Below are 174,502 nucleotides of genomic sequence, written 5' to 3' on the forward strand. Positions count from 1 at the left end.
AGCCCGCGCGCAGACTGCGTAGGTTCAAATCCTGCCCCCGCAACCAACTTTAAAAAAGCTCGCCCTCGTGGCGGGCTTTTTTAATGTTTGTTTGCCGGGGGCTTATGGATTGGAACCCGCAACAGGCCAAGCCTGTTGCCAGGTTCTTTGCGGAGCCCATAAGGCCGGAGCTGAGCGAACAAAGTGAGCGCTAATCCTGCCCACGTAACCACTTCTGCTATAAATGCCGGCGCTGTTTATCTTGATGGCACAATAGATTGGGCCGCTTCAACAACAAGCGGGGCAATTTCCGCTTCTGCGCGTTCGATGGTCCAGCGGATCGATGGCAGGGAACAGTGGATGGCGCCAACCGGTATTCCGTCAATGCTGCAGATCGGGGCGGCAACGTTGACTTCATCGGGTAAAACCTGCCCCTGTGTGGTGCAATATCCCTTTTCGCGTGCCATCAGGATATTGTCGAGTATGGCACCACGATCCATCGTTGTTCGCTGGGTGTATTGCCGGGTTGGCCAATTGCTTACCGCGTCACGGATGGCTTGATCGGACTGGCGGCTCAGGATGACGCGCCCGGAAGATGCGACAAGTGCAGGCACCCGTCTGCCGATCGCCGAAGCCCCGAAATTGGTGCGATGGTTGGGCATGCGCACGACATAAATAATGTCGGTTCCGATTGGCTCGGCCATGTTGATGGTTTGGGATGTCTGGCGGCTCAGGTCGATCAGGCGCGGCATTGCCAACTGTGCCAGATAATCGGCCCACAAATAACTGTATGCCATTTCCAGATATTTGACGGCTGGCCGAAACCGGCGGGTTTCCGGATTTTTTTCCAGATAGCCAAGCTCGTATAGTGTGTTGGCATATCGTTGTGCCGCACTCTTTTCAAGACCGGTAACCTTTACAAGGTCGGCCAGGCCAAGTTCCGTTTTATCTTCGGAAAAAGCTTCAAGTATCCGCATGCCCTTTTCAAGGGATGTGACAAAAAGGGTGTCCTGCTGCCGGGCTTTGGCATCCGTCATGGTCGCATTTCCTCGTTTTTTTTAATGGCAAATGTGCTGGTTGACATGCTGCTTCCAGTTGCCTTATCGTAGTTATATACAGTACGCTGTATTACAATATAATACAAGGTGTTTTAAATACATCTAATGTGTCTTGCCGCAAATATTGCGAAGCAGGGCATTCATATCAGGAGGCTATAATGAAACAGATCCTTAAGGGGGCTGGAATCTTTGCCCTCGCCATGGCCGCTGCTGGAACAGCCGCTGCCAACAAAGCTGACGATACCCTCAATGTCGCGTTCTCCAAAGAACTTGAAAATGTCGACAGTTATTTCAACTCGGCGCGTGAAGGCGTCATCCTGCAACGCTCGATCTGGGACGGGCTGGTTTATCGCGATCCTTATACGGGCGAGTATCAGGGCAATCTGGCGACGGACTGGAAATGGGTTGATGACAAAACCCTTGAATTCAATCTTCGTCAGGGCGTTACCTTCCACAACGGCGAGCCTTTTGATGCTGACGATGTGGTCGCGACCGTGAACTGGGTTGCGGACGAAAAGAACGGGGTTAAAACCCAGCGCAACGTCAACTGGATGGAAAGTGCCGAGAAGATTGACCAGTTCAAGGTCCGCATTCATCTGAAAGCGCCATTCCCGGCGGCGATTGAATATCTTGCCGGACCGGTGTCGATTTACCCCAACGAATATTATGCCGAAGCCGGTCCGACCGGCATGGGGCTTAATCCGGTAGGGACCGGTCCTTACAAGGTTGTTTCGGTTGAGCCGGGCAAGCATTTCGTGCTGGAGAAGTACGAAAATTATCACAAGGACAGCCCGAAGGGGCAGGCCAATATCGGTCGTCTTGATATCCGCACCATTCCCGATTTCAACACCCAGGCGGCCGAACTGTTCAGTGGCGGTCTGGACTGGATCTGGCAGGTGCCGCCAGATCAGGCCGAAAGCCTTGGCGCGATGGGTGAATTTACCGTCGCCAACGAAAGCACCATGCGCATCGGTTATCTGCAATTTGATGCCGCGGGACGCAGTGGTGAAGATAATCCGTTCACCAACAAGCTTATCCGTCAGGCAATTTCGCATGCGATTGACCGCGATGCCATCGTTGCATCAATGCTCAAGGGAAAATCACGCGTCGTCAATTCGGCGTGCTTCCCGTCGCAGTTTGGTTGTGCACAGGATGTCGCTGTTTATGACTATGACCCTGAAAAAGCCAAACAGCTTCTTGCCGAAGCCGGTTATCCGGACGGACTTGAAATTGACTTCTATGCCTATCGTGATCGCGAATATGCCGAAGCCATGCTGGGCTATCTCGAAGCGGTCGGCATCAAAAGCAATTTCAAGCTTCTGCAATACTCCGCCCTGCGTGAACTGAGCATGAAGGGCGAGGTGCCGATGTCGTTCCAGACATGGGGATCCTATTCGATCAATGATGCGTCGGCGATCGTCAGCCAGTATTTCAAGCTTGGCAGTCTTGATAGCGCGCAAGACGAGCAGGTCAAGGAATGGCTGGATGTTGCCGACAGTTCCGTCGATCCCGACGAGCGCAAGGAATACTACGCCAAAGCCCTGAAGCGTATTGCCGAGGAAGCCTATTGGTTGCCGTTGTTCTCCTATAACTCGAACTACGTGTTCACCAAGGATCTGGAATATGCACCGACCACGGATGCTATTCCGCGCTTCTTCCAGATGAGCTGGAAATAATCCTCCGGATCAGGGGTTCAGAACGGTGTTGGTATATACGTTAAAAAGGCTTGGCCTGGCCTTGCTGGTGACGCTTGCCGTCTCCATGCTTAGCTTCGCGCTTCTCTATCTTTCGGGGGATCCCGCGGCGGCTATTGCGGGTGAAACGGCAAATGCCGAGGATATCGAAGCTGTAAGAATATATTACGGCTTTGATCGACCATGGGTCGTTCAGTATGGCGAATGGATGTTCAATGCGATCAGGGGGGATTTCGGCACAAGCTATTACTTCAAGCTGCCGGTATCACAATTGGTTGCCGAACGCCTGTCCGTCACGATGTTGCTTGGCGTCTGCGGAATCTCCTTTGCGCTTCTGACGGCTGTGCCTTTGGGTGTTGCCGCCGCCGTTCGCCCCAACAGCATTATTGACCGGATTGCTCTGTTCCTTTCGGTCATGGGGCAGGCCATGCCCAGTTTCTGGTTTGGCCTGGTCCTGATTGTTCTTTTCAGTATCAAGCTTCGCCTTCTGCCGCCTTCCGGCTCGGATAGCTGGCAGAATTTTGTGATGCCGACCATTGTTCTGGGCTATTACGCGATGCCCGCCATCATGCGCCTGACCCGGGCCGGGATGCTTGACGTGCTGGGGGCGGATTATGTCCGCACCGCACGCGCCAAGGGGGCGGGTGAATTCCGGGTCATGTTCAAGCATGCCCTTCGCAATGCCATCATCCCGGTTGTCAGTCTGGCCGCCGTGCAGATGGGCTTCATGCTGGGCGGATCGATTGTCGTTGAATCGATCTTTGCCCTGCATGGCGCGGGCTATCTGGCATGGGAATCCATTGGTCGTAACGATCTGCCAACCGTGCAGGCCCTGATTCTAGTGTTTTCGATGTTCTATATCGTCTTCACCTTCCTGTCGGATTTGTTGAATGCGTGGCTTGATCCGCGCATGAGGGTGGGCTGACATGACCAACACGACCGAAACCATCAACACAGTGGCGCCAAAGGTTGAAGCTGAAGTCCTGAGCGGGCCGACACCACGCCAGATTTTGCTGACCAAAATCCTTGGTCACAAGGGGCTGATGTTTGGGGCCATCGTGCTTCTGACCATTTTCCTGATGGCGCTTTTTGCACCACTTCTGGCGCCTTATGATCCGTATCAGCAGGATTTGATGCATCGGATGATCCCGCCCGTCTGGGATGCCAAGGGCAGTTGGGAAAACATTCTTGGCACCGATCATCTGGGGCGGGATTATCTTTCACGGTTGCTTTATGGCGCACGCATTTCATTGGCCATCGGGGCGATTGCGGCCCTGATTTCCGGCATCATCGGCACCAGCATGGGGGTTGCAGCCGGTTATTTCGGTGGCCGTGTCGATGCCTGTGTCACCTTTCTGATCAATGTGCGTCTTGCGATGCCCGTGGTTCTGGTGGCGCTGGCGGTGGTGGCGCTGTTTGGCGGATCACTTCAGGTGGTGATCACGGTTCTTGGCCTTTTGCTTTGGGATCGGTTCGCGGTTGTGATGCGATCTGCCACGCTGCAATTGCGATCGATGGAATATGTTACGGCAGCCAAGGCCATCGGCTGTTCGACCAAGCGCATCCTGTTTAGCGAAATCATGCCCAATATCGCCAACAGCCTGATCGTGATTGTGACGCTTGAAATGGCGCATGCCATCCTGCTTGAAGCGGCCCTGTCGTTCCTCGGCCTCGGGGTACAGCCGCCAACACCGTCCTGGGGGTTAATGGTGTCGGAAGGCAAGCAGATGCTTCTGTTCCAGCCATGGATGATTGCCATCCCGGGTGTCGCGCTGTTCATCCTTGTTCTGGCGATCAATTTGCTGGGTGACGGTCTTCGTGACGTTTCCGCACCTGAAAACCGCAACTAGAGGCCATCAGCATGGAAAACATTCTTTCTGTTCGCGGCCTGACGGTCGATATCCCGCTGGCGGCCGGAACGCTGCATGCCGTGCGCGGCATTGATTTCGATGTGAAGCGGGGGGAAACCCTGTGTGTGGTGGGCGAGTCCGGTAGCGGCAAATCCCTGACATCGCTTGCGATCATGGGGCTTCTGCCCAAGCAGGCGCAACGTTCGGCGCGGGTTCTGGATTTTGAAGGTGTCGATCTGCAAACCGCGTCCAATCGGGATATGCGCAAACTGCGCGGCAACCGGATTTCGATGATCTTTCAGGAGCCGATGACTTCGCTTAATCCGGCATACACGATTGGCGATCAACTGACGGAAGCCCTTTTGCTTCATCGCAAGGTCCCCAAGCCGGTCGCACGTGATCGTGCCATCGAACTTCTGGAAAAGGTCGGAATCACGGCGGCGGCAAACCGCATGAAACAATATCCCCATCAGCTTTCCGGTGGTTTGCGCCAACGCGTGATGATTGCCATGGCCCTGATGGGCGAACCTGATCTGATCATTGCGGATGAACCGACAACCGCCCTTGATGTCACCATTCAGGCCCAGATATTGCGCCTGCTGAAGGATCTTCAGCGTGAATTGAACATGGCGATGATCCTGATTACCCACGATCTGGGCGTGGTGGCCCGCGTCGCGGACAAGGTTGCCATCATGTATGCCGGTGAAATGGTCGAAGCCGGGAGTGCCGCCGAAGTCTTTACCGCGCCAAAGCACCCCTATACCCGCGGGTTGCTTAATTGCATTCCGGTGCCGGGCAAAACCGCGGTTGGTGAACATCTGGGCTCGATCCCCGGTATTGTACCGTCTCTTATCGGTGATGTGGCCGGCTGTGCTTTCCGAAGCCGCTGTGACGAGGCAACCGCGCAATGTGCGTCCGATATACCGGCCCGGATTTCACCCGCCGGGCATCTTTATCGCTGTGTTCACGATTATGACGGGCCTTCATCCCTGTCGATGAACCAGCCGAAATCGGGGGAAGCATAATGTCCGTTCCGGTTCTTGAACTTGAAAATGTTTCCAAGATTTTTTCGATCAAGCAGGGCATCTTTGGCAAACGCAAGGATCTTCGTGCGGTTGATGAATTGACGCTGAAACTGCAAAAGGGCGAGGTCCTTGGCCTTGTCGGGGAATCCGGCTGTGGCAAAAGTACCCTTGCGCGTATTTTGCTGGGACTGGAAACGCCAACACAGGGCCGGGTTCTGGTCGATGGCGAAGATATCACCACCCATGACAGATCCTATCTGGCGCGCCGTATCCAGCCGATTTTCCAAGACCCTTATTCATCACTGAACCCGCGCAAGACGATTGGCGATATCATTTCGCTGCCGCTACGGGTGCACAAGGTCGGCGATCCGCGTGACTGGGACAAACAGACCGCCGATATTCTTGATGTAGTCGGTTTGCCCAAACGGGTTTTGCGCAGTTATCCAAGCCAGCTTTCAGGCGGCCAACGTCAACGTGTGGCGATTGCGCGCGCCCTGATCATGCGACCGGAAATCGTGATCTGCGATGAACCGACTTCGGCCCTTGATGTGTCGGTACAGTCGCAAATCCTTAATCTGCTGTCGGATTTGCGCAATGAATTCGGGCTGACCTATCTGTTCATCAGCCATAACCTTGCGGTGGTCGAACATCTTGCAACAAGGGTGGCGGTCATGTATCTAGGGCGCATTGTCGAAGAAGCAGATGCATCTTCGCTGTTTGCCGGTCCGGATCATCCTTATACCAATGCGTTGCTGGAATCCGTTCTGACACCGGACCCGTCCCTTGGGGTTCCCGATACGCAATTGGGGGCTGTATTCCCCAATCCGATCAACCCGCCCAGTGGATGTCATTTCCATCCGCGCTGCCCGCGGGCGATTGATATCTGTTCGACCAAGGCGCCGGTCGCGACCCTGCATCAGGGCAAGCGGGTTGAATGTCATCTGGTCGAAGGGGCGGTTCAATGATCCGCGACAATTTTTCCAACATGCAGTCGGTCCGTAAAAACGTCGTCACTGTCGAAAATGGTGGAGTGGTCGCAGCCCAGCATAAGCTAGGCGCCCAGGTCGGAGCGGACATCCTTGCCGCTGGTGGCGATGCCATTGATGCCGCGATTGCCACATCCTTTGCCATGGGGGTTGTCGAACCCTGGATGAGTGGCCCGGCCGGTGGCGGTGCCATGATGATCTATCGCGCCGATGAAGACCGGACCTATTGCATTACCTTCGGGATGCGTTCACCCGCCGGGCTTGATGTTGCGGATTATCCGTTATCGGGCGAAGGCGTTGCAGGTGACCTGTTCCCGTGGGCACGTGTTGTCGGGGATCGTAACCAGATTGGCGCAACCGCGATTGCGGTACCCGGGACCGTTGCCGGTATGGGGTTTGCCTTTGACCGGTTTGGCACGATGCCGTGGCGTGATATTGTGTCGCCTGCGGCAAAGCTTGCGTCGGATGGGTTATCCGTTGACTGGTATGCTGCCCTTATCATTGCGTCTAGTACCCGCGAACTTGCCAAAAACCCGACCGCGGCGGAGACGTTTCTCGAAGACGGGCAGTGGCCGACTATTGCCGGATGGACGGCACTTTCGGACAAGCGGATCAATCTTGACCGGATGTCGGCCACGCTGCAACGCATCGCCGATAAAGGTGCGCGTGAATTTTACGAAGGTGATCTTGCGGCGGAAATCGTTGCCGATGTCAGGGCTGCCGGGGGATGTTTGGCGCTTGATGACATGAAATCCTATCAGGCTATTTTGTCTGATCCGCTGGCGACATCCTATCGCGGGGGGACGGTCTACACGCCGCCTGCGATGACGGCGGGTGAAAACCTTGCGGAATGTCTGGAAATCCTGTCGCATCAGGATTTTGAGGGGACGTCACCGAGGGCGGATGCCTATGGGGCGTATGTCGATGCGCTTAAGACGACCTATAAACGCCGGTTGCGCGATATGGGGGACGTTGATGACAGTCGCGCCCCCGCCTGCACCACGCATTTCAGTGTGACGGATCGACATGGCAACATGGTGGCTGTGACCCAGACATTGCTGTCCATTTTCGGATCCAAGGTCGTGCTGCCTGGAAGCGGGCTTTTGATGAATAACGGGATCCTGTGGTTCGACCCCGAACCGGGACGGCCAAACTCGTTAGCGCCCGACAAACGATGCCTGATGAATGTCTGCCCGGCAATCGGTCAGCAAAAGGACCGGCGTTTTGCCATCGGAGCATCCGGCGGGCGAAAGATTTTGCCAGCCATCCTGCAACTGACATCCTGCCTGATGGATTTCGATATGACCCTCGAAGACGCCTTTCATCAGGCGCGGGTCGATTTTAGCGGCGGCGATACGGTGATCATCGATCAAAGCCTTTCGCCCGATATCGTTGCGGCCCTTGGGGAACGCCATCGTTGCGTGACCACGCGCCGGACCGCTTTCCCCTATGCCTTTGCCTGCCCGGCGGGGGTTCTTCGTCAGGGGAACATCAATCAGGGTATGACCGAAATCATGTCGCCCTGGGGCGATGCGGTGGCGGAACACCGGGATGGTTCGTGAAACACAAAATGTTCTGTCGTTCCTTTGGGAATTTGATGGCTTATCGGAAAAAACAAGGATCAATCAATGTCAACGCGTGCTGATGCTATCGAAAATGTAACCCGGTATTTTGAAGATGGGCAGTTTATCGAAGAACTGCGTCGAATGGTCGAACAGAAAACCGAAAGCCAGAAGCCCGATAATCTCGAGGCGCTTTATGGCTATCTTACCGATGTGATTGTTCCGATGGTGCGCGATATGGGGTTTGAAACCCGCATCATTGATAATCCCAAACCCGGTTTCGGACCGTTCCTGTTTGCCGAACGCCGCGAAGGCGACGATTTGCCGACCGTCCTGACATACGGGCATGGCGATGTGATCCTCGCACAGGAAGGTGAATGGCGCGAGGGCCTTGAACCTTTCAAGCTGGTGATCGAAGGTGATCGGGTTTACGGGCGCGGTACGGCGGATAACAAAGTGCAGCATTGCATTAATCTGGCGGCCCTGCGGTCGGTCATTCAGACACGTGGCGCCTTGGGTTTTAACTGCAAGGTCATCATTGAGATGGGCGAAGAGGCGGGGTCGCCCGGCCTTGCCGAACTGTTTACCAATTATCGCGATCTTTTTGCCGCCGATGTCCTGATTGCATCGGATGGCCCGCGCCTGAGTGCAGAACGCCCGACCATGTTCATGGGGTCACGCGGGGCGATTAATTTTGCGCTGTCGCTTAAATATCGCGAAGGCGGGCATCATTCCGGGAACTGGGGCGGTTTGCTGAAAGACCCGATGATTGTTCTTTCGCATGCGATTGCATCCATCGTTGATCGTCGCGGGCAAATACAGGTGCCGGAATGGCGGCCCGATAGCCTGAATGAAGAAGTCCGTGAGGCCCTCAAGGATTGTGCAATCACCCAACCTGAAACCGGGCCTGCGATCAACCCTGACTGGGGCGAGGAAAGCCTGTCACTGGCGGAAAAGGTTTATGGCTGGAACAGCTTTGCTGTACTTGCGGCAAAGGCCGGTAACCCGGAAAAACCGGTCAATGCGATCGCGCCTGAAGCCATTGCGCATTGCCAGTTGCGTTATGTGGTCGGAACGGATGCGGATGGCATTCTGCCGGCTTTGCGCCGACACCTTGATAAACATGGCTTTACGGATGTTGAAATCATTCCCTCGGCAAAGGGGTTCTTCCGGGCAACCCGGCTTGACCCATCCCATCCGTGGGTCACGCGTGTACGCGATTCAATCATCAAGACCACCGGAACCAAACCGGCAATCCTGCCCAATCTTGGCGGGTCGCTGCCTAATGATACATTTGCCTATATCCTTGATTTACCGACCGTCTGGGTGCCGCACTCCTATGCGTCATGCTCTCAGCATGCGCCCAACGAACACATCCTGCAAAGCCTCAGCCGACAGGCCCTGCAAATGATGGCCGGTGTGTTCTGGGATATCGGCGATACGGCTTGAACCCGATCATGACGGGTGTAAAAGAAACATCCAGCGCAAGCCGTGAGCTTGATCCGCTGGAATGGACGCTTAAGGGCGACCGGGCGGAATTGCAGATTAGTCAGTGAGAGAGCCGAGACCTCCCGTCGGCTCCTGAATGATGAAAGCCGGAATAGCAGAAATGCTGTTCCGGCTTTCTTATGCCGGTGTGATTTTGGTATGTTTTTTGAACTAACGGAAAGAGTGAAATGGTTATCAACCCAATGGTTGGGGGTGGCTATCTTCCCGGATATATCAAAGCTGTGCACGATATATTTATTGTGATGAAGGGAATGAGGTTTTGCGTGAAATGGATAATTTGATCGCAGATTAAAATACTCCCATGGTCCTTGGGGGAGGGGGAGTTAACTGCATGCCCCGCAGAGGGCTTTTTAATGTTTGCTTGTTGGGACTGGTGTTAAGCCTGTGCCCATGAAAGGGATGGCTGCGACCATCGTGAGCCGCTCATGCCCCAAGGCTGAGGCTGTAAATAAATCGCTCCAGTGGAACTATTTTAGGCTGAAGGTCTAGCACTGGGGATAGCCCCGTTGGCGCGGTTTACCCATTCCTCTCAGCAGCCCGCCCGCCACCAAAAGATAGTTTTACTTATTAGGAGCATCAGGCTGAAAATGACAAGCAGATAAAGTATCCTAAAACCATTTTATCTTTATTATGTTATGAATAAAATTTAAGTTATGCTGCTTCTGAATAGGTTTTTCTCCTTTTTCTGGTGCCCTGTCGCCAGTTCCTTATTCGTACATAAATATATCATTTTAGAATCTTTAGCTGTTAGATTCGAGCTAATCAATTGGCGGGTGACATGCTAATCGTTTAATTTATGATGAGAGTATATGAAGGTGAGAAAAGTTGATTTTCATTTTTCTTAGGTTTTCCAGTAAATATTTTCGTTATGTAAAGGTCGAGTGTGGGAATGCGGAGTGGGGATAAATATTATGGCCATATATATGGGCGAAAAAGACTTATTGTAAGGGATTTAATATTTGTAAGCGATGCAATAGTTCTTCTAGTTTCTCCTTTTTTTGCTTCTTTGTTTAGATTTGATGCATTTTACGTTCCTGAAAGTCTTTATCTTCCTTCTGTTATCGTTTCTGCTGTATATTTCGCGTTTATGATTTTGATGCGATCTTATACGAGGATAGATTTAAGTTTTCTTCGGGTTGGTGTTGTTCGGTTAACAATGTCTCTTGTATCTGCGTACGCATTGTTTTTTTCTTTGTCTTATTTTATGAAGTCGTCAGGTGATATTTCTCGATTATGGATGGGTTATAACTTTATTACTTCTATTTTATTACTTGCGTCTTGCAGGTTGGTGTTCGGGTATGTCCTGCATAAGACGGGGGTTGCAATGAGGCTTCGCCCGGCATTTTCTATTATTTATAGCGGCTCTCATCGAAACGTGATGAATGCGATCGTTACTGCGAAAGATACCTATCGCATCAATGTTGATAAATGCATTGAGTTGCCCAGTTTGGATGACTTCAAGGATAATGGAAAAAAAGTCGAAGCAGAGCTGGCTTTACTTAGAAGGTCTGTGCCGGATGTGTTGATTCTCGCACTTTCTGATGATGATCGTCGAAGATTTTCGACGTTTTTGCCAGCGATTTCTGCAATACCTTCGGAAATTCTCGAATTTTCGTTTTTGACGGCAGATGTCTTGCTGCCTGAACGTGAAAAAATAAACATGAATTCAGGTCAGCCTAGGGAGTGGGTCGTCGTTGCGGGGCTGCCGTTTATTCGAAGTGCGGAGCAGCCTCTTTCGGGGAGAGGATGGTGGATTAAACGTCTTGAAGATATAATTCTGGGGATCTTTTTGATGATTCTGTTTTCACCTGTGATGATCTTTGCCGCAATAGGAGTCAAGCTAACAACCCCGGGGCCTGTCCTTTATCGTCAATTGCGCCATGGATTTAACGGTCAAGAGATCAAAATTTTCAAGTTTCGTTCGATGTACGCTGAGTGCTGTGATCCGGAGGCTGTGGGTGAGTTATCCCAGGTAAGGAAGGGGGACCCCCGAGTAACGCGATTTGGATTGTTCCTTCGGCGTACAAGTCTGGATGAGTTGCCGCAACTGTTTAATGTCTTGAGAGGCGAGATGTCTCTTGTTGGCCCGCGTCCCCATGCAACAAATCAGTATGCGCATTACCAGGGAAAGGTTAACACTTATTTTTCTCGGCACCGTGTGCGTCCGGGGATTACAGGTTGGGCGCAAATCAACGGTTGGCGTGGCGAGACTGACACCGACGAAAAAATTCAGCAACGTATCGCCTGTGATCTGTACTATATCAGCCATTGGTCGATCTGGTTTGATATTCGCATCCTGTTTTTGACGCTTTTCTTAGGATTTGCGAACAAAAATGCTTTTTAAAGCGTGTCCAGTCTATAAACCATTATTCTTAAAAGTGCGGTTCTCTGTGCAAGAACGGATTGAGATGCAATATTGTTTGAAAAGTTCAATGCAGCGTGGCGAAGGATTTTTCTCAAACCGATCGCTGAACGCTGCAAGGCTTTTCTAATCAACGCAAATTACGAGAATTGCGTGATGGTCTTGTGCAATATCTCAGCTTGTTGCTCGGCTTCATCCCAATTCCAGTAATTCGTTTTAAACTGGAATATTTTCGGTTGCACCAATTCCGCGTTCGGACACAAGCCGCGGGCAAAGTTCTGATAGATTCCGGTGTAGGCTGGATGTGTAATCGGACATCCGTTGGCAAACATTGGTTCGAGATAGCTGAGTTTCCATGCTGCGTACACGCCATCGCCGCCATTGGCCAAAAACGCATCGCGAAACTGGTGCCAAGTTAAATCAGAATTTTCCAATTTAGCGACAAAAGTCCAATAACTGTTTGTGCAGTTCGAAGGCGTTTTTTGTGGCACAAACCATTCGCATCCTGCTACTGCTTCGTTAAATAGGTGTCCGACATCAATGCGGCGCTGGACCAGCTCATCCACCCGTTCTAATTGCGCCAATGCCACTGCTGCGCACAATTCTGGCATCCTGTAATTGAAGCCGGTAGACACGTGACGGGAATAATTGGGGTCTTGAATATCGTTCTTGGTAATCTTTCCTTTGCGTGACCCTACGCCAGCGTAACCCAAGCTGTTAAAGCGTCTGATATTGTTGGCGAGCGTTTCATCGTTCGTGACGATCATCCCGCCTTCTCCGGATGTCAGGTGTTTGGAGCTTTGGAAGCTGAAGCTCGATATGTGACCAATAGTGCCTATTTTTTTTCCTTTGTAAGTGTTGGTAATGGCTTCGGCATCGTCTTCTATCACCACCAGATTGTGTTCTTTGGCTATCTGCATGATGGCGTCCATATCCGGCGACAACCCATAAAGTGCGACGGGGATAATTGCTTTGGTTCGGGAGGTGACACGTTCACGTATACTGGCAGGGTCGATTTGGAAGGTGTCTGGATCGACGTCAGCAAAGACCGGCACTGCATGAGCCTGCAAAACCACAAAGGTGGTAGACGACATCGTAAGGGGAGGTACGATTACTTCGTCACCAGGCCCAACACCCGCTGCTTCCAATGCTGCATGCATCGTGCAGGTGCCGTTCATAAACGAAATGGCAAATTCCATTCCCATATACTCGGCAAAGGCTTTTTCCAGGCGGGTACAGAACTCCGACCCCTTCGATGTTTCAAATCCAAAGTCTAGGCATTGCTGCAAGTAGCGACGCTCTAAGTCAGAGACGCGCTCAATGATACGCTTTTCAGGCGCGGGATAAGAAAACATCAGTTATTACCTATTTCTGTTCGATAAAGTGCGGAACGGCCAACCTGCGAGTTCAAAGCAGAGATCTCAGGCTTGCGCTTTAGCAGGTCCAGAACTTGTTCCATGCTGGGCATCGGCTCATTGGGAAAATGAGCAAAGACCGCTTTAAAGAATGCCATATCCATGTTTGTATCCAGCGTCCAGCGATATGCAGAAAGATTCAAGGTTCCCTGCAGGCTGTGGCATCTAAATTGCTCTGGGTTGTTGTATATGTAGGGCGTTACATGTTCGCGCTCATAGCTGCTGGCGGAGACTTCATTTGCGGCAAGTAGCGCCTTGATAGCCACAACTTCGGTGTCTTGACCTTCTGGCAGCCAGGGTGGTTGATTATTGCATACGTAATCCCATTGACCACTGTCAGCCAAGAAAGTGTCAATCGCAGCATCCATTATCGCCGGATCTTTGAGTGGGTCATCCGCAGTCAGGCGGACGACTGCGCCAGCCTCTCTCTCCTCCTCTGGAATTAAGGTGAGGATCGTCTCTGCGTAGCGGCTCAATACATCTTCCTCTGAGCCTCGAAAGACTGCGACATCCCTTTCCTTTAATATACCTTCCAAAATATCATCTTCAATTGATGTCGATGTGGCAACAATGACTTTGTCAATCAATCGCGCAGCTTTTGCGCGGTCCACCAAGTGCATTACAACAGGTTTGCCAGCAAGATCCATCAAGCTTTTACCGGGCAGACGCGTTGAATTCATGCGTGCCTGAATAATTGCGGTAACTGTCACAGTAAATTTTGCCTTTCTCAAGCACGTTTAACCTAGATTCCGCTAGTTATCCCCCCGCACACGCCATTTTGGTTTCAATTAGAACTGATATGCGGGATGGGAGACGGTGAAGATACGAGATAGAATTTACTTATTCGCTTTGCCGCCGGAAAAGGCCTGCAAGTATGGTTCTGTCAGACGCCTGCAGGCCTCCGACAAGCAGGAACACGGCAAAATAGCCAACAATAGCTCCTGCAATCGTCGCCGTCAGGGGAATGATGTTGGTCGTTTCCACGCTACCTGGAAGATAGTTACACCAGACCAAGCCAACGGTCATCATCAGCGTTGCAAACAGAGAGCGAAGCAAGCTGGGCCAATGAAAGGAAACCTTAAAGCTTGGACTTACTTTAAGCAGGGCATAAACAGCAGCACTGGCATAGGCTGCAATCGAAACCGCTGCTGGTATGGTAACTGTGGGGAAAGAGGAAAGCAGTGCCAAGTTGAGACCAACGTTCAAGATGATCGCAATGAGGTTTGCTGCAAATATTACTGATGTTTGACGCGTTACGAAGGTTACGCTCGAAAGTATAATAACAATTCCATAGAACAACATTGCTAGCGCAATTAATGCCAAAGCCCACCTTCCGGAATACGCAATTTCCGGTGTCGTCAGTGTCGCAAGTAGAGTAGGGCCAACAATCAGGGCGCCGACGCAGAACGGAATAGCAAGAATTAGAAACAGACGCAGGGCGTGTGAGACGAGCAGCTCGGCTTGTTGGATTTTATTTTCGTCCCACAGGCGACATAACGTAGGGGGAAGTATTGTTCCAAGAAGTTTTGGGAAAAAAATGAGTAGTCCTGCGAGAGCATATGAAGCTTGGTACTGTCCAACGGCCGCCGCAGAGAGAAGCAAGCCAATCAGATATCGGTCTCCAAAGGCAACCAGAAAATCAATAATGAATTCGCCTGTTAGGGGAAGGCCAAGAGATGTATCTCTCCAAAACTTGGGCCAATGATACAATGGCCTGCTTAAGCCAGTCTCTCTGAGTATTCCCAATATAAGTGTTGGGAAGGCCAAGACTAACAATGAGCTGCCGTGAAGAAGCAGAAGCATATTAAGGCTAAGTTCATGCCCCCACAGCACAACACCAATAGTTGCACCAATATGGATATAAATTTGCCCAATTGTGAGGAGGTTGAACGTGCCAAATCGCGACGTGTAACGGTAGTAGTCTGTGGCCGTTTCCTGCACAGTTAATCCCAGAAGCCACAAAACCAAATATCCTGGAGAGAAAGGCATTTTCTCTCCTGTCATAGCAAGCAGGGATTGGCTGCCAAAATATAGTAGAGCCGCAAATATCGCGGTAGAAGCAATCCGAAAGGTGAGAGAAGGCATTAGTAATGCACGACGTTGATCGCTGGTATCCGCTGCTGGCAGTTCGCGACGAAATGTATAGTTGGTACCAAAAGATGAGATTCCGGCAAGAAACACAACGATCGATGACAGAAGGACATAAGTGCCAAAAATAGAATCCCCTGCCGTTTTAATAATAATGGGCATGATGATCAGCCCCCGGAAGCTGACAAGGAACTGTGTAAGGCCTCCCAGCAAAATTTGCTTTGCTATGGATTGACCGATCGACATCTCACCTCCTGATATATGCGGTTTGACACGAATGCTTTAAGGAAACCGAGAATGAAAGCACCCCATATCATGATAGGTGTTTGTTGGGAAATAGAGCTTCTACCGATTATGACGCGTAATAACCTAAATTATCCGCAGAAGAGATGCAGAAAGGGCGTACCGGATTTTGTTTATGGTAATAGCTTAACGGCTGTGGAAAATTTTTTAGCATTTCCTGTGGCCGAATCAGGAAAACGGGCATAAGTTCACGAGATTCTGATGTTCTAGTTCCCTTTATTATTCAAATCGAGATTAAGAAGAATAATTATTGGTATTTGGGGCGAGAAAAATGAAGTGTGGAAAGATGTCTCGTCAATATGGAGTATCTGTCAATTTAATAATGGCGAGCGTAACCGAGGATTCTTGCAGTAGAAGCTTCCAGAAGGATATATTACGTTTATTGAATTTATACGGTTAATTGATGTGATTATTTGGTGAGGCTGAGTTGCATATTAATCAATTGAGGATTTTAAAGTGATATAATGATTTTTTACTATTTTCTCCTGCGTTCACAGAGATTTTTTTTATTTCGCAAGCAATAAAAATCGAGTCTGCCTCGATGCAGAGGGTTTGATGGTTCTGTTACCTTCTGCTGCTTTTATTCTATGAAGACGGTTAAAATGGTAAAATCAAATAGCGTTGAAACAGCCGGCCCAATTCTTGTTACAGGGGCTGGAGGTACTCTAGGCTATTATTTTTGTTCTGCGTGGGGAAATGGTAGAGCCACCGGTAGGAGAGTTGTTCCTGTTATTCGAGACAGGACAGCGTGGGTGAATCCGCTTGGGCAAGGAAGTAACCTCGCGCCAGTAGAAGTGCTTGATCTTTCTGACGGAGCGCTAACAAATCGCATGATTGCTCGTTTGAAGCCAAGTGTCGTTATACATTGTGCGGCCTTGGCTGATGTCGATCAATGCGAGGAAGACCGTGATATTGCTTTTCGCGACAATGTTGAAGCTACCCGATCAATTGTTTCTGCTTTGCGGCGTCACGTTCCTGACTGCCATTTGGTTCATATTTCTACCGATCAAGTCTATTGTGATGGCGGAGGATATCGTGGCGATCTTGGTCCGGTTAATATTTACGGTTGGACCAAGCTATGGAGTGAAGACATAGCTCGTCAACATAAGGTTACGACAGTTTTTCGGTTAAATTATGTTGGTCGTGGCGTTCGGGGCCGTTCGGGACTGATCAATTGGCTTGTTGAAAGTCTTAGTGCCGAGAAGCCGGTTACATTATTTCAGGATGTGCTTTTTAATCCTTGTCATGGTGCGCTTGTACCGCAAGTTGCTGGGCAAATGATCTCAACGCGAACTTTGGGAACCTTTAATCTCGGTGCGCACGGTGGTGGACTGTCTAAGGCCGATTTTTTGTTGGCGGTAGCGAGGGAGTTCTGTTTGCCGATTCAAACTGTTCAATTTGGCCGTTTGAGTGATTTATCTCTTAAAGCTCCACGAGCGCTAGATATACGGATGGATGTTTCCGCAACGGAAACGGCATTGGGGGAGAAGCTGCCATGTCTTTCAAAAACCCTTGAGGCCTTGGTCGATGAATGGCAACAAAAGGGAAAGCATGATGCTTGGTGAAGAGCGGGTTTTGGTAATTGCCGCCCACCCAGACGATGAAGTGCTTGGCTGTGGAGGAACGATGGCACGATACCGTGCCTTGGGATGTTCGGTCCGAGTGGTTTTTTTGGCCGAAGGAGTGACTGCCCGCTTCTCTCCCGAACAGTTTAGCAGCCCAGAAGTGAGAGAACAGTCTGCGAGGCGGAATGCAAATGCTCTGAGCGCGATGGCGGCTTTGGGGATTGATGCAGATCATGTGTTTTTGTCAGAGCGTCCTTGCTGTCGTTTGGATCAGGTTCCTCTGATTGATTTGACCAAAGAAATAGAATCACACATTCGGGATTTCCTGCCAACCCGCTTATTTACCCATAGTGCCGATGATCCCAACGTTGATCATGGGGTTGCGCATCGTGCCGTTTTACCCGCTGTTCGCCCGCTTGCCGGGCAAAGTTTGCGAGCCGTGTTTGCCTTTGAGGTTTTATCAAGCACCGAGTGGAACCCTTTAAAGCCGTTCGCTCCCACTGTTTTCCATGATATTAGCCTCAACATGGAACAAAAAATTGCTGCAATGGCCGCTTATGAGAGTGAGATGCTTCCGGCGCCACATCCTCGTTCGCCGGAGGTTTTGCGTGCTTTGGCGTGCTACCGGGGAGCGCAGGCTGGGGTATCCTACGCGGAGGGGTTTGCGCTGATCCGTGGTTTGAACTTGTGATGGCTTCGCCACCACTCTTGATCAGGTGTGATGCCGGACAAGACCACGGTCTGGGGCATTTGATGCGCTGCTTGTCTTTGGCGGAATCGTTGCGTTCCATTCAAGGGCCGATCGCTCAGTTTTTGATGCAAGCTCCTGAAGACATTCGGCAAAGGGTTCGTGATGCAGGTTTTTTTGTATCCGAAGCGTCTACATCTGCTGGGGCTGATGATCAAGATTGTTCAGAAATTATTGAATGGTGCCATCAGAACAGTGGATCGAAAGGTCAAAAGCCTTGGGTTGTTATAGATGGAAAATATGCTGACCCCGTTGCTTTAACGCCTTTGGCCGAAACATCCCGGTTGATTTGTTATGATGATTACCCATATCGCGATTTTCCTGCGGCGGTGATTATCAATTCTCAGCCATGGACATCAGAACAGGATTACCCTCGTCGCGCGGAGCGGCGAATACTCGCAGGGGCACGTTACAATGCGCTTGATCCGGGTTATTTTGCTGCTGCGGAAAAAGTAAACCGTCAGGCTGTGCTGATCACTATGGGGGGAGAAGATCCTGCAAATGATACGGCGTGGATTGCTCGCACGCTTCGCGATCAGCTTGCGGCTTATCAAGTCCTAGTGGTGATAGGACCTGCTCATCCTGACCGAGAAGGGGCCTGTGCTGCTATAGCAGAGCATCTTCCTCAGGCTGAAATTATCTATGCTCCTTCATCCTTGGTAGAAATGGCAGAGCGCTCATTTTTGGCTCTTTCTGCTGGAGGGACAAGTTGTTATGAGCTCCAGGCTGCGGGGGTCGCAGTCGCCGCGTTGGCAGTTGAAGAGCACCAGATCCCCTTTATTGAAGCGTTAGAGCAGTGTGGAGGAGTTGTGCCTTTGGCGGGACCTTCACCCATTTCACATTCGCGACCGGCAGAGCCTGCCAGAAGCATACTGAGACGCCTATTATCAGATAGCACATGGCGAAATGAGCGTGTTGCGAAAGGGAAGGAATTATTTCCTGTTCCAGGAGGGCGCTATCTGGCTCAGTCTCTAATGGAAATTCTGCAATAATTTCCTCTGGTTCCGAGTGCTTGGTTTGGGGGCAAAAAGTCGCAAGCCGCTGGTGATGGTGGTTGTTTAATCGTCCGTAAGTTTCGGGAAATATTACTTCGGTTGCGAGTGCCCCATTAAGGCTTTGAAAGCCACGCATCTAACGACGCTCAATTGCCCGAAAATCCTAATACCCTTTTAAATTCGTTTGTATGTTAAATGGCGTAGGAAGTTTCCACACAGAGGTCGTCAGCCATTTGGCTAGGTGATATGTTCCGCCCCTGATTTAACAAACTGTTGGGGTAGGAACTCAATTCCTCTGGTTAAGACACACTAATACGATGGAAAGTTACGGGGGAGTTTGCAATGGCGCAGATGAAAATTGGCACACGTCAGATCGGGGATGAGTATCCCGTTTTTGTAATTGCGGAAGCTGGGGCGAATCATAATGGCGAATTGTCCTTGGCTAAGGAATTGGTCGATGTTGCCAAGGCTTCGGGTGCAGATTGTGTCAAGTTTCAAACTTTCACAGCGGCGGAATTTTGTGCGGATCGGACCAAAACCTTTACCTATTTCAGCCAAGGTAAAGAGGTTGCCGAAAGCGAATATGAAATGTTTCGTCGCTTGGAGTTCAGCCGTGAGGAGTGGGTTGAACTGATGGACTATTGCGACAACCAGGGCATCATGTTTCTTACCACGGTACAAGATCCGGTTAATCTGGAAATGATGCAGGAGTTGGGGCTGTTGGGCATTAAGGTCGGATCGGATGATTTTGACCATTTGCCGAATCTTCGCATCTTTGCTGCGACCGGGTTACCGTTGATTCTCTCCAAAGGCATGGCCGATGCTGATGAGGTCGATAAGGTATTGGGCGAGTTGAAAGAGCGCAGTGAGAATCTTGGTGTTTTACATTGCGTGTCGCTCTATCCGTCTAATCCGGAGCATTTGAACCTAGCACAGATTCCTGTATTGAGGGCACGGCATCCCGATGTGGTTTGGGGGTTTTCTGATCACAGTCGCTCGACTGTGGCTCCTGCTCTTGCTGTCGCGTTAGGTGCCCGGATTATTGAGAAGCACTTCACACTTAGCCATGATTTGGCGGGGCCGGATCATTGGTTTTCGATGGATCCAAAAGAATTGGCTGAAATGGTGGCTCATATCCGCTTTGCTGAAGCTGCTCGGGGTAGTGGTATGATTGTTCCGGATGCGGAAGAAGAAAAAAGCAGGTTGATTATGCGTCGGAGGATTATCGCGCGCCATGATCTTTCGGCTGGCACGATCTTGGACGATAACAGTGTAACATTTAAGCGTGCTGAGGAAGGGGTATATGTTGGTAGCTGGGATGACGTCCGCGGGCGTAGGTTGCGTAAGGCCAAATTAGCGACAGAGGGAATTAGAGACGAAGATTTGGAACCGGAGGATGGTAAATGATTGTTTCTATCCATCAACCCGCATACCTACCTTGGCTAGGATATTTCGAAAAGATCAAGCAATCTGATCTTTTCCTTTACCTTGATACGGTGCAATTCCAAAAAGGCAGCTTTCAGAACCGTAACAAGATTCGTACAAAGGAGGGATGGATTTGGCAAACCGTCCCGGTACAAACAAAAGGTAAACATTTCGAACAGGTTATTGCCGATGTTGCTATTAACAATAAGCTGTCTTGGCAGTCTAAACACTGGTCGGCAATTTCTCAGAATTACAGTAAAGCTCCCTTCTCTGCCGACTGTTTAGCCAAGATTGAGCCATTTTATCACGTGCGCTATGAGCTACTGAGTGACTTGTGTTGGGATATGATGATGATGTTCAATAAGGTTATGAACATCACGATACCCATTCAAAAAACATCAGAGATGTTGCCGGTAGGGGGGAGCAAAAGTGATCTCATTCTGAACCTTTGCCGTTCCGTAAAGGCCGATACGTATCTTTCCGGCTCGCAAGGTCGAGGATATCTTGATGAGGGTTCATTTGCCGAGTCAGGCATATCAATAGTCTACCAGGATTATCAACACCCGACCTACTCGCAGGCTTACCCCGGGTTTGTGCCCAATATGGGGATTATCGATCTCTTGATGAATGAGCCGCAACCAGACGCATTTTTGTGAGGATAGCAAAATGTCTTTTTCTCCTGAGTGGGAGCATCTTTATGCATCAGGGGCCCATCATAGTGTTTGGCCATGGAGCGAACTGATATCGCTGATAATGCGCCATGCTCGCCCCCACCAGAGCGAAGCCCCAGTTCAGGTTTTGGAAATTGGCTGCGGTGTTGGTGCAAACATTCCGTTGGTTCAGTGGTTTGGTGGTGTGTTTCATGGTGTGGATAACAGTGCCTCTGCACTTGCCAGCATTCGCCAGCGTTATGGGGATAAGATAGAGTTAGCCCAAGCTGATTTTTGTGAGGACATTCCCTTTATAGGCCCCTTCGATATTGTCATTGATCGGGGGTCGCTTACTCACAATTTTACTTCCGGTATAGAGCTCAGTTTGGACATGGTCGAAAAACGCTTGGCTCCAGGTGGTGTTTATGTTGGGGTTCACTGGTTTTCGACCGATTGCGATGATTTCAAGCTTGGAGAACCAACAGAAGACCCTCATGTACGAAAAGGTTATAGTCGCGGGGATTTTGCAGGTGTTGGGCAAGTCCATTTTGCGGATCAAGCATGTATGGAGCACCTTTTCTCGAACTTCTCGATCGAGGTTTTGGATCATGTTATCAGTGAAGCCGTTAAACCGGAGCGGCAACGGTTAGGATGGTGGAATATCGTTGCCAAAAAGAAAAACACTTAAAATTTTGATATGAATAGAGTTTTTTAAATCTGAAATAATGTCCATGGGATTGGAAACTGCCTTTATATGGCCATCTGAAACGGTTGCCTCGTGCTTTTTTTTGAGGGCGGGATCTTTCGGGGGGCTCGCTCAGAGTTTCTTTGCTTACTTGGAAAGTTATTGGGGGCAGACTATAAAGAGGTTATAAATATTCTAGTAAAATAATGCCGGGAGCGTTGGGGGTTTTTATATTTGTTTCAGTTTTAGGTGATGAATGAATATTTTTATTTCTCGGAAAGAAATAAAAAGGTTAGTTGATTTATTCTATGTTATTAATCGATCGATATTAATAATATATGTTTTTTTTGTCATTCACCGAGTCCATGCATTCACATTTTACATGGATGCGAGTGATATTTTTTTATATGTTTCATTTGTATTTCTAGCTTCGCAACTGGTTTCAGTGCTTCTCTCGATCATGGCATATTTCTCTGTGCGCGTGATAGAGAAGATCGTAAATCAAATAGACGCATTTTCCATCATATATGACTTTGTTAATCGTGGTGGATATGCCGCGAGTTTGTTTGCATTTATATTTTCCCTTGAGCGACTTTTCATAGAGCAGTCTTGGCTGAACAAGCTTCACGTAACCGAAGTTCAGCGGGCCGTCTTTGAACTTTTCTATGGGGTGTTCATATTTTTTTGGATGGTTTTCGGGCTGTTGCGTGCTCGCACGACTAAAGCTGTAAGGGCCGATGCCTCAAGTGATGGGCTGGACGAAAAGGAAGAGAAAATTGCCCCCAAAATTAATCGCCGGGATCGCCGTCTTTTCATCGCCTCGTCGGCCTCTGCTGTCGCCGCCATTACTGTGGGAACGCGAATAATATCGGGAAATAAGTTCGATTATCCCGTTAATTACTCTCCCGGAAAAGATGTGAATCGCGGAAACGTTCTACTAGTTACATTCGACGCGCTTTCTGCTTCGGATATGTCTCTTTATGGGTATGATCTGAATACGACACCTCATATTGATGCCTTTGCGAAGTCATCTGATGTATACGAACGTTTCTATACGTGTTCCACTTTCACAACTCCTGGTATATCTTCTATCTTAACTGGGAGGTATCCGTCTGCTTCTCGAATCTATCAACTGGGGGGGATGCTGCATGGGCAGGACGTTTACCGTACGCTGCCTGCCCTTTTGAAGGCGGAGGGTTATAATACAGCTGCTATTTGCGGGAACCCATACGCAATGCCTTTGATGGGGTCGACGAAAGGTGCTTTTGATAACCTTTGCGCAGCACCGAGAAAAGGGTGGACGGATATCCCTCCTTCCGAGCTGATCAAGCTCCCTGGCATGACTGATATGATGGATCTGGCAGAGCGCATGACTACGGTTTCGGGGCTTGTTCTGCCTTCATTGCGTCAAAGTATGTCTGCTACCCCGCCAAGAGATACATTCGAGGCTGCAAAGGCGGTCATTTCAAAGATGGAAGGACCCTTCTTTGTCTGGATTCATGTAATGGCTCCACATGGCCCTTATCTTCCATCAGAAGAATTCCGTCACCGTTTTCTGAGAGAAGGGATTCTCGAGACACGGCAAGACATGCTGCATCCACGCATTGTTGACCGGGCAAAAGGCAAATCCCAGATACAAACCGATATCGAGCATTTGCGATTGCGTTATGGTGAATGGATATCGGAGGCAGACTATGCCTTTGGAGAGTTCATGGCGTTTATGGAGAAATCTGGCTTTATGCAGGATACTCTAACCATGGTGTCATCGGATCATGGTGAGTTTTTTTCTCCAAATACGTACGGACATGGTGGGGCTGTTTTTCACGAGTCATTAATTCATGTGCCGATGATCGTGAAAACGCCGGAACAAAAAATTGGACGGCGTATAAATGTTGTTGCTGATCAAACAGCAATAGCGCCCACAATTCTTGATTTCGCGGGGGTCGCGGTGCCTAAGTGGATGTCGGGTTCCTCTCTGGTCAAAGTTGGAGGAGAGGGGGCAAGGCCGGGCAATGGCTTTGCAGTGACCCAATACCTTGAAGAAAACAGCAGCTTCAAGTCAATTGCGACGGGCACAATCGGTGCGGTGACTGACGGGTTCCAATATGTTCGGGAAATTGCGAGTGGCGATGAAAGTCTTTACGTCTTGGGGGATGAGGGGGCGGGGGCTTCTTCTCAGCTCGAGAGAGAACGTCCTGATGTGAAGGCAGACATGAAGCATAAGCTAGAAAGTATTAGAGACGAATTAAGAAACAGATTCCCTGAAGTAATGATTTAAGACGACGGGAATGAGAAAAAATAAAGCGTATTTCAATCTTAACAAGACCGCCTGGGAAAACGTTTCACAGGCAGGCTTGCTGGATGCATATACTTTAATTGTAAGGAAAAAAATTCTCGGGTCTCTGTTTTCATTTTGTGGGAAGCTGCAGTTCAGCGTTTTCGAAGACCGGTTGAGTAGGCTTCAAACCCAACCGCATATAGTGATAACTGGTCATTGGCGGTCCGGTACGACTTACTTGCATACATTGATATGCTGCGATCCGCAATTTACCTTTCCTTCTACAGATAGCTGCATGAATCCTCATGCCTTTATGCTGGGCTCCCGGCATATGAAACGGCGGGAAGTCAAGAGACCGATGGATGATGTTATCGTAACATCGACTTCTCCTCAGGAGGATGAGTTTGCTCTTATGGCATTGGGGGCACGCTCCCCATACGAAGGTTTGATGTTTCCTGAGAGTCTCGAAACGGCTCTTTCTTTAGCAGATATTGAGAATCTTGATGAGCGAGAGCGGAAGACATGGAAAGAAACATTCAGAAATTTTATTAAGGGAGTATCCCTCTTGGGGCAGGGGCGTCCGGTTGTGATTAAGTCACCGACGCATTCTTGTCGGCTCAAGGCCATTTCAGACGTCTTTCCAAATTCAAGGTTCATCTATATGAACAGAAACCCATTGGAGGTTTTTGAATCTACCTTTCGGATGTGGCGATCACTTTTTGATCTTTATTCTCTGGGAAGACCAATCTGTGACAATGCTCTGAGAGAAATTATCCTGCAAAACAGAATTGTTATGGAGAAAAAGTTTGCCGAAGGGGAGGCGCTTTTGCCTGGTCGTATGGTTGCCCATGTCGACTATCAAAGACTTGTCGATGAGCCCTTGCAGGAACTGCGAAGAATATATGTGGAACTGAATATTGATCCCGAATATTTATCGTCAAAGAATATATTATATCAAATTGAAAAAAATAAAAGATACAGAGCACAGGGGAGTTTGCCTCCTGCTGAATGGCAGCGTAGAGTTCTGTCTGCTTGGTCTGATTTCATGTGAAAATATAAGTTCGTTTATGGAAAAAAGTAATGGGCGAGTTTTTGGCGTAATATTTTATTGTTTGTTTTTTCTGTTGTTGGATTTTTTTATGTTTAAAAATATCTTTTTCACGTAATACGTGATGAACTTCCAAGTAAAAATCACTATCCCAATGATGGGGGTTAGTATTTGTAGAAGCGTGCTGCTTGTATTTGGATCAATGTAAGCATGTGCAGGATGCGAAAAAATTAGTAAAAAAGAAGAAATAAGAAGAATATTGAGTAATTCTTTGCTTTTGATCATTTTTTTTGTCTGTTGCTGGTGGCTGTGTGTTGAGGATTTGTGAAGTGGCATCGTGTTAATTTTTTTGATTGAAATTAAATATTTTATAATATTTGGTTGAATTCTGAAATTGTATTGACTTGATTCACGTGTAACCAAATATTTTCATCATTGTTCCAGCGCGCTTGTTTATAAAACTAAGGTCTTCTGGTGAAATCCCTTCTCCGCGAGAAGTCCCCCCCTTTCGAACAAAGGTGAAGTCTTTGGGCAACGTCAAATTTTTCTCCGCGCAGAACGCTTCGTTTTCCTTCATTTTTGAGAATGACGAACTTTCAACGGCCCTATGAATCACTTCGTCTTCTATCGTAAAGCCAAGAAGTGTATAAATATCTCTTAGAATACCAGCGGTATCATTGCAAAGGTCTTCGTATTTGATAACGCAGAATGAAACACTTGGGCGCGTTTGGGTTAGCCAGCTCTGTGCATGATTGACCCATGCTTCAATTCCGTAATGTGGATCGCGGATCATTTCGCTCAAAGTTCCTTGGTACCAACCCAGTTTGCTGGCAAAAACATGGTAAGAGACCATTGCGTCCCGTGGATCGCGAACCAAGTAAATGACTTTTCTGTATAGTGGGTTATGCAGCGCATGGCTTTTAATGAACCGATGGCCTGGAAAAGGAAGTGGTGGTGGGAGATGTCGAGAGGAATGTATATCTGGAACCAAATCACTAATAGCAAAAAAAGTTGGCTGACGGTCGATGCCACTTTTTTGCAGATTGACGGATGCAATCAGAAAACTCAGCCAAGTTATTCCACTTTTCGGAAATTCAACTAAAAAGGTATCGTCCATCTGCGGTTGTGAAGGCATTGTCGATATATAGGCCAGATCCCGTGCGCATGATTGAGAGGCCTTGAAAAATGCGAGAGAACTTTTTTTGATCTTTTGAAACTTGTTTGCCACGAGAAAAAGTCCTTTGTCTAAGAATAGATGCCTAAAGATATAAATTTAGCATCATTATAATATCTGTTGAGCAATAAAAGCCTCAAACGACTTACATGAAATTTGAGGTTAAAAGAAAATTTTCGTTTGTGGTCCGATGTCTCAAGGTAGCGATACCCGACAAGATTTTTTATCCTGAGAAAAGCATACTTTTGAACCTCTCAATTCTGCTACGAACAGCCAGTTTAATCCAAGCGATACTATATGCTAGCCCGGCTTGAAAATTAGATATTTTCAAATTTCGTCGGCGAACTAGCTGAGCTTCACGGAGGGCCAGGGGGCTCTGGCTGGCGCCACCGATGCGAACACGCGCAAGAGGGATCGGTATGAAGGATGCTCTTATATGTGGGCCAGCCCGAAGTAGAAAATCGTAATCTGCTGCGCTGCGCAGGGAGGCATCAAACATGCCAAAACGGTCAAACAGAGTGCGATGGTGTAAAGACCCAGGATGACCAATTGTCATCCGCTGTTGCATCTTTTGCCAATCCCAAGGAGTTGAGACGGTTCTGACAATACGATTGTCCGGCTCATCGATCCAGTGGATTGTGCCGACAATCATGTTGACGTCATCTGACACGCTAGATGCCTCTTTGCAGCAGATATCAAGCGAGTCAGGAAGGTAATAGTCATCAGCCCCAATAAAGGCGATCCATGTGCCTTTGGCGGCCATGATCCCTTTGTTCCATGCATCATAAATGCCGCGATCGGGTTCGCTGATAAGTTTGTGCACGACATCGCACGCATCTTCCACAAGCGCGACTGTATTGTCTTGAGACCCTCCATCTACAATGATCCATTCGATCCCGGTTCGCTCCTGGCTACGCAATGAGCCAATGAGATCGGGCAAATGCTTCTCAGCATTGTATGTCGATGTGATGATGGAAATTAGCGGTGGCGCATTGGTAGTTAACGGGGAGATGCTCATTCGACTGGGACTTTCCAATTACTCAGATCCCAACCTGTGAGTGTTTCAACTTGGGCAACATCGTTGGACAAACGAGATAGAATATAGTGTCGCTCTTCTTGAAGCAGAGTTGCTTTCGCAAGCGACCGGTCCATTAAAGAACGAACTTTTTGGCGAATGGGTCTCGGGACTACGTCACGGCTGATTGCTGCCATCTTTTCAATATGCTGGAAAGCGAATGCTGCTGCACGATTACGAGGGATTCCGGAAACATTAACCTGCCGTTTCGGAACTCCCTGTTGTTGAGCTATATCGGGGGTGACGCCGATAAAATTATATACATCTCGCAGGCTGTCTTGGCGTTTGTTCACATAGTGCTCGTGGCGGAGTACCAAGACGTTTTTGCGGCCGAAAGTGGAGAAATATCGATCTAGCACGGGGGCATAATGACTTTGTCCCAGATACGACCAAAATTCGCCCCACTGCGCTGATTTCCGCTCTGGCTCGAGGGCAATTGCTTTCAAGAAAGATGGTTCTGGCTCACAACCGATCAGTCGGGCATGAAGAAACTGCGAAAAAGCTCGTGCTGCTGGATCGCGAAGCATAATGATAATCTTTATGCTTCCCAGAGTGTTGTATATATGATTCGGAGTTCGAGGGTCGGCGAAGTAAGATGGGCAAATCTCGCCGATTGCTTGGTCGGTTTTGGCGTTCGCAAACAAAGCTTGGTATTTTTGAAGGCTGTCAACGTCCATGGGCGGGGGGGTGCCGGGGCCGTTCCAGGGCAAACCATCGAATGCCAACCGAAAAAAATGGGTTTCTTTGACCTTGGGAAGGAAGATATCAGGATGGACTGCCATATCTTCGTGCAAGGCACTAGTGCCGGTCTTGGGTGCGCCAACGCAAATAAAGTTCGGTAACGAGACCATTATGGACGGCTTTCTTCTTGGGCTTTCCACCGACGCTGCTTCAGGGCATAGGCATCAAAAATGCTTTTGAGTTTCTGAGTTGATTTATCCTCATCCAGCTGCTCTGCCATGGCATGGCCCGCTTTTTTAAGATGCGTTACAATTGAAGGGTCTTGAAGGACGGAGCGCAGGTGCTCTGCCAAGCTTGATGGGTCAGTGAGGTCGCAGTATAGCGCAGCGTCCTGCATCTGGGTGCGGAATGTGGGTTGATCGGCATAAATCACCGGGCAGCCCAACAAGGCCGCTTCGAGGGGCGGTAAGTTGGTAGGGCCAAAATAGCTCGGCATTACCAAAGCCTTGGCACCTGCGTAGAGTGCTGGGATTTCGCCATCATCAACAAATCCCAAGAAAAACACCTGATCTGCGATGCCCAGTCTGTGGGCACAAGACTGTAGATAATTTAGGTTACCTTTGTCGCCGCCACTCAACGCTGCTCCAACCAAGAGGCCATAGCGGGATTTGAGCTCGGCTATGCCTTCAAACAAATAAAGGTGATTTTTGTGAGGCCACATTTGTGCGGGATAAAAGACGTAGTCTTCGGGGAGGCCATATTTCCCACGCACAGTGTGCGGTGTGGAGGTGCCTTGGCCTGCGGCGTACGCCCGAACACCGACGGATGGCAGAAAAGGAATGACATGGATACGGGTACGGTCGACTGAGTACCACAGAGAAATTTTGTCAGCGCCACTTTCAGAGTCCGCAATCACCGCGAAGGCTTTGGGAAGAACTGCTTTTAATATTTGCTCGCGTCGTTCAAACTCCCTGTTGGCAAAAACCTCGGGGAATTCGGGGTGGTCGCGGTGGCATAAGTCCCATACCGTGAAAACATAAGGATGACGGGCTAATCGGATCGGGGTTGTAGAACGGGCATTGAAAAACGCGATGTCTATTTTTAGCTCTGCCAAGCGGAGATCCAGATTTTGTCCCAAGCGCCGAAAGCCCAAACGTCGCAATTGATGCATTGCCTTTTCGCTTTTGGGGGCTAGGCCACTCAGAGTATCGAAAAACCGCGTCCAAGCTCCATCGGCGTAGAAGTGAGCCTCGATACCTTGATCATGAAGACGTTTTAGATTCTCTGCTACAGGGGACATCACAACCACGGTATAGCCTGGCAAGGATTGCAGAGCGTGTATCATGGATAAGGTTTGCTGGAACGCTCCTCCCGACCCGAGGGCGTTTTCGACAAATACAGCAATCCGCATCGGTATCGGATCCTTTTGGTAATAGGCTCAAAACAAAATGCCGCTGTTACAGCGGATAAGCAGATGCGTAAAAAAATGCTTACATGACGCAAAACTCGGCTCGAAAAGTTTTAATCAAGGACCATGTGACGCATTTCTCAAACGGCCATAGCCAGCAAATATGCACCAAGCTCTCCTGCTTGTGGTGACCCTTCGGTCAGCCATTCTCCGTGCTTAATTGTCTTAAAGCCATGAAGACATAATTGTTCTTCAAGAAACGCAGGACTGAAATAGCGCATGTGGTGTTCCTCGTGCCAACGGTGAACTATACCTGTTTTCTTTTCTGTAGCGGTTACGTGGAAGTTGACTCGGACCAAGTTATTTTCGGCTTCGTGCACTGGAATGGTTAACCGATGAACATGCCAGATATCATTTTCTACTTCCCGCTCGCGTCGCGCTACACCGTCGCGATGGATTGCTCCTGCGTACCAGTAATCGAAGAGGAATGGTGCCCCATCGGTTAGATGAGCACGGATTTGGCGCAGCGCCAGCTTAAGGTCCGAGGTTGTGGTCAGGTAGCTAAAGACATGGAAAAGTGCGACCGCTGCGTCAAATGTCCTCGACAAATTGAAACTGCAAACATCACCTTGTATAAACTTGACCGCTGGTGCGGTCGAGAGACCTGCACTCCGTTGGTTGGCCAGAGCGACCATTTTGTCAGAAAGGTCTACCCCCAGGACAGTCAAGCCTTGACTGGCAACAAGATGGGCATGGCGTCCAGTTCCCGATCCGATCTCCAGTAGGCTGGTTAAGGGAGCCTTGTTGACCGTGTTTAATCGATTTAGGACAAAGGTTGCCTCGGCATTGTAGTCCTTGGCGCCATAGAGAAGATCATAAACAGCGACATATTCTCGGGAAAAGTTAGCGCTCACCTGAGCACCTGTTTTAGTACGGCAGCCACGCGAAGCATTTGGACATCGGTGATGCCCAAGCCCGAAGGCAGATAGAACCCCTGTTTGGCGATCCGTTCCGCCACCGGACAGGAAACTCCCCTAAATAGGTTCATTTTTTGGAAAACGGGTTGCAGGTGCATGGGCCAGAAGAAGGGGCGGGTGCCAATTTTATGAGCGGCGAGAGTTGTCATGGCTGCTTTAGCATCCATTTCCAGATTATCGTTTAAAATTATAGAGAATACCCAATAAAGTCCCTCCGCATAGTCCGTTTTCACTAGTGGTAGTTGTACACCGTGCAGGGAAGAAAGAAGTTTGGTATAAGTTGCGCCAATCGCCCGTTTGCGCGCAACCGTTTGATCAAGTTTTTCGACTTGGGCCAATCCCAATGCTGCCTGCATATTGGTCAAACGATAGTTCCAACCCAGTTCGTCATGCACAAAACGCTGGTTTGGGTTGAAGCACAGATTCCGAAGGTTGCGGCAGTTCTGTGCCAGAGCGGGGTCGTTGGTCATCACCATGCCACCTTCGCCGGTTGTGACCAATTTGTTGGGGTAAAAGCTAAAAGTGCTCAAGGTGCCAAAGCTTCCGCAAGGACGGCCCTTATAAGTTTGACCGTGCATTTCCGCGGCGTCTTCTATTATGGCCAGACTATGCTGCTCTGCTAAGGCCAGGATGGGGTCTATGTCTACAGGAAGTCCATAAATGTGTACCACCATAAGCGCTTTGGTGCGCGGCGAAATGGCTGCGGCATAATGGCTGGCAGTACTGTTCAGCGTCATCGGATCGCAATCCACCACCACGGGGGTGGCACCGCTACGTAGAACTGCGGCTACACAGGAAATGATGGTAAAGGACGGCAGGATTACTTCATCTCCTGGGCTTAACCTTAGGGCCGCAACAGCTATTTCAAGAGCTGCAGATCCGTTGGCAACACCTATCCCATAGCGCCGGTTGACCTTTTCTGCCATGGCCGCCTCAAAGCGTTCTACATAAGGGCCTTCGGAAGAAACCCAACCAGAGTCAATGCAGTCAAGTAAATAGGTGCGTTCATTGCCGTCAAACTTGGGGGCGTTTACCGGGATCGGCCCCACTTCTTGGAGGGAGAGGCCGTCTTCAATTTTGGTGGAATAATGTACAGAGGTCATTCTTTTACCTGGTTAGCCGAAATACCGGAAAACCGAATTTTATCCTCATCGCCTGCATAGGGGCCTTGCTTAATCTCAAACATCTCTATTTCCTCTAGGACTTCAAATCCGTGTCCACCTTTGATCAATAAAATAAGATCTCCCGGTTCCAGGGTGCGGCTATAGAGATAAGTCTGATCTCCATCGTAAAAATCGACCCTCATGCGTCCTTTGCGCAGAACCAGGACTTCTTGAGTCAAATGGACTTCACGTGTCACTGGCTTATGAACGTGCGGCTCGATCAGTTTTCCACGTGGATGCTGCATATAGCCGATTTGCTGGGATAGCGAAGTATCCGTAAAAAAGGAAATACCCGGCTTCGCATAGGACGCCCGGACAATCAGAGCCAAGAGCTCACCGCTATGCTCGATATATTCTATCATACGTTCTGCTCTAGCTTTGAATATTCGAGAGGCATCTCTCTCTAGGGGTGAAGTATGTAGCGCTTGCGTGTTTTCGTCCAGATGAGCTTGAATATTGGTGTTTTCTTATGTATTTGGGCTAGGACAAGATGGTATAATTTGGGCAATTCATCGAAAAGCTTCAAACATGTTATGTGATTGATGCACATGAAAAGGAGAGGCTCCTATATACTTCACAAAGCTCGGCGACATGTTTTTCCTGAGTTGGAGGATCCATCCAAAAGCGATGGTATGCATTGGCACCCAATCGTTTTACCATTTCATTGTCTGACAACCGTTCAAGTGTTTCTGTCAGAGATTTTTGGTCCCCTCCGGTAAAAAAGAGACCTGTCTCTTCGTTGGTGACCACGTCTATTGCGGCACAAGTATCAGCCACGATCGCCGGAATACCACGCGCAGCACACTCTAAGACTGCCAAGCCCAAGGTTTCATACCATAGCGAAGGAAGGACCAATGCGCGGGTTTGATCAATCAATGGCATAATTTCGCTGAAGGATAGCCAGCCTGTGAACTTGTGCTCGGGATAATAATCTCGAAGATTTGTGCTTAATTCTCCGTCACCAACGAAAGTTACTTGAACACCAGCGTCACGACCCGCGGATGCCAGAAGATCTGGCCCCTTTTCGGGCGATAGTCGTCCAATATACAAGACACCATTGGCTCGATCCGGTTCGGCTGCAGGCAGTTTTGTGCATTCAATGGGATTGTCTATTCGATGAATGGGGGTTTCTTTCGGTAAGAATGGTTGCAAAATCCTTTGACTAAAGTCGGAAACCGAAATGAAGGCGTCGACAGAAGATGGGAAGTGACCCGGGCCGTGTTGGGTTGCTTGGCGGGCAATGCGCCACATTTTATGAAGCGGATGGCGTGCATCGCAGTTGCAACGCAAGCAAGCAAGGCTTAGTGGTTTGCGATGGCAAGCGAGGTGAGCCTGATAGTCATAAAAGCTGCCATTTGGGCATACAGTAAAGTAATCATGAAGTGTCAAAACCAAGGGGAAATTACCTTGGCGGATTACAGGTATTATGGATGTTGAAAGAACCTTGGACCAACTGTGTAAGTGAACAACAGTTGAGGATGGATCAAGTTGCGATAAAATCTTTCTCAATCTTCGTGCCGCTCCGAGGTTCCATAGCCCGGTCAGAAAAGTTTTGCCTCGGTTCAAGGGATTTGAAATGGATAGCTGATTAAGAGAGATGATCTCGACGCCGCTTGCAGCTAATTCGGGCTCTGCCGGGCAGCTTTCTCCTCCGACGAAGATAACTCGGTATCCTGCCAAACGTAGTCCAATGGCACTCTTTATCGCAACTTTGGCGGCTCCGCCATTATTGTGCAGAGAGTCTGATAGAACGACGATCGTTGAAATCTGCATGTCGAGTGCTTTCCTGCACAACATCTAGGCGAAAATGAACTGGTCTGGTCTTATCATTCAGTCGTTACCATTTTCCAGTCTGGTTTGCAGGTGTTCACCATGTTAAGAGTTGGTGTGACTGAAGCTGGCACTACTTTTATCATTCAGGCAGAATATGGATGAGAGTTTTAGACTGCGAACCAGTTCAAACAGCGGGATTCCAGAGCTTCGCATCGAAGGCGAGGCTTGCTGAGCTGCTTGATGTCGTAATCGTTAATTATAATACTTACGACGATACCTATAAATGTGTCACTCATTTGATTGAGCTGGGTGAAGTAGCCCCGCATAACATTCATGTTGTCGATAATTTTTCCCCGGACGGGTCCGGATTGCGCCTCAAAAATGATTTACCGGCAGAAGTGGATGTTGTTTTGTCACGGGTTAATCAAGGTTTTGGTGCCGGAGTCAATATCGGTGTCCGGAGCGGCTCTGCGCCATTTGTTCTCGTTCTCAATCCGGACTGTCGCCCGGAAACTGCGAATCTCCATCGCCTTCTCGAGCATTTTAACCAGCATGTGGACGTTGGGTTGGTCGGTGGGGAACTGACAAACGTTGACGGTTCCTTGCAATATTCAGCTCGAACGTTTTATTCCGTGCTTGACGTGATCGTGCGTCGAACGCTTCTTAAATGGATTTTTCCATTCAGCCTGCTTAATCGTAGCCATTTACTGATGGATTGTATACGCACTGTTCCATTTGATGTGGATTGGGTGATGGGAACTGGCTTCATTGTTCGTCGCGACCTGTTTGAGCAGGTCGGAGCGATGGATGAAGCTTACTTTCTTTACATGGATGATGTTGATTTGTGTGTTCGGATGCATAAGGCCGGATATCGTGTCCAGATTTTCCCGATGGTAAAGTTCATTCATGATCACAGACGTCAAAGTCGCTGGCGCTGGAAGTGGACGTCCGCACAATCCACGCATTTCTCAAGCATGAAGTTGTTTGCGAAGCGTCATAGTTTGCCTCTTTTTCGGAGGCCAAAAATTCGTCAGTAACTATTGGTCGAGAGAATGGTTTGATTTCTGCGATTCATTTAGGTGAAAAAATTAATGATTGAGAAGATATATCAATTGAACGTTAGCGTATAGGGATTTGGAAAAAGTGTCTTCGGGTCTTGTTTCTAATAAAAAGTGTGTTTTGATAGATACTTTTTCTTTTCATTCATTTTTAAATTCAGGATTCTTCTATTGTTGGTCGCTCGCAGATCAATATGATATTGTTCTCCTCGTCGAGCAAGGCAAGGAGAACTCTGCTGCTTTACAGGTCTTGAAAAATACTGGAAAAATTGTTCGCATCGAGGTGATGCCTGCGTGGAGCCGTCGCTGGGCGCTCTTTCGTTGGTTAGGAGGGACACTTCCACATCTTATCAGTGAGTTGAAGCCTGCCTTGGTTTTGATGAATAGCTGGCATTCTTTTCATCAAAAAATTATCTCTCGTTTTGTTCGAGAAATTTGCCCAGATACTCCCATCGCTATTTGTTCTAGCGTACATATACCAATCACTGATTTCGAAGTTACAGCGCAGCATTTGGTCGGCGCACGTAAATCGGCGTGGCAAAAACGCTGGCCGTGGCTGCCAAGGATATTGAGTGATCTGGCACACGATACATGGGGACGCTGGGTTGGAATCCGTGACTTCAAGCTTCTTCCGTTGCTTTTTGCAGGGAAGGCTATTCAGCAAAGCCATTGCCCATGGCAAGGGAAGCTTTTCCTGAAGGATGAGGGAGAGCTCTATGATGCGGTGCTCTGCTACACGGAAGTTGAACGGACAGGTTACGCGATGGAGATGCTCGAACTGGAAAAAATCCATTTCGTCAGGCATCCGATGAGTGTCGTAGCGACCCAAGCATTGTTCAGTACGGGGCAGAAGGGCGCCAGAATTGCGGTACTCCCTTCAAGCTGTCTAGACTATGACAATGGTGACAGCATTGATCAGCAAATTGATGCGTTAGCAAGCTTGTGGGGGGATGCTTTGGAAATCATCCAGCAGCAAAGTGATTTGCCGGAAATCTGGTGGAAATTACATCCGTCTTTTGTCGATGATCCGGTTATGACGACGGTAACCGAACGGTTGGCAGAACGGTTATCTGGTTTTCAGTCGATGACAGGAAAAATCACCGCTGAGGCAATGATCGTTGAGAGCTCGGTTGTTGTGGGAGATGTATCTTCTGCGCTTCTGTGGGCAATGCGCCTTGGGCAGAGGAGAATCCTGAGTTTGGATATCTTTGATATGCCGATCGGTGACGAGATGTCTCACTATCCTAATATCTTCGTCATTGACGCCTTGGAGAATCTAAAATCTTTGGGACGGGATTTTTATTCTGGTGAGATGAAGGACGACAATCAGAATTCCGGCAATCCAACTGCACTTGAATTTCTTTCATCGCTAAGAAGTTCGTAAAACAAAAAGAAGATCGGCTTGGTTTGGAGTGAAAGATCATAAGCGGTTGGGCCGATTTAGGTGGCCATTGATCATCTGTACTTTATCGCAATCGAAAGAGCAGATGGTTCTTATCAGAAAATATATAAGAGAATAGTCATTAGTTTGGTGGGATATTTCGATATCTGATTCATTCTCGGTCGCTGTCATGTTTGCCGAAGTGTCATTGTATATATATTCATGTGATCAGTTGCGTCACGTTTTCGAGGAGGCGATTTTCACATTATGAGTAAAGTATCCATTGCTTCATCGGCTGTTAGATTGAGGAATGCCGAGCTTATAATGGTTGCGCTGATCCTGGCGGGGAGCGCGTTATCAACCATGGCAGCGTTGCCTGTTTTTCGCTTTGGGGTTTGGCGTGACAGCGAGCCAACTGTAATTGCAGTGTTCGTAACAGGAGCAATGGCGTGGGGGTGGGGCGGCTATTGCTACTATCGCTACAGGGAGGCAAAGGTTCCCTTGACGATTGTCGCATCGTTGCTGTTTGCCCTCTGGTGCTGTTTCACGAGTATGTTCGCACCTTTTCCCATCCTATCCTTTTTGGGGAGCCCGCAACTGGGTGAAGGGCCGATACTGTTTCTTTGTTGGTCGGGATTCATGTTGTTGGTCTGGGCAGTTTGGCAGGAGCGCGGAACAATATGTTTGGCGTTTGCTGCCGGGATTTTCATGGTCTTCTATGCGGCATCCGCGCATCAACTGGATGAGAATTCGGCTTTCCGGCTTTTTGGTTTTAGCGACTATGTCGGTGTGTTTGCTGTTTTGTTGCCCGCCCTCCTTTATTGCATGGCCAGACAGTTCATTTTGCCCCCATATCTTCGCCATGTATTAGTGCTGATCGGCTATGGGGCTTCGGTGTTACTGTCCTTGGCGGCGGGGAACAAGGGGGCTGCGTTGGCTCTTGTGTTTAGTACTGCAATCTGGGCTTTGTGCAGCCTACTGTTTTCCAAAGGCAAAGTGGTTTGGCAGCGTTTGGCAATTTGGGGCGCAATGGTTGCGACTGTCCTCGTGCCTATTTGCATCATGGCTGGTTTATGGGCGTTAGGGCAGAGTGCTGATATTTACCAAGAGGATAGCGAACCCGGCCTTTTTTTTAACCTCTACTCTGTCGTATCCAGGGGCTTGATGTTGAAATTGACCAGTTATGCCTTCGAGGAAGCAGGGATTGGGGCATATCTGGTTGGCAATGGTTTTGGGCATTCGCTTTTTTACGTTCAAAATTATTTACCATTATCTGGTCAAAGTTTTCTCTACCCGCATTGGGATGTGTTCTACCGCGATTTTGTTCATACCCATTCCATCCCCTATGAAACTCTGCTCTCAGGTGGCCTTCTGGCGCTTGTCTTGTACTTTATGGTTTTCTGTCTATGGGTTTATGAGGCCGCGCTTGAGGATCGCCCAATAGTAATTGCAACGGCACTGGGCTACTTGACGGTCACATCAATCTGGTTTGAGTTCGCGTCCCTCATTCCGCTTCTTGCATTGATTATGGGGGGCACCTTGCAGCATAGTGAAGGTCTTGGTGGGTATTCACGGGGATTTGTGTGGTCGCGCGGCCGACTACAAGCTTCTGTGATTATCGGGGGTGTTTTGCTTGTCTGCGCGTGGTGGCTTTACCAACAAAACCGTGGGCTTGATAGATCTTTGTTCATGGAGAGGGCTCTGTCTGCAACTGAGCAAGGTATGCCAAGCGATGGGGTGCGAGGTCACATATCTCTGCAACGAGCTTTGCTGGATGGTTGCTATAAGTTGACTGATCAGAACTCTTTGCAAGACCGTTCTCCGCGCAGCTTCCAATGGTGTGAAAAGTTATTGCAGCACGCATATAATGAAATTGGTGCTCGTCCTACCAGTTCGTTGGTGCTTGCTTATCTTGTTGTTACTGCGAATTTTGTAAATACTTCGATAGAAGCGTTGCCAGCATACGAGGACATTCGGCAGTTATTGATCCGGCGCTGGGGAGATGTTGCATCCCAATTGATTGCTGTGGCTCCGCACCGCATAGATATCCTCATTCCGTATTTTTCATATTTGGCAGACACAAACGTATCAGCTTCTGTCCAGCGGCAGGGCGATCTGATCTTGGATGCGTTTATTCGATATGAACCTGAAAACCCTATTGTTTTGTGGTTCGACGGACAGCGAGATCTGATGGCTCACTCTCCTGAGCAGGTGATTAACGGTTTGAATAAAATGATCTCTGCAATTGAAAGGCACAGTCTGGAGAGATATGTTGCGCTAACTGAAGATATGCTGGCGAAGCTTTATAAAACTCGTGCGGAATTCGAGGCGCGGCGGTAGTGTTTTCCAAAGGACAGTAAAATATTTATTGGCTATATTTCTCTGGATAAAGAAAAAAGAGGAACTTTTAGGATGGTACTCCGCAGCCGATTGATCAATCGGCACGAAGTCCAAGGTTCCAGAGTCCTTTTCGTTTTATCCGCAGGTGATCTTCCCGAATAGTTTGGGGCGCAACTTTCGATCAGAGTGCTTCTGCATCCAAATACTTTCATAACGTGAGCGGGACAGGCGCGCGTTGGAAGTTAATTTCGTTCTTGAAAGGGCTTAAGTGCGGCATTGGTGTGTTGTAAGTGCAACACATGCGAGGATTTATGTCGAAAGATTGGTGGCTTAAGGTGGTGATTGGCCCAGAAATGCGTTTTTCATTTGCGCTGGCTAAGGGACAGTATCATAAGTACAAAATACGTTTCGAGATTTTGGTCAAAGGGGATTATCGTGCTTTCAAAACTAAGCTGTGCCGTTGTGGGGGTTGTTTTTGCCATCGGTGCGTTTAATGCATCTGCAGAGACTTATACTACGGGCGAAAATGCTGCTGGCGCTACGGTTGTTGCGCCAACAATCGGTCGAACAGTTACAGCATCAAACGTTAGTAATATTTCCAACCATCTTGATGCGCTGGTTGGCAATATCGGTGGTAGTTTTGGCGGTGGCGCGATCTCTTCTGGTCTTGATAGCGGTCAGAACAAGCAGGATATTGCTTTGTTCGACAGTAAAAAGCAAAGTGGTCTGGCCGCCGGTGGTGAAGAGCGGACATTTAGTCTTTGGGCAAACGCCAACTACACGTATGTCGATAACGATAAGGCTGGCACACAGTTTGATGGCGATGTGAAAACCATTAACATTGGTGGCGACAAGAAGTTTACTGACAATGTCCTTGTTGGTGTTTCTTTGGGGTATTCAAAAACCGACATTGATACCACTTACAATAGTGGTAAATATGAAGAAGATGCATATACTCTTGCTGGGTATGGGCTTTACAAGTTCAATGAAAATCTGAACTTGTCTGGTATGGTTGGTAATACTTGGTCAAGTATTGATCAGCACCGCCAGAATGGTGCAACGACTTCTGATCCGGATGCTGAAACCCAATTCGCGGCGGCGACGCTGACCGGCTCGAAGAAATACGACAAGCTTGGTTTGTCAGCTCACGTCGGATACATGTGGGCGAACCGCGATACTGATGGTTATACCGAAAGCGATACCAACGTCGTTAATGCAACTTCTGCGAAGACCGATCAGGGGCGTGTCGGTGGTCTTGTCTCCTACGATCTTCAAGCGTCGTCAGCAATGTTCTCCCCGTTCTTTAGCGTAGATTATCTTCATGATTTCTCTGACGAGATCAATGATGACTCCGACGCATTTGATACCGGGCTTGGACTTAAAGTTTCATCTAACGATGGGATGCTGGAAGGCTTCTTCCAAGTTAAAACGCAGCTTGGTCGTGAGGACTATAGTCAGACCAGTGGATCTGCAATGTTGCGCGTCAACTTCTGATCAATCTTTTGACGATCAAGATGCTACAGCGTGATCTTCAGGGGGCCAGGCAAATTTGCCTGGCCCTTTTGTCTTTGTCGTTTTTGTCTGCTTGTCAGAGCTTGATGACGACCGGTGCTTACCTTCATGCGGATGAAATGGCGAAAGTTGCCCGCTGGACCCCGACTTACATTGAGACGCCGCATTTTACTCTCAAGGCTTACCTGGGGCCACAGCGCGGATCTGACAGGCCTATTGTGATATATGTTGAAGGGGATGGCTTCGCTTGGGTCGATAAAAATTGGGTATCACCGGACCCGACACCACGCGATCCATTCATGCTGTCGGTTGCTTTGCAGGACAACTATTACAATGCAGCTTATCTGGCCCGCCCGTGCCAGTACGTTATTAAAGTTGATCGTGGCGCAAATTGCCAGGTCGCTCTTTGGACGGATGCGCGCTTCAATCAGGTCGTAATTGATGATATGAGTGGTGCTATTGATCAGATTCTCTTGCGGACGGGGCACAGCAAAGTTGTCCTTGTTGGCGGGTCTGGCGGCGGAGCTGTTATTATGTTGCTCGCCAGTAAGCGCAATGATATTGCTGCTGTGGTTACTCTTGCCGGTCTGCTTGACCATCGCGCTTGGACAAACTTCCACAAGATATCCCCGCTTGACCAATCTCTGAACCCGGCGGGTTTTTATCCGAAGATTGCCGCCACACCGCAATTGCATTTGCTGGCAGGGGAAGATGATGTCATTCCTGTCGAATTATCCAGACGTGAGTTGTTGCGCCTGCAAGCCTTGTCTCCGCAGACAGTAAGTTCGTATGAAATCACAGGTATCGATCATAGCTGCTGCTGGAGTGGATACTGGACAGCTCACTATCGCGATATCATTGATTCGCTGTTAGAGGCACAGGTTTCTGATGGCAGAATTCGTATTGCGCCCTTCAGAGAAAATCCATAAGCAATTGTTCAATTGAAGTTGCCTGAACTGTTTAATTAGACAACTGTATTTCGATATCTGGAATATATCTTGAAGTGACTGATGTCGGTTGCTGCCGACGGTTGATATGCGCTTGCGCGCTGCTATCTGGTTTGCTGATTAAGAATTGGTGTAATAAAATGATAGATAAATGCTTGCGGGTTTTATTTTTCTTAGAATAGCGCAATTTTCCGGGTTTTGGTTGTAGTTATACAATAGGATTTCGTCGGTGTTTAACGATAATATTAGAAATGATATCGATAATTTTATTGATAAATATTTGCACAATATATATCCACTCCTGAGTGGTTTGGTTCTTTCATCAATTATATTTCTTTGGTCTTTGGAGTTTGGTCCCGACAGATATGATGTTGGATTGAATGTATTTTTAGCTATAATTTCTTTTGTGTTTTACCTTCCTTATATTGTTAATAATTTTTCTTTGTTCCCGTTTGTGGTTTCGATTATTTTTATTTTATATCAAGTGGCGTTTTCTTTGTTAAACGGGTTTGATTTTAGATCGGCGTTGCTGTGTTTCGTTTTTGTATTGTATTTTTATAGTGTATTTTATTCCCTTTTGTTTTGCTTTGGTGATGAGTTCAAAGTTTTAAGAAAACTTATTCTGGTTTTCTTAATTGCACAGATATGCCTGCAAGTTCTGGAAGTGTCTGGTGTTTTCCAGTTATATGAATTTGCTACAGTCAGAATGTATTTATTTGGTAATTTTGGGGCTACTGGCCTTTATGGTGAGGGGTCTCACGTCGCTTTTTCACTGGTTCCGTTGATGTTTATTAAGGATGAGCGGGGGCGGCACCTTAATGCTTCCAGTGTATTGGCTGGGATATCCGTATTATTGGCGATTTCATCAACGGCGATTGTTGGTGTGCTTTTGCTGTTTATCCTGCTGATTTTAAAAATCAATAGCTGGCGGCGGGTTGGTTTGGCTTTTCTGGTGATTTTTGGTTTTCTGATTGTATTGTTTGTTGGCTGGCAGGTCTTTCACTTCCGTCCTTTTGCGGCGCTTGCTGTTCGCATATGGGGAATACTGCAAATAATTAGTGGGGAAATCGACCGGGGGGTTAATTTATCCGCGCTGGTTTATGCCAACGGAATGAACATGGCCTGGGCCGGGGTGAAGGATATACTCGGGTCGGGACTTGGAAATTTCAGTATATATTTCGATCAGTCAATTGGACGGGAAGCAATAGATCAGATTTCACATGGTCCGTTAAATAAAGATGATGGTAGCTGCGTATTATTCAAAATGATTGGAGAGATGGGGATATTGGGATTAATTATCGTTGGGTATTTTATGTTTAAAAATATCGCGATAATTATCAGGCATGGGGATAGTTTTATATCGGTTCTTGCATGTTTTATAATTATGTCTGCTTTGCGTAGCGCTGGATATTTTCACGGACCTTATATTATCTCATTTGCACTGGTTGGTGTATTGTGGGAAATGCGAAGAATGTCCTTGGGAGGCGTTCTGAAAGCAAATTGAATTGAGCAAATACATATATTTTTATCGGCTGCATAATAGGACTTGAAAGAAGCTGCCTGCTGTTGCTGTCTTCGGAAAAGGAATGATGTTTCCAAGCGGCGTCAAAAAGTTCTTGATTTGTTCTTTTGTTTATGGCATAAGATAAAAGTCAACGGGAGAAATGCACCCGGATAAAAACCCGCAAGGCCTTGAGCCTCGCGGGTTTTTGTGTTTTGGGCCGGATGAAAGAGGTGATCAGGATGATGCGGCAAAGAGACGGACATAGACGGGGGTGGGGCGGCGGATGGCGGAGCCGTTACGGCGGCATTATGCTTTAGGGCTAAGAGAACTAACCCGGTCATTTATCATGACGGGAGAGGTGCGTCTTGTTGGAGGGGGAGCATTAAATCTGCCGTGAGCGGCAGCGATGGCAGCAGCGGTCAGCAGTGATCTGTGACCCGTCGATGGTGGGCCAGTGGGGCCGTGCGCCCGAAGTGTGTCCGGGCTTAAGTCGTGGTGGGGAAGTCCGGTTTTGAGTGAAGTAATGGCCATCGATTTTTCAACCTACAGGAGCCAGAACGGCAAGCACGGGCATCGATTGTAATTGTAGCCTTCTCACCTTTTTGCCAGAATGTTGGCTGGCGTAATGCAACCTCTGGGGGTGTGGTGGGGAAGGTAAATGGCTGACGACATCGAAAAGCCCGAGATGCCAAAGGGTGGGGGCAAGAAAGCAAAAGTAGCCAGAGGCGCGTTACAGGCTGTTGGCGGAGCGGTACCCTTGGTTGGTGGGTTGGTGTCGGCGGTAGCTGGTGCATGGTCGGAACATGAGCAAGAGCAGGTAAATCGTTTTTTTGACCATTGGATTAGGATGCTGCATGACGAGTTAAAAGAAAAAGAGGAAACGATTATCGAGATTATGGCTCGGCTTGATATGCAAGACGAAGAGGTGATCAAACGTGTGGAAAGTCCGCAGTATCAATCGCTATTGAAGAAAGCATTCCGAGATTGGTCTGGCGCTGAGAGCAACGATAAAAGGGTTTTCATTCGAAATATTCTGACAAATGCGGCGCAAACTTCCATCTCAAGTGATGATGTAATCAAAATGTATTTGGATTGGTTGGAAAAATACTCGTTGATGCATTTTCAAGTGATTGCAGCGATCTATAATCAGCCTGGTATAACGCGTGGCGGTATGTGGAGAAGTATCGGGAAAGGAGATGTTCGAGAAGACTCTGCGGATGCGGACCTGTTTAAGCTATTAATTCGAGACTTAAGCACGGGCGGTATAATTCGACAGCACCGCGAAACCGACTACTACGGTAATTCTATAGCTAAAAGGTCTCAACGAAGGCCAAAAGGAAGTGGCCCCAAGCCCGCAGTTTCTGCGTTTGATGATGTTGAAGAATATGAGCTTACAGACCTCGGCAAACAGTTTGTTCACTACGCGATGACAGAGCAAACAGTTAAGATTGAATTTGATCAAAGTGACTGACGCCAACTGTGTCGATCTTCGTCGCTGACTTGATGCCTGCCATGTGGTGCTCGGATTAGGGTAAGGGAAATTGATCAAAATCGTCAGTCCGGGCTGCGCCATCACAACCTCCCCCATGCGCAATGGTACTCTCCATTCGTCGTATTCGTTCAGTCCATATCCTCCGGGTTTTGCTAGTCTTCGTGATTGCAATCATAGGATGGTTTTTGTCCTCCGTTTTCCGGGCAGGAGCCTGCTGATTGGAATGGAAGGCCGGGAAGAAATTCCGGCGTCATATAATCGGAGGAGGAAGCAGATGAGCAGCAACAGAGGTGTGGTGTATGTCGGGCCCGGCAAGGTCGAGGTTCGTGACATTGCCGATCCGGTGATGGCATCGCCGAATGGCCGGAAGCTTGACCATGCCGTCATTCTGAAAGTGATTAGCACCAACATTTGCGGATCGGACCAGCATATGGTGCGCGGCCGCACGACCGCGGAGCCGGGGCTGGTTCTGGGGCATGAAATTACCGGCGAGATCATCGAGAAGGGAAGCGACGTCGAGCAGCTTGAAATCGGCGATATCGTATCGGTTCCGTTCAACGTTGCCTGCGGGCGGTGCCGGTGCTGCAAGTCGCAGGATACCGGTGTGTGCCTGACGGTGAACCCGGCGCGAGCCGGGGGTGCCTATGGCTATGTCGATATGGGTGGCTGGATCGGTGGGCAGGCGCGTTATGTCATGGTGCCCTATGCCGATTTCAACCTTTTGAAATTCCCCGACCGTGAACAGGCGATGGATAAAATCCGCGACCTGACGATGCTGTCCGACATTCTGCCGACCGGTTTCCACGGTGCGGTGCAGGCCGGTGTTGGTGTCGGGTCCATCGTGTATGTGGCCGGTGCCGGGCCGGTTGGCATGGCCGCCGCCGCATCGGCGCGTATCCTGGGGGCTGCCGTGGTGATGGTCGGTGATTTCAACAAGGAACGTCTGGCGCATGCATCGAAGATGGGCTTTGAGGCGGTCGATCTGTCGCAAAGTGATCGTCTGGGCGAAATGATTGCCGAGATCACCGGAAGCCCGGAAGTGGACAGCGCCATTGATGCGGTCGGGTTTGAAGCCCGCGGGCATACGGGCGGCGAGCAGCCGGCGATTGTCCTTAACCAGATGATGGAAATCACGCGGGCTGCCGGTTCCATCGGCATTCCGGGGCTTTACGTTACCGAAGATCCCGGTGCGGTCGATGATGCGGCCAAGCAGGGCAGTCTGTCGCTTCGGTTCGGATTGGGCTGGGCCAAGGCGCAGTCGTTCCATACCGGGCAGACGCCGGTGATCAAATATAACCGTCAACTGATGCAGGCGATCCTGCATGACCGCCTGAAGATTGCCGATATCGTCAATGCGCAGGTGATCTCGCTTGATGATGCGGCGAAGGGTTATGAAAGCTTTGATCAGGGGGCGGCCAAGAAATTCGTGCTTGATCCGCACGATGTTCTGGCGAAGGCCAGCTAGTCGCGAGGCTTGGACTAACCTGATTGAAACGAAAAACGGGAGCCAGCGGTGGCTCCCGTTCTTTTTTGTGCGCTTGAGCCGATGATTAGCTGCGCGGTTTGAGGTTTTCCGGGTCATAAAGCGGCTTGTAGCCGATGCCGACGACCTCGACCGGGTAAATCTCGTCAAAATACGACACGGTCAGTTTGCGGCCTTCCTGGCAATAATCCCACGGCAGATAGGCCAAGGCGATGTTTTTGCCGATGCTGGGGCCAAATGCGATGGAGGTCGTGTAGGAGCGACGGCCCAGTTCATCAATCAGGGTTTTGCCGGTGTCCGGGTCCATGACCGGCAGATTGCCGACCGGGTAGCGCGCCACCCCATTGGCATCAATGTTGTCGGTCATGACAAGGGTGCAGAGCATGGCCGGTTGGTGATCGCGTTCGCGATATTCGACATGCTTTGCCTTGCCGCGGAAATCGGCCTCTTTGACTTTTGGCCGGGCAAGGGCGGCTTCGATCAGGTTATATTGCGTATGAAGGTCGGCGTTTTGCAGGCGCAGTGATTTTTCCAGACGGCGCGAGTTGGCATAGGTTTCAACACCAACCGCCATCACGCCGATCCCGCGCAGCGCATCCCAGACGGCAAGACCGTCTTCGTAACGCATATGAAGTTCCCACCCCTGCTCGCCGACATAGGAAATGCGGAATGCGGTGACGGTTTTACCCGCGATGCTGATCTGGCGGATGGCGGCAAACGGGAAGTTTTCGATATCGAGTTCATCGGGCGCTGCGACAACCTTTTTAAGGTTTTCACGCGCGTTCGGGCCCCAGATACCGATGGTGGTGAATTTTTCGGTGACGTCGGTGATGGTGACGTCCCAGCCCTTATCCTGTGCCATGCGGCGCATATAGATCAGGTCACGCGGACCGGCATCCGCGCCATTGACCAGACGGCAGCGATCCGCCATGCGGAAAACGGTGAAGTCGGCACGAACCATGCCCTCGTCATCAAGCATATGGGTATAGATACCCTTGCCGATATTGGCATCCCCACCGACTTTGGCGGCACAGAGCCATTCCATCAATTCGACATGATCCGGGCCTTCGATATCGGTCATGTGGAAGTGCGACAGGTTGATGATGCCGCAATCGTCACTCATGGCGAGCTGTTCGGCGTTGGAAACGCGCCAGAAATGGCGGGTGTCCCATTCGTTTTCACGCACCGGCACCCGGTCGGCGTATTTTTCAAGCAGGTGTTCGTTGGCGGCGTAACCGTGCGCACGTTCCCAGCCGCCCAGTTCCATGAAATAGCCGCCAAGTTCGACTTCGCGTTCATAGAAGGGGGAGCGGCGGATGCCACGGGCTTTTGAAAAAGGCTCGCGCGGGTGAACCGGCGGGTTATAGATCTTTTTCGCGGTTTCCCAGCACCGGTCGTAAATGTATTTCTCGTCGAGCTGGAATTCATTGAAGCGGGAAAAATCAATCGCATGGTGATCAACATGGGTGCGGCCATGGGTCATCCAGTCGGCAATCAGTTTGCCCATGCCGGGCCCGTCCTTGATCCAGATGCCGACCGCATACCAAAGGCCGCGCAGCTTCTGGCTTTCGCCCATCGAAGGCCCGCCATCGGCCGAGGTTTGCAGAAGGCCGTTGAAGGAATGGCTTTCGTTAAAGCCAAGTTCGGTCAGGATCGGGGTCAGTTCCATGGCGCGTTCAAGCGGTTCGATCACGTCTTCGAGTTCAAGATCGCGCTGGGACGGGGACAGGCGTGCCTGATCCTTTTCAAGGATTTCGCGCGGATGGACCAGACGCGGGTTTTCTTCGTAGTAATAGCCCCATTCGATCTGGCCGCCCTCGGTGCTTTTGGGATCGCCGGTATCGCGCATATAGGCGGAATTCCCCTGATCGCGCAGAAGCGGCATGCCGATTTCAACACCGGTGCCGGCAAATTCGTTATACGGCCCGAAGAAGGTCAGCGGGTGGTCAACCGGCATCACCGGCAGGTCTTCGCCGGCCATTTCGGCAATCAGGCGGCCCCAAAGCCCGGCACAGACGACCACATAATCGGCATGGATCGTACCGCGTTCGGTTTTAACCCCCGTGATGCGGCCATTTTCCGTGATCAGTTCAAGGGCGGAGGTGTTGGCAAAGATTTTGAGCTTGTCACTTGCCACACCCTGATCGATCAGCTTTCCGGCGACGGTTTGCGAACGCGGGATGACAAGGCCGGCATCCGGGTCCCACATGGCCCCCTGAATCTGATCTTCTTCAAGAAGGGGGAATTTTTCCTTGGCCTCGGACGCGCTGATGATTTTGACGTTGGTGCCAAACGCCTTGCCGGAATCAACGCGGCGTTTGAGTTCGGCCATGCGGGCATCATCGCCGACGCGCGCAACCTCGATCCCGCCGATGCGCGCGTAATGGCCCATCTTTTCATAGAAATCGATGGAATACATCGTCGTCCAGCAGGACAGCAGATCGTGGCTTGTCGCAAAGCAGAAATCGGACGCATGCGCGGTCGAGCCGATATCGGTTGGGATGCCGGATTTGTCGATGCCGACAATATCGTCCCAGCCATTTTCGATCAGATGGTGCGATACCGATGCACCGACAATACCGCCGACGCCGACGATAACGACTTTTGCCCTGTTCGGAAATGCGGCCATTTCTCTGTTTCCTTCTTATTGCGATGGTTATCATGTGTCGGCGGCGGCGGAATTTTGGCGGTATTACTGGGTGAAGAATTATTGGGTGAAGACTACGGTGCGGTTTTTATTGAGCATCACGCGGCCTTCGAGGTGATATTTGACACCGCGGGCCAGAACGCGGGCTTCGATATCGCGCCCGGTGGCGACGAAATCATCGGCTGACATGGCGTGGCTGACGCGTTCGGTTTCCTGTTCGATGATCGGGCCTTCGTCGAGGTCCGGCGTGACATAGTGCGCGGTCGCCCCGATCAGTTTCACGCCGCGTTCATAGGCCTGATGATAGGGTTTGGCCCCCTTGAAGGACGGCAGGAACGAGTGGTGAATATTGATGATCATGCCATAAAACTGGCTTGAAAGATCGTTGGTCAGGACCTGCATATAACGGGCAAGGACAACCAGTTCGGATTTGGTTTCCTTGATCAGATCGGCAAGTTTGGCTTCCTGTTCGATCTTGTTTTCCTTGTTCACCGGCCAGTAATGGAAGGGAATGCCTTCCTGATCGGCGATTTTGCGCGCATCTTCGTGGTTCGAGACGATGGCCGCGACTTCGGCATCAAGCCAGCCGACCTTGATCTGATAAAGCAGATGCAGCATCGCGTGATCGAACTTGGAGACCATGATGATGATCTTGGGACGGCGGGAGAGATCATCGATCTTGAGCTTCATGTTGAAGCGGTCAACCGCCGGGTTCAGCATCAGTTCGATTTCGGCCTTGCTGACATTTTCCGGTGTGCTGGTGGCGATGCGCAAAAAGAACTGGTTGGTCTGACGGTCCCAGAACTGGTTGGATTCAATGATATTGGCACCGCGCGATGCCAGGGCAGAGGCGACGGTTGCGACAATGCCCGGCTGGTCGTCACAGGCGATACGCAGGGTATAGGAATGTTCGCTCACTGGATGTGCTCCGTTTCAAAGGGATGTGACGTTCGTGTCAGAGCTGACGCTCCAGTTCGGGAAGAATGTCGAACAGATCACCCACAATGCCATAATCCGCGACCTGGAAGATCGGTGCATCTTCGTCGGTATTGATCGCAACGATGATTTTGGAATCCTTCATGCCCGCAAGGTGCTGAATGGCGCCCGAAATGCCACATGCGATGTAAAGATCTGGGGCGACCACCTTGCCGGTCTGGCCGACCTGCAAATCATTCGATGCATAACCGGCATCCACAGCGGCACGGGATGCGCCGATGGCAGCACCGAGTTTGTCGGCAACCGGTGTCATGACTTCCTGGAACCTTTCGGCGGAACCAAGGGCGCGGCCGCCTGATACGATGATTTTCGCGGAACCGAGTTCCGGGCGATCATTTTTCGACAGGATGTTTTCAAGGAAGGTCGAAAGACCGGTTGCGTCCGATCCGGCGTCGAGGGTCTGGATCGGGGCCGGGGCATTATCGCCACTGGCGGCGGCAAAGCTTGTCGTGCGGATCGTGAGGATTTTTGTCGCATCGGTCGTCTGTACGGTTTCAATCGCATTGCCGGCATAGATCGGGCGTTTGAAGGTATCGGGTGATACGACTTCAACCACGTCGGACACCTGCATGACGTCAAGAAGGGCCGCCACGCGGGGCAGCACGTTTTTGCCCGTGGTGGTGGCTGGCGCGAGGATGGTGTCGTAATCGCCTGAAAGGTTGACGATCAGGGCGGCGGTCGGTTCGGCAAGGCGGTTTTCAAGTGCGTCACCTTCGGCAAGCAGAACCTTGCGAATGCCTGAAAGTTTTGCCGCCGCATCGGCCACGGAAGAAGCATTTTTTCCGGCGACCAGAATGTCGATATCGCCACCGATCAGGGATGCGGCGCTGAGTGCCTTGGCGGTCTGATCGGACAGGGATTGATTGTCGTGTTCTGCAAAAAGAAGAATGGCCATTTTTATCTCCGCCCGGTTTAGATGACGCCTGCTTCGGATTTGAGCTTTTCGATCAGATCGGTCACGCCAGCGACCTTGATGCCTGCCTTCCGCCCGGCGGGTTCTTCGACCTTGATCAGGCGCAGACGCGGGGAAACGGTAACGCCGAAATCATCGGGCGTTCTGGTTTCCAGCGGCTTTTTCTTGGCCTTCATGATGTTGGGAAGCGACGCATAGCGCGGTTCGTTCAGGCGAAGATCGGCAGTCACAATGGCGGGCAGGGTGACTTCGATCGCCTGAAGACCACCATCGACTTCGCGGGTGACCTTGGCGGTGGCATCACCGAGGTCAAGTTCGGAGGCAAAGGTTGCCTGCGACCAGCCGAGCAGGGCGGAAAGCATCTGACCGGTCTGATTGGCGTCATCGTCAATCGCCTGTTTGCCAAGGATGACGAGGTTTGGATTTTCGGCCGTGACAACGCCTTTGAGCAGTTTTGCGACAGATAGCGGTTCGATGGGGCCATCGACCGTGATCAGGATGGCGCGGTCAGCCCCCATGGCCAATGCCGTGCGCAGGGTTTCCTGCGCCTGTGCCGGGCCGATGGAAACGGCAACGACTTCGTCGGCCTTGCCGGCTTCTTTCAGGCGCACGGCTTCCTCGACGGCAATTTCGTCGAACGGGTTCATCGACATTTTGACATTGGCAAGATCAACACCAGTGCCGTCTGCCTTGACGCGGATTTTGACGTTGTAATCGACAACCCGCTTTACAGGTACGAGAACCTTCATCTTCGTCCTTCCTGATAAAATCACGGTTTGGGGATTTCATCCTTTCGCCGCAAAAACGCATTATTGGTATTGTTGAAAAATAGCTTGGTGAATTTTTGCGCCGGAAAATAGAATGTTTGCGTCAAAGCGGGATTATCGCTACGACAAAGACAGCAACCTTGTCTGAATCGGAGGGTCTAGGGCCATGTATTCCGGATCTCAGAACGCTAAAGCGGGGCGTCTTGCGAACGTCACTGGTGCGGGCAAATCGGGCCACGAAAAGCCGCGTCTTTCGGTCGGGTTCATTCTGGCGAAGCGGTTTACGCTGTGTGCCTTTGCCAATTTTGTCGATGTGCTGCGGCTGGCGGCGGATGAAGGGGATCGCAGCCGACCGATCCTGTGCAACTGGACGGTTGTTTCCGACACCATGGACCCGGTGCCATCAAGCAGCGGCATTATCGTTCAGCCCAAGGAACGGCTGGGCGACCCAAGGCGGTTCAATTATATCGTCGTGGTCGGCGGGCTTATGGAAGAAACGCCCAATCTGGGATCGGCCTATCACAAGTTTTTGCACGAGGCGGCGGAGGCCGGTATTCCGCTTGTCGGGATATGCACGGGCGCGTTCCTGTTGCACCGGGCGGGGTTGCTTGACGGGTATCGCTGTTGCGTTAGCTGGTTCCATCATTCCGATTTCATCGAACAGTTCGAAGGGCTTGATCCGGTTGCCGATCAGATTTTTGTCGTCGACCGGGATCGGCTGACCTGTTCGGGCGGGGTCAGTTCGGCGCATCTGGCGGCCTATCTGGTGGACAAGCATGTCGGGCGCGCACAGGCCAGCAAAAGCCTGCATATCATGATCATTGATGATGCGTTGCAGGCGGAAAAACCGCAGCCGGGTATTCCGCTTGACCTCAAGACGCAGGACCCGATCGTGCAGCGGGCTTTGCTGATCATGCAGCAGAATATCGATACACCGATTTCGGTGCAGGAAATCGCGCGCCGGATGGGTAACAGCAAGCGACAGATTGAACGCCATTTCAGGCTGTCGCTTGATACATCGCCGCAAGTTGCGTTTCTGAATATCCGGCTTGATATGGCCCATCACCTGATGGAGAAAAGCCAGAAGTCGGTGGCACAGGTGGCGGTGGATTGCGGATTTTGTGATTCTTCGCATCTAAGCCGGATGTTCCGGCGCCGCTATGGCTGCACGCCACAGGAATTGCGTCGCCCGGTATCCGATCAAGTATCTGATGCGGTGTCGGTTCTGGAAGAGGCGTAACTTTCGCCTGCATGTTGAAGTTAACATGAAAACGCCGCCCGGAAGATGATCCCTCCGGGCGGCGTTTTTCAGTGATCAAAGACCGTGATCAGCGCGGTTCGCTGGCAAGTCCGCGCCAGATGGCAACGCACATCACAAGCAGAACAATCGTAAACGGCAATCCTGTTGAAATCACCATCGATTGCAGTGATTTCAGACCGCCCGCCGAGAGCAGCAGGACGATTGCGACCAGACCTTCGAACACGCACCAGAAGACGCGTTGCGGCATCGGGGCATCGACCTTGCCACCGGCTGCAATCGTATCAATGACCAGCGACCCGGAATCCGAGGACGTGACAAAGAAAACAATCACAAGCACGATCCCGATGAAGGACGTGATTGATGCCAGCGGCAGTGCATCAAGCATGGTGAAGAGCTGCACCGGAAGGTCGGCTTCCTGAACGGCGGTATAGCCGTCACGAACGACCTGGCTGATGGCGGAGCCGCCAAAGATCGACATCCACAGGACGCAGACCAGTGACGGGATCAGCAGGACGCTGATGATGAATTCACGCACGGTACGGCCACGGCTGACACGGGCGATGAACATGCCGACAAACGGTGACCAGGAAATCCACCATGCCCAGTAGAACGAGGTCCAGCCCTGCATGAAGTTGACATCGTCACGTCCGACCGGGCTTGAAAGTGCCGGAAGGTATTGAAGATACGCACCCAGGAAGTCAAAGACATCGGTCACCAGAAGCAGGGTCGGCCCCGCGACAAGCACGAACAGGAACAGCAGGAAGGCGATCCCCATATTGATTTCGGACAGCAGCTTCACCCCGGCTTCCAGGCCGCGAACGACCGAGAACAGGGCGATGGAAGTGATGCCGACAATCAGGATCACCTGCCAGGTGGTGTCGATGGGCATTCCGAACAGCTTGTTAAAGCCGGAGTTTGCCTGAACCGCACCAAGACCAAGCGAGGTGGCAAGACCGAAAAGGGTCGCAAAAACAGCAAGAATATCAATGATATGCCCCGGCCATCCCCAGACGCGTTCACCGAAGATCGGATAGAAGGCGGAACGGATGGTCAGCGGCAGACCCTTGTTATAGCTAAACAGGGCAAGGCTGAGTGCCACGATGGCATAAATCGCCCAAGGGTGAAGGGCCCAGTGGAAGATCGAGGCGGCCATACCCAGACGAATGGCTTCTTCCTGCGTGGCCGCCGCACCAAGGGGTGCCCAGTCGGTCCGAATGCCATCGGCCCCCACGGCAGTCCCGCCCAGAGAAGACGAGAAATGGCTTAGCGGTTCCGAGACCCCATAGAACATAAGCCCGATACCCATGCCAGCCGCAAACAGCATGGAGAACCAGCTTAGATAGCTGAAATCAGGTGTTGCGTCCCGTCCGCCAAGCCGGACCTTGCCATAGGGGCTGACGACGACGACAAGGCAGAGGATTACGAAAATGTCGGCCGCACCGATGAAGAACCAGTCGAAGCCCTGTGTGACTTCGGAGAACAGCAGGCTGAAAACAGAGTTCGCCTGATCTGGCATCAGCAGTGTGTAGGCAACGAACGCGATAACGGTCAGGGCGGAGACGGCAAAGACGGGGTTATGGATATCGAACCCGATGGGGCCCAGTTTGCCTTCGATATTGTCCTGACCAATATTGTAGTCTGTATCGATCTGGCCTTCTGGCGGCGTTTCTTCCGCCGCTGTTTTTACGTCACTCATGAAGCATTCTCCTGTTATGAACCTGCGAAAAAATTCCGTCAGGAGAGATCCTTTTGCTGGACCCTTCTTGTGATTTTGAATCAAAGGTGCCACGCACGCCAAAAGGCGAGCTCGTTCAGAACTGTCTTAACGTGCGGGGCGTAAGGCAGAGGTCTTAGAGTTCGACCTCGATGTCCGACAAAGGTGTCGAACAACAAATCAGGACTTTTCCCTGATCTATTTCGCGCTGGCGGATGCCGCCACCGTGTTGCATATCGACTTCACCGGAAATCAGTTTTGACTTGCAGGTGCCACAGATGCCGCGCTGGCAGGAGGACATTGGCAATATCCCCGCCTCGCGGGCTGCTGACAGCACCGTCATGCCCGGACCACATTCGACAACATGGCCGGTTTTGGTGAAGCTCACCCGGAAAGTCTGGCCGCTTATTTCCGGGGCCGCGACAGGCTCTTCAAAGGTTCCGGCGGTTTCCGCACCGAAGTCGAAGCTTTCCTCGTAATATTTCTCCATGTCGAAACCGGTATCGCGCAGCATGTTGCGGACACCTTCCATGAAGGGGGCAGGACCGCAGCAGAACACCTTGCGGTCCTTGAAATCGGGCAGCATGAGCGACAGCATCTGAATGTTGAAGCGGCCGGTATAGCCGCTCCAGCTATGATGGGCGGCGGCCGTACTGCAGGTGAAGGCAAGTTTCAGGCCCGGGTTCTGGGCCGCGAGAAGCGAGAGTTCATCGCGGAAAATGATGTCGGCCGGTGTGCGTGCGGCGTGGATGAAACACAGGTCCGACGGTTCGGACAGATCGCAGGCGGTGCGGGTCATCGACATCATCGGGGTGATACCGCTGCCAGCGGAAATGAACAGAAGCTTTTCCTCGCCGGTGGCGTCGGTGGTGAATTCACCGAACGGGCCGGAAACATTCACCTCCTTGCCCGGCAGCATATAATCATGCAGCCAGTTCGAACCGGGGCCGCCCGGTACGCGTTTGACCGTGATTTCGATCCGGTAGGGGCGGGCGGCCGATCCCGAAATCGTGTAACTGCGCGTGACCATGCCTTCGACGGGCAGTTCAAACGTCATGTACTGGCCCGGATAGAAGCGAAACGCGCGCGGTTCGCGGGCCGAAAAGACGAATGTCTTTACGTCATGGGTTTCCTGCCGCACCTGCCGACAGACCAGAACGTCATCCTGTTCCGGGTCCCAAAGCGGGATGCGGGTGGCCTCGGTAAAGTTTTCGTCGTCGCCGGACGGGGCGGCTTGGCCGGTGGCCGGTGGATTGGTCTGCGTCATCATTTGGTGGCCGCCCCGGATTTGTCTTTGGCCAGATGCTGTTTCATCCGTGCGATATACCAGTCACAGAAGGCTTCGACATGCGGTTCGGTAAAGCTTGAATAGGGGCCGGGTTCGTAGGATGGCTGTTCACTGCCAAGCTGGGCAAGACGGACCAGATCGGCGTCCTGCTGGTTGGTCATTTTCCAGACCTGGGTCAGGTTATCGAGATTGTAATCTTCGCCTTCGATGGCATCCTTGTGGACCAGCCAGGTTGTGCGCACCAGCGTGCGGTCGGCTGACAGCGGCAGGACCGAGAAGGTGACGATATGGTCACTCATGAAATGGTGCCATGAATTCGGATGCGTCCAAAAGCTGAGCCCGCCAAGCTTCGGATCGGTGAATTTGCCAAGCAGCTTTTTGGAGGCGACCTTGGTATCGAGCGTCTGGGATTCTCCTTCCCACATCAGGGGCAGGCGCATGGTGCGGAAGCCGGTGACATCGGAAAGGTGATCTTCTTCTGCGGATGGCAGGCCACAGGATTCCCAGCGTTTATGGTCGTTTTCAACCGCGTTGGTATATTTCTTGACGTCTTCGGACCGGCGTTCGTCCATTTCATCAGGGGAGAAGCCAAAACCGAATTCGGAAAGCGGTACGGTCAATTGCGGATGGTTGGCTTCGCAGTGATAGCATTCGCGGTTGTTTTCCATCGTCAGCTTCCAGTTGCCTTCCTCGATCAGGTCGGAGGTGAAGGCAACCTTGCAATTGGCGATGTCGTGCGGCGCGATATAGGGCGTCATCACGCGGGCCATTTCATCGATATCTTTGGGCGCTTCATCGGCAAGGCAGATGAAAATCAGTCCGGCGATGGAACGGATATGGACGGCCTTTAGCCCGTGGCAGCTTTTATCGAAGCCAGCGCCCATATGTTCAGCCAGAATCAGGTCACCGTCTTCGTTATAGGTCCAGCCGTGATAGCGACAGACAATATTGCCGATGGTGGTGGCCCGTTCGTCGATCAGCTTTGCCCCGCGGTGGCGGCACACATTGTGAAAGGCGCGGATTTCCATATCGTCGCCGCGCAGAAGCAGGATGGATGCGCGACCCACCTCGACCGTGATGCAATCACCGGGTTCGGGCAGTTCCGGTTCGACCGCAACGAAAATCCAGTGCTGATTGAAGATCGCCTCGACATCAAGCTTGAGGATTTCCGGGGCGTTATAAAATGGCGCTTCGAGGCTTTTGCCTTTTTCGCGGCGCGACACGAGATCTTGTATGTCAGAAGAAAAGCGCATGATCAGATACCTCGGCGTCTAAGCGGTACCACGAAGAGAGGACTTTGTCGGTCCTTGCGGAATTATAGGATGATGGACCTCTGTCGGGTGCAAGGAAACAAGATGCTGCGACTTTCATCGGGCTTCTTGCGCGATTGCCGGCCGGTTTCGGGCTTTGGTCACGGAAGCAGCCGGAGGAAAGAAAATCGCATGGCATTCGGTCCCGTCGGCACATCCCGGCATAACCCGCACTGTCCATTACAGGGCGGGTGATACGGGCAAGACAGGTCCCTGCATGAGGGTTGCCAGTCTCGTGCATGGCACGGGCTATCAATTGCACCCAAAGTCTCCCTCTTTTCATGCGGCAGGTAACCTGCTCTTCATTCGCCCTTGATCGACAACGAGCGATTAAAAAGATTTCAAAATCTATTGCGAATTGGAAGGCAGTTGGCAGGAACCTTGAGGCAATCACACAGTAAAATTGCGACGCAGGACTGTAACATCGGGATTCCGGTCGGGAAGTCGTTCCAAACTTGCTTCGTGGATATTTGATCATACCAGAGGATGAAAGACGGAGTTGGCTTCACATCCATGCAGCCAAAATCAGAAAACCCTGCCTTTGTGGCGGCGATTTTATCGTATTTCGGAACTTCCCGCCCATTCTGGTGTTTGGCAAGTAGGGCAAACATCCAAAACAGGGACGAGACAATGCCTGCGAAATCCAAAGCACAGCAGATGGCGGCCGGTTTGGCGCTTTCGGTCAAACGGGGCGAGAAGAAGAAAAGCGAGCTTAAAGGTGCTGCGAAAGAGATGGAAGAAACCATGTCCGAAGCGGAGCTTGAAGAGCTGGCATCGGGCAAGCGGAAGGGCAAGCCCGAACATAAGTCGGATTCCTGAGCCCTTCCGATAATGCCGTGCGTTAAAGGTCGTCGATTTTTACGCGCCGTTCCTCGCGGGCCGAGAGGGCAACCGTGTGGATGACTTTTTCGAATTCAAACGCATCGTCAAAGCCCGGATAGGCGGCGTGATTGTCGCGGATGGCGCGCAGGAGGGCCGCGGCTTCGATAACTTTGAGGTCGTTAAAGCCGAGCTGATGACCCGGTGCGGGGCAGAAATTGCCATAAGGCGGATGTTCCGGGCCGGTCAGGATGGTGGTGAAGCCCTGTTTTGCTGCCGGGCCTTCGTTGCGGTAAAGCTGCAATTCGTTCATGCGTTCCTGATCAAAGCACAGCATGCCCTTGGTGCCGTGAACTTCCCACGCCAGCCGGCTTTTGCGGCCCCATGCCGAACGCGATGTTGAAATGCTGCCCTGAACACCGCTGGCAAAGCGGACAAGGGCGGTTGCCGTGTCCTCGTTTTCGACCTTTGCCCGGCCTGATCCATCTGCCAGCGGGCGTGTATCGTGAACGGTCTGCATATCGGCAATCAGGCTGTCGATCGGGCCGACAAGACCATAGGTCATTGACACCAGATGGCATCCCATATCCCCCAAGGCCCCCAATCCGGCATCGGCAATCGTGCTGCGCCAGGTCCAGGGCAGTTCGGGATTGGCTTGATAATCCTCGTCCACCCAGCCGCGAAAATGCACGATGTCGCCAATCGCGCCTTCACGCACCAGTTTGCAGGCATGGGTAAAGGCGGGGTTTTTGATGTAATTATAGCCGACCATGGTTTTGACCCCGGCCTTGCGTGCCGCATCGCGCATCGTGCGCGCCTGATCGAGTGTCAGGGCAAGCGGCTTTTCGCAATAGACATGCTTGCCCGCCGCAATTGCGGCCAGTGCCATGTCAAAATGCAGCATATTTGGGGTGGTGATCGACACGATATCGACCGCGGGATCGGCAATCAGCGCCTTCCAGTCGTCAGTCGCACGGGCAAAGCCGAACTGATCGGCCATGGTCTGGGCCTTGTCCGCCGGGGTGTCGCACAGCAATTCAAGCCGGACATCGGGGACATCGCCCATCACGGCGCGCACCGCGCCAAATGCAAGTGCATGCGCCTTGCCCATGAAACCGGTGCCGATCAGGCCAATTCCGATTGATGCCATTTCGCTGGACTCCCTGCCGATATCAAAATAGAATTTTTATTCTATAAAATGGATGATCATGGAATACATCCAGCGTCAAGCAAAAACAAAAATAGGAAACCCGTACGCCATGACGGACCAAACCGCGCCGGTCTCGCTTGAGGAATTCAATCATCGGCTGGCTGAAATATCGGAGGCAATGCCCAAAAGATTGAGGCAATGCGCCGAATTCGTTGCCCAGAATACGGACCGTATTGCGGTTTCAACCGTGGCGGAACTTTCCGCCGGGGCAGGGGTGCAACCATCGGCCTTCATGCGGTTTTGCCAGTTGCTGGGCTTTTCGGGTTTTTCCGAAATGCAGAAGATGTTTCGCGAAACATATGCCCAGAAATGGCCCGATTACGCGACGCGATTGGAAAATCTGCGGGCAAGCGGGGCCGATAGCCCCAGCGCGCTTTTGGCCGAGTTTGTCGAGGCCGGGCGGCTGTCATTGGAAAATCTGGCATCATCAATCGACGCAGGATCGCTTGAAGAGGCGGTTGATGTGCTGGCCGCAGCCCCGATGATCCATATTGTCGGGTTCAGGCGGGCATTCCCGGTCGCGAGTTATTTATCCTATGCGTTTGAAAAGATGGACATTCCGGCGGTTTTGCATGACGGGGTGGGGAAGCTTAACCCGCGTCATGCCATTCGCAAGGGCGATGTCATGATTGCCATTACCTTTGCGCCCTACTCGCAGGAAACCATCGATCTGGCGGCCTATGCACGGGGACTCGGCAACCCGGTGGTGGCGATTACCGATACGATGACCAGCCCGCTTCGGCGGATTGATGCCCTGACACTTGCTGTGTCCGAGGTCGATGTCGGGGCCTTCAGGGCGCTGTCGGCCACGCTTTCTCTGGCGATTTCATTGGCGGTGGCGATCGGGGCGAAGCGCGATCAGGCTGCGCAATAGAAAAAATTTGTTGCATCAAAATAAAAATGGAATAAAAATTCCATTCATCGCATTTGGGGTTCCTAACGCCCGCAAGCGAGGCCCGGTAAAAAGTGACGCCTTAAGAAATCACAGGCCGGACCGTTCACTGAACATTCAGTCGACGCATCGGGGCGCAACATGCGACCCCGTTTCAAAGCCACTAGGGAGGCTAACGATGAAGAAGACTTTGACCGCAATTGCGGCCGCTGCCATTGCCTTTGCCGGATTGACCGGGACTGCTTCGGCAGAAGACGAAAAATTCGTTCTGATCAGCCATGCACCGGACTCGGACAGCTGGTGGAACACCATCAAGAATGCCATCAAGGTCGCAGGCGACCAGATGGAAGTCACGGTTGATTACCGTAACCCGCCGACCGGCGATCTGGCCGATATGGCCCGTATCGTTGAACAGGCAGCCGCCACCAACCCGGACGGCATTATCGTTACCATCGCCGATTTCAACGTGCTTAAAGGCCCGATCATGGATGCGGTTGATCGTGGTATTCCGGTGATCACCATCAATTCGGGTACGGTTGAACAGTCGGCCGAGCTTGGCGCGCTGATGCATGTCGGTCAGCCGGAATATGATGCCGGTTTCGGGGCGGGCAAACGGGCCGCTGCGGCCGGTGCAAAATCATTTGTCTGTGTGAACCATTATATCACCAACCCGGCATCGGTTGAACGTTGCCGTGGCTTTGCCGATGCGCTGGGTGTCGAACTTGGCAGCCAGATGATCGATAGCGGCATGGACCCGTCGGAAGTAAAGAACAAGGTTGCGGCGTATCTTAATTCCAACCCGGATGTGGATGCGATCCTGACCCTTGGTCCGAATTCGGCCCACCCGACCCTGGCTGCTGTTCGTGATGCCGGTCTTGCCGGTCAGATCATGTTTGGCACGTTCGATCTTTCAAGCGAAATTGCCGATGCGATCAAAAAGGACGAAATCAACTTTGCCATCGATCAGCAGCCTTACCTTCAGGGGTATCTGCCGGTCGTTATCCTGACCAACTATGCACGATATGGTGTTCTACCGTCTGGCAACATCAATTCCGGTCCCGGTTTCATCACCAAGGACAATATCGCGCTTGTTGAAAAATACGCTGGCGAATTCCGTTAAGCATTCCTCCCGTCAGGGGGCTGGCAGCGTGCCGCCCCCTGGCAAAACTCACCTGCCAGATAAAAGAGTGATGTCATGACGGACGAGCGGCTCAAGCAAGTCTCAACCCTTCGACGTGCCATGATCCGGCCGGAACTGGGTGCTATTTGCGGCACGATCCTGGTCTTTGTTTTCTTCTTCATGATCGCGGGCGATAGCGGCATGTTCTCGCCCGAGGGGGTGCAGAACTGGGGCGTGGTTTCTGCGCAGTTTGCCATTATCGCCGTTGGCGCGTGTCTTTTGATGATTGCCGGCGAATTTGATCTGTCGGTCGGATCGATGATCGGCTTTGCCGGGGTGGTGATTGCCATTCTGTCGGTGCATATGGGATGGCCGGTGTGGCTGTCGATCATTGCGGCCTTTGTCGTTTGTGTCGCCCTTGGTGCGCTAAACGGGTTCCTTGTGATCAAGACCGGACTGCCGAGCTTTATCGTCACGCTGGCGTTTCTTTATATCCTGCGCGGTCTGACCATCTGGTTATCCATCCTGACCACGCGCCAGACGATTATTGGTGGTGTCAAGGAAGCCGCCGAAGGTGATCCGCTGGCGTTTCTGTTTGGCGGGGTGATTTTCAAGGATCTGTTCCAGTGGTTTGCCGATCTGGGGCTGCTTGATACCTTTACGCGTGGTTCGCGTGCCGGTCAGCCGGTTGTTGAAGGCCTGCCGATGCTGGTGGTCTGGGCGCTGGCCCTGGTGATTTTCGGGCACTGGCTTTTGACCAAAACCCGTTTCGGGAACTGGATTTTCGCATCCGGCGGGGATGCACAGGCAGCACGCTATGTCGGCGTTCCGGTTAATCGGGTCAAAATCCTGATGTTCATGTTTACCGCGTTCTGTGCCACGGTTTTCGCCACCTGTCAGGTGATGGAATTCGGTTCGGCCGCGGCAGACCGCGGGCTTTTGAAAGAGTTTGAAGCGATCATCTGTGTGGTGATCGGTGGCGCGCTTCTGACCGGGGGATATGGTTCGGTCATCGGGGCGGCACTTGGCGCGCTGATTTTCGGTGTGGTTCAGCAGGGGCTGTTTTTTGCCGGGGCTGAAAGTTCGCTGTTCCGTGTGTTCCTGGGCGGTATCCTGATCCTTGCCGTCATCATGAACACCTATATCCGCCGCATGATCACGGGAGAACGGTGATGAGCACGCCATTGATTGAAATGAACAATATCGAAAAGCATTTTGGTCCGGTGATCGCGCTGGGCGGGGTGTCTTTCGATGTGATGGAAGGCGAATGTCATTGTCTTCTGGGCGATAATGGTGCGGGCAAATCGACCTTTATCAAAACCATGTCGGGGGTCCATAAACCGACCAAGGGCACGATGAAGGTCAGCGGCAAGGAAATCACATTTGATAGCCCGCGTGATGCCATGGAAAACGGTATAGCCACGGTTTATCAGGATCTGGCGATGATCCCGTTGATGTCGGTGACGCGCAATTTCTGGATGGGGCGTGAACCGCGCAAAAGTTTCGGCCCGTTCAAATGGATCGATTTCGATCATGCCAATTCCGTCACGCTGAACGAAATGGCCCGTATGGGCATCAATCTGCGTGAACCCGAACAGGCGGTTGGCACCCTTTCGGGGGGCGAGCGGCAGACGGTGGCGATTGCGCGTGCGGTTTATTTCGGGGCCAAGGTCCTTATTCTTGATGAACCGACATCGGCCCTTGGCGTGCGGCAGACGTCCAATGTCCTTGCGACCATCGACCGTGTGCGCAAATCGGGCATCGGGGTGATTTTCATTACCCATAACGTGCGCCATGCGATGGCGGTAGGCGACCGTTTCACGGTTTTGAACCGCGGGCAGACGCATGGCACGGCAAAGCGGGGCGAAATCAAACCCGAAGAATTGCAGGATCTGATGGCGGGCGGTCAGGAACTGGCCGAGCTTGAAGGATCGCTTGGGGGGACGATCTGATGAAAAAGCTTGATGTCATTACCATCGGAAGATCATCGGTCGATCTTTATGGCGCGCAGATCGGCGGCCGACTTGAGGATATGGCATCCTTTAGCAAATATATCGGCGGATCGCCCACCAATATGGCGTGCGGTACCGCGCGGCTTGGCCTGAAATCGGCCCTGATCACGCGGGTCGGGGACGAGCATATGGGCCGTTTTATCCGTGAACAGCTTGTGGCCGAAGGGGTGGATGTGCGCGGGGTGATTACCGATCCCGAACGCCTGACGGCCCTTGTCCTTTTGGGTGTGCGCGATCAGGAACAGTTTCCGTTGATTTTCTATCGCGAGAACTGTGCCGATATGGCGCTGTGCGAGGATGATATTGATCCCGAATTCATCGCCGATGCGCGGTGCGTTACGGTGACAGGGACGCATTTATCGCATCCGCGTACGCGGGCAGCGGTTTTGAAGGCATTGAAACTGGCGCGGGAAAACGGGGCAAAAACCGCACTTGATATCGATTACCGGCCCAATCTTTGGGGATTGTCGGGGCATGGCGATGGTGAAAACCGGTTCATTGCATCGGACAAGGTGACCAAGGAACTGCAATCAACCCTGCATCTGTTTGATCTGATTGTCGGAACCGAGGAAGAATTTCACATTGCCGGTGGCACGACCGATACGCTTGAGGCGCTTGAAAATGTGCGGGTTACGTCGCATGCGACGCTGGTGTGCAAACGCGGGCCAATGGGGGCAGTTGCCTTTACCGGCAAGATTGGCGCGAAGCTTGATGACGGTATTTCAGGCCCCGGTTTCCCGGTTGAGGTGTTTAACGTTCTGGGCGCTGGCGACGGGTTCATGTCGGGGCTGCTCAAGGGCTGGCTGACGGATCAGGATTGGGAAACGTCGCTTAAATATGCCAATGCGTGCGGGGCATTTGCCGTATCGCGGCATGGCTGCACGCCGGCCTATCCAAGCTGGGAAGAATTGCAGTTCTTTTTCAAGCGGGGGATCAAAACCCCGGCATTGCGTCATGATGCGGAGCTGGAGCAGATCCATTGGTCGACGAACCGGATTGGTGACTGGCCGGAAATGCGGGTTTTTGCATTTGATCACCGGATGCAGCTTGAAGACCTGGCCGATGAGGTTGGCGTTTCGCGCGACCGGATCGGGCCGTTCAAGGAGCTTTGCCTGCGTTCGGTGCGCGATGTAGCGGGCGACAAATCGGGTTATGGCATCCTGTGCGAACCGCGCCTTGGCCGTGATGCGCTTTATGCCGCAGCCGGTACCCGGCTTTGGATCGGGCGGCCGGTTGAATTGCCGGGATCGCGTCCGTTACGGTTGGAAATCGGCCCGGATATTGGCAGCAAGCTTGCCGAATGGCCGGTCGAGCATGTGGTCAAGGTGCTGTGTTTCTATCACCCCGATGACGACGCGGCGATGAAGGCCGATCAGGAAGAAACCATCAAACGTCTGGCAGATGGGGCACGGGCCAACAGGCTTGAATTCCTTCTGGAAATCATCCCGTCCAAGGTTGCGGCCTGTGATGATCAGACGACGGCAAAGATCATCCAGCGGTTCTATGAAATCGGGGTGTATCCCGATTGGTGGAAGCTGGAGCCGATGAAATCGGACGCGGCATGGCGTCATGCCTGTGACATGATTTCGCGCCATGATCCGTATTGCCGGGGCATCGTCGTTCTGGGCCTTGAAGCGCCCGAAGCCGAACTGGTGGCAAGTTTCGAAGTTGCCGCCAAGCATGACATGGTCAAGGGATTTGCCGTCGGGCGGACGATCTTTGCCGGGGTTGCGCGCGACTGGCTTGCGGGTAACATTGACGATCAAACAGCCGTTGCACAGATGGCGGAAAAATATCGCGCGCTTTGCACCACATGGGACGCGGCACGCAAAAAATCGGGAGGAGCGGCATGAAAACCGTTCGACTAACCGCCGCCCAAGCGATGGTGCGGTATCTGAGCAAACAGCAGAACGAAGACGGTGTACCGTTTTTCGGCGGGTGCTGGGCGATTTTCGGTCATGGTAATGTCGCCGGGATTGGCGAGGCATTGCATGGCATAGGTGATGATTTCCCGACATGGCGCGGCCATAACGAGCAGGGCATGGCCCATGCCGCCATTGCATATGCCAAGGCATCGAACCGCAAGCGTGCCATGACGGTCACGACATCGATCGGGCCGGGTGCTACCAATATGGTGACCGCCGCGGCCTTGGCGCATGTCAATCGCCTGCCGGTTCTGTTTGTGCCCGGTGACGTGTTTGCCAATCGCGCACCTGATCCGGTGTTGCAGCAGGTCGAGGATTTCGGCGATGGCACGATTTCGGCCAATGATTGTTTCAAGCCGGTCAGCCGTTATTTTGATCGCATCATGCGCGCCGAGCAGCTTTTGACCGCCCTGCCGCGTGCGATGGCGACCCTGACCGATCCGGCCGATTGCGGGCCGGTGACATTGGCATTCTGTCAGGATGTGCAGGCCGAGGCGTTTGATTGGCCCGAAAGTTTCTTTGATACCAAAATCTGGAAAACCCGGCGTCCGCGTGCCGACCTGGATCAGCTTGACGCGGCGGTGGCGGCGATCAAGGCGGCCAAGCAACCGATGATCATTGCCGGTGGCGGGGTGCATTATGCCGGGGCGTGTGGTGCCTTGGCCGAGTTCGCCCATCGTCACAATATCCCGGTCGGGGAAACGCAGGCGGGTAAATCCGCCATGCCGTGGGATGATGAGCTTAACCTTGGTTCCATTGGTGTCACGGGGGCCAGTAGTGCCAACGCGATTGCCGAAAAATCCGATCTGATCATCGCGGTCGGCACACGATTGCAGGATTTCACCACCGGAAGCTGGGCGCTGTTCAAGCATCCGGAGCGGCGCATCCTGTCGATCAATGTCGCGTCCTATGACGCGGCCAAACACAATGCGATTGCGGTAACGGGTGATGCCAGGGTGACGTTGGCCGAAATCGGCGGGATGTTGGGCGATTACCGGGCACCGGCGATTGATGCCGGGCTTAAATCCGACTGGATTGCGGCGGTGGACAAGGTAACGGCAACGCCGACGGGCAATGCCCTCCCGACCGATGCACAGGTGATTGGTGCGGTTCAGCGAAGTGTCGATGACGATGCGATTGTCGTCTGTGCGGCGGGTGGTCTGCCCGGCGAGTTGCACAAGCTTTGGAAGGCGGCAAAACCCAACGGTTATCACGTTGAATACGGCTTTTCCTGCATGGGATATGAAATTGCCGGCGGGCTTGGGGTCAAGATGGCACAGCCCGACCGCGAGGTCGTCGTGATGGTCGGTGACGGGTCATACATGATGATGAATTCCGAACTGGCGACCAGTGTGATGCTGGGCCACAAGATCATCACCGTGATCCTTGATAACCGTGGTTATGGCTGTATCAACCGGTTGCAAATGGCGACGGGTGGGGAAAGTTTCAACAATCTTCTGGATACCGCGCGCCATGTGGTGCCGTCCGCGATTGATTTCACCGCCCATGCCGGATCGATGGGGGCGATTGCCGAAAAAGTATCGTCGATCAGCGAACTGGAAGCGGCGATGGAACGCGCGCACAAGGCCGACAGATCTTATGCCATTGTCATTGATACCGATCCCCTACCAAGCACCGATGCCGGTGGCCATTGGTGGGATGTTGCCGTGCCGGAAGTTTCGGTTCGGCCAACGGTCAACGAAGCACGCAAAAATTACGAAGCTGCGCTTAAACAACAGCGCCCCGGAGATTGAGAAAATGATCCTTTACGGTACCAACCCGATTGCCTGGTCCAATGACGATGATCAGACGCTGGGTGCTGAAATCAGCCTTGAAACCTGTTTGTCCGAAGCAGGCGAAATCGGTTTTGACGGGATTGAAAAAGGCCACAAGATGCCGACCGAACCGGCGGCACTGAAGGCCAAGCTTGATCCCAACGGGCTTAAATTCGTGTCGGGCTGGCATTCGCTTAATCTTCTGACCCATTCGGTCGAGGACGAGAAAAAGGCGATCCAGCCGCATCTGGATTTGCTGAAAGCCATGGGATGCAAGGTGTGCATCGTGTGCGAAACCAGCAATGCGATCCATGGCAATGACAATGCGGCCCTGTCCGAAAGCCCGGTTTTGCCAGCGGACAAATGGGCGAAATTTGGTGCGGATGTTGAGGCGATTGCCGCCTATTGCGCCGAACAGGGTGTGACATTGGTGTATCATCACCATATGGGCACGATTGTTGAAACGGCCGATGAAATTCATGCCTTCATGGCCCATACCGGCCCGAAAACGCACCTCTTGCTTGATACCGGACACGCGTGGTTTGGCGGGGCAAATCCCGAAGAACTGGCAAGCCGTTATATGGGACGCGTCGCCCATATCCATTGCAAAAACGTGCGCCCGAAAATCGCCGAGCAGGTGCGCAACCAGCATCTGAGCTTCCTTGAAGGGGTGCGGCGCGGCGTGTTTACCGTGCCCGGTGACGAAGAAGGCATTGTTGATTTCGAACCGGTTCTGAAGATCGCGGCCGAGCATGATTATTCCGGCTGGCTGGTGATCGAGGCCGAACAGGACCCGGTCGTGCGCAATCCGTTCAAATATCAGTCGATGGGGCTTAAGGCGCTGCGTGCGATGGCGCAGAAAACCGGACTGGATAAGGGAGAAGCCTGATGGCCGATCTGCTGAGAAAACCGTCGGGGACAGCCGGAAAAGTCCATGACATTACCGCCCAAAGTGCCAATTGGGGCTATGTCGGGTTCGGGCTTTATCACCTGAAAGCGGGTGAAACGGCAGCCGAGCCGACGGGTGACCGCGAGGTGATTCTGGTCCTTGTCGAAGGCAAGGGCGAAATCGCGGTGGGCGATCAGAATTTCGGGGAACTGGGCAAACGCATGAGCGTGTTTGAACGTATCCCGCCTGCCTGTGTCTATGCGCCCAATGATGCCAACTGGACGGCCAAGGCCACAACCGATTGCGTTCTGGCGGTCTGCACCGCACCGGGCAAGGGCAATTATCCGGCCCGCGTGATCAGCGATATCGAGCTGGTCGAACGCGGCAAGGGGGCCAATACCCGGTACATCCATCCGATTGCGATGGAGGAAAAGGATATTGCCGACAGCCTGCTTGTGACCGAGGTGTTCACCCCGTCGGGCAACTGGTCAAGCTATCCGCCGCATCGCCATGACGAGGATAATTATCCCGACATGACGTATCTTGAGGAAACCTATTATCACCGGCTTAACCCCAGGCAGGGTTTCGGTTTCCAGCGGGTGTTTACCGAGGATGGGGAGCTTGACGAAACCATGGCGGTTTCGGATGGCGATGTGGTGCTGGTGCCCAAGGGGCATCACCCGTGCGGCAGTCCTTATGGCTATGAGATGTATTATCTGAATGTCATGGCCGGACCGATGCGCAAATGGCGGTTCCAGAACCATCCCGATCATGACTGGATTTTCCAGCGCGACAGCAAATAAACCCGTTTTCCGTATTCCCGTCTTCGCAACATTTGTCCTTTCAGGATGTCAAACATGCTTAATATCGGACTTCTTGGTGCTGGCCGTATCGGCATCACCCACGCCAAAGCCGTTCAGGCCCTGCCAAACGCCAAAATCGCCAAGGTTTTCGACCCGGTGGATGCCGCGGCGGAAAACGCGATTGCCCTTACCGGGGCGACCCGTGCGACGGTCGAGGAAATCATGGCGGATGGCAATATTCACGCCGTTATCATTGCTACCCCAACCGACCTTCATGCCGATCAGATCGAACTGGCCGCGCGGGCGGGCAAGGCGATTTTCTGTGAAAAGCCGGTCGATCTGGATGCCGGGCGGGTGCGCGATTGCCTGAAAGTGGTCGAGGAAACCGGTGCGGTTCTGATGGTCGGTTTCAACCGTCGTTTTGACCCCAGTTTTGCCCGCCTTCGTGCCGAGATTGACGCGGGCGCGATTGGCGATGTTGAAATGGTGCAGATCACGTCGCGTGATCCGTCCGCGCCGCCGGTTGATTATATCAAACGGTCGGGCGGGCTGTTCCGCGATATGATGATCCATGACCTTGATATGGCGCGCTTCCTTCTGGGCGAGGAGATTGTATCGGTCTATGCCACCGGTGCGGTCCTGACCGATCCGGCAATCAAGGCGACGGGTGATGTCGATAGTGCGGCGGCCACACTTCGGACCAAAAGTGGTCGGATGGCGGTGATCACCAATTCGCGCCGTGCGACATATGGCTATGACCAGCGCATCGAAGTGCATGGATCAAAGGGCATGGTCGAGGCCGGAAACCATCGCACCACGTCGGTGACGGTGGCGAACGGATCGGGATATACCGCCGAACCGTTGATGGATTTCTTCATGTCGCGTTATGCCGATGCCTATCGGATTGAGCTGACGACATTCTGTGATGTGGTGGCGGGTAAAACCAGCAATTACCCGAGTGGTGCGGATGGCCTGAAAGCGTTGCTTCTGGCCGATGCGGCGCTTGAATCGCTTTCGAGTGGCAAGGAAGTTCTGGTCGGGTAAGCGAAAAAAAATCGCCACCCCTATCAAAAAGTTCTTGATTTGTTCTTTTCTGTCTGATATAAGAACCAAGTCAACACCAGAATTGCGCCCGTCGGGAATTTCCCGGCGGGCGTTTTTGTTTTGGCGTTGTGTGGTGTGCGGCGGGCAGCCAGATTGGCGGTTCGTCGGGTCGGTATTAAGGCCACGGGCGGCGATTTGGGCCGTTTTGCTGGCGGTCAAGCGGGGGACAAACGGCAGTCAAAAGCAGTCAAAGGCGGCCAAGCGGGAGAGTTGCGCCCGGTTTGCGGGCTGTTTGAGCGCCAGTTGAGCGTCATTTGGGGGGCTTTATGCCCGAGCTGCGCCCGGTTTGTGCCGGGCCGCGGGGCGGGTGATGTTCGAGAAGGGCCGGGGTCGGGCACCTTTCCGGGGCCGTGAAAGCCCCGGATTTCAGGTGTTCAGGCGGTCTTTTTAAGGTGCATCGGCCCGCCCTTGTGGCGGGGGAAGCCGTAGCCATTGACCATCACGACATCGATGGCGTCCGGGCTGTGCGCAATGCCTTCTGCCAGGATTTTTTCGCCTTCTGCCTGCATGGCAGACAGGATGGTTTCGATGATTTCGGCATCGGAAAATGGGCGGCGTTTGATGCCCTTTTTCGCCGATTCAGCGATCACCAGTTCATCGACAACAGGATCAGGGAAAGCTTTGCCATGTTCATCATAGCGATACCATCCAAGGCCATTCTTGCGCCCGAAACGCCCCATTTCACAGAGGTAATCCCCAAGGGCGACATAGCGTTCATTCGGGTCGCGGGTGGGGGCCAGGCGTTTGCGCGTGGCCCATGAGATTTCAAGTCCGGCCATGTCCTGCATGGCAAACAGGCCCATGGGGAAGCCGAAATTGGTCATGGCGCGGTCAATGTCAGACGGGAGAGATCCGTCTTCGAGCATGTATTCGCAATGTTTGCGATAGGCCGACATGATCCGGTTGCCGATAAAGCCATCGCACACCCCGCAAGGGACCGCGATCTTGCCAAGCCGCTTGGCGAAGGCCAGGGCGGTTGCGAGTGTGACGGGGCTGGCCAACCGGGTGCGGACAACTTCGAGCAATTTCATCACATGCGCCGGGGAGAAGAAATGCAGGCCGATCACCCGTTCGGGATGGGAGCAGGCAGCCGCAATCGCATCGATGTCGAGATAGGAGGTGTTGGATGCCAGCACCGCATCGGGTTTGCAATGGGCGGACAGTTTGGCAAACACGTCGTGCTTGACGCTCATGTCCTCGAACACGGCCTCGATCACCAGATCGCAATCGGCGAGGGCCGCGTAATCCGTGCTGCTGACGAGATCGCCCAGAAGCTGATCATGGCGGGACTGGGTGATGATGCCGCGTTTGAGCGACCCGCCGAGATGATGGCGGACATTGGCAATGCCGCGTTCACAGGCATCGTCATCGCGTTCGATCATCACCACGGCATAGCCGGACAGAAGGGCGGCGGTGGCAATCCCGGCCCCCATGATGCCGCCGCCAATGACGCCGATTTCGTGAAGGGTGCGGGGATCGACCCCGGCCAGTTCGGGCAGCTTGGCAACCGATCGTTCGGCAAAGAAAATATGACGCAGTGCCTTTGACTGGTCGCTGTCGCGAAGGCGAACGAAGTTTTCGCGTTCAAGACCCAGGGCGGCTTTGGCGTCGCCGGTCACGGCGGCCCGGATGGTCTGGGCCGCAATCACCGGGGCATCCTGCCCACGGGCCTTTTTGCCGATCCCGGCAAGGGTTGCATCCCAAGCATCGGCATCCGGGGCATTGACCGGGGCGCGGTCAATCAGGGCGGTCGGGCAGGGGGTGCTTTTGATCCGCTCGGCCATTGCGCAGGCGGCAACCCGCAAATCACCATTTCCGATATCCGCAATTTCGTCGATCAGGCCGTAATCATGGGCGGTGGTGGCATTGACCGGCTTGCCGCCGGTGATCATGGCAATTGCATTTTCAACCGCGATCAAGCGGGGCAAGCGCACGGTCCCACCGGCACCGGGGATCAGGCCAAGATTAACCTCGGGCAGGCCGAGTTTGGCGGCGGCCGTGGCGATGCGGTAATGGCAACCCAGCGCTACTTCAAGCCCGCCGCCAAGTGCATTGCCATGAATGGCTGCGATCAGTGGCTTGGTTGATTGTTCGAGCTTGAGGATCAGATCGGGCAGGATCGGGTCCATTGGCGGTTTGCCAAATTCGGTGACATCGGCCCCGGCGATAAAGGTTGACCCGGCGCAGGTCAGGATCGCGGCACGGATCGCATCATCGCGGTTGATCTGATCAATCGCATCCCAGATTCCCAGACGGACGGCATGACTGGTCGCGTTGATCGGTGGATGATCAATCGTGATGATCGCAATGTCGTTTTCGGTTGTGAGGCTTACCGGTGACATTATGCGTCCTCCGGCTCAATCGGATGCAGCAGGCAGGCGACCAGATCAGAATCCGGATCGGCCAGATCGGCGATCACGTCGAAATGGTGTTTGTCGGGGGCCTCGACCGCGCGGGTCGCGGCGCCAAGACCGGTCCAGATATTGGCAAGAAGATCGTTCTGACGGACAAATTCCGGCCTTTCATCCGCGCCGACCCAGCAGGTGATGGAGCATGGCAGATGCGGGCGGGTCAGTGCCGCACTTTCGGCGATTGCTTCGGCTTCGTCGAGTTTCAGCACATCATTCATCGCGGTTTTCAGAAGCGGGCGCAGATCGTGCAGGCCGCTGATGGATACAGTGTTTTTGATGCGTTCCTGCGTTGCCGCTGACAGGGGCGAGGTGACGCAATTCATCCGGCTGACCAGATGGCCGCCCGCCGAATGGCCGGTCAGGTGAATAGGACCTGAAATGCGGTTGGCAACATGATCAATCGCCGCCCCGATCTGGCGGGTGATGTCCGACAGGCGGGCATCGGGTGCCAAAATATAGCTTGGCAGGCAGACCGCCCAGCCGCGCGCCACGGCACCACGTGCCAGATGCGACCATGTCGATTTATCAAACGCCTTCCAATAGCCGCCATGCACGAAAACAACCACGCCCTTTGGGGTGCCTTCGGGCAGGAACAGGTCGTATCTTTCGCGTGCGGCATTGCCATAGGCAATATCAAGTTCCGCCCGGCCTGACGCCGCCATTTCATCGCGGAAGGCCGATGCCAGTTTGGCCCACATGCCGGGAAATTCCGCCGCACCCTTGATGTAATCGCCATTGGCGTATGCGTCGTCCCAGTTGGTGATCATTTTTTATCGTTCCCTTTTTGGAGTGCGGGTTTTTGTATAAGCCCGCAATAGACTTCGTCAGGTCCTTCGGTATCGAATCACGTCATCAATCGTTCCAGCCCGTCCCAAGAGCTACGCAAAGGTTCTCTGGTTCTGGGATCAAGGAGCCCGACTTCTTCGATCAGAAAGTTCATGCGCCCAAAGTTACACGGTGCGCACGTAATCACCAGATTATCGAGGTCGTTGTTGCCGCCCCTTGCGTGGGGGATCACGTGATCATACTGAAGCCACATCGCTTGAAATGCGGCGTGTTGTTCGGTGTTTTTCTGGCCCCATTTTAAAGATTCCGGGTAGAGCATTGCCAATTTCGCACGGACTTCTTTACGAATGACGGGAATGCCGCAAAAACGGCAATGGAAAGCATCCCGTTCACGGAGATTCTTTTTTTCCAACGCATTTGGCATCCGGGCCGCGACCCGCTGTTCCTTGGTCAGAACAGGTGCTGCGCCAGAAATCCCGCCAGAGGAAACGTAGGGGCTGTTCTTGCCCCAAATTGATTCCGTCCAGTCCCGGATGATCGGCATATCTGCTCGTTTGATCAGCGTTGCGGCCTGTTCATGTTCCCCCTTTAGATGCGCAGTTACCGCAGCATCCAAATACTGAGCCGCTATCGCAATTTCAGGAATTGGCTCGCGGAAACATGACCGCAGGTCGGACATCAGAGATACCTTGTTGTTGGCTTGCTTGAAGCAACTTGCATCATCTTGTTTCGGGGATTCTAGGGGAAAATCGAGATATTTCAAACCCAAATATTTTATGCTTGAAATAAATGTCAGGCAGGCGTACCGTTTTTGAAGTTTCCCAAAACAACCGGGGCAAAGACCCCCATATCAAGAAGGGAAAATCAGGTGAGAGTAGCTTGTTTGGGTGGCGGTCCTGCGGGGCTTTATTTTGCGATTTCGATGAAATTGCGCGATCCCGGCCATGAGGTCGTGGTGATCGAGCGTAACAAGCCCGATGACACGTTTGGCTGGGGCGTTGTCCTGTCGGACGAGACGCTGACCAATCTGGCGCAGAATGATGCCAAAAGTGCCGAGGCGATCCGGGCCCATTTTTCATACTGGGATGATGTTGCGGTCCTGTATCGCGGCGAAAAGACCGTATCGACCGGGCATGGTTTTTGTGGCATCGGGCGCAAGCAGCTTTTGATCCTGTTGCAGCAGCGTGCCCGCGAACTGGGTGTCGAGCTTCGGTTTGAGACCGAGGCCGAAAGTGCCGCGCATTATGCCAGGGAATTTGACCTTGTCGTCGCGTCCGACGGGCTTAATTCCAAAACCCGCACCGAATTTGCCGATAAATTCCAGCCCGATATCGATACGCGGAAATGCAAGTTTGTCTGGCTGGGCACGCATCAGAAATTTGATGATGCCTTTACCTTTATTTTCGAGGAAACCGACAAGGGCTGGGTCTGGGCGCACGCCTATCAGTTTGATGACAAGACCGCGACCTTCATCGTCGAATGTTCGCAAGCGACCTGGGAAGCGTACGGTTTCGGCGACATGACCAAGGAAGAGTCGATTGCCACCTGCGAGGAAATCTTCAAGGATCATCTTGGCGGTCATGCGCTGATTAGCAATGCGCATCATGTGCGTGGTTCGGCCTGGTTGAGCTTCCCCCGGGTTTTGTGCAAAACATGGTCGCATGAAAATATCGTCCTGATGGGCGATGCGGCGGCGACCGCGCATTTTTCCATCGGATCGGGCACCAAACTGGCGCTTGAAAGTGCCATCGGGCTTGCCAATTACCTGCATTCCGAGGCCGACCTTCCATCCGCCTTTGCCAAATATGAAGACGAACGCCGGTTGGAGGTTTTGCGCCTGCAATCAGCGGCGCGCAATTCGATGGAATGGTTCGAGGAGATCGAACGGTATTTCCATTTCGATCCGGTGCAGTTTACCTATTCCCTTTTGACCAGATCGCAGCGCATCAGCCACGAAAACCTTCGTATGCGCGATGCCAAGTGGCTGAAGGATGCCGAAGGATGGTTTCAGCGCAAGGCGGGCATACCGGCAAATGATGAAGTCCGTCATCCGATGTTCGTGCCGTTTACATTGCGTGACATGAAGCTTAAGAACCGCATCGTGGTGTCGCCGATGGCGCAGTACAAGGCGGTGGATGGCTGCCCGACCGACTGGCATCTGGTGCATTATGCCGAACGGGCCAAGGGTGGTGCGGGGCTGGTTTATACCGAAATGACCTGCGTTTCCGATACCGGCCGCATCACGCCGGGTTGCCCCGGTTTTTACGAACCATCGCACGAGGCCGCGTGGAAACGGATTGTTGATTTCGTGCATTCCGAAACGGATGCCAAAATCTGTGCGCAGATTGGTCATTCCGGGCGCAAGGGTTCGACCCAGCTTGGCTGGGAAGAAATGGATGCGCCGCTGAAATCGGGGAACTGGCCGTTACTGTCGGCATCCGACATTGCGTGGTCGGATCGCAACCAGACGCCAAAACCGATGACGCGCGATGATATGGATATGGTGCGCGATCAGTTCGTCGCAGCCGCCGAAATGGCGGATCGGGCAGGCTTTGACATGATCGAGGTTCATGCAGCCCACGGTTATCTTCTGTCATCGTTCATCAGCCCGGTCAGCAATACGCGCGGCGATGAATATGGCGGGTCGCTTGAAAACCGGATGCGCTATCCGTTGGAAGTGATTGATGCGGTGCGTGCCGCATGGCCGGCGCACAAGCCGTTATCGGTGCGTATTTCGGCCAATGACTGGGTCGGGGATGAGGGCGTGACGCCCGAAGAGGCCGTCGAGATCGCCCGGATGTTGCAGGCCCATGATGTTGATATCTGTGACGTGTCCGCCGGTCAGACGACCAAGGCAGCACGCCCCGTCTATGGCCGCATGTTCCAGACGCCGTTTTCCGACCGGATCCGGAACGAGGCACATATGGCGACCATGGCGGTTGGCAATATTTACGAACCCGATCACGTCAATTCGATCCTGATGGCGGGACGGGCGGACCTTGTGTGCCTTGCGCGGCCACATCTGGCCGATCCGTACTGGACGCTGCATGCCGCAGCCGGGCTTGGCAACCGGACGGAAAACTGGCCGGAACCATACCATGCCGGGCGGGATCAGATGTGGCGTCTGGCGGAACGGTCCGACGTCATGACCGGGAAGGTGTAACCCATGGGAAACCTTGCCATCAGCACAGCATTGATTACCGGCGGCGGGACGGGTGTGGGGGCCGTGATGGCCCGCATGCTGGCCGATGCCGGGGTGAAGGTCGCGGTATCAGGCCGCCGTGCCGAGATGCTGGCCGAGGTGGCAAAACATCCCAATATCACGGCTATCCCCGCCGATGTGACGGATGAGGCATCGGTGCGTGCGATGTTTGGCACATTCTGCGATGTGATCGGCGCGCCCGATCTGGTGATTGCCAATGCCGGTATGGCCGAAAGCGCGCCATTTGGCAAAACATCCATTGACCTTTGGAAACGCACAATGGACGTCAATCTGACCGGCACGTTTTTGACGTTTCGCGAAGGATTGAACGTGATGGATCGCGCCAGGCCGGGGCGGTTGATTTCGATTGCATCGACGGCGGGGCTTAAGGGTTATGCCTATGTCACGGCATACTGTGCGGCAAAGCATGCGGTGGTCGGGCTTGTCAAAAGCCTTGCGACCGAGCTTGCCGCAACGCCGATCACGGTCAATGCGGTGTGCCCCGGTTTCATGGAAACGCCGATGCTTGAACAATCGGTTGCCAATATCGTTGCGAAAACCGGCATGAGTACGGAAGACGCACGCGCAAGCCTTGCGAAGATCAATCCGCAGAACCGGTTGATCCAGCCCGAAGAAGTTGCCGAGACCGTGATGTGGCTGGCAAGCAGCCAGGCCGCATCGATCACCGGGCAGGCGATTTCGGTATCGGGAGGAGAGATATGAATATGGATAAAACAGTCCGCGACCCCGATATGCAGCACAATGAAACATCGGATATTTCAAAGGCGCGTTTGCGGGCGTGGCTTCAGGTATTGCGCGTGTCGCGCAAGATCGAGGGCGAACTTCGCGAGAAAATGCGCCTTGAATTCGGGTCCACCCTGCCGCGCTTTGACGTGATGGCGGCCCTTTACCGGTCCCGCGACGGGATGCGCATGAGCGAGCTTTCAAGCGCGTTGATGGTTTCAAACGGCAATGTCACCGGCATTGTTGACCGCTTGGTGAGCGAGGGGATGCTGGTCCGGGTGCCGGTTGAAAATGATCGGCGGGCATCGATCGTGCGCCTGACGGAAGCGGGCGAAAAGGATTTTGCCGAGCGCGCACTTGTGCATGAGGGCTGGGTTTCCGAGCTGTTTTCCGATCTGTCGGCCAGTGATGCCGATGCCCTGATCCGTATCCTTCGGACTGTTTATCATCATAACGAGGCGCACCATGACTAAGATGGCAAACATCACGCCAAAGCATTTCAACTGGCGCATGGAAGGCAATGTTGCGGTCATTTCGCTGGATCGGCCGGAACGCAAAAACCCGCTGACGTTCGAAAGCTATGCCGAGCTTCGCGATACATTCCGCGATATGGTTTATGCCGATGACATCAAGGCGGTGGTGTTCGGATCGAACGGTGGCAATTTCTGTTCGGGCGGGGACGTGCACGACATTATCGGCCCGCTGATCGACAAGGACATGAAGGGGCTTCTGGAATTTACCCGCATGACCGGCGATCTGGTCAAGGCGATCATTGGCTGTGGCAAGCCGGTGATTGCGGCGGTGGACGGCATTTGCGTTGGCGCGGGGGCGATCATTGCGATGGCATCCGATTTGCGCATTGCGACCCCGGTATCGAAAACGGCGTTCCTGTTTACCCGTGTCGGGCTTGCGGGCTGTGACATGGGGGCATGTGCGATCCTGCCGCGCATCATCGGGCAGGGGCGTGCGGCGGAACTTCTTTATACCGGACGATCCATGAGTGCCGATGAGGGCGAGCGTTGGGGGTTCTATAACCGGCTGGTCGAGGGGGATGTTCTGGAGGCCGAGGCGATTGCGCTTGCAACCCGGATTTCCGAAGGCCCGAATTTCGGTCACATGATGACGAAAACCATGCTGGCGCAGGAATGGAATATGGGGATTGAACAGGCGATTGAGGCCGAAGCGCAGGCGCAGGCGATCTGCATGCAGACCGAGGATTTCAACCGCGCCTATAAGGCATTTGTCGCCAAGGAAAAACCGGTGTTCGAGGGGAACTGATGGCTGATACGTCCTATCTTGACTGGCCGTTTTTCGAAGACCGGCACCGCGAGCTTGCCGCACGGCTTGACGCGTGGGCGGCGGCCAATCTTGACGGTATCGATCATCATGATGTCGATGGGGTATGCCGGGATCTGGTGGCGCGGCTTAACGATGGCGGGTGGCTTAACCATGCCGCCATTGACCCCGATCAGGATGGCGCAAAACTTGATGTCCGGTCGCTTTGTCTGATCCGCGAGACATTGGCGCGCTATGACGGGCTGGCCGATTTTGCCTTTGCCATGCAGGGGCTTGGCAGCGGGGCGATTTCGCTGTTTGGCACCAAGGCGCAGCGGGCGGATATCCTGCCGAAAGTCCGGTCCGGCAAGGCGATTGCGGCCTTTGCTTTGACCGAACCGCAATCGGGATCAGACGTTGCCAATATCGCGCTGGAAGCCCGTGCGGATGGCAGCGATTTTGTCCTGAATGGCGAGAAAACCTGGATTTCCAATGGCGGGATCGCCGATTTTTACTGCGTCTTTGCCCGTACCGGCGAGGCACCGGGTGCCAAGGGGCTTTCGGCGTTTCTGGTACCTGCCAGCACACCGGGCCTTTCGATTGCCGAGCGGCTTGAAACCATTGCGCCGCATCCGTTGGCGCGGCTGAAATTCAGCGATTGCCGTATTCCGGCGACCGCGCTGATTGGCCTTCCGGGTGAAGGGTTCAAGATCGCGATGTCGGTTCTGGACGTGTTCCGCTCGACCGTTGCCGCGGCTGCACTCGGCTTTGCCCGTCGGGCGTTGGATGAAACCATCAACCGGGTTCAGTCGCGCGAATTGTTTGGTGCGCCGCTTTTTGATTTGCAGATGGTGCAGGGGCATCTGGCCGACATGGCGCTTGATGTCGATGCCAGTGCGCTTCTGGTTTATCGCGCGGCGTGGCTTAAGGATAGCGGGGCCGCACGGGTGTCGCGCGAGGCCGCGATGGCAAAACTTTATTCAACCGATCATGCCCAAACCGTCATCGACAAGGCGGTACAAATACATGGCGGCGATGGTGTGCGTTCTGGTCACATCGTTGAAACGCTGTATCGGGAAATTCGCGCCCTTCGGATTTATGAAGGCGCGTCAGACGTCCAAAAAATAATCATTGCACGGCAAACGCTGGCACAAAAATAGCTGTATCAGGGGCTTAACCATGTCGCACGTTCTGGGTCCGACCGCACATAGCGATACGTTCGCAAGGGACAATCTTCCACCGGTCGAAAGTTGGCCGGTCTTTAACCTCGAAAAGTTTCAGTATCCCGAATATCTCAATGCCGGGGTCGAGCTGACCGACCGGATGGTCGAACAGGGATTTGGCGATAATACCGCCCTGATCGGCAATGGCCGCCAGCGGACATACAAGGAATTATCCGACTGGACCAACCGCATTGCCCATGCGCTGGCCGAGGATTATGGCGTTAAGCCGGGCAACCGGGTTTTGATCCGGTCGGCCAATAATCCGGCGATGGTGGCCTGCTGGTTAGCCGCGACCAAGGCGGGGGCGGTTGTGGTCAATACCATGCCGATGCTGCGTGCCGGTGAACTGGCGCAGATCGTTGACAAGGCCGAGATCGAATTTGCCCTTTGCGATACGCGGCTGATGGACGAGCTGGTGGCGTGTGCCAAGGACAGCAAATTCCTTAAAAAGGTTATCGGCTTTGACGGTACGGCCAATCATGACGCGGAGCTTGATCGCATTGCGCTGACCAAATCGGTGAAATATGAGGCGGTCAAGACCGGGCGCGATGATGTGGCGTTGCTGGGCTTTACATCGGGCACGACGGGGGAGCCCAAGGCCACCATGCATTTCCATCGTGATCTTCTGATCATTGCCGATGGTTATGCCAAGGAAGTTTTGAATGTAACGCCCGATGATGTGTTTGTCGGCTCGCCGCCGCTTGCCTTTACCTTCGGGCTTGGCGGGTTGGCCGTTTTCCCGCTTCGGTTCGGGGCAACCGCGACGCTGCTTGAAAAGGCATCGCCGCCCAACATGATTGAAATCATCGAGACCTATAAGGCAACCGTGTGCTTTACCGCACCGACGGCGTATCGGGCGATGCTGGCGGCGATGGAAGACGGGGCGGATTTATCATCCCTTCGTGCCGCCGTTTCGGCGGGCGAGACATTGCCAGCACCCGTTTACAAGGCATGGATGGAAAAGACCGGCAAGCCGATGCTGGATGGCATTGGTGCTACCGAGATGCTGCATATCTTTATTTCCAACCGGTTTGGCGACAGTCATCCGGCCTGCACCGGGCGGCCGGTGGGCGGATATGAAGCCCGGATCGTTGATGATGAAATGAACGAGCTTCCGGTTGGCACGATTGGCAAGCTTGCAGTGCGCGGGCCGACCGGGTGCCGGTATCTGGCCGATGACCGGCAGCATGGCTATGTGCGTGATGGCTGGAACCTGACGGGGGATGCGTTTTTTGTCGATAGCGACGGCTATTTCCATTTTGCCGCGCGCAATGACGATATGATCGTCTCGTCTGGTTACAACATTGCCGGTCCAGAGGTCGAGGCAGCGTTGCTGGCGCACCCGGATGTGGCGGAATGTGCGGTGGTGGCCGCCGCCGACGAGGAACGCGGTTATATCGTGCAGGCGCATGTGGTATTGACCCCGAATGCCAATCCGTCACCCGAAATGGCGAAGCTTTTGCAGGATCATGTCAAGGCGACGATTGCACCTTATAAATATCCGCGTTCGATCCTGTTTATCGACGCGTTACCGAAAACCGCGACTGGAAAAATCCAGCGATTCCGCCTGAAACAGGAAATGTCTGCATGATTGACTTTGCCGCCACCAAAGCCTTGTTCCATATCCCTGACGGGGTGATTTACCTTGATGGTAATTCACTGGGCGCGATGCCGAAAACCGCGGCCGCGCGCGCCAAATCCATGATCAGTGATGAATGGGGCGAGATGCTTATCCGCGGCTGGAACGATGCCGGGTGGATGGAGCAGCCCAAACGCGTTGGCGATCTGGTCGCGCGTCTGGTCGGGGCGGCGCCGGGTACGGTGGTGATGGGCGATACTTTGTCGATCAAGGTTTATCAGGCACTTGCCAGTGCGCTTGAAATGAAACCGGATCGCAAGGTGGTGGTGTCGGACAATGGCAATTTCCCGACCGACCTTTATATCGCCGATGGCTTGATCAAAAGCCTTGATAAGGGCCATGTGCTTAAGACGCCAAACCCGGAAGATGTCGAAAGCCTGATCAACGAAGAGCTTGCGGTTCTGATGCTGACCCATGTCGATTACCGCACCGGGCGGATGTATGACATGAAACGGATCACGAAGATGGCCCATGATGCGGGCGCGATTGTGATCTGGGACTTGGCGCATTCGGCGGGGGCGGTGCCGGTCGATCTTGCGGGATGCGAGGCCGATTTTGCGGTCGGTTGCACATACAAGTATCTGAATGGTGGCCCCGGCGCCCCGGCATTTATTTATGTGCGGCCCGATCATGCGAAGACCGTTCGCCCGGCGCTTTCGGGATGGCTTGGCCATGCGGCCCCGTTTGCCTTTGACCTTGAATATAGCCCGGCACCCGATGTTTCGCGGATGCGGGTCGGCACCCCGCCGGTCATTCAGATGACGGTTCTGGAAGAGGCGATGAAGGCGTGGGATGGGGTCGAGATGGCCGATATCCGCAAACGCAGCATTGAGCTTTGCGAGCAGTTCATTGCCGGGGTCGAGGCAAGTTGCCCGATGCTGGAACTGGCAAGCCCGCGGGATGCCAACAAGCGCGGGTCGCAGGTATCGTTCAGGTTTGAAAATGGCTATGCGGTGATGCAGGCATTGATCGCGCGCGGCGTGATTGGTGATTTCAGGGCACCTGATATCATCCGGTTCGGCTTTACCCCGCTTTATATCGACAACAACGATGTTGATGGCGCGGTGAAGATTCTGGCCGAGATCATGGAAACGCGGGCCTGGGACAAGCCGGAATTCCACAAAAGGAATGCCGTGACATGAGCGATAAAGCCAAAAATAACGGCTGCCCGATGAACCAGCCCTATGACCCCAGCACCGAGGGTGCGCGCACCGATTTTTCCGATCAGATGTCGTATGGCGATTATCTGGCGCTTGATGCGGTATTGAGTGCGCAGCATCCCTTGACCGATGCGCAGGATGAGTTGCTGTTTATCATTCAGCATCAGACATCCGAATTGTGGATGAAGCTTGCGATCCGGGAAATTACGGCGGCACGCGATGCCATCCGCGAAGGTCGTCTGCAACCGGCATTCAAGATGCTGGCGCGGGTATCGCGGATATTCGAGCAATTGAACAATGCGTGGGACGTTTTGCGGACCATGACGCCCAGCGATTATACGACATTTCGCGATGCGCTGGGCCCGTCATCGGGCTTCCAGTCCTATCAGTATCGCCAGATCGAATTCATGCTAGGCAATCGGAACCATGCGATGTTGCGCCCGCATGCGCACCGTGACGACATTACCGAGATGCTGAAGGCCGAATTGGCAACGCCCAGCCTTTATGACGAGGCGCTGGCCCTTTTGGCGCGCGAAGGAATTTCGGTGCCAGATGCGGTTTTATCGCGCGATGTCAGTGCGCCATACGAAGCACATGACGAGGTGATTGCGGCGTGGCATCGGGTTTACAGCGCGCCGGAAAAGCATTGGCCGCTTTATGAGCTGGCCGAGAAGCTTGTGGATTTTGAGGATTATTTCCGGCGTTGGCGGTTCAACCATGTGACCACGGTGGAGCGCGTCATTGGCTTCAAACGCGGGACCGGGGGGACCGGCGGGGTGAGTTACCTTAAAAAAATGCTGGAAGTTGAACTGTTTCCGGAACTCTGGCGGGTGCGAACCACGCTTTGAGGATGGACGGGCCTGATGGAACACTGCAAAATCAGGGGCAGGCATCAGGTCGATAAGTCCGTGACAAAAAACAAGAAAGTCACGGAATGCCGATGTTGCTGAGTAGATAAAAACATAAACACGGAGGCTTTAATGAAGGGCACTAAGACGACAATCGCAGCTTTGGCTGCGCTTTTGATGGCGGGGGCGGCACAGGCCGAGCCGGTCAAGGTTGGCATGATCACGACCCTTTCGGGTGGCGGTGCGGGACTTGGCATCGACGCGCGGGATGGTTTCATGCTGGCGGTCAAGCAGGCCAATAACCCGGACCTGACGGTTGTGATCGAAGACGATCAGCAGAAACCCGATATTGCGGTTCAGCTAGCCGATAAAATGATCCAGAGCGAGAAGGTCGATGTCCTGACCGGTATCATCTGGTCGAACCTGGCGATGGCGGTGGTGCCGTCGGCGGTGGCACAGGACAAGTTCTATCTTTCGGTCAATGCCGCACCGTCGCAATTGGCGGGCAAGGGCTGCAACAAGAATTACTTCAGCGTTTCGTACCAGAACGACAATTTGCATGAAGCCGCAGGCGGTTATGCGACCAGTGCCGGTTACGAGAAAACCTTTGTGATGGCGCCGAACTATCCGGCAGGCAAGGATTCCATCGCCGGTTTCAAACGTTTCTATCTGGGTGATGTATCGGGCGAGGTTTACACCAAGCTTGGTCAGACCGACTATGCCGCCGAAATCGCACAGATCCGTGCATCGGGTGCGGATAGCGTGTTCTTCTTCCTGCCGGGCGGCATGGGCATTGCGTTCATGAAACAGTATGCCCAGTCGGGTGTGGACATTCCGCTGATCGGTCCGGCATTCTCGCTGGATCAGGGGATCCTTGGCGCGATTGGCGATGCGGCGATTGGCATCAAAAATACCGCCAACTGGTCCAAGGACATCGACAACGACACCAACAAGGCGTTTGTCGAAACCTTCCAGGCGGAATATGGCCGCCTGCCGTCGATCTATGCGTCATATGGCTTTGACACCGCCAATCTGTTGCTGTCGGCAATGGGCAAGGCAGACGTCAAGGATGCCGACGCATTCCGTGATGCGCTGCGTGCGGCGGACTTCAATTCCGTCCGTGGCAAATTCATCTTTGGCCCGAACCAGCATCCGATCCAGGACATCTATGTCCGTGAAGTGGTGAAGGAAGGCGACGTTCTGACTAACAAGATCATTGGCACAGCCCTTATCGATCATGCCGATGCCTATGCATCGGAATGTGCGATGTAACGACGAAGTCTGTTTCATAGACTGGCAAGTTCGGCGGGCATTCGTGCCCGATTTCCGGGGCTGATGCCCGCCATCTTGCGACGGAGTTTTCCTTTATGTTTTCTTTATTTCTGGAGCAGCTTCTGAACGGCCTTCAGTCGGGGGTCATGCTGTTTCTGATGGCATCGGGTCTGACGCTTGTTTTTGGTGTCATGGGGCTGATCAATCTGGCGCATGGGTCGCTTTACATGGTGGGCGCGTTTGCGTGCGCGGCCGTTGCGGCATGGACCGGTTCATTCTGGCTGGGGCTTGTGGCGAGTTTGATGGCGGCCGCCCTTGCGGGGGCGCTGGTCGAGATGCTGGTGATCCGCAGGCTTTATAAACGTGATCACCTTGATCAGGTGCTGGCGACATTTGCGCTTATTCTTATTTTTTCCGAAGGAACCCGGTGGATTTTCGGATCTTTCCCGCTGTTTTTAAATGTCCCCGAAGCCCTTTCGGGCACGGTGACGATGCCCGGTGGATCGGAATATCCGATTTTCCGGCTGGCGATTATTGTTGCCGGTCTGATTGTGGCGGCGGGTCTTTTTGCCCTGATTGGCAAGACGCGGCTTGGCACGCGCATCCGCGCCGGTGAAGCCGACCGCGAAATGATTGCGGCACTCGGGATCAATATCGACCGGCTTTATACGGTTGTTTTTGCCCTTGGCGCAGCTCTGGCCGGGCTTGCGGGGGCGTTTGTCGGAACCACGCAATCGGTACAGGTCGGCATGGGCGAGCCGGTTCTGATTTTGGCATTCGTTGTCATCGTGATTGGCGGGATCGGGTCGATCAAAGGCGCACTTATCGGATCGCTCCTGGTTGGGTTTACCGACACGATGGGGCGATTTTTGCTGCCCATCGGGTTCGAGGCGTTTTTTGATCCGGCAAGTGCGACGGCGATTGGGTCGGCCCTTGCATCGATGCTGATTTATATCGTTATGGCGCTGGTGCTTTTCCTGCGGCCAAGCGGTTTGTTCGGGACGGAAGCCTGATATGAGCATGAACCGCGAAACCATCCTTAATATCGTTCTGGCGGCGTTGCTGATTGCGGTGCCGGTGATCGCACAGATCATGGGCGAGCCGTTTATCATTACCCTTGCGACCAAGGTTGCGATCCTTGGCATGGCGGGGGTCGGGCTTAATATCGCACTTGGCTATGGCGGGCTTGTATCGTTTGGCCATGCGGCGTTTTTCGGGATCGGGGGCTATGCCGCCGGTATCCTTGCCAGCCATGCGCTGAATTACGAGCCGATCATGACGGCGCCGTTTGAAATCAACGGTACGACACAGATGATTGTCATCTGGATTGTGGCCTTGATTGCATCCGCACTGGTCGCCCTTCTGATCGGGGCGATCACGCTTCGGACCAGTGGTGTCTATTTCATCATGATCACGCTGGCCTTTGCGCAGATGATCTATTATTTCGCGATTTCCTGGCCGGCTTACGGTGGGGAAGACGGGCTTTCGATCTATGTGCGCAACAGCTTCCCGGGCCTGAACACACTTGATCCGATCAGCTTCTTTGCGCTGTGTGCCGCGATGCTGGGCGTTGCGATTGCGTTTTCAGCGGTGCTTATCCGGTCGCGGTTTGGTTTGGCCCTGCATGGGGCGCGGCAAAACAGCCAGCGCATGATGGCGATTGGTATTGCGCCGTTTCGTGTGCGTCTGGTGGCGTTTGTGATTTCGGCGATGATTACCGCATGGGCCGGTGCGCTTTATGCCGACCTGAACCGGTTTGTCAGCCCGTCGATGCTGTCATGGCATATGTCGGGTGAAATCATGGTGTTTGTCATTCTTGGCGGGGTCGGGCGGCTGTTTGGTCCGGTTGCGGGGGCGGCACTTTACATCATTCTGGAACATCTTCTGGGCGGCATGTTCGAATATTGGCAATTGCCGCTGGGTATTCTGTTGCTGGTGGTGGTGCTGTTTGCACGCGGTGGCCTGATCGGCCTTCTGGCGGGGGAGCGCAAACATGCCTGAAGCCATTCTTTCACTATCCAATGTCACCAAGCAGTTTGGCGCGTTGCTGGCGAGTGACAATGTGTCGCTGGACCTTATGCCCGGTGAAATCCATGCCCTGATCGGGCCGAACGGGGCGGGCAAATCCACCCTGATCAAGCAGATCGCGGGCGAGATCAAATCTGATAGCGGCAACATCCGCTTTGCCGGACGCGATATCGGCGATCTGGATGCGGTGGAACGATCCCGCATGGGATTGGCGCGGACGTTTCAGGTGTCGTCCCTGATGCCGGAATTCTCCGTCCTGCAAAACGTGGTTCTGGCGCAGCAATCGGTCAGCGGGAAAATCTTCCGGTTTTTCAAACCGGTTCTGAGCGATGCGTCGCTTCTTGAACCGGCGATGGCGCAGTTGGAGCGGGTTGGCCTTGCCGACCGGGCCCAGATGCGGGCGGCCGACATATCGCACGGCGAACGCAGGCAGCTTGAAATGGCGGTTGCGCTTGCGCTTAAGCCGCGTGCCTTTTTGCTCGACGAGCCGATGGCGGGCATGGGGCCGGAAGGCTCCAAACGTTTGACCGGGTTCCTTGACGGATTGCGGGCAGAGGCGCCGATCCTTCTGGTCGAACATGATATGGACGCGGTCTTTGCGCTGGCCGACCGGATTTCGGTTCTGGTTTATGGTCGGGTGATTGCGACCGGAACGGTTGACGATATTCGTGGCAATGAAGACGTCAAGCGGGCGTACTTGGGAGAGGAAGCCTGATCATGAGCGCACTTCTGGAAGTATCAGGCATCACCGCATTTTATGGTGCGTCGCAGGCATTGTTTGGTGTCGATCTGATCGTGAATGAGGGCGAGGCGGTCGCGCTTATGGGGCGCAACGGCATGGGCAAGACCACGACGATCAAGACCATCTGCCGGATGATGAGCCACCGGGATGGCGAGGTCCGCTTTGCCGATACCGATCTTGCGAAACTGCCATCGCACAAGGCCGCCCGGCTTGGCATCGGGCTTGTCCCCGAAGGGCGGCGGTGCTTTGCCCGGTTAAGCGTGATGGAAAACCTGATGGCGGCAGCACGGGCCGGTGAATGGGATTTTGACCGGGTGTCGGACCTTTTCCCACGGCTTGCCGAGCGGCGCGATCAGAAGGCGATGACGCTTTCGGGTGGGGAGCAGCAGATGCTGGCCATCGGTCGGGCATTGATGACCAACCCACGGCTTCTGATCCTTGATGAGGCGACCGAGGGACTGGCGCCGGTGGTGCGCCAAGAGATTTGGGCTGCGATCAACCGGTTGAAGCAATCCGGCCTTTCGATCCTTGTCGTTGACAAGTCGCTTAAAGAATTATCCGGCGTGGCGGACCGTTATGTGGTGGTCGAAAAGGGCGTTACCGCATGGACGGGGGCGGTCGGTGATTTGACCGACGACCTTGCCGACCGGTATCTGGGGGTATGAGATGACAGCATTTACCTATGCCCAGAAAGTCCTGTTCCAGCATTGCGACCCGGCGGGGATCGTTTTCTATCCTCGCTATTTCGAAATGATCAATGCGACGGTTGAGGAATGGTTTGAGGCCCGTATCGGCTTCAGCTTTGCGCAGATGCATGGCGTGGACGAGGTGGCGGTGCCGACCGCAGGGCTTCAGATTGCCTTTAAAGCGCCAAGCCGCCTTGGCGAGATGCTGGAATTCCGGCTGGTGCCGAAACGGTTGGGGCGGTCGAGCCTTGACCTTGAAATCACGGCTGTCTGTGGCGACGAGCAACGCCTTTCGATGACAGCGACGCTGGTGTTTACCAGAAGGGGTGCCGGGAAATCGGTGCCGTGGCCCGATGATTTGCGTGCCAAAATCGACAACGAAATCAATGAAATGGTAGAAAAAGATGCATAAAATCATTCAGCCAGACGGATGGAAACCGCCCAAGGGTTACGCAAATGGCGTGCTGGCCGACGGGGTGCCGCTTTATATCGGCGGGCAGATCGGCTGGAACGCTGATCAGGTCTTTGTCGCCAAGGATTTCGTCGGTCAGATGGAACAGGCGTTGCGCAATATCGTCGATGTGCTGGAGGCCGCCGGTGGCGGGCCGGAGCACCTGACACGGCTGACATGGTATGTGGTCGACAAGAAGGAATATCTTGCGAAACAGCGCGAGGTCGGCGAGGCGTATCGCCGCGTGCTTGGCAAGAATTTCCCGGCGATGACGATGGTTGTGGTAAGTGCCCTTGTCGAAGACGAAGCCCTGATCGAGATCGAGGCGACGGCATCGATCCCGGCGGATAGAAACGCGGCCTGAAACGCAAAACCCCGGCAGATGCCGGGGTTTTTGTTGGGTCGGTAAATTCAGATTTGCCGGAAGATCAGGGACGTGTTGATGCCGCCAAAGGCGAAATTGTTGCTCATCATATGTTCGGCCGAAAGGCTTCTGGCGTCGCCAAAGATGTAATCAAGTTCGGCGCATTCCGGGTCGACCTGTTCAAGATTGGCGGTGGCGACAAATTTGCCTTCGCGCATCATTTCAAGGCCCAGCCACGCCTCGATGGCACCACAAGCGCCAAGGCTGTGGCCGAAATGGCCCTTGAGCGTGTGCATCGGAATGGCGCGGTCAAACACCGCGCGGGTCGCCTTGCTTTCGGCAAGGTCGCCATGATCGGTTGCGGTGCCGTGGCCATTGACGATATCGATATCCGATGATGACAGCCCGGCAGTTTCAAGCGATTTGCGAAGCGCGACTTCCATTTTATCCGCCGCGGGTTGGGTAATATGTGCGCCGTCCGAATTGCTGGCGAAGCCGACGATTTCGCCGTAAATCGTGGCGCCGCGGGCCTTGGCGTGTTCGTATTCTTCCAGAATAAGCGTTCCGGCCCCTTCGCCGATCACCAGACCATCGCGCCTGGCATCATAGGGACGCGGGGAGAGTTCCGGGGCGTCGTTGGACGTACTTGTGGCAAACAGGGTATCGAACACGGCGACCATGGTGGGGCAGAGTTCTTCGGCCCCGCCCGCGATCATCAGATCCTGCATGCCGAATTTGATTGCCTCGTACGCATATCCGATCCCCATGCTGCCCGATGTGCAGGCGGTCGAGGTCGGGATGATGCGCCCGGAAATGCCATAGAGCACGCCGATATTGACGGCTGCCGTGTGGCTCATCATCTGGATGTAGCTGGTGGCGGTGATGGCGTTGCTGTCGCCATGTTCCATCAGGCGGGTGAAGCCGAGAACGGGCGGGGTGCTGCCAAATGACGAGCCATAGGCAATGCCAAGACGCCCGCCCTGAAGAATGGCGGTATCATCACGAAGGCCCGCCATTTCAAGTGCCTTGTCGGTGGCATCAACCGACATCTGCGCGACACGGCCCATGCTGCGAAGCTGTTTGCGGTTGAATTTACCCTTGAGCGTGAAATCCTGCACCGGGGCTGCCAGGCGGGTACGCAGATCATATTTGCCATCCCAGTCATCCATGCGCCGGATGCCGGTTTCGCCCGCTGCCATGCGCGATGAAATGGTTTCCCAGTTATCGCCGAGCGCCGTGATGCCCGCCATGCCGGTGACGACAACGCGGCGGGTGGAGGATGTGTTGCTCATAACATGCCCCCATTCACACTGATGATCTGGCGTGTGATGTAGGAGGCATCGGAACTGCACAGAAATGCGATGGTGCCCGCGACCTCGTCGGTTGTGCCATAGCGGCGCATCGGGATCATCGCCTTGACCTCGTCCGCGGGCAGGTCGCCGGTCATCTGGGTTTCGATCACGCCAGGTGCGACGGCATTGACGGTGATCTTGCGTTTGGCGAGTTCAAGGGCAAGCGATTTGACCGCCCCGATGATCCCGGCCTTTGACGCCGCATAATTCACCTGTCCGCGATTGCCAGCAATCCCGGCGATGGAGGTGAGCGCCACGATACGCCCGCCCTTGCGCCGTTGAATGATCGGCATGATCAGCGGTTTGATCACATTGTAAAAACCATCGAGATTGGTGTGCAGAACCCGGTCCCAATCGTCGTCTTCAAGGGCGGGAAACGGTCCATCGCGGGTCAGCCCGGCATTGAGGATCACGCCATAGGGGGCGCCATGATCGGCAATGTCGGCCTCGATTGCGGTGCGCGTCGCGTCGCGGTCAGCGATATCGAACCGGATCAGGCGGGCATTGCGGCCAAGGGCAATGATGTCATCACGGACGGCTTCGGCCCCGGTTTGATCGGAATGATAATGGACGACGATATCAAAACCGTCCCTTGCAAGGCGGCGCGCGGTGGCGGCACCGATCCCCTTGCTTGCACCTGTTACCAGAATGGTTTCTGTCATGGCTTTGTCGTTTCTTGGTTGCTGGTTGGGGTTTCGGATGCGGCGTCATCTGGCTGATAGACATTGATGCGGGCGGTCACAAGGGTTTCGTCACCTTTGCGGACTTCGCCGTCAAACACACCCATTTCGCCGTCTTCGAAGATGTTTTTCACATGGATGACAAGTACATCGCCATCGGCAAAGCCGTCGCACGCCATGGTCATTTTGCGGGTACCCAGCAGATAGCCGATTTTGGGGGCAGTGCCGGGGGCGGCAGACTGGGCACGCCAGCCGCTATAGGCGGCCACCGACTGGGCGATATATTCAATCCCGACATAGGCGGGGACGCCGTGCGTGGGGGTGAAGAACAGGCTGTCTTTGGTGATGCGGACCTCTGCCGTCAGGCTTTCGGCATCGGCGGCGAGAATGCGGTCGATCAGAAGCATCGGGGCCGCGTGCGGCACCAGTGTGTCGACGGGCGGGAAGGCGGGTTTTACAGACGCATTCATGTGCGGTTCCCCCGGTTCCAGCCCCGGCCCAGAATGACCGAGACGTTGCTGCCGCCAAAGGCAAACGAGTTGCTCATTATCGCCAGCCGATCCGCGGGCGGCAATTTCGTGCCCGGTCTGGTCACCAGATTGATGTCGGGAATTTCGGGATCAGTCGCACCATCCCAGATATGACGTGGCAGGGGGGCACCTTGGGCGGCATTGCAAAGCGATAGCCACAGCATGGCGGCTTCGATGGCGCCCGCTGCACCCAGCGTATGACCGGTCATGGGCTTGGTGGAGCTTGCCGGGACGTTGGCACCCAGAACATCACAAACTGCACGGGCTTCCATCCCGTCATTAAGCGGGGTCGCGGTGCCGTGCAGATTGATATAGGCGATGTCGGATGGTTTGAGTTTGGCATTGGAAAGCGCGTTTTGCATGGCCATTGCCGCCCCCCGGCCATCGGGATGCGGCGCATTGGGGTGATGGGCGTCGGAGCTTTCACCGACACCGAGCAATTCGATGGCACCCATATTGGCATTGGCATTACGGCGTAGGATGAAGATCGCGGCCCCTTCGCCGATATTGATACCGTCGCGATTGATGCTCATCGGGTTGCAGATGCCGCTTGATACCGATTGCAGGGCATCAAAGCCGCGCACGGTCAGACGGCAGAGACTATCGACGCCGCCGACCAGAACCGCATCGCACAGCCCGGTATTGATCAGGCGCGCCCCGGCGGCGAAGGCCTTGGCACTCGACGAGCAGGCGGTTGAAATCGCATAAGATGGTCCGCCAAGATCAAAGGCGTCGCGCAGGAAATCCGCAGGCGATCCGATTTCCTGATGGCTATACAGGAACGTTTCGGGGAAGGCACCGCCATCAAGGGCGGCTTCGTAATCGGTTGTGCCTTCTTCGATGCCCGATGTGCTGGTGCCGATGATGACGCCAATGCGGGCGCGACCAATATCGGCAATCAGATCGGTGATGTCGGTTTCGATCTGTCGGGTTGCGGCCCAAAGCAGGCGGTTGTTGCGGGTATCGTGGCGGGCAAGGTTTTCGGGTAGCGGTTCGGGATCATGCGTGACGGTGCCAAGGATCGTGGTGCGGTCGGGCAGGAAGCCGTCGCGTGCGATCATGTCCGCCGGGCGATCGCCAAACAGGGTTGTGCGGCTTTCATCGATCCCGCTGCCAAGGGCCGATACGATGCCAAGGGCGGAAAGATAGAGCGAACCCGGCGTCATGATGACGATCCGGTCCGTTGTGAACGGATCGTGATGGCATAGCCAAACCGTTCATTGCGCAAGTTTGCCACCCCCTGCCAGACATCGCGGATCGGGCGTTCGATCCGGGCGTAGGCGCGGCCGCTGTCATCCATGCGAAGCATGCGTTCACCCATGGTTTCACGGATCGACATATTGCCCGGCAGGGCGTCGCGCACGACATCCAGCGGCCAATAGACCATGATGATATCGGCAAGCATGCGCCTGGCATCAAGCGTTTTGGGCAGCCAGTCGGCGGTTTGAACCGACAGGGCATCGGTCGTCCAGTCGATATCAATCGCGCGACGGCCCAGATCATCGATCATGACGATGCGGACATGATCGCGTTCAAGGAACAGGCGGGCCTGAAAGGTGCCGGTTTCGGTTTCGTTGCTGCTGATGTTTTTCCAGCTTGCCGTGACCTGCTGGGTGACGTCGATGGCGTCATCATCGGCCCATGGCTGTTCGGGCAGGGTGAATTCGTAACCCTCGTCAAGCATCACGGTTTGCGCCGGGGCCGATGTGAAGACGTCCGGCATGGAAAAGTCGGGCATCGTCAGATCGGGCATGTTCATTGTTTCACAGGCGCTCAGGCCCGTGGCAAGCATGCCAGCGACAAGGGTTTTTACGACGACGGAGCGCATAGATCGTGCAACATCTCAAGATAGCGTTCGGTTTTGGCGACCAGCGGGTTTTCCATATTCCATGCATAACCTGCAAGGATCGAAACGACCATACGTTTCAGTTGTGAATCGTCATCAGGCTGATTGAAAATAATCGTCTGTAACCGTCCGTCATACCATGCATCGACGTAAGCCCGGAACGTATCGACCCCCTTTGACAGTGGTTCGGCGAAATCCATGTTCCAGTCAACGGCATTGCCATTATGACGCGCGATCAAGGCCTTGGCGGCCAGTTCGGCGGAATGCATGGCAATGGTGACCCCCGATGAAAAGACCGGATCAAGGAAGCCCGCCGAATTGCCCAGCAGCACATAACCATCGCCAAAAAGTTTTTCCGATTGCGCGCTATATCCGGCGATGGAATTGAGATCGCGGATTGGTTCGGCATTGCCCAGAAGGCTTCCGAGACGTGTATCGTTGATCAGCTTATTGAAAATGTCCTGATCGGACATGCCGGCAAAGGCCGGGTCAGTATCGCGATAGATCGCACCGACGGACGCGGTGCCATCGGAAAACGGGATCAGCCAGTACCAGATTTCATGACGGGTTGGATGCACCGTGATCAGGATTTTTTCGCGGTCATAACCGGGATCGGTAATGTGATCGCGCATATGGGTGAAAAGGGCACGGCGTTCAATCGACTTGCCGGCGCGGGCAAGGCCGAGCATCCGGGGAAGGACCCGGCCATAGCCACTGGCATCGACCACGAACCCGGCGCGGAGTTCACCGGGATTGCCGTTTTCATCGGTGAAGACAAGACGGCAATCGCCATCGGCAAGTTGTGCCGATGTGACGCGGTGGCCAAAGCGGATATCGACCCCGGCGCGGGCGGTTTCACCTGCCAGAATCTGATCAAAGCGGGCGCGTTTGACCTGAAACGTCGTGCCCCAGCAATCGGATGGTTCGAAATTCTGGCGGAAATCAATCGACATATATTGGGCCCCGCATTCGAAGACGGCACCGTTTTTAAACTGGAACCCGGCATCGGTCACGGCATCCAGAAGACCCGCGCGTTCCAGCACATTCATGCAATTGGGCAGCAGGCTTTCGCCGATCACGAAGCGCGGGAATGTTTCGGCTTCGAGCACGGTAACGGCCATGCCGGCATCATGCAGGAATTTGGCAATGACCGATCCGGCAGGCCCGGCACCGATGACGGCGATATCGCAATCGGGTCTCACTGTTCCTGTCCCCGCTGATTTTGGGTTTGGGTGTTATTATTTGTTTCTGTCGGTGCGGTCATCCAGAAGGCCAGGAACCATGCCCCGATCAGGCCGATGGCAATCACCGATCCGATATCGCGCACCAGCGGTACGGATGATGTGGCAAGCAGGCCAAAGGCAAGCACACTGCTGATCAGCGACAGCAATACCGCAAGGCGCGTGTCGTCGTCATGGGTTCCGTTGCGGCTTTCGGCCAGAAACAGCACGTAATCCGCGCCAATGGCAAAGACCAGAAACAGCGCCATGGTGGTAAAGAAGCTTTGGACGATGCCAAAGGCATAGCCGCCCAGCACGGCAAACAGGATCGCCCCGGCGGGCGCGGCAAAAACGCAGATGCCGGTTTGAAGCCCGTAACGCAAAACCGCAAGGATGGCGGCGACACAAAGCGCACCGCCCAAGGCAATCCATGCCCACAGGCGATAGGCGGCAAACTGGTTGCTGATCGCGGTGGGTGGATTGATCAGGGTGACGTTTTGGATACGGCCAAGGGCGGTGCGGATGGCGTCAATATCGGTGGCGTTGCGAAGGCGGATGATGTCCGATCCTCCGGAATGTAGGCGGGTGATTTCGGGCAATGTCCTTGCCGCGTTGTCATCGGGGACAAGGTAATCGGCGTTTTTATTCGGTGCGGTGATCGTGACCGGCAATTGATCGGAAAGAGCGGCGCCAAAACGATCATAAAGGCCATTTGTGACCAGATCGCGGTTTTCGGTTTGCCGGGGGATCGAGGGGATCAGATCGGACAGGCCGATCATGCCGCCAAGCCGGTTATCCATGATCAGCGGTGTCAGGGCATCGCTTACTGCTTCGCCGGTTTCAAGGCGGGCTTGGGGATCATCCCCGTCAATGCGGATGAAGACGGGGCTGCCGCCAAGGCCGAGGATATCGGCGATGTTTCCGGCGTCTGATATCAGGGAGTCATTGCCGTGGCCGAACTGGCGGATATCGTTATTGCCGGGGATCAGGACGGCCGCAAGGGCAAGGGTGATGATGATCGCGGCACTTGCGATCAGCCGGACCCGGATCGGGGCGAATGTTTTGCCAAGGGCGACTTGCAATCCGTCATGCAGTTTGCGGATCGGCGAGGAAGACCTGACATCACGGGCCGGGATCAGGGGCAGCAGGAACAGCACCGAACAATAGGCAGCGACCAGACCGGCAACGGAATAAACCGCGATCTGGGACAGCAATTGGGTGGGGCTGAGTGACAGCGCGCCAAAGCCGATCACGGATGTCAGAAGGCCAAGGCTTAGCCCCGGTCTGATTTTACGCAGCCGGTCAACATGCGACCCGGCGGCAGAGCGCAGCACAAGGTAATGCAGGGCATAATCGACCGAAATGCCGATCATGGTCGCACCAAACACCAGCGCAATCGCATGGATGGTGGGGAAGATCGCGACCACGGCGGCGAGCCCCGCCAAAAGGCCGCTGCCGACGACGAGAAGAGCCCCCAGAAGCGGGATGGGCGAGTAGAACACCAGTCCGATCATCACAAGGATGCCGATGGTCGCGATGATCGCAATGCGTTGCACATCGGATTGCGCACGGGTGGCTTCTGCCACGGCAAAGAAAATCTGGCCGGTTTTGGCGGTATTCAGGCCGGGGGTGGCATTGGTGACGGATTGCAGGGCCGCGTTGGCCCCGGTGACCCATGCCCGATCCGTACCGGCACTTCGCAGGTCGGGTGACAGGCTTGCCATCACCGGCAGGTAAAATTGCCCGTCGCGGGTGATGATATCGTTACCGGTGCCGAGCTTGGTGCCAAGGTCGGACAGGAACGCGGGCAGCAGGGCGAACGGGTCCTGTTTTAGCGACTGGCTGCTGAGCGTTGTGGCCGGGGAATAGAGGTTCTGGATGGCGCGGCGATAAAGGGCTTCGGCATCACCATCTGCCAGTTTTTGGCGATCAGCCGGAGACAGCAGGCTGTTGGCGTGCGGGCCATAAAGCGTCATCAGATCGGCGAAGCGGTCATTGTTGTGACCGGGAAGGGTGATGGCCTGCGTGCCATCAAGGGCCGCGATCCGGCCCGCGAAATCAGTGGCGGCGGTTTCAAGCGTGTCGCGATTGGCGTGCGAGAGCATGAAGATCGCCTGCTGACCATCATTTGCCAGCAGGTGGCGGACGGTGGCGATGTCGCTTTGCGGGCCATTCTGCGTGGCATTTTCCTGCCCGATCAGGGACAGGATATCGGCATCGATCCCGGTATGGCCGCCGCGCAATTGCCAGGTGGCGAAAACCGCCATCGCGATCAGGCACAGGGCCCAGAGGGGTGCGCGCAATGCCATTACTGACCTGTGCCGGTCAGAAGGGCGGCAAATTCGGGTGGTAGCGGCAGGCCTTGCAATGACTGATCGGAAAGGGTGATGGCATCATGATCACCGGTCGGTTTTTCGAGGCGGACATTTTCGACAAAATCGTTGCCGGTGGTAGTGATTTTGCTGATCTGGTTTTGGATGGTGCTGCCGTCCTTTGGCGTCAGGATGACCTGCCATGTGCCGTTTTCGGTTGTGTCCTTGGCGATGTCAAAGCGCTGCTCCAGCGGTTGCCAGTTTCCGGCAAGGACGGCCGAAATCAGTTCGACAAACTGGCGGAACTGATCACCGCGTGCCAGTTCGTCGCGGTTGCCCTGATCATCGATCCGGGTGATGCCGTGATCATCAAGGATCGTGGTGCCGGGAAACGGTTGCAACGTGCGCCAGACCAGCCCGTTTGCAGGGGACAGGACGAAATCGCCGTTCGAGGTGAGCGGTTTTTCAAAGCCGTCAAGATGGCGGTCCATGGTGAAACTGCCGCCGAGATATTGTTCGGTGCCGATGGTCGCCGGGGCCGGAATGTCATCCGCCCGTGCGGTGCCGATCATGCTGGCAGTCAGCAGGATGGCGGTTGCGACGGATGCGATCAGGCGGCGGATCGGAATCAAACAAGGGCCTCCATCTTTTCGATGAAGAAATCGGGGCTGCGATAGAGCATTTCGCCGCTGGATTTTTCGACCGCGACCTGAATGGTGAAGCCCTTGGTCAGCTTTTCACCGGTTTTGCTGTCGCTGACCAGATAGTCGATTTTAAGCCGGTTTTCATATTCGCGAAGTGTGGCTGTGATCGTGATGTTCTGCCCGAAGGTACAGGGGCGGACATATTTGACCCGCATATCCACCACCGGCCAGACATAGCCCGACGCATCCATTTGCGGATAGTTGTAGTCGACCTTGTCGAGTAAGGCGCAGCGGGCATTTTCAAAGAACTGCACGTAATTGCCGTGCCAGACGACATTCATCGGGTCAAGGTGATAGAACTGCACCGTTTCGGTGACCGACGCACTGATCATGATGCCAGATCCCCGCCATAAAGCGCCCAATGACGTGATTGAATGCGATCAATCAGAAGGCGGAGGGTTGCTTCAAGCGGCTGGTCTTCGGCGATGAATGGGATGTCGGTGCCAAGCGCATCCAGGAAGGTTGTGATGTCGCTGCCAAGCTGATCGGATTTGATATCACCGTTTTTAAGGCGCAGCGTGATCGCCTGTTTGACGGCGATAAGGTTGGCCGCCGCGACCTGTTCGGTCAGTTGCAGGATGCGCAGACAATCACGCGCGGCAATCGTTCCCATGCTGACCTTGTCTTGGTTATGGCATTCGGTCGAACGGGAAAAGACGCTGGCGGGCATGGTGTTTTTCAATGCCTCGGCCGTCCAGGCGGAAACGCCGATCTGAACGGCCTTCAGCCCATGATTGATTGAGGCGCGATCGGCATCCGACCCCGACAGGTTCGATGGCAGGCCGTGATTGAATTTGGTATCGACCAGAAGCGCCATCTGCCGATCCATCAGATCGGCCAGATTGGCGATCAGGGTTTTCATGCCATCGGCGACAAAGGCAACATGCCCGCCATAAAAATGACCGCCATGCAGGATGGTTTCGCCTTCGACATCGATCAGCGGGTTGTCATTGGCACTGTTCAGTTCGGTTTCAAGCGTTGTGCGGAAAGTCGGCATCATGTCGGCCAGAACACCGATGACATGCGGCGCACAGCGCAGCGAATAACGATCCTGCAACCGGGCCGGGGCATAATTCGTGCCGAGGTCGGCAAGGTCGGTTTCGATAAAGGCGGCAATGCGGGCCTGCCCCGGATGGGGTTTAGCAGCAAACAGGCGTTTGTCAAAATGGGCGGGATTGCCCAGCAACCCGATAGAGGCAAGTGCTGTGATGCGTACGGTCAGGCGGCAGAGGTAATCCGCACGCACGAAAGCCTGACACATCATGGCGGTCATGACCGATGTGCCATTCATGATGGCGAGGGCTTCCTTGGGACGCAGCGTTAACGGCGTTAACCCGGACGTAGCAAGCGCATCAAGGGCGGTCATTTTCTGGCCGCGATAAAGCACATCGCGTTCACCGATGAGCGCCGCGGCAACATAGGAAAGCGGGGTCAGATCGCCGCTGGCACCGACCGATCCTTCTTCGGGGATCAGCGGCGTGATGTCATGTTCGAGAAGGCCGGCAAGCTGGCGCAGAAGATCAAGACTGACGCCGGAATAGCCGGTGCACAGCGATGCCAGCCGGACGGCAAGGACGGCGCGCGCCTGATCGGGCCTGAGGATATCGCCAAGGCCGCAACCGTGAAACCGGCTGAGATGCAGTGGCAGTTCGGCGACCAGTTCGGGCGGCACGCGGCGCGAAACGGAATCGCCATAGCCGGTGGTCACACCATAGATATGGCCGTGATCACGTAACTCCCGATCAAGGAAATCGGCCCCGGCCTGAATGCGGGTGGTGAATTCCGGGCCGGATGACAGGACGGGCAGGGCGCGTTGTTCGGCAAGGGCAACGATATCTTCGATGCGCAGGTTTTCCTCGCCAAACAGGACAGTGGTGCGGCTGTTATTCATTGTTGTCCTTTTTATTCGCCCAGAAGTCATAGAAATTGAACCATTGCAGCGGCCGCGTCACAACAAGCTTTTCAAGCCAGCCTGCATATTGTTCGGCATATTCGGTGATTTTACCGACCCGGTTGGCACGCGGCAGGGTTATTTTATCGGCCAGTTTTTCCCATGCGATTTCAAACCGGTTGCCGTTGCGCCATGCTGCGGCCATGTAAACCGGGCATTGCAGCAGATGGGCCAGAACAAACGGCCCCTGCGGGAAGGGGGCCGGATCGCCCAGAAACGGGACGCGCACGGATTTATCGCGGGCACCGATGGCAACGCGATCCGCCGCAATCACGATCCATTCGCCGCGTTCGACCTTTTCACGCAGCAGCATCGCGGTATCGGGGCCGATTTCGGTGACCTCGATCAGATCAACCTGGCTTTCGGGGGCGAATTTTTGCAGGACACGGCCAAAGCGGGCCGCGTTTTTTTGATGCAACAGCACATTGACGCGAAAGTCGCGGTCGCGGCTGGCGATGGCGCGGACCAGTTCGATATTGCCGAAATGGGATACGAACAGGATGACGGCCTGATCACGTGGCATATAGTCAAACAGGCTTTCGGCGTGATCGGGCAGGTCAAGATCATCGATCTTCAATTCGCCCGACCATGCGGCGATCTTATCCAGCGCGCTTTCGCCGAAATTCATGAAATGGCGGAAACTGTCACGCAGGCCCGGTTTGGGTTGGCCGGTGATGGCGGCAATCCGGGTCAGGAAATCCTGCGAAGCCCGCCTTGCAATTCGCCCGGTGGCAAAGAAATAGGCGATGATCGGAAACATCACGACCATGCAAAGCCGACGCCCGCCGTAACGGTAAACCATGCCAAGGAACCGGATGCCCCAATACATGCCGCGTTCATCAATTTCCGACCAGTGCCGGGCGGAACTGCCCGCGGTTTCAGGATGTGTTTCGGGATCAATGCCGGTGCGGTGTTTCTGCCCGAAATGACCACCACGCGCGATGAAGCCCGGCAGGCGGATCAGCATGCCAAAGAACAGACGGGTGTGCATCCAACTGATCAGGACATTGTCCTTCCACATGCGGAAGTTCGATGTGTTGTTTTCGGGATATGTGACTTCGGTCGGGACGTGATGGATCGGGACACCGCGCCAGTAAAGGCGCACCATCAGTTCGGTATCGAAATCCATTTTATGGCCGCAGCCTTCTTCGCGCCAGACGGCAAGGCTTTCGGAAACCGGATACACGCGAAAGCCGCACATGCTATCGCGGATATGGGTGGATAATGTTTCGATCCAGACCCAGACATGGGAAATCCAGCGCCCGATGCGGCGTTTTTCAGGGATGCTGTCATCATAGACCGGAAGGCCGGTGATAAGGGCCGCCGGGTCTTCGCGGGCGATGCGGATCATTTCTTCGATCCGGTCAAGATTGTGCTGCCCGTCGGCATCGACCTGAATGGCGTGGGTGAAACCGGCGCGTTCAGCCATGGCAAGGCCCGCCATCACCGCCACACCCTTGCCGCCATTTTCATCGAGATGCTGACAGGTAACCCCGTTTTCGGGATCGTGCAGGCTGGCCACAACGTCGTGCGTTTGCACGTTCGATCCGTCATCAATGATGATCACCGGCAGATCATATTCGCGGATGCGCGCCACGACATCAGCCAGGACGTCATGATGGTTATGGGTCGGGATGACGGAACAGATTTTCATGAGGCAGCCTCGCGCCATTTCAGAATACCGGAGCTGTGATCACCTTCGGCGTCGGAATGATAGCGGAACTTGATTTTCGCACTGTCGCGGTTGCAATCAAGTTCCAGCATCACGGTCGATCCCGGTGTGATCGGCTTGCGGTATTTAAGTTGTGTAACTTCACCGATGGTGACCGGTACGTCAAAAAGCGCTGCGGCCTGATCCACGGCCCAGTGCAGTTGCACCACCCCGGGCAGGATCGGCATGCCGGGAAAATGGCCACGGAAATAAAGCAGATCCACCGGCAGGTGCAGCGACAGGTTGACGCGGTCATCATCGCGATTTTGTATAACGATTTCAGGCGTTAAAGGTTCCATTTCGGCAAAAAGAGCGCGCAGCAAATGAAGCGGGCGTTTGCCCTGGCTGTCGGATGGCAGCTGATCGACAAAGCGCCAGCGTTGCGGCAGGGCAGCGTCGTCTTCGAATTTGGCGATTTCACGCCGCAATTGCCGGCCCATGCGAAACCGCCCGATATCGGCCAGCATATCGCGGCCGGCGGGTGACAGCACGGCCACCACGCCAAGGCGGCGGTCATTTTCATCGGGGGTCAGGGCAATGGCGTCTTCGACCAGATGGCTTTGGCGCAGATGGCGTTCAACGGCACCCAGCGAAATGCGTTTGCCTTCGACCTTGACCACCCGGTCGGCCCGGCCATGCAGGGTGAAGGTGCCGGTTGCGTCATTGATCTTTGCGATGTCTTCGGTCTGATACCAGTCATCGCCGGTGATATGGGCGGCCCGCACGCGCAGGCATCCGGCATCATTAAGCGCGACCTCGACCCCCGGTAGAGGATGCCACGGGCAGTTATCGCTGGTTTGCTGACGGTGGGCGATGCCACCGGTTTCGGTGCTGCCGTAAATTTCGGTCGGGCAGGTGCCAAGCATCGCGGTGGTTTCGGTCGCGGCTGCAAGGTCAAGCGGGCCACCCGATGAAAAGATCAGCGATGGGCGCGGCACATCTGCCAGATCGGGATGCAGGTTTTTAAGATGTGCGGGGCTTGTGATCAGGACATCGCCATTATTGATATCGCCCTGCATCATTTCCCAATAGGGGGCGGGATCGGCGGTAAAGACACGGCCCGTGATCACCGGCCAGACGATGCGGAAAATCAGGCCATAGATATGCTGATGCGATACCAGCCCGACAATGCGTGCGCCGTTCGGAATGCGCGGCTGCCAAAGCGGTTCCTGTATGGTGATTTCGGCTTCGATCAGGGCCAGTGTTTTAGGGATGGGTTTGGCATCCCCGGTCGAGCCAGATGTAAAGAATACCGCGCGGCAATCGGTTGCGGCGGGCAATGTCATGTGGCTTCCGGTATTGGTCGCAGTGGCCGAGGCTAGTCTTTCGAGGATGGCGGCGTCATCCAGATACAGATCGAACTGGTTGCTGATGCCATCAAGATAGGCGGGGCGGTCGGTTGCCGGGAAAATGACGGCGGCCCCCGCCCGCCATGCGGCGGTGATCGCGATCAGGAACAGGCGGGCCGACTGGCAATGGATGGCGATGCGCGAAGATTGGCGCAAGGTCGGATAAAGCCGGTCGATATCGGCCAAGATATCACCCGCACAGAAGACCCGGCCGCCTTCAACACAAAGGGCGGTGGCGGCGTTTTTCGGATCATGCAGGTTTGCGATAAAGCCGGTCATGGGGTTTCGATATTGTTTCCGGTTTTGCGATCATGGCGGGCGCGCAAGAAACGGCGGACCGGCCATTCGCCAATGAACAGGATGCCGATCAGGCCATAGGACAGAAGCCCATTATAAAGCGTCCAGATTTCCATGCTCGCATAAAGTGCCGTCCATGTGGCAATCATCGCGTTCAGCGCGAAAAATCCGATCCAGACTTTGGTCAGTTTGCGCGTATAGGCAACCGAATAGGCATCAAGATCAGGCATTTTAAGCCGTGCCAGGCGTTCGACCATCGGGCGTTCGGTAAACAGCGTGACGGTAAAAACCGTGCCCATGGTCAGGCTGACGATCACCGGATAAAAACGGATGGCGACCAGTTCGCTTGCGATGCCGCCTGCGGCGACAATGACGGCGACCAGAACCGCAAGACCGGCAGGCCCATAACGTTTTTGTAGCGCAAATGAAGCGGCACGTAACAGAACGAGGATCAGAAGCCCGATCAGGATGATCTGCGGGGAAAAGACCGTCAGTCCGAAATAGACCAGAACCGGATAGGTGATACCCAGTATGGCAAGCAGGATGGTCGCGATCCGCTTAGGAACTGACCAGGTCATGAATCTTCTCGACGACGTCATCGACGGTGCGGACAGACCGGAATTCCATGGCCGGGATTTTCTTGCCGGTGATTTCCTGGAATTTGACGATCAGGTCGACGGCATCGATGCTGTCGAGGTCAAGGTCTTCGAACAGGCGGGCGTCCGGGGTGATATCCTCGGACGGGACTTCGAAAAGTTCGACAAGGTAATCGTGAAGCTGCTGATAAACGTCCTGGCGACTTTGCATGATTACCCCTCCTTGCCCGATGCCTGAATGAATTTCGCCAGATTGCGCACGGATGCAAAATGGGTTTTCACATCTTCGTTCTTCGCATCAATCCGGACATCGTATTTTTTCTGGATCGCAACGCCAAGTTCAAGGGCATCGATGGAATCAAGGCCTAGCCCATCAACAAACAGGGCTTCTTCGCTGTCGATATCCTCGACACTTATGTCTTCGAGATTAAGCGTCTCGATAATGAAGGCTTTAAGTTCTGTTTCCAGCGAAGTCATGCGTCAGTCTGTCCAGATAATAATCCTTGATGATCCGGGTCAGCAAACGGGCCTGTCTGGCGCGGCTTAATGTCGGATCAGCAATGTCCCCAAATGATAGCGGTGCATCGACCACCAGCCGAAAACGGATTTTCGACGGCGGAATGCGATACCACGGTACCCCCTTTTTCAGGGTATCGTGATTACAGTGCACAACCACAGGAATCAAGTCGACTTGTGTTTCTATCGCGATATTCGCTACCCCGCGTTGCAATTGGCCCAGTTTGCGGCGGCTGGGCGTGCGCGTACCTTCGGGGAAAATCAGGATACAGGCACCGGTTGCCAGATGATCGCGCGCCTGCGAAATCAGGTTTTCCGGGTCATCATTATTGCGAATGAAACCAGCCGCACGTACCACACCGGCCATGAACGGATTGCGAAACAGTTCGTGTTTGACGACACACTGGCAGCGATCCATCTGGGCCAGGATCATCACGACATCAAGCAATGTCGGGTGATTGGCGATGATCAGCGCCCCACGTGCGGATCGCAGGCGTTCGATATTTTCGGTTTCGGCAACCGCCACACCGGTGACATCAAGCATCCATGTGAAAAGGCGAAAACCGCGGCAGATGACAAACTGGGCATAGCGGCGGCGTTTGGCCCGGTCGCGCAGGATGATCATCATGGCAGGGAAGATGGTGATGGCCATCAAAAGCCCGCCCAGACCAAAGGATGAAAAGGCAAAGCCGGTCGCCAGCAACCGCCAGTACCAGTTAAAGCCTTTTTTCGGCCGTGTGGGCGTGCCTTGTCTTTCAGCCATTCGATTGCATTATCCAGCCGCCGGTCTTTCCTGGCAGGTGCAATCCGGTTTTGGATGACGCACCCAGATAGGCGGCAATCGCACGTGCCTGCCGGTGGGGCATCGGGGCGGGATCATGGTCGGGGATTGGATCGAACCAGAACATTTTGCCATCTGTCGCCGTTGGCTGATCAAAGCGGATGGCAAGGGCAGTGCCGGAAATATCGTCCGGGTCCTGATCCTGATAGATGTCGGGCAGCGGCAGATCGACATAGCACAGGATGACCGGGCCATCCTCGCTGGTGAGCTGGCATAATGTTTCGGTAAGTGCTGCGATCAGGCTGTCATTCCCGGCCGAAATCGCGGTGTGGCTTTGGGTGATCGACCAGTTGATCGAGGCAACCCCGACCAGCGCATTATGCACCGACATGCTGAAATCGGCAGGGGAGAGGGTTTCGTTTGTCGCGACCTGATGAAGCAGTTTCAGCGTGCGATCAATATTACCGTGGCGTGATGCAAAAACGATATGCGGGTTGTCGCCATCACGGATGGTATGGCCAAGCACCTCGGCGGCGGCGCGGCCATACAAATCCAGACGCCGCCGCCAGGCAGGTTTGAGGCTGCGCGCCAGATTGGCATTATTCATGTCGTCAATCGGGACTGCGATGTGCCCGGACGTTCCGGATTTCAGGACCGCATGATCATCGCGGTCTTCCCAGAACGCCCAGTGCGAAATTCTGGCCTGCAGCAGCGTCATATCAAACCTTATTGGGCAAGGGCAGCCTTTGCCGATACCTCACGCAGGATATCCTGTCTCAGATTATTGACCCAGCGATTGTAATTATAATGGATCGAAGTGCCATCATAATTCAGATTGGTGCTATCGACGTAGGAAATCGAAAATTCGGACTGATCAAAGTCGATTTCGACCTTGGCAAGATGGTCGCGCGGGGAATAGGTCGCGATCAGTTCACCTTCGGCCTTGCGCTGAACGATCCATTCACGTTCGCCTGCGGCCTTGATGATGCTTTCTTCGATCTGTGCCATGCTGAGTTTTGCCGCATCAGCCGGGAGGGGCTGACTGCTGACATTCTGGACCGGGGCGGTGCGGCATGCGGCAACAACAAGTGCCAGCAAACCGACGACTGCAAATTTCAAACTGCGCATATCCAACCTGCCTTTTGTTGATATTATCCGATTGATCCGGTGCATTGGATCAATTATCGCGTTTTTTATTGCCCGAGCCGGGCAGACGCCCCTGATTTAAAGAACCCGTCGCCAACAACACAACCAAAACTTGCCAGATATATGAAAAAAAACGCAATCATCGATGTCAATACCGCGTTTGAGGGCAGCGTTTTATGGTGCTGGCAGCGGATCAATGATCTGAAGGGGGATCGCGCGGAAAAGCGCCGCCAAAGTTCGATGCGCGGGTGGCAGATGCTGGGCGATCTTGGCCGGCATATGTGGCCCGATATTGCGGGGGATGCGGCATTTGAAACCGTGCGGCAAAGTTCCGGCCGGCCCGGCCTGATCATCGATGGTGTGATTCACTGTGCGAGCATTAGCCACAGCCGCGACCTGGTGGCGGTGGCGATTGCCAAAGGCCCCGATGTTATGATCGGCATCGATATCGAATATCGCGACCCGAGCCGTGATATCGAGGCCCTGTCACGCTGGCTGTTTGACGGGGATGCGGATGGCCGGGATTTTTATCAGGGCTGGTGCGATTACGAGGCGGCCTTCAAGGCAACGGGCGAAACCGACCCGTTGGCACAGGCACGCGCCACATTGATCGCGATTGAAACCATCGATGGATTCTCCGGCGCGCTGGCACGGGTTTGACAGGGCCGGATTTTAGCTGCTTGAATTTGCGCGATAATATTGCGACAGGTAAAGCTGTCGGCAATTGGGGCGGAAAGAAACATGACGCAAAATGTCTGGGTCGGTCAGAACATCACGGCGGGTGCCCGGTTGCGGCTGTTCTGTTTTCCGTTTGCCGGGGGCGGGGCGTTGGCCTATCGGCCGTGGCTGACACAATTCCCCGATGATATCGATGTGGTACCGGTCAATCTGCCGGGGCGTGAGCAGCGGTTTGGCGATCCGGTGATTGATGATCTTTCGGCGATGGTTGAGGCCGTCGCCGCAGGATTAAAGCCCTTTATGGATCGGCCGTTTGCGTTTTTCGGTTATTCGATGGGGGCGCTGATTTCCCATCATCTGGCCTGTCATCTGCAACAGGTGGGGATGGCTGTGCCGGTTCATCTGTTTGTTGCCGCAAGGCGGGGGCCGAATGTGGCCGGGCATCGGGCGCCGTTGCATCATCTGTCATCGGATGAGTTCTGGCGGGGGATTGCGAATTATGGCGGGACGCCCACCGAAATTCTGGAAAATGCGGAATATCGCGCCCTGTTTGAGCCCAGCCTTAGGGCGGATTTCAGATTGTCGGAAACCGCGGTTTCGACCGGATTGCCCAAACTGTTCTGCCCGATTACCGCCTTTGGCGGGGCGGATGATCCGAACCCGGTGCCGGATGAACTGGACGACTGGGCGGCGGCAACCACGAGCGACTTTGCCAAGCATGTTTTGCCTGGCGGGCATTTTTTCCTGCGTGATGCCGGGGATGACATCATGCGCGTGGTCAGGGATGCGCTGATTGCGTGATGGATCAGGCTTGGGTGGTTTGACGTCCGTCGACAAATTCGCCGTCGCGGACGTGATAGATCGTATCGGCCTTGTCAAACCAGCGATCATCATGGGTGACACAGATGATGATCTTGCCCTGTTTGCGTAAGGAGGGCAGGATTTTTTCATAGAAGACCGAGCGGAAATGAGGGTCCTGATCGGCGGCCCATTCATCAAGGACAAGAACCGGCTTTTCTTCGAGCAGAGCCGCGATCAGGGCAAGGCGTTTGCGTTGCCCCTGTGACAGCGAGGTCGTTGAAAAGGCGTTATCATCCAGTTCGACCTTGTCGTCGATTTCCATCTGTTTGAGCAGTGTTTCGACCCGCTTCGGATCGATATCATCAATGCCGTAGAGTTCGCGAAACAGGTGATAGTCCGACAGCACGGTCGCGAAATGATCGCGATAAAGCTGCAGGGCGTCGGTCGGCACCGGGCAGTCATTGACCATGATTGATCCGCCTGCCGCCGGGCGAAGGCCGGTCAGAACGGCGATGATCGTCGATTTGCCCGCCCCATTGCCGCCGGTGATAAAGGTGATTTCACCCTTTTTGAAGGTGGCATTGATCGGGCCGACGGCAAAACCCGGACTGTCCGATGTGCCGGGATAGGAGAAACGAACGTCACGCAGGCTGATTTCGGCGATATTGCCAAGGGCATCCTGGAATTTTTCAAGGGTTTCGGGTGATGATGTGCCGTTCGTGGCCTCCTGCGCGTGCTGGGCGTCAAGGGCGTCTTCGAGCTGATCATCGATATCCTTGATCTTGCGTAGTGCCACATCGGAATCGGTAAAGCTGGGCACGGCGGCAACCACCGCCCCGATCGGGCCGATCATGAACAGGGCCGCGGTCGTGGTTTGCACGGCAACGTCGTGATAGTCCGATGTGAAGATCGGAACGATGAACACCATGGCCGCCATCATCCCGTAGAAAGCCAGCTGGATCAGGGCGAATTCGCGCGACCACTGGGCCTTGACCACGGATTTGGTATCGCGTGCCCGGATGGATCGGTCATTGAGCGCACCCAGAAGTGCGGCACGACGCCGACTGTTCATTTTGACTTCCTTGAAGCCATGCAGAAGATCGGACAACCCGCCAAAGAGCAGGTTTTCATCATCGATCGCATCCCGGGTCGCATCATTGATTTTACGGATGCGTTGCAGGTGGATGGTCGAAACCACGATGGCCAGAACCGAAATCATCACAAAGGCAAAGGTCGACAGCCACGCAAGATAGGCCGCCACACAGATGATCAGGACCACCTGCTGCACGCCGTTCAGCATCAGGGGCAGGGCGGCGGATACGGTTTGCATTTCCTGGGTCAGCGCGGTTTGAACCGCACCCTGTCCGACCCTGGCCAGGGTATCGGGGGCGGCTTTTCGCACGCGATCAAACATGCCAAGGCGAAGCTGATGGAGGATGTGTTCTACCTCGGCGGCGATCATGTCGCTGGATTTCTTCTGGGCCCAGATATAGCCGATCAGCGACAGGCCCATCATGCCGAGATAGCGCATGCTGGCAACGCCGTCTTCGGCCTGTTCGGCGGCCAGGTTGACGATGATCAGCACCATGGTGGTGGCAATCGAGGCCAGTGACAGCAGGCCAACGGCAAGCCGCAGATCGATGCGGGTTCGGGATCGCAGAAGATCAATAAGCAGCATGATCAGATCCTTCCACGCGGGTCGTTGCGGTCAATTTCGTGCAGGGTGCCTGCTTCGAGATGCAGGCGGCGGTCGGCAGCATCGAAATAATGATCGTCATGGGTGACGGCGATGATGGTCGTGCCGCGTGCCTTTATCTGTGGCAGGATTTCGTAATAGAATTTTTTACGGAAATACGGGTCCTGATCGGCGGCCCATTCATCGAGAACAAGGATCGGGCGATGTTCGAGCAGGGCGGTGATCAGGCCCAGCCGTTTGCGTTGCCCGGCCGACAGGGCGGTGGAAACGAATTTGCCATCGCGAATGCCCGTCACATGGGACAGTTCAAACAGGTTCAGCCAGTGGGTGGCTTCGTCGGGATCAATTTCGGCCGATCCGTGCAATTCGGAAAACAGGTGGAAATCGGAAAACACGGTGGCGATCTTGTCACGGAAGGAGGCGATGGTTTGCGCGCCAAGCTGGATATCATCAAACCGGATGGCCCCGGATACCGGGCGATAAAGGGCTGTCAGAAGCTTGATCAGGGTTGATTTGCCCGCCCCGTTGCCGCCGGTAATAAAGATCAGTTCGCCCTTTTTGACCGAGAGGCTGATCGGGCCAAGCATGAAGCCGTGGCGCGGGTCGCGGTTGGGATAGGTAAAGCAGACATCCTCGAACGCGATATTTGAAAATGTATCGGGCAGACTGGTGCCGTTCTCTTCAACCGGTTCGGCAATCGCGCGCAAATCCTGTGACAGGGTGACCATGCGCGCAGCAGCCTGTTCCGCCGAACCCAGTACCGCCATTGCCTGCACCACCGTACTGATCGGGCCGATCATGAACAGGACGGCCGTGCTGACCTTTGATATCGTTGATCCGAAATTATCGGCATAGACCGGCACGATAAAGACGATCACTGCCAGCAGGACATAAAAGGCGGTCATGCCCATGATCATCTGCCGGAACATCAGGCTGTGGGTTTCAGCAGTGATCTGTTCCTTTTGCAGTGAATTTGCCGAAAAGGCATTGAAAAGGGTGCTGCTGCGCGACGACCACATCCGGACTTCGCGGATGCCGGAAAACAGATCGGCGATCTTGCCAAACAGGGCATTTTCGGTGTGATGGAGTTTGCCAAACCACATGCCGAGTTCTTTGCCCATGCGCAGGTAAATGACGATCCCGGCCCCGATCACCAGCACGATCAGGAAAAAGGCCAGCGTGGAGAGCCAGAAAACATAGACCATCACCGCAACAACCAGCAGAAGGGATCGGAACGACATGCCGATCATGTGCGAGTTTTGCGAAATGACCTGAGTGCTTTGGGTTATGCTGTCAAACAGGCGGGCCTGACCAAAGGTTTCAAGCTGGGCGAAGTCGGCATGCGCAATCTGATCGAGCAGTTTGCGGCGCACCTTGTCGATGCCCTGTTCGATCTGGGTCGAGATATTGGCAAGCAGGAAAACTTCGGCCAGAAAATAGACCACGGCAAGGGCGATGAAGCCACCTGCCAGAAGCCAGTCAACCCGGTCCACCCCGTTATCGGCGATGCCTTCGGCGGCGGTATTGACGAGCCCCAGCAGAACTGCACTGCCCGCACCCGATAGCGCACCGGCAAAGGCAAGCCGGGCCATCAGTCTGTTATCTCCCCAAGACAACAGTTCGAGCAATTTCATCTGTTTGCAGTCCCCATAGAACCCGACGTGGGTGTTTGTCCGCGACTGTACCGGTGCCCGGCAGGGCTGTCCAGTCGCTGTCCAGTTGGGGGCATAACCGAAAGCCTTTTTCGCGTCGAAAGAATTCAGATCGTTGCGCGGTAGGGCAGCGGAATGGGGCCTTCGCTGTTGATCACAAGCACGTTGCTTTGGGCATTCAGACCAAAACGGGCCCGAAGATCGTTGTTTTTTGCGACATGCCAAAGCCCGGCAATTCCGGCAATTCCGGTATCCCATGTTTCAAGCGGGGCGTCGCCATTGATCCCGGCGGAAAGCGCGTTCTGAACCAGAAGGGCGACATCATCGTCAATCGCGATGCTTTGGGTGGAGACTTCGCGCAGGATTTCAAATGCCGGAAGACTCGGTTTACCACATGACAGCCCGATCATGCGGGTCAGGAGTTTGCCCGGAACCGACGTCAGTTCGCCGGTTGCGAGGCTTGCCTGAATGCAGGCGGCGTTTGTTGCCTCGACCGTGCAGACATTCGGTTTCTGGCCGCTTTCATGCCAGAGCCCGATGGCGCAACCCGCCGCCATGCCGCCAACCCCGCATTGCAGGAAAACATGATCGGGGATGATGTTTTCATCCCGAAGCTGCCGGGCGCATTCGATCCCCAGAACCGCGTAACCCGCCATGATGTCGCGGGTGACGTCGAGTTCGTGACCATAGTCGGTATCGGTGATCAGAAGGATATCGGGCGACTGCGCGGCATGTTCGGCGGCAAGGACCGCATCGTCATAGGTGCCGTCGATCCGGACGATTTCAGCCCCGTTATCGATGATGCGCGTGATGCGGGCCTGATCGACTTCGGACCCGACATAAATCCGTGCGTGGCAGCCGAATTTCCGGGCCGCCCATGCAACGGCAAGGCCGTGATTGCCATCGGTTGCGGCAACGGCGGTATAGTTCGCGCATTGGGGGCTTCCGGGTATCAGGCCGCGTTTCAAAAGCTGCTGTTTCAGGCCATAGGGGGCGCCAAGGGCCTTGACCCCGCCCAGACCGAACCGTTTGCTTTCATCCTTGATCCAGACAGTGCCAAGACCCAGTTCGCGGGCAAGCCCGTTGGCGCGGATCAGCGGGCTTTGGCGATATTCCGGCCAGGAGGATATCAGATCGAACGCCTGATAAATATCGTTGCGCCCGGGATCAAGGGCGATGATGGACGTCATCGATTTCTCCGAAATCTGGCCGTGGTCCGGTTTTCTGTTATATGTTCTTCTGGTTTATGAGGGGCGTATGATGTTGCGTCAAACACAATCTGAATATCAACGGTCGTGCGGGGTTGTCGTGAAGATGATTGTGTTAAATCGCTGAGAATAGGGATATTAATTCATCTTCGCTCTCGACGGGTTTCCCGATGATCCATTAGGATATGGCCATTGGGATGCGGGGATTGATTCATCACTAACGATGAGTGGACGGTTTTGCGTTTTGAGCTCGGCATGAGAATGATTGCGACCGGTATGCTGGCGATGCTGTTGTCAGCGGGGGCCTTGGGTGCCCATGCGCAGGGAAGCGGTACCGTTGCCGAGGACGCAAATGCCGATATGTCCCCGGTTGATGTCCTGCCTGATATCGATGTCGATACTTATGACGATGCCATCATCGACCCGGCAAAAACCAATCCCGATCTGATCGACGGCCTGATTTACAAGCCCGATGCCATTCCGCTGTCGCAGTATCGCCGCCGCGCAACCGACCCGGAAAGTCTGGCGGCGTTAAGCAATGTCGATGTGATTGCCGGTGATGGCCAGACGGAACGATCCTATTACGCGGCGATTTACAGCGGCAGTACGAGTGGCGTGTATTTCAAGGTTGCCGCCCAGATTTGCGACATGATGAGCCGGACCTTTGAACGCCATCGGGTGCATTGCGTGCCGTTGCGATCCCAAGGGGTCGGCAGCAATATCCGCCTGATGAAAGAAGGGCGGGTGCAGCTTGCCATCGTGCAGTCGAACAATAACTGGGAAGCGCAGAAAGGCATTGCGCCGATCCCCGGTGCGCGGTCGGTGATGTCGTTGCATGATGAAATGGGATTGCTGGTGGTGCGCAATGATTCCGATATTGAATCGATCGCCGATCTGCGCGGCAAACGCATCAATATCGGACCGGAAGGATCGGCATCGCGGGAATTGTGGCTTGAACTTCTGTCGCGATACAAATTGACGCTGGACGATCTTGATACCGTTTACGGCGTTGCGCAGGATTATAACGAGCTTGGCATCTGCGAGAATTATATCGATGCGTTCGGTCTTTGGATCGGGCATCCGGCGTCGCTGATCGAAGATACGCTTGGCTGCGGGGCGCGGGTTGTTGGCATGGGGGGGCCTTTGACCGATGAAATGGTCAAGGCAAACCAGTATTTCTTTAATCAGGTTTTGCCAGCAAAGACATATAGCGCGCAGGAAGAAGCGATTTCATCCTATGGCTTCAAGGCGTCGCTGATTGCCTATGAACCGGCTGATCCGTATGTGGTGTACTGGATCACGCGGATCGTGCATGAAAATATCGACCGGATGAAGGAAATGTATCCGACATTCCGGAGTGTCGTTGCTGATGACATGTTCAAAAAGGGCAATTTCCTGCCGTTCCATAAGGGGGCGGCGTGTTATTGGGAAACCGATGCGCATGCCTGCGACTGGCAGCCCTATTATCAGCAGGCCGACCCGAAAGGGCAGCGCAAATGGAATTATACCTATCAGCAGTAAGCCGCGATATTAAGCGGACGGAAGCGGCGCCCAGCCGATGCGCGGGGCGGTTCCGCGGCCCGATGACTGGCAAAACTGGCCGATAAACCCGTCATCAAGCAATTTTCGACAGGTCGCAAGATCGTCGCTGGCGCACCAGATGGCTGTATCAGGGGCGCGGGCGGATTTTGCATCCTGATCGGGGCCGATATCCCGTCGCAGCAAGAACCGGTTTCCGCCAAATTTTGCGATCAAGCCATGAATGGCAAGGCCGGTTGATACGGTGCTGATCAGGCTTGGAAAATTGGTCGGGGCGACGGTGCTGAGCGCGATGGTTCGTCCGAATTTCCGGGCCATTTCGATCCGGTATTCAACCATTTTGCGTTGCCATCCCTGTCCGCGCCAATTTGGATCAACGGCGACCCCGTCGATATGGGCGACCTGGCCCAGCAGATCGGGGGGCAGGTGATGGTCGGTGCCGAAATTGGGATCACCATCACGCGGCAATCCCAGCACGCAATAGGCCATCAGACGATCATCGTCAAAGACGCCAAAGATTTGCCCGCAGGCATCAAGATGATCGGCAAAGAACTGATCGGTTTCGGTCGCGGCATTGCCCGGCGGCAGATCGGCGACCACCCTGTGATGCAGGGCGATGATGGCGGGAAGGTGGGATGGATCAAGCCGGGTCAGGGTGCTCATTCGATGACTTCCGCGTAATCAAGCAGCGACAGCGGCGGATAGAGTTTAAGCTTGCGCGCCGATGACAGCCGGATCAGATAGGAAAACCGGTCAAGCGTTTCGACCGGGATGTCGGCCGGCGATATGCCATCGATCAGGATCTGTTCGACCTTGCTGGCGGCAAGGCGGCCGACAAGTTCATAACGGCTTACAAGGCCCAGCATGGCATGGCCGTCGCGGACTTCAAGTTCGGTCGCGCTAAAGGCGGCAAGCCCGTTGGCAAAACCGGCATCGGTCAGGGTATCGCGATAATTGCCGATGAAATTGTCCGGTCCGATATACAGGATGTCGGCCCCCTTGCGGGCAAGTTCGGCAACGGCAGGGGGAATGTCATCCTGTGAGGGTTCGCCATCGCTGCCGAGCGGAGCGGCCAGGACTTCGAAGCCCATTTCGCGGCCCAGTTCGGTCAGATCGGCAACGTTGGAAACGGAATTGTCTTCGCGGCTGTTATAGACAACGCCAAGTTTGTCCATCGGGCGATAGGCACGGATGGCATTGATCTGGGCGGGAAGCGGGGCGATGTGGGCGGCACCCGTGACATTGGGGCGGCTTTGGCCCGCAGGGGCGGCAATGCCGGTTTTCCATGGCGATGAAACCATCACATAAACCACCGGAAGGTCGGTAATGTTTTGCGCCGGATCGACGGCATCATATTTGCCGACCACGGCCGACGTGATCCCGGTGCCCCATGTGTAAACCAGATCGGGTGGGTCTTTGCGGATCTGATCGATGATGGCAGGCACGCGCGACAGATCGCGCGCAGTATCATAAATGGTCAGGTCGACGGGAATGCTGTTTTCATCGAAATAGGCGCGAAATCCCTGTTCGACATTGGTTTCGCCGCGCCACAGAACCATGGCGATTTTAAGCGGGCCCGGTTGTGATTGTGCATATGCCGCCGGAGCAAAGATTGAGACGGCGATGGCCACAAGAATGCCCAACAGACGAAAAACGGGGAGAAGGGAAAAGGTCATTTCGTTCCTCCCTCGTTTTTCTGTTCTGCGGGCACATGGCCGATCAGAAGTTCAAAGCACAGAACCGAAACAGCGGCAAAGGCCCCGAAGATCAGAACCGCGTGCGTTGTTCCGACCAGTAGGGTCAGACCGGCGGCAAGCAACGGACCCGCAGCCCCGCCCAGCCGTTCGGCAAGACGCAGGACGGCAAGAACCGGGCCGGTGCCGTGATCCTTGGTGAAATCCTTGCTGAGTTTCAGGCTGGCGGAAAGCTGCGCGGGGATTGAGGTCGCCTGCGCCAGACCGAGCAGGGCGACGGCAACCGCAAACAGGGCATATTCCGGAAGCCAGCCCGCCAGCAACAAGCCTGCTGCCGTTAGCCCGCCACCAATGCCGACCGCGCGGGTTTCGTTCTGGTTTTTGTCGGTCCATTTTGCCGCGGCCCAGCCGGTCAGGATCGCGACCAGCCCATAAAGCATGATCACCCGCCCGGTTTCAGCCGTGGTTGCACCCGATTGCAGCAGGATCATCGGGGTCAGGTAATATAAAAAGCCGCTGAGGATCAGTTTGGCGGGAATGGCGGCAAACAGGATCAGGACCTGCAAACGGCGATTGCCGAGCATGGCGCGAAGGGCGGCACGTGTCGGGATCGGTGGCGGGGTTTTGCCGCGCACCATGTTATCCATCAGGAAGAAGGCCAGAAGGACTGCGAGAAACGCAATGGTCGCACCGGCGATAAAGGTCATGTCCGGGCCGAAATGACCGGCAACGATCCCGCCAATCGCCGGGCCGCAGATATCAGCCAGCATGATGCCGCTGACCATCATGGCAGTACCCTGTGTGCGGTTGCTGTCATTGGTGGCATCAAGGACATAGGACTGACAGGCGACAAAGGTGGTGGCGTAACCGATGCCCGACAATGCCCGCCACAGGACAAGATCCCATATGCCCCCGGCAAAGGCGGTACCGATCAGGCCAAGTGTCGCCAGAAACGCGCCGCACAGATACATGCGAAGTGACCCGACCTGTTCCTGAAACAGGCTGCAGATCGGCATGGCAAGGGCAACCATCAGAAGATGAACCGCCATGACCACGCCGGCACCAAGCTGCCCGTCGATGCTGTGGGATGTGACCTGGCTAAAGAAAGCAGGCATGATTGGTCGGGCCAGTTCTTCGGCAAGGACGAACATGAAGGCCAGCATGCGGACACCGATCAGCTTTACCTCGCGTTCGCGCTGGGGATGGGTTCCGACCTTTTTGGCGGTGGTGTTGATCAGGGAATTGATCCGTTCCATGAACTGGCCGATTTCGTCATGGGTGCTTTGGCCATGCAGCAGGGTGAATTTGCGATCGCGCACATTGTCCAGAACCTTGCGCGCGACCCTTACCGGCAGGGCGACATTGACGGTTAACACCAGCAACATCAGCTCGAACGACAGGGCGAGCGTGATGATAAAAATGATCGCAATGTCATAAAGATTATCCGTCACAGGGCGCATCAGGGCCGCCCGGGCATGCCCAAGGACGACTTCGATATCGTCCTGTCCCTCGGCGCGGGGCAGGTCCAGACGGGTGACGATATAGGCGGTATCATTGCCCGACGGTGCCTTAAGGGCGGTGGTGATTTCATCCGATGACAGACCGCCTGCATGCAGGATGTCGCCAGCCTTGTCGGTGATGGCAGCAAAAACCAGATCGGGATCGCCATTGCGAAGCTGATAGACCACGGTTTCAAAACCGACAATTTCGCGCAGCGGAATGCCAAGCCGCAGGGCGTTTTCGATCTTTTCGCCAAGAACCCGGGCTTCGATCCCGGCCTTTTCACGGATTTCGGTTTGCAGATCGGCGCGCGCCAGTTCGGCGGCGCGCCATGAAATCCCGACCAATGCGATGCAAAGCGAGATTGTGCTGAACAGCAGCAAAATCCAGATCGTGCCCTTGGGGAACAGGCGGCTTCGGATATTGCCACCATGAGGGGAGGTCGGAGTGTCAGGTTTGGTATCGGGATTGGCAGAGAGGGTCATTTCAGCGGCTCCGCCGGGGTTTCCGATTGGCGTTTGGTGTTGCCCTTTTTTGTTTCGTGCGGCAACTGATCGCGGATTTCGCGGTACAGGGAAATCAGTTCGATTTCGCTTTGGGTCAGGACATCGCCATCATGGGGGCGGATATTGGGGGCCTTGCCCGCAACCGCGCGCGCCAGATCTTCGTGCAGTTCTTCGAAAACCCGATGGCGGCGACGCATCAGAATGAACAGTACGCCCAAAATGGGGATAATCATGCCCATGCCCAAGGCCGCCGATTTCCACATTTCGGAGAAGGCATTGGCAAGCTTGGCTTCGGAGGTTTCGGCGCTTGCCGTAATGACGACCTGCCCGGCGCATTGGCCGAGGCTGTCGCGCAGGACCTGCCCGGCGGTGGCGATGCCCGGTGTGAAATCGATCCACTCATCGCGGGCCTGTTGGGGAATTGCCGCGCCAGAGAGGGCCTGATCATCGGGGGATCGCGCGGCGTTGCTGATGATGGTGCCATCACAATCAAGAACGGCGACATTGCGGATATCGTTGGACATATCCAGACGCCGGTTCAGGATTGGTTGCAGGTTTTCCATGTTTTCCAGCCGCAAACCCAGATCGATACCGGCCACGATATCCTGACTGGTTTCATTGAGGATCACGGTCATGCGCTGGGCCAGAAGGGTGTGCAGGGTCTGGTCGAATCGCAGATAGTTCAGGACCGTGGTCATGCTTAAGGCGCTTGCAAGCACAAGGAAAAGGGCCAGCCCGATCTTGGTAGACAGATTCAAAACGTGTCTCCGGCGACATATATTTTCAAAATATTTTCAAAACACAGTCCTGTTAAGCCGGTTATATCCTCAGAAACCCGCTTTCACAAACCATATGGTTGATTGCATCGGGGGTTGGGTCAAGGCTGTATAAAACCTTGATTCGGTTTGCAGTGCCGATAGTTAGCGATTATGATTTGCCGCGGGACAATAAACCGGGGGACGTGATGGGGGCTGAAACGCTTGAAGTGCTGAAACGGCGCAAACAGCACCGTCTTGCAAGTGGTGTTGTGCAACGCAATACCCTTTGGGCGGCTACGACCGGTTTTGTTCCGATCCCTGTTGTCGATTCTGCGGCCACGGTTGCCGTGCAGCTTAAAATGCTGGCGGAACTGAGCGATGTTTACGGTGTTGCGTTCAACAAAAGCAGCGGCAAATCCGTGATCGCGGCCTTAACGGCGTGCATTACCAGTGGCGTTTTGGGGCGGGCTCTTTTGGGGACGGGGATATTTGCCAATCTTGCCAAGGTGATGCCGGTTGTCGGATCGGCACTGAGCATCGTGACCATGCCGGGTTTCAATGCCGCATTTACCTATGCGCTTGGCCGGGTTTTTCAGCAGCATTACGCCGCAGGCGGGACGATGGCGGACTTTGACGCCAAAAAGGCGGAGGCCGAGTTCCGCCAGAAATTCAAGGATGGCCTGAAATTCGATCAGGACGGGAAAATGGCGTGAAGAACGCGTAATCGCGCAATAACAGGAATTCGGGTGGCGAAACGATGCATTTGATTTTGATTGTAATTTATCTATTGGCCTGCATTGTTTGCGGCATGCTGGGACGCCGGACATCGTTCGGGTTTCTGGGGCATTTCCTGCTGGCGATTGTGATTACCCCGATTGGCGATTTTCTGGTTCAGATCGTTGCGCGCCCGTCGCGGGAGCTTCGTGAAAAGCTTAAAGACCTTGATTATGATTAAGATGATGACTGACGGGCGATCAGCATGCGTCACGATACACCCGACGACGAGATGATGAATGGTTGATAGCGCGACAGTCGCACCCGGTGCACCAGACGAAAACGGAACCGCCCGCAAAAGAGGGCGATGGTCGATCTTTTGGCGGCGCTTTTTCATTAGTGCTGGCGTACGCCTGCGGCGGTTGCGGACGGCTTTTCTGATCGGGCTTCTGTTCCTGCTGGTCGCGATTTTCGCGTTGGCGCCGCAGATTTTCATTACCGTGCCCGCCGGGCATGTTGCAGTAATGTGGTACCGGTTCTTTGGCGGGACGGTCGTTGATAAAAGCTACGGCGAAGGTATTCACATGATCTTCCCGTGGGATGAAATGTATATCTATGACGCCCGCCTGCAAAATCAGGCGCGCGTTTATGACACGATTTCATCGAACGGCCTGTCGATGGAAGTCGACATCGCGGTGCGTTATCGCATCAACCGCGAAGCGGTCGGGATGCTGCACAAGCTGGTCGGGCCGAATTATGCCGAAGTCCTTGTATATCCGGAAATCGGATCGCATGCGCGTGAACTGATTTCGCGTTACACCCCTGAACAACTTTATACCGAAACCCGTGCCTTCATTCAGGCGGAAATCCTTGAGCGCATGGTCAACGAACTTGGATCGTCGTTGGTCAATCAAAGCTTCCAGGGGCGGCTGGTGACGGTTGAAGACGTTCTGATCCGGTCCGTGACACTGCCGGAACGCGTGGCCGATGCGATTGAACGCAAGGCCGAACAGTATCAGGCGATGCTGGAATATGATTTCCGTCTGGCGCGTGAGGAAAAGGAAAAGCAGCGCAAGAAGATCGAGGCGGAAGGTATTCGTGAATTCCAGGATATCGTCGCCAAAACGATCACCGAGGAATATCTGCGACTGCGCGGTATCGAAGCGACCATGACGCTTGCGACATCGAAAAACAGCAAGACGATCATCATTGGTGGCAAGGATGGCCTGCCCGTGATCCTCAATACCGCGGATGCACCGACGGCCAGCGGTGCGGATTCCGGTTCGGGGGCGGAGCTTGTGAACGATACGGCCGAAAGCCTTCCGAATGCGGGGGCGCTTAATGCGCGGTCGCAGGAAATCGCGCCGCAAAATGCGATTTCGCCCGGCGTTCGCGAACCTGCTGATCCGTCAGGCAAACGCGCACGGCCTGCGGCGGCAAATTCGAATACGCAGCCCGTCACACCGCCGATGAAACCGGCTGCTCCGACAGGCCCGGCAGCAGGGGCGTCAGAAGATGTTTCAACAGCGGGTAAAACCGCCGGAGATGTTTTGAAATCGATTGCGCCGGTCTTTGATCAATCCAGTGGTAGCGGGGGCGGTGTCGTTAAACAGAGCGACATGGAACCGGTCGCGACACACGAGAGTGCAGGGCAGCCTGAAATTTCAAAAACCGGTAGCAAATAAAGGGTGTTGCACGTTGCTACTTCGGGTTAGTTCAGGTAAAGTTGAAGAATAAATTTTGCGTGCAGATCATCAACCTGAAGGTAGACATTCAAGAGGCGATAATGAGCGAAGCAGAAACCATCGAAGAGACTGAAGAAGTGGCCGTCGCGAAGGCGGATGAAATTCGTGCCCAGTCCCGTGACTGCATCCATCGCCATAGCGTTTATGCTGCGGTTGGTGGTCTTGTTCCGATCCCGTTCCTTGAAATGGCCACCAGCAGCACCATCCAGCTGCGGATGCTTGCAAAACTTTGCGACATTTATGGTGTTCCGTTCTCCGAGAACGCGATCAAGAATTCGATTTCGACCCTGGTTGCAACGGTTCTGCCGATGACTGGTGTCGGTTATGCAACGGCGGCACTGGTGCGCAAGGTTCCGGTTGTCGGCACGATATTTGGCGTTGTCGCCATGCCGACCTTTGCCGGTGCCTGCACCTATGCGTTGGGTCGTGTTTTCGCCTGGCACTTTGCCAAGGGCGGAACGGTTGCCGATTTCGACGCCGATGAAATGAAAGGTCGTTTCAAGGACGAATTCGAAGACGGCAAACGCAAGGCGTCCGAATTTGTCAAAGGCGGCAAAACCACTGCCAAACCGGCAGCAGGTGCGACGACTGCCAAAGCCTGATTGATCATCAGGTTTTCAGATTGTATTTCGGGAATGCCCAAAGCATGCTTTGGGCATTCTTTTTTGTCTGTTTGCAATGACGCATAAAAGGCCCCCGCATGCCCCCGATCAAAACCCATCGCCTTGTGTTCGAGCGCCCGAAGGGCACCGGCACATTTGTGCCGTCCGATATCCTGCGGGCGACGCTGGCGGTTTTTGATCTTGGCGATATGGATGATGCCGGGTGTAACAAACTGGCAGAAAGCCAGTTGCATGCCGCCGAAAAAGCCCGGCTGTCGGGGTTTAGGCATGATCGCCGCCGGAAAAGTTTTATCAGCGGGCGGTTGGCGGCGAAGGCCGCGTTGGCGACCCATTTGCCGGGGATTGATCCGCAATCGATTGAAATCGGATCAGGGGTTTTTGATCAGCCAATGATGGTTGGCGGCGGCGAAGATGTGCAGGGCATGTCGGTTTCGCTGTCGCATTCGGACCGGTTTGCGGTGGCGCTTGTGTTTCATCGTGCCCATCCGCTGGGCATTGATGTTGATCTGCCGGTGATGAAAGATGTGCCCGCAATTCTGGACGGGATCGCGCCCGATATACGGACGATGATCCGCGCCCATGATTTGGACGATCATGGGGCGGCCTGCCTGCTTTGGGTGGCGCGCGAAAGCCTTGCCAAGACCATTACCACGGGGATGATGACGCCGCTTGAACTTTACGCGCCGTCATCGATCGAGCGCAACCGGGGCTGCTTTGAGGTGCGGTACGCCAATTTCGGGCAGTATCGCACCATCATCTGGCCCGGTGTGCAGGGGTGGCTCGGCCTGACATTGCCGGATCAAACGCGGTTCGATCCGGCAAGCCTGCCCTGGGCCTGAGTTTTCAGTCCATCATTTCGATTTTTCAAGATGACGGCGAATGCGTTCGGCGACTTCGATCACATGGGGATCGAACATCATCGATCCGTGGGTGCCGCCAACCCATTCAAGGGTCAGGGCATTGCCTGCGACCCTTTGCCAGCCGCTATATTGATCGCCTTCGATGCTGGGTGCTGCGCGGGTTTCGGTCGTCGGACGTAGCAGCAGGACATTAATCCCGTCAATTTTCGGCGGGACGTAATGGACGGCGGCCAGTGCGTTATTCTGGAACACCGCAAGCAGGCGACGCATGGTGCCGCGATCTGCCTCGTCAGGCAGAAGGTCGCAATTCTTGCCGCGTTCGAGTAACAGGTCGATGCGTTCTTCGGGGGTTAACGGACGCAATTCGTCAACCGTGACCAGGCCCAGTTCGGCAAAGATATCGGCAAGATATTCGGCCTCGCCCTTGCGCAGTATGGCGCGGACCGCATCGGGCACGGCAATCGCATCAAGCAGGATGATATTGCGCACATCAATACCGGCCTGCTGCATGCGGAAGGCGGCCTCGAACGCCAGCAATCCGCCGAAGCTCCAGCCGATGACATGGATTGGCCCGTCGGGGACGGTCTCACGGATGGCGGGCATGTAGGCGGCGACCATTTCCTCGACCGTGGGCTGCAAATTCTGGCCTTCTTCAAGGCCCTGTGCCTCGACCATGTAAAGTGGCTGATCGGGGCCGAATTCACGGGCAAGGTTTTGATAGCACAGCACATTGCCGCCGACCGGATGGAAGCAGACCATTGGCGGTTTGGTGCCCGATGCATTGACGGTGACAATCGGGCTTTTGACATGCCTGGCGTTTTCGCGTTCGGAGATGCGGGCGGCGAGTTTTTCGACCGAGGCGCAGATGAACAGATCACCCAGCGGGATTTTGACGTTGGTGAGTTTGTTGATTTTTGACAGGAACTGAACCGCAAGGACGCTGTGGCCGCCGAGTTCAAAGAAATCGGCGGTGGCGTCATCGATGGTGCAATCAAGGACTTCGCCCATCAGGCGGGCGACGGTTTTTTCATGGTCGCTGCCAAGCGGCTTGGCAGTGACGCCCGTTACCTGATCGGTGTTTTCGGGGACTGGAAGGCGTGAAAGGTCGATCTTGCCATTTACGGTCAGCGGCAGGTCATCCATCGTGATCAGGTGGCTGGGCACCATATAGTTCGGCAGGGCCTGTTCAAGTTTTGCCCTGCATGCAGATATGTCGAAACAGGCATGGGCATCGTCATCGGTGACGACGTAAGCGACCAGAACAACATTGCCGTTCTGATGGCGGTCATGGGCGACCACGGCCGCGCGGCGGATATGGGGATGTGTCAGCAGGGCATGTTCGACTTCGCCCAGTTCGATGCGGTTGCCGCGGACTTTGATCTGACCGTCTTCGCGGCCCAGGAAAATGATTTCGCCATCACTGCGCCGCCGCCCCATATCACCAGTGCGATAGACACGGTTGCCGTTGGGGTCGGTCACAAATTTCTGCGCGGTCAGGATCGGATCGTTCAGATAACCACGTGCAACACCGGCCCCGCCAATGCGGATTTCACCCGGAACACCATCGGGCAACGGGCGGCCCATATCATCGCAGATTTCCAGATAAACACCCTGAATGGCGCGGCCAATCGGGGGTGGCAGGATTTGTTTGTGGTTGTGGGCGGTCATCACATACTGGGCCGATGAAACGCAGCATTCCGTCGGGCCATAGGCATTGACCAGTTTGCGGTCAGTCTGGCCGGGCAGGGCAAAGAAACGTTCGACCAGTCGGGTGGAAACAGCTTCGCCGCCCAGAACCACCATCCTTGCCGGGCAGGAAAGCCTGTTTTCCTCCCAGTAATCCAGCAGCAGGGAAAACAGGCTTGGCGTTGCGTCAAGCTGATCAATGGCGTTGGTGACCATCAGGTCATGCAGGGCTTCGGGGTCGCTTCGTGTGGCCGATCCGGTGATGTTCAGGCAATGCCCGTTCAGGATGGCTGCGAAAATCTGAACGATGGAGCCGTCAAAGGCAAAGGGCGCGATACAGGTCAGATTAAGGGCGCGGTCGGGATCATCAGCACCGATCTGTTTTAACTGCGTATCGAGTACCGACTGGGCGAGGTTCACAACCGATCCCTGTTCGATCATTACACCCTTGGGTGTGCCGGTGGTGCCGCTGGTGAACAGGACATAGGCAAGATCGTTTGCCGATGTCACGGTTGCAGGGCGCTGATCGTTCGCGGCATTGAGCGCAGCCAGATCGTGGCGGCGCTTCTTCGGTGCGACGGGGTGTTTTGCCGCATCCGATGTCAGGACGAAATCGAATGTGTAGGGCGCGGGATCAAACCCGTCGGCATCGATGACGGATCGGTTGGCGGCAAAGCCGCCCTGTTCGCGGGCCCAGTCTTCAAGAAAGCATTGCGGGACAAACAGGTCTTCGAGGAAATCAAGCCGGGTGTTGTAACCCTTGCCCACCGTCTCGCGGGCAAACCGGGCCAGATCGGCAAGGTAATCATCGCGGCGATCCGCATCCCAGACATTGCCAAGATAAATCGCCCCGCCCGGCGCGAGCAGGGTTTTTGCCTTTGTCAGGACCGTGCGCAGATAACCGTAACCGGGGAAGTTTTCGATGACGCTGTTCATGATGATCAGATCGAACGAACCCGGTTCGTAAACATCGATATCATGTGCGCCAAGCTGCCGACCGATGACATGCGTCATGCCAAGATTGATTGCCAGGGCCTCAGTCCGTTCGACGTTACGGCGCGACAGATCGGTCGCGACATAGGTGCCGACCACCGGGGCGACGTGTTTCATGGTGAAGCCGGACGCGCAGCCGATTTCAAGCACACGGGCATTGCGTGATACCAGACCGGCGACCTTGTTGCGGGCATTTGCGCCAAAGGCATCCATCGCACTTTGCGCAATCGGTTGCCCGGTAAATGCACTTTTCCAGCCGCCAGCCAGAATGTTATCGGCATCATCCCCTGCCAGATGATCCCACAGTTCGACCGACATCAGGGAACCGTGATTTTCCGTCAGGGTATCGATATCGTCACGGTCAAGACACAGAATGTTGGTGACGGTTTTGCAGCGCCACTGCAACTGGTGGAGATCACCGATATGGGTGGCTTCGGAAATGATAAGTGGCAGTGCGGCATTGCGAACCAGTGTGGTGCGCCGGATCAGCGGCACATTCGGATCAAGCGGCACAAAGGCAAGACCAGCCTTGAGAACGCCAAGGGTTGCCGCGATGTAATGGCGGTTGCGCCCGGTCATTACGCCGACAAGCGATCCGGTCGGCAGGGCGAGACCGGCAATGAAATGCGCGATACGATTGCTTTGACGATCAAGGTCAGCATAGCTGATTTCGCCGGTTTCATCGCGGGTTGCGATGCGATGCGGGTAAGACGCCGCAATTGACGCAAACCGGTCGATGATGCTGCCGGTTGTTGCCGATGGCGGAACATCGGGCGTGCCATTCATACCGGGCGTTGGCGTATCGAGGGTTTCAAAATCGAAATCGGCGATTTTCATTATGCGTCCTTTTGGGCGTGTTGTGCGGCGGCAGCGGCGAATTTGCCAAGGAAGGCCAACCAGCGCTGCATGGTTTCCGCATCAAACAGATCGGTGTCATATTCAAGCGTAAAGCGCGCCTGACCGGCTTCTTCGGTCAGGAACAGAATGATGTCATGTTTGGCCGTCGTGTTATCGACAAAGGCATCCATATTGGATGGCAGGATGCCCGCAGCATCGGGGGCAAGCAACGGCAGACCGGATTGAGCCCAGCCGTTTTGCGCCAATCCGCTTACGGCTTCGAAGCGCTGATATTCGAACACCACATTTACCAGTGGCTGACGGTTGGATTTGCGTTTTGGCGCGACGGCCCGGACCAGTTCATCAAACGGGAAATCCTGCCGGTCCAGCGCATTGGCAATATTGACATGGGTGGCACGGATCAGATCGACAAGATCGGTATCGTCGTCAAGCTGCATACGGATTGGCAGGACATTGACAAAGAAGCCGATCAGGCCTTCGGTTTCGATGCGTTCGCGCCCGGCAACGCCCATGCCGATCACCATATCGCGTTGGCGTGTCAGGCGATAGAGCATGGCGGAAAACAGCGACAGGCCCACCGATGACAGGGTTGTTTTGTTCTGGCTGGCAAGTTGGTGCAGGCCCGATAAAACATCATCAGGCAGGGCAAGATGCACATGTGCCCCGCGGAAAGATTGTTTTTCGGGCACGGGCCGATCGGTTGGCAGATTGACCTGATCCGGCGCGTTGGCAAGCTGTTGACGCCAGTAATCGGCGGCATCTGCCCAATCCTGCCCGGATTGCCAATGGGCGAAATCCTTGTACTTGATCGGAAGTGGTGGCAGGGCATCGTTCCGTTCATGAAGAACGGCATCATAAAGCGCGCCAAGTTCGTTGATCAGGATGCGCGAAGACCAGCCATCGCCGACGATATGATGGGTCATCAGGATCATCAGGCTTTCATTGGCGGCCACCCGGATCACACGCCCGCGGATCAATGGCGGCTGATCAAGGATGATCGGTGTTGCGGCCTCAAGCCGTGTCAGGCGCAGGGCTTTGCGGGCCGGATCGGCATGATCCGCAAGATCATCAAACGTGACGGCGGGCGGGGTGGTGGCGTGGATTTTCTGTGTGATCGTGCCGTCATGCTCGGCAAAGCCGGTACGCAATGTTTCATGACGGTCCACCAGCCGGGTCAGGGCCGATTGCAGGATATCGGCGCGCAAATCACCGGTGCAGCGGAAGACATAAAGCATGCCATAGGCGCCGCTATTGCCATCCATTTTTGAAAGAAGATAAAGCCGTTTTTGCGCGTGGCTGGCCGGGTAATATTCCATTGCCGGTGCGGCCGGGATTTGGCCATTGCCGGTGGCGTGGATATTGATGGTGGCATTGTCGATATGGCGGGCAAGCCCCATGACCGTGGGATCGGCAAAGAAGTCGGCCATACTGATGCGTTTGCCGGTGCGGTCGGCAATGCGGTTTACGATCCGGATCGCCATCAGGCTGTGACCGCCAAGCTGGGTGAAGCTGGCGTGTCGGTTACGGATCGGGGTTGCGAACACCTCGGTAAAGATATCGCAAACCAGTTCCTCGGCCGGGTTGGCGGGCGGGGTGTCGGTGCCGCCGTCAAGCGCCATCGCATTTGATTGCGTGCGCACCGTTTCGAGTAGCGCCTTGCGATCCACCTTGCCATTGGCGGTGATCGGAATGGTATCGACGATATGCCATTTTGTCGGGATCATGTAGCCGGGCAGATGTGTGCCAAGCCACGTCATCAGGGCAGGGATATCGATATCCTGATCCTGTGTCGCCTGAATACAGCCGATGATGGTACCGCCGTCAGGCGCGTTGGCATCAAACAGGGCAACGGCATTTTTGATGCCGGGTGCGGATTGAAGCTGCTGTTCGATTTCATCCAGTTCGATGCGGAAGCCACGCAATTTGATCTGATTGTCATGGCGGCCGCCAAATTCGATCCGGCCATCGCGGGTCCAGCGGGCAAGGTCGCCGGTGCGATAAAGCCGTTGGCCGGGCTGATCGGGATTGGGGATGAACCGTTCGCCGGTCAGGTCGGGACGTTGCCAGTATTCACGTGCCAGCCGCGCCCCGCCAATCATCAATTCGCCCCAGACTCCGACGGGCGCGCGTTGACCGTTCTGATCAAGGATCAGGGTTTTGGTATGGGCGATGGGTTTGCCAATGATGGTGGCATCGGTATCACCCGACAGATCATTTTCGGTGATCGGGCCGACAACGGCAAAGGTCGTGCTTTCGGTCGGACCATAGCCGTTTAGAACCGTGATGTGCGGGCAGGCGTTGATAAAGGTTCTGACATGCTGTTTGCTGATCGCATCCCCACCGACCATCAGGATATCAAGCCCGGCAAGGGTTTGGGGATCATGATCGACCTGACGGTTGAACAGGCCGACACTCATGAACATTTTCGTGACGCCAAATTGCGACAGGGCATCGCCGAGTTTGGCCGGATCAAGCAGATCATTACGGTCAATGACGGCGATTTCGGCACCACGCAGCAGGGTCGCCCAGATTTCAAAGGTCGAGGCATCAAATGCCAGCGGGCCCGCCTGTGCCACCACATCAGAGGCAACGATTTTGGCATAATCCGCCCCTGACGCCAGCCGACGCACGGCCCCCTGTTCGATCAGAACCCCCTTGGGCGTTCCGGTCGAGCCGGAGGTATACATGATATAGGCCGGAAGACTGTCCGGGTTGGTCAGTTCGGGCAGTTTGAAATCGGTTGGTGCCTGGGCGATACCCGCGATATTGATCCGTTGCGGGGATGGGTGGCTGCTTTCGGACAAGGCACCCAACGCACCCAGCGCGTCATGACCGGCATCATCGACCAGAACCAGTTTGGCACCGCTGTTTGCAAGGATGAATTGATTGCGTGCCGCCGGATAGGCCGGATCAAGCGGGACATATCCCGCACCGATGGCGGTAATCCCGAGAATGGCGGCAATGGCCGGACGACCGCGTTCAATATGCAGTGCAACCAGATCACCCGGTTCGATCCCTGCGGTTTGCAGGCAATGGGCAATGGCGCACGCATTGGCACGCAGTTCCCCAAAGGTCCATGTGCCGTTGGTATCGCGGATGGCAGGGGCATCGGGGGTGATGGATGCCTGTCTGGCGAATTTCGCAAATATCCCGGCATGCGCATCCGCATTAAGGCGGGTGTCGGGTTCTGATCCCTGTTCCCAGATTTTGATATTGGTTTTCTGATCATCTGGCAGAAGATCAAGGGAAGCAATCGGGGCCGTGCTTGCGGAGGTGTCCGTCGCAACCAGCTTTTGCAGGGTTTTCGTGAAGATGTGACCGAGTTCGATCATGCGGTCGCGATCGAACATATCGGCATAATAGTCAAACGAGATGACCATTCGTTCTGGCAGGTCGCGGACAAATATCGCCAGATCGTTTTTGCATTGCTGCCGTCCAAGACCGATGGGGCGCATCGATTTGGCCTGATCATCCGGCCCGTAATCGCCCTGCGCATAGTTCATGTAAGACAGGGATACTTCCGATAGCAGGGTACGTTCGGGCTCGGCCGGTGGCGAAAGTTCATCCAGCAGCAGATCTAGGAAATAGGCCCGATGGCGCAGGGCATCGATATGATGGTTTTGCACCTTGTGCAGAAGGGATGCGAAAGTTTCATCATTGGCAATCTGCATGCGGAGCGGCAGAAGCGAAACCATCATGCCCGGCACATTGCGGAAACCAGCACCATCACGCTGATTGACCGGGACACTGATGACCAGATCATCGGTGGCGGCGATCCTGCCAAGGACGGCAAACCATGTTGCCATCATGAGCGAGAACATGGTGACGCGTTGGTCGGATGCGAATTTGCGCGCCGATTTCAGCACCGCTAGATCAATATCAAACGCGACGATTTCACCGGTGAAACTGTGGATGGCCGGGCGCCTGCGATCAGACGGCAGATCCAGTTTCGGAAGCGGTCCCTGATAAAGGGAAAGCCAGTAATCACGTGCGGTTTCAAGCCGCTTCAGGCTTTCGGGTTGCTGGCTCCAGTACGCATAATCGCGAAGCTGATAGGGGAGCGGGGGCAAGGCCTGCCTGCGATAAATCGCCAGCAATTCCGAGAGCAGCATTTCAATGGTAAAGCCATCGCAAACCGTGTGATGGATATCAAAGAACAGTGCCTTTTGACCGTCGGCCGCACATAGCAGACGCCAGCGCGCGGGAATTTCCGTTGCCAGATCGAACGGCATGACAAGCTCTACACCGGCATCGTCAAGCGATACGGAAGCATCAAGTTCGATCAGCGTCAGATCGGGCAGGGCTTCGTTAAGTGGCAGAATTTTCATGACCCAGTCATCGCCATTGGCGATCAAGCGGGTGCGCAGGATTTCATGACGTTCGGTCAGGCGGGTGATGGCATCGCGCAGGCGATCAAGATCAACATTATCATCCAGCATGAAGGCATGCGGCAGGTTAAAGGCCGTGCCGAGATTGCCGCTTTGTTCGGCATGCAGAACCGAAACCTGTTCGGGGGCCAGCGGATAGAATTCCATTTCCGGTGCGCGGCGGGGGTCTGCTTCGACCTCGACCTCGGCCTCGGTTTTGGTCTGTGCCGGTTCTGGTGCCAGCGACAGGGAAACGGGCGATGGTGTCGCTGTTTCAACGGATGGCGATATCTTTGTGGCCAGTGCCGTGATCGTCGGGGTTTCAAACAGATCGGCAAGACCGATATTGCAGGCAAGTTCGGCATTCATGCGATCAACGATCTGCATGCCGGTGATGGAATCCCCACCCAAAGCATAGAAATCCTCGTCCGGGTCGATGGCGTCATAGCCAAGGATTTCGGCCCAGATTTTTGCGATCCTGTCTGTCGGGGTGTGTGTTGCCCCGGCTGCTTCATGAAGGTCTGGCGTTTGCGCAATTGACGGGGCAAATTGCGCGGACAGGTCGGACACCGTCGGTGCGGCAAAAAGGTCCGAAATTGCCAGTGACAGTTTCAGTTCGGCATTGATGCGGTCGACGATCTGCATGCCGGTGATGGAATCGCCGCCAAGGGCAAAGAAATCATCATCCGGGGCGACGGCATCATAGCCAAGCGTTTCGGCCCAGATGGCGGCGATCCTGTGCGGGATATCCGGCGCGAATGCCGGTGCAGATGCCGGTACAGATGGCTGTGTCTCTACGGATGGAGATACCGGTGCGGAAACGGGTTTTACCGGTTGTGCGGTTGTTTCACCGGCAAGGGCGGGATCAAGCACGACAAGCTGTGCCGCGGTGCTGCTGATGGCATCGCGCCAGAAGATCGGTGCCTGTTGCGGGGTGACGCTGGCCCCATCCTGAAGCGGTACATTATGACGCGCGGCCATGCCCTGCTCGGCAAGGGCGCACCAGTCGATGGTCAGGGCCGCGCGGCCCTGTGACCTGCGGTAACGGGCAAAACCGTCAAGGAAGGCGTTGGCAGCACTATAGGCGGCCTGACCGGGCACACCGACGATGGCCGTCAGGCTGCCGAACATGACAAAGGCCTGCACCGGGTCATTTACGGTCAGGGCGTCAAGATGACGGGCGCCATTGATCTTGGCGGCCATGATGCCCTCGAACGCGTCCATGTCGCGCACGGCCAGGAATCCGCCATCGGCAAGCCCGGCGGCATGGGCGATGGCCGCGATCGGGCCAAGGGTATTTCGGATCGTGGCAAGCGTATCGGACAGGGCGTTTTTATCGGCAACGTCGCATGCGTGGATTGATACCTTAATTCCCTTGGCGCCAAGGTCGGCAAGTTTTGACTGCGCAACCGCATCAAGGTCGGTTTCGCCCCGACGTGCCAGAAGGGCGAGCGCGACTTTGCCACCCATCGCCATTTCTTCGGCAAGGGCCATAGCAAAACCACCGGTGCCGCCGGTCACGACGCAGACGCCGTGATCGGGCCAGTTGGCCTTTGCCAGATTGCCCGCACCGGAAACCGGGCGGAGTTTGCGGCGATAACGCATCTGATTACGATAAACCGAAACCGGATCGCGGCCCGGTCCGGCTGCCAGTTCACCACCAATAAGCGTGATGAAATCAGTAGGTGCGATATCGGCAAAGCTCAAGACAAGTCGGGGTTCTTCGGTGCTTGCGGCGATGGCAACACCGGCCGCGGCACTTTGATCCGGATCGTTGGGGATGGTGTCGCTACCGATCTGATAGGCGCCACATCCGGTTACGACAAGCCGCATCCGTCCACGGATGCCACGCAGCACATTGCGCAGGCAGCGGGCGGTACGAAGGGCGATGTCTTCGCCTGGGTGCAAGGCCAGAATGACGTTTTGCACCGTTGCCAGCATATCCTTGCTGATGGCGTCGGGATGAGTGCGCTGGCAGGTAGCCGGCATTGGCCAGAAATCACCATCGGCAATCATGAGAGTGTTTTCAGGTATCGGTTGCGTTTCAACGCTTTCCGGCAGCCAGTCGATTTCAAGCAGTTCCGGCATGGCGGATACGGTGGATGATGCCGTGCCGCTGCCATGCCGCGAGAAGCGGATGCCGCGTATGGTCAGAAGCAGCTTCTGACTTTGGGCATCAAAGAAGGAGAAGTCGGCCTGTCCCGGTTTATGGCGTTCGGTACAGACAAGGATATTGTCGGTAAAGGGCGCATGAAGTGTGATTTCGTCAACGCCGACGGGAATGGAACCATTATCCTCTGCCGTCAGGATCATGCTGCATGCAATATCGGCCATGGCGGGATGAATGACCCAGTCACGCAGGTCGGCATGATATTGCGGTTTCAGTTTCAGATGCATCATCGCCATGGTTTCGTCCGCGCTGTATTGCATGGACACCCGGCAATCCCAACGGTCGCTGATCGTGATCGGCCCGATCTGAGCGGCGTAGGGGGCGATATTGGCCGTAAGGGTACATTTTGCGCGCGCATGGTCGAGCGACAGCAAATTATCGTGATGACTGCTTTCCGGTGCATCATTGGCCCAGCGCGCGGTGGCAAAGACCGACCATTTGCCGTTTTTCAGGCGGCCACCCAGTTCGACAAGACCATCATTTCCAAGCAAAAGCGTTGCCGTACCATCGGGCAGGGCATTGGGAAGAAGGGTTTTTTGCCATTTCAGGTCGGAAATCCGCACAGCCGGATCGCCCGTGCCATTGCGGATGGCGGTGGCGATCATGGCAGGAACAGCCATGCCGACCAGTGTTGGTTGTCCGTTCAGGTGATGTTCGTTCGTTGGCCAGAAGGATGGCGTGCCGACCGGAATGGCAAAGCAGCGACCTCTTTCGGTTTCGACCGGACCGGTCATGATGGCGATATCCGGTGCCCGGTTACGGTCAAAGACCGGCTTGCAGACGATTTTCGCAAAAGATGCATGGGGAAGGGAGACGCGGCGCGCACGAATGTCGTCGGGCCAGATCAGATTGGCTCCTTCGAGCCATTGGCGCGCATTGGCCGTGGCATCGGCGAGATTGCCCGAAACCGCAGAAACGGATGATGCACCCGTGGCGGGTTTGGGGGCCGCGCAATTTGCTATGTCACCGGCGATCAATCGCGCAAGGGCGTTCAGAAGGCTGTCGCGATCCGAAACCGCAACGGCGAAGCGATGCCTTAGCTGGTCGCGCCCGGTTGCCAGTGTGTGGCAGATGTCACGGACAGCGAGGCCGGGGTCATTGGCAATGTCGCGATGCAATTTGGTGGCATAGTCGAGTAATGCCGTCTCGTTGGCGGCAGACAGGGCAAGGATGAAGGCCCCGTTTTGCGCGGTTTCATCCTGTGCATTTGCCGCGTGTTTTGGGGCGGCTTCAAGGATCACATGGGCGTTGATGCCGCTTAGCCCGAAGGAACTGACACCGGCACGTCTTGGTGCGCCACGGTCCGCCAATGGTTCAAGGCGGTTGGTCGGGCGCACCGGGGCGTGGGTAAAATCAATCCGGCTGTTGGGCGTTTCAAAGAAGGGTTGTGGCGGGGCCTGATCAAAGCGCAATGCCATAATGGCGCGTGCAAGACCAAGCGCCCCTGCGGCACCATCAAGATGCCCATAATTGCCCTTGCCCGAGCCGATTAGCGCAAAGCCATGTTCATCCGTGCTTCCGGCGAAGGCACGGGTCAGGCCATCAATTTCAATCGGATCGCCAAGCGACGTGCCGGTGCCATGGGCTTCGATATACGATAGTGATCCCAGTTCGATGTCGGCCGTTCGGGCCGCCTGCCGGATGACATCGGCCTGCATGGCCGGGTTGGGGGCGGCCGCCCCGCTTGAGGCGCCGTCCTGATTGACGGCACTGCCGCGGATGATGGCATGGACGGGATCGCCATCGGCGATGGCGTTGCCAAGCGGTTTGAGGACAAAGACAACGCTGCCTTCGCCCATGCCGGTGCCATCCGCAGCATCGTCAAAGGCGCGGGTGCGTGCGGTGGAAGAATCAATCGTAAAGCCACCATCGGCATCGGGCGGGCAGGGGATCAGTTTTGCACCGCCGGCAAGGGCGATGGAGCATGTGCCGCTTCGCAAATTCTGGCAGGCCTGATGGACGGCGACCAAGGATGACGAGCAGGCGGTATCGATGATATTTGCCGGACCGTGCCAGTCTTTTAGGAAGGACAGGCGTGTGACCATGTTCGAGGGCACGTTAAGGGCAAAGACCTGTTCGGCCCTGTCACGTGCGACATGTTCCATGGCAACGCGCCATGCCGGGTTTGCCCCGCCACCGGCAAAAATGCCGACCTTTTTACCGCGCAGGGCCTGCCCGCCATAACCGGCATTTTCCATCGCCATCAGGGCGGTTTCGATAAACAGGCGTTGTTCCGGGTCAATCAGGGCGGCATCCGCGGGTGCCATGCGGAAACGGCCCGGATCAAAGTCAAAGATGCGGTCAAGATAGGCGGCTTCGCGGAAGTTTTTCGGAACAGGACGGCCGATGGCGGTCATCATGTCGCGGGTTTCATGATCGCGTTCGGGCGGAAGCGGACGCACGTGATCCGTGCCGCGGGCGACGTCCGACCAGAATGTTTCGATATCGTCCGACCCGGCAAGCTGAAGACCGATGCCGATCACCGCAATCGGTTCGTCGGTGGCAAGCTGGGCACCTTGTGCCGTTGCAAGATTATCGGTTGCGATATCAAGTCCGGCCAGAAGTTCGGCCTGACGTGCGATGGTGGCACTGGCGAACAGATCGGCGATGCTGACCTTTCCGGGCCAGCGGGTATTGATTTTTTCATGCAGGCGCAGGAGCAAAAGCGAATTGCCGCCGACATCAAAGAAACCGTCTTCTCGATCCGCCATCACACCGGGCAGGATTTCCTGCCACAGCCGTTGCAGAACGCGTTCCAGATTTGCCAGGTCATGGTTGTCGGTATCCGACTTTGCCGCGATAGCCGGTTTTGGTTTCCGGTTGGCGACTTTTGGCGACCCTGCCATCGGTGTCCCCGAAAGGGCCTTTCGGTCGACCTTGCCGCTGCTGGTGAGAGGCAGGTGATCAAGGGCAAAGAAACGTGCCGGGATCATATATTCGGGCAGGCGGGTGCGCAGATGATCGCGCAGGACACCAATGGTCAGTTCACCGTCACCCAGTACAAAGGCATGCAATTCATCAAGGTCGCCAACCCGCACCGCCTTGACCAGGGCGCGTTCAACCAGATCGTGGCTTTCAATCGTGGTTTCGACTTCGCCGCATTCGATGCGGAAGCCGCGAATTTTGACCTGATGATCGATCCGGCCAAGATATTCGACCGCCCCGTCGGCAAGGAAGCGGCCCAGATCACCAGTGCGATACAGTTTATGGCCCGGATTGCGGGGATCATCGGGGAACTTTTCGGCACTCAGTTCCGGGCGGTTGCGATAGCCGCGTGCAATTTGCGGGCCGCCAAGCACGATTTCACCGGTGACGCCAATCGGCATGTCGCCCAGTTTGTCATCAAGGATGCGAATGGTGGTGTTGGCAATCGGTTTGCCGATGGGAACGATATCGGGATTATCAAGCGGCGAGCAGGCATGCCAGGTGACATCCACCGTCGCCTCGGTCGGGCCGTAAAGGTTATGCAGTTCGGTCCCGAAGCGATCAAACAGCAGATCGTTGAAGCGTTTTACCAGTGCCGGGTCAAGTGCCTCGCCACTGGCGAAAACGCGTTTGAGGCTGCCAAGGTTTTCGATATCGACTAGCCCGTGTTCGACCGAGAACAGGAAACTTGCCAGCATCGAAGGCACGAAATGCATGGTGGTGACGCCATGATCGCGAATGGTCTGGGCAAGTTGTTGCGGATCGCGTTCAACACCCGGATCGGGCAGGACAACGCGCGCCCCGGTCCATGACCACCAGAACAGTTCCCAGACCGACACATCGAATGTGATCGGGGTTTTCTGCAAAATGACGTCATCAGGGCCAATCGGGAAGGCGTCCTGCATCCAGAGGATACGGTTCAGAACACCGCGATGGGCGATTTCGACACCTTTCGGACGACCGGTCGAGCCGGATGTGAACAGCACATAGGCAAGGTCATCGGGTGCGTTGATCGCATCAGGGATATCGGCATCTTCGGTGCCATCGATGATCAGGACGTTGTCGACGTCAAACAGATGGGCGAGATCGCCGGTGGTGATGACACGCGGATATCCAAGATCATCAAGCATATCCTTGCGGCGCTGTTCGGGGTGATCCGGGTCAAGGGGGCTATATGCCGCACCACATAGAAGTATCCCGTGAATGGCGGCCAGCATATCGACCGACCGTCGCACGGCAACACCGATCACATCACCCTGACCAATTGATGCCGCGCGCAGTTTCGCGGCAATCCCGGCCGCACGACGGGTGAATTGTTCGTAGCTTAGGGTTTCAGATGTTCCGATAACCGCAGGTGCGGTTGGCGTGGCGCGGACCTGATCAAGGAACGGTTCGGAAATGCTGCGTTCAATCGCAAGGTCAAGATCGGTGGCATTGAATTGATCGATCCGGGCGCGTTCGTTCGCCGGCAGGATCGGCAATTCGGCGATTTTGATTGTCGATGGTTTGGGCAGGGCGGCGCAGGCAAGGATTTCAAGGCGGTTGAAAATTGCCTGAATGGTGGATTTGTCAAACAGGTCGGTATCAAATTCGATCTGGCATAGAAGGGCGTCGTTTCGTTTGCTGAAATAGAACGCAAGATCGAATTTCGAGAACGGGAATTCGGTTTTCAGAAGCGAGAGTTCTGCATAGCCAAGCTTGCCGAGGTCGGGGATGCTGTCCTGCCAGGCGACCAGGACATCAAACAGCGGATTGCGGGCAGGGTCGCGTGGTGCATTGGCCGCGGCCACAACATCCTCGAACGGGGCGGCCTGATCGGACAGGGCATCAATGATGGTTTTGCCGGTTTGGGCCAGATGGTCGTCAAATCCGGCATCGGGATCGACATTCTGACGCAGAACGACGGTGTTCACAAAGAAGCCAACCACGTCATCAAGGGCGGTCTGCTCTCGGCCCGCCACCAGCATGCCAAGCGGGATATCTGTCTGCCCGCATTGCCGGTACATCAGGATTTGCACCAAGGCGGTCAGAATGGAAAAGGCGGTTGTGCCGTGCCGGTCTGCTGCAGCATTGATCAGACGCGCGGTTTCCTCGCCAAAGGCCGTTTCATGGAAATCACCGGCGAAACGACGGATTTTTGGCCGGCGCCGATCCGTTGGCAGGGCCAGCGGTTCGGGCAGGGGCAACAGCCGTTCTTTCCAGCGGGCCATCAAATCCTTGCCATCGGCTGAGCTTAAATAGCCATGCTGCCAGCTTGCAAAATCCTCGTAATGCCGGTCAAGCAATGGCAGCGACGGGGTGGCTGTTCCGGTTTCTGCGGCATAAAGGGCGGCAAGATCGCGCAGCAATGTCGGCATCGACCAGCCATCGCAAATCGCATGATGCAGGGAAACCAGCATCCAGTGACGGTTGGGGGCGAGCGTGATCAGATCGGCCCTTGCCAATGGTTTGTTTTCAAGGTCGAAGGGACGGACGGTTTCGCGCGCGATGAACAGGCGGGCGGGGCCTTCGTCCATTTGGTGGCGCCCAAGCATCCATGAACCGGCAGGTGCCAGATACTGGCTGACGCCATCGGGGTGATGCGGATCGGATTTGAAACGCAGACGCAGCGCATGTTGCCGTTCTTCCAATTTGTGCAGTGCGACCTGCAGGGCATCGGCATCAATCGGCCCATTGATTTCAAACGCGGCTGGGACGGAATAAACCGCCATGTCGGGCTGCATGCGTTGGAGGACCCAAAGACGGGCCTGTCCGCTTGAAAGCGGGAATTTCGGACCGTCTGCCTTGGGGATCAGGAATTGCCTGCCATCCTGTTTATGGTCGGCAAGCAGGGTTGCGATCCCGCCGACTGTGCGTGCGACAAAGATATCCTGAAGTTTCGGGCGGATGCCGGTGGATTTTTCGAGCAACCCGGCAAGGCGCATGGCGACAAGGCTGTGTCCGCCCAATGCAAAGAAATCCGACGACGTGGTGATGTCGCGGTTGCCAAACAGGGATTTGAAATGGTTGGCGACGATCTGTTCGAGTTCGCTGCTGCTGTTGGCGTTGCCGGTTTGGGGGGCAAGTGGTGCCGTATCTTTCAGAGCACCAAGAAGCTGTTTGCGATCTACCTTGCCATTCACATTGACCGGCAGATGATCCAGCACGACAAACCGTTCGGGGATCATGTAATCGGGCAGATTGCGGCCAAGGATTTGCATCCAGGTACTGCTGCTATCCTGATCGGCGGCGATGGCGGCACCAAGGAAGGCATCGGCACCACTGCCGACCGGCATCACGCAGGCATTGCGAATGCCGTCAATCTGGCTCAGTCGTTTTTCAATGGCGGCAGTTTCAATCCGGTGCCCGCGAATTTTGACCTGCCCGTCACGACGGCCACCAAATTCAATCACGTCATCCGCCCGCCAGCGCGCGCGGTCGCCGGTTTTGTAAAGGCGGGTTTCGGGTAAATGATCGAACGTGACGAATGCCTTGGCGGTGCGTTCGGGCGCGCCGGAATATCCGAGAGCCAGCCCGTCGCCCGCAGCATAAAGTTCACCCCAGACCCCGGTCGGAACGGGTTGCCCGCCGGCATCAAGAATATAGGTACGCGTATTGCCAATCGGCCGACCAATCGGAATGTTTGCCGATTTCACATCCTGCGGCGTGATCGGGTGGATACAGGTAAAGGTGGTATTTTCCGTCGGGCCATAGCCGTTGATCAGGGCAAGGCCCGGGCAGGCGGTCATGACTTTTTGCAGGTGGGTGGGGCTTAGTGCCTCGCCCCCGGAAAGCAGTCTTTTGAGCGGGGCAAAGCAACCCGGGGCATCATCGGCGATACGGTTAAACAGGCTTGCGGTCAGCCACATGGTGGTAACACAGCCATCTTCAAGGGCATTGCGAAGGGCTGCCGGATCAAACAGGGTTTCGTTATCAATCAGAACCAGTTTGCCGCCATTCAGAAGCGGTGCCCAGATTTCAAGGGTTGCGGCATCAAAACCAAGCGATGCGGCCTGTGCCATGACATCGGTGTCATCAAACGCAAGCGCCCGATTGTTTACAACCAGACGGGCGACAGCCCGGTTGGGGATCAGCACCCCCTTGGGCGCACCGGTCGAGCCCGATGTGAACATGACATAGGCCAGATCATCGCCCGCACGTTTGGCAAAGGATGCATTTGATGTTGCGTTGGCGTCGGGAAGATGTGCGATGCGAAAGCGACCAGAAATGCCCGACAGGCGATCAAATTCGGTGTTGTCGCACAAAAGAACGTTGGCCCCGCATTCTTCCATCAGGGTCGCAATGGCATCGGCAGGCAGCGATTTATCAATCGGCAGATAGGCCGCACCGTGCCAGGCAATGCCAAGAAGGGTGATAATCGCATCAAGCGAACGATCTGCAGCAAGGGCTACAACTGAGCCGGGTGCAACATCAAGGGTATCAAGCCCTGTGGAAATGGCAGCGACCCGTTGCCCCAAAGCACTATAGGTGATTTTCTGATCGCGATCCTGCAGGGCGATCTTGCCCGCATTGGCCGGGTTTGTGATCTGCCGGGCGAACAATTCGCCAAGGCCGCAGTCACGCGGGTAATCCGATGCGGTATCGTTGAGCGAGATGGATAGTTGATCGCGTTCGTCTTCTGGAAGAATATCCACAAGACCAAGCGGCATTTCCGGGTTTTGGGCAAGCGCACGCGCAAAGGTCAGGAAACGTTTTGCAAAACGTTCGATCCATGCTTCGCCATAGATGTTGCTTTGATACTCGACGGCCAAAGATGTTTCCGCGCCGTTTTTCGTCATGCCGACCATCAGGGGGAATTTGCCCGCCCCGAAGTCGAGATCTTCGATCACGAAGGGGCTGTCGCTGATTTCCATTACGTGGACGGCATCGAACGGCTGGCCGGTCGGGCCCTGTGCCGCCTTTGTCAGATCGTGAACCAGACGTGACAGGGGATAATCCTGCACATCGAGTATGGACAGGACCTCGTGCCCGACCTGTCTGGTCAGGGCATCAAGGTTATCTGCCATATCCGGTTTGATCGCGACGGGCAGGACATTCACAAAGCAGCCCATCGACTGCATGGTTTCCTTGTCCCTGCGACCGGCAAAGGGCAGCCCGATTATGGCTGTGCCGTTTTCCTTGTGCCGGGCGATCACGGCGATGGTGAGCGACGCCCAGAGTGTGGTCTGGGTCGTTTTGCGGGTATGGCTGGCAAGCTTTGCGAAAGCGTCGGCGTCAGCGCCTGTCAGTTCGATCAAAAGCCGTTTGCCACCACCGTTCCGATCCGCTGACGCGTCATCAGGCAGTCCGACGGATAGCAGTTTATCGGTTCGTGCCGACCAGAAGTTCCGTGCGATTTCGCCGCGTTCCCGATCCAGATTGCGATGCGCATTGCGCACAAGTTCTTCGATATCGGGGATGTTTCCGGGGGTGTCTCCGGCAAGAATGCCACGAAGCTCTTTTTGCAGCAACATGACCGACTGGCCATCAAAGCACAGATGATCAATTGCAATGATCAGTTGCGGGGCTTGTCCGTCGTCCTGTTCGATATAGCCAAACCGGGCCAGAGGACCGGTTGCGAGATCAAAAAGGCCATGACCGATTTCACGGGTGGTTTCGATTTTGCGCACCGTTACCGGCATGTGGGCATGCACACGCTGGATCAGTTGGCCGTCCTGTTCAACAAAGGTGGACCGGAGGGCATCATGGCGTTTGACAATAGCGTCAATCGCATCACGGACGGCGCTGAAACCGGTTCCTTCCGGGAGGGGGAAGCCGGTAACAATGTGGTAATTGGCGTTTATCGGCTGATCGCGCCTTGCAATCCATTGGCCTTCGATGGCGGGATGGGCCGGGAAGGATTTGAGGATCGGCCCGGCATTGGAACCCTTATTTTCCGGTTCGACTGGTGCACGCAGCAGGCCGATGATTTCAGCCTTCAGGTCACGGGTTTCGGATTTCAGGTCATCGTCAAACGCACCAGTCGGTGCATCAAAACAAAGATCGCGCCCGTTGGCATGCAGGCTTAGCACAATGTCGCGCTGACGGAGTTTATCAAGCAGGTCGCGTGCGGTTTGTGTGCGGTGTAACAACTGATCGGTATTCATTACAGCACTCCCTGTTCGCGTGTCGAAAGGGGGGCTGCTGGCGCAGGCGGAATATTGATCGGCGCGCTGTTTTTATCAAAGGATGCAATCAGGTTGGCAACACCCGAAGCCGTGCGGCCTTCAAACATTACGGCAGCGGGAATTTCGGCATTCAGGACTTCGGAAAGGCGTGTTGCGATCCGGACGGCAAATAATGAGTCACCGCCAAGTTCAAAGAAATCGTCGTCCGGGCCGATTGCCGGATCGCCAAACATATCGCGCCAGATCGCCAAGATGGTGAATTGCGCCTGTGTGTCGGATTGGATAGCCGGCGCATTCTGTGCGATGGGCATTGTGGCCTCCGCCGGGGCGGTGGGAACGGCGAAAGGTTTCGGATCGGCGGTTGTGGTGATTGCCTTGTCCGGCCAGAACCGGCGTCGGTCAAAGGCATAGGTTGGCAACGGAATGCGGCGGGCATCTTTGGTTTGGTTCACCCGGTCCCAATAGGGAGCAGTTCCCATGACCCAAAGCCGGGCAATCGTCGCGGCCAGTGCATTTGATCCGGTGATCGTGGCATTTGCATTTCGGGCAGTGTCGGGACCTGGGGCCGGTTGCAGGGCAATGCTGTTGCCGGTCAGCGTGCCGTTGACGATGGCAAGGCGACTTGCCGTGTTGCCAAAGCCACATTCAACCATGATCGTTTCGGGCATTCCGGCCAAAAGTCCCTTGATGTTATCGGCAAAGCGCACCGCATTGCGCAGATGTTGAACCCAGTAATCGGGATTGGTCGCGTCTTCGGGTGTCAGCCAATTACCTGTCAGGTTCGACTGGATCGGAACGGTTGGTGCGTTCAGCCTGATTTTGGCGACCACATTGCGGAATTCGTCCAGAACCGGTTCCATCATGCGGGAATGGAAGGCATGCGAAACCACAAGTCGACGGCCGGATTTACCCTGTGATTTGATGTGTTGTTCAAGTGCGTCGATACAGTCGTTGCTGCCAGCCACCACACATTGACGCGGGCCGTTGATTGCCGCCATCGACAGATCGGGGCCAAAGGCCGACAACAGATCACCGACTTCGGCCTCGGTCATGGACAGGGCAAACATTGATCCCGGTTCGGTTTGTCCCATCAGACGACCGCGCGTGACCACAAGGCGAAGCGCATCGTCAAAGGACACGACCCCGCCAATGCAGGCTGCGACATATTCACCAATGCTGTGCCCGGCCAGCGCGTCGGGTGAAATGCCGTTTTCGATCAGCCAGCTTGCCAGTGCATATTCATAAATGAACAGGGCGGGTTGGGCGATTTCGGTGCGTGCCATGCGGCTTGATGTTGCCGCGCTTTCATCGGGAACGGTCAGCAATTCAAAAAGATCATCGGGGCCGCCGATCTTTGCCACCTGCTGGCAGGCATTGCGGATCATCGCCGCCAAAGTTTGATCCGCTTCATAAAGGTCGGCGGCCATGCCCGGTCGTTGTGATCCCTGGCCGGGGAACAGGAAGGTGATGGACGGGGTGTTGCGTTGGGCGACGGCCTGATGACGGGCGGGCGATTTCGGATTGGTCAGGGCGGAAATCGTTGTGTTGATGTTTGTGGCAACGATCGCGGTCCGAAACCGGTAGGCGTGCCGCCGTGACAGGCTGTTTGCAACATCGGATATCGATATGCCTGACCCGTTTCGCTCAAGCCAGCTTGCAGTATTGGTTAGCAGTTTCTGCAAGGCGGCTTCGCTTGCCGCTGAGAAGGGTAGGATATGGGGAATATCGTTTTGTGGCATGGGTGATGCCGGTTTATCGGCATGTGGGGCTTCCTCGATGATGATATGTGCATTGGTGCCGCCAACCCCGAAGCTGCTGATTCCACCGCGCAGCGGTTCATCGTCGCCACTTGATAATGGTTGAACAATACTGTTTACCCGAAATGGTCCCTGATCCAGGTCAAGATTTTCATTTGGCTGATTAAAATGGCAGGTCGGCGGGAATGCCCGGTGACGGATTGCCAGTATGGCCTTTATCAGACCGGCAATTCCGGCGGCACTGTCCAGATGGCCGATATTGCCCTTGACCGAGCCAAGCCAGATCGGGTGTGTTGGGGATGTCCCGGTTTTTGCATATGCCTTGTTGAGTGCGGCGATTTCTATCGGATCGCCAAGGGCGGTTGCGGTCCCGTGGCCTTCGACAAAGCGGATGGTGACGGGATCGATTTGGGCATCGTCAAGGGCGGTTTGAATGGCCTTTGCCTGTCCATCGACAGAAGGCGCGGTAAAGGCAGCCTTCGCCGAACCGTCATTGTTCATGCCGACGCCCTTGATCACCGCATGGATGGTGTCCCTGTCGGCGATGGCATCATCAAGACGTTTCAGAAGGACAATGGCCGCACCGCTGCCGCCGACAACGCCGTCTGCCTTGCTGTCGAACGGGCGGCAGACACCGCTTCGCGATCCGATGCCGCCCTGCGTGAAGTAATATCCCCCGGCCGGGCTAAGCCCAAGGGCCGCACCACCGGCAAGAGCGACACGGCACTGGCCGGATCGCAATGCTTCGACGGCAAGCGCAATATTGACAAGGCCGGTCGAACAGGCGGTCGAGGACGCGACGGCTGGGCCGGTCAGGTTCAGCTTGTAGGCAAGCCGTGTTGCAGCAAAATCCTTGTCATTGCCGAGTGTCATGCCATAGCGGATCGCATCGGGGCGGTCGCGCAGGCGATCACGCAGGCTATCGACCAGATAGGTAGGGAAACCAACCCCGACATAAGCCCCAACCGGGCCGTCACGCGCCGGATCACATGCCCCGTCTTCAAGGGCACCAAGGGCAACTTCAAGCAGCAGGCGTTGCTGCGGGTCTGTTTCGATGGTTTCGCCCGCAGTCATGGCAAAGGGCGCGGGATCGAACATATCGATATCGTCAAGAATCCCGTGGCGCGCGACAAAATCGGCATCTTCCAGTGCTGATGGATCACCACCCAGCGTGCGCAGGCGGGAAATATCAACGTCCTTTATCTGATCAACGCCGTTTTCAAGCATCGACCAGAAGGTGTCGCGATCATCTGCACCGGGCAGGCGCATTGCCATGCCGATAATTGCAATGTCATGATTTTCAGACACATTGCGTTGGGCCTCTACCGGTTTGGCCTTTGCGATTTCGGGAACTGTCTGCTTATCGGCACACAGGTGAAGGGCAAAGGAATTGATCGTCGGGTGCTGGAATATTTCCACAGACGCAATGTTGCGCCCGGCGAGTTTTGACAGGGCAAACTGTGCGCGCGGTACCAGCAATGAATGGGCGCCAGCTTCAAACAGGTTGGTATCGAATTCAATTTCGTCGGTTTCGATCAGATCCATCCAGATTTTGGCAATTTTTTCGGCCATTTGATGGATGCGCACCTGATCTGGTTTGCGGGATGCGAGGGGCGGCGTTTCTTGTGCAACAGGCTGTTTGCCGCCCGGGGCCTGAGCAAATTGGGCAAGTGCCTTGCGATCGATTTTGCCAGACGGCAGCAAAGGAAGCGTTTCCACCCACTCAAGGCGGGTTGGAACGGCCGCATCGGACAGATGGCGCGCCAGTTCGCTGCGCACGGTTGCGATATCAGGCCGTTTCGAATGGCTTCCGTCGGGCAAAAGATAGCCAATCAGTTCGCCGCCATGATTGTTTTTGACGTACAAGACTGCACCCTGCCCGACGCCGGGTGCGCGCGAAAGCTGGTACTCGATTTCTCCGATTTCGATACGCTGCCCGCGGATTTTGACCTGTTCGTCGGTACGCCCGTGATAATAAAGCAGCCCGTCTTCGCCCCAGGAAGCCAGATCGCCACTGCAATAGAAGGTTTCATCCGTTTCGCTGGTCGGGTCTTTGACAAATTTTTCGGCGGTCACAGCAGGCATATTGATATAGCCGCGATTAAGTCCTGTACCGCCGAGATAGATCTCGCCCGGGACGCCAAGTGGTACCCGTTTTCCGTCCTCATCAAGTATCCGGACAAACGCACCCTTGTCGACGTGGCCAAGCGGGATGTTTTTGGTTTTGATGTCCCTTGGGACCAGATGGGCGGTGGCATGGATTGTGGCTTCGGTTGGGCCATAGCAGTTCCAGATATCGGCAGACTCGACAACGGAATGAAGCCGCTCGGAAAGTGTTGGTTGCAGGACTTCGCCGCCAATGATCATTCGGCGCAATTTGAAGTTGCCATCGGCCGGAATGGCATCAATCACACTTTCATAAAATGACGGCACTGACATAAGGTGGGTGACATGGTGTCGCGCTACACCGTTCCAGAATTTATGCCCGTCGCTGAGTATCGCATGGGTCATCAGCCACATACGATGGCCGCAGATCAATCCGACACAGAATTGATGCATCCACGGATCAAATCCGAGCGATGGGAAAAGTCCCATAGTTTCAGGATTGCCGTTTTCATGTGATCCGATGCCGAATTGGGCAATGGCGACGTCGATCTTGTCGGCAAGGGATTGGTGATGAACGGGAACCGGTTTTGGTTGCCCGGTTGAACCCGACGTATGGAAGACAAAGGCGATATCGTCACTGCAAATATCGGCATGGACATCTTCCAAGACGGTTCTGCCGTCAATGCCCGGCACGGCATTGATATCCTTCACCGTGATGGTGGTGTTGCCGATCTCGCGCCATGCGTCGGTGCTGTCACTTAAAACCAGTCGGCAATCAAGATGACGTGTCATCGACGCATTACGTGCGATGGGCTGCAACGGGTCGAGCTGCACACAGACTGCCCCGCATTTCAGGATGCCGATCACAGTGGCAATTTGCTGCGCGCTCGGCGAGATATTCATGCCGACAAAGTCACCTGCTGCAATGCCGCTTTGGTGCAGGTGATGCGCAACGGCATTGGCCATGTGGCCCAGCGTTGCAAAGGTGACTTCGTGGCCATCATCGGTGATCAGCGCGATATCGCCGGGGCGTGATGATATGGCGTGCTGAATTCGGTCAGGAATGAGGCGTTCGGGAACCGGTCTTGTGAATGCCGGGCCGGTTTCAAGTTTGCGGATAATGGCAAGCTCGTCCAATGGCGGTGCGGCAATCGCCGCAATTTCCTGTTCCGGATCGTCCAGTGCACGGGACAGGAAATGACGGAAACGGTCGGCGATGCGGGTAACGGATTTAACATCATGGCAAGCGGTATCATATTGCCAGATGATTTCGGCTTCCTGCCTGTCCGGGCTTAGGGCCTGCATCATATAGATCAGGCCTAGGTCGGTGACCGGCCCGTTATAGATATTGACCCGGCGTGTATCGAGTCCGGCAAAAGATAAGGGTTCTGCCCCGTCCAGGCTGTTGAAAAAGGCACCGCCGCCCGAGAGGCCCCTGGCACCCAGCCGTGCCGCGCGCATACGCGGCGCGCCAAGGCGCATATGCCGGACATCGCGACGCGCCCGGGCAAAGATATCACGGGCCAGATCGGAAAATCGCGCATGTTTGCCCAAATCGGCATCGAAGGGCACGATATAGGAAAATGCCCCCGGCGTCTGGCGTTCGGCCCGTCCCAACCGGTTGAGAAGCGGCATGGTGACGGTCGGATGTTTGATATGGGTGATCTGACCAAGCAGGATGAAATAGGCGGCCATGACAATGGCGGTCGGCGATGTGCCGCAGGCTTTGGCTGTCTGGGTCAGTCTGGCGAGTTCCTGACCATCCAGGGTTTGTTCAAGCCGGGCCTGAACCAGTTCTCCCGACGGTTTGTCGGATGAAAACCGCGTGATCGCGTGATCGTTTTGCAGGCGTTCCTGCCAATAGGCAAGATCGCGTTGGAAGGCCGGTGTTTCGGGATAGGTCGTATCGGCGGTGATAAAATCGAGATAAGACCCGAATGTGCTTTCGGGCACGGGGGTAGCGGTTTTAAGCGCGCTGTATATTTCTGCTGCGCGCATTGCCATCAGATGGCCTGCATATCCGTCGCAGACCAGATGATGATAAACCCGGACCCACCAGAAACGCCCTTTGCCCAGTTGCAACAGGCGGTGGCGGCAATGGTGTCCGTTTTCCGGATCAAGCGGACGGCGGCGGATTTCTTCGACTTCGTGATGGGCGATCAGAACCGGATCGTCGGCAAAACTTAAATCGATGACGCTGAAATCGGTTTCGCGACAGGTATCGGCGAGGAACTGGAAGGGATTGCCGCCTTCGGATCCAAAGCGCAGACGAAGGGCGTCATTTTCCTGATCGGTTTGGACGATGGCCTTGTGAAGGGCAGCAATATCAAGATCGCCGTCAAAGCGAATGACGCTGCAAATATTGTAATTTGCGCAATCATCCCCTTTGGCCCAGTCAAGCCATATGCTTGCCTGCGGCGTTGTAAGTGGTGCTCCCTGCCGTTCTGTCCCCGGCGCAAACGTGTTTGTGCGCTTCTGCAACGTCTGACCTTTCAAACGTTGATTGCGCCATGCAGCAAGCGGTTTTTGAAATCCTGTTCAACAGGCTTTTTGTGTGCCCCCGACCACATGGCTCATCCCCAACCATATCCGAAAGAATATGCCCGGGAACGCCCTTCAAATGCAAGTGATCGTAGTGAAAAATCGCAAGTTAAGTCCGTGAAAATACAATTAAAGGTACGCTGTTTAGATGCCTGAACAGCTTGATGTTTCTTGTCTTTCTGTTGATTTTGCTTCGGAGTTTTTCTGTTCGTATAGTGTGGCAATATGATCCGGATTTTAACCGTGATACGGTGTTTGCGTGCAGATACAGCAATCAGATTCGTGAAATTTTAGATCACTGTGCAATGAATAGATCACGCGCGGTACGTACGACCCGGCTGATATGATCGGCGACGGCGGCGACCCCGCGGGTGTCCTTGGTATCGGGATGCAGCAGCATCCAGTAATTTCGGGTAAAGCGGATATCGGGCAGCAGGCGGATCAGGTCGGGTACATCATGGGTGGCGTAATCATGCAGGATGCCAATGCCGTGCCCGTTGCGCACCGCTTCCATCTGGGCGACCACACTGCCGCATTCGAAACGCCGTTTCATCAGTTTGCCCAGACGTGCCGCGTAATCAAGGGCGCGGCTGTAAATCAGGTCTTCGATATGGGTGACAAACAGCCGGTCGGTCAGATCGCGTTCGGACCGGATCGCGCCATAGTTTTTGATGTAGCTTTGGGATGCATAGACGCTCAGCGTGTAGTCGGTCAGTTTTTTGATCACCAGCCGCCCCTGTTTGGGGCGATCAAGGGTGATGGCGATGTCGGCTTCGCGTTGGGACAGGGAAAAGGTACGCGGCAGCGGCACCAGCTGGATCACCAGATCGGGATGCCCCGCGGCAAAGCCCGCCAGTTCACGTGCAAGGAAGTAATTGCCAAGTCCATCGGGCACGCCAACGCGAACGGTTCCGGCGATGCCTTCTGCCCGGTTGGGGAAGGCGGTGCCGACTTTAAGGAAGGCTGATTCAGCGGCCTCGGCTGCACCCATCAGGGCTTTGCCGGCCTCGGTCAGTTCCGATCCGGTCGTGCGTCGTTCGACAAGTTTGGTGCCGAGTTCCTGTTCAAGCGCGGTCAGTTGCCGACCAACCGTGGCGTGGTTCAGGCCAAGCTGACGGGCGGCCGAAAGGATCTGGCCCTGTCGTGCGACGGCCAGAAAGATGCGAATGCGGTCCCAATCCATGATCTATTGACTTTAAAAATTGCACATCGAATTTGCAATAATGGTAATTGATGTGCATCCATATGCATATCCATAATCGACCTGCTTTGCGGACGGTTTTTATGATCCGCGACAAAAGATCACCACGATTATCGGGAGAAGCCGAATGTCCAGCCAGATCACCCATTACATCAACGGCAAACGTGTCGCCGGGACTTCCGGCCGGACAGCGGCCGTGTTCAACCCGGCCACCGGTCAGCAGAGTGCGACGGTTGACCTTGCATCGAAGGCCGAGGTTCGAAATGCTGTCGAAAGTGCACGTGCGGTAGCCGCGGAATGGGCCAATACCACGCCGCTGCGTCGTGCCCGTATCCTCAATAAATTCCTGGGCATCCTTGAAAGCCGTTCGGAAGAACTGGCGGCGGCCATTACCGCCGAGCATGGCAAGGTGCTTTCGGATGCACTGGGTGAAGTCACCCGCGGGATTGAGGTTGTTGAATTTGCCACCGGCGCGCCGCAGCTTTTGAAGGGCGAATTCACCGAGAATGTCGGTACCAAGGTTGATAGCCATTCGGTGCGTCAGCCGCTTGGTATTGTCGCCGGTATTACGCCGTTCAACTTCCCGGCCATGGTGCCGATGTGGATGTTCCCGGTTGCGCTTGCCTGCGGCAACTGTTTCATCCTGAAACCATCCGAACGTGATCCGTCTGCGTCGCTTCTGCTGGCGGAATGGCTGAGCGAGGCCGGTTTGCCGGACGGCGTTTTCAACGTTGTGCAGGGCGACAAGGAAGCGGTTGATGCGCTTCTGTTTGATCCGGATGTCAGCGCAATCAGCTTTGTCGGTTCGACCCCGATTGCGAAATACATCTATGAAACCGCGACTGCGCAGGGCAAGCGTTGCCAGGCGTTGGGCGGTGCGAAAAACCATATGATCGTGATGCCCGATGCCGATATGGATCAGGCGGTTGATGCCCTGATGGGGGCGGCATATGGGTCGGCTGGCGAACGCTGCATGGCGATTTCGGTTGCGGTGCCGGTGGGCAAGGCGACGGCGGATGCGCTGGTCGAAAAGCTTGTCCCGCGCATTAACGAACTTCGGGTTGCACCGGGGACAGATCCGGCCGCCGAGATGGGGCCGCTTGTGACGGCACAGCATCGCGACAAGGTTGTCGGTTATATCAACAAGGGCGTTGAAGAAGGGGCGAAGCTGGTTGTTGATGGCCGTGACATTCGTTTGCAGGGCTATGAAGACGGCTACTTCGTTGGCGGAACCCTGTTTGACAATGTGACACCCGACATGACGATCTATAAGGAAGAAATTTTCGGGCCGGTCCTGTCAATCGTGCGGACCGATGATTTTGAAACCGCGGCCGATCTTGTTGATAGCCACGAATATGGCAATGGTACCGCGATCTTTACCCGTGATGGCGATACGGCGCGTGAATTTGCCAACCGCACCCAGACCGGCATGGTCGGCATCAATGTGCCGATCCCGGTTCCGATGGCGTTCCATTCATTTGGCGGCTGGAAGGCATCCTTGTTTGGCGATCATCACATGCATGGCATGGAAGGGGTGCGGTTCTATACCCGCCTTAAAACCATCACCTCGCGCTGGCCGACGGGCATTCGCAAGGGCGCCGAATTCGTCATGCCGACGATGAAGTGATTTTCGCAGGATCGTGAAGACATAAGGTGGCAGTCCCGATGGACTGCCACTTTTTTTGATATGTCTTGCTTTACGCCAATGCTTCGCGACTGGCGAGAGAAAGGGCATTGGTATCTTTATCAAGTTCCAGAATTCTGGAGTGAAATTGTTCCAGTGAAGCACGGTGTCCGATGCTGATCAGAATTGTGTCAGGCAGTTCTTCTTTCAGATGGCGGTAGCAGAGGGTTTCCGCGTTTTCATCAAGTGCGGACGTGCTTTCATCAAGGAAGAGAATTTTCGGTTTTCGCAGTACGGCGCGGACAAAGGAGCATCGCTGCTGTTCGCCAATGCTGAGTTTCTTTGACCAGTCGGTTTCGCTATCGAGCTGTTCGATCAGGTGCCCCAGTTCAAACCGTTGCAAAGCATGCGATAAAGCCGGATCATTGTCGGCATCAGCAATTTGCGGATACCAGAGAATATCGCGCAGCCTTCCAAGCGGAAAATAGGGTTTCTGGGCCAGGATAAGAGCGTTTTCGCTGTCGTAAGCCGCACTTCCTGAGGCGTGTTTCCACAAGCCGCAAACAGCACGGATCATTGTGGATTTCCCAAAGCCGGATGGCGCACGGATAAGAAGGCTATCCCCCGGTGTCAGTTGCAGGGAAAAATCGCGCAGAAGCGTTTTTCCGCCATCGGGGAGCCACAGGTTAAGTTTCTTGATCTCGAAAGCATGTGGTTGATGGCGGATATTGACGCCGGAATTGGACGAAAGGGCATCCAGCCTGTTCTGGAAGCCGGTTAATCGGTCGACGACAGATTTCCATTCGGCAATTTGCGGGAAGACCCGGACAAGATATGCCATGGCTTCGTGAACTTCGCCGAAGGCGGCGCTGATCTGGGTCAGGCGGCCAAGGGGAAATGCCCCGGCAAAGAATTGCGGTGCCATGATGAACATTGGGATCACGGTGGCCGTGCGCATATAGAATGTGGAATAGCCAAGCACGATTTTCTGTTTTTTGACCAGTTCCCAGAAGTTCTGAAGGGCGGCCTCCAATCGTGATGCGAAGGTGCGCATTTCGGCTTTTTCGCCACGATATTGCGCAATCGATTCCGCATGTTCGCGAAGGCGCATCAGGGAAAACCGGAAATCAGCTTCGCGGCGTTGCTGCAGGAAATTAAGCCCGGGAAGGGCACGTCCCAGCCAGAATGCCCCACCCGTCCCGGCAATCGAGTAAAGCAATGCAACCCAGACCAGTAGTCCGGGGATGACCAGACTTTCGGTTCCGAATGGTATCGTGACGAGGCCGGATGCGTTCCATAAAATATTGAGGAAAGAGAAGAGCGACACCAAAGCCGTCATCAGCCCTAGACCCAGTTTGAGCGAGATGACGATGAACATGTCGATATCATCGGCAACCCGTTGATCCGGGTTGTCTGTTTCAGGAGAGTCCAGTTGCAAAAGAAGGTATCGTTGATCCTTCAGCCAATCCTGAAGCGTGTTTGTGATTGACCAGCGCAGCCACCGGATCGTCAGTTTTTGTTGAAAGTGAAAAGCTGCGACGGTGAAGGTCGTGAGGGCGACTTGTAACAGGATGAACTGGCCACCACTGATCAGGAAGGCGTCGTAATCCAGAGCCTGCAAGGCGTTATAAAAGTTCAGATTCCAGAAATTGTTCAGGATATTGACCCCGACAAGCCCGAGATTCATGAGGATGGTCGCAGCCAGTAACAACAGAGCAGGGACTTTTTCAGACGATGTCCAGAAAGGGCGCGCAAGTCGCCAGAAGCCCTGCAAAGTATTCATGATGCCTCAACTGATCGGGATAAATCAGATTGAGTTTATAGAGGCAGCTCGTTATGGTCGCAATGCTAATAATACTGATTGGCGTTCTCATTTTTTAGCAGGGGGCTTGCTATGGAATTACCAGACTGGCTTTGCCAAACGTGGCCTCCCATCCGTCAAGTCATCCGGACAGATCATTGCGGCTTTTCTTCCGTCAGGCTGCAGCAGCTTCCACAGGAAGAAATCCTGTTTCCGATGCTTGATCGGTTCGCCTCGGTCTATCCGGTAGCAAAGCGACCGCCCGTCGCGTCCCAGTGGTCGATGAATTACCTTAGTGTTCTGTTCCCGGCGGTATTGGCGGGAATATTGGCCCGAAATTTGGAAATCCGGGTTTGGAAGGGGGATGTCGAACTTTTGCATGATGACGCCCGGCCTGTGGCATTGAAGGTCATGGAACGGCTTCCGTCATTGTCACCCGACCAGATGGCAGGCTATTGGGAGCGCGTGTTAAATGACCATCTGGACCCGCTGTTTGTGACGATTTCTGCATGGGGTGGTGTATCGACCAAGGTGTTGTGGGGGAACGTTATTGCGGTCTGGGACGGGGCGTTTGACAGATTGCGCGATGCGCTGGACCCCGAAACCTTTTCCATGGCTCATCAATGGATGGAGACGCCAGTTGTTGCCGATGGCCGGTTAAAGCTTAGAAGCTTGCAACGTATTGTTGCTTCGCCTGTCCCAGATATTTGTTCAAGCATCCCGTTAAGGAAGCATTGCTGTCTGCATTACCTGCTTCATACGCCGGTTGTCGGAAAGCCGGAAGTTTTATGCGAAGCATGTCCGCGATTACACAGGCAGCCGTTGGCCGCACAGGAAAGCTATCTGCGTTCCATTTACCATGAGCATGGCTGAATTGAGGTGCGACTTATCAGCTCGGTCTGGGTGGTATGTATCTGCATCTTCTGTGTGCTTCTCCTCAAAAAAACTAATTCACTGAAAATACGTGTTTATTGTAGCAAATAATAACTATTGTCATTTGCAATTGGCCGTGCTTAATCATTCGCGACAGATGTTTCAGGGAGCGGGGGAAGGCGGGAAACGGACAGTGTGAACCTTCTGACTTCTTTACCGCAACGCTTGAAAAAATGTGGTTCTGAATGGGAAGCAAGGTAATGCACGTTTTCAGTAAAAACTCTTTGGCGCTGGCGGTGGCTTCCAGCGCGCTGGGTATCACGCCGGTATTTGCGGACGAGGAAGTGCCGCAGGAAGTTATTCAGCTAGAAGAAGTCATCGTCACAGGGGAAAAAATCCAGCGCAGTCAGGACAGGACACTGTCGAGTGTTGCGGTCAGCACCAGCGAGGATATGCGGAAGGAAGGGGCAAAAACCCTTCAGGATGTGCTGAGTGGTACGCCCGGTGTCTATACTCAATCCGGTAACGAAAACTGGGGTATTCGCGGTGTTCCGGTTCAAGGGTTTGACGAACAGGGGGCAGCCGCCCTTAACGGTGCGATTTCGGTTTATGTTGACGATGCGATCCAAAGTAACCGTCTGCTGACGGCCAATCCGCTCTCGGTCTGGGATGTTGAGCAGGTTGAAGTTTATCGCGGAGCGCAATCGACCACACAGGGGCGTAACTCGCTTGCCGGTGCGGTGGTGATGAAAACCAAAGACCCGACATTTACCCCCGAATTCGCCGTGCAGGGAAATCTTGGCCGCTATGGTGAAAAGGGTTCATCGGCACTTGCCAATGGTGCACTGATTGAAGACAGGTTGGCGGGACGGTTGGCCGTCGATTATCAAACCGAGGATGGATACATCAATAACCCGACATTGGGCGATGATGCCAACCCTTTACGGTCAGCCAATGTGCGCGGGAAGCTATTGTTCCTGCCGTCCGATGACGTCGATGTGCTGCTGACGTTTTCACACAATGATCAGCGTGCCGGACTTAATGCGGTTGATGCAAATGACGGTGTGCCAGATTACTTCAATGTGTACGAGAATACCGAAACCTATCACAAGTTTGATCAGAATGCGGTAACGGGCAAGCTCGACTGGTATCTGGATGATGAATGGACATTGACCAGCATCAGTTCGGCGACACTTGTTGATTATAGTGCTGCCCTTGATTTCGACAGGACGCCAACAACGTCGCAGGCGGCTCTTCGCAAGCATGAACAGACCCTTGCCAGTCAGGAAGTTCGGCTTGGTTATGATTATGAAAATCTTACCGGGTTCTTTGGTGCCTATCTTGGCCGGACGACCAGTGATATTGACGACAAGCTTGCCGTAAGCGGGACAACCGTCATGAATGAAAAGGGCAAGGTTGAAATCGACAGTTATGCTCTGTTTGGCGAGGCAAACTGGGAGTTCGTTAATGACTGGACCCTGATTACTGGTCTTCGCTGGGACCATGAGGAAAACCACACCCGGATTGACTACACGGTTGATACGCTTAATTTGGCGACGGACCCTTCTGCAAACGAAAATATCACTTCCAGTGTTTTGCTGCCGAAACTGGGCCTGAGTTATGACGTGACGGAGAACCATCTTGTCGGGGTTACGTGGCAGCGCGGCTATCGCAGTGGGGGGGTGAATCTTCGATCACTTGCCCTTCATACACCTTATGATCCTGAATTTACCGATACTTATGAATTGGCTTGGCGTGGCAATTGGCTGAACCGTCGTTTGCGGACCAATGCTAACATTTATTACACCGACTGGACCGATCAGCAGGTTACGTTCCGTGATAGTAGTGGCAACCGCCAGGTGGCCAATGCGGCTGATAGCCGGATGGCCGGAGCGGAACTTTCGGCGCAATATCTGGTGACATCGCAACTTTCTGTGCATGCCGGTGCGTCTTACAGTGATACTAAGTATAATTCTTTTGTATCGGACGGTGTTGATTATAGCGGCCATGAATTCATGTTTGCGCCGAAATATCAGGCATCGGTTGGGGCCAATTACACCTTTGATAACGGTCTTATGATCGGGACCAATGTTGTCTATCAGGATGACAGCATTTCCAACTTTATCACTAGCGGTTCGACTGTCGTCGGTGAACGGCGTAGCGATCCTGTGACGCTGGTGAATCTGAATGCGGAATATGCCGTTGGCAGCATGACATTTACCGGCTATGTCAAAAACCTGTTTAACGAGCGTTACGTTACAGCCAATCAGAGCGATACAGTCGTCGATGTTGGCGCACCTTTGACTTTCGGGGTGGCAGCGCGTTACGCGTTCTAGAACGTCGTTTTATCTGGGGCGTAGCGCCCAAAATATTTCAGATTTCATCGGGTGGGGAGCATCGGTTTCTCGCCCGATTTTTATTGGTGCCGGCGAGGAAGTTTGGGGAATGCGACCAACGGTTTTGCTTTTCATCTTCTGCTGATCTAATCTTCGAAAAAATAAAAACAAAGTGACCGGGAAGATCGGCGGAGGAATTCAATGAGATCGACTGCAATGGGGGCACCGGATCTGGTTGCACCATCACCTGCATCGCAACCGGATGGTAAGCCAGGGCCGGAATTCGGCCCGTGGCTGGAGAAAGCATCGATCCTGATCGTCGATGACGAGCCGGGGATGCGCAATTTCCTTGTCCGTACATTGGGGCCGCGCGCCAAGCGGGTGGAAGAAGCCGCCGATTGCGAAGAAGCGACCAAGCTTCTCGATCAGCATCATTTCGACGTCGTGATCCTTGATAACATCATGCCGGGCAAGTCCGGGGTTGAGTGGTTGACCGAGCAGCGCGAGATCGGCTTTTTTTCCGATGCCATCCTGATGACGGCCTATGCCGATCTCGATACCGCGATCAAGGCATTGCGGGCCGGTGCGGTTGATTTTGTCCTTAAACCGTTTCGATCCAACCAGATTTTGAATGCGGTAGCGCGATGCCTTGACCGGATGCGGTTGCGGCGTGAAAACCATGTTTTGCGCCATGAATTGCGCGCAACGTCCGATCACGTTCTGTTGCGCGACAAGCTGATTGGCTATTCAGCGCAAATCCAGGAAATCCGCGAAACCATTGCACGGGTGGCCCCCCTTCCGACATCGATCCTGATTTCTGGCGAAAGCGGCACGGGCAAGGAAGTGACCGCACGATCATTACATGCGTTATCTGACCGGGCCGAAAAGCCGTTCGTGCCGATCAATTGTGCCGCCATTCCATCCGAGATGATAGAGGCCGAATTGTTTGGGCACCTGAAAGGGGCCTTTACCGGGGCGCAAACCACGCGCGACGGGCTTTTCATGCATGCGCAGGGTGGTACCCTGTTTCTCGACGAGGTCGGGGAATTGTCGCTGGCGACGCAAAGCAAGCTTTTGCGCGCGATTGAAAGCCGCCGTATCCGCCCGGTGGGATCGGAGCGCGAGGCACCGGTCGATCTGCGGTTTATTTTTGCCACCAATGCCGATCTTGAGGCAGAGGTCGAAGCGGGCCGTTTCCGTGCCGATCTGTTTTACCGGATCAATGTCATGCATATCGCCATGCCGCCCCTGCGCGAGCGCGGGGATGACGTGCTTGAACTCGCCAGCCTGTTTATGAGCAAACTGTCCAAGCAGCTTGGGGTGCCGCAAGTCGCGATGGATGGGGCGGTGCGTGCCGGATTGACGCGATATGACTGGCCCGGCAATGTGCGCGAATTGCGCAACCTTGTGGAACGCACCCTGATCCTTGGGCGGTTCCCGGCAGAATTCCGCGACGAGCAGGCTGGGATGGATGGCCATACCGATCAGGACGAGACGCTGGAGGAAATGGAACGGCGTCACATCATGGCGATGGTGCACAAGACCGGCGGCAATCGCAATGAAGCCGCGCGGCGTCTGGGGATATCGCGCAAGACGATTGACCGCAAATTTGCCGATTGGGCCGATTGATGCCGTGGCGGAGCCGCCGTACCAAACGCACCCGGTCCGTGCGATTCAAACTGCTGGCGATTGCGTTATTGCCGACACTGGTCATTTTGCCATTGCTTCTTGGCGTGATGATGGTGCGCTGGAACAGCAAGTTTGACGCGCTTTTGACATCGAAGGTCAATGGCGACCTGACGATTGCCCATCAATATTTTACCCATATTCTGGAAACCACTGGCGAGCAGATCGAGGCGCTTGGCCAGTCGGTGACATTTCGCGATGTGCTGGCATCGGGGGATCGGGCGCGGATTGATGATCTGCTGGCCACAAAGCAGGCCGAGCTTGGCCTTGATTTCCTGTATATCGCCAATCGGCAGGGGCTTGTTTCAGGAGCGGCACCGAGGCAGGCCAACCCGCGGCTTGATGCAGACTGGCCGGTGATTTCAACCGCCCTTTCGGGGGCGTCCTTGACCGGGGTGGATATATTCGAGAATGTCGATCTGGCGGCGATTTCGCCCGGTCTGGCGGCGCGCGCAAGGCTTGATCTGGTGCCGACACCCAACGCGGTGCCCACCACGCGCGATGCGGAAACGCGCGGCATGGTGGTGCATTCGGCAAGCCATGTATCCCTGCCGATGGAGGGCGCAGAGGGGATAGACGGCGCACTGGTTGGCGGCATATTGTTGAACCAGAACCTTGTCTTTATCGACACGATCAATGATCTGGTTTACCGCAAAGGCAGTCTTCCCGAAGGCAGCCAGGGCACGGCGACCCTGTTTCTCGACGATGTGCGGATCAGCACCAATGTGCGGCTGTTTGAAGGGCGGCGCGCGCTTGGCACACGGGTATCGGCGGCGGTGCGCCAGAATGTTCTGGAAGACGGCAAGGTGTGGCTCGATAGCGCGTTTGTCGTCAATGACTGGTATATTTCAGCCTATGAGCCGATTACCGACAGTTTTGGCAAGCGGGTCGGGATGCTGTATGTCGGGTTCCTTGAAGCTCCGTTTGCCCAGACGAAATATGAAAGCCTGCTGATTATCATTGCGGCGTTTCTGTTTGTCGCGACGCTGAGCGTTCCGATCTTCCTGCGTTGGGCGCGCGGCATTTTCAAGCCGCTTGAACGCATGACCCAGACGATTGCCCGGGTAGAAAGCGGCGACTTTGGCGCGCGGACCAATATCGATCAGGTGCAGGATGAAATATCGCTGGTGGCGGAACATCTTGATGATCTGCTTGATCAGGTGCAGGAACGAGACAAACGTTTGCGTGCCTGGAACGAGGAACTGAATGCGCGTGTTGATGCGCGCACCAGTGAACTTCGCGAAGCCAACCGCCAGCTTGAAGCCACGACCAAGCAATTGATCATGTCCGAAAAGCTGGCGGCAATTGGTGAAATCACGGCGGGTGTCGCGCATGAGATCAACAATCCGGTCGCTGTGCTTCAGGGGAACCTTGATGTGGTGCGGGATCTGCTGGGTGAAAATGTGCGGCTGGCGGAAACCGAATTCCGTTTGATCGACGAACAGGTCAGCCGCATCAATCTGATTGTCACCAAGCTTTTGCAATTTGCCAAACCCGAAGAATATGCCGGATTTGTCGAGCGCCATTCGCCGGGCGAGGTGATTGGTGATTGCCTGCCACTGGTGCAGCATCTGTTGAACAAGGCCGATATCGAGGTATCACGTGAAAGCCTAGCCACGCGGCTTATCCTGATGAACCGGACGGAATTGCAGCAGGTGCTGGTCAATCTGATGGTCAATGCGCTGCATGCGATGCCCGGCAGCGGTACCCTAACCCTGATTGACGAGGATTTTGATCAGAAAGGAAAACCCGGCATTCGCATTTCGATCCGCGATACGGGTACGGGCATGTCGCCCGAAATACTGGGCCGTATTTTCGACCCGTTCTACACGACCAAGCGCCGTGAAGGTACGGGGTTGGGGTTGTCGATCAGTAAAACCCTGATTGACCGGCAGGGCGGAACCATGACGGTTGAAAGCGAGCCAGGCAAAGGAACGTTATTCACCATCTGGTTGCCCGAGGCGGACTGATTATCCCGTCAGGGATTGGACATTTTGTCCGGATGGTGCATTGCACAGTAAAAATTTGTTGGACATTTTGTCCATGCGCGTGCGCCGCAATATGATGATTGTCTTTCCAAAACTTCCAGAAAATCAGGCAACAGACTGAATGGCATAGCAATTGCGACGCTGTGTTTTCCGGGTCTTACCGATATGGCCATGCAGCATTCATCCGAAATTGGGGGGATGGGGCCACCGGATGAACATAATACCGGGAGGAAAAACACAAATGTTTGATCGCCTTAAAAAAGAACATATCGTCGCAAGGGACGATTTCAACCGCTGGAAAGTCCCGCCAGCATCCATTGCCATCCATCTTTGCATCGGCTCGGTCTATGCTTGGTCGATTTTCAACCCGCCTTTGGTCAAGGAATTCGGTGTTGTTGCCGCAAGTTCCGGTGACTGGGGGCTGCAATCTGTCGTCTGGATTTTCTCGGTTGCGATTGTCTGCCTTGGTCTTGCGGCGGCATTCGGTGGCAAGTGGCTTGAAGAAGTCGGTCCACGTATGGTTGGCGTTGTTGCTGCCTGCTGCTGGGGCGGGGGCTTCATTATTGGTGGTCTTGGCATTGCCAGCCATCAGCTTTGGCTGGTTTATCTTGGTTACGGTGTGATTGGCGGGGCCGGTCTTGGTCTTGGCTATGTATCGCCGGTTTCAACGCTGATCCGCTGGTTCCCGGACCGGCGCGGTATGGCAACCGGTATGGCCATCATGGGCTTTGGCGGGGGAGCGATGATCGCAACACCGATCAAGGAGGGTTTGCTTTCATTCTTCTACAAGGTGCCGGAATATCTTGGCCCGGAAAGTGCTGTTAACCTGGTGACCGAAGGCGGCAAACGCATGGCCGAAGTCGGTGGCCAGATGGTCGAAGTCGTGATTGCAGGTGCAGCCCAGGTGGCATCGGCGCCGGTTCCGATCGAGGAAGGTGTTTATGTTGCGGGTACCGGTAATACCGGTGCATCGGCAACCTTCATCACGCTTGGTGTGGCCTATTTCATTGTCATGATCATTGCGGCATTCTCGTATCGTGTCCCGCGTGAAGGCTGGCTGCCGGCAGGCTGGACACCGCCAACGGGCGAAGAAGCCTCCAAGCGGATGATCACCCAGAAAAACGTCCATATCGATCAGGCACTTAAAACCCCGCAATTCTACATGCTGTGGATCGTTCTGTGCTTTAACGTGACGGCGGGTATCGGGGTAATTGGTGTTGCCAAAACCATGATGACGGAAATCTTTGGCAGCACGCTGCCGCTGATTGTCAATTCCGGTTTTGCTGCGACCTATGTCTTCATGATTTCGGTCTTTAACATGTGCGGCCGGTTCTTCTGGGCATCGACCTCGGACTATATCGGGCGCAAGAACACCTATTACTGCTTCTTCATTCTTGGCATCATCCTTTATCTGTCGATCCCATATGCTGCGGGGCAGGTCAGTGTGAACCCGGTCGTTACGTGGCTTGTGATGTTCTATGGCGCAACCATGATCATTTTCACCATGTATGGCGGCGGTTTTGCGACCATTCCGGCCTATCTTGCCGATGTTTTCGGTACCAAATATGTCGGTGGCATCCATGGCCGTCTTCTGACCGCATGGAGTGTTGCGGGCGTGCTAGGGCCGGTTGCCATCACCCAGTTGCGTCAGACCTCGGTCGGGAACTCGGTCAAGGAACTGGCGGCCAAGATTGATCCGGCAGCGTTTCAGGCAAAGTTCGGTGCCGGTATGGATCAGCTTGATCAGCTGATTGCTGCCAAAACCGTTACCATTGGCCGTCTGATGGAAATCGCCCCTGCCGGGACGGTTGATCCGACGCCGAGCCTTTATAACACCACCATGTATGCCATGGCGGCCCTGCTGGTGATTGGCCTGATTGCCAACGCACTGGTCAAGCCTATCCATGACAAGCATTACATGGAAACCGCGGCCGAGCCTGCAAAGCCGACACCGTCTGGCCGCGAGGCAACGTCCGAAGCGTAGTACCAAACCCCGGAGCCGGTCGGCTTAACTCCGACCGGCGCCAAAGGGTCCGGGTATGTCTGTCTGTCCCCGGACCCGTCTGGACATGAAAGTGCATCAATGTCATGTCCGCTCCTGTTGCAGGATTAACCCCTCGGTTTTTATGGCCTTTCGGGTTATCCTGCGATCAGGACATCCGCCCCGTAAATGGTGTCCATCAATCACATAAAGTGCGCCACCATATTGGGGTTTTCCCGAAAGGCGCCGGATACGCCATGATCGATAAACTCGAAATGTTTATGGTGCTTGCCCGCGAGCAGCATTTTGGTCACGCCGCCGAGGAATGCGGTGTGACACAGCCAACCCTTTCCAGTGCCCTGCGCCAGCTTGAAGACCATTTGGGGGTGGTGCTTGTGCGGCGCGGCTCACGGTATCAGGGGTTAACGCCCGAAGGTGAACGGGTTCTGGAATGGGCGCGTCATATTGTCGGCAGTTCGCGGTCAATGCGCGATGAAATGCGTGCCATGCGCTTTGGGCTGACCGGACAGGTGCAGATTGCGGTGATCCCTACGGCACTTTCGATGGTGCATGAATTGACGACCCCGTTTCGCGAAAAGCATCCGGATGTGACCTTTGCGGTATTGTCGCGGACATCGACTGAAATACAGGCATTGCTTGATAATCTTCAAATCGATGTCGGCATTACCTATCTGGATAACGAGCCGCTTGGCCGGGTGACATCGATCCCGCTTTATTATGAACGCTATCACCTTGTGACGTCGAATTTCGATGATATCGGGGACCGCGAAAGCATCACCTGGCGGGAGGCGGCAGAGTTTCCGTTATGTTTGCTGACACCCGATATGCAGAACCGGCGGATTATCAATCAGCATCTGACCGAGGCAGGCGCGCGCGTTAGTCCGACGCTTGAAAGTGATTCGATGATTGCCCTGTTTACCCACGTTCATACGGGGAACTGGGCCAGCATCATGCCGGTCAAGATGGTCAAGGAATTCAGCATGCGTGATCGGGTCAAATCGATCCCGATTGTCGATCCCGATGCATCGCATCTGGTGGGTATGATTGCGGCGAAGCGCGAGCCGGCGACACCGGTTGTGTCCGCATTGCTGAAAGAGGCCAAACAGATTTCGGAACTTGAACTGGCCTGATAGCGGCTTGATAGGTTTTCGCTATCGCGTAACGGGATGCCTTTATTGAACCGGCGGCGGCAATCACCGACACTGGCTGGAATAACAAATAATTCAATAGACTGCTAAGTGAGAGAGGCTTGCATGTCTTTAACCGAGACGACCGAGGAAATATCCATCCGCGTCGGCACCATCTGTGATGGGCTGTCCGGACTTGAAGGCCCGCTTTTGCCGATCCTGCATGAGGTGCAGGAAGAATTCGGCTTTATTCCCGAAGGCGCGCTTCAGACCATTGCCAAAAAACTGAACCTTAGCCGGGCAGAAGTCCACGGGGTTGCCAGTTTCTATCATGACTTCCGGGAAGGAAAGCCGGGCAAACATGTGATCAAAATCTGCCGTGCCGAGGCCTGTCAGGCGATGGGGGCCGATGATGTCGGTGACCATGCACGGCGCAAACTGAAAGTCGACTGGTCGGAAACGACCAGCGACAAGAATGTGACGCTGGAGCCGGTCTTCTGCCTTGGGCTTTGTGCCTGCGCACCGGCGGCCATGGTTGATGGCAAGGTTGTCGGCCGGGTAAACAAGGATCGTCTTGATCGCATCCTGAGCGAGGTGGGATCATGACAGTCAAGATTTACGTCCCGCTTGATTCCGGTTCTGTTGCCCTTGGTGCGGACGACGTGGCAAAGGCGATTTCCGCCGAAGCGATCAAACGCGGTGAAGATGTCCAGATCGTGCGTAACGGTTCGTTTGGCATGTACTGGCTGGAGCCGATGGTCGAGGTCGAAACATCGCGCGGGCGTCTGGCTTATGGCCCAATTGCGGTCGAGGATGTCGACAGCCTGTTTGACGCCGGTTTCCTGAACGGTAGTGATCATAAACGTTTCCTTGGCCACACGCAGGATATCCCGTTCCTGAAGGCGCAGACGCGCCTGACCTTCCAGCGGTGCGGCATTATTGATCCCGTGTCGCTTGACGATTACCGTGCCAATGACGGACTCAAGGGGCTTGAAAATGCCCTTGGGATGACGTCCGAGGATATCGTCAAGGCGGTTACGGATTCAGGCCTTCGCGGTCGCGGTGGTGCCGGTTTCCCGACGGGTATCAAATGGAATACCGTGCGTCAGGCGCCTGGTGATCAGAAATACATCGTCTGTAATGCCGACGAAGGCGACAGCGGCACGTTTGCTGATCGCATGATCATGGAGGGCGAGCCGTTTGTCCTGATCGAAGGGATGATCATTGCCGGTCTCGCGACCGGGGCGACCAAGGGATATGTCTATACCCGGTCGGAATATCCCGATGCGATCCGCATCATGAACGAAGCGATAGAAGTCGCACGAGCAAACAAACTGCTGGGGCCCAAGGTTCTGGGATCGGATTACACGTTCGACATGGAAGTCCGCATGGGGGCGGGGGCCTATGTCTGCGGCGAGGAAACCTCGCTTTTGAACAGTATGGAAGGCAAGCGGGGCGTTGTCCGCGCCAAGCCACCCCTTCCGGCCCTTGAGGGCTTTATGGGGCGGCCGACGGTTGTTAACAACGTTATCTCGTTGTGCTCGGTGCCGGTGATCCTTGAAAAGGGTGCGGAATATTACCGTGATTTCGGCATGGGCCGTTCGCGCGGGACCATTCCGATCCAGATCGCGGGCAATGTCAAACATGGCGGCCTTTATGAAACGGCGTTTGGCCTGACACTTGGTGAAATCGTTGATCAGATCGGCGGTGGCACGGCAAGCGGCCGCCCGGTCAAGGCGGTTCAGGTCGGTGGTCCGCTGGGCGCGTATTTCCCGCGCGAACTGTTTGAGACACCATTTGATTACGAGGCATTCGCCAAGGCGGATGGCCTGATCGGTCATGCCGGTGTCGTCGTGTTTGACGACAGTGTCGACATGATGAAACAGGCCCGTTTTGCCATGGAATTCTGTGCGATTGAATCGTGTGGAAAATGCACGCCATGCCGCATCGGGTCAACACGCGGCACCGAAGTTGTCGACAAGATCGCACGCGGTGAAGATCCCGAAATGCAGAAGGAACTTCTGGCCGACCTGTGTGAAACGATGAAGTTCGGGTCGCTATGCGCGCTGGGCGGGTTTACCCCCTATCCGGTGATGAGCGCACTGACCCATTTCCCTGATGATTTCAAGCCCCATGCGCTTGATATAGCCGCGGAGTGAGAACGATGTCCTTGGTAAAAGAAGTCGACTACGGAACCCCCGCCGCCAAATCCGAAAAGACCGTGACGATCAATGTTGACGGATTTGATGTGACCGTGCCCGAAGGCACGTCGATCATGCGGGCCTCGATGGAGGCGGGTATTCAGGTACCGAAACTGTGCGCAACCGATATGGTCGATGCGTTTGGTTCGTGCCGCCTGTGTCTGGTCGAAATCGAAGGTCGCAACGGCACCCCGTCATCCTGCACGACCCCGGTCGCGGATGGCATGGTGGTCCATACCCAGACCGAACGGCTCAAGAAAATCCGCAAAGGTGTTATGGAACTTTATATTTCCGATCACCCGCTGGATTGCCTGACCTGTGCGGCGAATGGCGATTGTGAACTGCAGGATATGGCCGGTGCGGTTGGCCTGCGCGATGTGCGTTATGGTTATGATGGGGGCAACCACGTCAAGACCCGCCAGAATGGCGAAGAAAACCCGCGTTACATGGCCAAAGACGAGAGCAACCCGTATTTCACCTATGACCCGTCGAAATGTATCGTCTGTTCACGTTGTGTGCGGGCATGCGAGGAAGTGCAGGGAACCTTTGCCCTGACGATTGAGGGACGCGGTTTTGAAAGCCGGGTGTCGCCGGGCATGCACGAAAACTTCCTGGATTCAGAATGCGTGTCGTGCGGTGCCTGTGTTCAGGCCTGCCCGACGGCGACGCTTCAGGAAAAATCGGTGATCGAAATCGGTCAGCCGGAACATTCGGTCGTGACCACATGTGCCTATTGCGGGGTTGGCTGTTCGTTCAAGGCGGAAATGCGTGGTGATGAGCTGGTGCGCATGGTGCCGTACAAGGATGGCAAGGCCAATCGCGGGCATTCATGCGTCAAGGGACGGTTTGCCTATGGCTATGCCAGCCACAAGGACCGTATCCTCAACCCGATGATCCGCGAAAACACATCCGATCCGTGGCGCGAAGTCAGTTGGGAAGAAGCCCTTCGTTACACCGCCGATAAATTCCGTTCCATTCAGGAAAAATACGGCAAGGCCGCGATTGGCGGGATCACGTCATCGCGCTGCACGAACGAGGAAACCTTCCTTGTGCAGAAGCTGATCCGGGCCGGGTTTGGCAATAACAACGTTGATACCTGTGCACGTGTCTGCCATTCGCCGACCGGCTATGGCCTTAAGACCACATTCGGGACATCGGCTGGGACGCAGGATTTTGACAGTGTCGAGCACACAGATGTCGTGATCCTGATCGGGGCCAACCCGACGGACGGGCACCCTGTTTTTGCATCGCGCCTCAAAAAGCGGCTGCGTCAGGGGGCAGAACTGATCGTGATTGATCCGCGTCGTATTGATCTGGTGCGCACGCCGCATATCAAGGCCGCAGTTCATCTGGCATTGCGTCCGGGCACCAATGTTGCGGTTCTGACGTCGCTTGCACATGTGATCGTGACCGAAGGCCTGTTTGACGAGGCGTTCATTCGCGAACGGTGCGATTGGGACGAGTTCCAGGATTGGGCAGCCTTTGTATCCGATCCGCAAAACAGCCCGGAAGAAGTCGAACGCCAGTCCGGCGTTCCAGCAGAAACCCTTCGGAAGGCAGCGCGTATTTTTGCCCGCGGCGGCAATGGCGCTATTTATTACGGACTTGGCGTGACCGAGCACAGCCAAGGGTCGACTACCGTGATGGCGATTGCCAACCTTGCGATGGCGACGGGCAATATCGGACGTCCGGGCGTAGGGGTTAACCCGCTTCGCGGGCAGAATAATGTGCAGGGTTCGTGCGATATGGGATCGTTCCCGCACGAACTGCCGGGCTATCGTCATATTGCCGATGATGCGACGCGTGATGTGTTTGAAAAAATCTGGGGCGTCAAACTGGATGACGAACCGGGTCTTCGCATTCCGAACATGCTTGATGCTGCCGTCGAAGGCACATTCAAGGGTATCTATATTCAGGGTGAAGACATCCTGCAATCGGACCCGGATACCAAACATGTTGCTGCCGGTCTTGCCGCGATGGAATGCGTTGTGGTCCATGACCTGTTTTTGAACGAAACGGCAAATCATGCGCATGTGTTCCTGCCCGGTTCGACCTTCCTTGAGAAGGATGGGACATTTACCAATGCCGAACGTCGTATCAACCGTGTTCGCAAGGTGATGAGCCCGAAAAACGGCTTTGCCGACTGGGAAGTCACGCAAAACCTTGCCCGTGCGATGGGACTTGATTGGAACTATACCCATCCGTCGCAGGTGATGGATGAAATCGCACGGACCACACCAAGCTTCGCTGGGGTCAGTTATGACCTTCTGGAACGCGAGGGTTCTATACAGTGGCCGTGCAACGAGAAGGCCCCGCTGGGCACCCCGGTCATGCATATCGATGGCTTCGTGCGCGGCAAGGGCAAGTTTGTTGTGACCGAATATGTCGCAACCGATGAACGTACCGGTCCGCGCTTCCCGCTGTTGCTGACGACGGGACGTATTCTTTCGCAATACAATGTCGGGGCGCAGACCCGTCGGACGGCCAACAGCGCATGGCATAAGGAAGACCTGCTTGAAATCCATCCCCATGATGCCGAACAGCGGGGCATTCGTGAAGGGGACTGGATCCGTCTGGCATCGCGGTCGGGTGAAACGTCGCTTCGCGCGACGATCACGGACCGTGTTGCCCCCGGTGTGGTTTATACGACCTTCCACCATCCGGGCACACAGGCTAACGTGATCACCACCGATTATACCGACTGGGCAACCAACTGCCCGGAATACAAGGTTACCGCCGTTCAGGTTACGCCCAGCAACGGGCCGACCGAATGGCAGGTGGAATATGACAAGCAGGCCGAACAGGCGCGCCGGATACTTCCGCGTGTTGATGCGGCCGAATAGGTGCGAAACATTGCCCGGCTTCATGATAGGATATCATCATGAAACCGGGCGTTTTCGTCCGTAAATCAAGAATTCTGGCGGGAGTTTAAACGCCAATGGCACCTGACAAACTCGTCTATATGGCCAATCAGATCGCGACTTTTTTCAAATCCAAACCCCATGCCGAAGGCGTGGCTGGTGTGGCGGGGCATATCAGCGATTTCTGGGAACCACGGATGCGCAAGCAGCTTTTTGACATGATTGAAAGCGGTCATGAGGGCTTTCACCCGCTGGTGATCGAAGCCGCACCATCGATTCGCAAGGTCAAACAACCGGCGTGACAGCAGAAATGACATCAGCAAACCGCATCATTGATGGTCGTGACCATGACCCGGCGCGTGCCGTTGTGCGCGGCGATGGCGGTGATGATGCGCCGATTATTCTGCAGCCAGAAATTCCGGCTGCCCTGACATTCAACGGTAAATCCCATGCCGTGATGATGGTATCACCCCACGATCTTGAAGATTTCATGATCGGTTTTGCCCTGTCCGAAGGCATTGCGGATCATGCGGGCCAGATCCGTTTGCGTGATGTACGCAAAACCCTGCAGGGATATGTGATCGAGGCGGACCTGGACGAAGACATTCTTGACCGGCTTGAAGTCCGTCAACGCACCCTTGAAGGGCGTTCAGGATGCGGGCTCTGCGGAGTGCAATCGCTTGATACGGTTGCGATGGACAAGATCGGCACCGTCGTGCCGGGTAATATGCCGCAGGATGTTGTTTTGCGCGCGATTGATGCCCTTCCCGATCATCAGACACGCAACCGCGAAGGTGGTGGGCTTTTGCATGCCAGTGCCTTTGTTGATGCGACCGGCACCATTCGCATCGTGCGCGAAGATATCGGACGGCATAATGCACTGGACAAGGTGCTGGGGGCAGTGGCCCGTGAAGGCCTTGATAAAACGGGTGGGTTTATCCTGATGACCAGCCGCTGTTCCTATGAAATCGTCACCAAAACCGTGCAATGCGGAGTGGGCGGGCTTGTGACCCTTTCGGGACCGACATTAACTGCGGTCAATCTGGCGCGGCAGGCGGGATTGACGATGATTTGCCGCGAACGGCGCGGGTTGTTCCGGCGTTTTGCCTGAGCCCGATCGGTGCGCCGGATCAGTTAGGCGGGATCAGGCCGAGGCGCGCGGAATGATCTGGAAACCGACATCAATGCTTCTGCTGGGTAATTCCTGATTGCCGATCCGGGCGACAAGGGCGTTGGCGGCCTGTGCGCCCAGATGTTTGCGATCGATATCGACCGTGGTCAGGGCCGGAAGGGTGAAGGCCGAAAAATCCTGATTGCCAAAGCCCATTACGGCAATATCGCCGGGGACGGATATGCCGCGTGACTGTGCCTCGATCAGAACCCCATGCGCCAGAAGATCCGAACTGCACATCACCAGACCATTACGAAAACCACCGTCAATTGCGCGTGCCAGTCCGTTGCGGCCACGTTCGATGGTTGCACCGCTTTCAAAACAGACAGCACCCGGTGTTGTGCCGGTCAGTTTTCCGAAACGGGTGCAGAATGCGTCCTTGCGGCGGAGGGCGCGTTCATCGCCCGCCGATACAGCGATGGCATTGCGATAGCCGCGTTCAAACGCGAATTGCGCCATCTCTTCGCCAGCCCGGATATGGGAAAAGCCGATACAGACATCAATCGGGGATTCCGTTGTATCCCACACTTCGATGACCGGGATGCCAGCCCCCAGCAACATGCGTTTGCAGCCTGCTGAATGATGGATGCCGGTCAGAAGAATACCATCGGGGCGGCGGCTGAGCATCGTTGTTAGAACAGCCTGTTCTTCTTCCTGTGAAAAGCCGGTTTCGGCCATAAGAACGTGGTAGCCCGACCCGCGAATGACATCGATGAAATTCTGCATCAGGTCGGAATAGATGACATTGGTAATCGATGGCACAAGGGCCGCGATCAACTGGCTGCGTTTGGATGCCAGGGCACCGGCCACCATGTTGGGAACATAGCCGGTCAGCTCAATCGCATCCTGAATGCGCTTAAGCGTGTTTGCCGAGACCTTTTTCGGATCATTCAGGGCACGCGAAACCGTCACCTGCGAAACACCAGCCAGCCGTCCCACGGTTTCCATGGTGACCGTGCCGGATTTCAGATCGCCATTTTTCAGGACGTCATTATGTTTCGGTACATTAAGCAAATCGGTTTCTCGTGACAGGTCAATCCGTTATGGATCATTCCGGATATCGGATCGGGTGAGCCCCGAATTCAAACATTACATAAGGCATTCATCGGGGGCAAGCCAACCGTCCGTCACCACAGGCGACAGACGGCTGTGCCGGTGGTTAGCGCATTTTTTTGGTTTTGCGCGATACCATGATCGAAAAGCCGATCGACAGGGCAATCAGCACCCAAAGCAAAACCGCAATCCAGCTTTTGGTAAAGAAGATCGACAATGTGCCAAAAGACTCAAGGCTTTTGACGAAATAGATTTCTGCCGACGGGCCAAGAATGAAGCCGATGATAAAGGGGGCAATTTCAAGGCCGATCTTGTGTGCCAGATAACCAAACAGCCCAAAGATCAGTAGCGTCCAGACATCGAACATCACCCCGTAATTGATCGTATAGGCACCCACCACGCACATCATCAGGATGATCGGAAACAGGATGTTTTTCGGAACCGATACCACCTTGGCGATATGGCGGATGGCAAAGATCATTACGAGGAACATGACAAGGTTTGCCACCAGCATGGCGATGATCATTGCATCCCACGTTACCGGATTATTGCCGATAAACAGCGGGCCGACCTGAATGCCCTGCAGGGTGAAGGCCCCGATCAGGATGGCTGTGGTTGAATCGCCCGGAATACCAAGTGACAGTAACGGCACCAGTGCCCCGCCGGTCAGGCCGTTATTGGCGCTTTCCGATGCAATCACACCGGCCGGTTCACCCTTGCCAAAACGTTCGGGATGGCGTGAAAAGTTCTTTTCCTGACTGTATGCCAGGATCGAAGCCGCACTGCCGCCGACACCGGGCAGAATGCCGACAAACGTACCAATCCCCGAAGACCGGATCAGATTGACGATTTGACCCTTGAAAACCGACAATCTGAACGGTTTGCCCTTGGCGATTTTTACACCCGAAAGTCCCTGTCCTTCGGGCATGCCGTTTTCGGCTTCGATCAGGATTGTTGCCAGACCGAACAGGCCTATCAGAACCGGCAAAAGTGAAAAGCCGCTTTCAAGGTAATATTCAAGAAATTCCGGGACGAGACGCAATTCGCCGTTACCGCCACGCGAAATGTCATAGGCACCGATCAGGCTGATGAAGATGCCCAGAACGCCGCTGAAGATGCCGACCAGAAGGCTGCTGCTGAGTGCTGCCATGACGGTAAGGGCGAAGAAGATGATCAGGAATTTTTCGATATAGGAAAACTTGATCGCGAAATCGGCAAGTGCCGGCGCAAATAGATAAAGTGCCGCGAGGCTGATCAGGCCGCCAATGACCGACGAGATGATGCCGATCTTGAGCGCATTTTCGCCTTCACCGGCCATCGTCATCGGATAACCGTCAAGCGTAGTCGTGATTGATGATGGTGTACCAGGGATATTGAGCAGGATCGCGGGGACAAGACCGCCGGAAATCCCCCCGACATAAAGGCCCAGCAAAAGTGCCAAGCCGTTTTCAAGCCCCAGCGAATAGGTCAGCGGCAAACAGACTGCAACCGCCATGGTCGCTGTCATGCCGGGGATCGCGCCAAAGATGATGCCGATCACCGTGCCAACGGCAACAAGCGTAAAGAACAGCGGTGTCAGGATGGAAAGAAGATCCATGATAAATCTCTTGGGTCAATCCGCGCCTTGGTTCAGGACCTATGGCAGCGAGATATTGAAAAGTTCGGACAGGATGTACCAGACAAGGCTCGGCGCGATGATCGCATTCAGTCCCGCGATAAAAAGCTGTTTGCGTCCGCGTTCATGTAGATACAGCACGCTCATGCCAAACAGATACGGGATCGAGCATAGGTAAAATCCAAGGCCGGTATTGGGAAACAGATCACCAACCGCAGGCATCGCCAGAAAATAGACGACGGTTCCGGCAATCGTTCCGAAAAACCGCATATGGTCTATGCCAACCGGCCACCAAGGGCCATTGCCAACCGCGGCCAACATGGTCTTGCCGCGCGTCACAAGGATGGCAACAAAAAGAATGCCTAGGATGACGGCAATGATGGTCGGGAAAACGGTGTGTGATGTATCGAAATTGATCGACACACCAAGCAGGGAGTCTTGGGACATGGGACGCCTCCTTATTTCGCCTGTCTTTCCATCCATGTTGGGACAGCTGCGGCAAAATGCGAAATTCCGATCGGGTTCGGTGTTTCTGGCCGGGCAGGGCAGGCGAAACCGGCCCGAAGCAATGTCCGGGCCGGATGATGGTCTTAGTTCGTGGCGATTGCGTCGATGATGTGACGGTAATCTTCACGCTTTGCCTTCAGATATTCCGTGGCTTCTGCTGACGGCTTGAAGTTCGGGATAAAGAAGGATGCCTTTTGGGTTTCCTGAATTTCGCCCGCGGCAAAGATTTCGGTCAGAGCCTTGTCTATCGTGGCAATCTGTTCCGGATCCATGTCCTTGTTGAACAGCAGGAAGAATTCCTTGTCGAAGGTGAAATCCTTTTCGCCATCCATGGTGACGCTGACATTCGGGGTGGTGAATGCCAGAAGTTCGTCACGCGTGGTGTCGCCCATGCCTTCCGGGTTTGCCTGTGCGATGGTTTCTTCGCGGGCGGTCAGCCAGATGAAGCGCATGGCTTTCTGGTCGTCTTCCGGAAGCTGGGTGAACTGTTCGTTGGCCTGGACCGAGCCATTGATCACGTCAGCCTGACCATCAAACAGCAACTGGTTTTTATCGGCCTGGGAACCGGTATTGACCGGAACGATGTTTTCCTCAGCACCCGGATGCTGGATTTTCACGGCGTTCTTAAGTGCTGAGAACCCGATTTCCGAAACGCCACCGGCCTGAATGGCAACGCGGACACGCTGTCCGGCGGCGGCAGCGGCAATCACGTCTTCCATGGATTGCAGCGGCGAATTTTTAGCAACGAGATACGCATTGCCCGGGTTGATTGCGACGGTCGGGCCGACCTTGAAGTTTTCAAAGATGTCGTCGTAACCGCGAACGCCATACAGATGCGCAAGATAGGATTGATCATGGAAAATCATGATCGTGGTGCCGCGACTGTCACGTTCCAGCGCCTTGAAAGCTTCGCTGGCGCCGACCGCGTCAACCTTGACATTGATATCGAGTTTTTTGGAGAGCGCTTCGGCGATGATCGCGCTGTTCTGATAGGTGTCGCCACCGGTCGATTTGGAACCGATTACCATGCGGACATTGCCTGGCAGTTCCGATGCGCTGGCGAGAATCGGTGTTGCAACCATGGCGGCCAAACCGGCTGCGGTTGCGAGGGTTTTGAAAAGTCCGGTCATTGTTTCCTCCCGAATGACACGTTCCTGATCGTGGGCTCCTTGCCCATAATGGCCCGGTCGGGGTGGTTCCCGAGGGCAGCACTTTGCTTGTTCTTGTTATTGTCACCTGTAAATTTTCAGGCGATATGAAAGCGCATACATAAATTCATACAAGTCGATTTAACTTCTGTCAATCCCGGAATCTTTGGTCTTTTTCTCTAAGCTTCATCTGGTGAAATACCTGTAAGATAACTTGACAACGGTTTTGTGTATGCGCATACATTGAATCATAAAGGAAATCGCATTGTCCTGTTGGTTCTGCATGTGCATAGTCAACCGACAGGGTGGATACACGGGAGGAACGCCATGTCCGAAAAACAAAAAAAATCTGCCGAAGATCTCAGAAGCGCGCGCTGGTTTGCGCCCGACGACTTGCGTTCGTTCGGGCATCGTTCGCGCCTGATGCAGATGGGCCTTGATCCGGAAGACTGGACCGGTCGTCCGGTTATCGGAATTCTGAATACCTGGTCGGAATTGAACCCGTGCCACGCGCATTTCCGCGAACGTTCCGGTGATGTCAAAAAGGGCGTGCATCAGGCGGGTGGTTTCCCGGTCGAACTTCCGGCGATTTCGGTTGATGAATCTTTCACCAAGCCGACCTCGATGCTGTATCGCAACCTGCTGGCGATGGAAACGGAAGAAATGATCCGCTCCCACCCGCTGGATGGTGTGGTTCTAATGGGCGGTTGCGATAAAACGACGCCGGGTCTTGTCATGGGGGCGATTTCAGCCGGTGTGCCGATGATCTATCTTCCGGCCGGGCCGATGCTGCGCGGCAACTATGCCGGTAAAATCCTTGGTTCCGGGTCGGATGCCTGGAAATACTGGGATGAACGCCGTGCGGGTAACATCAGTGACGAGGAATGGGTGGGTGTCGAAGGCGGCATTGCACGTTCCTATGGTCACTGCATGACCATGGGCACCGCATCGACCATGACCGCGATTGCCGAAGCCATGGGGCTTTGCCTTCCCGGCGCATCGTCGATCCCGGCACCGGATGCCGGTCATATCCGCATGTCGACCCAGTGTGGCCGCCGCATCGTTGATATGGTCTGGGAAGATCTGACGCCCGAAAAAATCGTTACCCCGGCATCGGTTCGTAACTCTGCTGTTGTTGCCATGGCAACCGGCTGTTCGACCAATGCGGTGGTGCATCTTCTGGCGATGGCGCGCCGGGCCAGCATCAAGCTTGATCTTGATGATCTTGACGCACTTGGCCGCACCACGCCGCTGATTGCCAATATCCGCCCATCGGGCAAGGGCGATTACCTGATGGAAGATTTCTTCTATGCTGGTGGTTTGCGCGCGCTTATGGCGGAGCTTGGCGACAAGCTTGATACAAGCGTTACGACCGTTACCGGCAAGACTCTCGGCGAAACGCTTGAGGGTGCGACTGTCTATAATGACGATGTCATTCGTCCGCTGTCCAACCCGGTCTATCACGAAGGATCGCTTGCGGTTCTGCGTGGCAATCTGTGCCCGGACGGGGCGGTGATCAAACCGGCTGCCTGTGATGAACGGTTCCGCAATCATCAGGGTCCTGCCTTGGTGTTTGACAGCTATCCGGAAATGAAAAAAGCGGTTGATGATGAAAATCTTGATATCACGCCCGACCATGTGATGGTTCTGCGCAATGCCGGGCCGCTTGGCGGGCCAGGTTTCCCCGAGTGGGGGATGCTGCCAATTCCCAAGGCGCTGATCAAGCAGGGGCATCGCGACATGCTGCGCATTTCGGATGCCCGTATGTCGGGCACGTCTTATGGGGCCTGTGTGCTTCATGTTGCACCTGAAAGCTATATCGGCGGGCCGCTGGCACTTTTGAAAACCGGCGATATCGTCAAGCTTGATCTTGATAACCGTCGTCTGGACATGCTGGTGGATGAAGATGAACTCGAACGTCGTCGTGCGGCATGGCAAAAGCCCGAGGATCGCTATCAGCGCGGTTATGGCTGGATGTTTGGCAAGCACGTCACCCAGGCAAACGAAGGTTGCGATTTCGACTTCCTATCGCCCGATTTCGGCAAAACCGCGGGCGAGCCGGATATCTTCTGATCCGGTGATGATCGACTGATGACAAACAGGTGGCGCACCCATCGCGCCATCACCAACAGAATTCAGGGACTTTGACCAATGGCACTTTCCAAAGCCGATTTGCGTGGCGTGCTGTCCGGTATTTCCGGCATTCTTGTGACGCCTTATGATGAAAACGGCGATGTCGCGCCGAAAAAGCTTTCGCCGATTATTGACCGTGCGCTGACTGCGGGGGTTCATTTCCCGGTCGTAAACGGCAATACCGGCGAATTTTATGCCCTGACCACGGACGAGGCCATTACCATGGCCAGATCGGTTGCCGAAATGCTTGATGGTCGTGCGCCGATGCTGGCCGGGGTTGGTCGCGGCATTCGTGATGCGGTTGCACTGGCAAAGGCATCGGCAGAGGCCGGTGCCGATGCGCTTATGATCCATCAGCCACCAGATCCCTTTGTCGCGCCGCGTGGTGTTGTCGACTATATTAAACGCATTGCCGATGCATCGGATGGTTTGCCGATGATGCTGTATCTTCGCAACGATACGATTGGCACCAAGGCGATTACCGATCTATGTGCTGTTGAAGGTGTTGCCGGTGTCAAATGGGCGACGCCAAATCCGATGAAGCTGGCCGAGGCGATTTCAGCCTGCGATCCCGATATCGTATGGGTTGGCGGTTTGGCCGAGGTTTGGGCGCCGACTTTCTATGCGGTGGGCGCGCGTGGCTTTACGTCGGGTCTGATCAATGTGTGGCCGGAACGTTCGATGGCGATCCATGCGGCCCTTGAAGGCGGCGATTACGAAACCGCCCGCAAACTGATTTCGGAAATGCGGGCATTTGAAGATGTCCGGGCCGAGGAAATGAATGGTACCAATGTGACCGGAGTTAAATCCGCGTTGCAGCTTCTGGGCAATGACTGCGGTCCGACCCGTCCGCCATCAGCCTGGCCACTGACGCCTGCGCAGCATGACAAGCTTGTCGGTTTCATGCGCGAAAACAAACTTGTGAAATAAGCGCCGGGATATCCCAGCGCAAAGGAGGCACCAATGTCCTATAACCTGACAGGAAAACATCTGATTGCCGGCGAATGGGTCGTAGGCGATCAGACCTTCCAGTCCGAACCGGCCCATGGTCCGGCCAATACTTTCCCGGTCGGCACCCCGGCCATGGTCGATCAGGCCGCCAGGGCCGCCGAGGAAGCATTCTGGTCCTATGGCTATTCCACACGTGAAGAACGCGCGAAGTTCCTCAATAAAATTGCCGACGAGATCGATGCCCGCGGTGCGGAAATCACCGAAATCGGCACCCAGGAAA

Annotated in this window: 131 protein-coding genes; 74 read left to right on the forward strand and 57 right to left on the reverse strand. The window is 54.7% G+C overall.

All coding sequences use genetic code 11. From position 1 onward, the window contains the following. Positions 1-236 precede the first annotated feature (236 nt). Complete coding sequence (locus tag AUP42_RS20475; protein WP_062953457.1) at positions 237-1,016, reverse strand: IclR family transcriptional regulator; 780 nt, start codon at positions 1,014-1,016, stop codon at positions 237-239. Positions 1,017-1,195: 179 nt separating this feature from the next. On the opposite strand from AUP42_RS20475, the gene AUP42_RS20480 reads away from it, so the two are divergent. The 8 genes from AUP42_RS20480 (at position 1,196) to AUP42_RS20515 (ending at position 12,007) form a co-directional block, all read left to right on the forward strand. Continuing rightward, positions 1,196-2,713, forward strand: coding sequence for an ABC transporter substrate-binding protein (locus AUP42_RS20480; protein ID WP_062953458.1), 1,518 nt, complete (start codon positions 1,196-1,198; stop codon positions 2,711-2,713). A gap of 25 nt (positions 2,714-2,738) precedes the next feature. Next, positions 2,739-3,656: an ABC transporter permease gene (locus AUP42_RS20485; protein WP_062953459.1), complete on the forward strand. Its 918-nt coding sequence runs from the start codon at positions 2,739-2,741 to the stop codon at positions 3,654-3,656. A 1-nt stretch (position 3,657) separates the two neighbouring features. Then, positions 3,658-4,581, forward strand: coding sequence for an ABC transporter permease (locus AUP42_RS20490; RefSeq protein ID WP_062953460.1), 924 nt, complete (start codon positions 3,658-3,660; stop codon positions 4,579-4,581). An 11-nt stretch (positions 4,582-4,592) separates the two neighbouring features. Next, complete coding sequence (locus tag AUP42_RS20495) at positions 4,593-5,606, forward strand: ABC transporter ATP-binding protein (RefSeq protein ID WP_062953461.1); 1,014 nt, start codon at positions 4,593-4,595, stop codon at positions 5,604-5,606. After that, positions 5,606-6,571 carry an ABC transporter ATP-binding protein gene (locus tag AUP42_RS20500; RefSeq protein WP_062953462.1) on the forward strand — a complete coding sequence of 322 codons (966 nt, stop codon included), beginning with the start codon at positions 5,606-5,608 and terminating at the stop codon, positions 6,569-6,571. Before AUP42_RS20495 ends, AUP42_RS20500 begins: the two co-directional genes overlap by 1 nt. Then, positions 6,568-8,154 carry a gamma-glutamyltransferase gene (locus tag AUP42_RS20505; RefSeq protein WP_082824875.1) on the forward strand — a complete coding sequence of 529 codons (1,587 nt, stop codon included), beginning with the start codon at positions 6,568-6,570 and terminating at the stop codon, positions 8,152-8,154. Before AUP42_RS20500 ends, AUP42_RS20505 begins: the two co-directional genes overlap by 4 nt. A 66-nt stretch (positions 8,155-8,220) precedes the next feature. Further along, positions 8,221-9,603: a M20 family metallopeptidase gene (locus tag AUP42_RS20510; protein WP_062953463.1), complete on the forward strand. Its 1,383-nt coding sequence runs from the start codon at positions 8,221-8,223 to the stop codon at positions 9,601-9,603. Positions 9,604-10,552: 949 nt separating this feature from the next. Next, entirely contained in the window at positions 10,553-12,007 is a 1,455-nt protein-coding gene (locus AUP42_RS20515; RefSeq protein ID WP_082824876.1) for an exopolysaccharide biosynthesis polyprenyl glycosylphosphotransferase, read from the forward strand. A gap of 158 nt (positions 12,008-12,165) precedes the next feature. Here the strand turns inward: AUP42_RS20515 and AUP42_RS20520 are convergent, their stop codons facing one another. The 3 genes from AUP42_RS20520 to AUP42_RS20530 all read right to left on the reverse strand — a co-directional run bounded on the left by AUP42_RS20520 (position 12,166) and on the right by AUP42_RS20530 (position 15,774). Then, positions 12,166-13,380: a DegT/DnrJ/EryC1/StrS family aminotransferase gene (locus AUP42_RS20520; protein WP_197468324.1), complete on the reverse strand. Its 1,215-nt coding sequence runs from the start codon at positions 13,378-13,380 to the stop codon at positions 12,166-12,168. Next, the gene (locus AUP42_RS20525; RefSeq protein WP_156484670.1) at positions 13,380-14,171 is read right to left on the reverse strand and encodes a cytidylyltransferase domain-containing protein; all 792 of its coding nucleotides are present in this window, start codon (positions 14,169-14,171) and stop codon (positions 13,380-13,382) included. The genes AUP42_RS20520 and AUP42_RS20525 overlap by 1 nt, the downstream gene beginning before the upstream one ends. A gap of 109 nt (positions 14,172-14,280) precedes the next feature. After that, positions 14,281-15,774 (reverse strand): lipopolysaccharide biosynthesis protein, encoded by a 1,494-nt coding sequence (locus AUP42_RS20530; protein ID WP_062953466.1) that lies wholly within the window; start codon positions 15,772-15,774, stop codon positions 14,281-14,283. 51 nt (positions 15,775-15,825) lie between these two features. Here AUP42_RS20530 and AUP42_RS21470 point away from each other — a divergent pair, with 51 nt between their 5' ends. From AUP42_RS21470 to AUP42_RS20575, 9 genes are all read left to right on the forward strand, one after another. Then, entirely contained in the window at positions 15,826-16,017 is a 192-nt protein-coding gene (locus tag AUP42_RS21470) for a hypothetical protein (RefSeq protein ID WP_156484671.1), read from the forward strand. 416 nt (positions 16,018-16,433) lie between these two features. Continuing rightward, positions 16,434-17,396 (forward strand): SDR family oxidoreductase, encoded by a 963-nt coding sequence (locus tag AUP42_RS21300; protein ID WP_197468325.1) that lies wholly within the window; start codon positions 16,434-16,436, stop codon positions 17,394-17,396. Further along, positions 17,383-18,087, forward strand: coding sequence for a PIG-L deacetylase family protein (locus AUP42_RS20545; protein WP_197468326.1), 705 nt, complete (start codon positions 17,383-17,385; stop codon positions 18,085-18,087). The genes AUP42_RS21300 and AUP42_RS20545 overlap by 14 nt, the downstream gene beginning before the upstream one ends. A 62-nt stretch (positions 18,088-18,149) precedes the next feature. Continuing rightward, positions 18,150-19,136, forward strand: coding sequence for a hypothetical protein (locus tag AUP42_RS20550; RefSeq protein WP_156484672.1), 987 nt, complete (start codon positions 18,150-18,152; stop codon positions 19,134-19,136). A gap of 345 nt (positions 19,137-19,481) precedes the next feature. Beyond that, positions 19,482-20,546, forward strand: coding sequence for an N-acetylneuraminate synthase family protein (locus AUP42_RS20555; RefSeq protein WP_062953471.1), 1,065 nt, complete (start codon positions 19,482-19,484; stop codon positions 20,544-20,546). Further along, positions 20,543-21,220: a WbqC family protein gene (locus tag AUP42_RS20560; protein ID WP_062953472.1), complete on the forward strand. Its 678-nt coding sequence runs from the start codon at positions 20,543-20,545 to the stop codon at positions 21,218-21,220. Before AUP42_RS20555 ends, AUP42_RS20560 begins: the two co-directional genes overlap by 4 nt. Then, positions 21,192-21,902: a class I SAM-dependent methyltransferase gene (locus tag AUP42_RS20565; RefSeq protein WP_082824880.1), complete on the forward strand. Its 711-nt coding sequence runs from the start codon at positions 21,192-21,194 to the stop codon at positions 21,900-21,902. Before AUP42_RS20560 ends, AUP42_RS20565 begins: the two co-directional genes overlap by 29 nt. A 253-nt stretch (positions 21,903-22,155) precedes the next feature. Next, a complete protein-coding gene (locus tag AUP42_RS20570) occupies positions 22,156-24,177 on the forward strand; it encodes a sulfatase (protein ID WP_062953474.1) in 2,022 nt (673 codons plus the stop codon). Between the two features lie 10 nt (positions 24,178-24,187). Continuing rightward, on the forward strand, positions 24,188-25,228 hold the full coding sequence (locus AUP42_RS20575; RefSeq protein WP_062953475.1) for a sulfotransferase family protein: 1,041 nt from the start codon (positions 24,188-24,190) through the stop codon (positions 25,226-25,228). A gap of 406 nt (positions 25,229-25,634) precedes the next feature. Here AUP42_RS20575 and AUP42_RS21305 read toward each other — a convergent pair whose 3' ends face one another. The 8 genes from AUP42_RS21305 to AUP42_RS21310 form a co-directional block, all read right to left on the reverse strand. Further along, a complete protein-coding gene (locus AUP42_RS21305) occupies positions 25,635-26,453 on the reverse strand; it encodes a sulfotransferase domain-containing protein (RefSeq protein ID WP_082824881.1) in 819 nt (272 codons plus the stop codon). A gap of 169 nt (positions 26,454-26,622) precedes the next feature. Beyond that, entirely contained in the window at positions 26,623-27,417 is a 795-nt protein-coding gene (locus AUP42_RS20590; RefSeq protein ID WP_062953478.1) for a glycosyltransferase family 2 protein, read from the reverse strand. Continuing rightward, positions 27,414-28,325, reverse strand: coding sequence for a sulfotransferase domain-containing protein (locus AUP42_RS20595; protein WP_062953479.1), 912 nt, complete (start codon positions 28,323-28,325; stop codon positions 27,414-27,416). The genes AUP42_RS20590 and AUP42_RS20595 overlap by 4 nt, the downstream gene beginning before the upstream one ends. Next, positions 28,325-29,566 (reverse strand): glycosyltransferase family 4 protein, encoded by a 1,242-nt coding sequence (locus tag AUP42_RS20600; protein WP_062953480.1) that lies wholly within the window; start codon positions 29,564-29,566, stop codon positions 28,325-28,327. The genes AUP42_RS20595 and AUP42_RS20600 overlap by 1 nt, the downstream gene beginning before the upstream one ends. Positions 29,567-29,703: 137 nt before the next feature. Next, on the reverse strand, positions 29,704-30,477 hold the full coding sequence (locus AUP42_RS20605) for a class I SAM-dependent DNA methyltransferase (RefSeq protein ID WP_062953481.1): 774 nt from the start codon (positions 30,475-30,477) through the stop codon (positions 29,704-29,706). Continuing rightward, positions 30,474-31,643: a DegT/DnrJ/EryC1/StrS family aminotransferase gene (locus tag AUP42_RS20610; protein ID WP_082824883.1), complete on the reverse strand. Its 1,170-nt coding sequence runs from the start codon at positions 31,641-31,643 to the stop codon at positions 30,474-30,476. The genes AUP42_RS20605 and AUP42_RS20610 overlap by 4 nt, the downstream gene beginning before the upstream one ends. After that, positions 31,640-32,065: a hypothetical protein gene (locus AUP42_RS20615; protein WP_062953482.1), complete on the reverse strand. Its 426-nt coding sequence runs from the start codon at positions 32,063-32,065 to the stop codon at positions 31,640-31,642. The genes AUP42_RS20610 and AUP42_RS20615 overlap by 4 nt, the downstream gene beginning before the upstream one ends. A 169-nt stretch (positions 32,066-32,234) precedes the next feature. Then, positions 32,235-33,476 carry a glycosyltransferase family 4 protein gene (locus AUP42_RS21310; RefSeq protein WP_170954217.1) on the reverse strand — a complete coding sequence of 414 codons (1,242 nt, stop codon included), beginning with the start codon at positions 33,474-33,476 and terminating at the stop codon, positions 32,235-32,237. Positions 33,477-33,634: 158 nt separating this feature from the next. Here AUP42_RS21310 and AUP42_RS20625 point away from each other — a divergent pair, with 158 nt between their 5' ends. The 8 genes from AUP42_RS20625 (at position 33,635) to fdhA (ending at position 45,175) form a co-directional block, all read left to right on the forward strand. Continuing rightward, on the forward strand, positions 33,635-34,513 hold the full coding sequence (locus tag AUP42_RS20625) for a glycosyltransferase family 2 protein (protein ID WP_062953484.1): 879 nt from the start codon (positions 33,635-33,637) through the stop codon (positions 34,511-34,513). A gap of 106 nt (positions 34,514-34,619) precedes the next feature. Continuing rightward, positions 34,620-35,918, forward strand: coding sequence for a hypothetical protein (locus AUP42_RS20630; protein WP_062953485.1), 1,299 nt, complete (start codon positions 34,620-34,622; stop codon positions 35,916-35,918). Positions 35,919-36,182: 264 nt separating this feature from the next. Continuing rightward, positions 36,183-38,255: a hypothetical protein gene (locus AUP42_RS20635; RefSeq protein ID WP_062953486.1), complete on the forward strand. Its 2,073-nt coding sequence runs from the start codon at positions 36,183-36,185 to the stop codon at positions 38,253-38,255. A gap of 435 nt (positions 38,256-38,690) precedes the next feature. Next, on the forward strand, positions 38,691-39,749 hold the full coding sequence (locus AUP42_RS20640) for an autotransporter outer membrane beta-barrel domain-containing protein (RefSeq protein ID WP_062953487.1): 1,059 nt from the start codon (positions 38,691-38,693) through the stop codon (positions 39,747-39,749). A gap of 8 nt (positions 39,750-39,757) precedes the next feature. Continuing rightward, positions 39,758-40,696, forward strand: coding sequence for an alpha/beta fold hydrolase (locus AUP42_RS20645; RefSeq protein WP_062953488.1), 939 nt, complete (start codon positions 39,758-39,760; stop codon positions 40,694-40,696). 247 nt (positions 40,697-40,943) lie between these two features. Continuing rightward, positions 40,944-42,218, forward strand: coding sequence for a hypothetical protein (locus tag AUP42_RS20650; RefSeq protein WP_062953489.1), 1,275 nt, complete (start codon positions 40,944-40,946; stop codon positions 42,216-42,218). Positions 42,219-42,876: 658 nt separating this feature from the next. After that, complete coding sequence (locus AUP42_RS20655; RefSeq protein WP_062953490.1) at positions 42,877-43,689, forward strand: hypothetical protein; 813 nt, start codon at positions 42,877-42,879, stop codon at positions 43,687-43,689. 295 nt (positions 43,690-43,984) lie between these two features. Next, positions 43,985-45,175, forward strand: a complete 1,191-nt coding sequence (fdhA, locus tag AUP42_RS20660) for a formaldehyde dehydrogenase, glutathione-independent (RefSeq protein WP_062953491.1) — start codon at positions 43,985-43,987, stop codon at positions 45,173-45,175. Positions 45,176-45,260: 85 nt separating this feature from the next. On the opposite strand, the gene AUP42_RS20665 is transcribed toward fdhA, so the two are convergent. The 4 genes from AUP42_RS20665 to AUP42_RS20680 form a co-directional block, all read right to left on the reverse strand. After that, complete coding sequence (locus AUP42_RS20665; RefSeq protein ID WP_062953492.1) at positions 45,261-47,822, reverse strand: GcvT family protein; 2,562 nt, start codon at positions 47,820-47,822, stop codon at positions 45,261-45,263. A 78-nt stretch (positions 47,823-47,900) separates the two neighbouring features. Then, positions 47,901-48,758, reverse strand: coding sequence for a formyltetrahydrofolate deformylase (gene purU / locus AUP42_RS20670; RefSeq protein WP_007091355.1), 858 nt, complete (start codon positions 48,756-48,758; stop codon positions 47,901-47,903). Between the two features lie 37 nt (positions 48,759-48,795). Then, positions 48,796-49,731: an electron transfer flavoprotein subunit alpha/FixB family protein gene (locus AUP42_RS20675; RefSeq protein ID WP_062953493.1), complete on the reverse strand. Its 936-nt coding sequence runs from the start codon at positions 49,729-49,731 to the stop codon at positions 48,796-48,798. A gap of 17 nt (positions 49,732-49,748) precedes the next feature. Beyond that, positions 49,749-50,498, reverse strand: a complete 750-nt coding sequence (locus AUP42_RS20680; RefSeq protein ID WP_062953494.1) for an electron transfer flavoprotein subunit beta/FixA family protein — start codon at positions 50,496-50,498, stop codon at positions 49,749-49,751. 184 nt (positions 50,499-50,682) lie between these two features. On the opposite strand from AUP42_RS20680, the gene AUP42_RS20685 reads away from it, so the two are divergent. Continuing rightward, positions 50,683-51,756, forward strand: coding sequence for a GlxA family transcriptional regulator (locus AUP42_RS20685; protein WP_062953495.1), 1,074 nt, complete (start codon positions 50,683-50,685; stop codon positions 51,754-51,756). Between the two features lie 88 nt (positions 51,757-51,844). On the opposite strand, the gene AUP42_RS20690 is transcribed toward AUP42_RS20685, so the two are convergent. The 3 genes from AUP42_RS20690 to AUP42_RS20700 all read right to left on the reverse strand — a co-directional run bounded on the left by AUP42_RS20690 (position 51,845) and on the right by AUP42_RS20700 (position 56,032). Then, complete coding sequence (locus AUP42_RS20690; protein ID WP_037989743.1) at positions 51,845-53,473, reverse strand: BCCT family transporter; 1,629 nt, start codon at positions 53,471-53,473, stop codon at positions 51,845-51,847. 154 nt (positions 53,474-53,627) lie between these two features. Next, positions 53,628-54,761 (reverse strand): hybrid-cluster NAD(P)-dependent oxidoreductase, encoded by a 1,134-nt coding sequence (locus tag AUP42_RS20695; protein ID WP_181850037.1) that lies wholly within the window; start codon positions 54,759-54,761, stop codon positions 53,628-53,630. After that, complete coding sequence (locus AUP42_RS20700; protein ID WP_062953496.1) at positions 54,758-56,032, reverse strand: aromatic ring-hydroxylating oxygenase subunit alpha; 1,275 nt, start codon at positions 56,030-56,032, stop codon at positions 54,758-54,760. Before AUP42_RS20700 ends, AUP42_RS20695 begins: the two co-directional genes overlap by 4 nt. A 687-nt stretch (positions 56,033-56,719) precedes the next feature. On the opposite strand from AUP42_RS20700, the gene AUP42_RS20710 reads away from it, so the two are divergent. Beyond that, a complete protein-coding gene (locus tag AUP42_RS20710; RefSeq protein WP_062953498.1) occupies positions 56,720-56,908 on the forward strand; it encodes a DUF3008 family protein in 189 nt (62 codons plus the stop codon). Positions 56,909-56,930: 22 nt separating this feature from the next. Here AUP42_RS20710 and AUP42_RS20715 read toward each other — a convergent pair whose 3' ends face one another. Continuing rightward, positions 56,931-58,058: a Gfo/Idh/MocA family protein gene (locus AUP42_RS20715; protein ID WP_062953499.1), complete on the reverse strand. Its 1,128-nt coding sequence runs from the start codon at positions 58,056-58,058 to the stop codon at positions 56,931-56,933. 109 nt (positions 58,059-58,167) lie between these two features. Between AUP42_RS20715 and AUP42_RS20720 the strand changes: the two genes are divergently transcribed. From AUP42_RS20720 to iolG, 9 genes are all read left to right on the forward strand, one after another. Further along, the gene (locus AUP42_RS20720) at positions 58,168-58,992 is read left to right on the forward strand and encodes a MurR/RpiR family transcriptional regulator (RefSeq protein WP_062953500.1); all 825 of its coding nucleotides are present in this window, start codon (positions 58,168-58,170) and stop codon (positions 58,990-58,992) included. Positions 58,993-59,188: 196 nt separating this feature from the next. Further along, complete coding sequence (locus AUP42_RS20725) at positions 59,189-60,130, forward strand: sugar ABC transporter substrate-binding protein (RefSeq protein ID WP_062953501.1); 942 nt, start codon at positions 59,189-59,191, stop codon at positions 60,128-60,130. A 75-nt stretch (positions 60,131-60,205) separates the two neighbouring features. Continuing rightward, a complete protein-coding gene (locus tag AUP42_RS20730) occupies positions 60,206-61,303 on the forward strand; it encodes an ABC transporter permease (RefSeq protein WP_062953502.1) in 1,098 nt (365 codons plus the stop codon). Further along, complete coding sequence (locus AUP42_RS20735; protein WP_062953503.1) at positions 61,303-62,082, forward strand: ATP-binding cassette domain-containing protein; 780 nt, start codon at positions 61,303-61,305, stop codon at positions 62,080-62,082. The genes AUP42_RS20730 and AUP42_RS20735 overlap by 1 nt, the downstream gene beginning before the upstream one ends. Next, positions 62,082-63,995, forward strand: coding sequence for a bifunctional 5-dehydro-2-deoxygluconokinase/5-dehydro-2-deoxyphosphogluconate aldolase (locus AUP42_RS20740; protein ID WP_062953504.1), 1,914 nt, complete (start codon positions 62,082-62,084; stop codon positions 63,993-63,995). Before AUP42_RS20735 ends, AUP42_RS20740 begins: the two co-directional genes overlap by 1 nt. Continuing rightward, on the forward strand, positions 63,992-65,821 hold the full coding sequence (gene iolD / locus AUP42_RS20745) for a 3D-(3,5/4)-trihydroxycyclohexane-1,2-dione acylhydrolase (decyclizing) (protein ID WP_062953505.1): 1,830 nt from the start codon (positions 63,992-63,994) through the stop codon (positions 65,819-65,821). The genes AUP42_RS20740 and iolD overlap by 4 nt, the downstream gene beginning before the upstream one ends. Positions 65,822-65,825: 4 nt before the next feature. Then, a complete protein-coding gene (iolE, locus tag AUP42_RS20750; RefSeq protein ID WP_062953506.1) occupies positions 65,826-66,731 on the forward strand; it encodes a myo-inosose-2 dehydratase in 906 nt (301 codons plus the stop codon). Beyond that, positions 66,731-67,534, forward strand: coding sequence for a 5-deoxy-glucuronate isomerase (gene iolB, locus AUP42_RS20755; protein WP_062953507.1), 804 nt, complete (start codon positions 66,731-66,733; stop codon positions 67,532-67,534). The genes iolE and iolB overlap by 1 nt, the downstream gene beginning before the upstream one ends. Before the next feature lie 54 nt (positions 67,535-67,588). After that, positions 67,589-68,578, forward strand: a complete 990-nt coding sequence (iolG, locus tag AUP42_RS20760) for an inositol 2-dehydrogenase (RefSeq protein WP_062953508.1) — start codon at positions 67,589-67,591, stop codon at positions 68,576-68,578. A 434-nt stretch (positions 68,579-69,012) separates the two neighbouring features. Here the strand turns inward: iolG and AUP42_RS20765 are convergent, their stop codons facing one another. The 3 genes from AUP42_RS20765 to AUP42_RS20775 all read right to left on the reverse strand — a co-directional run bounded on the left by AUP42_RS20765 (position 69,013) and on the right by AUP42_RS20775 (position 72,598). Further along, the gene (locus AUP42_RS20765) at positions 69,013-70,980 is read right to left on the reverse strand and encodes a 3-hydroxyacyl-CoA dehydrogenase NAD-binding domain-containing protein (RefSeq protein WP_062953509.1); all 1,968 of its coding nucleotides are present in this window, start codon (positions 70,978-70,980) and stop codon (positions 69,013-69,015) included. After that, complete coding sequence (locus AUP42_RS20770; RefSeq protein WP_062953510.1) at positions 70,980-71,816, reverse strand: alpha/beta hydrolase; 837 nt, start codon at positions 71,814-71,816, stop codon at positions 70,980-70,982. The genes AUP42_RS20765 and AUP42_RS20770 overlap by 1 nt, the downstream gene beginning before the upstream one ends. 77 nt (positions 71,817-71,893) lie before the next feature. After that, positions 71,894-72,598 (reverse strand): HNH endonuclease, encoded by a 705-nt coding sequence (locus AUP42_RS20775; protein ID WP_197468327.1) that lies wholly within the window; start codon positions 72,596-72,598, stop codon positions 71,894-71,896. A gap of 105 nt (positions 72,599-72,703) precedes the next feature. Between AUP42_RS20775 and AUP42_RS20780 the strand changes: the two genes are divergently transcribed. The 15 genes from AUP42_RS20780 to AUP42_RS20850 all read left to right on the forward strand — a co-directional run bounded on the left by AUP42_RS20780 (position 72,704) and on the right by AUP42_RS20850 (position 87,469). Next, positions 72,704-74,998 carry a bifunctional salicylyl-CoA 5-hydroxylase/oxidoreductase gene (locus AUP42_RS20780; RefSeq protein WP_062953511.1) on the forward strand — a complete coding sequence of 765 codons (2,295 nt, stop codon included), beginning with the start codon at positions 72,704-72,706 and terminating at the stop codon, positions 74,996-74,998. 3 nt (positions 74,999-75,001) lie between these two features. Then, entirely contained in the window at positions 75,002-75,760 is a 759-nt protein-coding gene (locus AUP42_RS20785; RefSeq protein WP_062953512.1) for an SDR family NAD(P)-dependent oxidoreductase, read from the forward strand. A 2-nt stretch (positions 75,761-75,762) separates the two neighbouring features. Beyond that, entirely contained in the window at positions 75,763-76,254 is a 492-nt protein-coding gene (locus AUP42_RS20790) for a MarR family winged helix-turn-helix transcriptional regulator (RefSeq protein WP_231858374.1), read from the forward strand. Beyond that, complete coding sequence (locus tag AUP42_RS20795; RefSeq protein ID WP_082824886.1) at positions 76,247-77,059, forward strand: enoyl-CoA hydratase family protein; 813 nt, start codon at positions 76,247-76,249, stop codon at positions 77,057-77,059. The genes AUP42_RS20790 and AUP42_RS20795 overlap by 8 nt, the downstream gene beginning before the upstream one ends. Then, complete coding sequence (locus AUP42_RS20800) at positions 77,059-78,216, forward strand: acyl-CoA dehydrogenase family protein (protein WP_062953515.1); 1,158 nt, start codon at positions 77,059-77,061, stop codon at positions 78,214-78,216. The genes AUP42_RS20795 and AUP42_RS20800 overlap by 1 nt, the downstream gene beginning before the upstream one ends. 19 nt (positions 78,217-78,235) lie before the next feature. Then, positions 78,236-79,870 carry an AMP-binding protein gene (locus AUP42_RS20805; protein WP_062953516.1) on the forward strand — a complete coding sequence of 545 codons (1,635 nt, stop codon included), beginning with the start codon at positions 78,236-78,238 and terminating at the stop codon, positions 79,868-79,870. Continuing rightward, positions 79,867-81,060 (forward strand): kynureninase, encoded by a 1,194-nt coding sequence (gene kynU, locus AUP42_RS20810; protein ID WP_062953517.1) that lies wholly within the window; start codon positions 79,867-79,869, stop codon positions 81,058-81,060. Before AUP42_RS20805 ends, kynU begins: the two co-directional genes overlap by 4 nt. Continuing rightward, the gene (gene kynA, locus AUP42_RS20815) at positions 81,057-81,926 is read left to right on the forward strand and encodes a tryptophan 2,3-dioxygenase (RefSeq protein WP_197468328.1); all 870 of its coding nucleotides are present in this window, start codon (positions 81,057-81,059) and stop codon (positions 81,924-81,926) included. Before kynU ends, kynA begins: the two co-directional genes overlap by 4 nt. Before the next feature lie 132 nt (positions 81,927-82,058). Further along, the gene (locus AUP42_RS20820) at positions 82,059-83,198 is read left to right on the forward strand and encodes an ABC transporter substrate-binding protein (RefSeq protein WP_062953518.1); all 1,140 of its coding nucleotides are present in this window, start codon (positions 82,059-82,061) and stop codon (positions 83,196-83,198) included. Between the two features lie 95 nt (positions 83,199-83,293). Then, positions 83,294-84,211 (forward strand): branched-chain amino acid ABC transporter permease, encoded by a 918-nt coding sequence (locus tag AUP42_RS20825; RefSeq protein WP_062953519.1) that lies wholly within the window; start codon positions 83,294-83,296, stop codon positions 84,209-84,211. A 1-nt stretch (position 84,212) separates the two neighbouring features. Further along, a complete protein-coding gene (locus AUP42_RS20830; protein WP_062953520.1) occupies positions 84,213-85,199 on the forward strand; it encodes a branched-chain amino acid ABC transporter permease in 987 nt (328 codons plus the stop codon). Beyond that, the gene (locus tag AUP42_RS20835) at positions 85,192-85,941 is read left to right on the forward strand and encodes an ABC transporter ATP-binding protein (RefSeq protein ID WP_062953521.1); all 750 of its coding nucleotides are present in this window, start codon (positions 85,192-85,194) and stop codon (positions 85,939-85,941) included. Before AUP42_RS20830 ends, AUP42_RS20835 begins: the two co-directional genes overlap by 8 nt. Positions 85,942-85,943: 2 nt before the next feature. Continuing rightward, entirely contained in the window at positions 85,944-86,633 is a 690-nt protein-coding gene (locus AUP42_RS20840) for an ABC transporter ATP-binding protein (protein ID WP_062953522.1), read from the forward strand. Position 86,634: 1 nt separating this feature from the next. After that, the gene (locus tag AUP42_RS20845) at positions 86,635-87,066 is read left to right on the forward strand and encodes an acyl-CoA thioesterase (RefSeq protein ID WP_062953523.1); all 432 of its coding nucleotides are present in this window, start codon (positions 86,635-86,637) and stop codon (positions 87,064-87,066) included. Beyond that, positions 87,059-87,469: a RidA family protein gene (locus tag AUP42_RS20850; RefSeq protein WP_037992735.1), complete on the forward strand. Its 411-nt coding sequence runs from the start codon at positions 87,059-87,061 to the stop codon at positions 87,467-87,469. Before AUP42_RS20845 ends, AUP42_RS20850 begins: the two co-directional genes overlap by 8 nt. A 47-nt stretch (positions 87,470-87,516) precedes the next feature. Here the strand turns inward: AUP42_RS20850 and AUP42_RS20855 are convergent, their stop codons facing one another. The 18 genes from AUP42_RS20855 to AUP42_RS20940 are packed head-to-tail and all read right to left on the reverse strand — an operon-like array spanning position 87,517 to position 104,442. Next, positions 87,517-88,761, reverse strand: a complete 1,245-nt coding sequence (locus tag AUP42_RS20855) for a beta-ketoacyl-ACP synthase (protein ID WP_062953524.1) — start codon at positions 88,759-88,761, stop codon at positions 87,517-87,519. Then, positions 88,758-89,483 (reverse strand): 3-oxoacyl-ACP reductase FabG, encoded by a 726-nt coding sequence (fabG, locus tag AUP42_RS20860; RefSeq protein ID WP_062953525.1) that lies wholly within the window; start codon positions 89,481-89,483, stop codon positions 88,758-88,760. The genes AUP42_RS20855 and fabG overlap by 4 nt, the downstream gene beginning before the upstream one ends. Further along, entirely contained in the window at positions 89,480-89,971 is a 492-nt protein-coding gene (locus AUP42_RS20865; protein ID WP_062953526.1) for a hypothetical protein, read from the reverse strand. The genes fabG and AUP42_RS20865 overlap by 4 nt, the downstream gene beginning before the upstream one ends. Next, positions 89,968-91,197, reverse strand: coding sequence for a beta-ketoacyl-[acyl-carrier-protein] synthase family protein (locus AUP42_RS20870; protein ID WP_062953527.1), 1,230 nt, complete (start codon positions 91,195-91,197; stop codon positions 89,968-89,970). The genes AUP42_RS20865 and AUP42_RS20870 overlap by 4 nt, the downstream gene beginning before the upstream one ends. Next, complete coding sequence (locus AUP42_RS20875; protein ID WP_062953528.1) at positions 91,194-91,859, reverse strand: DUF3261 domain-containing protein; 666 nt, start codon at positions 91,857-91,859, stop codon at positions 91,194-91,196. The genes AUP42_RS20870 and AUP42_RS20875 overlap by 4 nt, the downstream gene beginning before the upstream one ends. Then, positions 91,841-93,079 carry an NAD(P)/FAD-dependent oxidoreductase gene (locus tag AUP42_RS20880; RefSeq protein WP_062953529.1) on the reverse strand — a complete coding sequence of 413 codons (1,239 nt, stop codon included), beginning with the start codon at positions 93,077-93,079 and terminating at the stop codon, positions 91,841-91,843. The genes AUP42_RS20875 and AUP42_RS20880 overlap by 19 nt, the downstream gene beginning before the upstream one ends. Next, positions 93,076-95,406, reverse strand: coding sequence for an MMPL family transporter (locus AUP42_RS20885; RefSeq protein ID WP_062953530.1), 2,331 nt, complete (start codon positions 95,404-95,406; stop codon positions 93,076-93,078). The genes AUP42_RS20880 and AUP42_RS20885 overlap by 4 nt, the downstream gene beginning before the upstream one ends. Further along, positions 95,406-96,041 (reverse strand): LolA family protein, encoded by a 636-nt coding sequence (locus tag AUP42_RS20890; protein WP_062953531.1) that lies wholly within the window; start codon positions 96,039-96,041, stop codon positions 95,406-95,408. Before AUP42_RS20890 ends, AUP42_RS20885 begins: the two co-directional genes overlap by 1 nt. Beyond that, on the reverse strand, positions 96,038-96,445 hold the full coding sequence (locus tag AUP42_RS20895; protein WP_062953532.1) for an acyl-CoA thioesterase: 408 nt from the start codon (positions 96,443-96,445) through the stop codon (positions 96,038-96,040). Before AUP42_RS20895 ends, AUP42_RS20890 begins: the two co-directional genes overlap by 4 nt. After that, positions 96,442-98,004: an HAL/PAL/TAL family ammonia-lyase gene (locus AUP42_RS20900; protein WP_062953533.1), complete on the reverse strand. Its 1,563-nt coding sequence runs from the start codon at positions 98,002-98,004 to the stop codon at positions 96,442-96,444. Before AUP42_RS20900 ends, AUP42_RS20895 begins: the two co-directional genes overlap by 4 nt. After that, a complete protein-coding gene (locus tag AUP42_RS20905) occupies positions 97,997-99,718 on the reverse strand; it encodes a glycosyltransferase family 2 protein (RefSeq protein WP_062953534.1) in 1,722 nt (573 codons plus the stop codon). Before AUP42_RS20905 ends, AUP42_RS20900 begins: the two co-directional genes overlap by 8 nt. Further along, positions 99,715-101,403, reverse strand: coding sequence for an AMP-binding protein (locus AUP42_RS20910; protein ID WP_062953535.1), 1,689 nt, complete (start codon positions 101,401-101,403; stop codon positions 99,715-99,717). Before AUP42_RS20910 ends, AUP42_RS20905 begins: the two co-directional genes overlap by 4 nt. Further along, positions 101,400-101,999 (reverse strand): hypothetical protein, encoded by a 600-nt coding sequence (locus AUP42_RS20915; protein WP_062953536.1) that lies wholly within the window; start codon positions 101,997-101,999, stop codon positions 101,400-101,402. Before AUP42_RS20915 ends, AUP42_RS20910 begins: the two co-directional genes overlap by 4 nt. Continuing rightward, complete coding sequence (locus AUP42_RS20920) at positions 101,980-102,228, reverse strand: acyl carrier protein (protein ID WP_062953537.1); 249 nt, start codon at positions 102,226-102,228, stop codon at positions 101,980-101,982. The genes AUP42_RS20915 and AUP42_RS20920 overlap by 20 nt, the downstream gene beginning before the upstream one ends. 2 nt (positions 102,229-102,230) lie before the next feature. Next, positions 102,231-102,494 carry a phosphopantetheine-binding protein gene (locus AUP42_RS20925; protein ID WP_007090636.1) on the reverse strand — a complete coding sequence of 88 codons (264 nt, stop codon included), beginning with the start codon at positions 102,492-102,494 and terminating at the stop codon, positions 102,231-102,233. Then, positions 102,469-103,296: a lysophospholipid acyltransferase family protein gene (locus tag AUP42_RS20930; protein WP_062953538.1), complete on the reverse strand. Its 828-nt coding sequence runs from the start codon at positions 103,294-103,296 to the stop codon at positions 102,469-102,471. Before AUP42_RS20930 ends, AUP42_RS20925 begins: the two co-directional genes overlap by 26 nt. After that, complete coding sequence (locus tag AUP42_RS20935; protein ID WP_062953539.1) at positions 103,289-104,032, reverse strand: beta-ketoacyl synthase chain length factor; 744 nt, start codon at positions 104,030-104,032, stop codon at positions 103,289-103,291. The genes AUP42_RS20930 and AUP42_RS20935 overlap by 8 nt, the downstream gene beginning before the upstream one ends. A gap of 8 nt (positions 104,033-104,040) precedes the next feature. After that, positions 104,041-104,442 (reverse strand): hypothetical protein, encoded by a 402-nt coding sequence (locus AUP42_RS20940; protein WP_062953540.1) that lies wholly within the window; start codon positions 104,440-104,442, stop codon positions 104,041-104,043. A gap of 141 nt (positions 104,443-104,583) precedes the next feature. Here AUP42_RS20940 and AUP42_RS20945 point away from each other — a divergent pair, with 141 nt between their 5' ends. Together AUP42_RS20945 and AUP42_RS20950 are read left to right on the forward strand one after the other, a co-directional pair. Further along, the gene (locus tag AUP42_RS20945) at positions 104,584-105,120 is read left to right on the forward strand and encodes a 4'-phosphopantetheinyl transferase family protein (protein ID WP_062953541.1); all 537 of its coding nucleotides are present in this window, start codon (positions 104,584-104,586) and stop codon (positions 105,118-105,120) included. Positions 105,121-105,201: 81 nt separating this feature from the next. Next, a complete protein-coding gene (locus tag AUP42_RS20950; RefSeq protein WP_062953542.1) occupies positions 105,202-105,939 on the forward strand; it encodes a thioesterase II family protein in 738 nt (245 codons plus the stop codon). A gap of 4 nt (positions 105,940-105,943) precedes the next feature. Here the strand turns inward: AUP42_RS20950 and AUP42_RS20955 are convergent, their stop codons facing one another. The 3 genes from AUP42_RS20955 to AUP42_RS20965 all read right to left on the reverse strand — a co-directional run bounded on the left by AUP42_RS20955 (position 105,944) and on the right by AUP42_RS20965 (position 110,477). Further along, on the reverse strand, positions 105,944-107,617 hold the full coding sequence (locus tag AUP42_RS20955; RefSeq protein WP_062953543.1) for a cyclic peptide export ABC transporter: 1,674 nt from the start codon (positions 107,615-107,617) through the stop codon (positions 105,944-105,946). 2 nt (positions 107,618-107,619) lie between these two features. After that, on the reverse strand, positions 107,620-109,269 hold the full coding sequence (locus AUP42_RS20960) for a cyclic peptide export ABC transporter (RefSeq protein ID WP_082824888.1): 1,650 nt from the start codon (positions 109,267-109,269) through the stop codon (positions 107,620-107,622). Between the two features lie 125 nt (positions 109,270-109,394). After that, on the reverse strand, positions 109,395-110,477 hold the full coding sequence (locus AUP42_RS20965) for a diaminopropionate ammonia-lyase (protein WP_062953545.1): 1,083 nt from the start codon (positions 110,475-110,477) through the stop codon (positions 109,395-109,397). 273 nt (positions 110,478-110,750) lie between these two features. Here AUP42_RS20965 and AUP42_RS20970 point away from each other — a divergent pair, with 273 nt between their 5' ends. Beyond that, positions 110,751-112,016 (forward strand): TAXI family TRAP transporter solute-binding subunit, encoded by a 1,266-nt coding sequence (locus AUP42_RS20970; protein ID WP_082824889.1) that lies wholly within the window; start codon positions 110,751-110,753, stop codon positions 112,014-112,016. 9 nt (positions 112,017-112,025) lie between these two features. Here AUP42_RS20970 and AUP42_RS20975 read toward each other — a convergent pair whose 3' ends face one another. The 4 genes from AUP42_RS20975 to AUP42_RS20990 are packed head-to-tail and all read right to left on the reverse strand — an operon-like array spanning position 112,026 to position 116,492. Further along, the gene (locus AUP42_RS20975; protein WP_062953547.1) at positions 112,026-112,697 is read right to left on the reverse strand and encodes a GNAT family N-acetyltransferase; all 672 of its coding nucleotides are present in this window, start codon (positions 112,695-112,697) and stop codon (positions 112,026-112,028) included. After that, entirely contained in the window at positions 112,694-113,710 is a 1,017-nt protein-coding gene (locus AUP42_RS20980; RefSeq protein WP_062953548.1) for an ABC transporter substrate-binding protein, read from the reverse strand. The genes AUP42_RS20975 and AUP42_RS20980 overlap by 4 nt, the downstream gene beginning before the upstream one ends. After that, positions 113,707-115,713, reverse strand: coding sequence for an MFS transporter (locus AUP42_RS20985; protein ID WP_062953549.1), 2,007 nt, complete (start codon positions 115,711-115,713; stop codon positions 113,707-113,709). The genes AUP42_RS20980 and AUP42_RS20985 overlap by 4 nt, the downstream gene beginning before the upstream one ends. After that, positions 115,710-116,492 (reverse strand): hypothetical protein, encoded by a 783-nt coding sequence (locus tag AUP42_RS20990; RefSeq protein WP_062953550.1) that lies wholly within the window; start codon positions 116,490-116,492, stop codon positions 115,710-115,712. Before AUP42_RS20990 ends, AUP42_RS20985 begins: the two co-directional genes overlap by 4 nt. Before the next feature lie 206 nt (positions 116,493-116,698). Between AUP42_RS20990 and AUP42_RS20995 the strand changes: the two genes are divergently transcribed. The 5 genes from AUP42_RS20995 to AUP42_RS21015 all read left to right on the forward strand — a co-directional run bounded on the left by AUP42_RS20995 (position 116,699) and on the right by AUP42_RS21015 (position 120,413). After that, the gene (locus tag AUP42_RS20995; protein ID WP_062953551.1) at positions 116,699-117,205 is read left to right on the forward strand and encodes a YcjF family protein; all 507 of its coding nucleotides are present in this window, start codon (positions 116,699-116,701) and stop codon (positions 117,203-117,205) included. Between the two features lie 44 nt (positions 117,206-117,249). Further along, complete coding sequence (locus AUP42_RS21000) at positions 117,250-117,447, forward strand: hypothetical protein (RefSeq protein ID WP_062953552.1); 198 nt, start codon at positions 117,250-117,252, stop codon at positions 117,445-117,447. A 58-nt stretch (positions 117,448-117,505) separates the two neighbouring features. After that, positions 117,506-118,891 (forward strand): prohibitin family protein, encoded by a 1,386-nt coding sequence (locus AUP42_RS21005; protein WP_062953553.1) that lies wholly within the window; start codon positions 117,506-117,508, stop codon positions 118,889-118,891. 101 nt (positions 118,892-118,992) lie between these two features. After that, a complete protein-coding gene (locus AUP42_RS21010; RefSeq protein WP_062953554.1) occupies positions 118,993-119,553 on the forward strand; it encodes a YcjF family protein in 561 nt (186 codons plus the stop codon). Between the two features lie 98 nt (positions 119,554-119,651). Continuing rightward, positions 119,652-120,413 (forward strand): 4'-phosphopantetheinyl transferase family protein, encoded by a 762-nt coding sequence (locus tag AUP42_RS21015; RefSeq protein WP_062953555.1) that lies wholly within the window; start codon positions 119,652-119,654, stop codon positions 120,411-120,413. A 12-nt stretch (positions 120,414-120,425) separates the two neighbouring features. Here AUP42_RS21015 and AUP42_RS21020 read toward each other — a convergent pair whose 3' ends face one another. The 4 genes from AUP42_RS21020 to AUP42_RS21035 all read right to left on the reverse strand — a co-directional run bounded on the left by AUP42_RS21020 (position 120,426) and on the right by AUP42_RS21035 (position 147,127). Further along, the gene (locus AUP42_RS21020) at positions 120,426-123,950 is read right to left on the reverse strand and encodes an alpha/beta fold hydrolase (RefSeq protein WP_062953556.1); all 3,525 of its coding nucleotides are present in this window, start codon (positions 123,948-123,950) and stop codon (positions 120,426-120,428) included. Beyond that, the gene (locus AUP42_RS21025) at positions 123,950-139,519 is read right to left on the reverse strand and encodes a non-ribosomal peptide synthetase (protein ID WP_062953557.1); all 15,570 of its coding nucleotides are present in this window, start codon (positions 139,517-139,519) and stop codon (positions 123,950-123,952) included. The genes AUP42_RS21020 and AUP42_RS21025 overlap by 1 nt, the downstream gene beginning before the upstream one ends. Next, complete coding sequence (locus AUP42_RS21030) at positions 139,519-145,884, reverse strand: non-ribosomal peptide synthetase/type I polyketide synthase (protein ID WP_197468329.1); 6,366 nt, start codon at positions 145,882-145,884, stop codon at positions 139,519-139,521. Before AUP42_RS21030 ends, AUP42_RS21025 begins: the two co-directional genes overlap by 1 nt. 355 nt (positions 145,885-146,239) lie before the next feature. Continuing rightward, on the reverse strand, positions 146,240-147,127 hold the full coding sequence (locus tag AUP42_RS21035; RefSeq protein WP_062953559.1) for a LysR family transcriptional regulator: 888 nt from the start codon (positions 147,125-147,127) through the stop codon (positions 146,240-146,242). A gap of 145 nt (positions 147,128-147,272) precedes the next feature. Between AUP42_RS21035 and AUP42_RS21040 the strand changes: the two genes are divergently transcribed. Then, on the forward strand, positions 147,273-148,772 hold the full coding sequence (locus AUP42_RS21040) for a CoA-acylating methylmalonate-semialdehyde dehydrogenase (protein ID WP_062953560.1): 1,500 nt from the start codon (positions 147,273-147,275) through the stop codon (positions 148,770-148,772). Between the two features lie 70 nt (positions 148,773-148,842). Here AUP42_RS21040 and AUP42_RS21045 read toward each other — a convergent pair whose 3' ends face one another. Continuing rightward, positions 148,843-150,552, reverse strand: a complete 1,710-nt coding sequence (locus AUP42_RS21045; RefSeq protein WP_062953561.1) for an ABC transporter ATP-binding protein/permease — start codon at positions 150,550-150,552, stop codon at positions 148,843-148,845. 234 nt (positions 150,553-150,786) lie between these two features. On the opposite strand from AUP42_RS21045, the gene fhuF reads away from it, so the two are divergent. The 11 genes from fhuF (at position 150,787) to fdhD (ending at position 166,755) form a co-directional block, all read left to right on the forward strand. Further along, positions 150,787-151,443, forward strand: a complete 657-nt coding sequence (fhuF, locus tag AUP42_RS21050) for a siderophore-iron reductase FhuF (RefSeq protein WP_062953562.1) — start codon at positions 150,787-150,789, stop codon at positions 151,441-151,443. Between the two features lie 260 nt (positions 151,444-151,703). After that, positions 151,704-153,779 (forward strand): TonB-dependent receptor, encoded by a 2,076-nt coding sequence (locus AUP42_RS21055; RefSeq protein ID WP_062953563.1) that lies wholly within the window; start codon positions 151,704-151,706, stop codon positions 153,777-153,779. A 201-nt stretch (positions 153,780-153,980) separates the two neighbouring features. Continuing rightward, a complete protein-coding gene (locus tag AUP42_RS21060; RefSeq protein ID WP_082824890.1) occupies positions 153,981-155,408 on the forward strand; it encodes a sigma-54-dependent transcriptional regulator in 1,428 nt (475 codons plus the stop codon). After that, entirely contained in the window at positions 155,408-157,435 is a 2,028-nt protein-coding gene (locus tag AUP42_RS21065; RefSeq protein WP_062953565.1) for a sensor histidine kinase, read from the forward strand. Before AUP42_RS21060 ends, AUP42_RS21065 begins: the two co-directional genes overlap by 1 nt. A gap of 259 nt (positions 157,436-157,694) precedes the next feature. Beyond that, entirely contained in the window at positions 157,695-159,437 is a 1,743-nt protein-coding gene (locus AUP42_RS21070) for an OFA family MFS transporter (protein WP_156484674.1), read from the forward strand. A gap of 254 nt (positions 159,438-159,691) precedes the next feature. Next, positions 159,692-160,585 carry a LysR family transcriptional regulator gene (locus AUP42_RS21075; RefSeq protein WP_062953567.1) on the forward strand — a complete coding sequence of 298 codons (894 nt, stop codon included), beginning with the start codon at positions 159,692-159,694 and terminating at the stop codon, positions 160,583-160,585. 123 nt (positions 160,586-160,708) lie between these two features. Beyond that, positions 160,709-161,188, forward strand: a complete 480-nt coding sequence (locus tag AUP42_RS21080) for a formate dehydrogenase subunit gamma (protein WP_062953568.1) — start codon at positions 160,709-160,711, stop codon at positions 161,186-161,188. Beyond that, complete coding sequence (locus tag AUP42_RS21085) at positions 161,185-162,741, forward strand: formate dehydrogenase beta subunit (protein WP_062953569.1); 1,557 nt, start codon at positions 161,185-161,187, stop codon at positions 162,739-162,741. Before AUP42_RS21080 ends, AUP42_RS21085 begins: the two co-directional genes overlap by 4 nt. A gap of 5 nt (positions 162,742-162,746) precedes the next feature. After that, positions 162,747-165,626: a formate dehydrogenase subunit alpha gene (gene fdhF / locus AUP42_RS21090; protein WP_062953570.1), complete on the forward strand. Its 2,880-nt coding sequence runs from the start codon at positions 162,747-162,749 to the stop codon at positions 165,624-165,626. Positions 165,627-165,721: 95 nt separating this feature from the next. After that, entirely contained in the window at positions 165,722-165,946 is a 225-nt protein-coding gene (locus AUP42_RS21095) for a formate dehydrogenase subunit delta (protein ID WP_062953571.1), read from the forward strand. Between the two features lie 8 nt (positions 165,947-165,954). Beyond that, positions 165,955-166,755, forward strand: coding sequence for a formate dehydrogenase accessory sulfurtransferase FdhD (gene fdhD, locus AUP42_RS21100; RefSeq protein ID WP_062953572.1), 801 nt, complete (start codon positions 165,955-165,957; stop codon positions 166,753-166,755). A gap of 33 nt (positions 166,756-166,788) precedes the next feature. On the opposite strand, the gene AUP42_RS21105 is transcribed toward fdhD, so the two are convergent. The 4 genes from AUP42_RS21105 to AUP42_RS21120 all read right to left on the reverse strand — a co-directional run bounded on the left by AUP42_RS21105 (position 166,789) and on the right by AUP42_RS21120 (position 171,120). Further along, entirely contained in the window at positions 166,789-167,829 is a 1,041-nt protein-coding gene (locus AUP42_RS21105; RefSeq protein WP_231858375.1) for a LacI family DNA-binding transcriptional regulator, read from the reverse strand. A 145-nt stretch (positions 167,830-167,974) separates the two neighbouring features. Next, entirely contained in the window at positions 167,975-169,465 is a 1,491-nt protein-coding gene (locus tag AUP42_RS21110; protein ID WP_062953573.1) for a tripartite tricarboxylate transporter permease, read from the reverse strand. A 39-nt stretch (positions 169,466-169,504) separates the two neighbouring features. Then, positions 169,505-169,930 carry a tripartite tricarboxylate transporter TctB family protein gene (locus tag AUP42_RS21115; protein ID WP_062953574.1) on the reverse strand — a complete coding sequence of 142 codons (426 nt, stop codon included), beginning with the start codon at positions 169,928-169,930 and terminating at the stop codon, positions 169,505-169,507. A gap of 143 nt (positions 169,931-170,073) precedes the next feature. Then, on the reverse strand, positions 170,074-171,120 hold the full coding sequence (locus AUP42_RS21120) for a hypothetical protein (protein ID WP_062953575.1): 1,047 nt from the start codon (positions 171,118-171,120) through the stop codon (positions 170,074-170,076). Between the two features lie 345 nt (positions 171,121-171,465). Between AUP42_RS21120 and araD the strand changes: the two genes are divergently transcribed. From araD to AUP42_RS21135, 3 genes are all read left to right on the forward strand, one after another. Beyond that, positions 171,466-173,211, forward strand: coding sequence for an L-arabinonate dehydratase (araD, locus tag AUP42_RS21125; RefSeq protein ID WP_062953576.1), 1,746 nt, complete (start codon positions 171,466-171,468; stop codon positions 173,209-173,211). 78 nt (positions 173,212-173,289) lie between these two features. Next, positions 173,290-174,201, forward strand: a complete 912-nt coding sequence (locus AUP42_RS21130; RefSeq protein ID WP_062953577.1) for a dihydrodipicolinate synthase family protein — start codon at positions 173,290-173,292, stop codon at positions 174,199-174,201. A 33-nt stretch (positions 174,202-174,234) separates the two neighbouring features. Continuing rightward, positions 174,235-174,502: aldehyde dehydrogenase family protein (locus AUP42_RS21135; RefSeq protein ID WP_156484675.1), on the forward strand; the 268-nt coding region annotated here is incomplete at its 3' end.

Source organism: Thalassospira lucentensis (assembly GCF_001613805.1).
Classification (GTDB): Bacteria; Pseudomonadota; Alphaproteobacteria; order Rhodospirillales; family Thalassospiraceae; genus Thalassospira; species Thalassospira lucentensis_A.

Coding starts and splice junctions, on each gene's coding strand:
- AUP42_RS20475 (WP_062953457.1), bottom strand. CDS start 1,016: ATGACGGATGCCAAAGCCCGGCAGCAGGACACCCTTTTTGTCACATCC.
- AUP42_RS20480 (WP_062953458.1), top strand. CDS start 1,196: ATGAAACAGATCCTTAAGGGGGCTGGAATCTTTGCCCTCGCCATGGCC.
- AUP42_RS20490 (WP_062953460.1), top strand. CDS start 3,658: ATGACCAACACGACCGAAACCATCAACACAGTGGCGCCAAAGGTTGAA.
- AUP42_RS20495 (WP_062953461.1), top strand. CDS start 4,593: ATGGAAAACATTCTTTCTGTTCGCGGCCTGACGGTCGATATCCCGCTG.
- AUP42_RS20500 (WP_062953462.1), top strand. CDS start 5,606: ATGTCCGTTCCGGTTCTTGAACTTGAAAATGTTTCCAAGATTTTTTCG.
- AUP42_RS20505 (WP_082824875.1), top strand. CDS start 6,568: ATGATCCGCGACAATTTTTCCAACATGCAGTCGGTCCGTAAAAACGTC.
- AUP42_RS20510 (WP_062953463.1), top strand. CDS start 8,221: ATGTCAACGCGTGCTGATGCTATCGAAAATGTAACCCGGTATTTTGAA.
- AUP42_RS20515 (WP_082824876.1), top strand. CDS start 10,553: ATGCGGAGTGGGGATAAATATTATGGCCATATATATGGGCGAAAAAGA.
- AUP42_RS20520 (WP_197468324.1), bottom strand. CDS start 13,380: ATGTTTTCTTATCCCGCGCCTGAAAAGCGTATCATTGAGCGCGTCTCT.
- AUP42_RS20530 (WP_062953466.1), bottom strand. CDS start 15,774: ATGTCGATCGGTCAATCCATAGCAAAGCAAATTTTGCTGGGAGGCCTT.
- AUP42_RS21470 (WP_156484671.1), top strand. CDS start 15,826: ATGAAAGCACCCCATATCATGATAGGTGTTTGTTGGGAAATAGAGCTT.
- AUP42_RS21300 (WP_197468325.1), top strand. CDS start 16,434: ATGGTAAAATCAAATAGCGTTGAAACAGCCGGCCCAATTCTTGTTACA.
- AUP42_RS20545 (WP_197468326.1), top strand. CDS start 17,383: ATGATGCTTGGTGAAGAGCGGGTTTTGGTAATTGCCGCCCACCCAGAC.
- AUP42_RS20550 (WP_156484672.1), top strand. CDS start 18,150: ATGCGCTGCTTGTCTTTGGCGGAATCGTTGCGTTCCATTCAAGGGCCG.
- AUP42_RS20555 (WP_062953471.1), top strand. CDS start 19,482: ATGGCGCAGATGAAAATTGGCACACGTCAGATCGGGGATGAGTATCCC.
- AUP42_RS20560 (WP_062953472.1), top strand. CDS start 20,543: ATGATTGTTTCTATCCATCAACCCGCATACCTACCTTGGCTAGGATAT.
- AUP42_RS20565 (WP_082824880.1), top strand. CDS start 21,192: ATGAGCCGCAACCAGACGCATTTTTGTGAGGATAGCAAAATGTCTTTT.
- AUP42_RS20570 (WP_062953474.1), top strand. CDS start 22,156: ATGAATATTTTTATTTCTCGGAAAGAAATAAAAAGGTTAGTTGATTTA.
- AUP42_RS20575 (WP_062953475.1), top strand. CDS start 24,188: ATGAGAAAAAATAAAGCGTATTTCAATCTTAACAAGACCGCCTGGGAA.
- AUP42_RS20590 (WP_062953478.1), bottom strand. CDS start 27,417: ATGAGCATCTCCCCGTTAACTACCAATGCGCCACCGCTAATTTCCATC.
- AUP42_RS20595 (WP_062953479.1), bottom strand. CDS start 28,325: ATGGTCTCGTTACCGAACTTTATTTGCGTTGGCGCACCCAAGACCGGC.
- AUP42_RS20600 (WP_062953480.1), bottom strand. CDS start 29,566: ATGCGGATTGCTGTATTTGTCGAAAACGCCCTCGGGTCGGGAGGAGCG.
- AUP42_RS20610 (WP_082824883.1), bottom strand. CDS start 31,643: ATGACCTCTGTACATTATTCCACCAAAATTGAAGACGGCCTCTCCCTC.
- AUP42_RS20615 (WP_062953482.1), bottom strand. CDS start 32,065: ATGATAGAATATATCGAGCATAGCGGTGAGCTCTTGGCTCTGATTGTC.
- AUP42_RS21310 (WP_170954217.1), bottom strand. CDS start 33,476: ATGCAGATTTCAACGATCGTCGTTCTATCAGACTCTCTGCACAATAAT.
- AUP42_RS20625 (WP_062953484.1), top strand. CDS start 33,635: ATGAGAGTTTTAGACTGCGAACCAGTTCAAACAGCGGGATTCCAGAGC.
- AUP42_RS20635 (WP_062953486.1), top strand. CDS start 36,183: ATGAGTAAAGTATCCATTGCTTCATCGGCTGTTAGATTGAGGAATGCC.
- AUP42_RS20655 (WP_062953490.1), top strand. CDS start 42,877: ATGGCTGACGACATCGAAAAGCCCGAGATGCCAAAGGGTGGGGGCAAG.
- fdhA (WP_062953491.1), top strand. CDS start 43,985: ATGAGCAGCAACAGAGGTGTGGTGTATGTCGGGCCCGGCAAGGTCGAG.
- AUP42_RS20665 (WP_062953492.1), bottom strand. CDS start 47,822: ATGGCCGCATTTCCGAACAGGGCAAAAGTCGTTATCGTCGGCGTCGGC.
- AUP42_RS20675 (WP_062953493.1), bottom strand. CDS start 49,731: ATGGCCATTCTTCTTTTTGCAGAACACGACAATCAATCCCTGTCCGAT.
- AUP42_RS20680 (WP_062953494.1), bottom strand. CDS start 50,498: ATGAAGGTTCTCGTACCTGTAAAGCGGGTTGTCGATTACAACGTCAAA.
- AUP42_RS20685 (WP_062953495.1), top strand. CDS start 50,683: ATGTATTCCGGATCTCAGAACGCTAAAGCGGGGCGTCTTGCGAACGTC.
- AUP42_RS20690 (WP_037989743.1), bottom strand. CDS start 53,473: ATGAGTGACGTAAAAACAGCGGCGGAAGAAACGCCGCCAGAAGGCCAG.
- AUP42_RS20695 (WP_181850037.1), bottom strand. CDS start 54,761: ATGATGACGCAGACCAATCCACCGGCCACCGGCCAAGCCGCCCCGTCC.
- AUP42_RS20700 (WP_062953496.1), bottom strand. CDS start 56,032: ATGCGCTTTTCTTCTGACATACAAGATCTCGTGTCGCGCCGCGAAAAA.
- AUP42_RS20710 (WP_062953498.1), top strand. CDS start 56,720: ATGCCTGCGAAATCCAAAGCACAGCAGATGGCGGCCGGTTTGGCGCTT.
- AUP42_RS20715 (WP_062953499.1), bottom strand. CDS start 58,058: ATGGCATCAATCGGAATTGGCCTGATCGGCACCGGTTTCATGGGCAAG.
- AUP42_RS20720 (WP_062953500.1), top strand. CDS start 58,168: ATGACGGACCAAACCGCGCCGGTCTCGCTTGAGGAATTCAATCATCGG.
- AUP42_RS20725 (WP_062953501.1), top strand. CDS start 59,189: ATGAAGAAGACTTTGACCGCAATTGCGGCCGCTGCCATTGCCTTTGCC.
- AUP42_RS20730 (WP_062953502.1), top strand. CDS start 60,206: ATGACGGACGAGCGGCTCAAGCAAGTCTCAACCCTTCGACGTGCCATG.
- AUP42_RS20735 (WP_062953503.1), top strand. CDS start 61,303: ATGAGCACGCCATTGATTGAAATGAACAATATCGAAAAGCATTTTGGT.
- AUP42_RS20740 (WP_062953504.1), top strand. CDS start 62,082: ATGAAAAAGCTTGATGTCATTACCATCGGAAGATCATCGGTCGATCTT.
- iolD (WP_062953505.1), top strand. CDS start 63,992: ATGAAAACCGTTCGACTAACCGCCGCCCAAGCGATGGTGCGGTATCTG.
- iolE (WP_062953506.1), top strand. CDS start 65,826: ATGATCCTTTACGGTACCAACCCGATTGCCTGGTCCAATGACGATGAT.
- iolB (WP_062953507.1), top strand. CDS start 66,731: ATGGCCGATCTGCTGAGAAAACCGTCGGGGACAGCCGGAAAAGTCCAT.
- iolG (WP_062953508.1), top strand. CDS start 67,589: ATGCTTAATATCGGACTTCTTGGTGCTGGCCGTATCGGCATCACCCAC.
- AUP42_RS20765 (WP_062953509.1), bottom strand. CDS start 70,980: ATGTCACCGGTAAGCCTCACAACCGAAAACGACATTGCGATCATCACG.
- AUP42_RS20770 (WP_062953510.1), bottom strand. CDS start 71,816: ATGATCACCAACTGGGACGACGCATACGCCAATGGCGATTACATCAAG.
- AUP42_RS20785 (WP_062953512.1), top strand. CDS start 75,002: ATGGGAAACCTTGCCATCAGCACAGCATTGATTACCGGCGGCGGGACG.
- AUP42_RS20790 (WP_231858374.1), top strand. CDS start 75,763: ATGGATAAAACAGTCCGCGACCCCGATATGCAGCACAATGAAACATCG.
- AUP42_RS20795 (WP_082824886.1), top strand. CDS start 76,247: ATGACTAAGATGGCAAACATCACGCCAAAGCATTTCAACTGGCGCATG.
- AUP42_RS20800 (WP_062953515.1), top strand. CDS start 77,059: ATGGCTGATACGTCCTATCTTGACTGGCCGTTTTTCGAAGACCGGCAC.
- AUP42_RS20805 (WP_062953516.1), top strand. CDS start 78,236: ATGTCGCACGTTCTGGGTCCGACCGCACATAGCGATACGTTCGCAAGG.
- kynU (WP_062953517.1), top strand. CDS start 79,867: ATGATTGACTTTGCCGCCACCAAAGCCTTGTTCCATATCCCTGACGGG.
- kynA (WP_197468328.1), top strand. CDS start 81,057: ATGAGCGATAAAGCCAAAAATAACGGCTGCCCGATGAACCAGCCCTAT.
- AUP42_RS20820 (WP_062953518.1), top strand. CDS start 82,059: ATGAAGGGCACTAAGACGACAATCGCAGCTTTGGCTGCGCTTTTGATG.
- AUP42_RS20825 (WP_062953519.1), top strand. CDS start 83,294: ATGTTTTCTTTATTTCTGGAGCAGCTTCTGAACGGCCTTCAGTCGGGG.
- AUP42_RS20830 (WP_062953520.1), top strand. CDS start 84,213: ATGAGCATGAACCGCGAAACCATCCTTAATATCGTTCTGGCGGCGTTG.
- AUP42_RS20835 (WP_062953521.1), top strand. CDS start 85,192: ATGCCTGAAGCCATTCTTTCACTATCCAATGTCACCAAGCAGTTTGGC.
- AUP42_RS20840 (WP_062953522.1), top strand. CDS start 85,944: ATGAGCGCACTTCTGGAAGTATCAGGCATCACCGCATTTTATGGTGCG.
- AUP42_RS20845 (WP_062953523.1), top strand. CDS start 86,635: ATGACAGCATTTACCTATGCCCAGAAAGTCCTGTTCCAGCATTGCGAC.
- AUP42_RS20850 (WP_037992735.1), top strand. CDS start 87,059: ATGCATAAAATCATTCAGCCAGACGGATGGAAACCGCCCAAGGGTTAC.
- AUP42_RS20855 (WP_062953524.1), bottom strand. CDS start 88,761: ATGAGCAACACATCCTCCACCCGCCGCGTTGTCGTCACCGGCATGGCG.
- fabG (WP_062953525.1), bottom strand. CDS start 89,483: ATGACAGAAACCATTCTGGTAACAGGTGCAAGCAAGGGGATCGGTGCC.
- AUP42_RS20865 (WP_062953526.1), bottom strand. CDS start 89,971: ATGAATGCGTCTGTAAAACCCGCCTTCCCGCCCGTCGACACACTGGTG.
- AUP42_RS20870 (WP_062953527.1), bottom strand. CDS start 91,197: ATGACGCCGGGTTCGCTCTATCTTTCCGCCCTTGGCATCGTATCGGCC.
- AUP42_RS20875 (WP_062953528.1), bottom strand. CDS start 91,859: ATGCGCTCCGTCGTCGTAAAAACCCTTGTCGCTGGCATGCTTGCCACG.
- AUP42_RS20885 (WP_062953530.1), bottom strand. CDS start 95,406: ATGGCATTGCGCGCACCCCTCTGGGCCCTGTGCCTGATCGCGATGGCG.
- AUP42_RS20895 (WP_062953532.1), bottom strand. CDS start 96,445: ATGATCAGTGCGTCGGTCACCGAAACGGTGCAGTTCTATCACCTTGAC.
- AUP42_RS20900 (WP_062953533.1), bottom strand. CDS start 98,004: ATGAATAACAGCCGCACCACTGTCCTGTTTGGCGAGGAAAACCTGCGC.
- AUP42_RS20905 (WP_062953534.1), bottom strand. CDS start 99,718: ATGAAAATCTGTTCCGTCATCCCGACCCATAACCATCATGACGTCCTG.
- AUP42_RS20910 (WP_062953535.1), bottom strand. CDS start 101,403: ATGACCGGCTTTATCGCAAACCTGCATGATCCGAAAAACGCCGCCACC.
- AUP42_RS20915 (WP_062953536.1), bottom strand. CDS start 101,999: ATGACCTGGTCAGTTCCTAAGCGGATCGCGACCATCCTGCTTGCCATA.
- AUP42_RS20920 (WP_062953537.1), bottom strand. CDS start 102,228: ATGCAAAGTCGCCAGGACGTTTATCAGCAGCTTCACGATTACCTTGTC.
- AUP42_RS20925 (WP_007090636.1), bottom strand. CDS start 102,494: ATGACTTCGCTGGAAACAGAACTTAAAGCCTTCATTATCGAGACGCTT.
- AUP42_RS20930 (WP_062953538.1), bottom strand. CDS start 103,296: ATGGCTGAAAGACAAGGCACGCCCACACGGCCGAAAAAAGGCTTTAAC.
- AUP42_RS20935 (WP_062953539.1), bottom strand. CDS start 104,032: ATGACGCTGCTGCAGGCCAGAATTTCGCACTGGGCGTTCTGGGAAGAC.
- AUP42_RS20940 (WP_062953540.1), bottom strand. CDS start 104,442: ATGCGCAGTTTGAAATTTGCAGTCGTCGGTTTGCTGGCACTTGTTGTT.
- AUP42_RS20945 (WP_062953541.1), top strand. CDS start 104,584: ATGAAAAAAAACGCAATCATCGATGTCAATACCGCGTTTGAGGGCAGC.
- AUP42_RS20950 (WP_062953542.1), top strand. CDS start 105,202: ATGACGCAAAATGTCTGGGTCGGTCAGAACATCACGGCGGGTGCCCGG.
- AUP42_RS20955 (WP_062953543.1), bottom strand. CDS start 107,617: ATGCTGCTTATTGATCTTCTGCGATCCCGAACCCGCATCGATCTGCGG.
- AUP42_RS20960 (WP_082824888.1), bottom strand. CDS start 109,269: ATGAAATTGCTCGAACTGTTGTCTTGGGGAGATAACAGACTGATGGCC.
- AUP42_RS20965 (WP_062953545.1), bottom strand. CDS start 110,477: ATGACGTCCATCATCGCCCTTGATCCCGGGCGCAACGATATTTATCAG.
- AUP42_RS20970 (WP_082824889.1), top strand. CDS start 110,751: ATGAGAATGATTGCGACCGGTATGCTGGCGATGCTGTTGTCAGCGGGG.
- AUP42_RS20975 (WP_062953547.1), bottom strand. CDS start 112,697: ATGAGCACCCTGACCCGGCTTGATCCATCCCACCTTCCCGCCATCATC.
- AUP42_RS20980 (WP_062953548.1), bottom strand. CDS start 113,710: ATGACCTTTTCCCTTCTCCCCGTTTTTCGTCTGTTGGGCATTCTTGTG.
- AUP42_RS20985 (WP_062953549.1), bottom strand. CDS start 115,713: ATGACCCTCTCTGCCAATCCCGATACCAAACCTGACACTCCGACCTCC.
- AUP42_RS20995 (WP_062953551.1), top strand. CDS start 116,699: ATGGGGGCTGAAACGCTTGAAGTGCTGAAACGGCGCAAACAGCACCGT.
- AUP42_RS21000 (WP_062953552.1), top strand. CDS start 117,250: ATGCATTTGATTTTGATTGTAATTTATCTATTGGCCTGCATTGTTTGC.
- AUP42_RS21005 (WP_062953553.1), top strand. CDS start 117,506: ATGGTTGATAGCGCGACAGTCGCACCCGGTGCACCAGACGAAAACGGA.
- AUP42_RS21010 (WP_062953554.1), top strand. CDS start 118,993: ATGAGCGAAGCAGAAACCATCGAAGAGACTGAAGAAGTGGCCGTCGCG.
- AUP42_RS21015 (WP_062953555.1), top strand. CDS start 119,652: ATGCCCCCGATCAAAACCCATCGCCTTGTGTTCGAGCGCCCGAAGGGC.
- AUP42_RS21020 (WP_062953556.1), bottom strand. CDS start 123,950: ATGAAAATCGCCGATTTCGATTTTGAAACCCTCGATACGCCAACGCCC.
- AUP42_RS21025 (WP_062953557.1), bottom strand. CDS start 139,519: ATGAATACCGATCAGTTGTTACACCGCACACAAACCGCACGCGACCTG.
- AUP42_RS21035 (WP_062953559.1), bottom strand. CDS start 147,127: ATGGATTGGGACCGCATTCGCATCTTTCTGGCCGTCGCACGACAGGGC.
- AUP42_RS21040 (WP_062953560.1), top strand. CDS start 147,273: ATGTCCAGCCAGATCACCCATTACATCAACGGCAAACGTGTCGCCGGG.
- AUP42_RS21045 (WP_062953561.1), bottom strand. CDS start 150,552: ATGAATACTTTGCAGGGCTTCTGGCGACTTGCGCGCCCTTTCTGGACA.
- fhuF (WP_062953562.1), top strand. CDS start 150,787: ATGCTTGATCGGTTCGCCTCGGTCTATCCGGTAGCAAAGCGACCGCCC.
- AUP42_RS21055 (WP_062953563.1), top strand. CDS start 151,704: ATGCACGTTTTCAGTAAAAACTCTTTGGCGCTGGCGGTGGCTTCCAGC.
- AUP42_RS21060 (WP_082824890.1), top strand. CDS start 153,981: ATGAGATCGACTGCAATGGGGGCACCGGATCTGGTTGCACCATCACCT.
- AUP42_RS21065 (WP_062953565.1), top strand. CDS start 155,408: ATGCCGTGGCGGAGCCGCCGTACCAAACGCACCCGGTCCGTGCGATTC.
- AUP42_RS21070 (WP_156484674.1), top strand. CDS start 157,695: ATGTTTGATCGCCTTAAAAAAGAACATATCGTCGCAAGGGACGATTTC.
- AUP42_RS21075 (WP_062953567.1), top strand. CDS start 159,692: ATGATCGATAAACTCGAAATGTTTATGGTGCTTGCCCGCGAGCAGCAT.
- AUP42_RS21080 (WP_062953568.1), top strand. CDS start 160,709: ATGTCTTTAACCGAGACGACCGAGGAAATATCCATCCGCGTCGGCACC.
- AUP42_RS21085 (WP_062953569.1), top strand. CDS start 161,185: ATGACAGTCAAGATTTACGTCCCGCTTGATTCCGGTTCTGTTGCCCTT.
- fdhF (WP_062953570.1), top strand. CDS start 162,747: ATGTCCTTGGTAAAAGAAGTCGACTACGGAACCCCCGCCGCCAAATCC.
- AUP42_RS21095 (WP_062953571.1), top strand. CDS start 165,722: ATGGCACCTGACAAACTCGTCTATATGGCCAATCAGATCGCGACTTTT.
- fdhD (WP_062953572.1), top strand. CDS start 165,955: ATGACATCAGCAAACCGCATCATTGATGGTCGTGACCATGACCCGGCG.
- AUP42_RS21110 (WP_062953573.1), bottom strand. CDS start 169,465: ATGGATCTTCTTTCCATCCTGACACCGCTGTTCTTTACGCTTGTTGCC.
- AUP42_RS21115 (WP_062953574.1), bottom strand. CDS start 169,930: ATGTCCCAAGACTCCCTGCTTGGTGTGTCGATCAATTTCGATACATCA.
- AUP42_RS21120 (WP_062953575.1), bottom strand. CDS start 171,120: ATGACCGGACTTTTCAAAACCCTCGCAACCGCAGCCGGTTTGGCCGCC.
- araD (WP_062953576.1), top strand. CDS start 171,466: ATGTCCGAAAAACAAAAAAAATCTGCCGAAGATCTCAGAAGCGCGCGC.
- AUP42_RS21130 (WP_062953577.1), top strand. CDS start 173,290: ATGGCACTTTCCAAAGCCGATTTGCGTGGCGTGCTGTCCGGTATTTCC.